The organism is Aeromonas hydrophila subsp. hydrophila ATCC 7966, from assembly GCF_000014805.1.
GTDB lineage: Bacteria > Pseudomonadota > Gammaproteobacteria > Enterobacterales > Aeromonadaceae > Aeromonas > Aeromonas hydrophila.
This window is the reverse complement of record NC_008570.1, coordinates 1,569,011-1,795,395: the sequence shown is the minus strand read 5'-3', so window position 1 is coordinate 1,795,395 and position 226,385 is coordinate 1,569,011. Positions and strand designations below refer to the sequence as shown.

The following is a 226,385-nucleotide window of genomic DNA, read 5'->3' as shown; positions in this document are numbered from 1 at the left end:
CCCGCGACACCGACTATTTCGCCTCCAAGGTGGGCGACACCAACGGCGTCTACCTGGTACCGGCCTTCGTCGGCCTGGGCGCTCCCTACTGGGATCCGTATGCTCGCGGCACCATGGTCGGCCTGACCCGCGGCGCCAACCGCAACCACATCATCCGTGCCGCGCTGGAATCCATCGCCTATCAGAGCCGCGATGTGCTGGATGCGATGCAGCAGGACTCCGGCATCAAGCTGGCGGCCCTCAAGGTGGACGGTGGCGCGGTAGCCAACGACTTCCTGATGCAGTTCCAGGCCGACATGATGCACACCCCGGTAGTGCGTCCGACCCGGATCGAGACCACCGCCATGGGCGCTGCCTTCCTGGCTGGCCTCGCCGTCGGCTTCTGGAAGAGCTCGGAAGAGCTGGAAGACAAGTTCAGCGTGGACCGTGAGTTCATCCCGCAGATGGACCGCGACGATCGCGCCAAGCGTTACAACGGCTGGAAGAAAGCGGTGGAACGTTCACGCCGCTGGGCAGAAGAGGAGTGATCGGGCAACCGACCCAGCCTTGAGCTGAAAAACGTGAGAGGCCGACAGCAATGTCGGCCTCTCTTTTTTAGCGCCGCCCCGATGATGACGCCCCCTATCCTGCCTCGGCAGGCACCCCAAGCACGGCGGACCCCTTCTGCCGGGCAGCCCGGTCAGAGCACGGGCGCTACAGCATCTCGCTGCCGAGCTGCTCTTTGAGGAAATCGAGCCAGACCCGCAGCCGGATGTCGCGCTGGGCATCGGAGTAGAACACCGCATTGATGGGGCGTGAGGCACCGCTGTTGCTGCGGGCCAGCACCTCCACCAGGGCCCCGCTCATCCGATCCTGCCCGGTCATGAAATCCGACAGACAGACGATCCCCTGCCCCCGCAGCGCCAGCTGGCGCAAGGTCTCACCGCTGCTGGCGCGCAGGGTCGGGGTGATGGGAAAGCGGTCCCCCTGCTCCTGGCTCAGCAGCGGCCAGTGGTTGAGGTGATCGGGGTGCAAAAAACCGAGCAGCTCGTGCCCGCTCAACAGATCTATCGGCTGGCGCGGGGTGCCGCGCTCGCGCAAATAGTCGGGGGACGCCAGCAGCCGCAGCCGCGAGCGGCCCAGCGGCAGCGCCCGCAGGGAGGAGTCGGTCAGCTCGCCGATGCGAATGGCCATGTCCACCCGCCGCTCCATCAGGTTGATAAAGCCCTCGGAGCTGTGCAGTTGCAGCTCGATGGCGGGGTAGCGGCGGCGAAACTCGCCGATGATGGGTACCAGCCGGTGCAGGATGAAGGGGGTGGCGGCATCGACCCGCAATACCCCCTCCGGCTGCTCGCGGCGCATCAGCAGCAGCCCCTCCGCCTCGCTCATCTCGGTCAGGATCTTCACCGCCCGCTGATAGAACCAGCTCCCCTCCTCGGTCAGGCTGACCCGCCTCGTGGTGCGGTTGAGCAGCACGGTCGAGAGCTTCTCTTCCAGCCGCTTGATGCCGCGGCTCACCACCGAGTTGTCCATGCCGAGGTTCTCCGCCGCCTGGCGAAAACTGCCCGCCTCCACCACCGCCACAAACAGGGTCAGTTCATCAGAATGAGTCTTCATTGCTGCAATCCAGACAAGAGTAATGGGCCTTTATAGGCGTAGCCGCTGTGTATTGGCAAGTGTACGGTGAGGCCAGTGCTTTTTTCTACAGGGAAAGAACGTGACCGCGGGCCCATATCAAACTGGCGATTTGTCAGTACAATGCAGCCAGAAAAGCACCGTATGGCACCACCCATTTCACAAGGATGAATACCATGACATTTGAAGAGCGGCTGACCGCCGCCCATCAGGAACTGGAGAGCAAAGGGGTATGGCATGCCAACTACAATCCCCCTTTGTGCAGGCTGCTGCGCAGGTTCGGTTATCCCGTCAAACCGCCTCACTATGAGGGCTGGCTAACCAACTCTCTGGCATTCGGTATCAGCTTTGGTCTTGTCTGGGGCATGATGATGTGGTTTTTCAGCTGGCGACCCATGGGAACCGAACCGTTATTTGTCCTGCGCCAAATCGCGCTATTTGCAGGATTGTTCGGCCTGTCCATGGCATCTTTGCTCTGGCTACGGCGCAAACAGCTTAAACTGACCCCGTGGGCGCAACTTGCTGAGTCCACCGATGCTGATGATGAGGGAGACGAACTGAATGAAAGCCCATGAAAAACTGAACTATGTGGAGTTTGCGGCCAGGGATCTTGCCGCCACCAAGGCCTTCTTTCAGGCCGCTTTCGGCTGGCAATTTGCCGATTATGGCACCGATTATTGCGCCTTCGAGGGAGAAGGACTGGATGGCGGTTTCTATCGCGCAGACCTCTGCAGCCAGAGCGCGCAAGGCGGCGCCCTGCTGGTGTTCTACAGCGCCGATATTGAGGCGACCCAGAGCAAGGTAGCTGGCGCCGGGGGCACAATCGTTCGCCCCCTGTTCGATTTTCCCGGTGGCCGCCGCTTTCACTTCGTCGAGCCCAGCGGCAATGAATTTGCGGTCTGGTCCGAGCCGGCCAATGCCTGATGGCAAGGGGGCGCCCCGGCGCTCCCTGCTTCTTTTACCTCACTCACTTCCTCATCGCCATCTCGCCCCGGCCCCATTCATTGCTGCTCTTATCTCAATAGTGTTTTGCGACAGCGGCCCTGTTTCGGGAAAGTCACCGTGGGCATACTGACCCTTCGTTTTTGCAAGGAGGTTCCGATGTCATCACCCGTGATTGTGATTGCCCAGCTTGAAGCCAAACCCGAATTCGCCCCCCAGTTTTGCGCCGCCCTGGATCCCTTGATCGCCGCCACCTTGCAGGAGGCTGGCTGCCTGCGCTACCAGCTGCATCAGGATCTGGACAATCCCCACAGCTGGATGCTCTACGAGGTGTGGGAGAGCGAGGCCGCCCTTCGCGCCCATCAGGGCCAGCCCCACTTTACCGAATTTGTCGCCAGGGCAGAGCCCTGGTTTGCCGGAAGCACCATTCGCCGCTATCAGCCGCTGGAGGCCTGATTTGCCGCGCCGCTGAGCGCCCTTTTGCAACCTATTTGAGGAACAACATGATGAAGATGCCCAACCTGGGTCTTGGTACCTTTCGCCTGACCGGCCAACCCCTGCGCGATTCCCTGCTGCAGGGGCTCGAGCTTGGCTATCGTCACATCGATACCGCCCAGATCTACGCCAACGAGGCCGAAGTTGGCCAGCTGATGCGCGAGAGCGGCGTACCCCGCCAGGATATCTACCTGACCACCAAGGTGTGGACCAGCGAGTTCGGGCCGGGCAAGGTGATCCCGAGCCTGGAGGTAAGCCTGGCAAAACTGGGCACCGACTATCTGGATCTGGCGCTTATTCACTGGCCCTCCCCCCAGGATGAGGTGCCGATGGCGGTCTATCTGGAGCAACTGGCCGAGGCCAAAGCCCTAGGCCTGACCCGCGAGATCGGGGTCTCCAACTTCACCGTGGCCCAGCTCAAACAGGCTATCGAGATTTTGGGGCCGGGCGTCATCGCCCATCAGCAGGTGGAGATCCACCCGCTGCTGCAAAACCGCAAGGTGGTGGCGTTCTGCCAGGCCCACGGCATCGCCATCACCGCCTATATGCCGCTCGCCTATGGCAAGGTGCTCACCGAGCCGCTGCTGATGGAAATTGGCCAGCGCCACGGCGTCTCGGCGGCCCAGGTGTCGCTGGCCTGGCTGCTGGCCCAGGGCATGGCGGTGATCCCGAGCTCCACCAAGCGGGAGAATCTGGCCGCCAACCTGGCGGCGCTGAAGGTGCAACTCAGTCGCGATGAGATGGCCGCCATAGCCACCCTGGAGCGGGGCGAGCGCTGCGCCAACCCGGATTTTGCGCCAGATTGGGATTAATAAGCAGGTTCAACCGGATTGTTCCCTCTCCCCATGAGAGAGGGCTAGGGTGAGGGTATAGCAGGCTACCCTAGGCTAGTTTTGCTGCATATACAGAATGCCCCTCATCCCCGACCCTTCTCCCGCCAGGGGAGAAAGGAGGCAATAACGATCCGGGATACTTCTCCAACCCCTAGCGGGAGGCACTGTGCCTCCCGCTTTTTTTGGTTTTGTGCGCCACTCACACAATTCCCCGCCCAATAAGACCCGAGCCATCGCGATGATTGCTGCTGATTTGGCAAAAGTAATTTGATGTCACCGTCATTTTTACCAACAAACACCCTCGGCATACTGGCGCCATTCTCCCGTCGGGAGTCCCTATCCAAGGAGTTGTTATGCCACTGGCGTTATTTGCCCTCACCCTGAGTGCCTTTGCGATCGGCACCACCGAATTCGTGATCGTGGGGCTTATCCCCACCATCGCCGAGCAGCTGAATGTCTCGCTGCCCTCGGCGGGCCTGTTGGTCAGCCTCTATGCCCTTGGCGTGGCCATCGGCGCCCCCGTGCTCACGGCGCTGACCGGCAAGGTGCCGCGCAAGTGGCTGCTGGTGGGGCTGATGGCGCTCTTCACCGCCGGCAATCTGCTCGCCTGGCAAGCCCCCGGTTACGAGAGCCTGATCGTGGCCCGCATCCTGACCGGGCTGGCGCACGGGGTCTTCTTCTCGGTGGGCAGCACCATCGCCACCGGCTTGGTGGCCAAGGAGAAAGCGGCCAGCGCCATCGCCATCATGTTCAGCGGCCTCACCATCGCGCTGGTGACCGGCGTCCCCCTCGGCACCTGGATTGGTCAGGTCTTTGGCTGGCGCGAAACCTTTCTGGTGGTGAGCCTGCTGGGCCTCGTCGCCATGGTGGGCAGCCTGCTGCTGATCCCGAGCAACCTGCCCAAGGGGGCGGCCTCGACCCTTCGCGAGCAGCTCTCGGTGCTCACCAAAAAGCCGCTGCTGCTGGTCTACGCCAAGACCGCGCTCGGTTACGGCGGCGCCTTCACCGCCTTTACCTTCCTCGCTCCCATTCTGCAGCAGGTGAGCGGCTTTAGCGCCGGCGCGGTGAGCCTCATTCTGCTGGTGTACGGGGTATCGGTCGCCGTCGGCAATATCTGGGGTGGCAAGCTGGCCGACAAGATGGGCCCGCTGCCTGCACTGAAGCTGCTGTTTGCCGGTCTCGCACTGGTGCTGCTGGTGCTCACCTTCACCGCGCCGCACCCGGTGCTGGCGGTGCTGACCGTGCTGGTGTGGGGTGCCTTTGCCTTTGGCAACGTGCCGGGTCTGCAGGTGCTGGTAGTGAAACAGGCCGAGCAGCACACCCCCAGGGCGGTGGACGTGGCATCGGGCCTCAATATCGCCGCCTTCAACGTCGGCATTGCGCTCGGCTCCGTCATCGGCGGCCTGGTGGTGGAGCACCTGGGGTTGATGCACACCCCCTGGATCGGGGCGCTGATCGTGCTGCTGGCCTACGGCCTCACCCATGTCAGCGAGCGGCAGGCCGCCCGGGTCGCCCTCCCCGCCTAAGTGACCCTTCCAGCAGGATGCAAAAAGGCCGACACCTGTGTCGGCCTTTTCATGGCTGCGTCTCAAGACTCCTTGAGATCCTCATCGGCGGCCCAGCGCGCCTCCAGCCAGAGCAGGTTGACTAGCCCGCACAACAGGGCGAAGCCCAGTCCCAGAATCCAGGTGAAATACCACATATCGCATGATCCTTTGGTTGAAGAGGGTTAGTAGAGGCTGTGGCCGTGCTGGCGGATCTGCTGGGCGCTCATCTTGCCGCGCACCACCCGATAAACCCAGAGGGTATAACCGATGTTGATGGGCATCAGCACCCCGACAATCCCCAGCATGATGAAGAGGGTGCGCTCGCTGGAGGTGCTGTCCCACAGGGTCAGGCTGCTGGACGGATCCAGCGACGAGGGCAGCACGAACGGGAACAGGGCGATGGCAATGGTCAGCATCATGCTGGCGCAGGCACCGCCGCTGGCGAGCAGGGCCGTGCGCGGCAGCTCGCGGGCGCTGGCCAGGCTGCTCACCATGGGCAGCACCAGGCCGAGGGCCGGCACGCACCAGAGCCAGGGATGGGCGACAAAATTGGCAAGCCAGCCCTGCTGGGCCACCCCCACCTCCTTCATCAGCGGGGTGAGCGCCCCGTTGATATCCCCTATCTCCAGCACCCGGTAGCCGGCCATCTGGCTGAGCCAGACGCCGCCCAGGGCAAACAGGCCGCTCGCCAGCGGGCCGAGCCAGAGGCTCTGGCGGGCGCAGCGCCGGGCGATCTCCCCCTGGGTCTTGCACTGCAGGAAGCTGGCACCGTGCAGCAACAACAGCGCCAGCGCCGTCCCCATGCAGGTCAACAGCAGCGGCCAGTGGAAGTCAAAGGCACCGTAGTGGATGCGAAGGGCCGCATCGAAGCGAAACGGCAGCCCCTGCAGCAAAAAGCCCAAGGTTGCGCCAAACACCAGGGTCGGCAGCAGGCCGCCCACTACCAGGGCGCGATCCCACCAGCGGCGCCAGACCGGGTCCGCCAGCTTGCTGCGATAGTCAAAACCGACCGGGCGCAGGAACAGGCCGAACAGCAGGAACATGAAGGGCACGTAGAGCGCCGAGAAGGCGGCGGCATAGACCAGCGGCCAGGCGGCAAACAGGGCGCCGGCCCCGGCGATGAGCCACACCTGATTGCCCTCCCACACCGGCCCCACGCTGTTAAGCAGCACCCGTCGCTCCTCGTCGTTCTTGGCCACCACCGGCAGCAGCATGGCCACGCCGAGATCGAAGCCGTCCATCACCACGAAGCCGACCAGCATGAACAGCACCAGCCCCCACCAGATCAATTTCAGGGTTTCGTAATCCATCAGGCAGGACTCCCGTTTTGCAACACTTCACCTTGATAGCGACCCGTCTGCAGGCTGGCGGGCCCTTTGCGGATCACATGACGCAACAAGAACAACTCCACTACCAGCAGGCTGGTGTAGATGAGGCAGATGGAGATCAGGCTGAACCAGAGCTGGCCCGGGGTCAGCAAGGAGACAGACGCCGACACCGGCAGCACGTCGCTGATGGTCCACGGCTGGCGACCGAACTCGGCCACGAACCAGCCCGCCTCGATGGCAATCCAGGGCAGCGGAATAGACCAGAACAGGGCCTTGAGCAGACGCGGGGATTGCACCAGCTTGCCCCGGCACAGCTGCAGGAAGGCGGCGGCAAACAGCGCCAGCAGCACCACGCCGATACCCACCATCAGCCTAAAGCTCCAGAACAGCGGCGCCACCTGGGGGATGGAGTCCGCCACCGCCTTGGCGATGGCCGCCTCGTCCGCCTTGCCAATCTCCTTGGCATAGGGGGTGAGCAAGAGGCCGTAGCCCAGATCCTGGCGATGACGATCAAAGGTGGCTCGCGCCGCCTGGTTGCTGCCATCGGCCCGCATCGTCTCCAGCGCCTCGTGGGCCAGCATGCCGCTGCGAATGCGCTCCTCGTGCCGCGCCTTGAGATCCTTGAGGCCCGTCACCTGCTCATCGAGGGAGCGGGTGGCGATGATGCCCATCAGATAGGGGATCTTCACCGCGGCATGGGTGGTCTCGGCGGCCTGATCCGGAAAGCCGAACAGGGTGAAGGAGGCCGGCGCCGGCTCGGTGTGCCACTCCGCCTCGATGGCGGCCAGCTTCACCTGCTGCACCTCACCGGTGCGATAGCCCGACTCGTCGCCGAGCACGATGACCGAGAGGATGGCCGCCAGACCAAAGCCCGAGGCGATGGCAAAGGAGCGCAGGGCGAAGCGCACCTCCATACGGCGCAGCAGATACCAGCTGCTCACCCCCATCACGAACAGGGAGGCCGCCACATAACCCGCCGCCACCGTGTGCACGAACTTGACCTGGGCCACCGGGTTGAAGATCACCGCGGCCACGTCCACCAGCTCCATGCGCATGGTCATGGGGTTGAACTCGGCGCCGACCGGGTTTTGCATCCAGCCGTTGGCGATGAGGATCCAGAGCGCGGAGAGGTTGGAGCCGAGAGCCACCAGCATGGTCACCAGCAGGTGCTGACCGCGGGAGAGCTTGTCCCAGCCGAAGAAGAACAGACCCACCAGGGTGGACTCGAGGAAGAAGGCCATCAGTCCCTCCACCGCCAGCGGCGTGCCGAAGATGTCGCCGACATAGTGGGAGTAGTAGGCCCAGTTGGTACCGAACTGGAACTCCAGGGTAATGCCGGTGGTCACCCCCATCACGAAGTTGATGCCAAACAGCTTGCCCCAGAAACGGGTGATGTCTTTGTAGATCACCTTGCCGGTCATCACGTAGGCCGACTCGGCGATCACCAGGATCCAGGACAGCCCCAGGGTGAGGGGCACAAACAGAAAGTGGAACATCGCCGTCGCCCCGAACTGCATTCGGGAGAGGCTGACCACATCATCCAGGCTTATCATGCATGACTCTCTATGTTGCATTTAACAGACAGGTTTTCGCCCGTTAAGTACATCACGGTCCATGACACCTATAACAGATGCAGTTATAGTGAAATACACCTATAACAGTTTAAGCCCACCATGTCCCTATACGGCCAGCTGGCAGATCAGCTGCAACAGCAGATAACGAGCGGCCTCTGGCAGCCGGGGGAGCGCATCCCCTCCATCCGCCAGAGCTGCAAGACCCATGGCCTCAGCCCCATGACGGTGCTGCAGGCCTATCAGCTGCTGGAAAGCCGCGGCCTCATCCTGGCGCGGCCCCAGTCCGGCTACTACGTCAAGGCAGCCCCCTCCCGCCCGGCCGCCAGCCTGCCCCAGCAGGCGCACTACAGCGGTTCGGTGGACATCAACGATCTGGTGTTCGAGGTGCTGCAGGCGAGCAAGTCGCGGGAGCTGGTGCCGCTCGGCATGGCGGTGGCCGATCCCACCCTGTTCCCCCACCCCCAGCTCGGCCGGGCGCTGGCCAGCAGCATGCGCCGGCTCGACCCCTTCAGCACGGTGGCAGATCTGCCCCCCGGCAACGAGGCGCTGCGCCGGGCCATCGCCCAGCGCTACGCCGGCGAGGGGCTGGCGGTAGATCCCCAGCAGATCATCATCACCACCGGCGCCATGGAGGCGCTCTCCCTCAGCCTGCAGGTACTGACCGAGCCCGGCGACTGGGTGGTGGTGGAATCCCCCACCTTCTACGGCGCCCTGCAGGCCATCGAGCGACTCAAGCTCAATGCGGTGGAGATCCCGGTGATCCCGGGAGTGGGCATCGATCTCGCCCTGCTGGAGGAGGCCCTCGCCCAGCGCCCCATCAAGGCGTGCTGGCTGATGGGCAATGTCCAGCACCCGCTCGGCCACACCATGCCGGATGACCACAAGCAGGCGCTGATGGCGCTGCTCAATCGGCGCGGGGTGGCACTGGTGGAGGACGACGTCTATGCCGAGGTCTACTTCGGCCGCGAGCGGCCAAGGCCCATCAAGTATTGGGATAGCTGTGGCGACAGCCTGCTGTGCAGCTCCTTTTCCAAGTGCCTGGCGCCCGGCTTTCGGGTCGGCTGGGTGGTGGCCGGTCGTCACGCCGAGCGGGTGCAGCGACTGCAGCTGATGTCGACCCTCTCCACCAATGTGCCAAGCCAGCTGGCGCTGGCCGAGATGCTGCGCCAGGGCGGCGTGGATGCCCACTTTCGCCGGCTGCGCCACACCCTGGCCCAGCGCCAGCAGCAGATGCGGGCCGCCCTGCTGCGCCTGCTGCCGGGGGAAGTGAGCATCTCCTCCCCCGATGGCGGCTACTTTCTCTGGCTCGAGTTTGACCCGCGCCTCGACAGCCGTGCCCTGCACGCCCAGGCGCTGGCCAGCGGTTTTTCACTGGCCCCCGGCGCCCTCTTCTCCAGCAAGGGGCTGCACAACCACTGTCTGCGCCTCAACAGCTCCCATCCCTGGAGCGAGCAGCTGGAGGCGGCCCTCACCCGGTTGGCCGAGCTCATTCACCAACAGCTGGACTCAGCTCCCGCCAAAGACCAAAAGGCCCCATGATGAGGCCTGTTCCTTGCAAAATTATCTGATTGAAACGGGCTTATCTGGCCATGGTCTGTGACAACATCTTGAACCCCAACGCCTCGTAGAGTGCCTTGGCCCGTTCGTTGAACGACATCACCTCCAGCCGGATCTGGTGGGCACCGTGCGCCTTGCCCCACTCGTCGCAATGGGCGATCAGCGCCTTGCCGATGCCTTGGGAGCGACGCCCCTCATCGACCACCACGGTGCCGATGCGGCAAATGGGCTCTTTGCTCAGAAACGGGATGGTCTCGTTGATGTCGATGCGCGCAGTCAAAAAGCCCACCACGGCCCCCTCCTGCTCGGCAACACAAAACAACCGCCCTTCGGCAGCGATGGCCGCCAGCAAGAAAGTCCGCTCCTCGGGGGATGGAGGGCAAAAGACCTTCGGGGCCTGCTCGAAGTGGATCTCTCCTATCTGCCGGTTCAGCTCGAGGATGGCGTCGATGTCCTGCTCTTGTGCCTTGCGTATTTCCAATGAATGCTCCTTGCCTCTGTGTCCTGGCGATGATGTGCCCTGACGATGAGACGGTCTCATCTACTCCCTTTTGGCCGAAGAGCCATCATAGTGGCTGCCCGCGCCAATAAGAAGTGCCGTGACCAGTGACTAGTGACCAGACACAACAAGGCCCCGTAACGGGGCCTCATCGACAATCCTTGTCCCTGACGGGGTTCAGGCCGGCTGTGCCAGCTGGGCCACCTGCCGCTCTATGCTGCCTTTGAGGTTGTCATCGAGCTTGAGGGCGCGGGCCAGCTCGTCCAGATAGCCGCGCTCCATAAAGTGATCCACCTCGATGGCAAGCAGGGAGGCGAGGTAGACCTCGGTCGCCAGCTCCATGTCGGTCACCTCTCGCGCCAGGGCGTGGGGGTCGAGCGGGCGTGCCAGCTCGGTATCGATCCAGCGGGCCGCATCGCTCTGCCCCTGTTCGGTCAGGTACTGCTGGATCTTCTGGCGCTCGTCGCCGTCGATATGACCGTCGGCCCGGGCTGCCGCCACCATGGCGCGCACCAGCAGGGCAGCTCTGGCATCCAGCGCGTTGCCTTGCAGGGTATCGAGCGGCTGGGTCGGCTGGGTCGGCTGGGCCGGGCTTGACTGCTGGGCCTGCCAATCCTGATAGAGCTTGTAGGCCAGCCCGCCGAGCGCCGCCGCGCCGCCCACCGCCGCCACCTTGCCACCATATTTGCGCATCTTCTTGTTGCCAAGCAGCAGGGCCATGGCACCGGCCGCGAGGCCCCCTTGCGCCATCCCCTTCATCTGCGCCTTGCGGCTGTCGCCGCCTTCGTTGAGCCAGCCTTTGCCAGCGCCCAACAACTGATCAAGCATCTGTTTCATCATGACTCCTCGCAATTGACTCCCCCATGCTTGCGCCGGGCCGATGAACCAAGAGTGAATGAGGCCCCATTATCGCAGCAGAGCCTGTGCATCCCGTCGCCATTCGCGGTATACCTGAAACAGGTCAACAAGGAGTAACCGGATGCGCACCCTCACCCCATGGATCCCCCTCGGCCTGGCCCTGCTGTGCGGCCCCGCCAATGCCGCCAGCGAGCTCGATCGCCCGGCCCAGCAAGCCAAGCTGGATGCCGCCTGCCAGCAGGCCCAGCAGCAGCTGGTCGAGCAGGGCAAGCAACAGCGGATCGACGCCTGCATCAAGGCGGGTGGCAAGGCCGCCAAATGCCAGCAGGAGTTCGCCAGTTTTGGTCAGCGCGAGGGCAACAAGCGGCCCGATCTCAACAACCTGGCCCCCTGCCAGCAGGCTGACGCCTATCGCAAGAGCTACCGGCAATGACCCTCAATCAAGGAGCCCCCATGACCCCACCCCGCGAGCTGACCCTGCAGTTTCTGGCCGAGCCCGCCGACGTCAACTTCGGCGGCAAGGTACACGGCGGCATGGTGATGAAGTGGATCGATCAGGCGGGCTACGCCTGCGCCGCCGGCTGGTGCGGCGGCTACGCGGTGACCGTCTATGTGGGGGGGATCCGCTTTTTGCGCCCCATCCAGATAGGCCAGCTGGTGGAGGTGCACGCCCAGGTGATCCACACCGGCACCACCAGCATGCATCTGGCGGTGGATGTTTACAGCCGCCATCCGGCCAGCCGGGAGCGCCACAAGACCACCCACTGCATCATCATCTTCGTCGCCATGGACGAGAGCGGCAAACCGACTCCGGTGCCCCAGTGGCAACCGCAAAACGAGAGCGATCGGCAGTTGCAGCAGTACGCCCTCAAATTGATGGCCCTGCGCGAGCAGATCGAGCAGGAGATGCGCCAGCACCTCTAGCCGGGTCGCCCGCAACACCAGACAGGTCCCCATCCGGGAGCGGCCCTGTATAATGGCGTTTTCCCCGTTACGGAGTCTGTCATGTCATTGGAAACTGCCCCGCCCGAGGTCCAGCTCGCGGTGGATCTCATCGAACTGCTGGAGACCAACCGGATTGAGCCAGCCCTCGCTCTGGCGGCGCTGGCCATCGTCTCCGCGGACTATCAACGCAAGCTCAACGAAGGCAAGGAGTGCTGAGCGCGGCAGCGCTGCCACCCCATCCTGCCCAGGAGGTGTCATGACAGACCCCATTCGTATTGAAACCGGCCTCCCCATGCTGCTTGGCGGTCTGCGTCGTCACCATGCCTTCGCCCACGCCGACTTCGGCGGCCAATGGCGCGATTTCTGCGCCCTCGGCCCGCTGCCGGGCCAGCTGGGCGAGCATGCCTATGGCGTCATCTGCGGCGTGACCGCGACCGAGTGCGAATACCTGTGTGCGGTGGAGGTCGCCGCGCTGGAGGTGCTGCCCAAGACGCTGGGGCGGATGCGCATCGAGCCCCAGACCTATGCCGTCTTCCTGCATCAGGGGCATGTCTCGGCCATGCCGCACACCTGGCAACAGGCGCTGGACTGGCTGGCGCAGTCCGCTTACCAGTCGGCCCACAAGCCCGACTTCGAGCGCTATGGCGCCGCCTTTGACCCGGAGACCGGCAGCGGCGAGGTCGAACTCTGGCTCGCCGTGCTGCCGCGCCAGGCCATCGTCTGAGCATCCAATGCTCTCTGCCCTGATAAATCGGCACGGTTTAACCCAGACGAGGGGCTGACTCGGCGCTCGGGCAGTGCAAGGATATGGCTCCCTTACTGCCCGAGAGTTGTTATGGATAACCAGGAATGTCTCGACCAGGCCGGTCTCTGGAGCCGCTCCGCCCGCATCATGACGCTGGCCTGCCTCATCGTCTTCATGGCCCAGATGGCCACCACCGTTTACCTCCCCTCCCTGCCCGTGGTGATGACGGATCTCGCCATGACCCGGCAAGGGGCCGAGCTCTCCATCTCGTTGTTCGTCATCGGCGCCGCCCTGCCGGTGCTGTTCTGGGGCGCCGCCGCCGATCGCTACGGTCGCCGCCTCCCCCTCGCCCTGTCACTCTTGCTGTTTGTCGGCCTCAGCCTGCTGCTGGCCACCACCAGCCAGGGGCCGCTGCTCTTGATCCTGCGCACCCTGCAAGGGGTGGCGGCCGGCGGGGCGGCCATCATCGCCCGCATCCTGGTGCGGGATCACTGGCACGGCGATGAGCTGGCGCGCCGTCTCTCGGTGCTCTCCATCGCCTTCATCACCGCCCTCGGCGGCGGTCAGTGGATAGGCGGCCTTATCAGCCGTTATGCCCATTGGCAGCTGGGATTCGTGCTGATGGCCGGGGTCGGTGTGCTGGCGCTGCTCTTGATGAGCAGCCTGCCGCTGCTGGGGCCCAACCCGGCGGCGGCGAGCGGCGGCATGTGGGCCCGTTACGCCAGCCTGCTGCGCCGCCCCGGCTTTTTCTGGCCGGCCTGCGCCGTCGGTATCGGTTTTGCCATCACTGTGACCCTGCAGGAGGTGAGCCCCTTCGTGCTGCAGCAGGGGTTTGCCCTCGAGGTCACCACCTTCGGCAGCCTGGGGTTGCTGATCGGGGTCGCCTACTTCGCCGGCGCCATGACGGTCAACCGGCGGGTCGCCCGGGTGGGAGGCCGCCAGCTGATGCGCCAGGGGGCCGCGCTCATACTGCTGGCGGCCGGCGGCATGCTGCTGCTCTGGGCACTGGGCGCCCTGCAGGGCAGTAGTGGATTGCTGGCCATGATGACCTGCTACTGCCTCATCATCTTCGGGCAGGCGGTGCTCTTTCCCAACAGCATGGCGCTGGCGGTGAGCGATGGCCGCGAGCACGGCGCCTACGCCATGGCCCTGTGCGGCTTCCTGCAGCAGGGAGTGGCCGGGCTGGCAGCCGCCGGCGCTACCCTGGTGAGCCATCACGGTGCCTGGGCCCCGCTCGTCTTCACCCTGGCGCTCATCACCCTGCTCATCGTGCGCACCAGGGTGCGCTAAGCAGGCCCCAGCCTGCGTCCCCTCACCGCTCAGCGGGCCCCATCACCCGATCACACAGGCTGATGAGGGCCTCGCAGAGGCGCGTGAGCTGCTCGCCGCGCTCCGCCCCCAGGTGCAGCGCCAGCTCCACCGGCGCCACCGCCGGCCAGTGGGTCAGCTCCTGCTGATCCGGCTGCAGCAAGCGCCGGGGCAACAGGCTGACCCCGATCCCGGCGCTCACAGCCCCCTGCAGGCTGGCCAGGCTGGCGCTGACGTAGGCGATGCGCCAGCGCCGCCCCATCCCGTCGAGTGCCTCGGTCACCTGCCGCCGATAGAGCCCTTCGCTCGGGAACACCACCAGCGGCAAGGGATCCCGCTCGCTGGCGGGCCAGGCACGGCTGTCGACCCAGGCCAGCGGCTCGCGCCAGCAGGCGCGCGGCGCCCCCTGTCCCCGCGCCTGTTTGACCAGCGCCAGATCCAGCTCGCCAGCCTCGAAGCGCTGCCAGATCTCGTGGCTGAGGCCGCTGTGCACCTCCAACCGCACCTGCGGGTAATCGCGGGCAAAGGCTGCCAGCACCGGGGCGATGGCGCCGGCGGCAAAATCCTCCGGTACCCCCAGGCTCAGTTGCAGGCTGGCCTCGGCCACCTGCTCCTCGGCCCGGGCCAGCAGGGCCAGGATGCTGCGGGCCAGCCCCAGCAGCTTCTCCCCCTCTGCCGTGGTCACCACCTGGCGACCGGTGCGGTCCAGCAGCGGGCAGCCGAGCTGCTGTTCGAGCCGCCGCATCTGCTGGCTGATGGTGGATTGGGTGAGGTGCACCCGTTCACCGGCACGGGTAAAACTGCCGCTGTCGACGATGGCGACAAAGCTGCGCAGCAAGAGGGGATCCAGCATGGCGACTCCATTTACAAAACCACTGAATGTCATTCTATCATTTAATTTCCCCATGACTGATTCCCCCGCTAGGCTGGTCTCCTCCCATCCCCTTGCCTCGAGGATCCGTCATGCCCCACTCCCTTGCCGAACCCGCCGGCTCACGCCTGATCGCGTCGCTGACCGCCAACCCCAGTCATCAGGAGTGGCTGGAGCAGGCGCTGCAACTGGCCCTTCATAACCGCCGGCAGGGAGGCCGCCCCTTTGCCGCCCTGCTGGTGCGAGACAACCAGCTGGTGACCAGCGCCGTCAACGCCATGCACCAGGATGGCGACCCCACCCGCCACGCCGAGCTGGAAGCCCTGCGCCAGGCCAGCCAGGTCGGGCCGCTGGCGGGCGCCATCGTCTACGCCAGCGGTCACCCTTGCCCCATGTGCCTGAGCGCCCTGGTGATGAACGGCATTGCCGCCGTCTATTACGCCTTCGATAACGAGGATGCGGCCCCGTTCGGCTTTGACAGCACGGCCGCCTACCAGAAACTGGGCCTGCCCCTCGCCCCTGCCCCCCTGCCGCTTATCAAGCTGCCGAGCCCGCTGGCCGCCGCCGAGCTCTATGGTGCACCAGACCATGGTTGAGGCCCGCATCGATACGCGCCAGCAGCAGGCCCTGCTGGTGCTGGTGATCCTGATCGGGCTCAACCTGCGGCCGTTTCTCACCGCCATCGGCCCCCTGAGCCGCGATATTGCCGAGGCGCTCGGGCTTGGCATGGACACCCTGGCCTGGCTGACCCTGCTGCCGCTCTGGCTCATCGGCGGCGGCGTGCTGCTCACCCCGGCTCTGCGCAGTCGCACCGGGCCGCGTCAGTTGCTGGGGGCGGCCCTGCTGCTGCTGGGAATGGGCAGCGCCATGCGCTTCGAGGCGGCCAGCGGTGCCCTACTCATCGCCAGTGCCGCCCTCTGCGGGCTGGGCTCGGCCCTGGTGCAGGGGGTGCTGCCCGGCCTCATCAAGCAGGCGTTTGCCCAGAAGGTGCCGCTTGTGATGGGCATCTTCTCGGCCTGCATGATGGGGGGCGGGGCGCTGGGTGCCAGCCTCACCCCGCAGCTCGCCGCCCGGCTCGACTGGTCCCAGGCGCTGGCGCTGTGGAGCCTGCCGGTGCTGCTAGCCATGGGCTGGCTCGGCTGGCGGGTACGGCTGCCCGCGACGCCGGTGGTAGTGCCAAGCGGCGGCGAGCAGCGCCTCATCAGCCTGCCCCGCAGCTGGCTGCTGATAAGCTGCTTTGGCATCATCAACAGCGGTTACGGCATCGTCGTGGCCTGGCTGGCGCCGGCCTACATGGCGCAGGGCTGGAGCCCCCAGCAGGGCGGTGAGCTGGTGGCCTGGCTGGCGCTGGCCCAGACCGTGAGCGGCCTCGGCCTGCCGCTGCTGGCCGCCCGTCGGCTCGACCGCCGCCCCTGGATGGGATTGGCCATCGCCATGCAACTTGCAGGCTTTGGCGGCCTCTGGCTGGCGCCGACTGCCGCCCCCATCCTCTGGTGCATGCTGTGCGGCGCCGGGCTTGGCGGCAGCTTCTCCCTCATCATGGTCATCGCGCTCGATCACCTGCCGGATCCGCGCCGCGCCGGCACCCTCAGCGCCCTGATGCAGGGATTCGGCTTCATGCTGGCGGCCACCGGCCCCTGGGTGGCGGCCCGCCTGCATCACCTGAGCGGTGACTTCGCCGCAGCCTGGCAGTGGCAGCTGGCCGGCCTGGTGCTGATGAGCCTGCTGGTCCTACGCCTCGACCCGCGTTACTACCCGAGGGCGATGCGACAATCCAGCAACGAAACTACTGCCCCGCTGACGCGGAACACCCCTTCCGCCTAGCTCAATCGCCAAAACAAAAACACCGGCCTGTGGCCGGTGTTTTTTAATGTCAACGCGGGGAGTGAGGGGGGCTTAGCGCCCCTTCTTCTGCCGCCCACCCTGACCGGCGCGCGGTTTGCCGGCGGCCGGTTTGGCCCCCTTGTTCGGGGCGCCTTTGCCTGCGCTCCCTTTGGCCGCGCCGCCTTTACCGGCAGCACCCTTGCCAGCCGGGCTCTTGCTTTCGAATGCCGACGGCCCCGGCACGTTGGGACGCCCGCCAATCTCGTGATCATCATCCCGGCGCGGTTTTTTGCCCGGTGCCGGCTTGCCGGCTTGTGCGGCGGATGCCTTGGGTTTACCGCCCTGCCCGGCGGCAGCTTGGCCCCCTTTGGCCGGTTTCACCTCGGAGGAGGAGTCTTCAATCAGCTTGAACAGCTCGATCAGCTCGTCGTCGGTGAGATCGCGCCACTCGCCCACCGGCAGCCCCTTGAGGCTGACGTTCATGATGCGGATGCGCTCGAGCTTGGTCACCTCGAAGCCGAAGTGCTCGCACATGCGGCGGATCTGACGGTTCAGCCCCTGCACTAGCGTGATGCGAAACACGAACGGCGCCTCTTTCTTCACCTTGCACTTCTTGGTGACGGCACCCAGGATCGGCACCCCGGCGCCCATGCCCCGAATAAACTCGTCGGTGACCGGCTTGTCCACGGTCACCAGATACTCTTTCTCGTGATCGTTGCCCGCCCGCAGGATCTTGTTGACCAGATCGCCGTGGTTGGTCAGGAAGATGAGTCCCTGAGAGTCTTTGTCCAGTCGGCCGATGGGGAAGATGCGGGTACTGTGGTTGACGAAGTCGACGATGTTGTCCTTCTCGCCCGCCTCGGTGGTGGAGACGATGCCCACCGGCTTGTTGAGGACGATGAAGACCAGGCTGTCCGCCTCGCGCGGCTCGATCACCTGACCGTTGACCTTGACCAGATCCCCGGCAAACACCTGATCCCCCACCCCGGCCCGCTTGCCGTTGATGAAGACGTTGCCCTGCTCGATAAAGCGGTCGGCCTCGCGGCGCGAGCAGATGCCGCTCTCGCTGATGTATTTGTTCAGGCGCATGGATTCATCAGCCAGCATGGGTCACCTGCCACTGGCCTGCGGCCTGGATCCGGGTCATCAGGGCGGCACGCTGCCGGTTCACTAACTCAAAATTGTGCATATCATTCCATCTTCAAAAAAGGCCGCTACCGACCTGTCCGGCAAAAAGCGCCGACACATTAACATATTGCCCCCTGACACACGCCGGATAGTTGCACTCGGCCCGTCCCCTTCTCGCAAAATGCGTCCCCTGTCACGCGGTCAGCCCCCAGAATTGCATGACCATTCGATTGCCGCCGGCACCGCCGAAGTCAGCCTGGCAATGGCCACTTCCGCCGTTGCACGGGATCCTCTCGCTACGCCATAAAGATGCATGAAATATGCAAGAAACGATAACCCAAGCCAAATGACAGCAACATTTTCTTGCTATTTATTAATCAAAAATGCATAAAAAGATTTTGATTCGCGCGAATTATCTACCCCTGTCGGCACTCTTTCCTGCTGTTTTCGGCGATTCACACAACAATTTTCGCCCAATTGCGAAAAACACCAAATATTCACCTGCATCCAGGCCTGACAAAAAACATAAATTTGGTTGCAGGGTGTGCACTTTTCTCTGGCAAGAGGCCACCTTTACCCTTCACTACAGGAGTTACAGATGAGTCATTCCCTCTCCCAGGCGGATTTTCTGGCCCAGGTCGCCAGCCGCAATCCCCACCAACCGGAGTTCATTCAGGCCGTGAGCGAGGTGATCGCCTCCATCTGGCCCTATGTGGTGCGCCACCCCCGCTACCTGCAACACGGCCTGCTGGAGCGGCTGGTGGAGCCGGAGCGGCTGATCCAGTTTCGGGTGAGCTGGGTGGATGATCGAGGCCAGGTGCAGGTGAACCGGGGCTACCGGGTACAGCACAGCTCCGCCATCGGCCCCTTCAAGGGGGGAATGCGCTTTCACCCCTCGGTGGATACCTCGGTGCTCAAGTTCCTCGCCTTCGAGCAGACCTTCAAGAATGCCCTCACCACCTTGCCCATGGGCGGTGGCAAGGGGGGCAGCGATTTTGATCCCAAGGGCAAGAGCGAGGGAGAGGTGATGCGCTTTTGCCAGGCGCTGATGCTGGAGCTGCATCGCCACCTCGGCGCCGACACCGACGTGCCGGCCGGTGACATCGGGGTAGGCGGGCGCGAGGTGAGCTACATGGCGGGCATGATGAAGAAGCTCACCAACAGCGCCGAGTGCGTCTTTACCGGCAAGGGGCTCTCCTTTGGCGGCAGCCTGATCCGCCCGGAAGCCACCGGTTACGGCCTGCTCTATTTCGTCGAGGCCATGCTGGCCAACCGGGGGCAATCCCTGGACGGCATGACGGTCTCGGTGTCGGGTTCGGGCAACGTGGCCCAGTACGCCATCGAGAAGGCGATGGCCCTCGGCGCCCGGGTCATCACCGCCTCCGACTCCGGCGGCACCGTCTACGATCCGGCGGGCTTTACCCCCGAGAAACTGGCGCGGCTGATGGCGCTCAAAAACGAGCAGCGCAAACGCATCGCCGATTACGCCCACGAAGAGGGGCTGGAGTTTTTCAGCGGCCGCACTCCCTGGCACCTGCCGACGGACGTCGCCCTGCCCTGCGCCACCCAGAACGAACTGGATGAGTCGGACGCCGCCACCTTGATTGCCAATGGCGTGCAACTGGTGGCCGAGGGGGCCAACATGCCGAGCAGCGCCGCCGCCATCCGTCGTCTGTACGAAGCCAAGGTGCTGTTTGCCCCGGGCAAGGCCGCCAACGCCGGCGGAGTCGCCACTTCGGGCCTCGAGATGAGCCAGAACGCCCAGCGTCTCTGCTGGAGCCGGGAAGAGGTGGATGCCCGCCTCAAGGGGATCATGACCAGCATCCACGCCACCTGCGTGCACTATGGCCAGGATGAGACGGGTCATGTGAACTACGAAAGCGGCGCCAACATCGCCGGCTTCGTCAAGGTGGCCGATGCCATGCTGGCCCAGGGAGTCTGCTGACGCTCCAGCGACCGCACAGACGGACAGCATTACCACAGAGGGCAGCCCCGGAGCTGCCCTCTGTTTGCTCGGATGAACCGCTCACTGTCTGTACTTATCACCTTGTTTCCCTTAGGCTTTAAGCCAGCTTTCGACCCTTAGTACGGCCGCCGTGGACGCGGGGCCGCCCCTCTTTTATCAGTGCCAAGGACTCTGCCATGCTGGCTCGCACCCGCCGCCTTGTTCGCCGCCTTCTTCTCAGCCTGCTGGGCTTGCTGTTGCTCGGCTGGTCCCTGGTAGCCTACTTCGCCTGGCAGGCGGCGCCACTGCAGCCCTGGCACACCCTGGTGCCGCCCGAACTCAGCGCCGAGCAGCTCGATAACAGCGACTGGCAGGCCTATCTGGCCCACGAGCAGCAGCTGTTCGAGCTGGTGACCAAGGAGGTGATCGCCAGAACGCCGCCGGAGCAGCAGCTCGACAGCAATCGCTACTATCAGGATGCCCCCATCAATCCGGCTCATTTTGCAACCGACTGGAACCGATCCTATCTGCTGCGGCCAAGCGGCGAGGTGAAAGGGGTGGCGGTGTTCCTGCACGGTTTGACCGACTCACCCTACAGCCTGCGCCACCTGGCCCAGCGCTACCGCGAACAGGGCTTCATCGCCCTGGGGCTGCGCATTCCGGGACATGGTACCGTGCCGGCGGGGCTGGTCGACATCGACTGGGAGACCTGGCTGGCCGCCACCCGGCTGGCGGTGCGCGAGGCCAGGGTACTAGCGCCAAGCCCGCTGCCGCTGCATCTGGTGGGGTTTTCAAACGGCGGCGCGCTGGCGGTGAAATATGCGCTCGATGCGGAAGGTGACAAGACAGGGGCACTGGCAAGACCGGATCGGCTGGTGCTCATCTCCCCCATGATAGGGGTGACCCGCTTTGCCCGCTTCGCCGGCCTCAAGGCGGTGCCCGCCCTGCTGCCCGCCTTTGCCAGCGCCGCCTGGCTCGACACCATGCCGGAGTTCAACCCCTTCAAGTACAACTCGTTTCCGGTCAACGGCGCGCGCCAGTCTTACCGGCTGACCCACGCCATCCAGCAGCAGGTGCGTGAGCAGGCAGCCAGCGGCGAGTTGGCGGCCTTCCCGTCCACCCTCACCTTCCAGTCGGTGATGGACTACACCGTCAGTACCCGCTCCATCATCGCCGATCTCTACCACTTCCTGCCTGCCAACGGCAGCGAGCTGGTGCTGTTCGACATCAACCGTGGCACCCTGTTCGGCCCGCTGCTGAGCAGCGCCTCCGAGCTGGCGCTGAGCCACCTGCTGCCGCGCCCGCCGCTCTCCTACCGGCTGACGGTGGTGGGCAACCAGGCGCCCGCCAGCACCCGTACCCAGGCCAGCAGTTTGCCGGCCGGCGGCGGGCCTGAGCAGATCCAGCCCCTCGACATCGACTACCCCAGGGAGATCTACTCCCTCTCCCACGTGGCCCTGCCCTTCCCGATGGATGACCCCCTCTATGGCATGGCGCCACGGCCCGAGCAGCGCGAGCAATACGGCATCAACCTGGGAGGCCTGGCCCTGCGCGGTGAGCGCGGGGTGCTGATCGTCAACCCCGGCGCCCTCACCCGTACCTCCTCCAATCCCTTCTTCCCCTATCTGCAGCAGAAGGTGATAGAGATGCTGACGGCGCCAGCCCAACCGCCGGCCGGCAAGCAGCCAGCCCCGGTCTGGGACAGCGAAGACGAGGCCGCCTATCAGGCGGAACGGGAACAGTTTCTACAAGATGCGCAAGAGAGCGAGGCTCCCTTCTAGAGCCCTTGCCAGGGCCCGTTGCGGCTGAGTGTCAGGATGGGGCTAGCGCGGGGCCTCTCGCCACTTGCCCCAATCGCACCGGCAGGGCGGCATCCACCGGCCGTCACCCGATGCCAAGCGCCATCAGGGATAACGGCTGATCTCAATCAGGTTCTGATCCGGATCCAGGCAGTAGACCGACTCGATGGGGCCGCAGGCTCCACTCTTGGTTACCGGCCCCTCCACTATCTCCACCCCGTGGCAATGGAGCTGGGCGATGACTTGTTCCAGCGGCCAGCGGGTGATGAGGCAGAGATCCCCCGAGCCCACCTGCGCCCGGTTGCGCGGCTCCTGCCCCAGCAGTTGCAGATTGATCTTCTGGTTGCCAAAGCGCAGGGCCCGGCGCCCCGCCCCGAAGGTGATGGCTTCCATGTTGAGCACTGAGCTGTAAAACGCGACGGCCCGCTCGATGTCGCTGACCGTCAATACCAGATGGTCGATATGGCTGATCATGTCCCCTCCTGGCTGATGTGTGTCGATAGCGCTGGCCCGACAGACTGACCTGTGGGCGCCCTCATCATACCCAATTCCCCAGCTGGCAACTGTGCCGAATGGCGCAAAGATGGCCGAGCAAAGCCACTAGCTGAGTGAAGGCGGCGGTGACCTTTACTGTTGGGTGCGACACGCCTGGTCACGCTGGGCCAGCAGGGTTTCATCATCACTGTCCATCGCGGCCAGAATGGCTTGATTGCAGGCGCGCTCGGCTTGCCGGGCCGCATCCGGTTTACTCTCGCGAATATCGGCGATCATGGGGCGGTAGTTAACTGAAGCGGCGCAATACATGGCGCGATACTGGGGCTGCTGCGAGTGGCTGTCGTCCTGGCGGGACAACTGATCGCACAGCTTGCCAAATAGCGCCGCCGCCTTGACGGTGCATTGACTGAAGCGCCGTGCATCCTGCTCGTAGCTGCGGCAGACGCTTTTCGGCTGCAGCTGCCAAAACTGGAAGGCAAAGGGGATTTGTTCCCCCTCATACTCCACCACCAGCGACTTGAGCTCAGTGCCATAAATATCCGATACCTGCTGCTGTACCAGATTGAGATAAGCCGAGAAAAGATAAGAAACCGGATCCATCACCACCTCCTTGTGGTTGACCTGGGTGAATTGACGTTTGTAACTCCCCTGCGCTAAGCCCCTAATTAAAGGACTCGCTTTAGCCTACTGCTTACTATCAGCTAATTGCTTGATGATGCACACATTATTGTACCGACACAGCTGAAACAAGGTGTCGATTGGATTAAGATGCGCGCCATATCAGGTAACTCGGATGGGGCCATCCCGATCATGTCGGGGCTCAAGGCGACCGAGAAACAGTGTTGAGGAGCCAGTTTTGCGCGATACATGGACAGAAGAGGAACTAAGGGCGACTGTCAGCGCCTACTTGGCGATGCGCACCATGGAGCAAAATGGCATCCCCTTCGTCAAGAAGCGCTATTACACCGAACTCGCTAACCAGTTTGGCCGCACCGAGAAGGCATTCGAATATCGAATGCAAAACATCTCCTATATCTGCGCCCTGCTAGGGCGGACCTGGGTATCTGGTCTCAAGCCGGCTAAAAACGTGGGCCCCCACAATGCCCCCATCATAGAGCGCCTGCTCTGTGAACTCGATGGCCAACCCTATACCGGCAAGGCCGCCTTTGAGCATCAAGTGAGCCGCTACAAGATCAAGCCAACACTCCCCATGCCCATCGGCATCCAAGAACCACAGCAGCGTTATGGAGCCAACACAAGCTATGGGCGGGATCCAAAGGTGAAGGCTTGGGTATTGATGACGGCGGTGGGCCGTTGCGAAAGCTGCGCACAACCGGCCCCTTTTCATGCCACCACGGGAGACGCCTTTTTAGAGGTGCATCATCTGCGCACACTCGCCGAAGGGGGTTCGGATACCATCAGCAACACGGTGGCGCTCTGCCCTAATTGCCACCGTGAGCTGCACTATGGCGTCAACCAGGCACAAAAACGTGAAGCTCTTTACCAGGCGCTGCCCAGGCTGGTACGAGAATAACGCGCCTTCTGCGCTCATAAAAAAACGGCTCGCCAATGGCGAGCCGTTTTCGTCGGGGTCAGCAGGGGATCCGCTCGATGCGGCCACCGCTCAGTTTGAAAAAGGCATCCTGCGGCAGCTCCTGCAGCCAGGTGGTGGTGTAGTCCAGATCCGCATAGGCACCGCGCAGCATGGCGCCAAACAGGCCGTGAGAGACCACGATGGCGCGCTCGGCGATCTGCTCATCCTGCAGCCAGCTCAGGGCCCGGCCTTGAATGCTCTGAAAACTCTCCCCCTCGGGGGCCTGCAGATACCAGTCTGGCTGCTCCAGATCCAGCTCGGGGTGGACCGCCAGCAGCTCGGGCACCCGGCGACTCTCCCACTCCCCCATCCCCAGCTCCACCAGCCGCTCGTCCCAGACGATACGCGCTTGGTCCAGGCCAAGCTGCTGGCACACCCGCTCCGCCGTCTGGCGCGCCCGACCGAGGGGGCTGGCGTAAATCGTCCAGTCGGCAGGCTCGGCCAGGAGCTTGGCCAGACGAGCCCCCATGGCGAGGGCCTGGGCTTCACCCTTGGTGGTCAGTTCGGAGTTGCAGCGCCCCTGCAGCCGCAGTTCGGCGTTGTAACGGGTCTGGCCGTGGCGCAGCAGATAGAGGGTACGGGACATGGTTTCTCCAGCAGGTTCAATGAGATAACAACAACAGAAGAGGCATGATAACAGATGCGCCGAGGCAGCCAAGGCGCAGGCGGGGGGCGTAAAAAAACAAAACGGGTCAATGCTGACCCGTTAATGCTGGCTGGCGCCATGCGCTCAGCCCTTCTTGATCTCCCGCAGATAGCGGTAGATGGAGTGAACCGAGATGCCGAGCTGGCGGGCCGCTATCTGGGCGCTGTCCTTGAGCTCGAAGATGCCGAGCTCGTGCAGCTGGTTGACCATGACCCGGGTCTTCTGGGACGGGGGCACCGCCTCGTTGCCGCGCACCTCGGCACTGACGGTGTCGATGGTGCTGTTGAGGGCCTCATCGATGTTGCGGGCAAACACCTCCGGGGTGGCATGCCCATCGTGGCCGTGCAGGCACTCCGGCATCATGGTGCGCAGCACGGATTGCAGCGGGGCATCCATGTCGGTGTTGATGCAGAGCAAGCCGATGGCCTGCCCCTCGCCATTGCGAATGACGGTGGTAAGCGAGCGCAGGGTCTTGCCGGTGGCGCACTTGGTCATGTAGGGGCTGGAGATATCCTGCCCGCTCTTGAGTTTCATCATCGCCAGGTTGGTGATGGGAGCACCGACGCTGCGCCCCGTGATATGGCCGTTGGCAATCTTGATGATCGACGGATTGCGCGCATCCAGGCTGTGCAACAGCACCTCGGTGTGCTGACCATACATGGCGGCGATGCCGTCCACGATGATCTCCATCGCCTTGAGGATCTCGAAATCGGTCTGACTCAGCTCTTGCAGCTTCACATTGAAACCTTATAAAAGGGCCGCCGACCCGGGCAAGGGTGGCAGCCGACAGGGACACTCAGGCGGACATGATATCAATAATGGTGCTGTCTGTGGCAGACATGCCGTCTTTGACCATCTGGCCCACGTTGCGAATGGTCTGCTCCACGTTGCCCGCCACGATCCCCTGCCCCGATACCCCGTGGCTGTTGAGCGCCATCAGGAAGCCGCGCACCGCCGCCCCGGAGGAGGTGCTCACCTTCATGGCGCAGGAGGCCTTGGCGCCGTCGCACACCATGCCGGCGCTGTCGCTCAGCACGTTCTGGATGGCGTGGCAGGATTGCTCGAAACTGCCGCCCGCCAGATAGACCATGGCCATGGCGGCGGCCGCGCTGGTGACCGTGTTGCCGCAAAAGGCCGACAGCGGCGGATAGTGGGACTTGATGTAGATGGCCCCCAGGTGGCTCATGATGAGGGCACGGGCCAGCTGCTCTTCGCTGGCACCGAAGCGCTCGGCGATGACCACCACCGGGATGGTGGCAGCGATGCCCTGGTTGCCGCTGCCAAAGTTGCTCATGGCCGGCAGGCTGGCGCCCCCCATGCGGGCATCGGAGGCCGCCGCAGTGCGCATCACGATGCGGTTCATCACGTCCTCGCCGATGAGGCCGGCCTGGATGTTCTGCTGCATGGTGCGGCCGATCTCGAGGCCATAAGGGTTGTTCATCCCCTCGTCGGAGAGTTTGCCGTTGAGCTCGGAAGCCTGCAGGATAAAGCGGATCTGCTCGAACTCCACCTGGGTGGCGAACTCATGAATGGCGGCGATGCTGATGTCGACCCCGTCGCAGATGGCGCCGGTGGCACCGCCCTGGCCCTGCTCGGCCGTGAAGGTCACTTCATCATTGCAGCGCTGCTCGACGATGCGGGTATGGCCGCCGCACAGGGTCACCTCGGCGCTGTGTTCGGTGCCCTCTGCATCAAGGCCCAGCAGCCGGACCCGGCAATAGATGAACTCGGGGGCCGAGGTGCGGCTCACCTGCACCTGACCTGCATCGATCAACTCCTGCGCCTCTGCGACCTGGGCCGGCGTGATGGCGGCCAGCACCTCCAGCCCGGCCTCAGCGTTACCACCGATGGCGCCGGCGGCGGCGGCAATGGCCAGCCCAATCTTGCCGGTGCCCGGCACATAGACCCCCATGGAGTTCTTGTAGAGGTTGTCCGACACCACCACCTCCAGCCGGACGGGCTTGCAGCCCAGTTGCCGGGCGGCGACGGCGGCGGCATAAGCGGCGGCGATGGGCTCGGTACAACCCAGCGCCGGTTTGACAACCTGTTGAATAATCTGCAGATACTGCTGCCACGCTTGCTTCATCAGAACACCCTTTCTATCAACATTAACCAGCGATGTGAGCGATCGCTTCCACTTCTACCCTGACACCCATCGGCAGATCCTTCACCGCAAAGCAGCTGCGGGCCGGGCAATCTTTCAGGAAATAGCGTTTATAAACCTCGTTGAACGCGGCAAAATCACTGATCTCGGCGAGATAGCAGGTGGTCTTGAGCACGGTATCCAGGTTGCCGCCGGCGGCCTCCAAGACATGCTTGAGGTTCTCCAGCGCCTGACGGCTCTGGGCTTCGATGCCCCCTTCCACCACGCCACCCTGCTGTTTGCACACCGGCAGCTGGCCAGAGGTAAAGATGAGGTCGCCATAGGCAGTGCCATGGCTGTAGGGACCGATGGCATCGGGTGCGGCTTCTGCCACGATGATCTTTTTCATATTGCCACTCCTTAAAATGCAATTATTTTTGCAATCAATAGTCTCGTCTTGTTCAACATTATTTGCTTATTAGGCATTCCATTCAACTAAAACCTGCAAAAACAGCGATAAATTCGGTAGCAGGCGCAAATTGAAAGCGTGATCTGTCTCCCTCTTTAGGTAGAAGAGCGATAAAAAGCATTGTTTTGCCGCTTTTTATTCAACTATATTTGCGCCTGATTTTTACCCCTACAAAAACAAGGTATTTTATGGACGCGCACAGTACGACACTCACCCGGCCCGTGATGGGCACGCTGGAATGGAAAGAAGCGGTTCGTTTTGACAGCACCGACTGGGGCTGGGTCATCATGAGCATCGGCATGGCCATCGGGGCGGGGATCGTCTTCCTGCCGGTGCAGGTGGGACTGATGGGGCTGTGGGTGTTTCTGCTGTCGGCGGTGATCGGCTACCCGGCCATGTACATGTTCCAGCGCCTCTTCATCAATACCCTGGCCACCTCGCCCGAGTGCAAGGACTACCCCAGCGTCATCAGCGGCTACCTCGGCAAGAACTGGGGCGTGCTGCTCGGCGCCCTCTACTTCGTGATGCTGGTGATCTGGGTGTTCGTCTACTCCACCGCCATCACCAATGACAGCGCCTCCTTCCTGCAAAGCTTCGGGGTCACCCAGCAACTGCTCTCCGAGAATCCCTTCTACGGGCTGGTGCTGATCTGCGCCCTGGTGGCGTTGGCGTCGCGCGGCGAGAACCTCTTGTTCAAGATCTCCACCTTCATGGTGTTGACCAAGATCAGCGTGGTGGCGGTACTCGGTCTGATGATGGTGAGCAAGTGGGATGCCGCCAACATCACCGCCATGCCGGCCAGCGGTGACTGGCTGAAGGATGCCATCGTCATGCTCCCCTTCACCCTCACCTCCATTCTCTTCATCCAGAGTCTGAGCCCCATGGTGATCTCCTACCGCTCGCGGGAAAAATCCCTGGAAGTGGCTCGCTTCAAGGCGATGCGCGCCATGAACATCGCCTTCGGCATCCTGTTCGTGGTGGTGTTCTTCTACGCCGTCTCCTTCACCCTGGCCATGGGCCACGAGCAGGCGGTCAAAGCCTCCGAGGAGAACATCTCGGCGCTGGCCATGGTGGCTCAGGGCATGCCGGGCCAGACCCTCAAGCTGCTCAGCCTCACCCTCAACATCTTCGCGGTGATGACCGCCTACTTCGGCGTCTATCTGGGCTTTCGTGAAGCCTGCCAGGGGCTGGCGATGAACCTGCTGCGCCGGGTGATGCCGGAAGAGCGCATCAACAAGGGGCTGGTGGGCAAGGGCATCATGCTGTTCACCGTGCTGCTCTCCTGGGGGGCCATCGTGCTCAACGCCCCGGTGCTGAGCTTCACCTCCATCTGCAGCCCCATCTTCGGTATGGTGGGGTGCCTCATCCCGGCCTACCTGGTCTATCAGGTGCCGGCGCTGCACAAGTACAAAGGGGTCTCCCTCTACATCATCATCGTCACCGGCCTGCTGCTCTGCGTCTCGCCCTTCCTGGCGTTCAACTGAGCCGCAACCTTCTCCCATCGGCAACGGGCCACCCTGAGGGTGGCCCGTTTTTCTGACCCATTCAGCCCCCCTCGCCACGGGAAAAAGCCAAGGGGATCACAACTTCCACCCCGCCCCCAGCCGAGCCACCCGGCGAGGAGTAATATCCAGCCATCCCGCTACACGCCCCGTCGGGGCCCGAGGCTTCATATGAAATGGATATTCACGCCCGCCATCCGGCTCGGCAATCAGCTCTCCTTCAAGTACAAGTTTTTGCTCTGGTCCTGCCTGATGCTGCTGCCGCTCGCCTACAGCATGACCAACCTGCTGGGTCGGCTGCAGGACGACAACGCCCAGGCCCGCAAGGAGCTGGCCGGCGTGGTCAAGCTAGCGCCGCTGCCCGCCATCGAGCAGGCCCTGCTGACCCATCGCAACCTGGTCACCCGCCACGGCTATGAACAGAACCCGGTCGGCGAGGAGGAGGTCAAGGCCGCAGCCCGGGCCGTCGATGCCAGCCTGGCCGCCTTTGCCGCCACCAAACAGCAAAACCCCGTGTTCGATACCCTCGCCCAGGAGTGGTCCAGCCTGCAAAGCGAGGCGCTCGGGCTCGAGGTGGATCAGAGCAACCTGCGCCACGACAAGCTGCTGACCGAGGTGCGCCACCTCTACAAGAGCATCACCGCCGCCAGCAGCCTGGTGCAGGATCCCGCGCTCGGCACCTACTACATGGTGGTGCTCGCCAGCGAGCGGCTGCCGCAGCTGCGCGATCTGCTGGCCCAGGTGCGGGATCGGGCCGCCACCATCGCCGACTTCGGCCTGTTTCAGGCCCAGGGCTATAGTGCGCTGCGCTTTCGCCTCGACCTCATCAACGCCACCCTGCAGGAGCTGGAGGCCGACCTGACCCTGCTCTATGAGATGGCGCCCGCCTATCGCAGCGAGCTGGGCCAGCAGACCGACGCCCTGCTGCTGCAGGCCCACCAGGGGGTCGATACCCTGGAGAATAAGATGATGAAGGACCAGCAGGTGCAGCTCTCCAGCAAGGAGGTGCTGGCGCTGGGGGATGGGCTGGATGCCGCCATCACGGCGCTGGCGGGTCAGGTGCGCGAGCGGCTGGAGGCGGATCTGCACCAGCGCATGACCGCCAACCAGCACCACTTCTGGTGGGTGACCGGGCCGCTGACCGCCATCCTGCTGGTCTATCTCTACCTGATGATCGGCGCCTATCTCTCCTTGCGTGGCACCGTGGGCCGGGTGCGGGAGATCGCCGCCCGGGTCAACGCCCAGGATCTCAGCCAGCAGATCGAGATCGTCGGCCAGGATGAGCTGGCCGCCATCAGCCGGGATTACAACGTGACTCTGCAGACCCTGCGCACCCTGATGCTGCGGGTGCGGGAGAACGGCGTCAGCGTAGTGGAGAGCGCCACTGAAATCGAAGCGCGGACCTGCCGCTCCCAGGAAGTGATCGCCGATCAGCAAGGGGAGACCCATCAGGTGGCCACCGCCATCAAGGAGCTGGCCGCCACCTCCCACGACATGGCGGGCAACGCCCAGCAGGCCGCCCGCATGACCCAGGAGGCGCAGGCCGTGGTGGGTCAGGGCGAGGCGGTGGTCGAGCGTACCATCAAGGCCATCGACCACATCAACCGCGAGGTGCTGCGCACCGCCGAGACCATCGGCCAGCTGGAGCAGCAGTGCAGCCAGATTGGTGGCGTCATCGGGGTGATCCGCGGCATCGCCGAGCAGACCAACCTGCTGGCGCTCAACGCCGCCATCGAGGCGGCCCGCGCCGGCGAGCAGGGGCGCGGCTTCGCGGTGGTGGCCGACGAGGTGCGCTCGCTGGCCAACCGCACCCAGGGGGCCACGGTCGAGATCCAGCAGATGATCGAGCAGCTGCAAACCGGCGCCCGCGCCTCGGTCAGCGCCATGTCCGCCGCCAGCCGCGAGGCGCAGGAGGGGGTCGGTCTGGCCCAGGAGGCTCAGCAGGCCTTTGGCGCCATCACCGAGCGGGTGGGCAGCATGGTCGACACCAACTCGGTGATCGCCAGCGCCATCGAGCAGCAGGGGGCCGTGGTCAACGAGATAGAGCGCAACGTGGTGCGCATCTCCGATGGCAGCGACGAGGCGCTGCAGGTGGCCAACGCGGCCCGCGACGCCGCCCGCCAGATCCACCAGCTCACCGAGCAGCTGCGTGCCATGGTGCAGAGCTTCGTGCTCTGAGCCAGTCCCCGTCACTCACCCCAGCCCCTTGCCGGGCTGGCTTTTTTTTGCCAATTCAGACAGTCAGGCAGCATTGTTTTTCTTGGCGAAAAAAGTATCAACTGCCCATTGTGCGCTGAGGATAAAGCGGGGTAATCTTCAGCCACAACAAGATTCGAACGTTACCTTTATTGCCTGCAACAGGCCCGGGGATCAATTCGACGCCCGAGAAACAGTTCGACGAAAGTTCGGCGAGAGGAAGCTCGCATCACGACACACTAGTTCAGGCGAGGTATCGCAAATGGCGAAGTACCAGTTTTTCTCTATCCCGGCTTCCAACCGGCAGCAGTACACCTTTATCGACATGGCCTCCCCCACCTTCCTGCCCGAGAAAGAGGCGCTGCTGGCGCAGGGGTTCGAGGTGGAAGAGGATTTCATCGATGCGGCCAACCCGCGCGAGGCGGTGGAGAAGTATCGCTCCAACTTCCTCTACGTGGCCGATGAGATAGGCAAGTCGGACGCCGGTTACGCTGCGGCCATCGCCGTGCAGGCGCTCGGCAAGACACTGCTGGGGCAAAACCGAGACAATTGAGTAGATAAATGAAGCGCGGCCAGCGGCAAGCTGCCGATGGCCGCAGGCAATGCTGGCAATGTAGTTCAGCAGCGGGCGAGCTGGCGGAGCATCTCGATAAGCTCCTCTTCGCTGCTGGGCTCATAAGCGAGCTGCAGGCTCGGCGCGGCGCCCCCCATCAACATGTAGACGTGGGTGCTGCAGTGATCGTAGTGATACCACTTACCGTCGATACAGACGTCGGTGTAGCATCTCGGGTCCCTTTCAAGTTCCATACGCACATCCTTTTGTTACATCCCTTCAACATCACTCTGACCGTAAGATAACCCGGCCGCTGCAAACTTGATGCAGATCAAGGGAAGCGACGGCCGACGCGGATATCTGCCGGATCTGCGGCCCATGGGGCCCCAAACCGACATCTATCAGCCGCACTCAACCCAAGATTCACCCCGCCGGCGCCTGCTGCGGATCATGCGCAACAAAAACGGCGCCCGCAGGCGCCGTTTTTTTATGCCCGCACCACATGGTCTCGCGGTGCGGGTGAACAAGCCTTGGGCTTATTCGTCTTCCAGGTAGGCGTAGCCTTGCAGACCCAGCTCCAGCTCGTCGAGCAGGGCCTTGCGGGTCGCGTCGTCCAGCGCCGGGTGGGAGACGATGCGCTGGTAGTTCTCGCGGATGACCGACGGGTCGATGTTGACGTAACGCAGCAGCTGATCGACGGTGTCGCCGCGCACCACGTTGCGAATGTCCATCTTGCCTTCGTCATCGAGCCACACTTCCGCGCAGTGGGTGTCACCGAACAGGTTGTGCAGATCCCCCAGGATCTCCTGATAGGCACCGACCAGGAAGAAGCCGACGTGGCACTCTTCGTGCTCGCCATACACTGGCATCGGCAGGGTGCTCTCGACCCCCAGACCGTCGACGTAGTGCTCGACCTGACCGTCGGAGTCACAGGTGATGTCCATCAGGATGCCGCGGCGGGTGAGCGGACGCTCGAGGCCGGCCAGCGGCATCACCGGGAACACCTGACCGATACCCCAGGCATCCGGCAGGGACTGGAACAGGGAGAAGTTGGCAAAGCACTTGTCAGCCAGTTTCTCGGAGAGCTCGTCAGCCAGCGCACGGTGATTGCGGTTGACCGGGTTGAGCAGCTCTTTGAGCGCCAGACAGGTGTTCTGGTGCAGCATCTCGGCCCAGGCGCGTTGCTCCAGGTTGAGCAAGCCCATGGTGTACTGGGTATTGACGTCACCGAGGTCTGCCACCGAGTCGTGGAAGATCTCCAGCAGGGAGGGATCTTCGCTGCGCAGGTCCAGCCAGCCTTTCCACATGTTCTGCAGAATGGTGGGCGCATCGTCGTCCGGTGCGCTGATGTCGTTCATCTCCACCCCTTCGGCACCAATGATGTTGGTAACCAGCACGGCGTGGTGAGCGGTCAGGGCACGGCCGGACTCGCTGATGATGGTCGGGTGCGGCAGGTCGAACTCGCGGCAGACATCGCCGATGCCCCACACCACGTTGTTGGCGTACTCGGAGAGGCTGTAGTTGGCGGAGCAGTGGCTCTGGGAACGGGTTCCCTCGTAGTCCACCCCCAGGCCGCCACCCACGTCAACCACTTCGATGTTGGCACCGAGGCGACGCAGTTCGGCGTAGAAACGGCCGCACTCGCGGATGCCACCCTGGATGTCGCGGATGTTGGCGATCTGGGAACCCAGGTGGAAGTGCAGCAGTTGCAGGCAGTCCAGCTTGCCCAGCCCGCGCAGACGCTCGATCAGCGCCAGGATCTGGGAGGCGGACAGACCGAATTTGGACATGGAGCCGCCGCTCGATTCCCACATGCCGGAGCCGGTGGAAGCCAGCTTGGCACGCACCCCGATGTTGGGCTTGATGTTGAGACGAGCTGACTCGTCCAGCACCATTTCCAGCTCGGAGGGCTTCTCCACCACGATGTAGACCTTGTGGCCCATCAGGTTGCCCAAGAGGGCATGGCGGATATATTCGCGGTCTTTGTAACCGTTGCAGACGATCACCGAGCCTTGCTCATGGTGATGGGACAGCACGGCCAGCAGTTCCGGTTTGGAACCAGCTTCCAGGCCAAGCCGGGGCTTGTCGCTGTAGGACTGGCTGATGGTCTCGATGACGCGACGCTGCTGGTTTACCTTGATCGGGTAAACGCACAGGTAGTCCCCTTCATAGCCTGACTTCTCGATGGCCTGACCGAAGGCGTTGAACAGCGCATCGACCCGACTCTTGAGGATGTCGGGGAAACGCAGCAGTACCGGAGTGGTCAGCCCGGATTGACGCAACTGTTCGATGGCGTCGGAGAGCACGATCTGTGCATCAGGGCGTGATTTGTCGGGAGCGACGGTCACATGACCGGCGTCATTGATGTTGAAAAAACCCGCACCCCAGTAGGGAACGTTGTAGACCTTCAAGGAGTCCTTGCTGGACCAGTTAGTCATGGGCTATGCCTCGCAAATGAGCGGCCGGTGGCCGCCTTCGTTACCCTCAATCACATCCAGACCATCGATGACAAGGTGCGGCGCGCCGAGGCGGCCTGCCGGCTCGGGAAGGGCGACTCCTGCAACCTGCGCGCACTACGCGGCGGGTTGACCCGGGCCCTTCCGTCACATCCCTTGCACATCGCGGCAAGCCTAGGCTGCCTGGTGGATCTTGGGGAAGTAACGAGTCTTGATGTGGGGCTGGTGGCTTTACATCAAGCTCAACGGTATGCGGTGCTGCGCTCACAGCGCCGCGGTACTTTGATGACGGACAGCATCAGCCACGCGGTCCGTTCATCATTCGGCAGCCATCACGACAGCAAGGGAAGGTTTCAAGGAAGAGAAGCGAAGGCGTCAGCACGCGTGCGTGTTGATAGACGACAACAACCACAGCCAGCTCAGCACCAGTGACCGCCCATGACAAGGGAAGATGATGAGCCGTTGGCTCACTCGGTCAGCTGGACATTGAGTGTCCGTTGTTCTCCCTGATACCGGAGCCTAACCGGTATTAAAGAAACCATACCCTAGCAGTGTCTGTCGTTGCTGCGTGCCTCGCCCTATAGGCGTCTGATCTTCCGGGAGTCTGGCGGCCTCTGCCTGCTCAGGGTTGCCCTTGGATCGGCGCGGAGTGTACACACTTACCGCCAGCGGTGACAATAAAAAATAGTGTTCAAAAACTGCTTTTAATAAGGCGATCAAATCTTGCTGCCAGCAGGCCTGGCACGCGGGGGAAGAAGTCCGTCCACCCCCTCTTTTCCACCCTGAAAATAACGCCGGTTTGCGCCATCCGTTGTCGCCCCCGCCCCCCTCAGTGCTGAACGCCTGCCGAGCCATATCACAAGCCGCTTAAAAATGTCGATTATTGAATATTTTATGCTGCGCTTGATATCAACAACCACAGTCTGAACCACCTTACACGTTTACAGCCAGATCTTCGCCAAAAAATGCGGCAAAAACTGCGCTGACGCAAAAAGCCGCGCCGCCAGATTGGCCACAATGGCCCCTCCCCACCGGTACGAGGCTTGCCAATGGATACCTTGCTTGAGCGTTTTTTGCGTTACGTGACTTTTCATACCCGCTCCGATGCGACCAATCCCGCCTGTCCCAGCAGCGAGGGACAGCTCGTCTTCGCCCGCGCCCTGTGCGACGAGATGCAGCAGATGGGACTTAGCCGGGTCACCCTGGACGAATACGGCTACCTCACCGCCTGCCTGCCGGGCAACCAGCCGGACGCGCCGGCCATCGGCCTCATCGCCCACATGGATACCGCCGACTACGAGGCGGCGCACGTGGTGCCCCAGATCATCGAAAACTATCAGGGCGGCGACATCTGTCTGGGCAAGGGGGACGAGGTGCTGGCCATTCGCGACTACCGCTTCCTGAAAAACTACCTGGGGCAGGATCTCATCACCACCGACGGCAGCACCCTGCTGGGGGCCGACGACAAGGCGGGCATCGCCGAGATCCTCACCGCCATCGACCACCTGCTGGCCCACCCCGAGATCCCCCGTGGCGATGTCTGGGTCGGTTTTACCCCGGACGAGGAGATAGGCCGCGGCGCCGACCGCTTCCCGCTGGACCGCTTCCCGGCCAAGTGGGCCTATACGGTAGACGGCGGCGAGCTGGGTGAGCTCGAGTACGAGAACTTCAACGCGGCCGGCGCCACCGTGCGCTTTATCGGCAACAACGTGCACCCCGGCACCGCCAAGGGCAGCATGATCAACAGTCAGACCCTGGCCGCCCGCTTCCACGCCGCCATGCCCACCGAGCAGACCCCGGAGGCGACCGACGGCTATCAGGGCTTCTTCCACCTGGCCCAGATGAACGGCACCGTGGAAGAGACCTGCCTGCACTACATCATCCGCGACTTCGACGACGAGGGCTTCGCCGCCCGCAAGGCCCAGCTCAAGGAGCGGGTCGCCTCGCTGCAGCTGGAGGCGCCCCGGGCGCGCATCGAGCTCACCCTGACCGACAGCTATCGCAACATGCGCAGCCAGATCGAGCCGCATATGCACATCGTCGAGCTGGCCAAGGCCGCCATGCAGGCCGCCGACGTCACCCCGAGGATCAAGCCCATTCGCGGCGGCACCGACGGCGCGCGGCTCTCCTTTATGGGGCTGCCCTGCCCCAACCTGTTTACCGGCGGTCACAACTTCCACGGCAAGCACGAGTTCATCCCGCTGCAATCCATGGAGAAAGCGGTCACCACCCTGGTGGAGCTGGTGCGCCTGACTTCGGCCTGGCGCGGCTAGACCGGCCATCGTCACCGCCATGACAACAAGAGGGGGGCCGGTTAACCGGCTCCCCTCTTTGCCATCAAACTGTCATCCCGCTGCCATGGGGCGGGAACAGAAGGGCGTCACGCTAGGGCAACGACTCATCGGAGCCCAGCCCATGTTCAGTGTCGATGCCCTGCTACAACAACACCTGCCCCGCCTCTCGGCCCACGGCCTGCTGCGCCCCCTGCTCCGGCAGGGGCTGCGCTGGCTGCTGCACGAGCAGGCGTTTCAACGCTTTGCCACGAGTCATCCCCACTTGCGCGGACTCGACTTCGTCGAGCAGGCGCTGACCGAGCTCGACTTCGACTACCGGGTGAGCGAGGCCCAGCTCGAGCACATTCCGGCCAGCGGCCGGGTCATCATCGTCGCCAATCACCCCATCGGCTCCCTCGACGGGCTGGCCCTGCTGCGCCTGCTCGGCCGCATCCGGCCGGACGTCAAGATAGTGGCCAATCAGCTGCTGGCCCAGCTGACGCCACTGCGCCCCCTGCTGCTGCCGGTGGACAACCTGGGCGGCAAGACCGACCGGCGCGCCATTCTGGCGATGGGGGAACACCTGGCGAGCGAAGGCGCGCTGGTGATCTTTCCCGCCGGCGAGGTGTCGCGCCTCGGCCCCAAGGGGGTCAAGGACGGCCCCTGGCAGGCGGGCTTCATCAAGCTGGCCCAGCGCACCCGCACCCCGCTGGTGCCCATCCACCTGGACGGGCGCAACGGTCTCTCCTTTTATCTCGCCGCCTGGCTCCACAACGACTGGGCGGGGCTGTTGCTGGTCAAGCAGCTGTTTCGCCAGCAAGGGAAACGCATCGGCGTCACCATCGGCGCCCGCATTCCGGTGAGCGGGGTGCAGGAGCTGCCCGCCAAGAGCGCGGCCCGGCTGGTACGCAGCCACCTCTACCGAGTCGGGCGCGGCAAGCGGGGGTTGCTGGCCACCGAGGCCCCCATCGCCCTGCCGGAGGAGCGCCGTCAGCTCAAACAGGCCATCGACGCCTGCGAGGCGCTCGGCCATACCCCGGATGGCCAGGGGATCTACCTCTACCGGCGCCACGAGCTGAGCCATTCGGTGATCCTGCGCGAACTGGGGCGCCTGCGGGAAATCGCCTTTCGGGCGGTAGGGGAAGGCTCCGGCAGGCGGCGAGATCTCGATGCCTTCGACGATGACTATCACCATCTCATTCTCTGGGATCCGGCCCGGCTCGAGATCATCGGCGCCTACCGTTTCGCGCCGGTGGCCGAACTGCTGACCAGCAAGGGGCTTGGCGGCCTCTACAGCCACACCCTGTTCGGCTTTGAAGAGAAATTGCTGCCCAGGCTGGAGCTTGCCATCGAGCTTGGCCGCAGCTTCATCCAGCCCGCCTATTGGGGCAAACGGGGGCTCGATTACCTCTGGTTCGGCATCGGCGCCTATCTGGCGCGCTATCCCCGCTATCGCTACCTGTTCGGCCCGGTGTCGCTCTCCGGCAGCCTGCCGGCGGCGGCCAAGGATCTGCTGGTGAGCTTCTATCGCCAGCATTTTGCCCCCGAGCTCGCGCTCGCCCCGTCACGCCGCCCCTACCCCGCCACGCCGCCGCTGTTTACCGGGCTGGATTACGGCGCCGATCTGCGGGAGCTCAAGGCCCGCCTCGACAACCTGGGCTGCGCCATTCCTACCCTCTACAAGCAGTACTCCGAGCTGTGCGAGCCGGGTGGCGTGCAGTTCATGGATTTTGGCATCGACCCCGACTTCAACCACTGCATCGACGGCCTGGTGTGGGTGGATGTGAGCCGCCTCAAGCCCCACAAGCGGGCCCGCTATATCGGCCTCCCCGCAGAGGAAGCGCCGGGCACAGCTGCCGACCGTTGACCAGACGCCACAACGAGAGAGGGAGGCCTGTGCCTCCCTCTCTTTGTCATTGATGCTGTGGCCTACTCGGCGGCCGACTTGCGATCGGCATGGCCGAGGTCGCGCTCGGGGGCGATGACATCGCGCACCCGCTGCTTGATCTCCTTGGCCTCGGGGAAGCCATCATCGGCCACCCGATCCCACACCAGCACCCCATCCACCAGGATGCGAAACTCCCCCTTGCTGGCCGGCACCAGCGCCACCTCGCCGAGATCGCTGTCGAAGGTGGAGAGCAGCTCCTGGGCCAGCCAGGCGGCGCGCAGCATCCAGCGACAGAGGGTGCAGTAGCGGATCTCGATGCGGGGTTTGGGGGTGGGCAGCGTCGTGTCGCTCATGTGGTCACTCCATCAATGGCGGCTAAGAAAAAGACACTCACTGGGCGACCCCGTGGAAGTCGGCCAGCCAGTGGCGGGCAATGGTGCGCATGGTCGATTGCGGCAGGTCGAACAGGCCGGGGGCCAGCGGCTGCAACGCCAGCTGACGCACCCCTTCGATGATCTCCGCCAGCACCAGATAGACGTATTCACCGATGACGGCGCCGTGGACGAAGTTGACCGCCTCGCCCCGGTTGAGCAGGAAGATGGTGCTACCGTCGGGGCGGGTCAGTGCCAGCACGTGGGGGCACACCTCCTCGCTCGGCCAGGGCAGCTGGGCGAGGCAAAACGCAAACTCGTCGTCCGCCGAGGTGACCGAGGCGACCATGGTGCCGGGGCGCAGCTGCTGTAGATCCGCCAAGTCCAGCGCGCCGTTGCCGGTGGAGCAGATCACCAGCTCGGCCCGACCGAGGGCTTCGGCCTTGCCCACCAGCTTGAAGCCGTGGGAGAGCGCCTCCACCTGGCGCAGCACGTCGGTCTCCACCAGCTCCAGGTGCAGGTTGCGGCACCTGAGCTCACGGGCGATGCTGCGACCCACCTTGCCGTAGCCGAACAGGGCGGCCTGGCAGACATTGAAGGTGCGGTTGAGGGTACGGGCCAGGGATTCGGCGGAGTAGACCACGCTCAGGCCAATCTGGATATCCTCGGCCTGCTTCAGGGGGCTGCGCGCCACCGAAATGACCGGGGTGGCCAGCACCTCCAGCTCGTAGCGCTGATGGCCGTTTTCGGTCATCTCCACCACCCCGAGGAAGCGGGGGCCGAAATACTCGCTGAGGGTGACCTGGGTTCTGGCGAAATAGCCCCCGATATCGAGGATGATCAGCCGCTCATGGGGCGCCACCAGCGGGGCTATGTGCTCGATCACTCCCTGTGGGGTGTTGGTCCACTGGCGATTGAGGGGCAGTACCGGATAGTGTTGCTGGGCCCAGGTCAGGGTCGGTCCATGCACTGACTTGGGTTTGGGCAGGATGGCGCCGATCCTCCCGATCTGATCGAGGGCCTGGATAAACTGGGGGCGATCGGGAAGCAGATGGGTAACCAGCAGGATGCAGAGCCCGTCGAGACGTCCCTGCTCGGTGAAATGGCGAAAAAACAGATGCTCAGATCCTTGACTGCGCAACTGTGGCCTCCTTAGCGCGCCGCAAACAAGCAGGCAAACAGAACCCGGTCAGACCGGGTTCTGTGTGTGTCCAGATAATTGAAAATCCTTTTTATCTGAAAGCACTATGGGGCTCAATCATTATCTGTGCAGACTATGACGAAGTCGGCAACTTTCGGGTTAATTGTCTGTTTTTTATGCTAAAAATCAGTACAACGAGGCTTCCGGCCACACCTTCCAGAGGCTGAGTCCGGCCCCCAAGCCCGCCAGCAGGATCAGCAGAGCCCAGCGCTGGATCCAGGGCTTGCTGCGCAAGGTCCACTCCAGCAGCGGCAGCAGCCAGACCGGCAGCAGCACCAGCAGCGGCACTTCCACGTATTGCCAGGCGAGCATCTGGACAAAGGCCAGCGCCAACCCGAGCGCCGCGGGCGCCACCTGGCTGCCGGCAAAGGCCCCGAGCAGGGCACGGAAACCGGCGAACGCCGCCAGCGCGCCGGCCAGCTGGGCAATCAGCAGGCTGCCGTCGATACCGATCACCAGCGTCAGCCAGATAAAGCCGAGGGCAAAGCCGAGCCCCTCGCGGCTGTCACCACGCAGCCCGGTCCATCCCAGCCAGGCGATGGCAGGCAGCAACGCCAGCCAGATGGCAGGCTCGCTCGCCAGCACCGAGGCCAGCCCCTGCCACCACACCAGCGCCCCCAGAGCGGCAAACAGCGCAAGCGCGGCCCGCTGGTCGGCCAGTTGCGCCGCCAGGGCGGGCACCAGCAGAGTCAGCGGCAGCCACTGCCACGCCTTGACCGGCAGCCCGTAGGCACCGCCCAGCAGACAGCCCACCAACCAGAGCGCCAGGGCGCCCCACAGATACCCCAGCCGCGGCCAGCGCCACGACAGCAAAGCGGCTCCCAAAGGAGCCGCCAGGGTTTGCAGCAGGAGTGCCGCGCCCATTACTTGCGCACGCCTTCGACGAACAGATTGATGCTCATCTCGTCGGGGATGTTCGGCACCATGTAGTTCACGCCAAAGTCGCTGCGCTTGATGGTGGTGGTGGCGTTGAAGCCGCTGCGGTAGCCACCCCAGGGATCCTTGCCTTCACCTATGTGGACCAGATCGAAGGCCACTTCCTTGGACACGCCATGCAGGGTCAGGGTGCCTTTCAGTACGCCCTTATCCTTGGTGCCCTCATAGCCGGAGCTGACGAAGGTCATCTTGGGGAACTGCTTCACGTCGAGGAAATCGGGGCTGCGCAGGTGTTTGTCGCGCGGCTCGTGGTTGGAGTCCACGCTGGCGGCATCGATCTCGAAGCTCGCCTTGGCCGCCGCCGGGTTGGCGTCGTCCATGCTGAAGGTGCCGCTGAAGGTATTGAAACGGCCCACCAGTTCGGAGAAGCCGAGGTGACCCACTTTGAACTGCACCGTGGTGTGCGCCGCATCGACGTCGTAATCGGCTGCCATCAGGGGAGCCGCCATAAACAGGCAGGAGGCCAGCAGGGCCTTGGTCATTTTCATCCGTTCGTTCCTTCATATTGGGGGTTCACAACAACAGCCAAGATGCTAACCTCCATATCGGAAGAGATAATCAGCGATTTATTAAAATAATTATCAACTGAGAGTGAAAGATGGACCAGATAGCCGCCATGCGCACCTTCATCAAGGTGGTGGAGTGTCAAAGTTTTACCAAGGCCGCCAACCAGCTCGGCATCTCGGTCGCCATGACCTCCAAGCTGATGCAGCAGCTGGAGGAGTCGCTCTCCACCCGGCTGCTGTCGCGCACCACCCGCCAGGTCAACCCCACCGAAGCCGGCCAGTTCTACTACCAGCGCTCCCAGGCGCTGCTGGCGGAGCTCGAAGAGACCCACAGCCAGCTCACCCGCAACAACCAGCAGCCTCAGGGCACCCTCAAGCTGTCGGTGCCGATGGATTTTGGCTACCTGCACCTCTCCCCCGCCCTGCCGCTGTTTCGCGAACGCTACCCGGATCTGAAGCTGGAGATAGAGTACAGCGACCGACGGGTGGCACTGGTGGAAGAGGGGTTCGATCTGGCGCTACGCATCGGCAACCTGCCGGACTCCTCCCTGGTGGCCAAACCGCTGGCCATGATGCGACTGGAAGTGTGTGCCAGCCCGGCCTATCTGGCCCGGCGAGGCACGCCGAACACCCCGGAGGATCTCAAGCAGCACGACTGCCTGCTCTACACCCTGACCCAGCCGGACTGGGTGTTCAAACGGGATGGCGAGCAGCTGAGCGTGCGCCCGCAGGGGCCGCTGCGGGCCAACAACGGGGTGGCCCTGACCCGGGCGGCCTGCGACCATCAGGGCATCATACTGCAGCCCACCTTCATCGTCGGCGATGCGCTGCGCTCCGGCGCCCTGGTGTCACTGCTGCCGGAGTGGGAGAAGGGGCAGGTGGGGCTCTATGCCCTCTATCCGCACCGCCGTTTCGTCTCGGCCAAGGTGCGCTGTTTCATCGAATTCGTGCAGGAGCGCTATCTCGCCCCCCACTACTGGGATCGCAAGGCTTAAGACCTTTGCAGTGACCGAGGTGACGGGATGGCTATGAGACGACGCTATCGGCAGGCAACGGCAGCTCGGCCACCAGCAGCAAGTCGCGCAGGCTCAGCTGCCAGCGCGGCAGGCGCTGGCGCAGGGTCGCCAGCTGCGCCTCGTCAAAGGCATAGGGCAGGGTGATATGCAGGCAGTGGCAGTCGAGCATGCCGGCCAGCTGCAGGGTCAGGATGAGATTGGCCTCGTCGGTCTTATGCTTGTTGATCCGCTTGCCCAGTTCGTGGCGAAAGTGGGTCTCGGGATCCTGGGTCATCGCCTGCCAGCCATAACCAAACAGCGGAATGAAGGCGCTGACGACCCCCAGCGCGGTCAACGGCTGTTTGGGCGGGTGATAGAGGGCGTTGAGATCCAGCTCGATGGGCGTTAGATGCAGCTCACGATTGCCGGACAAAATAGTATTACTCATTGGATAACCCTGTTGATTCCACTAGACTGCGCCGCATATTTGACCTGACATGCCAACGAGGTGCTGATGCTAAGCGATATCGAGATCTCCCGCCAGTCCCCCCGTCTCCCCATTCACGCGCTGGCCGAACGCCTCGCCATCCCTTCGCACCAGCTCCATCCTTACGGTCACTACAAGGGCAAACTCAGCCTCGAGCTACTCAAGTCTCTCCCCAAACCGGCGGGCAAGCTGGTGCTGGTGAGCGCCATCACCCCCACCCCGCTTGGCGAGGGCAAGACGGTGACCACCCTCGGCCTCTCCATGGGGCTCAACCATATCGGCCAGCCCAGCATCGCCACCATCCGCCAGCCGAGCCTGGGCCCGGTGTTCGGGGTCAAGGGGGGCGCCGCCGGTGGTGGTCACGCCCAGGTGGTGCCGATGGAGGAGATGAACCTGCACCTCACCGGCGATTTTCACGCTCTCACCGCCGCCCACAACCTGGCGGCGGCGGCCCTCGATGCCCGCCTGTTCCATGAACGCAAGCTCGGCGACCAGTTCAGCGCCAGAACCGGTTTGCAGCGGCTCGATATCGATGCAGACAACATCCTCTGGCCGCGCACCCTCGACATGAACGACCGCGCCCTGCGCCACCTCACGATTGGACAGGGGAACGCCGCCGACGGGGTGGAGCGCAGCGATCGCTTTGTCATCACCGCCGCCTCCGAGCTGATGGCCATTCTGGCGCTGGCGAGCGATCTGAAAGATCTGCGCCAGCGCATCGGCCGCATCCAGCTGGCCCGCGACCTGCGCGGCAAGCCCATCACCGCCGAGCAGCTGGAAGTGGCGGGCGCCATGACGGTGCTACTCAAAGAAGCCCTGCAGCCGACCCTGATGCAGACCACCGAGCAGACCTCGGTGCTGGTGCACGCCGGCCCCTTTGCCAACATCGCCCACGGCAACTCCTCGGTGATCGCCGATCGCATGGCCCTCGGCCTCACCGATTACGTGGTGACAGAGGCGGGCTTTGGCTCCGACATGGGGCTGGAGAAGTTCTTCAACATCAAGCACCGCCAGTCCGGTATCACGCCGGCCTGCGTGGTGCTGGTGGCGACGGTGCGCGGCCTCAAGGCCAACAGCGGACTGCTCGACATTAGACCGGGTCAGCCGCTGCCGGAAAGCCTGCTGCGCGAGGATCTGCCGACTCTCGAGCAGGGCTGCGCCAACCTCGGCTGGCACATCGCCAATGCCCGCCGCTACGGGGTGCCGGTGGTGGTGGCCATCAACCGCTTCCCCACCGACAGCGAGGCCGAGCTGGCCCTGCTGGCCCGCGCGGCGCTGCGAGCCGGCGCTTGTGGCAGCGCCATCTCCAGCGCCTTTACTCAGGGTGGAGCCGGTGCCAGCGAGCTGGCCCAGGCGGTGGTGGCCGCCTGTGAGCAGCCAGGCAAGGTCAAACTGCTCTACCCCGACCAGGCGAGCCTGGGCGCCAAGCTGGCGACCCTGGTGGAGTGCGGTTATGGCGGGCGCGGCGTGCAGCTTTCCGATAAAGCGCGCCAGCAGCTGGCACAACTCTCTGCCGAGGGGTGGGATCACTTGCCGGTCTGTGTGGCCAAGACGCCGCTCTCCATCAGCCATGACCCCGCCCTCAAGGGGGTGCCGACGGACTTCGAGGTGCCCATCGAGGAGGTGAAGCTGTGCGCCGGTGCCGGTTTCGTCTATGCCCTGGCAGGCCCCATCATGACCATGCCGGGCCTTGGCAGCCTGCCGGCCTACCGTCATATCGACATCGATGATAACGGCGAAATTGTCGGCCTGAGCTGATGGTTGATGGTTGATGGTGAGTGGCAGCTGCAGGCCAAGCCACCGCCTCGACAGCCTGCCACCGGTTACCGTCATATCGATATCGACGATAACGGCGATATCGTCGGCCTGAGCTAAATGAGCGGATAAAGGGTCTGGCGCCGGCCGATGGCGCTACGCTCATCGACCCTGCGATCAGCAAACCTGCCAGAAACAACAAGGCCCCGCTGATTGGCGGGGCCTTCTGTTATTTGCCTGGTGGCAGCAAGATTTAGAGGGTGAAACGCTGGGTCATATGGTGCAGCGTATTGGCCAGCTTGCTCAGCTCCACGCAGGCCTGAGCGGTCTGTTGGGCCCCCAGGGCGTTCTCGTCGGCCGCATTGTGGATGTTGACGATGCTGCGGTTGAGCTCCTCGGTCACCGCGTTCTGCTCCTCGGTGGCGGTGGCGATCAGGGTGTTCATGTCGGTGATCTGGGTGACGGCACCGTTGATGGTGTCGATGCTGCTGCCCGCTTCCCGGGCCAGCCCCACGCTCTCCTGCATCTGCTGGCGACTCAGCTGCATAGCGCTGCCCGCCTCGGCGGTACGCTCCTGCAACACCTCGATCATCTTGCTGATCTCGGCGGTGGAGTTCTGGGTGCGCTGGGCCAGGGAGCGCACCTCGTCGGCAACGACCGCAAAACCGCGACCCTGCTCACCGGCACGGGCCGCCTCGATGGCCGCGTTGAGCGCCAGCAGGTTGGTCTGCTCGGCGATGCCGCGAATGACGTCCAGCACCATGCTGATGTTGTTGCTGTCCTGCTCCAGCTGCTGTACCACGGCGCCCGCCTGCTCAATCTTGACCGACACCTCCTCGATGCTGCTGATGGCGCTGCGCACCACCTGATTGCCCTGGGTCGAGGTACGGGAGGCATCCTTGGCGGCACTCATGGCGTCCGTGGTATTGCGGGCCACCTCGTTGACGGTGGACTGCATCTCGTTCATGGCGGTGGCGACCTGGGAAACCTCGCTCTGCTGGCGAGCCATGCCGGTGGCGGATTGCTCGGAGATGGCGCTCACCTCCTCCACCGCGCTGCTGAGCTGGCTCACCGAGCCGGCGATCTCGCTCACCAGATCCGCAAGCGCACCCTGCATGCGATCGATGGCGGCGCCGAGCTGGCCCAGCTCGTCACGCTTGAAGCGACTGCCGCGGATCCACTCCTGCAGTTCGCCCTTGCCCAAATCACCGCTCGCGATGCGCTGCGCCTGACGGGCCAGCATCACCAAGGGATCGCGGATCTGGCGGGTCAGCACGGTGGAGAGCACGGCCGCCAGCCCCAGACCCAGCAGCAGGGCGATGATGATGCTCAGCTTGGCGCTGTCAAACGCCTCCACTACCTGGGCACGGGAGCCCACGGAGTAGCCGTGGTTGATGCGGATCAGATCCGCTACCGACTTGGCCAGATTGGTATAGAGGGTGATCCCCTCGCTCATGAACAGCCGCTGGGCCTCCGCCAACTGGCCGCCATCCTGCATCAGCCGCACCCGCTGGTGCAGGGCGACGTACTTGTCCCAGTCCTGCTTGACGATATCGAAGGTGCGACGCTCCTCCACATCCTCTGCCCAGATGGTGGCATCGTGGGCTTTGACCTGGCGGGCAACCTCTTGCAGGCTCTGCTCGCTGAGATCCCGATAGTGGGCCCGCTGCTGCGGGTCGGCTGCCACCAGAAACACATCCAGTTCATAGCGGCGCAGGGTGTTGATGGTCTCACCCAGGGTGCTGGTGCGCACCACGGCGGGCAATATGCTGTCGGTAAAGCCGATGGCCGCCCGGTTCATGTTGCCGAACTGCAGCAACGAGAAGCCGCCGATGAAGGCCATCATCAGGCCGAGCACGGCAAAGCCGGCGGTGAGTTTCTTGCCAATGGTCATGGTACTGGTATTCATGGCATGTCCTGGATATGAGTGAACAGATAACGCTCGTCTGGACCGTAGCGATACGATCCGCAGTCACCGCCTCCATGGCGGCTCATCCAGCCTTGATGAATCTATGTCCTTGCATGAACGAGGCGAACAGTGTTGCCAAAGTGCCGATCTGCCCAAGCGCCGAGCCCAAGCCGCAATGGCACATGGCAGGGAAACGGCAGCAAGACCCCGGTCGAGAGAGCCGCCGGAACAGGCACCTTGCCGACTTGCCTGCACTCCCAAAGAGCGCACCCAAGCCATGAAAAGGTATATCGACCGGGCCTGCCAATCCCTTGAGGAAAATCGTCGGGGCGACCGGCGGGCAGTCAGGAGCAGGAAAAAGGAGGGGAGAGCGAGGAGACATGCCGCAGCGGCGGCACGTCTCCGGGCAGATCAGCGCTTCAGGCCGGCCAGGAATTCGGCGCGGGTATCGGGCTGGGTCTTGAACACCCCACCGAGGGAGGTGGTGGTGGTGTAGGAGGTGGAGTCCATCACACCGCGGGCTTTCACGCAGAAGTGGGTCGCCTTGATGCTGATGGCCACATCCTTGGTACCGAGCAGGGTCTGCAGCGCCAGCAGGATCTGCTGGGTCAGTCGCTCCTGCACCTGGGGACGGCGGGCAAAGAACTGCACGATGCGGTTGATCTTGGAGAGCCCGATCACCTTGCCACGGGGGATGTAGGCCACGTGGGCCAGCCCGTCGATGGTGACGAAGTGGTGCTCGCAGGTGCTGGTGAGGCTGATGTCCCGCACCATGATCATCTCGTCCACCTTCATCTTGTTCTCGATCACCGTCACCTTGGGGAAGGTGGCGTAATCGAGGCCGGAGAAGATCTCGTTGACGTACATCTTGGCGATGCGGTGCGGCGTCTCCGCCAGACTGTCATCGGCCAGATCCAGCCCCAGCGTCTCCATGATGGCGCGCATGTGGCCTTCGATCTTCTCCCGCTTCTGCTGACCGTCCAGTGCATTGGCCACCAGAGGTGTTTCGAGGCCCTCGGCCTCGAGGGCGGCCCTGACCAACAGGGCTTCCCGACTTAAGCTCGTCATCTTGTTCCTCTCCCACGCTCAGGGACTGTGATGGCCGCCTTGTCTATGACGGCATTCTGTTTTGGCGCAATAGTAAACGGCGATTATTGTCATAATTCAAGCTAACTCAAGCCCGTTCCCTGACTTTATGCCAATCCGGCGAATTTTACCCCGCCGGTGCTCCCCATACGGGGGTACCCTTTCGCTCCGGTCGCTGCCTATCTGTGCAGCCAGTCGGTTTTATCCCGCGGCAACCTGCCCATCCAGCTGGATTTTTGGGATAATCCGCCCTCTACTCCCCCTCCATCACACAATGAGGTCATGACATGGGATTTGATACCAGCGGACTACTCCCCCTGAGCGACGCCCTGCAGGGCATGCTGGCACAGCTTGACGGCTGCTGCGACAGCGAACAGCTGCCCCTGCCAGAGGCCCTTGGCCGGGTACTTGCCATGGATATCGCCTCCCCCCTCTCCGTGCCTCCGTTCGACAACTCCGCCATGGATGGTTACGCGGTGCGGCTGGCGGATCTCGCCGGCGGCGCCCCCCTCATCATGGCGGGCAAGGCCTTTGCCGGTCAGCCCTATCAGGGCGAGTGGCCCGCCGGCCACTGCGTGCGCATCATGACCGGCGCTCCGGTGCCGGCCGGGACGGATGCGGTGGTGATGCAGGAAGAAACGCAGGCCGACGGCGACAGGATCACCTTTTTGACCACGCCGGTGCCCGGCCAGAACATTCGCCGCCGCGGCGAAGACATCCGCGAGGGCGCCAGCGTGCTCGCTGCCGGTACTCGCCTCACCGCCCGGGAGATGCCGCTGCTGGCCTCCCTCGGTATTGCCAGCGTGCCGGTACGTCGGCCGCTCAAAGTGGCCATCTTCAGTACCGGTGACGAGCTCAAGCCGGTCGGCACCCCCCTCGCCCACGGCGACATCTACGACTCCAACCGCTACGGTGTGCGGGCCATGCTGGATCGCATGGGCTGCGACTGCCTCGACCTTGGCATCATCCCAGACGATCCGGCCCAACTGCGCGCCGCCTTTCTGAAGGCCGATCGCGAGGCCGACGCCCTCATCACCACCGGCGGCGTCTCGGTGGGGGAAGCGGACTTCACCAAACAGCTGCTGGAGGAGCTCGGCGAAATCGGCTTCTGGAAGCTCGCCATCAAGCCGGGCAAGCCGTTTGCCTTCGGTCGCCTGCCCCACGCCTGGTTCTTCGGCCTGCCGGGCAACCCGGTCTCCGCCATGGTCACCTTCGATCAGCTGGTGCAACCGGCGCTGGCCAAGCTGGCGGGCCAACGCTTCGAGCGCCCGCTTCAACTGCCAGCCATTGCCGCAGAGCCGCTCAAGAAGGCACCGGGCCGGCTCGACTTCCAGCGCGGCATCCTGACTCAGGGGCCAAACGGCCTGGAGGTGCGCAGCACCGGCTCGCAGGACTCCGCCGTGTTCAGCTCCCTGTCGCGGGCCAACTGCTACATCGTCCTTGAGCGCGAGCGGGGTCGTGTCGCGGCAGGCGAGACGGTCACCGTCGAACCATTCGGGGGATTGCTGCTGTGAGCGAGATCCTGAGCGATGCCGAGCTGTTGCGCTACAACCGCCAGATCATCCTCAAGTCCTTCGACTTCGAGGGCCAGGAGGCGCTCAAACAGGCTCATGTGCTGGTGATCGGCGCCGGCGGCCTCGGCTGCGCCGCCAGCCAGTATCTGGCGGTGGCCGGGGTCGGCCAGCTCACTCTGGTCGATTTCGATCGGGTGGAGCTCTCCAACCTGCAGCGCCAGGTGCTGCACACCGATGAGCGCCTCGGCCACTACAAGGTAGACTCCGCCGCCCAGTCCCTGCACGCCCTCAACCCCTGGCTCAAGGTGGAGACCCACGCCGCCGTGGCCGACGAGGCGCTGCTCGATACCCTGTTGCCACAGCACCAGCTGGTATTGGATTGCACCGACAACCTGGCCATTCGCAACCTGCTCAACCAAAAGGCCCGCCAGCACGGCGTGCCGCTGGTCAGCGGCGCCGCCATCCGGCTGGAGGGACAAGTCTGCAGCTTCACCTGGCAGGAGGGGGAACCCTGCTACGCCTGCCTCAGCGCCCTGTTTGGCGAGCAGGCGCTCACCTGCGTCGAGGCAGGGGTGCTGGCACCTGTGGTGGGTCTGGTGGGCAGCCTGCAGGCACTCGAAGCCATCAAGCTCTTGGCGGGGATGGGCCGCAGTTACAGCGGCCGCCTGCTGATGATCGACGGCCTTGGCGGCACCTTTCGCGAGATGAAGCTGCCCAAGCGTCCCGACTGTCCGGTCTGCTCGCACGGGTGAATCATCCCAGCCAGCCTTTTCGCCAACAAAAAAGCCGACCCATGAGGTCGGCTTTTTTTATCTGTCACTGTTCTCCACCACTTCATCAATGGGTAGAGAGGATCCGCTGCAACAGATGATTGAAGCCGGAGGGGTCTTCCGCCGGCCAGGCGTGGTGGCCGTTGGGGGTGTGGATGGTGGCGTTGGGCAGGGAGGCGAACTGCTCCACCCGCTTGGCGAGCGGCAGATAGTCGTGACTGGTGGAGATGATGGCCACCGGTTGCCAGATGTTGCCTAGCCGGGCGCGCACCGACCAGCCGGGCAGTGCCTCCAGCAGCGCCTTGTAGGTTTTCTTCTTGTTGCGCACGAAACGCAGCCGGAAGGTGTGACGCACCTGGGCAAGGTCGGGGCCGGGAAAGAGCTCGCGGCCGAGCCACCAGGCCAGCGGCCGCAGGCCGAACCAGCGCAGCCACTTGAGGCGCTGGGCAAAGCGCTCCTGCTCTTTTGGCGTCTCCAGCAGAAATTCGCTGAAACCGTTGACCAGCACCAGCCCCTGTACCTTGTGCGGCAGTTGCAACGCCAGCTCCAGCGCCACCATGGCCCCGAGCGACAACCCCACCACCCAGGCGGGCTCAGGCTGTTCATCGAGCCAGTTCACCACGTCCGCCGCCAGGGTCGTCACGTCGAACGGCCCCTCCTGCATGCTCTGGCCGTGGCCGCGCAGATCCAGCGCCACCACCCGGTAGTGCTCGGAAAAGCGTTCGATCTGCGCCTGCCAGTCGAGGCTGGAGGAGCCCAGCCCATGCAGCAGCAGCAACAAGGGGCCCTCCCCCGCACTGCGCAGAGCAAGACCGTTGGATTTCATCACCTGATTGCGGCGCATCAGTTCATTGCCTCTCGACTCATCCGCTGAACCATCCTGATTTTCTGCCTCTTCTGCAACCCGCTCAACCCTCGCTGACCAGGCTCACCGCCTTGATGTAGGCGTAGATCTGCTGGTTCGGGGCGAGCGCCAGCCGTCTGGCGGAGCGGCTGGTGATCCGGGCCAGCAGTATCTGCTGACCCAGCGCCAACTGCAACAGGGTCTGACCGGGGCGCACTTCGCGTTCGGCCAGCAGTCGAGTGGTGAGACAGTTGGAGAGGCTGGAGTGTTCGATGGGGGCGGTGGCGATCACCACGTCCCGCCCGGCCACCTTGATCTGCAAGGGGCCACCATCGTCCGGCACCTGGGTCATGGTGACCCGCAACTGTTGCTCGCCCAGCTGCAGGGTCGCCATCTGCTCGTCGTCATCGTAGTGAGAGAGGGTCGCCGCCAGCATCACCCCGGCGTCGTCGCGACTGGCAAGCGACAGATCGGTGCGGGCGAAGATCTCGCTCGGCCGACCTTGCGCCTCCACCCGCCCATCCGCCAGCAGCACCAGCTGATCGCAGAGCAGGCTCACCTCTTCCATGGCGTGACTGACAAAGATCATGGGAATGCCGCTCTCCTGCTGCAAGCCCTTGAGCACATGGGCCTGATGGATGCGGCTGCGTCTGTCCAGCGCAGAAAAAGGCTCATCCAGCAGCAGCAGATCGGGCTCGGCCAACAGGGCACGGGCCAGTGCCACCCGCTGGCGCTGGCCGCCAGAGAGGCCGTGGGCCGGCTGGGGCAGCAGTTCGGCAAAGCCGAGCCGGGTCGCCAGCGCCTCGGGCTGCCAGCGCCCTCGCCCCTTGCGAGCCGCCAGTTGCAGGTTGCCGAGCACGCTCAGATGGGGGAAGAGACGCGAATCCTGAAACACCAGCCCGATGCGGCGCGCCTCGGGCAGCAGATCGCTCAGCGCCCTGTTCTGCCAGTTCAACTTGTCGCCCGGCGCCCTGTCCAGCCCGGCGATGATGCGCAGCAGGCTACTCTTGCCGCAGCCGGAGGGGCCGAACAGACCGAGGATGCCCCCCAGCTCCAGCGCCAGTTCACAGTCGAGGGTAAAGGCGCCGAACGCCCGCCTCACCTTGAGTTGCAGCGGTTGCGCCTTGCGGGTGTCGCTCATCCGAACAGCCTCCGTTGCCGGCGCTGCAGCACACCGTACACCAGCACCAGCATCACCAGCGAGAAGCCCATCAGGCCACCCGCCAGCAGGTGGGCATTTTGATAGTCCATCGTCTCCACGTGATCAAACAGGGCGATGGAGAGCACCTGGGTTTCGCCGGGGATGTTGCCGCCAATCATCAGCACCACCCCGAACTCCCCCAGGGTGTGGGCAAAACCGAGCGCCGCCGCCATCACGAAGCTGGGCAACGTCATCGGCAAGATGATGTGGAAGAAGCGCTCCAGCGGCCCGAGCCCCAGGGTGGCGGCGGCCTCCAGCTCCTTGTTGCCCATGTTGACGAAGGCGGAGGTGAGCGGCTGCACCACGAAAGGAAGCGAGTAGAGGATGGAGGCCAGCAGCAGGCCGGTAAAGCTGAACGCGAGCGGCGCCCCGAAGGTGTCGCGCCACCAGGCGCCCAGCCCGTAGGAGGGGGAGAAAGCCAGCAGCAGATAGAAACCGAGCACCGTTGGCGGCAGCACCAGCGGCAGCGCCACCAGGGCCTCCACCACGGGTCTGAGCCTGTGCTGGCTGCGCGACAGCCACCAGGCCAACGGGGGCGAGAGCAGCAGCAGGATGGCGGTGGTGCTGGCGGCCAGTCTCAGGGTGAGCCAGACTGCCAGCAGATCCCCTTCACTCATCGGACCCACTCCCAACGCCAGCTCCAGCACCAGACACGACGAATGAGCCGCACTCCCGACAGCGCTTATCCCGAGTTAGACGAGTCATTGCCAGCAGATCTCTTTCAATACTCATCGCCCACCTCCCGGGTGAATTCAGGCAACGGCATGGTGCGCATCCTTATCGCAAAAGTGGGCCGACCCGAGGGCCGGCCACTCATCAGGTAGGTGTGTGGTTGCGCCATCAGTGGGGCAGCGCATAACCCGCCGCCTTGATCTGTGCCTGACCCGGCCCCTTGAGCCAGGCCACCAGCGCCTCGACCGCCACCCCTTTCTTCAATACCAGCCCCTGCTGTTCGATGGGCGGATAGAAGTCGGCCGGCACGGCCCAGGCTTCGCCGGTCTTGCCCGCTTCCACCAGGTTGGCCCAGGCGACGAAGCCCAGCTCGGCGTTGCCGGTATCGACGAACTGCCAGGTCTGGCCGATGTTGGTGCCGGTCAGCAGGCGGTACTGCTTGGGATCGATCTTGAGATGGTCGAGGGTCGCCATGGCGGCGGTGCCGTAGGGGGCGGTTTTCGGGTTGGCGATGGCGAGGTTGCCCTTCCAGCTGCGCAGGGTTGCCTCGTCAGGAGCAGGCCCCCCCTTCTGCCACAGACCCAGCTGGCCGATGGCGTAGGTGAAACGCTCGCTGCCCTTGCCCTCCTGCTCCAGCTTCTGCGGGGTTTTCACGTCGGCGGAGAGGAAGAGATCGAACGGGGCGCCGTGGCTGATCTGGGTGTAGAGCACCCCGGTCGCGGCGGAGGAGATGGCCAGGGTGTGGCCGGTCTTGGCGGTGAACTCCTTGCCGATGCGCTCTATGGTGCCCTTGAAGTTGGCGGCCACGGCCACCTTGACCTCATCGGCCTGCACGGCACCTGCCTGCAGCGCACTGGCGCAGACCCCGGCGATGACAACGGATAACAGCGGTTTCATTCCTTTACCTCCTGACTGGGGCCGCTTTTATATATCCCCAACCAAGGGGTGGCCCCGAAAACAGGGGCCGCGGCTCCCGATGAGCCAGCCCCCTTGAACAGGTCAAGCTTGCCAGCGGGCGGCGGCAGTGTTGTCGCTCTCCTTGGCCTCGACCCAGCGTTGTACCCCTTCGGCGGTCAGCTCTTTTTTCCAGAACGGCGCCCGGGTTTTCAAGAAATCCATGATGAAGTGGCAGGCCTCGAAGGCCGCCTCGCGGTGGGCACTGCTCACCACCACCAGCACGATCTGATCGCCGAGCAGCAGCTCGCCGATGCGGTGGATCAGGGTGCACTCCTGCAGGGGCCAGCGGCTGCGGGCCTCGGCCACTATGTCCGTCAGCGCCTTCTCGGTCATGCCAGGGTAGTGCTCAAGGGCCAGCCCTTTCACCTGCTCCCCCTGATTGAAGTCGCGTACCTTGCCGACAAAGCTGACCACGGCGCCGGTATCCTGCCGGGCGGCGAGGCGGGCATATTCGTCGGCCAGCGAGAAGTCATCCCGCTGCACCAGAATGCGATCGGTCATGGTTGCCTCGCTCATCCTTAACCTCCGGTCACCGGCGGGAAAAAGGCGACCTCATCGCCATCATGAAGGGGCGTATCCAGCGGCACCAGGGTCTGGTTGACCGCCACCAGCAGCTTGCCCGCTTCCAGCGCCAGCGCCCACTTGTCGCCGCGCTCGCTCAAGGCGCTGCGCAGTTGCTCGGCAGTCGCGTAGTCGCACGGCAGGCTCAGCGCGTCGCAGGCCACCAGCTCTCTCACCTGGGCAAAAAAGAGTACCTTGATCATGCTTGCTCTCCGTCAGTCACACCCAGCTGAAAATGGCCGGACTTGCCGCCCTTTTTCTCCACCAGCCGCACCTGTTCGATCACCATGTCCTTTTGCACCGCCTTGCACATGTCGTAGATGGTCAGCGCCGCCACCGATGCGGCGGTCAGTGCCTCCATCTCTACCCCTGTCTTGCCGGCCAGCTTGCAGAGGGTGCGAATGTGGACCCTATTTTGCTCCGCCTGGGGTTCTATCTCTACCTCCACCCGGGTAAGGGCCAGTGGATGGCAGAGGGGAATGAGATCCGAGGTCTTCTTGGCCGCCATGATGCCGGCAATGCGGGCGGTGGCGAACACGTCCCCCTTGTGATGCTGACCGCTCAGGATCAGGGCCAGGGTCGCGGGGGCCATGGTGACAAACGCCTCGGCGCGAGCCTCACGCTCGGTCACCTGCTTGTCGGTCACATCCACCATGTGGGCTTCGCCGCTCTGGTTGAGATGGGTCAGGTTGGGCTGAGTCTGCTTGGGTTCGGTCGGGTTCATCAAAGGCCCTCAAAGATGGGAGACAAAGTTGCACGGCTTGGTGCGGGCATCGAGCTGGTCTTGAACAAGCTTCTCCCAACCCAGCTGGCAAGCGCCGGGGGAGCCCGGCAGACAGCAGATCAGGGTGCGATTGGCGAGCCCGGCCAGCGCGCGGCTCTGCATGGCGGAGCCCTTGATTTCGGCAAAGGAGAGCTGACGGAACAGTTCACCAAAGCCCTGCACGGTGCGCTCGAACAGCACGCCGACCGCCTCGGGCACCCGGTTCTGTTCGTTGAAGCCGGTGCCGCCGTTGATGAGCACTACCTGCACCCCTTCATCGGCGATCCAGTCGCTCACCTGAGCGCGAATGCGAAACAGATTGTCGGGGCAGAGCGCCCGGTCGGCCAGCACGTGACCGGCATCGGTCAGGGCAGAAACCAGATAGTCACCCGCACTGTCATCGGCGGCGGTACGGCTGTCGGAGACCGTCAGCACGGCGATCTTGAGGGGAATGAATGCGTTGTTTTTCTGTCCCATGGGCAGCTCCTGATGGCAAAGGACCGTGAGCAAAGAGAAGAAAAGTGGCCAGGATCCCGGCTGGCAGCGCTCGATTGCGAGGAGAGGCTCATGTCCATCAGGACCAAACCTTGACCAGTCGGTCACGCGCTGCGACTCACGGCGGGCCGATTCTACCAAAACTCGCACCAGAGGGGGGATTAAAAGGGCGCACGGCAGCGCTTTTACCCTGACCGGGCGGAATATGAACAGGCCGGGCGAACCCGGCCTGCATCAGATGGGCTTAGAAGCCCTTCACGCCCGTCATGTCGGGCAGCTGGTGAGCGATACCCTTGTGACAGTCGATACAGGTGCTCTCGCCGCTGGCCAGGCTGGTGGAGTGCATCTGGGCACCCCGTTTGCCTTGCAGGGAGAAGTCCATGTATTCGAAGTTATGGCAGTTGCGGCACTCCCTCGAATCCGTGTCTTTCATCCGCTTCCACTCTCGCTCGGCCATCTCGCGCCGGTGCGACTCGAACTTCTCGCGGGTATCCACCTTGCCGGTCAGCATGCCCCACAGCTCCTTGGACGCCTGCACCTTGCGAATGATCTTGTAGGTCCATTCATGCGGCACGTGGCAATCCGGGCAGCTGGCACGCACGCCGGAACGGTTGGCGTAGTGGATGGTGTCGCGGTACTCCACGAACACGTTGTCCTTCATCTCGTGGCAACCGGTACAGAACTTCTCGGTGTTGGAGGCTTCCATGGCGGTGTTGAAACCACCCCAGAAGATGACCCCGCCGAAGAATCCCATCAACAGCAGCACCCAGAGGGCGGCCTTCGAGGGAGACTTGAAGGTGGTCCACAGACGCTGCACAAAACCGGGTAATTTCATCTATGGGCTCCTCAGTTCAGCGCTTCAACTGGTTTAAACGTATTTTCCACCAGCGGCTTGGCATCCGCTTGCGGCACGTGGCACTGCAGGCAGAAGTAGCGACGCGGCGAGACCTCGCCCAGGGTCATGCCGTCACGGGTCTCGAAGTGAGTCGGGCTGATCTTGGGGGCCTTCATGGCGCTGGCGTTCTTGAAGCTATGACAGGCCAGGCACTTGTTGACCTTGTTGTCCACTTCATAGTTGCGGGTGTCGTGGGGGATCAGCGGGGGCTGATGCATGTACTGGCGATCGTAGAGGTCACCATCCTTGCGAAAGTTCTTCATGGGGGCCGCATCGGCATCCGTCACCAGATCCGTGTTCCCCCGCTCCGATTTGATGCCCCCCGTGCTGTTGGTGATCTCGGGGACTGCCGCCATCAAGGAACCTGCCATCAGACAGGCCAGCATTGCTCCAATCAGCTTCTTCATTATGTGTTCTCCGACGTTTTCTCTGCCTTGACGGCAAAACCTACAGTGATTTCAAAAACTTGCTCCGCGCAGACATCGATGCAACGGCCGCAGTTGGTACACTCCTGAGCCACAATCAAGGGCCCGTGACCACGCTTGGCACCGTGAACGGGGCCGCGCAGGATGGGACGTTCCGGGCACACCGCATAACAATCCATGCAGTTGCTGCACCGCTCGCGCCCCTTGGCAGAAATCTTGATGAACCCGACCCGGTTGACCAGGGCATAGAAGGCCCCCACCGGACAGAGGTGACCGCACCAGCCCCGCTCCACCACAAAGAGGTCGAACAGGAACAGCACCGCCAACAAGGCCCAGCCTGCCCCCATACCAAACAGCAGGCCGCGCAGGGTAAGCGACACAGGGTTAACCAGCTCCCACACCAGCACCCCAGCGATGGCCGGTGCCACCAGCACCATGGCCAGCAGCCAGTAGCGGGTGGTGCGGCTGAACTGACCGTTGCCCTTGAGGCCAAGTCGCCCCCTGAGCCAGGCCGCGGCATCGGTAACCAAGTTGACCGGACAGACCCAGGAGCAGAACACCCGCCCCCCGACCAACCAGTAACCCAACAGCACGATGACGGCCCCCAGCCAGAGGGTGGGGATGGGCCAATGGCCCGCCGCCAACGACTGCAGCAGGGTCAGCGGATCCGTGAGCGGCACCGTCTCCAGCAGCAGCGAGCTGGAGAGGTTGCCCTTGAGGATCCAGATGCCCGCCAGCGGCCCCAGCAGGAACAGCGTGAGCACACCAAACTGGCAGAGCCGGCGCAGCAGCAGGAAGCGGTGTGACCGCCACCAGCCCAGCCTGGCCGTGGCCTCGGCTCCCGGATAACGACTCATAGCCCCTCCGGTTTGCGGGTCGGCAGAGTGAGCCTGTCGCCGATGAGCGATTTGCCCGCCTTCGCCTTCTCTTCCCAGCCGAGCCGGTAGTGGTGGCCAATCTCCCCTTTGGCGAGCTGGCGAGGCACCACCTTGATGGCCGCCTCCTCCAGCACGCAGGCATGCTCGCACTTGCCACAACCGGTGCAGACATCGCTGTGCACCGTGGGCAGGAACATGGCGTGCTTGCCGGTGCGCTGGTTATGTTGCAGCTCCAGGGTGATCGCCTTGTCGATGAGCGGGCAGACCCGGTAGCAGACGTCGCAGCGCAGCCCCAGGTAGTTGAGGCAGGTCTCGTGATCGATGAGCACCGCCACTCCCATCCTCGCCTGATCGATATCGGTCATGGTCTGATCCAGCGCCCCGCTCGGGCAGGCCACCACGCAGGGGATGTCTTCACACATCTCGCACGGGACGGCGCGCGCCTTGAAGTAGGGGGTGCCGGTGGTCACGGGTTCAAACAGCCGGGCGAGCTTGAGAGTGTCGTAGGGGCAGGCCTCGACGCAGAGCCCGCAGCGCACGCAGGCGCCGAGGAACTGCGCCTCGTCGAGGGCAGCCGGCGGGCGCAGCGCCTGGGCAGGCACGGCCTGCACCTGCTGGCGCGCCATGCCGCCGAGCCCCACGCCAAGCAGGCCCACACCGCAGGCCCCCTTGGCCATGTCGGCCAGAAACTGGCGCCGACTACGACTCATCTCGCGCTCCCCCGCCTTATGCCTTGACGACCTTGACGGCGCACTTCTTGTAATCCGTCTCTTTGGAGAGCGGATCGGTGGCGTCCAGGGTCAGCTTGTTGACCAGCTGGCTCGCGTCGAAGAAGGGCATGAACACCAATCCCTTGGGCGGACGGTTGCGACCGCGGGTCTCGACCCGGGTCTTCACCTCGCCGCGGCGGGAGGAGACGATCACCTCTTCACCACGGCGCACGCCACGGGCCTTGGCATCTTCCGGGTGCATGAACAGCACCGCATCCGGGAAGGCGCGATAGAGCTCGGGGACCCGGCGGGTCATGGTGCCGGTGTGCCAGTGCTCCAGCACGCGACCGGTGGAGAGCCACATGTCGTACTCTTTGTCCGGTGCCTCGGCGGCCGGCTCATAGGGCAGCGCGAAGATCACCGCCTTGCCGTCCGGCTTGCCGTAGAAGCGTACCCCTTCGCCCGCTTTCACATAAGGGTCGAACCCTTCGCGATAGCGCCACAGGGTCTCCTTGCCGTCCACCACCGGCCAGCGCAGGCCGCGGGCTTCGTGATACTGATCGAACGGCGCCAGATCGTGGCCATGGCCGCGACCGAAGGTGGCGTACTCTTCGAACAGCCCCTTCTGGACATAGAAACCAAAGTGCTCGGCCTCGTCGTTCAGCGCCCCCTTGCTCTGCTCTTTCGGGAACTGGTTGACCTGGCCGTTGGCATAGAGTACGTCGAACAGGGTCTTGCCCTTCACTTCCGGCATCTTGGCGATGAGTTCCGCCGGCCACACCTCTTCCACCTTGAAGCGCTTGGAGAACTCCATCAGCTGCCACAGGTCGGACTTGGCCCCTTCCGGCGGCTTGACCTGCTGGTGCCAGAACTGGGTACGGCGCTCGGCGTTGCCGTAGGCCCCCTCTTTCTCCACCCACATGGCGGTGGGCAGGATGAGGTCGGCCGCCTGGGCGGTCACGGTCGGATAAGGGTCGGACACCACGATGAAGTTGGCCGGGTTGCGATAACCGGGCAGCCCCTCTTCGTTCATGTTCGGGCCGGCTTGCATGTTGTTGTTGCACATCACCCAGTAGGCGTTGAGCTTGCCGTCCTTGAGCATGCGGTTTTGCAGCACGGCGTGGTAGCCCACCTGCTCCGGGATGGTGCCTTCCGGCAACTTCCAGATCTTCTCGGCGATGGCGCGGTGCTTGGGTTCGGTCACCACCATGTCAGCCGGCAGACGATGGGCGAAGGTACCCACTTCACGGGCAGTACCGCAGGCGGAGGGCTGACCGGTCAGGGAGAACGGACCCGAGCCCGGGGTAGAGATCTTGCCGGTCAGCAGGTGGATGTTGTAGCAGAGGTTGTTGGCCCAGACACCGCGGGTATGCTGGTTGAAGCCCATGGTCCAGTAGGAGACCACCTTCTTGCTCGGATCGGCATAGAGCTGGGCCAGCTTCTCGAGCTTGTCCTTCGGCACGCCGGAGAGCTTGGAAACGGACTCCAGATCGTAATCCGCCACGAACTTGGCGAAGTCGTCGAAGCTCATCGGGGTGGAGTCGCCGCTGTCCGGGTTCTTGGCCTTCTGCTGCAGCGGGTTGGTGGGACGCAAGCCGTAACCGATGTCGGTCACCCCTTTGCGGAACTGGGTGTGCTTGTTGACGAACTCCCAGTTCACCTTGTCGTTCTGGATGATGTAGTTGGCGATGTAGTTGAGGATCGCCAAGTCGGTCTGCGGGGTGAACACCATGCCGTTGTCCGCCAGCTCGAAGCTGCGGTGCTCGAAGGTGGAGAGCACGTGCACCTGCACATCCTGATGGGACAGACGGCGATCGGAGATGCGTGACCAGAGAATAGGGTGCATCTCGGCCATGTTGGAGCCCCACAGCACGAAGGCGTCGGCCTGCTCGATGTCGTCGTAGCAGCCCATGGGTTCATCCATGCCGAAGGTACGCATGAAGCCCACTACCGCGGAAGCCATGCAGTGACGGGCATTGGGATCCAGGTTGTTGGTGCGCAGGCCTGCCTTCATCAGCTTGGCAGCGGCATAGCCTTCCCACACGGTCCACTGGCCGGAGCCGAACATGCCGACGGCGGTCGGGCCCTTTTCTTTGAGGGTGGTCTTGAACTTCTCGGCCATGATGTCGAAGGCCTGATCCCAGCTGATGGGGGCGAAGTTGCCGTTCTTGTCGAACTTGCCGTCCGTCATGCGCAGCATGGGCTGGGTCAAGCGATCCTGGCCATACATGATCTTGGACAGGAAGTAACCCTTGATGCAGTTAAGGCCGCGGTTGACCGGTGCATCGGGATCGCCTTGGGTCGCCACGACGCGCCCATCCTGGGAACCCACCAGCACGGAACAGCCGGTACCGCAGAAACGGCACGGTGCCTTGTCCCAGGTGATGGCGGTTTTGTCGGTACTGGTGATCAGATTGGCCGCCAGCGTGGGGGCACTGACACCAGCAACGGCAGCGGCTGCCGCCACCGCGTTGGCCTTCATAAAGTCGCGTCGACTCAGCTTCATGGCATATCCTCACATTGCTTATCGCGTAAGTTGTCGAGTGTATCGAACTGGTTTTGGCTCAGGGCGGCGAACTCGTACCCCGGCATCGCTTTATCTTTGCATCCATGGCGGCCATTACGATGAGTCACGCAGGCTCGGCCTCATGGCGCTACTCCTTGCTCTGGGCCTCGAGCTCATCAAACTGGTGGTAAATCAGGGCGGCGGACAATACGCCCGGCATCGCATTGATGGCGTCGATGGCCGCCATGATGGGACGCTGGCTCGGACCTTCCAGGGTCACCACCAGCTTGCCCTCATCACTGACGGCATGGATCTCGGCTCCCTCGAGGGTCGCGATCTCGTCTGCGAGCTGGTGACGCAAGGAGGGCTGGGTCAGCACCACCAGGCTCGATACATGGAACTCTTGTTTCATTGTGACTCCTGCTTCACACAGATCCTGCTTCATCTGGACTCCTCGCCAGCGGGTGCCCCCACCCGGATGCTGCCCACCGGACAATCCATCACGCAGGCACCGCAACCGGTGCAGGCTGCAGCATCGATGCTGGGGGTCGGCACCCGGCCCAGCACGGGGGAGAAACGGATCGCCCGGGGCTCGCAGCTGTCCTGGCAGCGCTGGCAGAATACCTGGCCATGGGCCAGACAGTTGGCTTCAATATGGGCGATGTATTGCCAGGGTGCCTCCGTGGTCGGGCGAAATATCGGCACTTTGCAAGCGGCGACACATTCCCCGCAAAAAGTGCACTCGCCACGCAGAAAATCCACGCTCGGAAAACCACCGTCGCCCTTGACCAGGATCTGTTCCGGGCAAGCCGTGAGGCAGTCACCGCAGCGGGTGCAATCGGCGGCAAAATCGGACCAAGCGACGGACCAGGGCAGTTGCACCCGAGGCTCATTCGATGTCAGACGACCCCGAAACAGACTGCGACGCGACAGGTTGACCCCATCCGGCATAACGGCTCCTTGCTGCTGGTAATGGCGCACGAGTGAGTCCCATGACAGGTATTTTCAATACCTATTATAAGAGTGGGTGTATATTGCGGCCCTGACAAGTTCAGGGATATACCACCAGGGAGATAATCAGGGGGGATTCTTGCGCTGGATCAAACCCTTGGCGCAATAAAGAACAATGGGGGCAAGGCAAAATACCCCCATTTGAGGATTGCTTATTAATCGATGGCTATTTTTATCGGCTGCCGTGGATCAGCCGCCGATGGAGGCCAGATGCGGGGTCATGCCGGCATTGCCTTCGTGCAGTCGATGGGTCGCCGCCTTGCCGACAAGAGCGCTGCGGATCCGCTGCTGCAATTCATCCTGCTGGCCGTCGGCCGTCAGCAGATCCCGCAGCTCCACCCCGTGATCGCCGAACAGACAAAGGTGCAGCTTGCCGAGGGAAGAGACCCGCAGCCGGTTGCAACCGGCACAGAAATCCTTGCTGTAGGGCATGATGAGCCCTACCCCGCCCATCGACTCCGGGTGCATGAACACCTGGGCGGGGCCATCGTCGGCACCGCGCAGCTGCTGCAGCCAACCGGCATCGAGCAGACGCTGCTTGATGAGCGCCCCGCTGGCGTGATGATCGCGAAACAGGGTATCCATCTCGCCGGTCTGCATCAGCTCGATGAAACGCAGCTCGATGGGCTTGTGCCGGATCCAGGCCAGAAACGCATCCAGCTGATGATCGTTGAGTCCCTTGAGCAGCACGGCATTGATCTTGACCGACTTGAAGCCGGCGGCCAGCGCAGCTTCGATGCCATCCATCACCTCCGCCAGCTTGTTCTCACCGGTGATTTGGTGAAACTGGCGCGGATCCAGGCTGTCGACGCTGACGTTGAGGGCGGTCAGGCCCGCATCGAACCACTCCCTGGCTCGCTCTTTCAAACGATAACCATTGGTGGTCATGGCCACCTTCTCGATGCCGGGGGTATTGGCCACCGTCTCTATGATGGCGGTGAAGTCCCGGCGCAGGGAGGGCTCCCCCCCGGTCAGGCGCACCTTGCGGGTGCCCATGGCGGCAAATCCGGAGACAACACGGCGTATCTCTTCCAGAGAGAGGAAGGGCTGACGCCCCACCTTGCCACCGGCCGGTGGACGGTAACCATCGGGCAGGCAATAGGTACAGCGAAAATTGCACACGTCGGTGATCGACAGGCGCAAATAGTAGAAACGACGGGAAAAACCATCTTGCAGTGGCGACATAAACACCTTTCCAAATACGGGAGGCCAGGGCATTTCTTTCCTGACCCTTACAGCTCGAACATCGGCTGACGGCGGTTTCCCCCTATCATGAGGACTTAGGCAAAACCGCTCGGAGTTCATCTAGTTTTTCGATGCTAGCACAAGTTGGAGTACACTCCCATGCTACTTTGTGGGGTTATTGTCTGAAGTGAAGGAAGAGAGCCGGCATGGGAAAGTGGTTCAAGGTACATTCGGTCAGCAGCGCCATCGGGCGCTCCATGGTGCTCATCCTGTTCATGGCAAGCCTGATCGCCGTGGTGGCCATGGTGACCCTGTTCTATTCGGTGCCTGACGCCAAGGCGATCAACCTCTCCGGCTCCCTGCGGATGCAGGCCTACCGGATGGCCTACGAGATTGAACAGGGCCAGCAGGTGCTGAGCCGGCTCGATCAGTTCGAGCAGACCCTGCACGCCGCCGAGCTGCAGGAGACCCAGCGCTGGATCACTCCTGCCTCCCTGCGCCGCACCTATGGCGAGGTGCTGCAGCAGTGGCAGGTGATGCGCGAGCACATCGAGAACGCCACCCCGCGGCGCTACACCGACAACACCGAGCAGTTCGTCGCGGCCATCGACGACTTCGTCAACCAGATGCAGTACCACGTGGAGTTCAAGGTGCGCATGCTGGCGCTGGCCGAAGGGCTCGGGCTGCTCTCCATCATCACCATCGCCTGGTTCACGGTGCGCTTTACCCGCCAGCAGGTGGTGGCTCCGCTCAACCAGCTGGTCTATTGCGCTCGCCAGATCCAGCGCCAGGAGTTCAACCTGACCCTGCCTCCCTACTGCGAAAACGAGCTGGGGGAGCTGTCGGGGGCTTTCGTCACCATGGCCGACGAACTCGGCAAGCTCTACCGGGAGCTGGAGAGCAAGGTCGAAGAGAAGACCGCCAAGCTGCAGCAGGCCAACGACACTCTCTCCTTCCTCTACAGCACCGCCCAGAAGCTGCACGCGGCACCGCTGAGCCGGCGTACCCTGCTCAAGCTGCTGGAGCGGGCGGCGGCCCACCAGCATATCGACTATATCCGGCTGACCCGCTTCGAGCACAATGCCATGCCGGACTACATCACCGGCCGCAAGGGCTGGCCCGGCGATCTGGATGCCGTGGTCAGCTTCTATCTGCAGATGGACGAGCAGGAGTATGGCCGGCTCGACGTCATCAGCAGCCACCCCATCGACGAGCGGCTGATGAAAAACTTCTCCATGCTGCTGGCCCAGGTGCTGCACAAGGATCAGACCCTGCTGCAACACCAGCGCCTGCTGCTGATGGAAGAGCGAGCCGTCATCGCCCGCGAGCTGCACGACTCGCTGGCCCAGGCCCTCTCCTATCTCAAAATCCAGTCCACCCTGCTCAAGCGCTTCTTCGCCAAGGGGGATACGGTCAAAGCCGAAGCCGCCATGCAGCAGATCGATGAGGGGCTTGGCAGCGCCTATACCCAGTTGCGCGAACTGCTCGGCACCTTCCGTCTCAGCATTGGCGACGCCAATCTCGGTGAAGCCATCAAGGTGATGCTGGAGCAGCTCAAGCCGCAGACCCAGGCCGACATCAGGCTCCATTACGGTCTGGCCGATACCGATCTCGAAGCCGGTCAGCATATCCACATCTTGCAGCTGATCCGTGAGGCAGTGCTCAATGCCATCAAACATGCCAGTGCGCAAGTGATTGATGTTAGCTGTGAGACCCTCGCCGATGGTAACATCCAGGTTCAGATTTCAGATGATGGTGTCGGAATAGGGATCGCAAGCTCGGCGGTCAACCACTATGGCCTGAGCATCATGAACGAGCGTGCCAGCAAGCTGCATGGTCTGCTGACCATCAGCGAAAGGCCGCCCAGAGGCACCTGCGTACATCTGACCTTTCCCACCAGCCTAACAAGAGATGCCTGATGGACGAGATGAAATATAGTGTTCTGGTCGTGGATGACCATCCCCTCATGCGCAAAGGGATTGTGCAGCTGCTGGCCCTGGAGGAGAACATCGAAGTCGTCGGTGAAGCTTCCAACGGTACCGATGCCGTCGCCATGGCCAAGGAGTCCGAACCGGATCTGATCCTGCTCGACCTCAACATGAAAGGCCTCTCCGGTCTGGACACCCTCAAGGCGCTGCGCACCGAGGAAGTGACCTCTCGGGTGGTGATCCTGACCGTGTCCGACGCCCGTCAGGACGTGGTGGCGCTGCTCAAGGCCGGTGCCGACGGCTACCTGCTCAAGGATACCGAGCCAGAGATGCTGCTGGCCCAGCTGGCGGACGTGATGACCGGCAAACAGATCCTGAGCGAGCCGCTGCGTCCCTACCTCGAGAACATCTACGAGCTGGATCACCTGCAGCAGAAGCTGGAGAGCTTAACGCGTCGCGAAATGCAAATCCTGCGCGAAATTGCAAAGGGCCTCTCCAACAAACAGGTCGCCTCCGTACTCCATATTTCCGAAGGCACGGTCAAGGTACACGTCAAGAGCCTGCTCAAGAAGCTCGAGGCGCAAAGCCGCGTGGAAGCTGCTGTCATGTACCTGGAGCAGCGCAACTAAACGCCCTCCCATCCAGCAAAAAGCCACCTTCCGGTGGCTTTTTTCATTCTCTGGCACAGTCGCTGCATTGTCCTATTCAGCAACTACTCAATGGAGGATGGAACATGAAACTTCAACCCTTGGCACTGTTCCCCTTGCCTTCCCACATACTGCCTGGTGGCAAGCTTCCTCTGCGTTTGTTTGAACCGCGCCACCTGCAGATGCTCAAAGAGTCATTCATCGATGACCAGGGCTTCGGCATCGTGATGGAAGAGGCGACAACGACTGGCAAGTCCGGGCGGATCCTGCCAGTCGGCACCCGGGTCAAAGTCACCGACTTTTACACCCTGAATGACGGCCTGCTCGGCGTCACCGTACTCGGCATGGAACGTTTCTGCATCCACGAGATGGAAACGGACGAGCTGGGTCTGCGCCGGGCCAGAGTCGAAGCGCTGCCCAACTGGCCGAGCACCCATTCAGACTTCAGCGACAAGCCGCTGGTGACCCGACTGCGGGAAGTATTTGAACAGTATCCGGAACTGGATGAACTTTATCCGGACAAGCAGTTTGACGATGCGGCCTGGCTCTGCCAACGCTGGCTCGAAATCCTGCCGATGCCGATCTATGAAAAGCAGATGTTGATTGCCAAACAAAATAGCGAAGCGGCCCGTCAATTCTTGCGTCGACTGATCGCACAGTGAGTCAGAAGTGTATTGCAAAATGCGAATATTCCGATAATGAAAACAAGGTTTTCGCATTTTGCAAATAAAGCGCCCAATAGAAATCAATAACCGCGCTGCAAGCCGCATAAACTGGTTCTGAAAAGTTGGCACGACTTTTTCATATAGAATCGTACAACCCGATTTATCCCGTGCTCTCTTCAGTATTTGCTGAAGAATTGGTCAACCACCCAGGTTGACCATTTTTTTTAGCTGCGATCCGGCGCTGCGGGTTGAAAATAGCGTTGCAGACACTCCCGCAGCCGCATCAGACTTATCGGTTTGGCCAGAAAGTCATCCATTCCCTGGGCCAGGCAACGAGCCCTATCTTCCGCCATGGCGTTGGCCGTCAGCGCCACGATGGGCACGCTACAACCCAGTTCTCGCAGACGCCGGGTCGCCTCCAGTCCATCCATCTGCGGCATCCGCATGTCCATCAGGATGAGATCCGGCAGTTGTTCTGCCACCTGGGCCAGCGCCTCCAGTCCGTTGGCCGCGACTCTGACCCGGCTCACCAGCTTTTGCAGCATGAGCGATACCACCAGCTGATTGACCGGGCTGTCTTCCACCACCAGCACATCCAGATCCTGAATGGGCTGCTGATCCGGCTCGGGCCGGCTGCTGCATTCGCATGGCAGCGCCATGCCCGGCAAATCGAACCAGAAGCAGCTCCCCTCACCGGGGGCACTGCGCAGCTGAATGCTGCCGCCCATCAACTCCACCAGCCGCTTGCTGATGGCCAGCCCTAGCCCGGTGCCCGAGAAACGGCGGGTGGCCGAACTGTCGACCTGAGAGAAGGGTTCGAACAGCAGCGCCTGATCCTCGGCCGAGATACCGATCCCGCTGTCGGTCACCGAGACCCTCAACTGCTGCTCATGCCAGCTCAGTTGCAGCAACACGCTGCCCTGACTGGTGAATTTCACCGCGTTGCCGAGCAGGTTGCTGATCACCTGGGAGAGGCGCACCGGATCCCCCTGCAACTGGGCTGGTACGGCGTCGTCTACCCGCCAACGCAGGTCGATACCCTTGCTGCCCGCCTGCGCCAGCAGCGGCTCGATCAGGGACTGGCAGAGCTGGGCCGGCTGCAGCGTCTCACAGTGAAACTCCAGGGTATGGGATTCAATCTTCGAGAAATCGAGCACATCGTCGATGATGGTCTGCAGCAGACGCGCGGCATGGGTGGCGTGGCCCAGCAGCGTCTGTTGCTGGGGTTCGAGCTGGGCGTGTTGCAGCAGATCCAGCATCCCCAGCACCGCGTTCATGGGAGAGCGGATCTCGTGGGTCATCATGGCCAGGAACTGCGACTTGGCGCGGTTGGCCGCTTCCGCTTCGTCCCGCGCCCTGGCCAGCTCCTGCTCACGGCGGATCTGGTTGCCCACATCCCGCGCCGTGCCGCGATAACCAATGAAGGCGCCGGCAGCATCGAAACAGGGTTCGGCGTTGATCTCCATCCAGCGCGGCCCCTTGGCCAAGCTGACCTGGGCTCGCACCGCCCGCACCGGCAGGTGCAGACCGATGAGCCGGCGATACTTGCCCCATTCGGGGTCGCGCCTGTCATAGGCGTAATCGTAGAGGCTCTGGCCGGGTTGATGCACCAGCATGTCCCCCTGCTGGCCGGGGGCCGATACATAGCTCAGCCGGTGCTCGGTATCCGTCTCCCAGAACCAGTCGGACGCCATGCCGGCAAAGCTGCGAAAACGCTGTTCACCCGCTTGCAGGGCCAGTGTTTTCAGCTCGACCTGTTCCTGCAGGCGGGCTCGATAGGCAATGTTGACCAGCGCCTGGGAGATGAGCGGACGACAGCGCTGCATGGCCGCCTTGCTCTTGAGATCGAAGGTCCCCATCACGGCGTGACGGCAGATGAGTACGCCGGAAAAACCGGGGGCGCGCAAGCCCGTCATCATGACGCTGGCCCAGCCCTCAACATCGGCCAGCGGCGCCAGTTCCGGCAACTGGGTCGGATCATAGATGACCAGGGTCTCTCCCTCGATAGCGCGAGAGAACAGCGGGGTCAGCTGCCAGCTGCGCCCCACTTCGCCATCCTGGGTGCTGAGGTGGGTGATGCCACCTTCTCCTTCCCAGGCCACCACATCCGCATGTTCGAAGCCGATGAAGGGCTTGAGCACCTGAATGAGGCTGTCCAGCACCTGTTCCAGCGTCTGGGCATCGGCCAGCGTCGCCACCCCGCACAACAGGGTTTGCGACTCCTGCCGGTATTTGGCCTCGCGTTCCCGGCAACGCACCAGCTCCACCAAGGTGGTCTGCAGCTTGTCGCCGAGGGCTTCCAGTTCCGTGTTACCTATCATCTTGTTTCCAGCGCAATGTCAGCTGTCGAGGAAGATCACGCTCGAGACCATCAGGTTGCCGTGCGCCAGCTCACCATGGGGCAGGCGGCCCTGCTCGCCGAAGGTGAACGGGGTGATGAAGGGGATATCCCCCAGCCGGGTATGAAATTGATCGACAAATTGGCATAAGCTATCACCAAGAGCCAAGCGACAACCAGCACAAAAAATCACAAGGGCGCCAAACGGCTGCATCTCGGTGGCCATGCCGTACTCGGGTTCGATGCGGGTTGCATTCAGACTGCGTTGCAGTAAGCCCTCCTGACTGCTGTACATCAGCAGCAACCGCTCCCCGACCTGAGTATCGGTAAAGAGGCGCAATCCGCCACCTTCTGTCACGGCCTCCGGGTGGGAGAGCTTGTAATAGGGCATGTCATCCAGGGTGCCCACCTGTCTCGCCAGCGGCGACAGGGTGGTCTCCCGCAGGATGGGGCCCACCGGCCAGGGGGTTGTCCGTCCGCTCCAGCGAGCATAGACCTCGGCTGCGGGCTCATGATCGATGGTGAGGATCTCCCGTCCCGACAGGGCCGTGATGGTGCCGCGATATTCGGTGGGGACATAGCCGGAGTGAAACTGGAACGCCAGCTGGCAATCGGGATAGAGCACGGCCAGCGCGACGCCTTCGCGGGTACTGCCCTCATCCCAGCACAGCTGCCAGTCACCGTTGACGCTGTTGTCGGCGGCGGAGCCCCCGACGACCGGGACCGTCGTGCCCAGCTCGGCTTCGATGCTCTCCAGCATCGCCTCCTCCTGGCCCGGGCTCGCATGCAGCAAGATGAGTTGTGGCAGCTCGCCGGGGCGCCCCCCATCGGCGATGGCACTGCGCAGCAGCTGGCGCACATCCACTGCATCCCCCGCCTTGCCCGCCACGCCGTAAGCCCCCTTGTCATCGTAGATCGCCGCCACTGCCAGACCGATCCCCTGGCGGGCATGATGGCCGGTCTGGGTCATGACACCGCCACAGGAGCTGCAACCGATCATTCGAGACGACGGGAACTGCTGTTTGAAGTGATGGCGCAGTTCCTCGGCATCGTGAGCCTGAGTAAAATAGACCAGTAACAGCGAAGGGGAATGAGGTGATTGAGCGAGCAGCCGCTCACTGACCTGCCGGGCAGCCAGCAGGGAGGTCTCTTCAAGAGAGTGAGCCGTCAGGAAGTTCAACACCATCTCCTAGTTGTTCATGATGCTGGGGGTAAGCAAAAATCATACCTTAATCAAACAATTATCCCGTCTTATCGATTAGAATCACATTCAATTGAGCCCAACCACAGGAAAACGCCATGTGGCAGAAGAACATCAATGATTTTGACCGGGTTGTCGCCATCGGTGGCGGCCACGGCATGGGCCGCGTGCTTTCTTCGCTCTCGTTTCTGGGATCGCGCCTGACCGGCATCGTCACCACCACCGATGATGGTGGCTCTACCGGACGACTGCGCAAGAGCCAGGAGTGTATCGCCTGGGGGGATCTGCGCAATTGCCTTAATCAACTGGTGACCGATCCCAGTATCGGCAGCCTGCTGTTCGAATATCGGTTCGCCGGTCGCGGTGAACTGGCGGGCCACAACCTCGGCAATCTGATGCTGCTGGCGCTCGACAACCTCTGCGTACGCCCTCTTGATGCTATCAAGCTCATCAGCGACATGCTGAAAATAGAGTCACAATTGCTACCCATGTCTGAATTTCCCACCGACCTGTGCGCCCACACGGCCTGTGGCAATCAGATACTGGGGGAAGTCTCCATCGATCAGCTCGACACCCCGCCGCTCTCCCTCAGCCTGAGTCCGAAGGTACCGGCCACCCGCGAGGCGGTGCAGGCATTGGCACAGGCCGACATGATCATCCTCGGCCCCGGCAGCTTTCTTACTTCCATCATGCCGCCCCTGCTGCTGGCTGAGGTGGCCCAGGCCATCAACGAGAGCGATGCCATGTTGGTGTTCATCTGCAATCTGGTCGCCGAAAATGGCCCGGCCAGCCAGCTCAGCCTGCACAATCAGTGGCGCTGGCTGGAATCACGGGTCGGCGCGGGCCGGGTCGATGCCATTCTGGCCCCGGCGGGGGAATATCCGGCAGAGCTGGCTGGCCGATTGATCCTGGCCGAGCTGGGTGAGGCCGCCCTTCCCCATCGGCACGATCGCCTGAAATTGAAGCTGGCACTGGACAGGGTTATCCAACAACTGGTCAATCAACGCTAGCGGGCGGGCAGAGGATGGCAAGTCCGGCGCCAATGCGCCGGCTGCAGGGGCTCAGTGATAGTTGGCGAGGTGGGAGAGCACCTGGGGCAGGGATTGCTCCAGCTCGGTCAGCAGACGGGCGACTTGCTCGCCGTCTTCATGTTTGCAGGCTTGTTCCAGCGCCACCACCTGCTGGTAACTGAGCTGGGCGCCATAGCTGCCGCAGGAGGACTTCATGCTGTGGGCAAGCCGGGCCAATGCGGGCCAGTCCTGCTGTTCATAGAGCGGGCGCAGTTGGGCAAGCTGTTCCCCCACCTCTTCGATGAAGACCGAGATCACCACCGGCATCATCTCCTGGCCGATGTCTTCCGCCAGCTGTCGCAACACCTTCTGATCCAGCCACTCCATTCCGTCATCCTCCTGATGGTATTCAAACAGACCATACTATAGATGCCCGGCACGACTCAGTCACGTTTCATCGCCGTCAGAAAATCGAACTCAAACGGGGCATGAATCAGAAAAGCGTGATCAGGATCGCCTAACCAGACAATAGATGGCCGAGTTGCAACATAAATGTTGCCATTAAATTAACAACTAAATAACAATGGCAGCCGTGAGAATGATGCGACTCAGCAACACCTCTCTCATCCCTTTTGCCTGTATGGCTGCTGCGAAGAACCAGGGTAGGATTCTACCCTGGTATTTTTTTATCTCTGGAGCAGCCGAGGATCACAGCTGATTGGCACCCACCCGTTCACCCAGTCGAAACAGACTGAACTCGCCCGGCGCCATTTTTACCCAGTCTTCATTACCGGTCAGCGGCCGGGTCGCAATCAGGGTCACCACATCGTCCGGTGTCGTCTCGCTCTGAAAGTCGATGGCGACATCTTCATCCAGCAGACGGGCCTCTCCGAACGGAGCTCGCCGGGTCAGCCAGTAGAGGTTGTTGCTGCAGTAGGTCATCACGAACTCCCCATCCGACAGCAACATGTTGAATACCCCCAGGCCGCGCAGCTCGTTGCACAGGGTCGCCAGGTAGCGAAACATGGCGGGGAAGTTGGCAGGGCGTCGGGGATATTTCTGTTCCAGCCGATCGAGCAGCCAGCAGAAGGCGTGTTCGCTGTCGGTGTCGCCCACCGGTCGATGGCGACCGGTGGCCAACCCTTTGTAACCCGTCAACTGGCCATTGTGGGCAAAGGTCCAGTAACGACCCCACAGCTCGCGGGTAAAAGGGTGGGTATTCTCCAGCGAGACGCAGCCGCGGTTGGCCTGCCGAATATGGCTGACCACGGCGCGGCTCTTGATGGGCAGCGCCTGCACCAGCCTGGCAATCGGCGACTGGGCACTGGGCTCGGGATCCTTGAAGGTACGAAAGCCTTTCCCTTCGTAAAAAGTGATGCCCCAGCCATCTTTGTGAGGTCCGGTCTTGCCGCCGCGCAGCATCAGGCCGGTGAAGCTGAAGCAGATATCGGTCGGCACATTGGCACTCATGCCGAGCAGTTCGCACATAGGCTGCAGGCTCCTTGCTGACTTGACCATCTCATTGCCAATCGGCCGGCTCAGCCTGCGCTGACACCGGCCGCTTGCGCAAGATCCCGCCGGGACACGGCCAGACAAGGCACGACTATCCCGGCTCGAGACCGCTGCCTTACTTGGCCATCTCTTTTTCGACCAGCTGGATCAGGATGTGGATCACCTTGATATGCACTTCCTGAATGCGGTCGGCGTAACCAAAGTGCGGCACCCGGATCTCGACATCGGCCAGGCCGGCCATCTTGCCGCCGTCCTTGCCGGTCAGCGCAATCACCTTCATGCCTTTGGCATGGGCGGCTTCGATGGCTTTCAGGATATTGCCGGAGTTGCCGCTGGTGGAGATGCCGAGCAGCACGTCACCGCGACGGCCGACTGCCTCTACATAGCGAGAGAAGACGTAGTCATAGCCAAAGTCGTTGGACACACAGGAGAGGTGGCTGGGATCGGAGATGGCGATACCGGCATAACCGGGGCGGTTCTCGCGATAACGGCCGGTCAACTCTTCGGCAAAATGCATGGCGTCGCAGTGGGAGCCACCGTTGCCACAGGAGAGTACCTTGCCTTCCTGCTTGAAGGAGTCAGCGAGCAGCTTGGCGGCCGCTTCGATGTCCTTGAGATTTTGCTCATCTGCCAGGAACGCCTGGAGCACGCTGGCAGCTTCGGTCAATTCATTGCGGATCAGTTCTTGGTACATGATGTCTCTTCCAAAATATGGGCCACGTCATTGTCGCACAAGCCAATCCCGGAGTCGCCCCCTGCCCGTCAAGAGCCCCTCTGCAGGGCGTTATGCCGATCACAGAGCCAAGGTAACAAGCTTGTAAACAGCTTGATAAGTTTGTGCGTATGAATTACAACAGGGACCATATCCAACAGGTCAGACCTCTGGATCAGTTCAACCATATTCACCCAACTTCGGCAACTCATGCAAGGAGCGAAAAATGACGACGACCCTCACTCTGCTCGGAGTGATCCTGGTGATCGGCGCCATGGCTTATCGCCGGGCGTCTCTGTTCACCTCCACGCTTGCCACCGCGGCAGCCCTGATTGTCGGCACCCTCTATGGCCATGTTCCCCTGTTGGTCTGGGCGCTGTTTGCCGTGCTCGCCATCCCCCTCAACCTGGTGGATTTTCGTCGCAACCAGCTGACCAAGCCGCTGTTCAAACTCTACAAATCCATCATGCCGGAGATGTCCCGCACCGAGAAAGAGGCCATTGAAGCGGGCACCACCTGGTGGGAAGCAGACCTGTTTGCCGGCAACCCGAACTGGAAGAAGCTGCACGCCATTCCGGTCAGCACGCTGTCTGCCGAAGAGCAGGCGTTTATGGACGGCCCGGTTGAAGAAGTGTGCCGCATGGTCAACGACTGGGAAGTGACCCACGAGCGAGCCGACCTCTCTCCCGAAGTGTGGCAATACCTGAAGGACCACAAGTTCTTCGCCATGATCATCAAGAAGAAATACGGCGGGCTGGAATTCTCCGCCTATGCCCAATCCTGCGTGCTGCAAAAGCTGTGCGGCGCCAGCGCAGTGCTGGCCTCCACCGTCGGCGTGCCCAACTCGCTGGGCCCGGGTGAGCTGCTGCAACACTATGGCACCGACGAGCAGAAGGATTACTACCTGCCCCGTCTGGCGGTCGGCAAGGAGATCCCCTGCTTCGCCCTGACCAGTCCGGAAGCGGGTTCAGACGCCGGCTCCATCCCCGACTTCGGCATCATCGCCAAGGGGGAATGGGAAGGAGAAGAGGTGCTCGGCATGCGCCTCACCTGGAACAAGCGCTACATCACTCTCGCCCCGATTGCCACCGTTCTGGGTCTGGCCTTCAAACTGCGCGACCCGGATCACCTGCTGGGTGACGAAGAAGAGCTTGGCATCACCTGCGCCCTCATTCCGACCCACATCAAGGGGGTCGACATCGGCCGCCGCCATTTCCCGCTCAACGTGCCGTTCCAGAACGGCCCGACCCGCGGCAAGGACGTGTTCGTCCCGCTCGACTTCATCATTGGCGGCCCGGCCATGGCCGGTCAGGGCTGGCGCATGCTGGTGGAATGCCTCTCGGTCGGACGCGGTATCACCCTGCCCTCCAACAGCACCGGCGGTGTCAAGATGCTGGCCTTGGCGACCGGCGCCTACAGCCGGATCCGTCGCCAGTTCAAGCTGCCCATCGGCAAGATGGAAGGGATTGAAGAGCCGCTGGCCCGTCTCGGTGGCAACGCCTACATCATGGGGGCCGCCGCCAACCTGACCGTGACCGGCATCGACCTCGGCGAGAAGCCCTCGGTCATCTCCGCCATCGTCAAATACCACCTCACCGACCGCGCCCAGAAGTGCATCATCGATGCCATGGACATCCACGGCGGCAAGGCCATCTGCATGGGCCCCAACAACTATCTGGCCCGCGGCTATCAAGGTGCCCCCATCGCCGTCACGGTCGAAGGGGCCAACATCCTGACCCGCAGCATGATCATCTACGGTCAGGGCGCCATCCGCTGCCACCCGTACGTGCTGCCGGAGATGCTGGCCGCCAGCCATCCGGATCAAGAACAGGCCCTCAAGGACTTCGACAAGGCGATGTTCAGCCACGTCGGCTTTACCATCAGCAATCTAGTGCGCAGCTTCTGGTTAGGGTTAACCGGTGCCCGCTTCGCCGCCGCGCCGTTCAAGGATCAGACCAAGGGCTACTACCAGCAGCTCTCCCGCCTCTCTGCCAACCTGGCCTTCCTGTCAGACATGGCGATGGGCACTCTGGGTGGCGAGCTCAAGCGCAAGGAGCGGGTCTCCGCCCGTCTCGGCGACGTACTGAGCCAGCTCTATCTGGCCTCCAGTGCCCTCAAACGCTATCAGGATGAGGGTCGTCAACACGCCGACCTGCCGCTGCTGCACTGGGCGCTGCAAGACGCCCTGTTCAAGGCCCAGGAAGCCATCGACGAGTTGCTGCGCAACTTCCCGAATCGCTGGATTGGTCTTGCCCTGCGCGTCATCGTGCTGCCGCTGGGTCGCGACCTGAAACGCCCGAGCGACAAGCTGGACAGCCAGGTTGCCCGCCTGTTGCAGACCCCGAGCGAAACCCGCAGCCGTCTGGCCCAAGGGCAGTATCTCACCCGCGAAGAGGGCAACCCCTTCGGCCTGCTGGAGCAGGCACTGGACGACGTGCTCTCTGCCGAGCCGCTGTTTGAGAAAGTATGCAAGGCTGACGGTATCAAGCGTCCGTTTATGCAACTGGACAAGGTGGCAGAGATCGGCCTGGCACAGGGAGTACTCAACCAGACCGAAGCGGACCTGCTGCGCCGCGCCGAAGAGAGCCGCCTGCGCACCATCAACGTCGATGATTTTGATCCCATCGACCTGGTGGCCAACAAGGCGCTGTTCGAGCCATCGGTCTATCACAGAGCCGCCTGACAGACACATAGATAGTCAAACGCCTCCCATGTGGAGGCGTTTTTTTATGGGGCTGGAGCAGGATGACAACAAAGAGATTTCACAGATCAAATTTTATTTCTCAATAAGTTTCCTATCCTTAGTGAAGCAGTTAATGTAAGCACAGGATCCCAAACAGGATTGCATGATGGATGACCAAATCCTGATTATTGACGATGACGATCTGCCCCTTCTTGATGACCAGCAGGCTGGATGGAAGGTGATGATTGTGGACGATGAACCCGAGGTTCATCGCATCACCAAGATCACCCTGAGCAAGTTTGAATTCGATAATAGACCCATTGAATTTTTGCATGCTTATTCAGCCGCCCAGGCCAGGGAGTTGCTCGCCAAGACCCCGGACGTAGCACTGCTGCTGCTGGACGTGGTCATGGAGGTCGATCACGCCGGCCTCGATGTGGTCAAATTCGTGCGCGAGGATCTGCAAAACAAGATGGTGCGCATCGTGCTGCGTACCGGCCAACCCGGTCAGGCCCCGGAAGATGACGTGGTCACCAACTACGACATCAACGACTACAAGGACAAGACCGAGCTCACCTCCCAGAAGCTGCGCACCCTGCTGCGTGCCAGTCTGCGTTCATACCGCGACATCCGTACGCTGGAGAGCAATCGCCAGGGGCTGGAAAAAGTCATCGAGGCCTCCAAGGGGATCTTCGAGAAACGGGCGCTGCGCCAGTTTGTCGAAGGGGCTCAGGAACAACTTGGGGCCCTGCTCAGTCTGGAAGAGTCGCAAATCTACGACGTGAAGCAGTTCGCCTACGAAGTGCGGGATCAAATTCTGGAGCCCCTGCTGCCGGGCCACCCGTCACTGCGACTGGCAGATGCCCCCTCCATCCTGCGCCAGGCCATGGCCAATCGTGCCAACGTCTATGACGGCAACCAGATGGTGCTCTACTGCCAGAACCCCCGTCATCACCTGCTGTTTCATATCGAGACCACTCGTCAGCTCAGCCAGATGGACATGGGGCTGCTCAGCCTGTTTACCGAAAACATCATAGTGGCGCTGGAGAACATCCGGCTCAACGAGGTCATCGCCGACAATCAGCGCGAGATCATCTATCGGATCGGCGAGCTGGTGGAGACCCGCTCCAAGGAGTCCGGCCTGCACGTGAAACGGGTCGCTCTCTACACCGAGCTGTTCTGCCAGCTGCTTGGCATGAGCGAGGAGCAGAGCGAGCTCATCAAACGCGCCTCCCCGCTGCACGACATCGGCAAGGTGGGCATTCCGGATGCCATCCTTCACAAACCGGGCAAATTGACCCCCGAGGAGTGGGAGATCATGAAGACCCACGCCCAACTGGGGCAAGACATGCTCTCCGGCAGCGATCTCGCGCTGTTCCAGATTGGCGCGACCATCGCCGGCAACCACCATGAAAAGTGGAATGGCAGCGGCTATCCCCGTGGCCTCAAGGGTGATGCCATTCCGTTGGAAGGACGGGTGGTGGCGCTGGCTGACGTGTTTGATGCGCTCGGCTCGGATCGCTGCTACAAGAAGGCCTGGCCGCTGGACAAGGTACTGGCGCTGATCCAGGAGGAGAAAGGTCAGCACTTCGATCCCCAGTTGGTAGAATTGATGCTGGCCAACCTCGACAAGTTCCTCGAGATCCGCGATCAACACAAGGATATCTACGTCGGGGAACATTAATACTGAAGGGTTGCAGCTAACCCGCTCCCCCATAAATAACAAAGCCGCCTCGATGGGCGGCTTTTTCGTGCGGTTGCCCGGTTATTGTTCGGGCAGGTTCAGATCCAGTTTGGCTTCCGGCTTGGCGCTTTCGCTCTCGGCCTTCTGCGCCGCCATCGCTTTTTTCAGTGCCCGCCGCTTTTGCAGCAAGATGAAACCAACGCCGCCCAGCAAAACCAGCAGGATGCCGACCCCACCCAGCAGCCAGATCAGCCAGCCGCTGCTCTGTTTTTCCTCGAATTTCACCTGGTTGGGCACCGCAGCCGAGGTCTCAGAAGCCGCAGAGGCCGCCGATGGCTCAGCCGCCAGCACAGGGAAGATATTGAACGATTTCACCGGCAGCGTGACCTGGATCTCGCGGCCCAGCCGGGTCGTGCCAAACAGGGTGGCAGTCACCTCATACTGGCCAACCTCCTTGATGGCGGAGAGATCTACTTCCACACGGGGTTCGGTCGCCACCGCATTGAACGCCATGCTGGCTCCCACCGTGTTGGTCGCCTTGCCCTCAATGACCACGGAGGCCGGATCCAGTTCATCAGCATCGATCAGGAAGGAGAGCTTGGCACCAAACTCCTGCGAGGGAGGCGCCAAGGTATAGCTGACCGGCAACGGGTAGATCAGCACGTCCTGATAGCGAGCGCGGGAGAACACCTGATTGCCCGTGCTGTACATGGCCCGGTATTTGCCAGCAGCCACATCAAGCACCGCCTCAGCAGTCATGATGCCGTCACCCGGCACCTCATCAAGCCCCTTGCCATCGTCACGATAGTGGCCGAGCACTTCGTCAACAATGGGCTCTCCCTCCTGCTTGGCATCGTTGAAACGCTGCAATCGCACCGTCATGCCAAGGTCGGTCAGGTAATAACCGGCCTTGGGCGGTGCATCGTCGATCAGCAGCCAGGACTTGAGCTTGACCCTTTCTCCCTGATAGAGCTGGGTCGGCAGTTGATCGGTTTCCAGCCTGATGTTCGACAGCAGGCGCACCCGATTGTCCGGGTCCACCTCGCCGATGGCCTGCCAGGGGCCCGGCATGGGATCACGGATGGTGATGAGATCCTGATCCTTGAGCGCCAGCCAGCCCACATCGGGGGGCGTCACCTTGCCCACATAGAGCTTGCTGCCGTCCGGACGCACCAGGATCACCGACGGGGTGCCCGGCTTGCGCGTCACGATGAAGGTGATCTCTTTCACCCCGTAATCAATACGAAAGCGATTGTCGAGCAGGGGAATGTCGGAGGGGGCAAACACCTCGTTGGCCGAGGCCGTCAGCGAGGCCAATAACAGCAGGCCGCTCCATAGCTTGCTCATTGCCGCCACAGGCAGGCTCCTCCTTTTTTCTGCACCAGATCCAGCCGTGCTTCGTGCACCGCCTCAATCTCGGCACTGGCACGGATCACCTTGAGCGGTGGGCGATTGCTCTCCAACCGGCGGATGCTGGTGTCCTGATTGCTCTCATTTTCACTGCTCTCGGTAGCCAGATTCAACTTGGTCTGGCCACCCGTCATCAGCAGGTAGACGTCCGCCAGGATCTCCGCATCGAGCAAAGCCCCGTGCAGGGTACGGTGCGAGTTGTCGATGCCGTAGCGATCACACAGCACGTCGAGGTTGTTGCGCTTGCCTGGGAACAGGTCCCGCGCCATCGCCAGAGTATCCGTGATGCCGCAGATGTCGGCAGTCTTGAAATTGAGGCCGAGCTTGCCGAACTCATAGTCCATGAAGCTCACGTCAAACGGCGCGTTGTGGGCAATCAGCTCGGCACCGCGGATGAACTCGATGAACTCGTCGGCGATCTGGCTGAACGACGGCTTGTCACGCAGGAACTCGTCGGTGATGCCGTGCACCTGGATGGCCTCGGGGTCCACCAGCCGATCCGGCTTGATGTAGACGTGGAAGTGGTTACCGGTCAGCTTGCGGTTGATCACCTCCACACAGCCGATCTCGATGATGCGGTGTCCCAGATAGACGGGGCCACCGGCGGTGTTCATACCTGTGGTTTCAGTATCCAGAATGATCTGGCGATTCAGTTGGGGTGTGTTCATGATCCAATCTATGTCAAACTTCGGCTTTACCCGCTAGTTTACCCCAAGACTCATGCTAAAAAAGATCGATTTGTATACGGATGGTTCCTGTCTCGGCAACCCGGGCCCTGGCGGCTATGGTGCCGTCATGGTCTATGGCAAGCACCGCAAGGAGCTCGCCGGCGGTTTTCGCCTCACCACCAACAACCGGATGGAGCTGATGGCCGCCATCATGGGGCTGCGCACCCTGAACGAGCCCTGCCAGGTCAGACTCACCACCGACAGCCAGTATGTGCGCCAGGGGATCACCCAGTGGATCATCGGCTGGAAGAAGAAAGGATGGGTGACAGCCAGCCGTCAGCCGGTCAAGAACGTCGATCTCTGGCAGGCATTGGATGCGGAAGTGGCGCGCCATCAGATCGAATGGCTCTGGGTCAAGGGGCACTCCGGTCACCCGGAAAACGAACGCTGTGACGAGCTGGCCCGCGAGGCCGCCAGCGGCAAGCAGCTGGCCGAGGACACAGGTTACCAGCCCTGACGCGCCATGCCCGGCGTCGCTATCGACTCGGGCAAGCGCCAGCGGCGGCGCACCGGCGTCAACGGAAAGCGCCGCTTGCGCGCCGCTATCACGTAGACGGACGCAAACGGCCTGCAATAATCCCGCCCCACACTCTCCCGCCACCAGCCGATCCGGCTCTGTTTGCCCATGAACGAGTAGCCAAAGCGCTCGTCAAACATCACTTCACACCCGAGCAGCTGCAGCCAGTCGGTAACCCGCGCCGGAGTGAACATGCGGGCCGACCAGGGCAGATGTTGACGCAGGAAAGGCAGGCAGTGGCCGATGCCGACCAGGCTGAGCGGATTGTAGCCGCTGACGATGAGCCAGCCATCGTCGGTCAGCACCCGCTCCGCCTCGCGCAGTACCTGGTGGGGGTCGGGCGAAAAGTCGAGGCAGTGGGCCAGCAGGCAAGCATCCACGCTGCCGGTACGCACCGGCAAGGCCAGTGGATCGCCCTTGAGATCCAGCAGTCTGCCGCTGGGGGCAACCCCTATCTGGTGGCGAATGGAAGAGCAGCCGCAGGAGAGTTCGGCGCTCAGTGCCCCGACTTTAAGCAGATGATAACCAAACAGATGTGGGCACCAGCTGTCGAGCCGCTCCTGGATCTCGGCCGCTACCCAGTCCCCCATGGGCAGTGCCGACCAGCTGGTCGGGATCTCGATTTGTTGTTCGGTACGTGCCACCTGCATAATAGGGCTCAACTTGGGGTTCGAACGCCATCCAGTTATATAAGATACCCTCCATAAAGAGAAGCAGACTCATGTATCCAGTGATCACAGTTCCTGCCTTTAACGACAACTACATCTGGTTGATCCGACACGAAAATCACTGCCTGGTCGTCGACCCGGGCGATGCCGAACCCGTGCTGGAGCGACTGGCCGCACTGGATCTGCAGCTCGACGCGATCCTGCTGACTCATCACCATCACGATCATGTGGGAGGCGTCACCGCCCTGCTCGGCCATTTCCCCCATGCCAGACTCTATGGCCCCAAACTTGACCCCATGCCCGCTCATCACGGCCAGTGGCTCGATGACGGGGATCAGATCAACTGGCACGGGCTGAGTCTCGAGGTGATCCATGTGCCCGGCCATACCCATGGCCACATCGCCTATTACGGCCATGGCATGCTGTTTTGTGGTGATACCCTCTTCAGTGCCGGTTGCGGCCGCCTGTTCGAAGGTACCCCGGCCCAGATGCACGCCTCACTGCAGCGGCTCGCCGCCCTGCCCGACGACACCCTCATTTATTGTGCCCATGAATACACCCTCTCCAACCTGCGTTTCGCCTACGCGGTCGAGCCAGACAACCATGCGATCCAGCAGCGGATCGGGCTGATCAGCAAGCTGCGCCAGCAGGGTCTGCCGAGTCTGCCATCACGGCTGGGGGATGAGCGGGAGTTCAACGTTTTTCTGCGATGCGAACAGGATTCCGTGAAATTTTCTGCTGAGAAACACGCCTTAAAATGCTTGGAAAATCCAGAGGATACCTTCACCGTGCTGCGATCCTGGAAGGACGTTTTTTGAACAAACCTTGATCAGGGGGCCATTGCCCCTTATGATGCGAGCTGTTTTTCCTAAAGATGACCTGAGCGAGATGAAGGTACGAACGGCCTTATTGGCGGCGCTGTTTCTCAGCGGCTGCCAAAACCTGAGCCATCAGGATGACCGGGCGCTAACGGCAATCGAGCCGATCAAGTCCCCCCAAGTCAACAAAAAAGCGTATAAAAAGCATTCGGCGCGCTTCCTGTTCGGTGATGAACAGATCGACGAACTGGATGACACCGATAACCTGTGGGTGCGTATCAGCGATGATATGCAGTTTGATCCGCAGGAGAACGACCGTGTCCGCCAGCAGCGTGATTGGTTGTTGCGCAATGATAAGCATCTGGCGACCATTGCCAGCCGGGCTGAGCCCTACCTGTATCTGATGGTAGAGGAAATCGAACGGCGTGAGCTGCCAATGGAGCTTATTACCATCCCCATGATCGAGAGCATGTTCGATCCCCACGCCCGTTCCCGCAGCAATGCGGTGGGTCTGTGGCAGTTCGTTCCTGCGACCGGCAAGAACTTCGGCCTGCGCCACGACAACTGGTACGACGGCCGCCGCGATGTACTGGCCTCCACCAATGCCGCGCTGGATTATCTGGAGTACCTGAACCGTTTCTTCGACGGCGACTGGCTGCAGACGCTGGCGGCTTACAATGCCGGTGAAGGACGGGTGCGCAACGCCATCACCCGCAATCAGAAGGCAGGCCGACCAACCGACTACTGGTCACTCGATCTGCCCCGCGAAACCCGGATGTATGTGCCCAAAATCCTGGCCATGGCCGACATGATCCGCAATGCGGACAAGTACAATGTCACCTTGCCGGTACTGGCCAACAAGCCTCAGCTGCGGGTGGTCAACACCGGCGGCCAGATCGATCTGAACGTGGCAGCCCAGCTGGCAGGCCTGCGTCCGGCTCAGCTGAAAGAGGTCAATCCGGCCCTGACGCGCTGGTCGACCTCACCCAAGGGGCCCTATCGCCTGCTGGTACCGGTCGAGTATGCCGATACCCTGGAGCTGGCCCTGGCCGATCTGCCCCAGAGCGAGCGCATCCGCACCCGCTCCTATCAGGTCACCAGCGGCGACACTCTCTCCCGCATCGCCCAGAATCACGGGGTGAGCGTGCAGCAGCTCAAGCTGGCCAACAACCTGAGTGGCAATCACCTGCGCCGTGGCCAGACCCTGATGATCCCGACCAGCGGCAGCAAGCCGGTGGTCAGTCAGAGCGCTCAGAGCAAGCCACAGCAGCTCGCCAGCCGCAGTGCCGGCAAGATCCAGTACAAGGTACGTGCCGGTGACAATCTGTGGAGCATCAGCCAGGCACACGGGGTAACCCATGACGAGCTGGCCAAGTGGAACGGTCTCAACGCCAAGTCGGCCTTGAAGCCTGGCATGAAGCTGGTGGTCTGGCCCAAGCAGGGCAAGAGCAGCAACAAGTCCATGGTCTATCAGGTACGCCGCGGCGATTCCCTCTCCTCCATCGCCGCCCGTTTTCAGGTTGCCGTGATGGACGTGATGCGCTGGAATCAGCTGGGCAAGAGCGATTACCTCAAGCCGGGTCAGGAACTGACCCTGTTCGTGAAGAACAACAGCTGATCGTTCATCACTTCATAAAAAAATACCCCGCCAAAAGCGGGGTATTTTTTTATCTGGAACAGGCCACCGTGGCGGCCAGTACGGATTCAGGGGGTGATGGCCTGAGCCGCGAAACGGGCCATGATGGGGTTGTGATCCGAGGCATCGGTCGCCGGGCTGCTCACTTCCACCAGGTCCAGGTTGCGGTAGTAGAGGTGATCGAGCGGCCGGCCGAAGGCGGTCCGGCGCAGATCCGGCACCGGGATCGCCTCCTGCAGCCCCAGTTCGCCCACCAGCTTGTTCAGCCAGAATTCGCGCTTGTCGTTCCAGGTGTTGAAATCCCCGGCCAGAATCACCGGGCCCTGATGGCGATGGATGAGGGCGGTCAGATCGTTGAGCTGCTCGCGAAAGGTCGCCATCCCCAGCTCGAAATTCACCGCATGCAGGTTCACCACCAGCACGCCGTCAGGATCCCCCTGCAAGGGGTAGAGGCTGACCAGACCGGATTTGGGGATGCGCAGCAGCGGCTCGGGTGAGCGCACGCCGCACACAAACGCCTGGGGCGTCTTGGCGACCGTCATCACGCCGAAGGAGACACCGCCCTGGGTAAAGGCTTGCAATTGCTGCCACTGGAAATCACCGGCCTTCAGCCATTCCAGCATATCGGGGCGGGTCGCCGACTCCTGCAGCAGTACCAGATCCTGGGATTTGGCATACTCGTCCAGCCCTTCGCGCCAGTTTTTACGCTGACCCTTGTAGAGATTCCAGACGGTAATGCCGAACTCGCGTGGCAAGGCGGTGGAGGCCAGTGCCACCAGCGGCGGCTTCTGGCAGTTGGCGCCGGGAATGATGCCCTGCGCCGTGACCAGGTGATCCTGATCCGGCACCTCGAAACAGCCGACCAGTCCCAACGTCAACAGCGACGTACCCAGAATGCGATAACTATTTTTCATTGGCTAACAACCACCTGCCTCTGCATTGTGTCCTGACCATCACAAATGTCATCGCTGCCGACTAGGCTGATAGCTCGTGTCCGGCCCGGCTCATCCAGAAGGAATTCAACGATGGCGAGACAGCACCAGTACCGCGTGACATTTTATGATCAACAAGGAAATTGTCATCAAGTGGAGCTTTCCACCGTCTATCAGATCAGACGGGATCCCCAGTGCGATCTCTGCCTGTTCGACACCCAGCAGTGCGTCGGCTCGGAAGAGATGCTGGAACGCATGATACGGCAAAAAACCGGGTTTGAGCAGGAAATATCCATCATCAACGCCCGGCTTATCTGAGCCGGATCAGACTGGTACCGGACGGGATTTTCCCTGTTCGTCGATGGCGACATAGGTGAAGATCCCTTCGGTCACGCAGTAGCGCTGGGCCTCGTTTTCACGCAGCACCGGCTTGACCCACACCTCCAGCTTCAGCCGCATGGAACTGCGACCGATCTTCAGGCAGCGCCCGTAGCAACACACCACGTCGCCCACCTTGACCGGGCTGTGAAAGGTCATGCCCTCGACGGATACGGTACAAATACGTCCTTTTGCCAGCTCCTTGGCCATGATGCCCCCACCTATATCCATCTGGGACATGATCCAGCCCCCGAAGATATCGCCATTCGGGTTGGTATCGGCTGGCATTGCCAGGGTTCTCAGCAACAGTTCCCCATCGGGGTGACGTCTTGTATCTACCATCTGTACCGCTCTCTCTATATGGATGGCGGCATGATAGGGGGCGAGCCCCCCCTTGGCAAACCTCAATTGCCCGCCGCGCCACACCATTGGTGCCACCTGTGCCCCACTATATAGCACCGGGCGGGATGCTCAGTGACCCCGGGCCGCCAGCTCGGCAAACCAGTGCGCCGGGTCGGGCCAGCGATAGACAAAGCCGAGCTGCTCGCAGATGCGCAGCCCCTCGACGGGGAGAAACCGGCCGGCCGGCTCGATGAAGACCGGGGCCGGCAGGCCCAGCTGACGTGCGGCAAAGGGGTAGAACTGCTCCCGGCGCGGGTGTACCGGCGCACTCAGGTTGTAGGCATCGCCATCCTTTCCCTGCGCCAGCAGCAGCTGACAAGCGGCCACCACGTCATCCAGATGCACCAGGTTCACCGCCTGACCGCCCCCCTCCAGGGTTTTGCCCGCCAGGAAGCGGCCGGGATGGCGCTGTGGCCCGTACAGCCCGGCCGGGCGCAGCACCATGGCACAGGGAATGCCGGCCCCCATCGCCGCCTGCTCGGCGGCCAGCATCCGCATCCCGCGCTCGTGGGCAGGCATGGGTTGTTCATCCTCCCCCTGCCCCGGCGCCCAGACCGAGGTGGCACTCACGAACAGCAGCCGCTGCACGCCGGCGGCCAGCGCCAGCTCGGCCACCCGCCCGATGGCGGCCGGGTAATCCTCGACCTTGCTCGGCGGCACGCAGATCACCAGCTCGCGGCAGCGAAACGGCAGTGCGGTCAGCCCGGTGCCCAGTTGCAGCGGCCAAGCCTGCAGCCCTTCTGCCGTCAGCTGTGCGGCTTTCTGGGCCGAGCTGACCGTCACCGCCACCTGGCGGCCCTCGGCCTGCAGCGCCCGGGCCAGCGGCAACCCCAGCCAGCCAGCGCCCACGATCCCCGTCTGGTATTCACTCTCTGTTGTCATGACAAAATCCTGGCAAAAAAAAACGGCCATCCATGATGACCGTCGAAAGTAACGAAGGAAATAGCTGGATTAACCAGTTACCTCCCACAGCGGGAAAATCGGGAGCGCAGGCTCCTAATTCGTGGGGCCTATGCTAGTGGCAGGCAGTCCAAAAAGCTTTGAAGCGGATCACAGTTGAAAAGGATTTCTGAAAACGCTTTCAATTTTTCCGCAAAACAGGGGAGCGACATTGGCCCATTCAGGGCCAATGTCGGCCACTCAGGCGACGGATTCCCGTCTGACCAGCTCGGCCTCGAACTTGAGCTCCAGCCCCTCGGCCGGCTTGTGATCCAGCAGGCTCAGCGCCAGCTCGGCAGCCCGGCCGCCCATCTCCTCGATGGGGTAGCGCACCGTGGTGAGCTTGGGATAGATGTAGCGGGCATAGGGAATGTCGTCGAAACCCACCACCGAGATCTGCTGCGGGATCTTGTATCCCCGCTCCAGCAGACAGGAGATGGCCCCCGCCACCATGGCGTCGTTGAAACCAAGCACGGCGGTAAACTCAACCCCCCGATCCAGCAGCTCGCCCATCGCCACGTAACCGCCGTTCTCGTCGGCAAAGGCGCGGCCGATGAGGGCAGGATCAAGAGCGATGCCGGCCCGCTGCAGGGCGTGATGATACCCCGCCATCCGCTGCTGGCCATCGACGAACTCTGCATCGTCCGAAGTGACGAAGGCAATCTTGCGATGGCCCGCATCCAGCAGGTGCTGGCAGGCGGTGGTGATGCCGGCCTGGTTGTCCAGCCAGACGCAGCGATCTTCGGCGCCCGGCACCTGGCGGTTGATGAAGACCACCGGGGTGCTGCCCGCCACCAGCTCGCTCAGCTCCTCGTCAGGCAGCGCCTTGCTGTGCAGGATCAGCGCATCGCACTGGCGCTGCAGCAGCGCCTGGATGGCGTGGCGCTCGCGCACCTCGTCGTGGTTGCCGGACATGACGATGGTGAACTTGTCCGCCTTGTCCACCACGCTCTCGATGCCGCGCATCATCTGGGCGAAGAAGGGGCCACCACACAGATCCCCCACCAGCACACCGATGCAGTTGGAGCGCTTGCTGACCAGCGCCTGGGCAAAGCTGTTGGGACGAAAATTGAGTTCCTTCATGGCCGCCATGACGGCCTCACGCTTTTCTGGTGCCACCTGCGCCGTGTTGTTGATGACTCGCGACACAGTTGAAATGGACACATTAGCCAACCGGGAAACGTCTTTAATCGTTGCCACTATCAATTCCTTTGTTGGGGGAGCCTGTCTGTGTTGAACGGGCGATTATAACGAACCTGCCAGACCAAGAGATGGCGCCCGATCACCTGGCAGGTTTCCTTTTGTAACAAAACCTTATGGGATAATAACCATTTTGGGGAGGGAATGGGAATCCGGCTGCCGCCAGGGCGGCAGCCGTCTCAATAAGCGTGACTCAGCTCGCGATCGGACATGAAGCGCAGCGGCTGCTGCAGCTTGTGCTGATAGATAAGATCGAACGACAGCACGTTCTGCACATAGTTGCGCGTCTCCTTGTAGGGGATGCTCTCGACCCAGACATCCATCGGCTTGTCCGCACTCTGATCGCGCCAGCGTTTGACCCGGCCGGGGCCGGCGTTGTAGGCCGCCGCCGCCAGGATCCGGTTGCCGTCGTACACATCCAGCAGCCGCTTGAGATAGGCGCTGCCAAGGCGGATGTTCATGGCGGGATCAAACAGCTGCTGCTCGTTGCGATAGGGCACCCCCAGCTTGCTGGCCGTCTCCTTGGCGGTGGTCGGCATCAGCTGCATCAGCCCCCTCGCCCCGACCGGCGATTGTGCCAGCGGGTAGAGCGCACTCTCCTGCCGGGAGATGGCGTAGAGCAGGCTGGTGTTCATGGTCCGCTCCTGCGCCATCTGGGAGAAGGTGTGCTTGAGCGGCAGCGGGAAGCGCAAATCGAGGGCATCCCAGGCCTCGGCCCGGATGCTGGCCAGAATGGCCAGTTCATGCCAGCCCTGGTTGAGGGCGATGTGGCCGAACTCGAGGCGCTGGGCCACCGGATTGCGATCCATGTTGTGGATCCACTCCGCCCGCGCCGCCGTGATCTCGTTCATGTCGAGCAACTCGCGTACCCGCAGCAGGAAGGGCCAGCGGCGGCTGGCGGTGCGCCAGTCCGGCACCTTCTTCGCCACGCTCTGATTCTTCATCCGATAGGGCACGCCGCTGCGCTGCGCTGCCATGAAACCATAGAAGCCGCGCAGATTGGCGGTTTCCAGATAGAGATCCCGCGCCGGTTTCTGCTGGCCCTGCACCTCCAGCGAGCGCGCCAGCCAGTAGCGCCAGCGATCCTCCTTCTGCAGGGCCATGGGCATCCGCTTGACCCAGCCGGAGAGCCCTTTCCAGTCCTGCTCCCAGATGGCGAGCCGGGCCCGCAGCTCCAACAGATCCGGGTCGGCCTGGCGCACTACGGTAGCATCCAGCCAGTTGCGCTGGGCGGTTGAGCGATCCAGCAGCAGCCGTCTGGCCACCGCCCGCTCCACCGGTTTGAGCTCGGCGGCGCTCAGCGCGAAACGCGAGCGCAGATAGCCGAGCTGCCCCAGCACTACTTCCGGCTGCTGGTTGGCATAGCGGGCCAGTCCCAGCAGCAGCAACTTTTTGGAGGGGGCGGCGGTAGTGAAATAGGCCGTGTTCATCGCCTTGGCGGGCTGCTCGAACAGGGTAATCATCTGATCCCCGTACGCCTTCATGCCGCTGCCAAGCTGAGCGCCGAGGTGGCGGATAAGGTTCGGGTTCTCCGCCTCGAAGGCCAAGGTCATGCGGGTCCAGATCTTCTCCTGGGTGCGCAAACCAGCCTGCTGCCAGAGCTGGAACAGGGGATCGCAGGCATCGGGGCGGGACTGGCCGCTCAGCCAGAGCTTGCCCGCCTCCTGCAGTGCCTGGCTCTGCTGGCCGGTGTAGTAGCGCGCCTGATAGTGCATGCAGAGCAGATCGGTGGAGTTCGGCTTGGCCGGATAGAAGCGCAGGAACTGGGACCACTGCTGGCTCTGGGCCAGATAGGTGAGGTAGCTGCGCTCCAGCCGGTTGGATTGGGGGGTGTCACCGTGCTCGCGGATGAAGCGGGTCACGTCGTCATACTCCGCCGCCCCGGGCCGAAAGGCCAGCTGGTAGTAATCGAGATAGGGCAGCAGCGGATAATGGGTCAAACGGGCGCGAATTTGCTGAAAACGGGCCTGATCGTCGGCCCGCACCGCGTCATAAGCCTGGCGATAGAGAGATTGTTCCAGAGTCTGCGCCGCAACCTGCGTCAGCAGCCCCGGCACGCACAGCGCCGATAAAATGATTCCCTGCACGGCTTTCACGAGAGACGTCTCCATTGAGAGGCAATGCCACCGCCCGTTGGCGGTGGTGTCATATTCCCTCATTCTACCCGTTAACCCGAGGGGCTACAGCTCGCCGGCGAGACTATTTTTACCCCCGGCCAGCGGGCTTTCGCTGCGGGCAAGGCGCTGCACGTAGCGCTCCAGATAGGGCACCGGCAGCGGCTTGGAAGCCAGGTAGCCCTGGTAGAAGTGGCAGCCCTGGGCCTGCAGAAACTCCAGCTGCTGGCGCGATTCCACCCCTTCCGCCGTCACGTTGAAGCCCATGTGGCGTGCCATGGCGATCACCGCCTCGACGATGGCCATGTTGTCGCCATCGCGCGGGATATCCTGGATGAAGGAGCGATCGATCTTGAGCTCGTCCGCCGGCAACCGCTTGAGGTAGCTCAGGGAGGAGTAACCGGCGCCGAAGTCATCGATGGCAAAACTGATGCCGAGCGCCTTGAGCTCGCTCATCTTGCTGATGGTGTCTTCCGCGTGCCCCAGCACCACGGATTCGGTGATCTCCAGATTCAGGCTGGCGGGATCCATGCCGGTGGAGGCCAGCACGTCGTGGATCCGGTCGACGAAATCGGTGGCGTGAAACTGCTTGGCACTGACGTTCACCGACAGCTGCGGGATGTGGATGCCGTTCTCCTCCCAGCGCACGTACTGGGCACAGGCCTCGTACAATACCCAGTTGCCGATGTCGACGATAAGGTCCGTCTCCTCGGCGATGGGAATGAACTCGGCGGGCGACACCAGAGCCCGGCCTGGCGGCTGCCAGCGGATAAGCGCCTCGACGCCGATGATGTCTCCCCCCTCCACCATGTGCTGAGGCTGGTAGTAGAGGGTCAGCTCCTGCTGGTTAAGGGCGCTACGCAGCTCGTTGTGAATGAGCAGCCGGCGATCCGCCTGCAACTGCATGGAGGCATCGAAGAAGCGCCGGGTCTTGCGACCAGCCGACTTGGCCTGATACATGGCGGTGTCCGCCTGCTTGAGCAGATCGTCCACCCCCTGCTCCCGGCCGGGGAAGAGGGTGATGCCGACGCTGGCGCCGATATGCAGCACCTGGCCCGCGTGGTTGTAGGGAGCCGCAATCTCGCTGATGAGCCGCTCGGCGATGAGGTCGGCCTGCATCTCCGCCTGGGGGGGACTCGCCGAGAGCGAGGGCAGCAGCAGCACGAACTCGTCGCCGCCGAGCCGCGCCAGACAATCCCCCTGCCGTACCAGCCGTTTGAGTCGACTGGCGACCTCCTTGAGCAGCCAGTCGCCGGTGGCGTGGCCGAGAGAGTCGTTGATGGTCTTGAAGTGATCCAGATCGATGAACAGCAGGGCGCCGATCAGATAGTCGCGACTCGCCTCGCCAAAGGCGTGGGCCAGGGTTTCGTGCAGCTGGCGGCGGTTGGGCAGGCCGGTCAGCTCGTCGTAATAGGCGAGATCCTGGATGCGGCGCTCGGCCTCCTTGCGCTCGGAGATATCCTCGAAACAGATGACGAAGTGGCTGATCTCCCCCCTGTCATCCTGCACCGGGGTGACGATCTCCCACTGCGGATAAGGGTAGCCATCCGCGTGCAGCCGTTGGGTCTCCCCCTGCCAGCGGCTCAGGGTGCCGAGCTCGTAGCCAAGCCCCCCCAAACCGCACCAGAGATCGTTGCCCAGATGCAGGCCGATCACCCGCTGGCTGTCAAAACCCGTGATCTGGCTGAAGGCGTGGTTGACCCGCAAAATCTTGAAATCGGGATCGGTGATGATGATCCCCTCATGGGTTTCAAACGCCACGGCCGACAGGCGCAGCTGGGCATCGCTCTGCAGCCGCTCCAGCTCCGCCACCATCCGCATGGAGAAGGTGGTCAGCACCGAACCCAGATTGGGGATCGCGCTCTGATCGGAGAAAAGCAGCGCCAGGTGGCCCAGGATCTGGCCGTTGCGATCACACAGCGGCAGGCCGTAGTAACCCTGCCCCGCCTTGAAACCGGTACAGGAGGGCAGAGCGTTCGCCAGCGGAATTACGCAGGCCTCCCCCGCCAGATAGACCTGCTGGCAGGGCATGCCGTCGAGTTCGTACTCCTTGAGGTCGATGCCGTGGCAGGCCAGCACCTTGAGCCGTCCGCTGCCGGTGCGCTCCGCCAGCCAGACCGCGTCCGCCACCAGGATGTGGGCGAGCTGGTTGACCAGGGTATTGAAGAAATCGAGCCCGGTCCGGGCAGAGAGCGCCTGCGCCAGCTGGGTCAACAAGGGGTCTTGCAGCAGCGGCAGCTGCTGGGAGAGATCGGCAGGCAGCTGGGTGCTGCGGGTGGTGTCGAGCGGCGCAATCCAGCCGCAGCACATCTGCTGGGCTGGCACGTACTGGCCGCTCCAGAGCACATGGCGCACCTCGCCCCCCTCCTCGCAGAGGTGACCGATGAACTGGGCCGGTTGCTGTGAGTGGTAAAGTCTGGCGAGAAAGTCGGCAAAGCCGGCCTCGTCATCTGCCGCCAATTGCCCGAACCAGGGGTGAGGCCCCTCTCCTTGCCAGAGCTGGTAGGAGGCATGATCGGACAGACTCCACTGGGCGTGTTGCCGATCATAAAACCACATCATCTGAGTGGCCTGCTGTTTCATGTACTACTCCAACACCACAACAACCACGTTCAAGTCCCTGACGACTTGGCAGCGCCCACATTCACAGCGCGCACGTCGGCAAGGGCGGTGCGGGGAGAAAGTGCAAAAGATGCGAGACTAAGCGGTGAAAACCGGACATGAGGTCGACATGCGGCGCTGCCACGAAGGGACAGAAACGATCCAAGTTTCTCCATACTGCCTGCCAGTTTCGTGGAGCTCAAGCGCTTTTTGGTGCAGAACGGGAAAAGATCACAATTTATTCCTCCCCTCGGAAGCAAGGCCACAGTTCGTGACACAGATCACATTTTAATGTTCAGCCATGAGTAATCTGAAGGTGAAGACACAAGCAAGACGACCCGAAGGGGGCCAATATGAAAATCGAAATTACCAGCAAAATCATCGACATCACCCCGGCTATCCGCGAGCGCATTGAATCCCGTTTTGACAAGCTCGAGCGTCTTCAGGTGCCTCTTATCACACCCCATGTGATTGTCTCCAAAGAGCGTCTGATGTTCATCGTTGAAGCCACTGCTGGCATCCCCAACGGCAAGCTGTTTGCCCAGGCAGAACATGAGGACTTGTACGCCGCCATCACCGAACTGGGGCAAAAGCTGGAACGCCAGCTCAACCGCCACACCGAAAAACCCATCGCCCGTCGCGCCGCAGCGGCTGGCAAGGAAGTGCCGCAAGAGGATGAAGCCGACGCATAAACTGCGCCACGGCACAGCCAACAACGACAAAGGCGGGATCTCCCCGCCTTTTTGCTGCCCGAATGCCGACGTTTGTCGCCTTCAGCAACCACTTAACCAGTGCAGCCTAGCATCCACCCCCGCCTTGAGCGTATCGAGGATCGGCAGCATCAGCAGGGGATCGTCGCGTCTGGGCTGATCCGCCAGCTTGCCCTGCCAGCGCTCCCGTCCCAGCGGCGAGAGGTTGTCATAGACGGCGGGCTCCAGCGCAGGCGGGGCGCCGAGCAGCGGCGGTGAGCGCAGCGCCAACCAGAGCCGCACATCCACCATGGAGCCTCCCTGTTGCAGCCGCTCGTTGAGCAAAGCGGCCTCTTCATCATTTGCACTGCCCTGCAAGGGCGTGGCTGGAGGCAGCTCAAAGCGGCTGCGCCAGACCCGGCTCTCAGCCTTTGCTGGCTGCCTGGGATCGAACCAGGGCTGCTCTTCCACCGCATCGGTCAGCAGGGCCAGATGCAGGCGAAAGTCAGCCCTGTCTCCGTGCTGGAGATCCTGGTTGAGACGTTGCCCCAGTTGGGCCTCGTCCACCAGCCACTGCTCACGAATGGCGCTGGGTAGCATGAGATAACTCTTGGAAACGGTGGTTTCATCCTTTATCGGCCGCAAATCCGATCCTTTAAGCAGGAAAAATCCCGCCAAGGGGTTCACAACCCCGGTAGATCTGTTAGTATGCGCCTCGCACTTGTGGAGGGGTTCCCGAGTGGCCAAAGGGATCAGACTGTAAATCTGACGGCTCTGCCTTCGAAGGTTCGAATCCTTCTCCCTCCACCATTTCAAGTGCAGTCACGGTGCCCGTCGTGAACAAAATTGGCAATACTCCGTGGAGGGGTTCCCGAGCGGCCAAAGGGATCAGACTGTAAATCTGACGGCTCTGCCTTCGAAGGTTCGAATCCTTCTCCCTCCACCATCATTCAAGAAAACCCGGCCTCGCGCCGGGTTTTCGCTTTTCAGCATCCCCTCTCTGTTCATCAACATCAGCGTCAGCCGCATCAATGCCACCAATAAAAACGGGAGGCTTGTGCCTCCCGTTTTTGTCTCTTCCTGCCCGCTACAGGGTGAAGCGATAGAAGATATCCACCGCCTGGGCCACCCCGCTCATGGCCTGCAGGTAGAGCCTGGGCATCAGCTCGTAGCGCAGCTTGAACTCGGCGATGGGGCTGAACACCCCGACCCCGTACTGGAACTGCAGCCCCGGTAGCAGGTAGGCCGACAGGGTCACCTGGGTGTTGTCGCCACTGCCGGCGGTGTCGAGGGCCACGTCGCTCATGCCGAGGGATTCCCCCAGACTGGAGACCACGCCGTTGGCCTGGCTGACGGCACCGGCCACCAGCAGGCCGTTGAAGCCCCCATCCTCGCCGCTGGTCTGCAGCCCCTTGCCGCGCAGCAAGTAGGAGAGCTGCTCGGACTGGGCCAGCTGCGGCTCCGAGTAGACGGTGATCTTGGGCTTGCTGGCCGGCCCGGTCACCCGCACCCCTACCGTCACCTTGTCCTCGATGGTATCGGGATCCCGATACGCCTCTATGTTGAGGAACGGCTGATCGAGGGGGCCGGAGAAGAGGATGCGGCCATCCTTGATGATGAGGTTCTGGCCATAGGCCTTGAAGCGCCCATCGTTGAGCACCAGCTGGCCGTTGCCCGCCAGCGGCCGCGAGGGATCCTGGCGGATGTTGATGCCGCCCCCCACCTTGGTCTTGAGCCCCATCGCCTCCAGCCGCACGTCGTCACCCAGCCGGATGGCCAGCTTGATCGCCATCGGCAGCGGCGCCGCCTTGGGCACCGGCGGCAGATCGTCGTAGACCACGGTCACGTCGTCCGACACCGCCACCGCACTCTCGGGCAGGCTCTTGACCAGGATCCGCGCCCAGGGGATGTCGACCTGACCGGTGATCCGGGTCTCCTCCCCCAGCGAGATGGCGATGTCCGGGGAGACCCGCACCCGGCCCATGCCCGGATACTGGGCTTCCAGCTCCTTGCCCTGGATGGTGAGGCTGCCGGTGACCGGCAGCTGTGCCCAGCTCAGCCAGCCCCCCAGTGCCAGCGGCCCCTTGCCCACCAGCATGGTGCCGTCCAGCTCGGCCCGGTTGCCTTCAATCTTGAGGCGGGTCACCAGCTTGGAGAGGGTCACCATGTCGGAGTGGGTCTGCACTTCCCCATCCAGCAGGTTGAGCTGACCAAACAGCAGCGGCGAGGCCAGGGTACCGTCGAAGCGGGCATCGGCCGAGATGACCCCTTGCAGGGAGCGCACCTCGGGGATGAGCGGGGCGAAGGTGGTCAGCTTGAGGTCGTCAAACTTGAGCTGGCCGGAGAGATTGCCGCGACCGGACGGATCCCGGATATAGAGCTTGGTGTCGATGTTGCCGATCTGCTCGGAGGCAAAGTCGAGCCGGATCGCCGCCTGCTGGCGCTCGAAGTCCACCCCGAGCTCGAGGCGCTGGTAGTCGGTCTTGAGCTCGTCGGCCACGAAGGTGCCCGGCGTGGTGCGCACGGTGGCGTGCAGGGTCGGCTGATTGCCGCGCCAGCTGGCCCGCCCGTCGGCGGAGAGCACCGCCTGCCAGCGGAAGTTGTCCGGCAGCCAGGGCCGCAGGCGCTTGAGGTCAAACTGGTTGAGGGCAAACTCCAGGCTGCCCTGCTGGGCCGATACCTGGCTGCCCTTGACGCAGAGGCTGGCCCCCTGGGAACCGAGGCAGAGATCCCCCATGGTCAGCCGCTGACGCGGCAGGTCGAGGCCGAAGGCCCATGGCGCGCTCAGCTCCCAGCGCCGCAGCGGCGTCTTCAACTTGAGCTCGCTGAGGGCACCGCGCCAGCGATCCCCGCGCAGACCGCCGCTCAGCTTGAGGTTGGCCGCCACCGGGTCGCCCTTCATGGTGAGCGACAGGGCGTGCTGGTTGAGATCGCCGCTCAGGTTGAGCGCCAGCTGGCTGAGGCTGGTCGCCCCCTGTACCAGGCTGGCCACCGTCAGGGCCACTTCCCCTGCCGGCTTGTCACCGACCAGGGCATTGCCCTTGATGGCGATCCCCTTCAGATCGGTGCCGGCATAATAGAGGCGGCTGGCAGCCAGCTCGGTAGTGACCCGCGGCGCTTGCTGATTGCCGGTCAGGCGCACCTGCCCCTTGATGTCCCCCTTGAGGCCGGGGTAGAGCCCCGCCAGGTTGGGGGCATTGAGATCCGCATCCAGTTTCCACGCCTGCTGGCTCAGGCTGCCCTTGGCCTGCAGCTGGTTGGGGCCGCTTTGCAGCGCCAGCGCCGGGATGGTCCACTCCATCTTGTCGTTGCCGCTCGCGCTGCCCTTGATGGCCAGCGGATACTGGTTGAGCTTGCCGTCCACCTTCAGCTCGGGCAGTTGCAGTTGCCAGTGGCCAGCCTCATCGAGCTCGAAACGGCTGGCAATCTTGCCCGCCAGCGCCCCCTTGAGCTCGGGCACCAGCTCGGCCGGGTTGATCCCCTTGAATTCCGTGGTGCCCTGCCAGCGTACCCCCTTGTCCCAGGCGAGCTTGCCATCCAGCTTGAGCTCCCCCTTGAGGGCATTGAGCAGCAGGTTGATCTGGTTCAGCTGCGTCAGATCCCCCTTGCCCGTCAGCGCCAGCTTGAAGGGGGGCACATCCGTGCCCTTGCCGGCGGTATTCAAGGCAAACTGGTAGCCGGAGAGCTTGCCCTTGGCACTCAAACTGCCCTTGTCCAGCCGGTAGCTGGGCTCATCTTTGGCAGGCTTGTGCAGCGGCCAGCCCAGACTCTTCCACTCCAGCCCCGCATCAAAGGGCAAGTCGGGGTCGAGGGCCGCCAGAGAGCCCTTGAGGTTGGCAGCCACCGGCCCCTTGGCCTGCAGCGCCAATGCCAGCTTGCCCACCGAACCGCCGAGGGTCAGGCTGGCCTGCTGCCCCTGCAGTTCGCCATCCAGCAGCCCCTTGCGGGCCTTGGCATCCAGGGTCAGGGCGAGCGGATAATCGTCTTTGAGCTGGATCTTGCCCTTGAGCGCCAGATCCGCCATGGCATGGCGCAGGGAGAGCTCGCGCAGCGCGATGTCGCTCCCCTCGGCACTGGCCGACAGCAGCAGCTTGTCGAGCCCTTCAATCAATTCACCTTGCTGATAGCGAAACGCCGTGACCTGCAATCCTTCCAGCTGGATGGGGAACGGCAGCCGGATGGCGGGCAGCTCGATGGGGGCCGCCTTGGTTGCCTGCTGCGCCTTGCGCTCATCCGCCGGCTTCGCCTTGGCGGTGACCGGCGACTTGGCGGCAGCTGGTTTGGCAGCCTCGGTGGCCTGCGTCTCGGCCAGGGTCACCTTGAGGCCGTCCAGCACCGGCCCCTGCACGATCAGCCCCTTGCGGCTGAGGGTGGCGCCGATGTCGAGAGACTTGAGGCTCACCCCCACCCCGGGCACCGTCACATCGAGATCCGCCACCTGGAGGCTGTCGACCTGAATTTTCAGGGGTAGCGGGTGCCAGACGAAGGGCTCTGACGGCTCTTCCGGGGTCGGCTCGGAGTCGGCGACCTTGACCACCGGGTGGGTGACGTTCAGGGATTTGATCCAGAGCTTGCCCTGCAGCAGCTTGCCCAGATCCCAGTCCAGCACGGCGCGATCCACCGTGACGTCCACCAGCTCGTCCTGCCAGCCGACCCCCTCCAGGGTCCAGCCATAGCCAAGCTGGCCCGCCACCAGTTCCCCCTTGAGGGAAGGCAGAGCGGCCCTGGCCTGCTGCCACAGCCACTTGTTGCCCTGATGGGTGAAGCCCAGCAGGCTGACGCCGATGAGCAATAGAAAGATGAGCCCCATCAACCAGAGAAAAATACGTTTTACCCAGATCACAGCACAGACCCCCGCGAAAGATGCAGCCGCAGCGGCCGGTCAGGAGAACAGAAGAGAAGAAGAGTGGGAAGCGGCCGGATCATAGTTCAGGCCCCAGCGCGAAGTGGAGTCGCAGCGGCTTCTCCTCCTCCGAAATGCCCACCGCCAGATCGAGCCTGACCTGACCGATGGGGGTGACCCAGCGCACGCCGACCCCGGTGCCTATCTTCCAGGCCTCGCTGTAGTCGACCGTGGCGGTACCGCTGTCCACGAACAGGGCTCCCAGCCACTTGTCGCTGAAGCGGTAGTTGTACTCGGCACTGGCGACGCTCACGTAGCGGCCCCCCAGCAGCTTGCCGTCGCTGCCGCGCGGCGAGATGGTCTCGTAGCCGTAGCCGCGCACCGTCTGGTCACCACCGGTAAAGAAGCGCAGGGAGGGCGGCACCAGCGAGAAGCTATCCCCTATGATGGCGCCCTGTTCAGCCCGCAGCAGGAAGCGGTGATCCTCCCCCAGGGTGCGCAGCCACTTGCTGCGCCCCCACACCCGCACGAAGCTGATGTCGGAGCCCCAATAGGGGTCGGAGAACTCCAGGGTGAGCTGTTGGCGATCGCCCCAGTCGGGCACCAGACCGCCGCGCACCCGCAGCCGCGACCAGGAGACGCCGGGGATCAGCAGCAAGCTGTTGCCCTCGTCGGCGCCCTGGGTATAGATCTCGTTCTCCAGCCGGATGAACACGTCCCGGTCCCAGCTCTCCGGCCGCCGCTTCCAGCGGTGCACGCTGAGGGTGGTCAGGTCGGAGCGGGTATCGTTGTTGTCCTTGTATTGATAACCGGCCTGCAGCGAGTAGTAGTCCCGCAGCGGGTTGCCCACCGGGATCTGGTAGTCGAAGCTGAGCTCGGCCTCGGGCTGGGAGACCTTGGCGGTGGCGTTGAGCCGGTGACCATAGCGGTTGACCCAGGGCTTCTCCCAGGTGGCGCTCATGCGTGGCCCCACGTCGGTGGCATAGCCGATACCCGTTTCAATCTCGTGATCGACCCGGTTGGAGAGGGTCACCTGCACCGGCACCCGGTTGCCCTCGGCCTGACTGATGAGCGGCTTGATGTCCACCTGCTTGAACAGCTTGGTGGAGGAGACATCCTGCGACATCTCCGCCAGCCGGATCGCCAGATAGGGGTCGCCGCTCTTGATGTTGATGAGCGGGCGGATGAGGCGCAGCGCCTCCGGCGTGGCGTCGTAGTGGATCTCGCCGAAGTGGTAGCGCGGGCCGGAGCGAAACAGGATGTAGATCTCGGCAGTGCCCTGATCCGGGAACACCTTGACCTGGCTCTTGCTGATCTTGGCGTCGAAGTAGCCGCGGGCCAGCCCCAGACTGCCCAGATCCGCCTTGATGGATTCGTATTTACCGTGGTTGAGGGGATCCCCCTCTTTCAGCGGCAGCTTGTCCAACAGCTCGCTGTAGAGCTCGTCGCTGCTGGCATCCCCTTCCAGCAGGATGTCGAGACGGGAGATGATGACCGGTTTGCCCGGCTCCACCTCGATGATCACTTTGGCGGGCGCCTTCTTGTCGCGGCTCAGGGTGATCTTGGGCTGATAGTAGCCATAGACCTGCAGCGCCTTTTGCACGCTCTCGGTGATCTTGGCGCGGGCCGGACGGTACTGGCGCTCCTGATAGACCGGCAGGGCATTGAGGTAGGCCTCGACGTTGTCCTTGTTCTCCCCCTTCAGTCCCTTGATCTGATAGGTGAGTTTGGCCGCCATGGCGGGCGTGATGAACAGCAGCAGACAGAGGCTCAGTCCCAGCGCGCGAAGCCCACGACGAAAGGCCCGTGCGGGCGGTGAGATCCCTGCAGGCAGGGGCGGATTGCATCCTGTCAAACGTCAATTTCCCCGAAGAACATGATTAAAATAATGCGATATTCAGAACGAATATGAGGCTCACTCGATCGCAAACGCGCCTCATCCTAGCATATCCCCGGCCCGACATCAGAGCGGGGTGACACCGAATTTCGCCATATTATTGAAGCCTTTGCCCACGCAGGCCGCGCATTTTTCACACTTTCCCCCGCTGACTTATGCCACTGCGGGCCAAAAAGGGCAATCCATGACCAGCACGGCCATGCCAGATGGCCCCTGGCGGCCCATCCGGCCCGGTATCGCGTCATCCCTTGTTGGCCGATGGGCGCGACATCAACTGTCGGCAACTGGTCAAGATAGCGGCAATTCCCTCTCTCGCCGGGCCCACCAGCTGCATCCTGGCTGCCACGGGGCCGCCCGCCTTGCCCCACTCCCGCAGAGGTAGTGCATTTTATCTTGCAGGATCAAACAGTTGCCATCACGCAATCAAAGCCTCGTTCAACCCAATCGATTTATCCCGCTGCCCCCCTGCTCACTTCTCGCCCACACTGGGCTTATTGCACCAAGGCACGCATCCCACCAGAGGAGACACCGTATGCACGCACGCAGCGAACAGATGGCGGACTACATCGCCGATAGACTCGAATTCATCACCTTTCTCGCCTGTTGCAGCGCCCTGCTGGCCCTGCTGACCGGCATGAACGGCCAGCAGGCGCTGGCCTTCACCGCGCTGAACCTGCCGTTCGGGCTCGCCATCCTGCTGGGCATGGCCATGCTGGCACCGCTGCCGACCCACTGGCGCCTGCCGGGCATCACCTTGCTGCTGGCGGGCAGCGCCCTGGCGACCCTGCAACTGGGGGGCAACTGGCTCAATCCGCTGGCCATCTGGAGCCTGCACGCCCTGCTCGGGCTGGAGATCCTCTGGCAGGCACGGCCCAGAACCAGGCTTGCTGCCCGTGTCCGCAGCTGAATTTGCCATGACGGCTGACGCGCGGCAGGAATTGGAGTACTCTTTGCGCCCCCGATTTGCCCACCGCCAAGGAGCGTCCCGATGAGAAAAGCCTGTGCCCAGCACATCCTGGTCAAGACCGAGAAAGAGTGTCTGGAGATCAAGGAGAAGATTGCCAAGGGAGCCGACTTCGGCCAGATGGCCAAGCGCTTCTCCACCTGCGCCTCCAGCAAGCGCTTCGGCGATCTGGGGGAGTTTTCGAAGGGCGACATGGTCAAGGCGTTTGACGATGCCGTGTTCAAGGGCGAGCTGCTGACCGTGCTCGGCCCGGTGCGCACCAAGTTCGGCTTCCACCTTATCAAGGTGCTCTACCGCAACTGAGTTCAGGGCCCGGTTCAGGGTTCTGGGGTCAGCTCCACCGGCCAGCCACCGCAGCGGCGGGCATAGAAGCCAAAACGCCAGGGATGGCGCGCCGCCCAGTCCTCCATCTCCGGCGCCGGCGTGAACCGGCTCTGCGGCCAGAGCGCAACCCGGCTCGGCCGCCCGTGCAAGGCCTGCCAGCGCGTCAGGCTCACCTGGGCCAAGCGCCACTGATAGTCATCCTTTGGCAACAGGGCCGGCGCAAATGCCAGGCCCCGATTGCAATACTGGCCCTCGCCATCGCGCCCATCCACCAGCTGCCAGAACACGTTGAGCAGATCGCCATACCCCACCTTGACCGGGTCATAGTCGATGCGCACCGCCTGGCGCCGCGGTGGCACTTCCCGCCAGCTCGACCCCGTTGCCGCCAGCTGGCTGACGTAGCCCGGCTCCACCCGGCTGACCCCGGGCAGGGTCTCGTAGACGGCTTCGGCGCGCCACATGTCCCCCGCCGCCAGCACGGCGCTGTCCGCCCATAGCTGAACGCTTGGGAAAAGCAGCAGGATTGAGATAAATTTACTAACGTTATCAGTCAATTAAGTTTATCCTTCTGGGCACTTGTCCATCATAACCAGTGGATCCCCGTTATGCCCAGATATTTGTGGTGGCCGCTTCTGGCCTGGTTGCTGCCGCTCGCCGGCGCCCTCGGCAGCCGTGTTCACCTCTGGCCCTGGTGGCTGGGGTTTGCCATCTGCCTGCTCGGGGCCCTCGTCTCCCTCGTCTTGCTGGCTCGCCTGCCCTGGTCTCGCAACCGCTGCGCCAATGGCTGGGGCGCCGTCCCACTGCTGTTGCCCCTCGCCTTCGTGGTGCAGGCGCTGCGCACGCCGCTGGTCAACGATGTGAGCACGGATCCCAACAACCCGCCCCAGTTGCACTGGGCCAGCGAGCTCAGAACGGCGCAGGATCTGCCGATTAATCCGGCCCCCTTGAAAGCATTTGAGGGTAAACCCGGTCCTCTCTTTACCAGCGCCTCCCCGGTCGAGGTGATCACCGAGGCCCACGCCCTGATGGAACAGCTCGGCTGGCAGGTGCGGCCAAGCCCGGAAGGACTCGAGGCAGTGGTCACCACCGGCTGGTTCGGTTTTCAGGATGACGTGGCGCTGCGGGTCTTTGCCGGGCCCAAGGAGACCCGCATCGACATGCGCTCCGCCTCCCGTCAGGGGCAGAGCGACTTGGGCACCAACCGGGCCCGCATAGAGGAGTTTCTGATCCGCCTCAACGAGCGGCTGGGTCAGGCCTACAAACCCAACTTGAAGCAATAAGAAGGTCATCCATGCGCGTCGAGGTCAAGCCCGATCGGGAATATGCCTGGTTCATCCGCCCCTTTTTCTGGCTGCAAAAACGCAACTACGGCCAGGTGCTCATTCCGGGCAAGTGCTGGGGCCGCTCGCCGCGCCTGTTTGCCGCCGTCGCCACCCTCTATGGCGTCATCAACCGCAAGCGCTCCCCCATCGACCCCGTGCTGCGCTCCCTGGTGACGGTGCGGGTCTCCCAGCTCAACTGGTGCCGCTTTTGCGTCGACATCAACGCCATGACCCTCATCAAACGGGCGGGCTCCAGCGAGAAGGTGGAGGCGCTCGCCAACTGGCGCGAAAGCCCGCTGTTCGACGAGCGGGAGCGGGCCGTGCTCGACTACACCGAGGCGATGACCGGGCTGGATGGAGTCAGCGATGAGCAGGCCGCCCGCCTCAAGCCCTGGTTCGACGACGACGCCATGGTGGAGCTCACCGGCCTCATCGCCTTCCAGAACATGTCGGCCAAGTTCAACGCCGCCCTCGATATCGCCCCGCAGGGCTTCTGCCAGCTGCCGGTGCAGCCCGAACGGCCAGCCCAGCCAGATAGCAAGGACGTCTGATGAAAGGCTCCCGCCTGCTGCTGGTGCTGGTGATGGGCTGCCTCATCGGCGCCTTTTTCGCCTTCGACCTTGGTCACTACCTGAGCCTGCCCCAGCTGCAGGCCCGTCAGGCCGAGCTGGCCGCCCTGGTCGACCGCCATTTCGTCAGCGCCGCCCTGCTGTTCGTCGTCGTCTATGTGGTGAGTACCGCCCTCTCCCTGCCTGGCGCCAGCCTGCTCACCCTGGCTGGCAGCGCCGTGTTCGGCGTTGTCTGGGGGCTGCTGCTGGTCTCCTTTGCCAGCAGCATTGGCGCCACCCTGGCCTTTCTCAGCGCCCGCTTTCTGCTGCGCGACTGGGTCGAGCGGCGCTTTGGCGACAAGCTGGCCAGCTTGCAAGCCGGCATGAAGAAGGAAGGGGCGCTTTATCTGCTGAGCCTGCGCCTCATCCCCATCTTCCCCTTCTTTCTGGTCAACCTGCTGATGGGGCTCACTCCCATCAGAGTCAGTACCTACTACTGGGTGAGCCAGCTCGGCATGCTGCCCGGCACCTTCGTCTACGTGCTGGCGGGCAGCGAGCTCGCCAACCTCACCAGCACCGGCAATATCCTCTCCCCCGGTCTGATGGTGGCGCTGACCCTGCTCGGGCTGATGCCGGTGCTGCTCAAGGGCCTGCAGCGGCGCCTCGCCCTGCATCGGTTGCACGCCCCCTACCGCAAGCCGACACACTATGACTACAACCTGCTGGTGATTGGCGCCGGGGCCGGCGGCCTGGTGACCAGCTATATCGCCGCGGCGGTGAAGGCCAAGGTAGCGCTCATCGAGAAGCACAAGATGGGGGGCGATTGCCTCAACAGCGGCTGCGTCCCCTCCAAGGCGCTGATCCGAAGTGCCCGCTTTGCCGCCGAGCAGCGCCGGGCCAGTGAACTGGGCTTTGGCCCAAGCCAAGCCAGCGCCGATTTCGCCGCCGTGATGGAGCGGGTCACCCGCGTCATCAAGGAGGTCGAACCCCACGACTCGGTAGCACGCTATGAAGGACTCGGAGTGGAGTGCATCCAAGGGGAGGCAAAGCTTGTCTCCCCCTGGGAGGTGGAGGTGAACGGCCAACGCCTTGCCAGCCGCCATATCGTGCTCGCCACCGGCGCCCGGCCGCTGGTGCCCACGCTGCCGGGCCTTGAGCAGGTGCCCTGGCTCACCTCCGACACCCTCTGGCAACTGCGCACCGCGCCGCGCCAGCTGCTGGTGCTGGGCGGCGGCCCCATCGGCTGCGAGCTGGCCCAGAGTTTTGCCCTGCTTGGGGTGCCCGTTACCTTGGTGGAACTCTCGGATCAGCTGCTGCCCCGTGAAGAACGGGAAGTGGCCGAGCTGCTGGCGGAACAGCTGGCCCGCGATGGCGTGCGGGTGCTCACCGGCTGGCGCGCCGAGCGAGCCGACTATCTGCCAGCGGCCGCGGGGGATCTCCCCATCCGGCTGCAACTGTGCCGGGGCGAAGAAATGCAGGTGGTGGAAGGGGATCAGCTGCTGCTGGCGCTGGGCCGGGTGGCCAACGTCAGCGGCTTCGGGCTCGAAGCGCTGGGGGTGGAGCTGACGCCACGCGGCACGGTGGCGGTCGATGGCTTCCTCACCACCAACTACCCCAGCATTCTGGCGGTGGGGGACGTAGCGGGCCCTTACCAGCTCACCCATGCCGCCGCCCATCAGGGCTGGTATGCCGCGGTCAATGCCCTGTTCAGTCCGTTCAAGCGCTTTCGGGCCGACTATCGGGTCATGCCGGCCGCCATCTACACCACCCCAGAAATCGCCCGGGTCGGCCTCAATCAGAAAGAGGCCAGGGCGCAGGGCATCCCCTTCGAGCTGACCCGCTTCGAGCTGGCCGAGCTGGACAGAGCCATCGCCGACGGCGAGCGTCAGGGCTTTATCGAGGTGCTCACCGTGCCCGGCAAGGATCAGATCCTGGGTGCCACCCTGGTGGGCACTCACGCCGGCGAGCGGATCGCCGAATTCGTGCTCGCCATGCGCCACCGCCTCGGCCTTGGCAAGATCCTCGCCACCATCCACGCCTACCCCACCCTGATGGAGGGGAACAAGTATCTGGCGGGCGAGTGGCGACGGGCCCGTCAGCCCGCCACCCTGCTGGCGCTGCTGACCCGTTATCACCGCTGGCGCCGCGGCGCCAGACCCAACTCCAGGTAACCCGGATGCGACTCTCATTGCCCTCGTTCAAACAGCTGTTGTGCGCCCTGCCCTTGCTGGCAGGCAGTCTTCTCTTTACTCAGGCCAACGCCGCCGACAACCCGCAGTGGCAGCAGACCCTCGAGGAGGCCAAGGGGCAGACCGTCTACTTCAACGCCTGGGGCGGCAGCCCGGAGATCAACGCCTATCTGGTGTGGGCCGGCCAGGAGCTGGCACGCGAATACCAGGTCAAGCTGGTGCAGGTGAAGGTGGATGACATCGCCCAGAGCGTCAGCCAACTGCTGGCCAACAAGCAGGCGGGCAAGCGCAGTGGCGGCCCCATCGACCTGCTCTGGGTCAACGGCGAGAACTTCAAGGCGCTCAAGGAGCAGGGGCTGCTCGGCACCCCCTTTACCCGGGAGCTGCCCAACATGGCGTTGGTCGACGGCAGCCTGCCGGTGAGTGAGGACTTCACCGTGCCGGTGGAGGGGCTGGAAGCCCCCTGGGGCATAGGCCAGCTCAACCTGATGGTCAACGGCGAAGAGGTCGAACAGCTGCCCACCTCGGCAGCGGCCCTGCTCGCCTGGACCAAGGCCCACCCCGGCCGCTTCACCTACCCCAAGCCGCCCCAGTTTCACGGCTCCAGCTTCCTCAAGCAGATCTTGCTGGAGCTGACGCCCGACCCCGCCCCCCTCTATCGGGAGGCGACCGAGAGCGATTTTGCCAGGGTCACCGCCCCGCTCTGGGCCTGGCTGGATGAACTGCACCCGACACTCTGGCGCAAGGGCAAGCTGTTCCCCACCAGCGCCGCCGAGACCCGCCAGCTGCTCGATGACGGCGAGCTGGCGATGGCCATCAGCTTCAACCCGCAGGAGGCGCAGAGCGCGGTACAAAACGGCACCCTGCCCCCCAGCGTGATGGCGGTGGCCATGGCGAAAGGGGCGCTCACCAACAGCCACTTCCTCGCCATCCCCTTCAACGCCAACGCCCGCGCCGGCGCCAAGGTGGTGGCCAACTTCCTGCTGAGCCCCGCAGCCCAGGCGCGCAAGGCCGAACCCGCCTTCTGGGGCGACCCCAGCGTGCTGCGGGCCGATGCCCTGCCCGCCACCCAGCAAACGGCGCCGGCGCTGCGCTTCAAGGCGGTGGCCGAACCCCACCCCAGCTGGCAGCTCAGGCTCGAAGCGGCCTGGGCCGAGCGCTACGGTCACTGATGAGCCGGTTCGGCCGCTCTTCGCTTGATTGGCGCCCCCTGTTCACGGCAGGGTGCGCCCTGGTTTTTGGCCTTCCGCTGCTGGCGGGGGGCTGGCAACTGCTGGCTGAGGGGCTGACCCAACTCCATCTGCAATTGCTGCTGGCCCAACCGGGCCTCTGGCACTCCGCGCTGCTGAGCCTGTGGATTGGCGCCGCCTCGACCCTGGCCAGCCTGCTGCTGACCGCCCTGCTGCTGGCCCACAGCGACAGCCGGGCCGTCGGCTGGCTGCGCCGGCTGCTCTCGCCCTTGCTGGCGCTGCCCCACGTCGCCTTTGCCATCGGCTTTGCCTTTCTGCTCGCCCCCTCCGGCTGGCTGCTGCGCCTGCTCTCGCCGGCCCTCACCGGGTTCGAGCTGCCCCCCGACTGGCAGACCCTGCGCGATCCCGCCGGGCTTGGGCTCATCCTCGCCTTGACCCTCAAGGAGACCCCCTTCCTGCTGCTGATGGCGCTCGGCGCGCAAGACCCAGCCAGGGTAGCGCGTCAGCAGTGGCTGGGGGCCTGCCTTGGCTTCAGCGCCCCCCAGATCTGGTGGCGCCTGCTGCTGCCGGCGCTGTGGCCCGCCCTGCGTCTGCCCCTCTACGCGGTGGCTGCCTACGGGGTGGCGGTGGTGGATCTGGCCCAGTTGCTCGGGCCCGATGCCCCCGCCCCGCTGGCTGTGCGCCTGTGGCTCTGGTATCAGGATCCGGATCTGGTCTGGCGCGGCGCCACCGCCAGCGGCGCCCTGCTGCTGCTCGCCATCACGGCGTTGCTGCTGGCCCTGTTGCGGCTGCTGGAGCTGGCCCATCGAACCCTTGGCAAACCCGGCTGGCTCGATGGCCGGCGAGCAAACCCAAGTGCTCTTGGCCGCGCCCTGGCTGCCGGTAGCGTGGCGACCCTGATCGTCCTCAATCTGGCGGTGCTGGGGGCCTTGCTGCTCTGGTCACTGGCCCGGCGCTGGCCCTTTCCCGCCCTCTGGCCGAGCCAGTGGAGCAGCCGTTATTGGCTCGAACTGCTGCCGACCCTGTCGCCGCTGCTCACCACCAGCATCCTGCTGGCGCTGGCGAGCGGAGCCATAGCGCTGGTGATGGCGGTGCTGAGCCTGGAGGCGCAGGCCGGCCGCCGCCCCTGGCCGCTCTGGCTCATCTGCCTGCCGCTGCTGCTGCCGCAGGCCAGCCTGCTGTTCGGCATTCGGCTCGGGGTGGACTGGTTCAGCCTCGGGTGGGGGGGCGATGGCATCGGTTGGGGCTGGGTACTCTGGAGCCAGCTGCTGTTTGTCTTTCCCTACGTCTATCTCTGCCTGCACGGCCCCTATGGCCAATTCGACCCGCGGCTCACCCAGAGTGCCCTGCTGCTGGGGGCAACCCCGTGGCGAGCCTGGTGGCAGGTGAAAGGGCCGCTGCTGGCCCGTCCGCTGCTGTTTGCCTTCGGCGTCGGAGCCGCAGTGAGTCTGGCCCAATACCTGCCGACCCTGCTGTTTGGCGCAGGCCGGGTAGTCACCATCACCACCGAGGCGGTGGCCATCGGTAGCGGCCTCAACCGGCGGCTGGCGGGGCTCTACGGCCTGTTGCAACTGCTGCTGCCACTCGTTATCTATCTGCTGGCGCTCTGGCTGCCGGCCAGGCTCAACCCGGCACTCAAAGGGAACGGCTCACGATGAACTCTCATGATGGAAATAGCCATATGCTGAGCACCACGCCCCTTCGCCTCTATCTGGAGGAAAACCTGCTGCTCTCGCTGCCCGCCCTGCAGATAGTGCCGGGCGAGGTGTTGACCCTGATGGGCCCCAGTGGCTGTGGCAAGAGCTCGCTGCTGGCGGCGCTGGCGGGGGTATTGCCCGCAAGCGGCCCGCTTAGGCTGGAGGGGGACGTGACCCTCGGCGCGCGCCGGCTCACCCAGCTGCCGCCCCAGGCGCGGCGCATCGGCATGCTGTTTCAGGATGATCTGCTGTTCGACCATCTGACGGTCGCGGAGAACCTGATGTTTGGCATGCCGGCCAGCGTGAAAGGGCACGGGACGCGGCGGGAAAAGGCAGTGGCCGCGCTGGCGCAGGTGGATCTGACAAATCAGGCTGACAAGCTGCCGGGGACGCTCTCCGGCGGCCAGAAGGCCCGCGTCAGCCTGCTGCGGGCCCTGCTGGCCGAGCCCGAGGCATTGTTGTTGGACGAGCCCTTCTCCCGCCTCGACAAGCCGCTGCGGGGCGCCTTTCGCGCGCTGGTGTTCGCGCAGATCAAGGCACTGGCCATCCCCGCTCTGCTGGTGACCCACGACGAAGATGACGCGCCGGGCACCATACTCCAGCTCACCGAATCCTGTTTTTGACCGAGGAGTTCACCTTGTTTGACCGCCACCTGATCCCCGTTATCCGCAGCCCCCTCACCCGGCTCGCCAGACCGCTCTGCCGCGCCGGGATCAGCGCCAACCAGGTAAGCCTCACCGGCTTTGCCATCGGCATGCTGGCGTTGCCGTTGCTGGCCTTTGGCTGCTATCAATGGGCGCTGGCGGCGATCCTGCTCAACCGGCTGCTGGACGGACTCGACGGCGCCGTGGCGCGGGAAACCGGCATCACCGACTGCGGCGGCTTTCTCGACATCACGCTGGATTTCATCTTCTACGCCGCCGTGGTGCTGGGCTTTGCCCTCGCCGCCCCCGCCAATGCGCTGCCCGCCGCCACCCTGCTGTTTGCCTTCATGGGCACCGGCTCGAGCTTTCTGGTGTTTGCCATCATGGCGGGCAAGCGGGGCATCGACAATCCGGTCTACCACCACAAATCCCTCTACTATCTGGGCGGCCTCACCGAGGGGAGCGAGACCATCGCCCTGTTCGTGCTGATGTGCCTGTGGCCCGCCGCCTTCGCCCCCCTCGCCTACGGCTTTGCCCTGCTCTGCGCCATCACCACCCTGACCCGGCTCTGGAGCGGTTACCACACCCTGCGTTGAGGCAGAACGACGGGAGGGGCCCGCTACGGAACACTTGCGCATGGACGACAATGTTTTACCATGGCGACACTCTTTTTCAGGCTCATGAGAACCTTATGCGTCGCCTTGTCTCCGTGCTCACCCTCTCCCTGTTTCCCATGCTCTATGGCTGCAGCAGCACGCCGGCTGCCAAGCCCGTGGTCAAGCCCCAGCCCAACAGCGCCTTCATCAACCAGACGCCGCCGAGCAAACCCTTCTATGGGCAGGTGAGCCAGCCGGGTGTCAGCAAGGGGGACTTCGCCAATCGCGCCAACGTGGACAACTTCGTGCAGCGGATGGTGCAAAAGCACGGCTTCGACGGCGCCGAGCTGCACCGGGTGCTGGCCCAGGCCGAGCGTTATGACTGGATCATCCGCCTGATGGACGCCCAGGCCCCCACCACCACGCCGCCCACCGGCCCGACCGGCGCCTGGAATCGCTACCGCGCCAAGTTCATCACCCCGGACAACGTACAGAACGGCGTCAGCTTCTGGCGTGAGTACGAGAACGAGCTCAACCGTGCCCAGCAGGTCTATGGGGTGCCGCCGGAGATCATCGTCGGCATCATAGGCGTGGAGACCCGCTGGGGCCGGGTGATGGGCAAGACCCGCATCCTGGATGCGCTGGCGACCCTGGCGTTCGACTATCCGCGCCGGGCCGAGTTCTTCACCAGCGAGCTGGAATCCTTTCTGGTGATGACCCGCGACGAGGGGATGGATCCCACCGAACCCAAGGGCTCCTACGCCGGCGCCATGGGTTACGGCCAGTTCATGCCCTCCAGCTTCCAGCGCTACGCGGTGGACTTCAACGGCAACGGCCACACCAACCTGTGGGATCCGGTGGATGCCATCGGCAGCGTGGCCAACTACTTCAAGGCCCACGGCTGGGAGAAGGGGCAACCGGTGGCGGTGCGCGGTCAGGGCCAGCTGCCCGGCTACGAGCACGGCTTCCAGACCCGCTACCCGGTCGCCTCCCTGCGCCGCGCCGGGCTGACCCCCACCAGCACCCTCGGCAACCACAGCGAGGCGAGCCTGCTGCGCCTGGATGTGGGCACCGGCTATCAGTACTGGTACGGCCTGCCCAACTTCTACACCATCACCCGCTACAACCACAGCACCCACTACGCCATGGCGGTGTGGCAGCTGGGGCTGGCGGTGAAGGATGCCCGCGGCGGTTACTGAGTCGGCCGGATAAAAAAGGCGGCCCTCAGGGCCGCCTTGCCAACCATCCACACTGCGCCTTCGGGTGCAGTGTGCGTTTACAGTGCCCCCGCCTTCGCCAGACGATCCAGCTCGGCAAGCAGGGCGGCCGGCTCGACCCGACGGGTGTAATCGGCGTTGATGAAGTGGTAGTGCACGGTGCGGTCCTGGCCGATGATGTAGCTGGCCGGTACCGGCAGAGTGAAGCTCTCGTCGCCGTTGCTCGCCGGGATGTCGATGCCAAAGCCGGCATAGATGGGCCTGAGCGCCTCCGGCAGCTCGAACACCAGTCCCAACTCTGCCGAGACCCGGTTGCCCTCGTCGCTCAGCACGGTGATCGCCAGCCCGTTGGCGGTGAGGGTATCCTGCGCCGAACTGGGGGTTTCCGGCGTCATGCCGATGAGGTTCACGCCGCGCTCGCGCAGCGCCGGCAACACGGCGTTGAGCGCCTGCATCTCCATGTTGCAGTAGGGGCACCAGCCACCGCGATAGATGTTGAGCAGCACAGGGCCCTCCGCCAGATAGTGGGAGAGCGGGCGCACCACTCCGTGCTGATCCGGCAGGGCGAAGTCGGGCATCCGCTCTCCGCGCCCGAGCGCAGCCTGCTCCAGCCCGCTTGCCTGCAAGCTGCGGGTCGCCTCCTCCATCAGGGCCAGTACCGGGGCCGGTACCTGGCGCTGCTTCTGCTCATCGTACGCTTTGATTTTTTGCTCGAGTGTGTGCATCATGACCATCCTTTTTGTAGTGGTCGCTACAATATCAAGCGGACCACGCCCCATGGTCAAGTTGTTTTTTAGCGATCACTCCAGAATGGAGTTTCACAAGGCAGGACTCGAGATGGCAAGACCCGCATCATTTGACAGAGAACAGGTACTGGAAATCGCTCTCAACGCCTTCTGGGATACCGGCTTCAGCAACACCGGCATTGCCGCGCTGGTCGAACGGATGGGACTCAAGCCCAGCAGCCTGTATGGCGCCTTCAGCTCAAAGGAGGGGTTGTTCATGGAGGTGCTGCAGCGTTATTCGGCGCAGAGCCTGGCGCAGATCGAGCAGATCCTGGGCTCGACAGCCTCCCCCCTGGCGGGCGTGCAGGCCCTGCTCGATGCAGTGGCCCGGGATGCCATCGCCAGCGAGGCGCACCGTGGCTGCCTGCTGGTCAACACCTTGCTGGAGATCGGCCGCCACCACCCGCTCATTCAGGAGACCGCCAGCAGCCACCTCGCCGAAGTCGAGCTGCGGGTCAGCGCAGCCCTGCGCCAGGCGCAGGTGGCTGGGGAGCTGGCCGCCGGGCGCGACGTCGACGCCACCGCCGCCTTGCTGATGACCATGGTGTGGGGATTGCGCGTGCTGGGCCGAACCCATCCGCCCGCAGCCAAGGTGAACGCAGTGCTGGCCCAGATGCAGGCCATCCTGTCTGCGGACGCATGACGACAGTTCACCCGGCTGCGGGGTTCACTCGTTTTCCAGCAGCCAGCGCTTGAGCAGGGCGGCCAGCTGCTCCTGCTCGGCCAGGGTCAATGGCGCCAGCAGGCGCCGCTCGTTGGCCACGTGCCGCTCCACCGCCCGGTCAACCAATTCCCGGCCCGCGTCGGTCAAACAGACCAGCAGGCTGCGCCGATCGCTCGGGGCGGCCTGACGTTCGATCAAGCCTCGCTCTGCCAGTTTGTCGAGCCGGGCGGTCATGGCCCCCGAGCTCAACATGGCGGATTGATAGAGCACGGTCGGGGTGAGCGGTTCGCCGGCCCGGCGCAGGGTCGCCAGAATGTCGAAGTCGCTGCCGAGCAGGCCGCACTCCTTGAGCTCCTCGCTCACCTCCCGTCCGGCGATCGCCGCCATTCGCGCCACCCGTCCCAGCACGCCCATGGGAGAGCAGTCGAGATCCGGACGCTGCCGGGCCCACTGGGCCAGCAGCAGGTCTACATGATCTGATTCCATCTTCGGCCACTTATCTTTTCATCGAGATACTTGATGGTAAACCAATTTGAGGCTAATTTATCTTTACTTGAAGATACTTCATAAAGAGACAAATTCATGCCCATGCTGATCGCCCTGCTGGCCCCTTTGCTCTGGGGCAGCACCTATGCCGTCGTCAGCCTCTCTCTGACCGACTACTCCCCCTACTGGGTGGCGGTGTGGCGGGCGTTGCCGGCCGGGTTGCTCCTGTTGCTGGTACGCCCGCGCCTGCCGCCCCTGCCCTGGGGAAAGCAGTGCCTGCTGGCGTTTTGCAACATCGCTGCGTTTTTCGCCCTGCTGTTCGTGGCCGCCTTCCGGCTGCCGGGGGCCGTGGCGGGCACCCTGGGTGCCACCCTGCCGCTGGTCTTGATGTTGCTGGCCTGGTTACAAGATGGCGTCAGGCCGTCTCTGAAATGGCTGCTGCTGGGCCTGATGGGGCTGGGCGGGGTCTTGTTGCTGCTCAATCCTTCCGCCAACCTGGATCCTGTCGGCGTCACCTGCGCCCTACTGGCCACCCTGCTCATCGGCCAGTCCAGCCGCTGGATGCAGCGCTGGCCGGTCAGCGATCTACTGGCGCTGACCGCCTGGCAGCTGCTGCTGGGCGGCCTGATGCTGATCCCGCTCGCCTGGTGGCTGGCCGGCCCCATGCCGATGCCGCAGCCGGCAAGCGCTCCCGGCCTGCTCTGGCTGATCCTGCTCAACACGGCGCTGGCCTACTGGGCCTGGTTGTGGGGGCTCAAGCGCCACGGCCCGGAGGTGATGGGCATGCTGGCCCTCACCAACCCCATGGTGGCGGTCTCCTGCGGCGTGCTGATGGTGGGGGAAACGCTGGACGCTCGCCAATGGCTCGGCATCGGGGTGATCCTGCTCTCCCTGTTCCTGATGAAGCTGCCGGCCCGCCCCTTCTTCAAACGCTGGCAGGCCCGCCGGGCTAGCACCGGCCAGTGCGGCAAGCCGTGAGCACGACGGCTCCAACTCAAGCGCAATAAAAAAGAGGAGCCATCAAGGCTCCTCTTTCATATTCCGCGGGTGCTTGAGTCGAACTCAGACCCCGGCCTTGGCCAGGGCGGCGGAGACGATCTGCTGGGCTTCCTGCTGGATGAGGTCCAGGTGCGCCTCTCCCTTGAAGCTCTCCATGTAGATCTTGTAGATGGACTCAGTGCCGGAGGGGCGCGCCGCGAACCAGCCGTTCTCGGTCACCACCTTGAGGCCGCCGATGGCGGCATCGTTACCCGGCGCCTTGGTCAGCTTGGCGATGATGGGCTCGCCGGCCAGGGTGGAGGCTTCCACCAGCGCCGGATCCAGCTTGGAGAGCACCGCCTTCTGGGCGCTGTTGGCCGGGGCGTCGATGCGACGATAGCTGGAACGACCAAACTTGGCTTCCAGTGCATCGTAGTGGGTCTGCGGATCCTTGCCGGTCACCGCCAGAATTTCCGCCGCCAGCAGCGCCAGGATGAAACCATCCTTGTCAGTGGTCCAGACGGTGCCGTCTTTGCGCAGGAAGGAGGCGCCCGCGCTCTCCTCGCCGCCAAAGCCGAACTCGCCGCTGTAGAGGCCATCCACGAACCACTTGAAGCCGACCGGCACCTCTTTGAGGGTGCGGCCAATCTCGCCGGCCACTCGGTCGATCATGGAAGAGGAGACCAGCGTCTTGCCGACCGCAGACTCTTTGGACCAGCCGGTACGATGGGTAAACAGATACTGGATCGCCACCGCCAGATAGTGGTTCGGGTTCATCAGGCCGGACTTGGTGACGATGCCGTGACGGTCGTAGTCAGGGTCGTTGCCAAGGGCGATGTCGAACTTGTCCTTGAGGGCAATCAGGCTGGCCATGGCGAACGGGCTGGAGCAGTCCATCCGGATCTTGCCGTCTTTATCCAGGGTCATGAAGGAGAAGGTCGGGTCGACCTTGTAGTTCACCACCTCGATGTTCAGACCATAGGTCTTGGCGATGACGTCCCAGTAGGCGACGCCGGAGCCGCCAAGCGGATCGACACCGATCTTGATGCCGGCCTGCTTGATGGCATCCATGTCCAGCACGTTCTTCAGGTCATCCACATAGGGAGTAACGTAATCGTGCAGGGCCACGAACGGGCTCTTGAGGGCCTCGGCGAACGCCATGCGCTTCACGCCGGCCAGACCCGCTTCCAGAATCGCGTTGGCGCGATCCTCCACCCACTTGGTGATCTCCCCTTCAGCGGGGCCGCCATGGGGCGGGTTGTATTTGAAGCCACCGTCTTCCGGCGGGTTGTGGGACGGGGTGATCACCACGCCGTCAGCACGGGCAGCCGGTTTGCCGGCATTGTGGCGCAGAATGGCGTGAGAGATGACCGGGGTCGGGGTAAAACCGAGGCCGGCCTGAATGCGGGTCTCGACGCCGTTGGCCGCCAGCACTTCCACCGCGCTGGCAAAGGCGGATTCAGAGAGGGCGTGGGTATCCATGCCGACAAACAGCGGGCCCGTGATGCCGGCCTGCTGGCGATACTCCACCAGCGCCTGGGTCACCGCCAGGATGTGGGATTCGGTGAAGGCATTGTGCAGGGCGCTACCGCGGTGACCGGAGGTGCCAAAGGCAACCCGCTGCTCGGGGCGGCTCATGTCGGGCTTGTTGAGGTAGTAGGCGCTGACCAGACGGGGGATGTTGGTCAGGTCGCTCAAACGGGCCGGCTGACCGGCGTGGGAATGCTGTGCCATGGCGTTGTCCTTGCTTGATGGCGGCCTTGCCCGGCAAGGCCTGAGTCTGATGAAGCGTTAAATTGCGCCGCACACCCGGGCGATCACCTCGTCGCCATACCCCATGCTGGTCATCAGCTGGGCCACCATGTTCTGCTTGCGACTGGTGTTGGTATTGGTGATCACCCAGAACGGGGTCTCCGGCACCGGCTTGGGCTTGGTGGTGCTGCCGCTGGCGCGCAGGGCATCGGGATCCCGCGAGAAATAGACGCGCTTGCGCCCCTTGATTTCGGTGGCCTGGGTAAACCCGACCGGGTCATCCCGGTAGAGGGTACTGAGCACCTGCATGAAGCGGTTGATAGACTTCTCTTCTTTTTGCAGCTCGCCAGAGTCGAGCAGCGCCTCCAGCCCCATGGCATCGGCCACAGTGTGCGGCTGGGCCGTCGTCACCGGTTCGGTCACCGGAGCTGCCTGGTTGGCGGGCTGTTCCAGCAGGCGGCGCAGGATATCGGAGGCACTCTCGCCGATGTGCCGGGTCTGGCTGGCGATATAGAAGTAGAGATCGTCATCAAGCTCGATGGTTTTCATAGGGATGCGCTGGACTCGTCGAAATTCGGATGCGGCGATTATACATAGGCAAACCCGGCAGCCCAAGCAAGGGGCGGACAGATGTGCATGAATCTCATCGAGAATACGGCATAATAGCGGGCCAAGTGTGTGATCCGTCGCACTGATAGCCGATCTGGCAGACTTTTTTAGAAAATAAACCACACTTTTTTGCTCCGCAATGAGTGAAATCCTTTTCTTTCCAGTGTGTTAAATCACAACGAGCAACGCACTCACGACCGACAAGGTGTCATTTTGCAACAAAACCCATTATTGAACTTCAAGGAGCAGGGCCAGGGCCAGGGCCAGCCTGTCGTGCTGATCCACGGGCTGTTCGGCAGCCTCGACAACCTCGGCCTGCTGGCACGCCCGCTGAGCGAACAATACCGGGTCATCAGCGTCGATCTGCGCAACCACGGCGCCTCCTTTCACTCCGACGAGATGAGCTACCCGGCCCAGGCCGCCGATCTGCTCGCCCTGCTGGATCGGCTCGGGCTTGAGCAGGTAGCCATCGTGGGTCACTCCATGGGGGGCAAGGTGGGCATGCAGCTGGCCAAGCTCGCGCCAACGCGCGTTGCCAAGCTGGTGGTGGCCGATATCGCGCCGGTCGCCTACCCCCACGCCCGCCACCAGAATGTGTTCGCCGGCCTCAACGCCACCCTCGAACAGGTTCCGCAAAGCCGCAGCGAGGCGGAAGCCATCCTGGCGCAGCACATCGAGATCGCCGGCGTACGCCAGTTCCTGCTCAAGTCGTTTGCCAAAACCGGGCACGGCTGGGGCTGGCGTTTCAACGTCCCGGCCCTTGAGCGCAACTACGCCAACATCATGGGCTGGCCCGATGCACAGAGCCGCTTCGAGGGCCCAGCGCTCTTCATCAAGGGGGGGGATTCCGACTACATGCAGCCTGAACATACCGACACTGTGATGGCGCAATTCCCCGCCGCCAAGGCCCGGGTCATCGCCGGCACCGGTCACTGGCTGCACGCGGAAAAGCCGGTTTTGTTCAACAAACTGGTTGTGGATTTCCTGTCGACAGGCGGTTAACAGTTTCAAATCCTTTGTGATATAGTGCGCCCGTCATAAGGAGTGTGCGCAATCCATGCTAAGTGAACATATCGACCTGATTGAGAGTCTGGGCCTGAAGTTATTCTTTGTGGCCATTTTCGTATTGATTGGCCTGGCCATTCAGGACGTGCTCAAACGCGGCAACGTGCCCCGTTTCGGCCGACTCATCGTCTGGTTGGTACTCTTCCTGGGTTGTGCAGGTTTTGTCGCCAAGGGGCTGATCGAACTGGGCTGGGAAGGCTCAGGCATCGGCTAACTTATTTTCATCTGTGATGTATGGCCAAACAGCAAACTGATCGAACAACACTGGATCTGTTCGCAAATGAGAAGCGCCCCGGCAGGCCAAAGACCAACCCACTCCCCCGCGAGACCCAGCTCAAGATCAACAAGCGCAACCAGCTCAAGCGCGATCGGGAGAACGGTTTGAAGCGGGTAGAGTTAAAGGTGGAGGCCGAGTTGCTGGAACGCCTGAACCAACTTGCGTTACAACAGAACGTCAGCCGAGCCGAGCTGATCCAATCTATCCTGAAGCAACAGATTGAGTCTGCACATGCTGCAGGCATCACAATCTGACCGTTAAGCATTAACACCAGATACGGGTAACTAAACACTATGGCTAGTGTAGGTCTGTTTTTCGGCAGCGATACCGGTAATACCGAAGCTGTCGCCAAGATGATCCAGAAAGAACTGGGCAAACAACTGATTGAAGTCCGTGACATTGCCAAGAGCAGCAAGGCCGACATCGACAGCTTCGATCTGCTGATGTTCGGTATCCCGACTTGGTACTATGGCGAAGCCCAGGCCGACTGGGACGACTTCTTCCCCGAGCTGGAAGAGATCGACTTCACCAACAAGCTGGTCGCCATCTTCGGATGCGGCGATCAGGAAGACTATGCCGAGTACTTCCTCGACGCCATGGGCACCCTGCGTGACATCGTCGAAGCCAAAGGCGCCATCGTCATCGGCAACTGGCCAACCGCCGGCTACGAATTCGAAGCCTCCAAGGCACTGGTGGACGACAAGCACTTCGTGGGTCTGGGCATCGACGAAGATCGCCAGCCAGAGCTGACCGCCGAGCGCGTCAAGGGCTGGTGCAAGCAGCTGCACGAAGAGATGTGCCTGGCCGAGCTGGAGTGATCCAGGCTCGCCAGCCTCTCTGACAACAAGGGCCCCGCGGGGCCCTTGTTGTTTTCTGGCTCATGCTCTCTCGCCACTCCTGTGCTCCGGTTTGGCCCGCACATAGAGGGTGCGCTTGACCTGGGCCACCAGCTCGCCGCTCTGATCCTGCACCGTCACCTCGAACTCGGGGAAGTGCTTGTCTCCCCCGTCGGTCGCCGCCACGATGGCGGCCAGCTTGCCGTCGGTCAGATTGAATTCGGCCACCAGCTTGCCCTTGCCCGGCTTGATGTAGTTGATGCTGCCCGCCTTGTCCCAGACGTAATAGCGGTTCTTGAAATAGCCCATCAGCATCAGCGGATAGATGGGATCGGTCATCGCAAACATGCTGCCGCCAAACTGGGTACGGTTGGCGTTCTTGTTCCACCAGCGGGACTTGAGGGTGACCCGGCAGAAGCGAAAATCATCGCTCAATGTCTCTATCTTGATGCCGGCGCCCCAGAAGGGAGGCCAGGCGTTGAGGGCGCGGCGCACCCAGGCCGCATTGTCAAAAAGCCAATCCATGGATCTCATCCGACCAGACAGTGAAGAAGGTTACATTTTATCAACATTCACCAAACGAGCAAGCCGTCACTAGAATCCGTCCAATTCCGCCGGATGGCGCCATCTGCGCTAAAGCCTTTGAATTACTGGGTTTATTTTTAGGTGAGCTACGACCTATAATGACAGGCCAAGCGAGTTCGTGGTTGCCATTCCAGCGGCAGTCAATCAGAATAACCACACCTTCGAGAATGCGAATAAATAGAATATGGCAGACAACAACCAAGCGTTAAAAAAGGCCGGGCTCAAGATCACCTTGCCCCGAGTCAAAATCCTGGAAATCCTGCAACAGCCGGACTGCCAGCACACCAGTGCGGAAGATCTGTACAAACGACTGATCGACCAGGGTGAAGAGATTGGTCTCGCTACCGTATATCGCGTTCTCAACCAGTTTGATGATGCCGGTATTGTTACCCGTCACCACTTCGAAGGGGGCAAGTCGGTGTTCGAACTGGCCACCCAGGAACACCACGACCACCTGGTCTGCCTCGACTGCGGCAAGGTGATCGAGTTCTCCGACGAGGTGATCGAACAGCGCCAGCGCGATATCGCCCAGCAGCACAACATCCGGCTGACCAATCACAGCCTCTATCTGTACGGCCACTGCGCCGCCGGCGAGTGCAAGCACGAAGATTGACCCGCCAGATAGAGACAATAAAAAAGCCAGCATCACGCTGGCTTTTTTGTGTCCGTCATTTAGAGCCCGTTTATGGTCTTGCTCCGAGGTCGTGATCAAGAAAAGGCAGGGTCTCCCCTGCCCTCTTCTGTTATCAGGCCTCGGCCTTGCCCCACACGTCGCGCAGGGCCACGGTGCGGTTGAACACCAGATGCTCCGGGCTGGAGAGCTTGTTGTCGGCGCAGAAGTAACCTTCACGCTCGAACTGGTAAGCCTGCTCCGGCTTGGCGTTCTTCAGGGAGGCCTCGACACGGGCACCCTCGATGATCACCAGGGAGTCCGGGTTCAGGGCCGCTTCGAAGTCCTCTTCGGCGCCCGGGTTCGGCACCTTGAACAGACGGTCGTAGAGGCGCACTTCGGCCGGCAGGGAGTGAGTGGCGCTGACCCAGTGGATCACCCCTTTCACCTTGCGACCATCGGCCGGATCCTTGCCCAGGGTCTCGGGATCGTAAGAGCAGTAGATGCAGGTGACCTTGCCATCGGCATCCTTCTCGACCCGCTCGGCCTTGATGACGTAGGCATTGCGCAGGCGCACTTCCTTGCCCAGCACCAGTCGCTTGAACTGCTTGTTGGCTTCTTCTTTGAAATCCGCTTCATCGATGAGGATCTCGCGGGTGAAGGGAAGCGTACGGGTGCCCATCTCGGTATTGCTCGGGTGGGCCGGGGCAGTCAGCACTTCGTCGGCGGCCAGATTCTCGATGACCACCTTGACCGGGTGCAGCACGGCCATGGCACGCGGGGCGTTCTCGTTGAGATCTTCGCGGATGCAGGCTTCCAGCATGCTCATCTCGACGATGTTGTCCTGCTTGGTCACGCCGATGCGCTTGCAGAACTCGCGGATGGAGGCCGGGGTATAGCCACGACGACGCAGACCGGAGACGGTCAGCATGCGCGGATCGTCCCAACCGTCCACGTGCTTCTCGGTCACCAGCAGGTTCAGCTTGCGCTTGGACATGACGGTGTATTCGAGGTTCAGCCGGGAGAACTCGTACTGACGGGGGTGGCAGTCGATGGTGATGTTGTCCAGCACCCAGTCGTACAGGCGACGGTTGTCCTGGAACTCCAGCGTACAGATGGAGTGGGTGATCCCTTCCAGGGCGTCCGAGATGCAGTGAGTGAAGTCATACATCGGGTAGATGCACCACTTGTCACCGGTCTGGTGGTGGTGGGCAAACTTGATGCGATAGATGACGGGATCGCGCATCACCATGAAGGGAGATGCCATGTCGATCTTGGCGCGCAGGCAGGCAGCGCCTTCGGCAAACTCGCCGTTCTTCATCTTCTCGAACAGGGCCAGGTTCTCGGCCACCGAACGATCGCGGAACGGGCTGTTCTTGCCCGGCGCGGTCAGGGTGCCACGGTATTCGCGCATCTGCTCGGCAGAGAGCTCGTCCACGTAGGCCAGGCCCTTCTCGATGAGCTCAACGGCATAGCCGTGCAGCTTGTCGAAATAGTCGGAGGAGTAGCAGATCTCGCCGTTCCACTGGAAGCCGAGCCACTGCACGTCCTGCTTGATGGACTCAACGTACTCGATATCTTCCTTCACCGGGTTGGTGTCGTCAAAGCGCAGGTTGCACTGGCCCTGGTAGTCGCGGGCGATGCCGAAGTTCAGGCAGATGGACTTGGCGTGACCGATATGGAGATAACCGTTCGGCTCGGGCGGAAAACGGGTATGCACGCTGCTGTGCTTACCGCTGGCCAGATCTTCATCAATGATCTGACGAATAAAGTTAGTTGGGCTGTTCGCCTGACTCATGGCTCACCTCAAAAATGCGTCACTGGCGGAAGTTGTGCCGGCTGGCACCCTCATACCCCCGCCGTCAAGCCGGATATGATCCCTCATTACGCGCCCTGTCTCAACCTGAATTTGCCCGTTTCGGGGTACTGGCGCCGCAAAACGCCCTGCACTGGTGGCCGGTTTGACTGACTGACGAAAAAAAGACCCCGCGCGAGGCGGGGTTCAAGGTGATGAAAAAACAAAAACAGACAATACACACACACAACAAAGGCTCACACTCACAGTCAACCTTTCCCAAGGCCGATGCGTTATCGGGCTTGGGAAAGGCGGGTCTTGCGACCCACCTTGCGTTATGGATTGAAGGCTATCAGTTCAGCTCGGTGACGCGGCTGGTGCGCTTGCCATCGAAGCTGGTGGTACGCAGGTAAACCTTGCCATCCACGGTCGGCTTGGCGGCAGCGTCGTAGGCGCTCCAGCTCTTGCCATCCAGGCTGTACTGGATGGGCAGACCCGGCAGATCCACGTTCGCTTCCAGCACGCCGTTCACTACCTTGGCACCCGGTACGGAGAGGCGGTATTCCACCCCGGCCTGGTCCAGTTTCGGCAGCACGCGCTGACCCAGCACGTTGGCGAACTGGTTCCACTCCTTGTTCAGGGTGGCCTTGTTGACGAACTTGGTGGTACCGGAGAACTCGCGGTTCTTCACGTAGTCCAGCTCGAAGCCGCCCTTGTGCCAGGCACGCTCGGCCATGGAGAAGATACGCGGGTAGACCATGTACTCGTATTGCGCGTCGGTACGCACGGTTTCGCTCCACTGCTGACCGGAGATCCCCTTGAACTTGACCGGATCCTGGTCACCCTTGGCCACGAAGGCGTTGCCGTCGCGGTCAACCGAGGTCTCGGCGTTCTGCGGCAGGTTTTCCGGGGCGAAGGCGAACACCTTGCGGGTGTCGTTGAAGCGGGTGGCCCAGTAGTAGCCGCGCTCGGCCGGGTGTACCTCGTTCGGGAAGTCGAAGTAGAGGTAATCCGGGTTGGAGAGCACCACGTCATAGCCCTTGTGCGCCCACTTCATCGCTTCGTTGAAGCCACCCCAGTAGAGGGTTTCCCAGAAGTTGACCCGGGTCTTGTCGGTGGCGAATACGCTGGCATCCTTGGCGTACTTCAGACCATCTTCCCACGCCTGCAGGGTGGAGAAGCCGTGGCCCTTGACCATTTCGCTCACTTCCTTGGCGAAGTAGACCGGCAGCTCGGCCACGTCCTTGATCTTGCCATCGTCGATCATCTTCTGGCACATCGGAGACTTGCCGAACGGTTTGTCCTGCTTGCTGGAGTCGACGTTGCCCTTCCAGGCGACCAGCTCTTCTTTCTTGGTGACGGCCGGATCCTGGTAACCACCGCCCTGCATGATGTTCTTCGCCTCATCACCACCGTAGTGCCAGGCGGTCAGCGGCTGGCCGGCGGCCTGGTGCATCTGGGCCACTTCGTCCATCACCTTGGCCACGAAGGTAGCGGCGCCCGGCTGGCAGGGGTTGATGAAGGACATCTTGTCGTAGAACTGCACCGAAGTGACGTTGGAGGTATCGGCCGGGTCGGTCAGACGGAACTGGTTGGCTTCGGTCTCTTTACCTTCAGCCATCAGGCGCTTGTAACGCGCTTCCATGGAGACCACGGCAGCACGGGCGTGCGCCGGCATGTTGATCTCGGGGATCACGGTCACGCCGCGGGCCTTGGCATACCGTACCAGGTCGATGTAGTCGGCCTTGCTGTAGAAACCTGAACCCTGGTTGTCGCTGGTCGGGCCGGAACCCAGCTGCGGCATCAGGCACTTGGTTTCGGACTCGTCGTGGCAACGCTGGCTGCCGACGTCGGTCAGCTCCGGCAGACCCGGGATCTCCAGACGCCAGCCTTCATCGTTGGTCAGCCCCAGGTGCAGCACGTTGAGCTTCATGGCGGACATCTGATCCACCAGCTTCTTCAGGGTCTCAGGGCTTCTGAAGTGACGGGCCACGTCGGTCTGCATACCACGGTATTCAAAGCGCGGCGCATCCTCGACGTGCATCTGGCTGACCAGCTTGTCGTTGACACCCAGGAGGGAGATCAGGGACTGGGCCCCCCAGAAAGCGCCTTCGATGTCGTGACCCTGCACCACAGTGCCTTTCTGGCCGATGGTCATGTCGTAGCCTTCGGCCTGCTTGAGCTTGCTGCCGAGCTTGATGGTCACTGGGTAGCCGGTGTCGGAGAGGGTAACACCCAGCTTGGTCAGTTGAGCCTTCAGGGCTTCGGCGCGATCGCTCGGCAGGTCCAGGGCATTGAGCTTGATGGTGGAGAAGTCGACCTGCGGGCCGGCCTTGACCACCTGCTTCATCGGGGTCGGCAGGATCTGGTTGTCGACCTTGCCAGCCGGCAGCAAGCTGCTGGTCTGGTTGGCGGCGAAACGGGTTTCGCTGTTCATCAGGATGTTGTTGTCATCCTTGGTGCGCTTCCAGCCGTCGGCCGGCATCGGCTTCTCGTAGGTGGTGGCATCGTCGATGTTGCTCATGCTGGCCAGCACTTTCGGCTCGGCCCCTTCGCTGGCGACATACCAGTTCGGCATGATGTCAGATTCGAACAGTACCCAGTACTCCACCACCAACGGCACTTCGACCGTGGCATCCTTGGCAAAGCCCTGGAACTTCTCGGTCGGCGTCAAACGATAAAGGTCGCCGGTCAGGTGGGTGATGGTGAACTGGTCGTTGTCCACCCGCTGGATGCGACGGATGGAGGAGACATAGATGCTCCAGTCTTTGGAGGTGACGTCAGCACCGGTATTGGTCAGGTGCAGCTTGGCAACGCCGCAGCTCGCCCACTCGGAGCCCAGCGCCTGGCAGTCGAGGCCGGCACCGGCACCGTCGTTGGTGACGACTTCGTACTTGACGACGAGGTTGCTGGCGAGGGCGTCGACCACGGCTTGCTTGGCGGCATCGGCTGCCTGTACCTGGCTGACGAAAACGGTAGACATGGCAATGGCTAACAGAGAATGTTTCAAGTTCATAACTGCTGCTCTCATTTGAAGTAAAGGTTGGATTTTCTTGGCTTTTTTTATATGGGGCCCCGAGGCGGGGCCCTTAGTTATGTCAACAATGGACTTAGACTTGAGGCGAGCTTGGCGCCCGATTAACGCAGGGCCTTCATCTCACCGGCGATGATTTCGGCCAATGGGCCCAGAATCACCTGCAGGTTCTGCTCACCGAGCTTGACCACACCGGCCGCGCCCAGGGCTTTGAGCTTGCGCTCGTCAACGATGCTGCGGTCTTTCAGGGTCAGACGCAGACGGGTGATGCAGGCATCGATGGTCACCAGGTTCTCCTGACCGCCCAGCACTTCCAGATACTGGCGTGCCAGTTCGGTACGGTCGGTGGTCTGAGCCTGTGCCGGTACTGCTTCATCATCTTCACGACCCGGGGTTTTCAGGTTGAACTTGACGATGACGGCGCGGAACACCACGTAGTAGAGACCGAAGAACACCAGGCCTTGTACCAGCAGCATGTACCAATGGGTCGCCAGCGGGTTGCGGCTGGAGAGCACCATATCCACCAGACCGGCACTGAAGCCGAAGCCAGCAATCCACTGCATAGAGGCAGCGATGAACACGGACAGACCGGTCAGCAGGGCGTGGATGACGTACAGCACCGGTGCCACGAACATGAAAGAGAACTCGAGCGGCTCGGTCACCCCGGTGAAGAAGGCGGCAAAGGCGGCTGCGATCATGATGGACGCAACTTTCTCTTTGTTCTCTTTCTTGGCGGAGTGGTAGATGGCCAGCGCGGCACCCGGCAGACCGAACATCATGATCGGGAAGAAGCCAGCCTGATACATGCCGGTCACACCCACGATGCCCTTGCCGGCGTCGATGGAGGACTGGCCGCCCAGGAAGTTCGGGATGTCGTTGATGCCGGCCACGTCGAACCAGAATACGGAGTTCAGGGCATGGTGCAGACCGACAGGGATCAGCAGGCGGTTGAAGAAGGCGTAGATACCGGCGCCGGTGGAACCCAGGCTGACGATGGATTCACCAAAGCTCACCAGACCACCGTAAATGACCGGCCAAACGGCCATCAGGATGAAGGAGACGACGATCATCACCACGGAGGTTACGATCGGCACCAGACGGCGGCCGGAGAAGAAGGCCAGCGCCTTGTGCAGTTCCACGCTGCTGAAGCGGTTGTAGAGCTCAGCGGCGATGACACCACACAGGATACCGACGAACTGGTTGCTGATCTTGGCAAAGGCAGCCGGGACCTGATCGGCCGGGATACCCTTGATCTGGGCAACGGCGCCCGGGCTCAGCAGCGTGGTCACCACCAGGAAACCGACCAGACCGGCCAGCGCGGCAGAACCGTCTTTGTCTTTGGACATACCATAGGCGACACCGACAGCGAACAGCACGGGCATGCTGTCGATGATGGCTGCGCCGGCCTTGATCAGGAACGCGGCGACAGGACTGCCACCACCCCAACCATTCGGGTCAATCCAGTAGCCAATCCCCATCAGGATCGCGGCGGCAGGCAATACCGCTACCGGCACCATCAGGGCACGGCCGATCTTTTGCAAATAACCGAGAATGTTCACGGTTCCTCTCCTTAGTTAATGTTTTTCTAGAAATTAAGTGCTTATCACGTTTGACGCATAAGCCATCAAGGCTTGATTGGCAGTCTAGGGCTTTTATTTCGCTGCGCAAATTAATAAACCTATAATCGTGATCATTATCACCCAAACGAGATAAAGGTGGCGGATAGATGTGGCTTAGTTCGCAATCTTTATTTACGCTATAAAACAACTTGAATCCGTCCTAGTCTATTTGCCGCCGACATCCCGGCAGCAACCCGTACAGAGGTATCTACAATGCGCCTGATCCCGTTGAAATCTGCCAGCCAAGTGGGCCTGTGGTCTGCCCGTTACATCGTTGACCGTATCAATGGGTTCAAACCCACTGCCGAGCGCCCCTTCGTACTGGGTCTGCCCACTGGCGGCACCCCGCTCAACACTTACAAGCGCCTGATTGAACTGCATAAAGCCGGTGAAGTGAGCTTCCAGAACGTGGTCACCTTCAACATGGACGAGTACGTCGGCCTGCCGGAAGATCACCCGGAGAGCTACCACAGCTTCATGCACAACAACTTCTTCAGCCACATCGACATTCGCCCCGAGAACATCAACATCCTCAACGGCAACGCGCCGGATCTGGTGGCCGAGTGCAAGCGCTATGAAGACAAAATCAAGTCCTACGGCAAGATCCACCTGTTCATGGGCGGTGTCGGCAACGACGGTCACATCGCGTTCAACGAGCCGGCCTCATCCCTCTCCTCCCGCACCCGGGTCAAGACCCTGACCGAAGACACCCGCATCGCCAACTCCCGCTTCTTTGGCGGCGACATGGAGCAGGTGCCCAAGCTGGCGTTGACCGTGGGTGTCGGCACCCTGATGGATGCCGAGGAGATCATGATCCTGGTGACCGGTCACGGCAAGGCCCAGGCCCTGCAGGCCGCGGTGGAAGGCAGCGTCAACCACATGTGGACCATCTCCACCCTGCAGCTCCATCCGAAGGGAATGATGGTGTGTGACGAGCCCTCCACCATGGAGCTCAAGGTCAAGACAGTGCGTTACTTCCAGCAGCTCGAAGCCGCCAACATCGGCCGTCTGTAAGGAGTCACCATGTACGCATTGACCAACTGCACCCTCTACACCGGCAGCTGCGTGCTGACCGGTTACGGGGTGGTCCTCGAGGGCGACAAGATTGTCGCCATCTCCCGCCTGGCCGAACTGCCGGCCGGCATCGAACGCATTGATCTCAAGGGTGCCAACCTCTGCGCCGGTTTCATCGACGTCCAGCTCAACGGCTGTGGCGGCGTCATGTTCAACGGCCACATCACCACCCAGACCCTGGCGACCATGCAGGCCGCCAACCTGAAATCCGGTACCACCAGCTTCCTGCCGACCCTGATCACCAGTCCGGATGCAGATATGAAGCAGGCCGTCGCCGTCACCCGCGACTACATGGCTGCACACCCCAACGAGGTACTGGGCGTCCATCTGGAAGGGCCCTATACCAACCTCAAGCGCAAGGGGATCCACCCGGCCGAGCAGATCCGCCAGCCCGCCGACGAGATGATCGACTTCTTCTGCGCCAACGCAGATGCCATCGCCAAGATCACCCTGGCGCCGGAACGCAACAAGCCGGAGCACATCCGCCGGCTGGTGGAGGCCGGCATTCTGGTCTCCGCGGGCCATACCGCCGCCAACTATGACCAGGCGATGGCCGGGTTCGACAACGGCATCCGCTTTGCCACCCACCTCTACAACGCCATGACTCCGACCGTGAACGGCCGCGAGCCGGGCGTGGTCGGAGCCATCTACGATCGCAAGGATGTCTACGCCGGCGTCATCGTCGACGGTCATCACGTGCACTGGGCCAATGTGCGCCTTGCACACAAGATGCTGGGAGAGCGACTGGTGCTGGTCACCGACGCGACCGCACCGGCAGGGGCACCGGAAGGCTTTGAGAAGTTTGATTTTTGTGGCGCAACAGTCTATTTCCGCGATGGTCAGTGCGTCGACGAGAATGGTACACTCGGCGGCTCTGCCCTCACCATGATTGAGGGGGTGGAGAATCTGGTCAAACAGGTCGGATTACCGCTCGATGAAGCACTGAGAATGGCCACCCTTTACCCTGCTCGCGCCATTGGATGGGACTCACGTCTCGGTAGTATCCAGGTCGGAAAAATAGCCAACCTGACTGTCTTTGATCAGGCCTTCACGGTCTGCGGGACCGTGGTTAACGGACACTACACAACACAGTGACACTATGACTGGCGGACAAATAGCAAACGTAGATCTTATCAAGCAGGTCAACAGTGCAGCCGTGTATCGGCTCATCGACCTGCAGGGGCCCATCTCGCGGGTCAAAATTGCCGAGTTGAGTCAGCTGGCCCCGGCCAGCGTGACCAAGATAACCCGGCAACTGATCGAGCATGGCCTGATCAAGGAGACCTCGCCGCAAGCCTCCACCGGCGGACGGCGCGCCATCTCCCTGACCACCATCAAGCATCGCTTCCAGTTTGTGTCCGCCAAGCTCGGCCGCGGCTACCTGCAGCTCGCCCTGTATGACCTCGACGGCAAGGAGCTCGATCAGCACATCACCCAGGTGACCGAGATCGAGCAACAACCGGTGGTCGACATGCTGCTGCGGGAGATCGGTGCCTTCATCGACTCCCAGCAGGATCGCAGCCGCAACCTCATCAGCATCGCGCTGACCATGCCGGGTCTGGTCAATCCGGAATCGGGCATGGTCATCTACACCCCCAAGTACCAGATCCGCAATCTGGCGCTGGCCAAGCTGTTGGAAAACCACTTCAACCTGCCTTGCTACGTGGGCAACGATACCCGCTCGCTGGCACTGGCCGAACACTTCTTCGGCGAGTCCCGCGACTGCATGGACTCCATCCTGGTGAGCGTCCACCAGGGGGCAGGCTCGGGCATCATCACCAAGGGCAAGGTGTTCCTCGGCCAGAACCGCAACGTCGGCGAGATCGGCCACATCCAGGTCGAGCCGCTCGGCAAGCGCTGCCACTGCGGCAACTTCGGCTGCCTGGAGACCATCGCCTCCAACGAGGCCATCGTAGACAAGGTGAAGGAGCTCATCAGCCGCGGCCACCTGAGCTCGCTGCAGGAGAAGCACATCACCATCCAGGAGGTGTGCAAGGCGGCCATGGCCGGTGACGAGCTGGCCCGCAGCGTGATCGAGAACGTGGGTGAGCATCTGGGACGGGCGGTGGCCATCACGGTCAACCTGTTCAACCCGCAGAAGGTACTGATCGCGGGCGAAATCACCGCCGCTGAAGAGATCCTGTTCCCGGCCATTCGCCGCTGCGTGGAGCACCAGTCGCTGCCGAGTTTCCATCGCGGCCTGCCCATCGTGAAGGCACGCTTCCAGAATCAACCCACCGTCGGCGGTTTCGCGCTGGTGAAGCGGGCCCTGCTGGAAGGGGATCTGCTGCAGATCATCATGGAGCAGAAGTAAGGCCGAGGCCTTGCGAAATAAAAAACGGCAGCCAGTGGCTGCCGTTTTTATTGATAGATTCTTCAAGCGTAGGTTCGATTAGCCTCATAGTGGCGTAATCGGACGCGGTGATTCACCCCGCCCGGCACGGTTTGAACAGATCCAGCGCACCGTCATATACCTGGGTCTGCACATCCATGATGCCGAGCATGGAGTGGGGCAACAGATTGTCTGTGCCGCGCCACCGTTTTTACCCATTCATCCAGCCCGGCACGGTTTGAACAGATCCAGCGCCCCGTCATACACCTGGGTCTGCACATCCATGATGCCGAGCATGGAGTGGAACAGGTTGTCGTGGGAGAAGCGCTTGCTGGCCGCCTCCTGCTGCAGACAGGTCATATCCAGCTGGCGATCGGCCTGCAACTGGGGGGAAAACCAGGTCATCAGCGGCACCCGGGTCTGATCGTCCGGGGCGAACTTGTAGGGGGTGCCGTGCAGGTAGAGCCCCATGGCGCCGAGAGATTCGCCGTGATCCGACAGATAGACCAGCCCCACGTTGTAATCCTGCTCCAGCGTCTTGAGCTTGTCGATGAGACGGGCCACCACCTTGTCGGTGTAACGGATGGTGTTGTCATAGGTGTTGACCAGCTCTTCATTGGTGCAGTTTTCGATGTCGCTGCGCGGGCAGTCCGGCACGAAGGTCCGTTCACTGGCGGGATAGCGGCGATAGTAGGTCGGACCGTGGCTGCCCATCAGATGGAAGGCCACCAGCTTGTTGCCCTTCATCTGCGCGATCTGCCGATCCAGCCCCTCCAGCATCACCTCGTCGTAGCAGGAACCTCCCTGGCAATACTGGGGAAAATCCTTGGCCTCGATTTCGATGGTGGGCACGTTCTTGCACACTCCCTTGCAACCGCCGTCGTTCTCCTTCCAGAGCACGGAGACCCCGGCGTGCTGCAGCACATCCAGCATGCCGTCGCGGGACTGGGCCAGGGTGTCATCATAGCCGCGCCGCGTCAGGTTGGAGAACATGCAGGGCACCGAAACCGCGGTGGCGGTGCCGCAGGAGCGCACGTTGCGAAATGAGACCATGCCCGATTCCCGCGCGGTGAAGCTGTTGGTGGCCTTGCCGTAACCGTTGAGAGAGTAGTTCTGGCTGCGCGCCGTCTCCCCCACCACCAGGAACATCAGGGTCGGCTTGCCGCCCTGCCCCACCACCCTGGCATCGGTGCCCAACGGCTGATACGGGATCGGAGTCGCAAACAGGATGTCGGTGGCGTAGCGATAGAGGCCGTGCACATAGTTGGCGGGCACTATCTCCTTGCCGAGAGACTTGTTGTTGCGCCCGACCGAGGCGTAATCCTGGTAATAGAGCGCCGCCACCCCCACCAGAAACAGCAGGGACAGGGCGATGGAGCCAAGCCGCAGGCCCAGCCCCTTATACCAGGGACGGGGATACTCTATCTTCACCCACAGTAGGGCCAGCGCCGGCAGCAGGCCGGTCAGCACGAACCAGAGCAGGATGGAGGCATTGAAGTAGGAGGCCGCCTCCCCCGTGTTGGTCTCGACGATGTTCTGCACCATGCTCACGTCGAAGATGACGCCGTATTTGAGCATGGCGTAGCTGACCACGGATCCCATCAGGATCAGCAGCACGAAGAAGGGCTTGAGCAGATAGCGGAAGGTAAAGGGCAGGAACACCGCGTTGAGCGCGGCCAGCAGCACGAAGGGGATCGAGAGGGCGAAGCCCGTCTTGACGTGTTCCAGCCTGGTGAGAATGGTGTAAAAGTGCAGGAAAATGGGCCAGTTGAATACCAGTGCAAACAACAGCACCAGCAACAGATTCACCTTCATCACACCCAGGGTGATGCGCATAACGATACTCCGACAAACCAGGCAGGACAGGGGCCACAGAGGGCACCTCTTGTTGCAGTCTCGCTTGCCGATCCCTCCTCCCGAGGTGATGGCGGCAAGGGGCAGCGAGGCCCGGACACGGCAGGCAGCTTAAAAAGCCAAACTTAAGGGAAAATTAAGGCGGGCAATGCCATGGCCGGCACGGCCTTCAGGCGTCAGGCCATCACAAGAAAAACGGCAGCCGAGGCTGCCGTTTTAACGGGGGCGAACAGAGCGTCGCCACCTGAGTGTTCACGAACCGGGTTACAGGGTCGCGGCGACTTCGTCGGAGATGGAGCCGTTGTGGTACACCTCCTGCACGTCGTCCAGATCTTCCAGCATGTCGATGAGGCGCATCAGCTTGGGCGCGGTCTCGGCATCCAGCTCGGCTTCGGTGGACGGGATCATGGTCACTTCGGCGCTCTGGGGCTTGAAGCCGGCGGCTTCCAGACCATCGAGCACGGTGCCGAAATCGTTCGGGGTGGTATACACCTCGATGGAGCCATCCTCTTCGGTCACCACGTCGTCGGCACCGGCTTCCAGGGCGGCATCCATCAGGGCATCTTCATCGACGCCCACGAAGGTCAGCAGCCCTTTCTTGCTGAACAGATAGGCAACAGAGCCATCGGTGCCCAGGTTGCCACCGCACTTGCTGAAGGCGTGACGCACTTCGGCAACGGTACGGTTGCGGTTGTCGGTCAGGCACTCCACCATGACGGCAGAGCCGGCCGGGCCGTAACCTTCGTACACGATGGTCTCGAGCTGTTCGCCATCGCCACCGCCGGCGCCACGCTGGATGGCACGGTTGATGGTGTCGCGGGTCATGTTGCCGGTCAGGGCAGCCGCCACCGCCGCCCGCAGGCGCGGGTTGTTGGCAGGATCGGCATCACCCAGACGCGCGGAGGTGGTGATTTCGCGGATCAGCTTGGTGAAGATCTTGCCGCGCTTGGCGTCTTGCGCCGCCTTGCGGTGTTTGATGTTGGCCCATTTACTGTGACCTGCCATAGGGACTCTCCGTTATTTTTGAATTTCAGTAACACTGGTCATGACTAATGCAAGGGAAAGGCCGCATTGCTGCGGCCTTTGCTGCCGGTAACGGCTTATTCATCACCCTTGACGGTGGTCGCAATCGCCAGCTCGCCCAGTTGGGCGGCGTTGGCAAAGCTGGGGGCGTCTGTCATCAGACAGGCGGCCGCCGTGGTTTTCGGGAAGGCAATCACGTCCCGGATGTTTTCAGTACCGGTCAGCAGCATGCTCAGACGGTCCAGGCCGAAGGCCAGGCCGGCGTGCGGCGGGGTACCGTACTTCAGGGCGTCCAGCAGGAAGCCGAACTTCAGGCGCTGCTCGGCCGGGGTAATCCCCAGGATGTCGAACACGGTGGCCTGCATCTCGCTGTTGTGGATACGGACAGAACCGCCACCCACTTCGTAGCCGTTGATCACCATGTCGTAAGCGTTGGCGTAAGCGCCTACCGGGTTGGCTTTCAGCTGCTCCGGGCTCAGGCCGCTCGGCGCGGTGAACGGGTGGTGCATGGCAGCCAGACCGCCTTCGCCATCTTCTTCAAACATCGGGAAGTCGATGACCCACAGCGGCTTCCAGCTGTTCTCCAGCAGGCCCAGATCACGGCCCACTTTCAGGCGCAGGGCGCCCATGGCATCGCACACCACTTTCTTGGAGTCGGCACCAAAGAAGATGATGTCGCCGTCGGCCGCACCGGTACGGGCCAGGATCTCGCGCACGATGGCGTCGGAGAGGAACTTGGCCACCGGGGACTGTACCCCTTCGATGCCATTGGCCGCTTCGTTGACCTTCATCCAGGCCAGGCCCTTGGCACCGTAAATGCCGACGAACTTGGTGTACTCGTCGATCTGCTTGCGAGAGAGCTCGGCGCCGCCCGGTACTTTCAGGGCAGCCACGCGGCCTTTCGGATCGTTGGCGGGGCCGGCAAACACGGCGAACTCGACCGCGGTCAGCAGATCTGCCACATCGACCAGCTCCATCGGCAGACGCAGGTCCGGCTTGTCGGAGCCGTAGCGACGCATGGCTTCGTCGAAGGTCATGATCGGGAAGTCGCCCAGATCCACGTTCAGGATGTGCAGCCACAGTTTGCGGATCATCTCTTCCATGATTTCACGCACTTGCGGCGCGGTCATGAAGGAGGTTTCCACGTCGATCTGGGTGAATTCCGGCTGGCGGTCGGCACGCAGGTCTTCGTCGCGGAAGCACTTGACGATCTGGTAGTAGCGGTCGAAGCCGGACATCATCAGCAACTGCTTGAACAGCTGCGGGGATTGCGGCAGGGCGTAGAACTTGCCCTTGTGCACGCGGCTCGGCACCAGGTAGTCACGGGCCCCTTCCGGGGTGGCCTTGGTCAGCATCGGGGTCTCGATGTCGAGGAAGCCGTGCTCGTCCATGAAGCGGCGCACGAAGGCACTGGCCTTGGCGCGGGTCTTCAGGTACTTGGCCATCTCGGGGCGACGCAGGTCCAGGTAGCGATACTTGAGGCTCACCTCTTCGCTGTTGACCTGGTTGAAGTCCAGCGGCAGCGGCTCGGCACGGTTGATGATGGTCAGCTCGTGGGCAAACACCTCGATGGCACCGGTGGCCATGTCGCTGTTGCGCTGGGAGTCGGGACGGGTGCGCACCACGCCGGAGACCTGAATGCAGAATTCGCCGCGCAGTTCGGAGGCCAGGGCAAAGGCGTCCGGTTTGTCCGGATCGAAGAACACCTGCACGATCCCTTCCCGGTCGCGCATGTCGATAAAGATGAGGCCGCCCAGATCGCGACGACGATGGACCCAACCGCACAATGTAATGGTCTGCCCTGCATGGGCCTCATTGACCTGTCCGCAATAGATAGAGCGCATGGACTTCTTCCTTCGAATTTGTAGAGAGACGGTTAACCTGGGTCGCCGGGCACGACTGGCAAGCACCGTCTGTCTCACAGCTGGCCAGATCCTGTTCTTGCCCGGTTTGAAATCTGTCTCGTACCGTCCGACCGCCGGGATCGGACACCTGCCGCCGATATCGGCTCGACCAGAGGCGGCTGGCAAGCGGCCGGGTTGTCGGGCGGAGGGCATCGGCAAGCGATTGTTGTTTGGCCGCATCATGGCCGCTGCCGTCGTCACAATATGCGTACAGCGGCGTGAGTCACAACAAATTGGCAAACAAAAGGGCTGGCATTATAGAGGAAAACCCCCATTTGGGTAAAATGGCCAGCAGCCTCCTTTGCCCTGTTTTTTACATCCCGGGGCAAAAAAGGGGGGTAAAACGAGATAAACCCGCAGACAGGATCCCTCATGAGCCTCTTTTTGGGCCTGCCACAATGGTCTCACCCGGCCTGGCCAGGTCACTTGCTGGGCGTGGGCGCCAAGCCCGCCGAGCACCTAGCCCACTATGCCCGGGTATTCAACACGGTGGAAGGCAATACCACCTTCTACGCCTCGCCGACCCCCGACACGGTCCGGCGCTGGGCCGATGCGGTGCCTGCCCACTTTCGTTTCAGCTTCAAGTTTCCGCAAACCATCAGCCACCAGAGCGATCTGGTGAGCGCCGACAAGCAAGTGAGCGACTTCATCCGCCTGCTGGAGCCCTTGCATGACAAGCTGGGGCTGCTCAAGCTGCAGCTGCCCGCCCGCTTCGGCCCACAGGGACTGCCCCGTCTGGCGGCCTTTTTCGAACGGCTGCCGCCGGCGTTTCGCTATGCCCTCGAGGTGCGCCACCCCGATTTCTTCGCCAAGGGCGAGGCGGAGCGGCAGTTGAACCGGCTGCTGATGGAGAGAGGCATCAACCGCATCATGCTCGACAGCCGGCCGTTGTTCTCGGTGCCGGCCACCACGGCAGCCATGATCGATGCCCAGGGCAAGAAGCCGAGACTGCCGGTGCACCTGCTGGCCACCGCCAATGCCCCCGTGGTGCGGCTCATCGGCCTGCCGGATCCGGCCGCCAACCACCCCTTCCTGCCAGGCTGGCTTCCCCACTGGCGCCAGTGGCTGGCGGAGGGAAAAGATCTCTACCTCTTTATACATACGGCCGACAACGCCCAATCCCCCGAGCTGGCCCGTCAGGTTGCCCGCCTGCTGGGGGAGGAGATGGCCCCCTGGCCGGGGGAAAACGATCGCGCGCACCAAGGCGTGCTGCCCTTTTAGTCAGCCGCCTCACCCCGCCTTCCCCACCGCGAAAAAAAGCCGTTTTTTTGTGGCTGGACGGGGCTTGGCGTCAAGACAAACGCCGACCTTTCCTCTACACTAGCGCCCCAAGTAAGGACCCGGACCGCCAGCCCAGCACAATCCGATGCAGGCAGGCATCCGGCGCCATAAACAGGGCCCTGACGCCAGTGCGCTGCAACTCGTTGCCGCAGATGGTGCCGCCCTCAGAAAGGACCAGGATGATGGTCCATTGCGAACGGAACCGGCCCGATGGATCTCAAGGCCCGCCACCCCGTTCGTGAACCGGTGACGACCCGGCCCGGACCGGTGTCACCCAACGATTCAATTGAACAAAACAGTCGGTTCGCGCACCGGCTGTCAGGTTGCGCCAGCATGCATACCAAAGATCAGATTTTTGCCGCCCCTATCGCTCGATTGGGGGATTTTTGCTTTGACGAACAGGTCGTCGATGTCTTCCCCGACATGATCCAGCGCTCGGTGCCGGGTTACAGCAACATCATCTCCGCCATCGGCATGATGGCCGCCCGTTACGCCCAGCCCCAGAGCCGGCTCTACGACCTCGGCTGTTCGCTCGGCGCCGCCACCCAGGCGATGCGTCGCCACGTCACCCAGCCCGGCTGCCACATCACGGCGGTGGATCTCTCCCACCCCATGATCGAGCGTGCCCGCGCCCACCTCTCCGGCTTCAAGTCCGAGGTGCCGGTGGAGCTGGTGGAGGCGGACATCTGCGACATCGCCATCGAGAACGCCTCCGTGGTGGTGCTCAACTTCACCCTGCAGTTCGTCGAGCCCGAAAAGCGGGCCGCCCTGATCCAGCGCATCTTTGATGGGCTGCGCCCGGGCGGGATCCTGATCCTGAGCGAAAAATTCCGCTTCGAAGATGCACCGGTCAACGAGCTGCTCATCGACCTGCACCTCGACTTCAAGCGCGCCAACGGTTACAGCGAGCTGGAGATCAGCCAGAAGCGCACCGCCCTTGAGAACGTGATGCGCACCGACAGCCTGCCGGTGCATCAGGCCCGCCTGCGGGATGCCGGCTTCGCCCATCAGGATCTCTGGTTCCAGTGCTTCAACTTCGGCTCCATGATTGCCATCAAATCGAGCGAGCCTGCCCAGCCATGATCGACTTTGCCAACTTCTATCAGCTGATCGCCAAGAATCGGCTGAGCCACTGGCTGCATACCCTGCCCGCCCAGCTGCACGCCTGGCAGCACGACAACCAGCACGGTGATCTGCCGCGCTGGAACCGCGCCCTCAACAAGCTGCCGCAGGTAGCCCCCGGCCACATCGAGCTGCACAGCCGGGTCGAAATCGGCTCGGCCGAGAGCCTCGGCGAAGGGGAGCGCAAGAAGGTGGAGAGCCTGCTGCGCCACTTCATGCCCTGGCGCAAGGGGCCCTTCACGGTGCACGGCATCCACATCGACACCGAGTGGCGCTCCGACTGGAAGTGGGATCGGGTGCTGCCCCACATCAGCCCGCTTGCCGGTCGCTACGTGCTGGACGTGGGCTGCGGCAGCGGTTACCACCTCTGGCGCATGGTGGGTGAAGGGGCCAAGCTGGCGGTCGGCATCGACCCAAGCCCGCTGTTCCTCTGCCAGTTCGAGGCCATCCGCCACTTCGCCGGCAACGACCAGCGCGCCCACCTGCTGCCGCTCGGCATTCAGGAGCTGCCGGAGCTGCGGGCGTTCGACACCGTCTTCTCCATGGGGGTGCTCTATCACCGCAAGTCCCCCATCGAGCACATCGAGCAACTGCGCAACCAGTTGAAAGACGACGGCGAGCTGGTGCTGGAGACGCTGGTGATCGACGGCGGCGTCAACGACGTGCTGGTACCCACCGATCGCTACGGCAAGATGCGCAACGTCTGGTTCATCCCCTCCAGCGCGGCCCTCAAGCTGTGGGTCGAGCGCTGCGGATTTACCGATGTGCGGATTGTCGACGAGAATATGACCAGCACCGACGAACAGCGTCGTACCGACTGGATGATTAATGAATCCCTGAGTGATTATCTGGATCCAACCAATCCCGCACTCACGGTAGAAGGACACCCGGCACCCAAACGTGCCGTACTGATTGCCAGAAAGGCCAAAGACTAGCCGATGGCGGCTGTGGAAGTTACACTGACCCAATTCCAGGAAGCACAGTTAAATGAATGACATGAAAAGCAAATTAAAAGGAATGACCCTGCTCTCCCTGCTCAGTCTCGGCGGGTGTGTCAGTATGGAGAAAGCGCCCCCGGTACCTACCTTGACGCTGGCCGAGCTTCGCAACGAGATCAATCTGAGCGAGCAGCGCCTGCAAACATCCATGGAACAGCAACAGAAGCAGTATGTGCAGCAACAGCACCTGCTGGTTCAGCTCAACACTGATGTCAACAACATGAAAGAGTCCGTGAACAAAGTCGGCAGCAAGCTCGAATCCCTGCCACCCGAGCCGCCCAAGCCCATGGCGATCCCGACCGAGAAGTGCCAGGCCCCGAGCCAGGGTCACACCGTCGATGGCAAGCTGCTGGTCGGCGAGGCGGAGTGGATCTGGGTTGACGCGGCCAACGACGCCTTCCAGGCGCGGGTCGATACCGGTGCCACCACCTCCTCCATCAGCGCCCAGGACATCACCATCTTCGAGCGCAACGGCAAGAACTGGGTGCGCTTCTTCCTGAGCCATCAGGAGATGGACGACAAGATCCAGATTGAAGCGCCGCTGGTGCGCCACGTGCGGGTGCGTCAGGCCTCCGCCGACGATCTCGACCGCCGTCCGGTGGTACGCCTTGCGGTACGCATCGGCGACATGACCGAGAAGGCCGAATTTACCCTGAAGGACCGCAGCGACATGGCCTTCCCCGTGCTGCTGGGCCGTGAGTTTTTGAAAGACATCGCCGTGGTTGATGTGGCCCGCGAATATATCCAACCCAAACCCAAGCTCAAGGATGTGAAATAATCCATGGTTTCCCGTAAGCCGTTCTATTTGCTGGTAGCCCTGCTGTACATTGTCGGCCTGGGGATGACGTTCTATCACCACATCGCGCTGGACGTACCGCTCACGCCGGGTGAAAAACGCCAGATCTGGTCCATCGAAGCCAAGCTGGAGTTCGAGGCCACCGGCGAGCCGGTGATCGCCTCCCTGGCTATTCCGGGCACCCAGCCCGGTTTCACCCTGATGAACGAGAACGCCGCGAGCCCGGGCTACGGTCTCTCCTTCGTCGAGAAGGATGGCGATGCCCGCGCCGAGTGGTCCATCCGCAGCGCTTCCGGCCGTCAGGAGCTCTACTACCGCGTCGACATGATGGCCGATGCCCATGCCAAACCGGCCGCCAACCCGCTGCCGCCGGCCATCGAGAAGCAGATCGAGAGCGAGCCCTACGCCACCGCCATGAAGCAGATCCTGGAACGTGCCCAGGAGCGCTCCGCCGACGGCTACACCCTGACTCGCGAGATCATCAAGGAGATCGAGAAGCAGGAGCAGAACGCCGAGCTGCTGAAGAAGCACAAGAGCCGCGCCAACCTGATCGCCGAGCTGCTCAACAACGCCGACGTGCCGACCCGTGTCGTGCACGCGCTGAGCCTGGAAGATGGCCGCCGTCGTCAGGAGCTGGTGGACTACCTGCAGGTGTTCAACAGCCCGACCGACTACAAGCTGTTCAACCCGCAGACCGGTGAACAGGGCCGCCCTGCCAACCTGCTGCTGTGGGAATACAACTCCGGCGCCCTGCTGGACGTGACCGGTGGTCACAACTCCCGCGTCAGCTTCTCGATGATCGAGCAGGAACAGCCGGTCAGCGTGGCGCTGGCCCAGAAGTTTGAAAAATCGGAGATGATGAACTTCTCCATCCACAGCCTGCCGCTGGAAGAGCAGACCCTGTTCAAGGGCTTGCTGCTGATCCCGATCGGCGTGCTGATGGTGGTGTTCCTGCGGGTACTGGTGGGGATCAAGACCTCGGGTACCTTCATGCCGGTGCTGATCGCGGTCGCCTTCATCCAGACCTCGCTGGTCACCGGTCTCATCGGTTTCCTGCTGATCGTCGGCACCGGTCTGGTGATCCGCTCCTACCTGTCGCGGCTCAACCTGCTGCTGGTCGCCCGAATATCGGCCATCATCATCATGGTGATCTCGATGATCGGCATCTTCTCCGCGTTCGCCTTCAAGCTGGGACTGACCGACGGCATGAAGATCACCTTCTTCCCGATGATCATCCTCTCCTGGACCATCGAGCGGATGTCCATCCTGTGGGAAGAAGAGGGTCCGAAAGAGGTGTTCCGCCAGGGTGGCGGCTCTCTGCTGGTGGCCGTCATCGCCTATCTGGCCATGGATAACGAACTGATCCGTCACCTTACCTTCAACTTCCTCGGCCTGCAGCTGGTGCTGATGGCGACCGTGCTGTTGATGGGTAACTACACCGGCTACAAGCTGAGCGAACTCAAGCGCTTCAAGCCGCTGGTGGACGAGATCAAATCGGGTGCCACTCCGGGTAAGGACAAGTAACAGATGTGGTTCTGGGAAAAGTACACCACCCCGTGGAGCCTGTCCCAATCAGGCATCCTCGGCATGAACAAGCGCAACCACTCCTATATCAGCCGCTACAATCCGCGCAGCCTCTATCCGCTGGTGGATGACAAGCTGCAGACCAAGCGCATCGCGCTGGATGCCGGCGTCACGGTACCGGAACTGATCGGTACCATTCGTGCCCAGCACGACGTGAGCCGCATCACCGAGCTGGTGAAGGATTGGCCGGGCTTCTGCATCAAGCCGGCGCGTGGCTCCGGCGGCAAGGGGATCCTGGTGATCCTGCGCCAGGAAGAGGGTCTGTTCTACAAGCCCAATGGCAGCGCCTCCAACGGGCAGGATCTGGAGCGCCATGTCTCCAACATCCTGGCCGGGCTCTATTCGCTGGGCGGCAAGCCCGACGTGGCGCTGGTGGAAGGCCTCATCAACTTCGATGACGTGTTCGACGGCTACTCCTTCGAAGGGGTCCCCGATGCCCGAGTGATCATCTTCAAGGGCTTCCCGGTGATGGCCATGATGCGCCTCTCCACCGCTGCATCCGACGGCAAGGCAAACCTGCACCAGGGCGCCGTGGGGGTGGGTCTGTGCCTGCGTACCGGCCGTGCGCTGCGGGCGGTGCAATTCGGCAATCCGCTGCGCCACCACCCGGACACCGGCCTCGATCTCTATGAGCTCAAGGTGCCCCACTGGGACACCCTGCTGACCCTGGCGGCCTCCTGCTACGAGATGTCGGGCCTGGGCTATATCGGGACCGACATGGTGCTGGACAAGTTCCGCGGCCCCATGCTGCTGGAGCTCAACGCCCGTCCGGGCCTTGCCATCCAGATCGCCAACGGCCGCGGTCTGGTGCCCAACCTCAAGACCATCGAGAAGCTGGGCCAGGTAAAGATGAACGTGGAGCAGCGGGTCAACTTCGCCAAGGATCACTTCGGTATCTTTGACGAGTAGTCCGGACACCCATGACCAAAGCGCGCCAAAGGGCGCGCTTTTTTATGCCTGCCGAATAACAGCCATAAAAAAACCGATGCCTGGGCATCGGTTTTTCACTATCCGGTTTGCCGACCCGATTACAGGGAAGCAGCGTTCTCGGACAGGTACTTGGCAACGCCGTCCGGAGAGGCGGTCATGCCTTTTTTGCCTTTTTCCCACTGAGCCGGGCACACTTCGCCGTGCTCTTCGTGGAACTGCAGGGCATCGACCATGCGCAGCATCTCGTCGATGTTGCGGCCCAGCGGCAGATCGTTGACAACCTGATGACGAACGACACCGTTCTTGTCGATCAGGAAGGAGCCACGGAATGCAACGCCGGCTTCCGGGTGCTCGACGTCATAGGCTTTGCAGATCTCGTGCTTGATGTCGGCAACCAGCGGGTACTTGACCGGGCCGATGCCGCCGTCTTCGATCTTGGTGTTGCGCCAGGCGTTGTGGGAGAACTCGGAGTCGATGGAGACACCGATCACTTCCACGCTACGCTTGTTGAACTCTTCCAGACGGTGATCGAAGGCAATCAGCTCGGACGGGCAGACGAAGGTGAAATCGAGCGGATAGAAGAACAGGACGGCTGCCTTGCCCTTGATGTGGGATGCCAGGTTGAAGGAGTCAACGATCTGGCCATTGCCCAGAACGGCAGCAGCGGTGAAATCGGGTGCGGGACGGCCTACCAATACCATATTCAATTCCTCTTTATGTGAAGTGAACAATCCTGTCAGGATCAGGCTACCTAGAGCCAAGTCCGTCTAATTAAAGCGACAAACTATAGCCCCGATGGTAGATTAGTTAAATCAAATTAAATAGATAGCATTAATCGGGTTTTCCTATGCAACGTTGGCCCAGCCTGAAACAGCTGCAATATCTGGTTGCTCTCGACGAGCACAAGAACTTCAACCGCGCCGCCAAGGCCTGTCATGTCAGCCAGTCGACCCTGAGTACCGGGATCCAGACGCTGGAGGACATGATGAACCTGCAACTGGTGGAACGGGACCACAAGAGCTTCATTATGACCCCGGTCGGCATGGAAATCGTCGAGCGAGCTCGCAATTTGCTCTCCGATGCACGGGATCTGATGGAGCTCGGCCAGCATCAGGGGGGCGTCATGCACGGCACGGTACGCCTGGGCTGTATTCCCACCATCGCCCCCTTCCTGCTCAGCAAGCTGCTGCAGGTGTGCGGCAAGACCTATCCTGAGCTGGAATTGTTGCTGCGTGAAGACACCACCACCAACCTGCTCAAGCAGCTGGAGCAGGGTCAGCTCGACCTGCTGATCCTGGCGCTGCCGGTGGAGATCGGCGGCTTTCACTGCAAGACGGTCGGCCAGGATCCCTTCCACATGGTGATGCCCGCCAGCATGGCGGCCAGCCTGCACACCCCGTTCGACTACAAGGAGCTGCCCAACCAGAGCATCTTCCTGCTGGAGCGGGAGCACTGCCTCACCGAACACGCGGTGAGCGCCTGCCGGCTGCGGGACAAGAGCAAGATCAACCCGTTTGCCGCCACCAGCCTGCACACCCTGGTGCAGATGGTCGGCGCCGGGCTCGGCACCACCTTCCTGCCGCAGATGGCCATCGATGCCGGCATCCTCGACAACACGGATCTGGTGGCCATCCCGCTGCCGGGAGAACATCCCTATCGCGAGATAGGGCTGGTATGGCGCCCCAGCACCACCCGGGTGCAGACCTTCTACAAGCTGGCGGAGCTGCTCGCCCCGCTCATCGAAAACAAGGCCTGATCCACCATCCATAAAAAACGCCGGCACTTGCCGGCGTTGTTGTCTTGGCCGCAAGGCCCAGCTCTGTCAGTGACTGGCCGGTGGCCCGAAGATGCGGGTGTAGGAGGTCAGGGTCCGTACACTCACATTCTGCGGATTGCCATTCTCGTCGTAGAGCCCCAGCGCCCCGCTCTGCTTGTCATGACCCAGCAGCTGATGGGCACTCAGGTTGCTGAGCGCATCGCTGTCCGCTTTCCACTCCCAGCGCTGACCCAGGCTCAGGCTGCAGCTCTGCAGCTGGCCGAGGTTGTTGCCGTCCAGGCAGCGGCGGGTATCCTGCGCGCTGACATAGCGGCCGTACTGGTCATAGATGAAAGACTGGGCGGCCGAGGTCTCGTCACAGGTTACCGCGCTCAGACCATGGTTGGCATCCGCGCTCAGGCAGCGGTTGTCAAAGCCCCCCAGCTGCAGGTTGACCGGGCGACCGCCGGTAAACACCGGGTGGTTCCAGTCCACCTTGAAGCTGGTGGACGCCGTCACCCGTCTGCGCTTGTCGGTATCTTCAAAGCCCTGGAAGGAGACATGGGCCCCCACCACGTAGTAGTGCTTGTAGATGCCGGTGTAGATGGGGCGGATGTTGACCGAAGAGTCGATCTTGAACTCGGTGCTGCCCGTCTCGTCCGGTGCCGCCTTATAGATGACGTCCAGATTCGGCACGAACCCCTTGTAGCTGAGCGGCTGGATGCGGTTATGATCCACGTCGTAGCCCATGCCCCAGACGGTGGCCGTCTTGGAGGAGAGCAGGGACTCCGCGGTCGCGTATTGATCGCGCACCCAGCTGAAACTCACCTTCTGGGCGCTCGGCGCCGAGCGTTCGACCCGGTAATCCTGGGTGTTGTAGGCGAGCTGGCGCTGCTGGCTGAACTTGGCCGACGCCTCCAGCTTGGCCTTGGGCCCATCCTTGTTCACCTCGACCCCGCCGGTGACCCCCACCTCGAAACCCGAGATCTCGCGATGCTCGTACTTGCTGTTGAGGTTGGTCGGCAGGCTCTTGAGCACCGCCGCCTTGGTGTTGGACGCCTCGATACTGAAGCGGTAATCCTGGGCGATGGCATCGGTGGCATAGTCGCGGGCCCAGCCATCCAGCAGCAGGTAGTCCGCGATGTTCTCGCTCCAAGTGAGATCTTCGTTGAGCTGGATGCCGGCACCGGCCGACTCTTCGTCCAGCGAGATCCGCACTATCTTGGCATCCGGCGTGGCGGAGCCGGTGTTGCCAAATTGCAGGGAGCGCTCCAGGTTGACCCGGTAAACCAGCGAGATGTTCGGCGAATCGCAGAACAGCCGATCACCCCGGCTCCAGGTGCGCGAGCGCGGGAAGGTACACTCGGCATCGCTGATCTTGCGGTTGACGTTGAGGTAGAAGGCCACGTGGGGCAGGCCAGCCTCGGCGGCAGGCGGCTGGGTCAGCGAGCGCTTGTGGCGCTTGCCCTGCCCTTCCAGGCTCTCGACCCGCTCCATCACCTGATAGAAGGCCGGGTCATCGACGCCTCCCAGCGGGGTGAACAGCAGCTCCCCCTTGTAGCCGGACACCAGCACCCAGTCCGCATCAAAAGAGATGCCGGCCAGCTGCTCCATGGCCTTTCTGGTCTGCTGCCGCTCGCTCTGGTCGGTGACGGCGCTGAAATCGATGAACAGACGCTCGCCCCGTGCCAGCACCCGCTCGCGCAGCTGATCCCGAGTCATGAGCGGCGTCGCCCCCTGCCTCTTGAGCCAGACATCGGCATTGAGGTAAATCAGACCCTGTTCGGATTGCAGGCTGGCCAGCATGGCGGTGCCCTGGTCAGTACGTTCGCCAATATCTTCGGCTTGCACGCTGCCTGCCAACAAGGCCAGCGCGAGCAGACTGAGAGTGGGGGCTTGCGTGATGAATTTGCGTGGTTTTTTGTTTTTCATTGTTATCTCCTTGTCGAATCACGCCAAGCTATTTAAACAATGAACGAATACGGCATAACCATATTATTCACGGTTATATTTCCGGGCGTTATTCTGCTTGCCTGTCATGACATTCATTATTCTCGCCGTGAATTAACAGCGTGGCGGCGAATGCATTTATTGTTGACAGAACAAGGATCGCGATACGATCTAAGGTGGATGATTCGGCATGCGCCGATGCTATTACACGGGAGTCGCGCTCTGACGGCAATCTTCCCTCAAGGTCGCCTGACTGCGCCTTGCATCTCGCACTGTGCCCGTTGGCTTGGCGGTAGCGCCCATCGGCCTGAACGATGGTGCGACAGCCTGATAGCGCAGGCCTCCTGGTGCGAGGGAACACTCACTGCTATGGACCGGATATCATGGGATGGCCCTCCTCTGTCTGGTGATATTGTCAGCCGACGCCAGTCATTGGCCGAATATTATTATGTGAACCAGTTGCGGGAATATACCCAGAGATATCTTGTGGTGCTGCCATCATATTGGCGGTGAAAATGGCGGGGTCCCTTGCCATTTATTTGATGGCACCATCATAACGAATTAACCCTGAGACAGAACGTGACACAGATCACGGGGCGGCGTCAACAAGGTTAATTATCATTTCATGACCGGGCTGATTGGAATAACTACTTTAATATTGAAATACTCATTCAAGATAATCGCCAAATATTATTCAAATGAATACAAATAATATTATGACCCTCTGCGTTTTCGCCTCTTTTGGGGTAGCCAGAGGCTGTTTCTTGCAAGCAAGGCTATGTTCGAGCCCCGAACCCCGTTTATGATGGAGACGTTGTCGTCTCGAAGGAGCCCCCATGGATTGCAAATGGCTGCTACCCCTGCTGGCCCTGTTGCTGGCCGCCTGTTCCAGCACACCCGAGCCTGCCCCGCCACGCCAGCAGAGCAGCGCCTTTGAAGGATTCTATCAGCAGTGGCGCGGCGTGCCCTATCGCATGGGCGGCTCGGATCGGGCCGGCCTCGACTGCTCCGCCTTCACCCAGCTCGCCTACCAGCAGGTGATGGGTTTCAACCTGCCCAGAACCACTGAATCCCAGGCCAACCTGGGCCGGCCGGTCGATCGCTACCGGCTGCAGCACGGCGATCTAGTTTTCTTCAAGACCGGCTGGCAGCAATACCACGTCGGTGTCTACACCGGCGGCGGGGAGTTTATCCACGCCTCCACCAGCAAGGGGGTGATCCGCTCGCGCCTCGACAACGTCTACTGGAACAGCCGTTACTGGCAGGCGCGCCGCCTCACCCAGTGACCGCCATAAAACAACAGGGCCCGCGACGGGCCCTGTTGTTGTTGATTCAACGGATGGCTCAGTGCTTGCGGTGCCAGCGCGGCGAGGTGGCCCGCTCGCCCCAGGGAGTCACGCAGGGCAACAGCGCCCCTTCTATCACCTTGTCGCTGCCAGCCAGGGCCTCGGCAATCTTCTCGTGCAGCACCCGCAGCAGGCGCCCCTCCTGTTCGGCCAGGGAGTGACCCGCGGCAAAAAACTCGCGCTGATGCTGCAGCGCCAGCTTCTGGGCAAATTCATAGGTGTTGAAGCAATCCGGCATCCGCTCGACCACATCTTCCAGGCGGGCCAACAAGCTGTTCAGTTCCCTGGTCATAACACTCTCTCCTTGTCGGTTGATAGCCAAAAACTACCCCTTATTGGATAATTCACCAACCCCAAATCCACGAAAGTGTGGAGGCCAGCACAGTCGCCGGGTGAGTCATCCGCGCCCCATCCTAAGCCAACGGGCAAAACTTTACAGCCAGTTAACAAGACGCTAGATTTAGACCGACCAATCAGTCGGTCCCTAACCAGCGGGGTATGCCATGGAAGCAATGCAGTTGCAGGAGGCCACCGACAAGCTGTCGCTCCCGGCCAGACTGGCCAGACTCAAAGACGCCTGTCACCAACATCCCATGCCGAGTCTGAGCGAGCGCAGAGCCCATCTCAGCCAGCTCAAGCGTGCCCTGATCGCCCACAAGCAACCGCTGTGCGATGCCCTGGCCAAAGACTATGGCCAGCGCAGCGACTACGACAGCATGATTGCCGACATCCTCCCCTGCGTCATGCAGATCAACTACACCCAGAAACGGATCAAGCGCTGGATGCGCCCGCACCGCCGCCACACCGGCCTGCTGCTGGCACCGGCCCGGGTGGAGGTGTTCTATCAGCCGCTCGGGGTGGTCGGCATCATAGTGCCATGGAACTTCCCGGTGATGCTGAGCCTCGGCCCCCTCATCAGCGCCATCGCCGCCGGCAACCGCGCCATGCTGAAGCTCTCCGAATTCACCCCCCACACCAACCGGGTGCTGCGCGAGCTGCTGGACGGCGTCTTCGACGAGCGCCAGGTAATGGTGATTGAAGGTGACGCCCAGGTGGCGGCCGCCTTCAGCGCCCTGCCCTTCGACCACCTGCTGTTTACCGGCTCCACCGCCGTGGGCCGGCTGGTGATGGCCGCGGCGGCCCCCCAGCTCACCCCGCTCACCCTGGAGCTCGGCGGCAAGAGCCCCTGCCTCATCGCCCCCGACATGCCATTGGCGCTGGCGGTGGAGCGGATGATCTTCGGCAAGAGCCTCAATGCCGGCCAGATCTGCGTCGCCCCCGACTATGTGCTGCTGCCGCGCGGTCAGGAGCAGGCCTTTGTCGAGGCCTATCGCGATCACTTCGCCCGCCTCTATCCCCAGGGGCTGGCCAGCGCGGATTACGGCTCCATCATCAATGGCCGCCAGTATGAACGGCTCACCAGCTGGCTGGCTGAAGCCGAGCGGGCTGGCGCCCAGATACATCCCTGTGGCAGCCCGGCCCGGGACGATGGCGCCCATCGCCTGCTGCCCCATCTGCTGACCGAAGTGCCGAACCACTGCCAGCTGATGCAGCAGGAGATTTTCGGCCCGCTGCTGCCGATCGTGCCCTATGACTCGCTGGACGAGGCGCTCGCCTACATAGCCGCGCGGCCCCGCCCGCTCGCCTTCTACCTGATGAGCCTGGACCCCGCCCTGCAGCACAAGGTGATCCGGGAGACCCACTCCGGCGGCATGGCCATCAACGACAGCCTGTTCCAGGTGGCGGCCGACGACGTGCCCTTTGGCGGCATCGGTGCCTCCGGCATGGGTCACTACCACGGCCACGAGGGGTTTCTCACCTTCTCCAAGGCCAAGACCGTGCTGAGCCGGGGACGCTTCAGCACCGGCACCATGGTGCACCCTCCCTATCGGCGCTGGCACCAGCGGCTGATGATGGCCCTGTTTTTGCGCTGACGAGACCAGCATGAACACACCCGTGACCGACAAGCGCCGCCAGATCCTGGATGCCGCCCTTGCCCTCTGCGCCGAAGATGGCTTGCAGGGCGCCGCCACCGCCCGCATCGCCAAGGCAGCCGGGGTGGCCAACGGCACCCTGTTTCACCACTTTCCCAGCAAGGAGGTGCTGATCCAGAGCCTCTACCAGGACATCAAGCTGCGCCTTGGCGCCGCCATCACCGAGGCCGACGCCGCCCTGCCCCTCAAGGAGCAGGCACGCCACTACTGGAGCCAGGCGATGGCCTGGATGCAGGCCCACCCCCACGAGCTCAAGTTCGTGCTGGGCTTCTTTCACTCCCCCCTGCTGGCTCGCCCGCTGCGCAGCCAGATCCTGAGCGACACCCTGCGTTTTCTACCCCGCCTGCTGGCCCAGGGCCAGGCCAGCGGCGAATTGATGCAAGCTCCACCGGCCCTGATGCTGGAGGTGTGCCAGGGCCAGTTCCTGGCCTGCGCCTCGCTGTTTGTCGACCAACCTGAACTGGGACGGGACGGCCACTGGCAAGCCAGCGCCTTCGCCCTGTTCTGGTCCGCCATCTCGGGAGTTCACGCTTATGCACAACCGACACCTTGATACTCTGGCGGCGCTGGGTCGTCGCCTGTGGATCAGCAGCCTGCTCTGGATCATCGGCCGCACCCTGTGCCGCGCCGCCCGCATCGACGAGGCGGTGCGCCAGGAGCTCGCCCCCCTGCCGGACGGGCTCACCATCCGGCTGGAGGTGAGCGGCATGACCCACGGCCTGACCATTCACAAGGCGGCTGGGCGCTGGCAGAGCGGCCCCGCGCCCGACACCGGCGGGCTGCATCCGCTGCGGGTGCGCTTCAAGCATTCCGCCATCGCCTTTCGCGCCCTTAGCTTTCGGCTCGGGGTCAATCAGGCGTTCAGCGAGAACCGCCTGCTGGTGGAGGGGGATCTCACCGTCGCCATGCACCTGGTGCGGGCCCTGGAGCAGCTGCAGGCGCTGATCCTGCCGGCCTTCATCGCGCGGCCACTGCTGCGCCACTATCCGAGCCCACGCCACAAGCTGAGCCGGGCCTGCCACATATACCTGGGTCTGTTGACCGGCTGAACGAGAGGATGAGCACCATGAGTCGCTATTACGATTTTTTCTGCCCGGTCAAACTGATGGCGGGCGAGCAGGCGCTGGAGCAACTGGCCGGCGAACTGGCTGGATTGGGGGCGCGCAAGCCGCTGCTGCTCACCGACAAGGGGGTCAGCGGCACCGGCCTCGCCACCCTGCTGGCCGGGGTGCTGGCCGAAGGGGAGCTGCCGGTGGCCGCCATCTGGGACGAGATCCCGGCCGACTCCTCCACCGCCGTGGTGGAGCGGATTGCGGCCCGTTACCGGGAGCTCGGCTGTGACAGCCTGGTGGCACTGGGCGGCGGTTCCGTCATCGACACCGCCAAGGCGGTCAACATTCTCGCCTCCATGGGGGGGACGCGGCTGCTGGATTACGCCGGCGCCGGCTGCCTGACCCGGCCGCTGCAACCGCTGGCGGTGGTGCCCACCACGGCGGGCACCGGCTCGGAAGTGACCCTGGTGGCGGTGATCAAGGACGAGGCGAGCGGGCGCAAGGTGCCCTTTACCTCCCCCTTCCTGCTGCCCCAGCTGGCGGTGCTGGATCCGCGCCTCACCCAGGGGCTGCCGCTCAACATCACTGCCGCCACCGCCATGGATGCCATGACCCACGCCATCGAGGCCTTCATCGGCAATGCCAAGAACCCGGTCAGCGACGCCCTGGCGCTGATGGCGGTGGAGAAGATCGCCAACGCTCTGCCCCAGGTACTGAGCAACCCGCAGGACAAGCGGCTGCGGCTGCAGCTGGCGGAAGGTTCCACCCTGGCGGGCATGGCTTTCTCCAACTCTATGGTAGGGCTGGTACACGCCCTCGGCCACAGCCTGGGGGCCCGCTGCCACCTGCCCCACGGCCTGTGCATGAACCTCTTCCTGCCCACCGTGCTCGACTACAACCGGCCGGGCATCGATCCCGAGCTGGCCCGCCTGCTGCTGCCGCTGGTGGGGGCCGAGCGCTTTGCCGCAACCCCGGCCGCCGCGCGGCCCCAGGCCGCCATCGAGGCGCTGCAGGCGCTGCGCGATACCCTGTGGCAGGCGGTGAAGCTGCCGCGCACCCTGCGCGAGGCCGGCGTCACCGACAAGGCGCTGCTGCCCGAGATCCGCGATCTCGCCATCAACGACGGCGCCCTGCTCTACAACCGCAAGGATGCCGACCGCACCCAGCTGCTCGGCCTGCTCGAGCTGGCCTGGGAGTAATCAGACAGAGGCCCCGCATCGCGGGGCCTCCTGTTACCAGCTGATGGTGGCGCCAGCGCCGTAGTTGCCGCGATCTTCGGGCGCTTTTTCGCGCCAGATGGACTCCTTGTTGCGGCGCACGGCCTCTTCCCGCTCCTGCTTGCGCTCCCAGACGGGTTTTACCTCGTCCAGCGGCCGCTCGTGTTTCTGCCCCTGGTGATCAATCACCGAGCACTGCTTGTCGCCGCACTGATAGGCATAGGGTTCGACGGTACAACCCGCCGTGGCCAGACACAGGCCAAACAGAGAAAGACGAAGAGAGGAAGGCAAGATCATGGGACGCTCCTGTTTGCATCGGTCAACCAAGGGCGCCGAGTGTCAAACAGGAGGCAAATGGAATCAACCCTGCCAACGGTGTTGATTGTTACAAGGGGTACACAGTGCAATGTATCAGCAAGCTGTTGATACATATCACGTTAATCATCACGCTGACGCAAGCACTCAGCCTTGCTCGTCGCTAAACACCCCGGTGGAGAGGTAGCGATCTCCCCGATCGCAGATGATGGCCACCACCACTCCCTGTTTGATCTCTGCCGCCACCCGCAGCGCGCCGGCCACGGCGCCCCCCGAGCTGACCCCGCAGCAGATCCCCTCCTCCCGCGCCAGCCGGCGCATCATGGCGAGCGCCTCCTGCTGGGTCACGTCCAGCACCCGATCGACCCGGGCAGGCTCGAAAATGGCCGGCAAATAGGCCGCAGGCCAGCACCGGATCCCCGGGATCTGGCTCCCCTCGGCCGGTTGCAGGCCGATCACCTGCACCGCCGGGTTCTGCTCTTTGAGGTAGCGGGAGACCCCCATGATGGTGCCCGTGGTGCCCATGGCCGAGACGAAGTGAGTGACCGCCCCCTCGCTCTGGCGCCAGATCTCGGGGCCGGTGGAGAGGTAATGGGCATCCGGGTTGGCCGGATTGTTGAACTGATCGAGTACCAGCCCCTCGCCCCGCGCCTGCATCGCCAGGGCGAGGTCGCGCGCAGCCTCCATGCCGCCCTCCACCAGCACCAGCTCGGCGCCATAGGCCTGCATGGCATCGCGCCGCTCCTGGCTCATGGTATTTGGCATGACGAGCCGCATCCGGTAGCCCCGCGCCGCCGCCACCATGGCCAGCGCGATGCCGGTGTTGCCGGAGGTGGCTTCGATGAGGCGGGCCCCAGGCGCTAAGTGACCACTCGCCTCCGCGCACTTGATGAGGTTCAGCGCCGGCCTGTCCTTGACCGAGCCGGCCGGGTTGTTGCCCTCCAGCTTGACCAGCAGGGTGACACCGGGGTGGGGATTGATGCGACGCAGCGCCAGCAGGGGGGTATTGCCGATCAACTCTTCCAGCGTGGCAAAAGCCATAATGGGATCCATCCTTCGTGAACTGTTCTATACCTTGGCTAGCGGGTATGTACCCGGCCGGGCTCGCAGTGTAAGCGACCCCGAACAGTTGGCAAAGGGGCGCCAACATGGTCAGATAACCCCATCCCCCGTACCGAGGAGCAAGCATGAGCGAGATCATTCATCAGGCCAACCAGCAGCAATTCATCTGTGTGGTGGATGGCAAGGAGTCCAGGCTGCGTTACCGGCGGCTCGACGCCAAAACCATCGACGCCTACAGCACCTTCGTCCCGCCCGAGCTCAGGGTGCAGGGGATCGCCGATCAGCTAGCGCGCACCTTCTACAGCTGGACCCAGGCCGAAGGGCTCACCATAGTGCCGAGCTGCAGCTACATCGACGTCTGGTTGCGCCGCAATGCCGGCTGACACCCAGACGCGTCACAGCACGCCAGCCTCGCACGCTCGCCAGAGCGCGCTGGAAGCCGACCTGCAGGCACGAACCGAAGCCCTATTGCGGGCCGATGAGCAGCGCATGGATTGCCTGCGGGCCGCCCGTGAACTGGCACTGCCCGACTGGGCGCTGGGGGCCGGTTTTATCCGCAACCTCATCTGGGATCACCTGCACCGCAAATCGGTGCCGACCGCCCTCAACGACATCGATCTCATCTATCTGGACAGTGCTGATCCCACTGGATTGCAGGAGGCCGAACACGAAGCCTGGCTCGCCGCCAGGGTGCCGGGCCAGCAGTGGGAGGTGCGCAATCAGGCCCGCATGCATGTGCGCCAGCTGGTGCCCCCCTTCACCAGCTCGCTCTCGGCCCTCAGCCACTGGGTGGAGGTGCCCACCTGCATCGGGGTCCGGCTGCTGGCAGACGATTCATTCGAGTGGCTGGCCCCTTACGGCTTTGCCCCCAACTGGTTCCTGCAGGTGGATCCCAACCCGCGCTGTCGCCAGGAGCGCCGGGTCTTTACCGAGCGGGTCAAGGCCAAGGAGTGGCAACGGCTGTGGCCTGACCTGGTGGTGAACTGGCCATAACCTGATTGCAATGTTTCGATAACCTTGGGCACACTAAGGAAAAGCTGTTTGTAACTCAATGGGTTAAATAATGCGCGACTTCTTCTCACTCGAACGCTGGCTACCGGGCCTCGCCGCCCTGCTGCAATACCAGCGGGCCTGGCTGATGCCGGATATGCGCGCTGGATTGTCGGTGGCCGCGGTGGCCCTGCCCGTGGCCATCGCCTATGCGGAGCTGGCCGGGGTGGGGCCGCTGGTCGGCCTCTACTCCTGCATCCTGCCCATGCTGGTGTACGCCCTGTTCGGTACCTCCCGTCAGCTCATCGTCGGCCCGGACGCCGCCACCTGCGCGGTGATCGCCGCCGTGGTGACCCCCCTCGCCGCCGGGGATGCCACCCGCCACTGGCAGCTGGTAATGACCATGACCGCCATGACCGGCTTCTGGTGCCTCATCGCCAGCCGCTTCAAGCTGGGGGTGCTGGCGGACTTTCTCTCCCGCCCGATCCTGATGGGGCTGCTCAACGGGGTGGCCATCACCATCATGGTGGGCCAGCTTTCCAAGATCTTCGGCTTCACCTTCAGCGAGCGCTACCTCATCGAGCGGATCGCCGGCGGTGCCAGCTACATCACCCAGACCCATCTGCCCACCCTGGCCATGAGCCTGACCGCCCTGCTCACCCTGCTGCTGGCCAAGCGCTTCAAGCCGGCCTGGCCCTCCTCCATGGTGGCCATGGTGGTGACGGCGGGACTGGTGTGGGCGCTCGATCTCGGCCAGTTCGGCATCGCCACCCTGGGCGCCATCGGCTCCGGCCTGCCCGCCTTCCAGCTGCCGGAGTTTCCCCCCGGCCTGATGCGGGAGCTGGTGCTGCCGGCGCTCAACCTGGCCATGGTGAGCTTCGTCTCCATGATGCTGACCGCCCGCAGCTTCGCCGCCAAGAACGGCTACGAAATAGATGCGGACAAGGAGTTTCGGGCCCTCGGCATGGCCAACCTGGCGGCGGCAGCCTCTCAGGGCTTTGCCATCAGCGGCGCGGATTCACGCACCGCGGTCAACGACGCCAACGGCGGCAAGAGCCAGCTGGTTTCCATCATCGCCGCCGCCGTCATCGCCCTGGTCACCTTCTACCTGACGGCGCCGCTGCAATACATCCCCACCGCCGCCCTCGGCGTGGTGCTGGTGATGGCGTCTTTGTCGCTCACCGACTTTCGCGGTCTGTGGGCGCTGCGCCACTCCGATCGCTCCGCCTTCTGGCTGGCGCTCATCACCTTCATCAGCGTGCTGGCCATGGGGGTCATTCCGGGCATCACCCTCGCGGTGCTGCTGGGGCTGTTCCAGTTCCTGCGCAACGTGATGCGCCCCACCGACCAGCTGCTCGGCATGGACGACGAAGGGGTCGTACGCACTCTGGGGGACAACGAACAGGCCAAGGCCATTCCCGGCATCCTGGTCTATCGCTTCAACTCGCCGCTCACCTACTTCAACGCCCCCTACTTCAAACGGCGGGTACTGGCGCTGCTGGTGCAGGATCCCCACAGCCCCAAATGCCTGGTGGTGGATGCGGTGGCCTGCTTCACCCATCAGGACATCAGCGTGATGAGCATGCTGGGGGAGCTGCACAAGGATCTGAAACGACGCGGCATCCACATGGTAATGGCCGGCCGCCACGGCCAGATGAGCCTGTGGCTCAAGCAGGCCGGGATCCGGGTCGGCGACGAGGGGATCATCCTCTGCCCCGACATGTATCAGGCGCTGCGCATGACCCGCTGCTACCGCGAGCCGGTGTTCAAGGATGACGAGGTGGTGGAGAGCACCACCGAGGCCATTCTCTCGCGCTGGCCCCAGGATGACGCTCTGCCCGATTCGGCGCGCCTCACGCTCCCCTCTGAGCAGGAGGCGGGCGCTACCCCGGCCTGATCCAGTGCGGGCCCTGCCCATGGTGGCAGGGCCCGCGCTCTCTGCCTCCTCTTGGTCACCGCCACGATTGCGCCTCGCCCCCGCTTGGTGTTAAATGCCCGTCCAGATGGCGCTGACGAGGGCCATCCCCAGTATTTGGACACCCCATGCAAACTCAATCCCACGCAGGTCCGGGCACCCTCTTCTCCCTGACCTGGCCACTGTTTATCGATCTCGCCCTGCACTTTCTGACCGGGGCCCTCAACACCTTCATGGTGGGTCACGTCTCCTATCAGGGGGTGGCGGCGCTCGCGGTCGGCAACCAGGTGTTCGATCTCGCCATCACCTTGTTCAGTTTCGTCAGCATCGGCACCAGCGTGGTGATCACCCAGTATCTGGGGGCCGGTGACAAGGAGAAGGCGCGCGTCGTCATCCACACCGCCATCGGTTTCAACCTGCTGGTGGGGCTGGTGGCCGCCGTCGGCGTCATCGCCGGGGCCAGCACCATGCTGGCGCTGATGAATCTGCCCGCCAACCTGATGAGCGATGCCACCCTCTACCTGCAGATCATCGGACTGTGCCTGCTGCCGGAAGCGGCGGCGCTCTGCCTGGCCGCCACCCTGCGCGCCCACGGCCACACCCGTCAGGCGATGTACGTAACCCTCATCGTCAACCTCATCACCTTCGTCGGCAACCTGCTGCTGCTCTACGGCTGGTTCGGCCTGCCCCAGCTCGGGGTGGCCGGGGTCGCCATCAGCACGGTGGCGGGTCGCATCGTCGGCGTTGTGCTGCTGGTGTGGCTGGTGGCGCGCAAGACCGGCATCCGGCTGCGCCTGCCCGAGATCGTCAAACCCAGCCGGCTGATGCTGGGCAAGGTGCTGCACATCGGCCTGCCGGCCGCCGGCGAGAACCTCTCCTGGATGTTGCAGTTCATGGTGGTGACCGCCTTCGTCGGCCTGCTCGGCGACAAGGCGCTGGCGACCCAGTCCTATTTCTTCCAGATCTGCCTGTTCATCCTGCTGTTCGGCCTCTCCATCGGCCTTGGCAACGAGATCATCATCGGCCACCTGGCAGGGGCTCGCCGCTTCGAGCAGGCCTACCGCCAGCTGCTCAAAAGCCTGAAACTGGGGCTCATCGTCACCGCCTTCATCGCCTTGCTGGCGGCCCTCAACGGCCGCACCATCATCAGCCTGTTCACCGATGATGCCGACATCATCACCCAGGTGGCGCAGCTGTTCTTGATAAGCCTCATTCTGGAACCCGGCCGTACCTTCAATCTGGTGGTGATCAACGCCCTGCGCGCCACCGGGGACGCCCGTTTCCCGCTCTACATGGCGCTCGTCTCCATGTGGGGGATTGCCGTTCCACTGGCCTATTTCCTTGGTATCATGCAGGGTTATGGACTGGTCGGTATCTGGTTGGCGCTCGCCTGCGACGAGTGGGTGCGCGGTCTGGCCATGTTCTGGCGCTGGCGCAGTCGTCGCTGGCAAAACAAAATTCTTGTTGAAACATAAGCGGAATCACAATGAAGAAGATAGGACTCTTGTTGGCGGCCATCCTGCTCAGCCCGCTCGCCATGGCGCAAACCGCCCCCGCCGCCCCCAAGGCACAGGCGGCCCAGACCTGGTACGTGGCCCCCATCGCCATCGATGAAACCAGCGAAGCGCAAAAAGCGCTGACCAAGGACTTCATGGCCCAGATGATCAAGACCATCAAGATCAACGAGTACCAGACCGGCAAGGCGGTGGGCAAGACCAAATCGCCCAAGTGGCTGATCCGCACCAAGCTGATGCCCGCAAGCACCGAGCCGCTGGTCGGCAAGAAGCACCCGCAAGGCCTCACCTACGGCAAGGGCATCCCCACCCAGGAGATCGTCGGCGAGCTCATCATGAACGGCACCCTGGTGGCCCATGTAGGTCAAGGCTGGCGCGAGCCGATCGTCCCGGGTACCCCGGTGGCCGAGAAGATCACCATCGCCAACTACCAGTACGCCATCGGCAACGAAGCCAAGGCCGCGGATCTGGAAGAGCTGGCGGCGCAGATCGGCTTCGAGGTGGGCAAGGTGATCGCCCGCGATGGCAAGCCGCTGCCCGAGAAGAAAAAGAAAAAAGAGTAAACGCTGCACCTGTTACCAAGAAGGGGCCCTGCGCCCCTTTTTGCTGCCCGCCTGGCGGCCACAAGCTGTCATCCGGCCGTCACAATTGTGATCCATCCTGCACTTTTCAGACTCTCTGCTTACCGATAAAAGCCTTATCAGCTTGTGATTCAAACAGTTAAAAATCGCCCATCCCATGCAGCAAATCATTGGTCCCGAATTGGAGCCGGATCACATTTATCTCGCGGGGGACGCGGTAGTTTGGTCTTGCAGGCACAATCAAACGAAACCAAGGAGGCCGCATTACATGTTCCCAGAGTACAGAGAGCTCATCTCGCAACTGAAGAGCAGTGATGTCCATTTCCAAAAGAAGTTTGACTTGCACAACGACCTGGATGTGGAGATTAGAAAGTTGGAAAAGCATCATGCCAGCGACTACAGCTCCGAGGTGAAGGATCTGAAAAAACAGAAACTTAAACTGAAAGAGGAGATCTACGACATCCTCAAACAACATCCACAATAGACGCCTCGACGAATACCTGGATAAGCAACTTATCCTGCCAGCCCGGCCCAACGCCGGGCTTTTTGTTGGCCGCTCACGACAACGCTGAGCAGGCCATATCAGGCGGTACTCTCGCCGCTACTGGCCGTGATAACTACCTGCTTGCCAACCGCCAGCTGGGCCCGCGCCAGCGGCAGCCCGAGCCACCCCGCTCCCAGAATGCCGATCGTCCCGGCGAAATGTTGTTCTGTCATCGTCCCTTCTCCTGCTTGACGCTATTTGCCCCGCAGCTTACCTGCCTTGGTAGGAAAAGGAAGCCTTAAACCTACTGATAATCAAATACCGCCAAGATGGCGGTATTTGATACCTATACGAAAATCATTAAACCAATCAATTTACTAATTGCAATTGTTTTTTATTAACTCAAATTCCAGTGCGTATTTTGTTTTTGATTTTACAGCTTGGAATAATTTAACATGCCTCCACTCGGAACCAGAAATAAACTTCTGCAATGTTTGTTTGTCACGTTCAGCCATCCTCAGACCAAGAGAGATTGAATTAATTGCTTGTGGGTCAAACTTTATAGCTTGAGACCTCCACGAAATAAGCCTTCGCTCTCTCTCATAGCGCCAACTAGTATATTTAGTCCCTAATACCGAATAAAATATATCACCAGCAATGCTATCGGCATTATTTACACCTGCATACTTTTCATAATAATGAAATCGTTCTATTATCTCTTTGAATGGATACTCATCTTGGTAAGTCACATCAATAGAATTAATCATTGAATCTTGTGGGCGAATTAAACCCTCTTTGAAACCGATACATATACCTTTATGTTCATCAGCATAATGTGCCCACATCAATTGATTTTTTCTAGCTTTACTGAATGAACAGATCCCAACACTTTCAAGCTGCTTCTCGATTTTACTATGATAAATATCTCTATCACTTTTGGGAAATGGATAACGATCCCAGACAGCATCTAACACTTCTGAAAACGAAGATTCACCTTCAAAAGGATCGTTCAACGATGCTGGTGTAGCAAACCAGAGCTCGCGATTAACTAAAAGCTCGAGACAACCTTTATCAAACTTACGGTACTTAAACAGAATGCGTGGACGCAACAATGCATACTCCTTTGATATTCTCTCCTCTAAAGAGGATTATTTAGGTTACGTACAAACTACCTATACCCTGCGTTTATTATACTTTCTTCTCAATAGAATTAAATTCAAGTTTCACCAACTCTACAAATTGAGCACGAATTAGAAGTAAAGCCTCAATATTCTTTGCATCTTTTGAATGAGCATTAACTATATACTCTAAAATCCTCCTAGCTTGTTTATGGATGTCCTTACTTCCAACCAGCTCAATCTCAGCAAGCAAGCGGGATATATCAAGAAGAAATGTAGGTGATGAACTTTTGTTCTCTATTGAAATTAATGCGAATTTATTGGCCTCAGCCAGAAAATCACTATATAGTTTCCTACGATTTTCAAGCTCATATCTAATCATTGATTGTCTAAACTCGACCTGTTTCACCTTGGTATTAGTGAAATAGCTTACGCCTCCGCCAAGAATTACCCCAAGCACTGTAAATATGGGAGCAACATATTCATTAATCATCTAGAGATGCTCCTTACATTTTTTATGATAAAAACTTTTACCATACAACAAGCTATTGCTGTATATCCTGCCGAGACAAACTTATTTAATCAACAAATCATTTCTTACTGTAAATAATTTATGACTGAGTAAATCTCATTACATTTCCCATCTATTGATAAAAAGCGGGCCAGTGGCCCGCTTCGTTTTATGCAGAGTTAACCCAATCCTCACACCGGCGGATGGAAATGACTGGCCTCGCGGGTGGCCATTTCCTCGTAGGTGGCCCACTTCTGCCACGCCACTTGTTGTGCCACCTGCATCAGCCGCTCGGCCTCCTCCGGATGGCTCTGGGCCAGCACCCGATAACGGGTCTCCTCCTGGCGATATTCCGCGAGCGGAATGGAGGGGCGCAGGCTGTCGAGGCTGAAGGGGTTCTGCCCCGCACTGCGCAGTACCGGGTTGTAGCGCATCAGCGGCCAGTGACCGGAGGCCACGGCGCGTTTTTGCTGGGTCAGGCCAAACTCCATGTCGATACCGTGGGCGATGCAGTGGCTGTAGGCGATGATAAGCGACGGGCCCGGATAGGCCTCGGCCTCACGCAAGGCCTGCAGCGCCTGCTGCGGGTTGGCACCAAAGGCGATGCGGGCCACATAGACGTTGCCGTAGGAGATGGCCTGCAACGCCACATCCTTCTTGGCCAGCGTCTTGCCCCCCGCCGCAAACTTGGCGACGGCACCGAGCGGGGTCGATTTCGACATCTGGCCGCCGGTGTTGGAGTAGACCTCGGTATCCATCACCAGCACGTTCACGTCGCGGCCAGAGGCGAGCACGTGATCGAGCCCCGCCGAGCCGATGTCATAAGCCCAGCCATCGCCGCCGATGATCCAGACCGAGCGGCGCACCAGCTGATCGATGAGCGAGAGCAGCTCGCGGGCCTTGCCGGATTTCACCTCCTCCAGCCGCTCGCGCACTTGCGCGACCCGGGTGCGCTGGGCGCGGATCTCCGACTCCAGCCGCTGCGGGGCGCTGACAAGTGTCTCCACCAGCTCGACCCCGATCTCCCCCTTCATCGCCTGCAAGGCTGCCACCGCCTGACCGTGATGCTGATCGGCGGTGAGACGAAAACCGAAGCCAAACTCGGCGTTGTCCTCGAACAGGGAGTTCGACCAGGCCGGCCCCTTTCCTTCGCCGTTCTTGGCCCAGGGGGTGGTCGGCAGGTTGCCGCCATAGATGGAGGAGCAACCGGTGGCGTTGGCCACCAGCATGCGATCGCCAAACAGCTGGGTCAGCAGCTTGAGATAGGGGGTCTCGCCACAGCCGGCGCAGGCGCCGGAGAACTCGAACAGGGGTTCGAGGAACTGGGTGCCGCGCACGGTGGAGAAATCCACCCGCTCGCGGGCCGGCCAGGGCAGGCTCTCGAACCAGCGCAGCGCCTGTTTCTGGCCAGCCAGATGCGGCGCCTTGTCCATCATGGCGATGGCACGCTCGCCCTCACCGTTTTCATCCGCTCCGGCCCGCACCGGACAGGCCTTCACGCACTGACCACAACCGGTGCAATCCTCCGGATAGAGCTGCAGGGTGTAGCGGCTGTCGGGGAAGCCCTTGGCGGTGACAGGCACCGACTGGGCGGCCTCGGGGGCGGTTGCCAGCCAGTCCTGATGGTAAAACTTGGCCCGCAGCGCCGCGTGGGGGCAGACAAAGACGCAGTTGCCGCACTGGATGCAGATATCCGAATGCCAAATCGGGATCTCGCGGGCGATATCGCGCTTCTCGAAGCGACTGGTGGCGGTGGGGTAAGTGCCGTCCACCGGCAGCATGGAGACCGGGATGCGATCGCCACGCCCCGCCAGCATCTCGCCGGTGACGCGCTGGACAAACTCGCTGCCACCCGGCGCCAGCGGCAGCGGATAATCGCTGGTCTGCTCCTCACCGGCCGGGATGGCCACCTGATGGAGATGGGCCAGGGTGTCATCTACCGCCGCGAAGTTGCGCGCCACCACCTCGGGCCCCTTGCGGGCATAGCTCTTCTCGATGCTCTCCTTGATCAGCGCAATCGCCTCATCCCGCGGCAAGATGCCGGCCAGGGCGAAGAAGCAGGTCTGCATGATGGTGTTGATGCGATTGCCCATGCCGTTGCGCTCGGCCACCCGATCGCCGTCGATGCAATAGAGCTGGATATTGAGGGCGCGGATGCGGGCGCGCAGCCGCTCGGGCAGCTCGGCCCAGACTCGGTCGGGCTCATGGGGAGCATTGAGCAGCAGGGTCGCCCCCTCGGCGGCAAACTCCAGCAGATCCACAGATTCGACAAAACCCCACTGGTGGCAACCGATAAAGCTCGCCTGCTCGATAAGCCAGGGCGCGTCGATGGGCTCGGGGCCAAAGCGCAGGTGGGAGACGGTGCGCGAGCCCGACTTCTTGGAGTCGTAGACGAAGTAACCCTGGGCGTGGAACCCCTCCAGCTCGCCGATGATCTTGATGCTGTTCTTGTTGGCGCCCACGGTGCCGTCGGCACCGAGACCAAAGAAGAGCGCCCGCACCCGGCTGGCAGGCTCCAGATCGCCGATTGGGTGCCAGGCCAGACTGAGGCCGGAAACGTCGTCCACTATCCCCACGGTAAAGCGCGGGCGCGGCGCGTCACAGGCCAGCTCCTCGAATACCGCCGCACACATGGCGGGGGTAAACTCCTTGGAAGAGAGGCCATAGCGGCCACCGCTGAGCCAGGGCAGCCGCTTGATAAGGCCGCGCTGCAAGCCGTCGATGAGGGCGCTCTGCACATCCAGCAGCAGCGGCTCGCCACCGGCGCCCGGCTCCTTGGTGCGATCCAGCACCGCCATGCGCCGCACGCTCTCGGGCAGCGCATCGAGCAGCGCCTGTACCGGGAAAGGGCGATAGAGGCGAATGACCAGCACCCCGGTCTTGCGATCCTGCTGGTTGAGCCAATCCACCGTCGTGCGGGCGGTGGCCGCCCCCGACCCCATCAACACGATGACGTCGGTGGCATCGGGGGCGCCGTGATACTCCACCAGCCGGTAGTGACGGCCGGTCAGCTCGCCGAGGCTATCCATGCACTGTTGCACCCGTGCCGGCACCGCCTCGTAGAAGGGGTTGACGCTCTCGCGGGACTGGAAATAGGTGTCGGGGTTCTGGGCGGTGCCGCGCATCACCGGATGATCCGGGTTGAGGGCCCGCGAACGGTGGGCGCGCACCCAGTCGTTGTCGATCAGCGCCCGAATTTCATCTTTGTGCAGCGCGACTATCTTGTTCACCTCGTGGGAGGTGCGAAAGCCGTCGAAGAAGTGGATGAAAGGCACCCGGCACTGCAGGGTGACGCTGTGGGCGACCAAGGCCAGGTCCTGCGCCTCCTGCACCGAGCCGGAGGCGAGCATGGCAAAACCGGTGCTGCGCGCCGCCATCACGTCCTGATGGTCGCCAAAAATCGACAGCCCCTGCGCCGCCAAGGATCGGGCCGCCACATGGAACACCGCCGAGGTCAATTCACCGGCGATCTTGTACATGTTGGGCAGCATCAGCATCAGCCCCTGGCTGGCGGTGAAGGTGGTGGCCAGCGCCCCCGCCTGCAGGGCGCCGTGCACCGTGCCGGCCGCTCCCCCTTCACTCTGCATCTCCACGACTGTGGGGATGTTGCCCCACAGGTTGGTCTGCCCCTCCGCGGCCCAGGCGTCGGCCAGTTCGGCCATGGTCGAGCTCGGGGTGATGGGGTAGATGGCACACACTTCGCTCAGCTGATACGCCACCCGGGCCGCGGCTTCGTTGCCGTCGACCATGATCAATTCATGTTTCATTGGGACTCCTCCGGTTGGCGCAGCTCGATGGCGTGGCAGGGACACTGGTCATGGCAGGCACCGCAACCGGTGCAGAGTTCGGCATCCACCTGATACCCCAGACCCGGCCCCAGCTTGGCGATGGCCTGCTCGGGGCAGCTGCCATAGCAGCCGTCGCACTCGAAGCAGTTGCCGCAGGAGTAGCAGCGCGCCGCCTCGTAGCGGGCCGCAGTCTCGTCCAGTCCGCCGATGATCTCGCCAAAGTCGTCCCGCGCCGAGGGCGGTTTGACCGGCTGGCTGCTGGCGGGGGCATGGGTCTGGAACCAGAGCTGCAACTGCTCCGGCCCCACCAGCGGGTAGGAGAGCGGTTTGTGGTAGAGGCGACCGCGCAGCCAGGCATCCATATGGCGCGCCGCCTTCTTGCCGTGGCCGGTGGCGATGGTGACGGTACGCTCGGAGGGCACCATGTCACCGCCGGCAAAGAGGCCCGGCACGTCCGTCATCAGGTTCTCGCCAACCTGCACCACTCCCTCCTTGTTGACCCGCACGCCGGGGATGCTCTCCAGCACGCTCAAGTCCACCTCCTGACCCAGCGCCAGAATGAGGGAGTCCGCTTCGAGGGTTTCGAACTGGCCGGTGGGCACCGGCTTGCCCTCGGCATCCAGCGCCATCACCTCCACTTCGATATTGGTGCTGTCGAGCTGACGGATGGTGCGCAGCCAGTTGATCTTGATCCCCTCCTCCTCGGCCTCGTCGGCTTCGAAGGCGTGGGCCGGCATATGGTCCCGGTCGCGGCGATAGATGATCATTGCCTCTTCGACCCCGAGGCGGCGGGCGGTACGGGCCGCGTCCATGGCGGTGTTGCCGCCACCGTAGATGGCCACCCGTCGTCCCAGTTTGGGTGGCGGCAAGCCTTGCTCCTCCGCCAGGCTGGCCTGCTCGAGGAAGCTCACCGCATCGAGGATCTTGCCCGCCTCGCGGGCCGGAATGTCGACCCGCTTGGCCAGATGGGCGCCGATGGCCATGAAGACGGCGTCAAAGCCCCCCTCGTCGCGTGCCTTGAGCACGTCTTCCACCTTGTGGTTGAGAGTCAGCGTCACCCCGGCAGCGACGATGCGGGCCACCTCCCGATCCAGTATGTCACGGGGCAGGCGGTAGGCGGGAATGCCAAAGCGCAGCATGCCGCCGGCAAGCGGGCCCGCCTCGCGGATCTCTACCTGATGGCCGAGCCGGTTGAGGTGCCAGGCACAAGAAAGGCCGGAGGGGCCGGCACCGATCACCAGCACCTTCTTGCCGCTGGCGGGCGCGGGCGGTGCAGGCTGCCAGCCACGGGCCAGCGCCTCGTCGCCGAGAAAACGCTCGATGGCATGAATGGAGACGGCATCATCCACCTGAGCGCGGTTGCAGGCCGTTTCGCAGGGGTGATAACAGACCCGCCCGTGGACTGCAGGCAGGGGATTTTCTTCGATCAGTCGTTGCCAGGCCGCCTCAAAGCGGCCCGCTTCGGCCAGGGCAAGCCAGGCCTGGATGTTCTCGCCAGCCGGGCAGGCATGGTTGCAAGGTGGCAGGGCCGGCCGCCAAACGGGTAGCCGAGTACGGACCGGGCCTGTTCCCGTTTTCTGGGAGAGATCCGGCTGTGGGGTCATATCCAGTTGTTTGCTCATACATTGCTTTCTTCTTTTTGTGTGACAGGCCCCATCCGATGGCGCTTGATACCGTTTTGCCTGGGCAGACGGTGGCCGGAGGGGGAAGAAGCGAAAGCGTTAGAAACTGGAAGCTGACTCGATAATGGACTGATTTGTGTACCGAATGACGGATCAGGATCAAAAAATGTTGCACTTTATGAGGTATGGAGTGCACAACGTGACCCGTGTAACATCTTGCCCGTCTGCTGGAGTCACCGCTCGGACTCGCGCCCCGCAAGCAACGCCACGCCGTTGTCGGGCCCCGTGGGCTGGGCGCATCAGGCCGCCCCGCTGCAACGATTGCTGCACGGAACAGCTCCCGTTATCTTGTCTCCTGCACTGGAACCACCACAGCACAAGGACCCGGCCATGCCCAAGCTCGCCAGCATTCATCTCTATCCCATCAAGTCGACGGCAGGCATGCCACTGACCCGCGCCCTGGTCACCGAAGAGGGGCTGCAGGGGGATCGCCGCTACATGGTGGTCAAACCGGACGGCAGCTTCATCACCGCTCGCACCCATCCCCAGTTGCAGCAGGTAGTGGCCACTCCCATCGAGGGCGGTCTGCAGCTGCGCTATCCGGGCCTTGACCCCCTCATCCTGCAAGAGCGGGAGTTTTCCCGCACGCCTCGGGCCACCGGGGTCTGGAGCGACAGCTTCAGCGCCCTGCAGACCCAGCCCCAAGCCGATCAGTGGCTGAGCCAGGTGGCGGGGGAGCCGGTTCAACTGCTCTGGCTCGGTGAAGAGTCCGCCCGCTTTCGGGAAAAGACCGGCACCCGGGTCAGCTTTGCCGATGGCTATCCGCTGCTGCTGATAAGCCAGGCCTCGCTTGAGGATCTCAACCTGAGATCCGACGCGTTGCACCAGATGAGCCAGTTTCGTACCAACCTGGTAGCGAGCGGCACCCTCCCCTTCGAGGAGGACGGCTGGAAGCGGATCCGCATCGGCGAGGTGGAGTTTCGGGTCGCCAAGCCCTGCAGCCGCTGCATCATGACCACGGTGGAGCCGGGTACGGATCGCTTCAATGCCCTCAAGGAGCCGCTGGCCACCCTCACCCGCTACCGGCGCGGCGAGGATGGCGAGGTCTACTTCGGCCAGAACCTGGTGGCCCTTAACGAGGGTTGGATTGAGGCGGGCAGCGAGATAGAGGTGCTGGAGCGCGCCCGCGCCCCCGTCTACCCCAACGCGGCCCCGAAAAAACGGGAGCTGGTGTGCGTGGCCCGCGAGCCGCTGGCGCGGGATCTGGAGACCTTCTGGTTTGAGGCGGCCGATGGCGAGCCCCTGCCCGACTATCTGCCGGGCCAGCATCTGCCCATCAGCCTGGACATTGGCCTGGGTCTGCGGCGCGAGCGTCTGCAGCGCCGCTATACCCTGAGCTCCACGCCGGAGCGGCCCGAGCGTTACAGCATCAGCGTCAAGAAGGTGGGGGGCGGTCGCATCTCCCACTGGCTGCACCAGCAGTTGCAACCCGGTGACCGGTTGCTGGCCGCAGCGCCGGCGGGCGAGTTTCATTTAGGCACCGGGCGCTCCCTGCTGCTGCTCTCGGCAGGCTCGGGGGTCACTCCCATGCTCTCCATTGCCCGCACTCTGGCCTTGCGCGGGGAACTTGGCGATGTGCACTTTATGCACCTGTGCCGCAGCGAGGCGGACATTCCCGCCGCCGGCGAACTGCACGCCCTGGCGCAGCAGGGGATGACTCTCACCCTGATCCTGAGCCAACCCGATACGCACTGGCAGGGGCTCAAGGGGCGACTCGGCGATGATCACCTCAAACAGGTCAAGCAGCTTGCCGAACGGGAGGTGTTTATCTGCGGCCCCCACGGCTTTATGGCCGATGCGGCCGCCAGACTGGTCGCCCTTGGCGTGCCCGCCGAGCGGATCCGTCAGGAGAGCTTTGGCGGCGCCATCCTCTCGGTGGCGCGCCCCCACCAGGCGGTGCAACTGCGCATCGGCAAGCAGAGTTTTGCCGGCAACAATCAGGGTACCGTGCTGGATCAGGCCCACAAGCAAGGGGTGGATCTGCCCTGGAGCTGCCGCGCCGGCATCTGCGGCAGTTGCAAGCAGACCCTGCTCGAGGGCGAGGTGGATCACCCCGATGCCCCGGCCATCACCGCCGCCGAACGGGCCGAGGGCAAGATCCTCACCTGCTGCGCCGTGCCGCTCACCGACCTTGTCATCAAATAAGGTGATCGAGCAGCGATAACCCCACCGGCCGGGGGCCCGCTCCCGGCCGTTTTCTCCCTGTTTCGGTACGCTCTCCCTCGCCTCCACCTTTTCGCCAAACCCCCGCAACCTTGCCGGGCCCCGCTCCTATACTCACAGCAACAACAACAAAACCCCTCCGACGTAGCGGCCTTTGCCGTCTGACCAAGGGGGTTATCCGGTGAGAATAAGGACGCTCAAACCATGGAACAGAACAGACCCGCCTTTCAGCTCAACCTGCTGCTCTCCGTCGTCACCCTGATCCTGCTGTCGCTGGTATTTTTTGCCTACAGCTGGTCAGGGACGCAACTCGAGCAGAGCTATCAGCAACGCTATCAATCCTATCTGCTGGCCGATGAACTGCGGCAATCCTCCGACGACCTGACCCGCCTCGGCCGCACCTACGTGATCACCAAGGATCCGGCCTACGAACAGCAGTACATGCGGATCCTGGCCATTCGCAACGGGGAGCAGAACCGGCCGCAGGGCTACAACCGCATCTACTGGGACTTCGTCGCCGCCAACGGCCAGAACCCGCGGCCCGACAGCCAGGTGCGTCGTGGCCTCATCGACCTGATGAAGGACACCGGCTTTACCGAGGAGGAGCTGGCCAAGCTCAACGAGGCCAAGAACAACTCGGATGCCCTGGTCAACACCGAGGTGGCCGCCTTCAAGCTGGTGCAGCAGACAGACGGCGATCTGGCCGCCAACCAGCAAAAGGCCATCGCCATGATGCATGACAAGGCCTATCACCAGAACAAGGGACGCATCATGTCACCCATCGACGACTTCTACGTCCTGATGGAACACCGCACCCAGCAGGCGGTGGACGACGCCGCCAGCCAGTCCGCCATGTTGCGCTACCTGTTCATTGCGCTCGGCCTGGTGTTGATGTTCTTCCTCTGGCGCACCTACAAGGCGCTGCTCGACCTGGTCGGCACCTCGGTCAGCCAGCTCAGAAGCGATCTCAACCACCTGGCCGAGGGGGACTTCTCCCAGCCCATCAAGGTGCCGGCCGGTGCCAAGGAGAGCCTGATCGGCCTGCTCGCCACCATGCAGGGCACCCTCAAGGGGATCATCGCCCAGGTCTCCCACTCCAGCGAAGAGCTCTCCGGCTCGGCCGACAGCATCGCCCAGATAGCGGAGCAGACCGCCCAGTTCGCCACCTCCCAGCAGACCAGCACCCAGACCATGGCGGCCGCCATCGAGGAGCTGGTGGTGAGCATCAGCCATCTCTCTGACAACGCCACCCACGCCGACGAGCTGAGCAAGGTCTCCGCCAACACCCTGGCGGAAGGCTCAGGGGTCATCAAGCAGACCCTCGACAGCATCCAAAGCATCTCGGATACCGTCTCCAACGCCGCCAGCAGCATCGCGGATCTCAACAGCCATACCCAGCAGATCTCGGAGATCATCGAGGTGATCCGCGGCATCGCCGATCAGACCAACCTGCTGGCCCTCAACGCCGCCATCGAGGCGGCCCGGGCCGGCGAGCAGGGGCGCGGCTTCGCGGTGGTGGCCGACGAGGTACGCAACCTCGCCAGCCGCTCGGCCGCCTCCACCCAGCAGATCACCGGCATGATCGGCAAGATCCAGAGCGGGGCGGATGCCTCCATCCGCAGCATGGAGAACACGGTCAACAACGTCTCCCGCGGGGTGAGCCTGGCCAGCCAGACCGGCGAGGCCATCGCCAGCATCCAGAACCACGCAGCCAACCTGACCGGCCTGATGGGGGAGATCAGCCACACCCTGCGCGAGCAGTCCACCGCCGCCAACGAGGTGGTCTCCACCGTCGGCAACATCACCTCCCTCTCCGAGCAGTCGGGGGATGCCGCCCGCCACGTCTCGCAGGAGGCGGCCAAGCTCAAGCAGCTGTCACGGCTGCTGCGCCAGGAGATGGCCCACTTCAAGCTGTAGCGCAAAGCGCACAAAGCAAAACGGCTGCCCGAGGGCAGCCGTTTTCATTGGTACGGTACGCTTAACCGCGCAGGGCGGCGATGCGCTGCTCGATGGGCGGGTGGCTCATGAACAGCTCGCTCATGGAACGCTTGCCGTTGATGCCGAACGCCATCATGGAGCCTTCCAGCTGCGGCTCGGCGCCGCGGGAGAGGCGCTGGAGCGCGGCGATCATCTTGTCACGACCGGCCAGCTTGGCGGCACCGGCGTCGGCGCGGAATTCACGCTGACGGCTGAACCACATGACGATGATGGAGGCCAGCACGCCGAACAGCATCTCCAGCACGAACACGGTGATCATGTAGGCAAAACCACCGGTGCTGCTGCTCTCTTCATCATTATTGGAGCTGAAGAAGTTGCTGATGACGCCGGCCACGATGCGGGCGAAGAACATCACGAAGGTGTTCACTACCCCCTGGATCAGGGTCAGGGTCACCATGTCGCCGTTGGCCACGTGGCTCACCTCGTGGGCCAGCACGGCTTCCGCCTCGTCACGGCTCATGCTGTAGAGCAGACCGGACGACACGGCGACCAGCGAGTCGTCACGGCGGGCGCCGGTGGCGAAGGCGTTCATCTCGGGGGAGTCGTAGATCCCCACTTCCGGCATCTTGATGCCCGCTTCACGGGCCTGACGGGCCACGGTACTGACCAGCCAGTGCTCGGTCTCGTTACGGGGTTGCTCGATGACCTGGACGCCATAGCTGCGCTTGGCCATCCACTTGGACATCAGCAAGGAGATAAAGGAACCCCCAAAACCGAACACGGCGCAGAACACCAACAGACCGGAAATGCTGGACTTGTTGATCCCCAGAACCGAGAACAGGATATTGAGTACCACCCCCAGCACCAGCATGACGGCCAGGTTGGTCACCAGGAATAGCATAATTCGCTTCATATTGACTCCTTGTGAGATATGGACGCGTGGCCCGTCACCAGTTCGCTGCCGGTCGGGCCACACCTGTCACGCATAATAGACAGTTTCTATGAATGTTCGCTGAATGTCGGATTCAGAGCAGGGGCGAAATGTCGAGTCGCCCGCGCAGATCAGCCTCGAGCGGATTGTTTACAAAGGGTATTTCACCCAAAAACGGGGCCGGCAGCAAGCCCCGCAGGGTGTCCAGATTTTCCTGATAGTGGCTCATGGAGCCGTGCAGCCGGTTGATGACCCAGCCCGCCACCGGCAGGTTGTTGTTGCGAATGGCGGCGAAGGTGAGCAGGGCATGGTTGAGGCAGCCCAGTTTGGCCCCCACCACCATGATGACCGGCATGTTCTCCTGCTTGACCCAGTCCGACAACAGATGTTTGCGATCGAGCGGCAGGAACCAGCCCCCCGCCCCCTCCACCACCACCAGCTCGGCCCCCGCCTGTTCAATCTGGCGCAGCCCGTCCGACAACCCCTTCAGGGTAATGGCATCGCGCGCTTCGCTGGCGGCGATATGGGGCGCGATGGGCGGCTCGTAGGCGTAGGGATTGACCAGATCGTAGGGCAGCGGCAGGCTCGCCGCCTCCTGCAGCAGCACGGCATCAAGATTGCGCAGCCCGTCCGGGGTGCGGGCACAGCCGGCGGAGATGGGTTTGTAACCGGCGCAGCGCAGACCGTGCGCGGCGAATTCCAGCAGCAGGGTGCGGGCGACCAGCGTCTTGCCCACATCGGTATCGGTGCCGGTGACAAAGAAGGATTTAACCATGATGACTCCTCAATACGGGGCCGCTGCCCGGGCTCGCAATGGCCGGCAGCGGCTTCTCAATTCTCTCGGCCCATGAGACCGGTTAGCGGCGGATCAGCTGGCCGAGGCACACCTGATAGCTGGCGGCCAGCAGGCCGTCCGGTTGGCGATGGGCTTCATAGGCCTGGCTCAGGCGCAGCAGACGCTGGCGACTGCTCAGTCCGGTATGACGCTCGTCATTGACCTGGCTGGCGCCGATCCCCTTGAGATCACGCAGCAAGCCGTTGAGCTCGGGGTAGCCGAGCGACCAGGTCAGGCTCTCCAGCGCCGGGGCGGCAAAGCCACCGGCGGCGATGGCATGCTGCAATTGTGGCAGGCTGAGGAAGCGATTGACATGATCACACTCGTCAACCGTGCGCCAGGCCTCACGCAATTGCCAAAGCGACTCGGCCAGCAGGGTGGAGAACAGCAGCCGGCCGTCGGGTTTGAGCACCCGGTGCAGCTCGGCGAAGGCCTGGGCCGGTCGCTCGCACCACTGCAGTGCCAGGCTGGAGAAGACCCAGTCAAACGTCTCGTCGGCAAAGGGGAGCTGCTCGGCATCGCCACATAGCAGACGGGCGCCGCTGCCGCGAAGGGCGGCCTGTGCCAGCATGCCGGGGGCCAGATCCAGCCCGGTCAGATCGTTGCAGCGCCCGGCCAAAGCCAGCAGGAAGAAGCCGGTGCCGCAGCCCAGATCCAGCCCGCTCACGGTCAGATCTGTGCCAACCTGCCTGTCCGGCATCCGCTCCAGCAGCGCCAGCCCCACCTCCTGCTGGAAGCGGGCGTGGGCGTCGTAGTGACGGGCGGCAGCGCCAAAACGGCGGGCAAGCTGGGCCTTGTCGACCGCCTGAAAACGCTCATGCACCATGGGCGCCCCCTCTCTCGTCAGTGGATGGGCGGGGTCCCAGGGCCTCGAGCAGGCGATCCACATCCTGTTCGCGGTGAGCCGCGCTCAGAGTGATGCGCAGCCGCGCCGTGCCGACCGGCACCGTGGGCGGGCGAATGGCACCGGCCCAGACACCGCATTCGCGCAACCGCTCGGCCAGTTGCAGGGCAGCACCGCTCTCCCCCACCAGCAGCGGCTGGATGGGGGTATCGCTTGCCCCGAGTTGCCAACCCAGCGCCTGTGCCCCTTGCCGAAAACGGGTAATCAGCTGGCCAAGATGGGCGCGGGCCTCGTCGGCGGCGCGCACCAGTTCGATGCTCTGGCTCACCGCGCAGGCCTGGGCCGCCGGCATATGGGTGCTGTAGACATAGTGGCGAGCGAAGTTGACCAGATAATCAACCAGCTCGCGGCTGCCGCCGACAAAAGCGCCAGCGACGCCAAGCGCCTTGCCAAAGGTGCCCATCTGGATGTGTACGCTGGCAGGAGCAACCCCCTGCGCCGCAAGGGTGCCGCGCCCCTCTGACCCCAGCACGCCGAGGCCGTGGGCATCGTCGATCATCAGCCAGTTGCCGCTTTGGGCAGCCAGGGCGGCGAGCTCGCGCCAAGAGCCCTGATCCCCATCCATGCTGAACACCCCCTCCGAGACGATAAGTCCGCGATTTGGCTCAAGCTGCCGCTCAAGAGCCGTCATGTCGTTGTGGCCGAAGCGCTTCATCTTGCAGGGCAACTGGCTGCCCATCTCCTGCAGGGAGGCGTGGTTGAGTTTGTCCTGCCACAGCAGGTGATCCTTGCCAAGCAGCGCCTTGAGCACCGCCTGATTGGCCGAGAAACCGCAGTTGAACAGCAGCACGGCCTCCACCCCCAACCAGTCAGCAAGCGTCTCTTCCAGCTGTTGGTGGGCACGACTGTAGCCAGTCACCAGCGGCGAGGCGCCGGCACCGGCGCCATAACGGTCAATCCCCCCCTGAAAAGCGGTCTTGATGGCGGAGTGGCCGGCAAGCCCCAGATAGTCGTTGGCAGAAAAGTTGAGGTAATCGCGCCCCGCCACCCTGAGCCGTCCGCCACTCGCGCCGTCAGTCGCGATGCGGCTGCGCAGCAGGCCTGCCTGCTCGCGTTCGGAGAGCGCCGCGCTCAAGCCAAAGGGGCCCGTTACTGCAGAGCCCTTCATGACCGCGCGGCCCCTGCACGGGGGCGGGTGGCGTCATAAAACATCTCGGCGGGCTCGCTCTGGCGACTCACCTCGGCCAGCAACTCCTCCTCTTGAACCTGATCCGGTTTCTGAGCCCGCTGGGCGGGGCGAATACCAAGCCGCTTGAACAGCTGCATGTCGCTGTTCTCGTCCGGATTGGGGGTGGTCAGCAGCTTGCAGCCGTAGAAGATGGAGTTGGCCCCCGCCATAAAGCACATGGCCTGCATCTGCTCGTTCATCTTCTCCCGCCCGGCGGAGAGGCGCACGTGGGAAGCCGGCATCATGATCCGCGCCACGGCGATGGTGCGGATGAATTCGAACGGATCGAGGTTCTCCTGGTTCTCCAGCGGCGTGCCCTTCACCTTGACCAGCATGTTGATGGGCACGCTCTCCGGGTGGCGCGGCAGATTGGCCAGCGCCATCAAAAGGCCCGCCCGATCTTTTGCCTGCTCGCCCATGCCGACGATGCCGCCGGAGCAGACCTTCATGCCGGCGCCGCGCACATACGCCAGCGTATCGAGCCGGTCCTGATAGGTACGGGTGGTGATGATGTCGCCGTAAAACTCCGGCGAGGTGTCGAGGTTGTGGTTGTAGTAATCAAGCCCCGCGGCCCCCAGACGCGCCGCCTGATCGGCGGTGAGCATGCCGAGCGTCATACAGGTCTCCATGCCGAGCCCGCGCACCTCCTCGATCATCCGCAGGATATAGGGCATGTCCTTCTCTTTGGGGTTGCGCCAGGCGGCCCCCATGCAGAAACGGGACGAGCCGTTGGCCTTGGCTTCGCGGGCCCGCTCCAGCACTTTCTCCACCTCCATCAGCCGCTCGGCCTCAAGACCGGTGTGATAACGGGCGCTCTGGGGGCAGTACTTGCAATCCTCCGGGCAGGCACCGGTCTTGATGGAGAGCAGGGTGCTCACCTGTACTTCGTTCGGATCGAAATGGGCGCGGTGGACGGTCTGGGCTTGGAACAGCAGATCGTTGAATGGCAGGGCAAACAGGGCCTGAACCTCGGCGAGGGTCCAGTCGTGACGAAGGGCGTGAGCGCCCGCGGTGACAGCATTCATACATGGCTTCCAATTGTTATAAGTGGGATCCTGCGCCGCCAGCTTGCATGGGCAAACACAGAAGCCGCCACCCGGCCTGCACCCGAGCCGGGTTGCACGCAGCCAAGTGGCTGAAATTGTTGGCTAGTGTAGAGAGCACGCGTAGACTGTCAACACCGACCAGATCAAACCAATTGACAACAGAACACAAAATGACCAACCAAGAATTCGACCTGCACCACGTCTGGCACCCCTATACCTCCCTCACCCATCCCCTGCCCTGCTATGAAGTGGCCAGTGCCAAGGGAGTGACCCTCACCCTCAGCGACGGCCGCGAGCTGGTGGATGGCATGAGCTCTTGGTGGGCTTGCGTGCACGGCTATCAGGTTCCGGAGCTCGATGCGGCCGCCACTGCCCAGCTCGGCAAGATGTCCCACGTGATGTTTGGCGGCCTCACCCACGCCCCCGCCGTCGATCTCTGCCGCAAGCTGGTGGAGATCACCCCAGCCAAGCTGGATCGGGTATTTCTGGCGGATTCCGGCTCGGTGGCGGTAGAGGTGGCGCTCAAGATGGCGCAGCAGTACTGGCACGCCAAGGGGACGCCCAGGGCCAAATTTGTCGCCCTGCGCGGCGGCTATCACGGTGACACCTTCGGCGCCATGAGCGTCTGCGATCCGGATGGCGGCATGCACGAGCTCTACAAGGGCTTCCTGCCCGAGCACCATTTTGTCGAAGCGCCGAGCTGCCGCTTCCACGCCGAGTGGGACGAGCAGTGCGTGGTGGAGCTCGCCACCCTGGTAGCCGATCATCACGAGGAAATCGCCGCCATCGTGCTCGAGCCTATCGTGCAGGGCGCCGGCGGCATGCGCTTCTACCATCCCCGCTACCTGCAGTGGGTACGCGCCCTGTGCGACGAGTTCGGCCTGCTGCTGATTGCCGACGAGATCGCCACCGGCTTTGGCCGCACCGGCCAGCTGTTTGCCTGCGACTGGGCCGGCATCAGCCCCGACATCATGTGTCTGGGCAAGGCGCTCACCGGCGGCTACCTGACGCTGTCGGCTACGCTCACGACCGAGCATGTGGCTCGCACCGTGTGTGACGGGAAGGCCGGCGTCTTCATGCATGGGCCGACCTTCATGGGCAACCCCTTGGCCTGCGCCGTGGCCAACGCCTCCATCGATCTGCTGCTGGCCTCACCGTGGCAGGAGCGGGTGCGCGCCATCGAACACCAACTCAAAACCGAACTGGTGGCGCTGACCCTGCACCCGGCGGTGGCGGATGTGCGGGTGCTTGGCGCCATCGGGGTGGTGGAGATGAAGGAGCGGGTGGACGTGGCGCGCATCCAGCGCAAGTTCGTCGAACTGGGTGCCTGGATCCGGCCGTTTGGCAAGCTGGTCTATCTGATGCCCCCCTTCGTCATCAGCCCGGCACAATTAACCGTGCTGACCAACGCCATCACCGCCGCCATCCACAGCGGCGAGTTCTGAGTCAGACGTGGCAGGCCCTGCCCGACCAGGCAGGGTCTTTTGACTCTTTTTCATCAGAATGTGAGCGAGACACCAGACCCGGGCGGCCAAGACGCGTAGACTGCGCGGGTTTTACCCAACAGATGTACCGTTCCCATGCGCCTCTCCATTGCTGCCAAAATCAACTTCTTCCTGCTGTTCATCTTCTCCATGGTGCTGGTGTTCTCCGCCGCCTATCAGGCGGTGCGCGAGCGCGACCTGATCCTGACCCTCATCAAGGAGCAGAGCCGCGAGCAGACCGAGGCCTACTTCGACGGCCTCAACATGCTGATGCTGACCGGCAAGATGGATGCTCGCGACACCCTGCGTGGCAAGTTTCTCGAACACGCCCACGTGGAGGATGCCCGCATCGTGCGCAGCGAGGCGGTGAGCAAGCAGTACGGGGCTGGCCACCAGAGCGAGCAGCCCAAAGACAGGTTCGATGAGCTGGCACTGGCCGGCAAGGGCAGCCTGGAGGTGGTGCACGACGGCATGCACAGCAAGCTGGTGGTGACCCGCCCGCTGCTGGCCAAGAAGGATTTTCGCGGCACCGACTGCACCAGCTGCCACCTGGTGCCGGAGAATACCGTGCTGGGGGCGGTGCGCTTTGACTACTCCCTCGACACCCTGTTTACCCGGGTCGAGCAGAACATCCTCACCTCGGCGCTGAGCCTCACCGTCATCTTCGGCCTGGGGCTGTTGCTGACCCTCTGGGTCATCCGCACCTGGATCGTCCGCCCCCTCAACCAGCTGACCCGCTCCATGGAGGAGGCCACCGACCTGCATGACTTCGGCCACCGGCTGGAAGGAGATGAAGGGGACGAGATTGGCCGGGTGGCGCTCGCCTACAACCAGATGCTCGACAGCGTGGAGCGTCAGCTCGGCAAACGGTCCGCCGCGCCGATGGTGGGGAGCGAGCAGAAGGCGACAGAGAGAAGAAAAGAGGGCTAGCCCAGATAGTAGAACAGCAGACTGGCGATCAGGATCAGCAGCAAGATGGTCAGGTGCACCCGCCCCGTGTCCTCTTGCCGCCGGCAGCGTCGACGTTCCGCCAGCAGCACCGCCAGGGTCAGCAGGCAGCAACCCCAGAGCCCGTGCAGCAGCCAGGGGGTGAGCTGGGGATCCCAGCTCTGGCGTACCCTGACCCCGCCATAGACCAGAAAACCGTAGGCCGTCTGCGGTCTGGCGAAGTGGTAGAGGGAGAGCAGGACGATGAAGCCGCCCCAGCAGAGCATCACCAACCCCTGCAACACCCGTGTCAGCCGGTCCGGCCCCCGTCGCCGCTCTTTCACGTCCATCCCCCGTCCAACTGGCCTGCCAATCCACCGATAGGCGCCGAAATCCCCCCCAGAGTCCGACATTTTTGCTTGTTTATCAAACCTGCGCGGGTAAGATTGACGGCTTAGTCTGCCATGATGGGCCAAGATTGCCCGGGCCAGACCCCAAGTGTTGCAAATAGCGCTGCAAGAACAAGCTGGAGACAATATTTCGATGACGCACGCATCCGTAGTAGATGTGCTGACCGGTAAGTATGCGGTCGGCACCACCCAGACAGTGAAAGGGTGGATCCGGACCCGCCGCGATTCCAAGGCGGGGATCTCATTTTTGGCCATCTCCGATGGCTCCTGTTTCCATCCGGTACAGGCAGTCGTCCCCAATACCCTGGCCAATTACGAGAATGAAGTGCTGCGTCTGACCACTGCCTGCTCCGTGGAAGTGACCGGCGTGGTTGCCGCCTCTCAGGGCAGCGGCCAGGCTTTCGAACTGCAGGCGACCGAGGTGAAGGTAGTCGGCTGGGTCGAAGATCCGGACACCTACCCGATGGCCGCCAAGCGCCACAGCATCGAATACCTGCGCGAGCAGGGCCACCTGCGCGCTCGTACCAACATGGTCGGTGCCGTGACCCGGGTACGCAACTGCCTCTCCCAGGCCATTCACCGCTTCTTCCACGAGCAGGGTTATCTGTGGATTGCCGCGCCGCTCATCACCGCCTCCGACACCGAAGGCGCCGGCGAGATGTTCCGCGTCTCCACCCTGGACATGGAAAACCTGCCGCGCACCCCTGCCGGCAAGGTGGACTATGACAAGGACTTCTTCGGCAAAGAGACCTTCCTGACCGTGTCCGGCCAGCTCAACGTCGAAACCTACGCCTGCGCGCTGTCCAAGGTCTACACCTTCGGGCCGACCTTCCGCGCCGAAAACTCCAACACCAGCCGCCACCTGGCGGAGTTCTGGATGGTTGAGCCGGAAGTGGCCTTCGCCGATCTGGAAGACAACGCCGCCCTGGCCGAAGCCATGCTGAAGTATGTCTTCAACGCCGTGCTGGCCGAGCGACGCGACGATCTGGAGTTCTTCGCCCAGCACGTGGACAAGGACGCCATCGGTCGTCTGGAGCGCTTCGTCGCCTCCGACTTCGCCCAGATTGACTACACCGACGCCATCGAAGTGCTGAAGAACTGCGGCAAGAAGTTCGAGTTCCCGGTCTCCTGGGGTATCGACCTCTCCTCCGAGCACGAGCGCTACCTGGCCGAAGAGCACTTCAAGTCCCCTGTGGTCGTGAAGAACTACCCGAAAGACATCAAGGCCTTCTACATGCGTCTCAACGACGACGGCAAGACCGTCGCCGCCATGGACGTACTGGCCCCGGGCATCGGCGAGATCATCGGCGGTTCTCAGCGTGAAGAGCGTCTGGACGTGCTGGATGCCCGTCTGGCCGAGATGGGTCTGAACAAGGAAGACTACTGGTGGTATCGCGACCTGCGCCGCTACGGTACCGTGCCGCACTCCGGCTTCGGTCTGGGCTTCGAGCGCCTGGTGGTTTACGTGACCGGCATGGGCAACGTCCGCGACGTGATCCCCTTCCCGCGCACCCCGCGCACCGCCGAGTTCTGATTACAGGACTTTGCCTTAAAAGCCGACCTCAGGGTCGGCTTTTTGTTGCCCGTCCGGCGGCCGGACGGCCTTGCCAGCACCACAATTAATCACGCTTGCCACCCTCGTCACGCCACCTTGCTGACACACCCGCCCCGCGCCAGCCGTTGAGCCCCATACGCTGCCACTTATTGCCCGCAAAATAACAAAAACGTTAATACGTGGTTTTTATGACGTTAAATCAAAAAGCGATGAGTTATTGAAGTACCTCAAATTTTTGCCCTTTTTTGGCAGGCACAATAACTACTAACCCTTTAGGGCTAAATAAAAAACAGACAATCCCGGTCCATGAGCCCAACACAGCACAGACATGGATTAAATAACGCGAGGTAATGGAATGATCTTGATGGAATTTTTGGTGGTACTCGGCTGCTTGCTGCTGGGTACCCGGTTTGGGGGCATGGGGCTGGGTCTCATCAGCGGCATCGGTCTGTTCCTGCTGACCTTCGTGTTCGGTCTCACCCCGGGCGAACCGCCGGTGCAGGTGATGCTGACCATACTCGCGGTGATCGGCTGCGCCGCCACCCTGCAGACCGCCGGCGGTCTCAACCTGATGATGCAGGTGGCCGAGCGCCTGCTGCGCCGCCACCCCCAGTACATCACCCTGCTGGCACCGCTCACCACCTGGACCCTCACCTTCCTGTGCGGTACCGGCCACGTGGTCTACACCATGTTCCCCATCATCGCCGACATCGCGCTGCAGAAGAACATCCGCCCGGAACGCCCGATGGCGGTGGCTTCCGTCGCCTCCCAGATGGCGATCTGCGCCTCGCCGGTGTCGGTGGCCGTGGTCTCCATGGTCTCCATCCTGGCGGCCGGTCACGGCATCGGTCAGGCCTACAGCCTGCTCGACATCCTGATGATTGCCATCCCCTCCTCGCTCACCGGGGTCATAGTCGCGGCCCTGTGGAGCCTGCGTCGCGGCAAGGATCTGGACAAGGACGAAGAGTTCCAGGCCAAGATCAAGGATCCGGAGCAGCGTGCCTTCGTCTACGGCGGCGGTGAGACCCTGCTCAACACCAAGTTCCCGAAAGAGGCCTACTGGTCGACCTGGATCTTCTTCGCCGCCATCGCCGCCGTGGTGGTGCTGGGAGCCGACGCCTCCCTGCGCCCGGTATTCGAAATGGGTGGCAAGACAGGCCCGCTCTCCATGAACCTGGTGATCCAGATGATGATGCTGATCGCCGGCGCCATCATCCTGATGCGCTGCAAGGTCAAGCCGGGTGACATCTCCAACGGCGCCGTGTTCAAGGCCGGCATGGTGGCGATCTTCTCGGTATTCGGGGTCGCCTGGATGAGCGAAACCTTCTTCCAGGCCCACATGCCGCTGCTGAAAGAAACCCTGGCCCACGTGGTGCAGGCCCAGCCCTGGACCTATGCCCTGGTGCTGTTCCTCATCTCCAAGCTGGTGAACAGCCAGGCCGCAGCCCTGACCGCCATCGCTCCCATGGGGCTGGCGCTGGGTGTGGAGCCCAAGCTGCTGATCGCCTTCCTGCCGGCGAGCTACGGCTACTTCGTGCTGCCGACCTACCCGAGCGATCTGGCCTGTATCGGTTTCGACCGCTCCGGCACCACCCGCATCGGCAAGTTCATCATCAACCACAGCTTCATCATTCCGGGTCTGATCGGGGTCGCCACCTCCTGTACCCTGGGTTATCTGCTGACCAGCATACTGCTCTAAGCAACGCGCACCATTCAGCCAATCCAGCAGGCCCCCACCCGGGGGCCTGCTGTTTTGCGCCCTGCCCCATCCCGTTTTGCCAACCGCCCGCACTCTGGGTAGCATGGCCCCTCTTTTCTTTGCGGAATCTCCCCCATGTCTCGCGTCATCGTGCTCTGGAGCGGCGGCAAGGATGCCATGCAGGCCCTCTGCCATGCCCGCGAAGCGGGTCATCAGGTGGTGGCACTGGCCACCTTTGCCCCGCCCGCCCCCCGCTTTCTGGCCCATCCCCTGTCACAGGTGCATCGGCAGGCGGCGGCCCTCGGGCTGCCCCATCTGCTGATCACCATCGAAGCGCCGTTCGACCTCGGTTATGAGCGGGCGCTGGCGGCATTGAAAGAGGAGTGGCGCCTGGATGGGGTGGTCACCGGCGATATCGACAGCGTGGGGGGCGCGCCGAACTGGATCCGCGAGCGCTGCCGCCCGCTTGATCTGGCCGTTCACACCCCGCTCTGGCAGCAAAGCCGCGAGGCGCTGCTGGCAGACCTGCTGACCCGCGGCATCGTCGCCCACCTCTCCTGCGTCGACACTCAGGTGCTGGCCCCCGAGTGGGTGGGACGCACGCTCGATGCGGCCACCCTGGCCGAGTTGCAGCAGCTGGCGGCAAGCCGGGGCTTCGATGCCTGCGGCGAGCAGGGGGAGTACCACACCATGGTGACCGACGGCCCGGGCTTTGCGGCGCCGTTGGCGCTCGGCCGCTGGCAGGTTGCCCGTCAGGAGCAGCTCGCCTACCTGCTGGAGGATGAGGGGTAGCGACGCAGCGCCGTTCGATGTCTCTGCACCGACAGGACAGATAAAAAACGGGAGGCGATGGCCTCCCGTTTTGCTTTTCTTTGACGCTGGCCTAGTTGGCCAGCTTGCCCAGCACCCGCTGCAGCAGGCGGATGCGCGGCGCTATGCTGCCCAGCAGCAGGAATTCCGCCTCCGAGTGGAAACCGCCGCCCATGGGGCCGAAGCCATCGAGCGACGGCACCCCGGCCGCGGCGGTGAAGTTGGCATCCGAGCCGCCACCGGCCTCCAGCCAGTTGAAGGAGATCCCCTCCTCTTTCGCTGCCGCCTCCACCAGCGCCATCAGCGCCTCGGTGTCGCCACTCGGGCGCATCGCCGGCTTGAAGCTCTGGCGATCTACCTCGACCCTGCAACCGGCGAGGAAGGGGTTGTTGGCCATGAAGGTGAGTCGCTCGTGCACGGCAGCGGCTTCTTCATTGATCCAGAAGCGCAAGTCGACGATCGCCTTGGCAAAATCCGGCACCACGTTGACGCCAGTCCCCCCCTGCACCACCCCCACGTTCATGGTGGTGCCGGTATCGAGGTTGACCTGCTCGTTGATGGCCAGCACCCAATGAGCCAGCTCGGTGATGGCGGAGATCCCCTCGCTCAGCGCCGAGCCGGCGTGGGAGGCCTTGCCGTGGAAGGTGATGCGGTACTTGGCATTGCCCTTGCGGGCGCTGATGAGATCCCCGTTCGGGCGGGCCGCCTCGGCCACCAGCACGCAGCCGCTCTGTTTGGCTTTTTCCACCAGCCACTCTTTGGACCAGGGGGAGCCAATCTCCTCGTCGCAGTTGCAGCAGACCAGCACCTTGAGCTTGGCCAGCACGGCCGGGTCCATCTCCTTGAGGGCATACCAGGTGGAGAGCAAGCCGCTCTTCATGTCCGACACGCCGGGGCCAAAGGCCTGATTGCCCTCAATTTTCAGCGGTCGCTTGGCCGCAGTCCCCTCCGGGAATACGGTATCCATGTGGCCCACCAGCATCACATCGTAGTGGCTGGCGCCAGGGGCATTGGTTGCCTCGAGGCAGGGGCCGCACTCGGCGGCAAACTGGTGGCGAGTCACCTGCCAGCCGATGGCTTCATATTTCTCGGTCATGATCTCGGCCACCCGAGCCACCCCGGCCGGGGTGCGGGTGCCGCAATCGAGATTGATGAGGGGGGCCAGATCCGCCAGATAGGCGTCCAGAGAAAAAGCGTTGCGAGAGTCTGTCATTGTCATCTCCTGGGACGGCAGGACACACCTCCCGCCCGACGGCCGAATGAAAGGGGCGGACGGACCGTGCCGTCCGCCGCCCGGTTACATAAACAGCAGATAGTTGAGGGTGAGTGCGGTCACCAGGGCGCCGGCCATGGGTACGCAGGTGCGCTTGACCACCACAAAGGGGGAGACCTTGGCGATGCCCGCACAGGCGATCAGCACAGCCGCGATGGGGGAAACGGTGCGGCCGATGCTGGAGGCGAGCTGCATCGGCAGCAGCATGGTCACCGCCGGCACGCCGAACTTGGCAGCCACCGCCGGTGCCAGGGTGGAGAAGCTCAGGAACGCCGCGTTGCCAGAGCCCATGATGACCGCCGCCGCCATGATGAGCCCCACCATCACCAGCGTCATCAGGCCGCTGCCGATGCCGGCATTGCTGGCAGAGTGCAGCAGGGTGTCGATGGCGCCGATGGCCTTGAGGGATTCGGCGAACAGCTCGGCGCAGACGATGAGCGCCACCACGGGGCCGAACACCTTGCCCATGCCGTCGAGGAAGCTGGAGAGCCCGGCGAAGGCGGTGCGCACCGAGCGGGTGCGCAGCAGCTCGCACAGCATGCCGATAAAGACCGACAGCAGCATGGCCACCTCCACGCTGACGCTGATGGTGGTCACCAGCAGCTTGGAGAAGGTCATCATCAGCACGAAGGGGATGATGGGCAGCAGGGCATACCAGGTGGGCGCAGCTACTGCCTCGGTGCCCTGCTCGTCGAGCTCGGCATGATCGCCGCGATGCTGAGCCGGATCCCAGCCATCCTGACGGTCACAGTGCCGCTGCCAGAAGAAATGCAGCACCATGGTCACCAGCAGCATGGGAGCCACCAGCCAGATCTGGTAGTCGACAAAATAGCTGGTGGGATCCATGCCGGATTGGCCGGCGGAGAAGATGGCGTTGGTCTGGGTCGGGCCGATTTCGAACGCCTGTGAGGTGGCGATGACGCCGCAGGCGGAGGCCGGGCTGATGCCGAGGTTGCGCATCACCGGGTACATGGTGACCATCAACAGCAGGCCAAGGCCGGTGGCGGAGGTGACGAACAGGGAGACAAACACCGCCACCAGGTAGCAGATAGCCAGCATCAGGTAGCTGGACTGGATGCCCGCCACCGGTTTGACCGCCACCCGCACCAGCGCCTGGGAGGCACCGATGTGGGACATGTAGGTGGCAAAGCCGGCCACCGCCATGATGGTGAGACCGAGCCCCGCCGCCCGGTAGGAGAAGATCCCCTTGAACACCTCGAACAGGTCGAACAGGGCGAAGCCGGTGCTCTTGTCGGCGGGCAGAATGGGGTGCAGTCCCAGCCAGTAGGCGACGGTGAAGATGGCCATGCCGGCCAGTGCCAGCACAGCCTGCGGGTTGTAATCCTTGACGATGCCGTAGACCACGGCCAGCAGTACGAGCAAGACGAAGACGAGTTCCAAATATTCACTCCTGATAAAGTTATCGAGGAGCGGAATCTAGTGGTCTGACCGCGCTTTCCCATTGATCCCCGTCAAGAAAGATGGCTTGACCGCAATTCAATGAAACAAAATGCCACACAATTAACAAAAAACAGCAATTTAAACTAAAGGCAAACCTTTAGAATCCCTTTGCCACGCGTTCTGGCGAATAACCTCAGGCTTTTTTGCTTTGGATCAACGTCAGGGGCCAGTGAACTGGCCAAGATGCGCATCGACACACAGCGACCGTTTCGCGCCGGAGAGAGTTATGACAGACCGAGCCAACGCAGGCATGACGACCTGCGACTACAAGCTATGGGACATCCTCGTCGAGTCTGCAAAGGAACGCACCACCATTCGTTACTCCAAGCTGGCCAGGCAGGCCGGGCTGGAGAATTGCCAGGATGAGCTGCGCACGCTGCTGCAACGCATCCGCATGTACTGCACCGAGCACCAGTTGCCGATCCTCTCCGCCATCGTGGTGGACGATGTGGGCAAATATACCGGCCTCTCCTCCAGTCTGCCGGACGCCCCCTGGGAGCGTGCCAAGGTGTTTGACTACCAGTGGCCGGTTGCGCCCTGAGTCATCCACCCCTCACAATAACGCGCCCGCCGGCGCGTTTTGTACTTCTTTGGGCCCCCTTTTCCTGAACCGCAGGCAAAAAAAACCCGCCGAGACGGCGGGTACTAAGCAAGCAACGCTCTGGATGACCAGAGTAAAGAGTTCAGGCTGTCGAATCTTGCCACCTCCGGCACCACGCGAAAGAGGTAACAGGACAACATGGGTTTGCATAAATCGCTGATTTATCCAAGCTTCATGCTGACCATCGACGGGAAATGAGACTAAAGTGAAGGCCCTGCTTAAGGAAATGATTTATTAGTATTCCATTATGCACAGAATGAATTTACGAGGCGTCGACCTCAACCTGCTGGTGGTGCTCAAGGCACTGCTGGAGGAGCGTAACACCACCAAGGCCGCCGAACGGCTCGCCATGAGCCAGCCGGCCGTCAGCCGGGCACTGGCCCGCTTGCGTCTGCTCTATGACGATCCCCTGCTGATCCGCACTCCCCAGGGCATGGAACCCACCGCCCGGGCGGAGGCCTTGCTGCTGCCGCTGCGGGAGATCCTGCACGACATCGAGCAGACCTTCAGCCCCCCCGAGCAGCTCGACCCCGCCCAGTTCGAGGGGGTGCTGCGCATCGGGGCCCACACCTATGTGGAGTACGTGATGATGCCGAGCCTGCTGGCCCGGCTCCAGCAGCAGGCGCCCAATCTGCGCATCCACATGGTGCCGCTCAATGCGGACTACGAGAGCCAGCTCGATGAAGGGGTCATCAGCATGGTGATCAGCAAGCAGGACGAGGTGCCCGGCCGCTTTCGCCGCATCCCGCTGTTCGAGGACAAGCTGATCTGCGCCGCCCACCGCAGCCACCCGCTGCAGGGCCAGGTGCTGTGCATCGAATCCTTCGCCCAGGCCCAGCATCTGCTGGTCGCTCCCCGCGGCAGCGAAGGGGGCATCGTCGATGATCTGCTGGCCGCGCACGGCATGACCCGGCACACCCCCTTGATAGTGCAAAGCTTTCTGGCCGCCCCCTTCATCCTGCCGTGCGCGCCTCTGCTGCTCACCTCCCCCGCCCGGGTGCTGCGCCCGCTGATGCCGCTGCTGGATCTGGTGGAGTACGAGACCCGCTTCGCCCTGCCCACCTTCGAGGTGAGCCTCATTCGTCATCGTCGCGACGACAACAACGCCATGCTCAACTGGTTCGAATCCGAACTGCACCTCTGGTGTCGCACCCAGAGCGAACTCTGATGCCCGCCGGCGCGTCCCGCGCCGGGCACTTTTCCCCTCCCCCAGGCCCGACCAGCGCCTCGCCCCACCTCCCCCATGCGCATCGGCGTTGCCTTGAGATCGCCACAATGCCAGAATCGGACCTCTTCTTGATTTCCCGTTTCAGGACTCAAGTTTCGGCTTTCCGGGCCCATGCCCGCAGACAAGGACTCCCCATGGCCACCACCCTCTATGGCATCAAGAACTGCGACACCATCAAGAAAGCCCGCAAGTGGCTGGAGCAGGCCGGCATCGACTACCGCTTTCACGACCACCGTGCCGACGGCCTGAACCCGGCCGATCTCGACCGCTGGCTGAGCCAGCTCGGCTGGGAGGCGCTGCTCAACAGCCGCGGCACCACCTTTCGCGCCCTGCCGGACGAGGCCAAGCAGGGGCTCGACACCGCCAAGGCGCGCGCCCTGTTGCTGGAGCACCCGGCCATGATCAAGCGCCCGCTGCTGGACCGGGACGGCGAGCTGACCCTGGGCTTCAAGGCCGATCACTACCAATCCCTCTTCTCTCGTTAAACTTTTTTGCTAAGGAACGCTGATGTCGGATGTCATCGCACTGGCCAAGGATCTGATCCGCCGCCCCTCCGTTACCCCGCTGGATGAAGGGTGCCAGACCCTGATGGCGGAGCGCCTCGCCAAGCTCGGCTTCGTCATCGAGCCCATGGTGTTCGAAGACACCACCAACCTCTGGGCCCGCCGCGGCAGCGAGGGGCCATTGTTCTGCTTCGCCGGCCACACCGACGTGGTGCCCGCCGGCCCGCTGGACAAATGGCATACCCCGCCGTTCGAGCCGACCATCCAGGATGGCGTGCTCTACGGCCGTGGCGCCGCCGACATGAAGGGCTCGCTGGCCGCCATGGTGGTGGCGGTCGAACGCTTCGTCGCCGAGCATCCGGATCACTCCGGTTCCATCGCCTTCCTTATCACCTCCGATGAAGAGGGGCCCTTCATCAACGGCACCACCCGGGTGATCGATACCCTGGAAGCGCGCCACGAGAAGATCACCTGGTGCATCGTCGGTGAACCCTCCTCCACCACCGTGGTGGGAGATGTGGTGAAGAACGGCCGGCGCGGCTCCATCACCGGCGATCTGCTGGTGCGCGGGGTGCAGGGCCACGTCGCCTACCCCCATCTGGCGGACAACCCCATTCACAAAGCCGCGCCAGCGCTGGCCGAGCTCGCCGCCACCGTGTGGGATGAGGGCAACGCCTACTTCCCCCCCACCAGCTTCCAGATCGCCAACATCTCGGCCGGCACCGGCGCCTCCAACGTCATTCCCGGCGAATTGCACGTCCAGTTCAACTTCCGCTTCAGCACCGAACTGACCGACCTGGATATCCGCGAGCGGGTCGAAGCCCTGCTGGACAGGCATGGTCTGGATTACCAGCTCGACTGGACCCTCTCCGGCCAGCCCTTTCTCACCGACACCGGCAAGCTGCTGGCGGCGGCGGTCTCTGCCATCGAGGCGGTGAACGGCCAGCAGCCGGCCCTGCTCACCACCGGCGGCACCTCGGACGGGCGCTTTATCGCCCCCACCGGCGCCGAAGTGATCGAGCTCGGCCCGGTCAACGCCACCATCCACAAGGTGAACGAGTGCGTGAAGGCGGACGATCTGGATCTGCTGGCAGACATGTACCAAGGGGTGCTCGCGAGGTTGCTGGCATGACCCAGGAGCAACTGCTGGGGTTGGATGAAGGTCACCTCATCCTGGTGGGGCAAGGCCCGCACCGGCTGACGGCCGCCACCGCGGCCGCCTTCAACGACATGCAGGTGGCCGCCGCCCACGCCGGTTTCAACCTGCAGCCCGCCTCCAGCTGGCGCGGCTTTGATCGCCAGCTGGCCATCTGGAATGGCAAGTGGCGCGGCGAGCGGCCGCTGCTCGATGCCCACAGCCAGCCCATCGACGCCCTGCAACTGAGCGACGAGGAGCGCCTCCACGCCATCCTGCACTGGAGCGCCCTGCCCGGCACCAGTCGCCACCACTGGGGCACCGATCTCGACATCTATGACCCGGACTGCCTGCCCGCCGGCACCAGGCTGGCGCTGGAGCCCTGGGAGTATGAAGCCGGTGGCTGGTTCGCCGACCTGAGCGAGTGGCTTGAAGATCGCATGAACGACTTCGGCTTCTTCCTGCCCTATGCCAAACCGGCCGGTGCCGGCAGCGGCGTCGCCTACGAGCCCTGGCACATCAGCTTTGCACCTGAGTCCCGCGAGCAGCGACTCGACCCGGCCGCGCTGGCACTTTGCCTGCAACAGGCGGATATTGAAGGCAAGGCGACCATACTGGCCAACCTCGACGAGATCCTGGCCCGCTATGTCACCCTGGCCACCGACGAAAGGAGTAGCACATGAACCTCTGGCTCTGGATAGGCTTGCCACTGCTCTTCCTGCTCGGCCTGTTTCTCAACGCCATCAAGGACATGAAGCGACTGGAGAAAGAGCTGCCCCGCTACAAGGACAAGATCAGGGAAGTGAAGGACGACGAGGACGACTGACTCGAGCCCGCCGACAGGGGCACCCACGGGTGCCCCTGTCGCTATCTGCCCACTTTGTGAACACAGTCACGTTGCTCATCGCGCTGGCGACGCCGGCGACCCCCTTTTGATGGCCAGAACCCTTCGCAGCAATGACACCGAAAATGTAAAAAACTGCAAATAAATGCACAATTAAGCCACACCGAGCCCAACAAACTGCATATAATGTGCCTGATTTGCATTTTGACAGAAGGAGTTCGCCATTGGATGCCGTCACCATCAACAGTTTTTTCCTCGTCGCGGCCTTGTTGGTGGGCGCCAGTGTCCTGTTGAGCGCGCTCTCCTCCCGTCTCGGTATCCCCATCCTGGTGATCTTCCTCGCCGTCGGCATGCTGGCCGGTGAAGATGGCCCCGGCGGCATCCACTTCGCCGACTACTCCATCGCCTATCTGGTGGGCAACCTGGCGCTCGCCATCATCCTGCTCGACGGCGGTATGCGCACCCGGGTCTCCTCGTTTCGGGTCGCGCTCTGGCCCGCGCTCTCGCTGGCCACGGTCGGGGTGGCCATCACCACCGGCCTGACGGGCCTGGCCGCCGCCTGGCTGTTTGACCTCAACCTGATGCAGGGGATGCTGATCGGCGCCATCGTCGGCTCCACCGATGCGGCGGCGGTCTTCTCCCTGCTCGGCGGACGCAGCCTCAACGAGCGGGTCAGCGCCACCCTGGAGATAGAATCGGGCAGCAACGATCCCATGGCGGTGTTTCTCACCGTCACCCTGATCGAGGTGCTGGCCAGCGCCCAGCAAGACCTCAACGCCGGCTTTCTGCTGCTGCAACTGCTCAAGCAGTTCGGGCTGGGCGCCGGCATCGGCCTTGGCGGCGGCTGGCTGCTGTGGAAACTCATCAACAGCGCCAAGCTGGCCCCCGGCCTCTACCCGCTGCTCACCGTCAGCGGCGGCCTGCTCATCTTCGCCCTCACCACGGCGGTGGGCGGCAGCGGCATCCTCGCCATCTATCTCACCGGCCTCTTGCTCGGCAACCTCTCCCTGCGCAGTCGCAGCACCACCTTGTCGGTGCTGGACGGCCTGACCTGGCTCAGCCAGATCGGCATGTTTCTGGTGCTGGGGCTGCTCGCCTCCCCCCACAAGCTGCTGCCCATCGCCCTCCCGGCGCTGGCGCTGGCCATGTGGATGATCCTGTTTGCCCGCCCCATCTCGGTCTGGATCGGGCTGCTGCCGTTCAAGAACTTCGCCCCGCGCGAGCGCTGGTTCATCTCCTGGGTCGGCCTGCGCGGCGCGGTGCCGATCATTCTGGCGGTGTTTCCCATGATGGCGGGGCTGCCCAACGCCCAGCTCTACTTCAATGTCGCCTTCTTCGTGGTGCTGGTCTCGCTCATCTTGCAGGGCAGCTCGCTGCCGCTGGCCTCCAGGCTGGCGCGGGTGGAGGTGCCGGCGCCCCCCTCGCCCATCAACCGCTCCGGGCTCGAGATCGATCTCGACAGCCAGTGGGAGACCTTCGTCTATCGCCTGAGCGACGAGAAGTGGTGCATCGGCTCGCCGCTGCGGGATCTGCGCATGCCCAAGGGCACCCGCATCTGCGCCCTGTTCCGGGATCAGGAGCTGCTGCACCCCTCGGGCAGTACCTGTCTGCAATCCGATGACATCCTCTGCGTCATCGGCCACGAGCGCGACCTGCCCGCCCTCGGCCAGCTGTTCAGCCAGGCGCCGGAGCAGGATCTGGGCCCGCGCTTCTTCGGTGACTTCCTGCTGGAGGCGGCCGCCAACCTGGTGGATCTCGCCCCGCTCTATGGGCTGGATGTGAGCGAGGTGGCGGATCAGACCCTTGGCCATTTCATTGCCCACCAGTTGGGCGATAATCTGGTGGTCGGCGACCACGTCGAATGGCAGGGACTGATCTGGACCGTGGCCGAAATGGACGAGGGTGAGCCCCGCAAGATCGGGGTGCGCTTTCTGGAAGAAGATCCTGTCTGATCGTCGTTGTCTGCCTCGTCCTCTGCGAGAAGGGAGTTACCTATGCCTTACCAAACCCTGTTGTCCGGCTTGCAACCCCCTTCGCCCCAGCTGGGGGTGATCGAGGGCTTCTTTGGCAAGGGCTGGAGCTGGGAAGCCCGCGCCCGCTACGCCCAGTGGCTGCCCCGCCACGGTTACGGCTTCTATCTCTATGCCCCCAAGGAAGATGGCTACCTGCGCAAGCACTGGGCCAAGCCCTGGCCTGCCGCCCAGCTCGAGGCGCTGCGCCAGCTCGCCCGCCAGTGCCGCGACAACGGCCTCGCCTTCGGGGTGGGCCTGAGCCCCATGGGCGCACACCACGACTATGCCCGCCAGCGGCCGGCCCTGCTGGAAAAGGTGCGGCTCATCGAGGAGGAGCTCAAACCCGACATCCTGGCCGTGCTGTTTGACGACATGAAGGGGGATACCCCGGATCTCGCCCACTGGCAGCTCACCATCGCCCACGACATCGCGGCCCACACCCGCGCCGGCCGGCTGCTGTTCTGCCCCAGCTACTACAGCACGGACCCCGTGCTGGAGAAGGTGTTCAGCGCCATGCCGCCCCACTATTTGCAGGATCTGGGGCAGGGGCTGGACAAGCGCTTCGAGATCTTCTGGACCGGCCCCAAAGTCTGCTCCAGCGACTATCCGGCGGCCCACCTCAAGCAGGTGGCCGAGTGGCTGCATCGCAAGCCGTTCCTGTGGGACAACTACCCGGTCAACGATGGCAGCAAGGCCAGCAGCTTCCTGCACCTGCGCGCTTTCGAGAACCGCCCGACGGAACTCGCCGAGCTGACCTCGGGCCACGCGGTCAACCCCATGAAGCAGGCGGCGCTGTCGGTGCTGCCACTGGCCACCCTGCCGATGAGCTACAAGCTCGGCAAGCAGTACGATCCGGACAAGGCGCTGCACGCCTCCCTCAATGCCACCTGCGGCCCGCAGATCTCCGCCATGATCCAGGCCGATCTGCCGCTGTTTCAGGACATAGGGCTGGCCCAGCTGACCCCTGAGCAGGTGGCCCATCTCAAGGCCCGCTACCTGCCGTTTCGCGACCAATCCTGCGTCGGCGAGATCCTGCGCTGGCTGGATGGCGAATACGTGTTCGACCCGGACTGCCTGACCGACTGACCCCCACCACAGAGACCCTGCCACAGGAGGCTGCATGGATGCGTCCCTGATTTACCAGAACCTGGCGGTGATCGCCGCCTTTCTGCTGGTCTACAGCCTGATCGCCGGGCGCTTTGAATCCCGCCTCGTCAACGGCCCCCTGCTGTTTCTGCTGATGGGCTGGCTGCTTGGGCCGGGCGGCATCGAGCTGCTCTCCCTCTCCATCGACAGCGACGGCATCAAGCTGTTGGCAGAGCTGACCCTGGTCATCGTGCTGTTCAGCGACGCGGCCAACACCAACTGGCAGGTGCTGCTGGCCAACCGCGCCCTGCCCATCCGGCTGCTGCTGATCGGGCTGCCGCTCACCCTGGCGGCCGGCGCCCTGTTCGGTCACTGGCTCTTCCCCGACTTGCCGCTGCTGGAGATGGCGATCCTCTCCACCATACTCGCCCCCACCGATGCGGCACTCGGCAAGGCGGTGGTGAGCAACCCGGCGGTGCCCGCCCCCATCCGGGAGGGGCTCAATCAGGAGAGCGGCCTCAACGACGGCATCTGCGTACCCGTGCTGCTCCTGCTGCTCGCCCTCATCGCCCCCACCGAGCAACACAGCGGCACCGGCCTGCTGGCTCTCACCTTGCTGCTGGAGGAGATCGGCATCGGCCTACTGGTAGCCTGGGGGCTGACCAGCCTCACCCTGCGCCTGCTCAAGACCTCCTACCTCAACGGCTGGCAGCTGCCGCTCTGGCGCCAGCTCACCATGCCCGGGCTGGCCCTGCTCTGCTTCGCGCTGGCCCAGACCCTGGGCGGCAGCGGCTTCATCGCCGCCTTCGTGGGCGGACTGCTAATCGGCCGCAAACTGGGGGAGCACAAGCACGCCTATATGGACAGCTGCGAGGGGTACGGTGATCTGCTCTCGGTGGTGATCTGGATGGTGTTCGGCGCCACCCTGATGCCCATGCTGACGGCGCTGCTGCACTGGCAATACTGGCTTTATGCCGCCGCCAGCCTCACCCTGCTGCGCATGCTGCCGGTCTGGCTGAGTCTGCTCGGCACCGGCCTCAAGCCAGAGCTCAAGCTCTTCATCGGCTGGTTCGGCCCGCGGGGGCTGGCCAGCATCGTCTTTGCGGTGATGGTGCTGCAGCACGAGCCGGCCCTCCTCGGCCAGCGCCCCATCATCGCCACCGTGCTCTGCACCATCATCCTGAGCGTCATCCTGCATGGCCTGACCGCCAACCCCTGGGTAGCCCGCTTCAAGCCCCAGTGACCCATTGACCCATTGAAGGGATGCGCCGCCAACGAAAAAGCCCCGGGCATTACCCCGGGGCTTTTCTTTATGAGGCTATCAGGCACCAGGCGCACCCGTGCCGACCATAGCCACACCTGCCCTAGGAGCTCCCCCTCTCGGCCTCGGCCCGGTAGACCAGGATCCCCGGCTTGTTCTGCACGTACTCCAGGAAGGGGGAGTCCACCACCTGCATGTTGCTCGAGAGGGAGGAGGCATTGCGCAGCACGGGGCCGTTCTCGCCACGGATGAAGATGCCGGTGTGGGTCACGTCGAGCCCGGCAAGATCGGTATAGATGCCGATGTAATCGCCCTCTTCCAGCAGGCTCAGGGTGTTCTCGTCGATGCTGGCGGAGGGAATGTAGGTGATGTCCCGCGCCGTCACCCCCAGCCCAGGAATGTAGTGGCCGCCGTCCGCCTTCTGGTTGAGCTGCTTGGCCGTGGTCACCACGGCCCCGCCCACCAGATGGGTCACGTCACGCACCCGGTTGTCACCATGCACCCAGTCAGAAAAGAAGTGCTTTCTGGTCAGGTAGTTGACCTCGCCGTTCACGTAACGAGTGTGCATCAGGTTCTCGATGAAGTGATGCACACTCGTTGCGCGACGCAGTGACTCGACGTAATCCAGATAGGTGAAGCAATCGAGCCCGCCAAAATCCACCACCAGCTGCTCCTGGGTATCGCTCGAGCCGACCAACCGGTTGGCGACGTAGGGATTGCCCAGAAAGAGCCCGGAGAAATCCCTGATCGACTGACCCGGCGAGCCCTGCTGCCGGGCAAACAACTCGATAAGCTGCGGCTCCTCGATGTTGTAAAAATCGAGGTTCCTCTCTTTGCCGGCGACCGCCGCGCCGGCAAACAGCAGCAATGCAACGCTGGTTAGCCTCATCATCCTTAATTCTCCTTGCTCAGAATGTTAAAAACGGACCGCTCGTACCCTCTTGGGGCTGCAAGCGAATGCCATTCGAGACTGACGATGTTGCAACCGTTTGCAAACCGGATAAATGTAAGCAAATGTGGCCAGCCTCCCCCATCCCGTCCCGGCGACCGCATCCATGGTCGCTCCTTGTAGCCGCAGGCATCACGAAAAAGCCCCGCAGGGCGGGGCTTTTCGGCAGGTTCAAGTCGACTGACAAACGAATCAACCCAGCGCCAGCCAAACCCCGACGCCAAACATCAGGGAGCCGGCGATCCGGTTCATCAGGGTGACATTGCCACTCTTGGCGAGGAAGTGGCGCAAGGTGCGGCCACCGCTGGCATAGAGCAGCAGGCAGGAGAACTCGATGACCAGGATCAGGGCCACCAGGGCGCTGATCTGCGGAGCCATCGGCTTGGCCGCGTTGATGAAAGGGGGCAGCAGGGAGACCATGAAAGCCCACCCCTTGGGGTTGGCGATGGCGGTGACGAAACCCTGCATGGCCAGCGCCAGGGGACGGGTCTCCTGGGCCGCCGACAGATCCGCCGGGATCGCCAGCTTGCCTTTGGCCTGCCACATCTGGATGCCGAGCCAGATGAGATAGGCGCCGCCCACGTATTTGAAGGCGGCAAACAGCGCCGGGTAGTTGAGCATGACGGCCGCCACCCCGATCACTGACAGCACCGACACCAGGCCGACCCCGATGAGCTCGCCCCACATCATGTGCAGGGTACGGCGCACCCCCAGGCTCATGCCGAGGGTCATCGCCAGGGTCATGCACATGCCGGGGGTCACGGAGACAAAAAAGAACGTGGGAATAAACAGCGCCAGAATGGCGGGATCGATCCAGTCGGACACACTACACCTCCATGGTAACAGACCGACGATCTTGCCTATCACATTCATTTAACACAAGAAAAAACCTTTTCGTTCAGCATGATTTCAGCCATAAAAACCTGTGACAAGGTTTGTCGCGCCTGTGTAAGATGCCGCCTTGTTCCTCTTCTGGGTCAGGATCTTTCATGTCATTGAATAATCTCTCTATCCGTCTGCAAGTACTCATTCCTCTCCTGCTCGCCAGCCTGCTGATGATCCTGATGATCGGGATCGGCAAGCAGGACATCGACAGCGCCATCGGCGACATGAACGACACCACCGTCAGCGTGACCCGTCACAAGGACGACATCGCCACCCTGATCCACGCCACCTACCGGCTGCGCACCACCGCCATCTATGGCCTCTACGACCCCGAACGCTTTGCCACGCTGCCCGGCGACCTGACCGCCGCCGAGCAGGAGATCGTCTCCATCCTGGCCAGGCTGGTCATCACCGGCGCCGAGCAGGACAACAGCCGGGTGGCGGCCGCCCTGCAGGCCTACCTTGGCCACACCCGCAACAACATGCTGCCGCTGCTGGCCGCCAAGCACCAGGGCAGCGGCGATCCCGCCGCCTACGAGCAGGCCCGCCTGCGCTTTCGCGAGCTGGGGGAAGATCTCATCAAGCAGATCGATGCCATGTCCGCCCACATCAACCAGCTGATCCAGGATGAGATCGCCCAGGAGCAGGCCCACTACCACGCCACCCTGCTGCGCACCCTGCTGCTGATGGGGGCTGCCCTGCTGGCCGCCCTGTTCGGCGGCTGGTGGCTCTCCGGCCGGATAGTGCGCCCCATCGGCCAACTGCAGCAGGTGATGCGCGCCGTGGCCGAGGGCCGCTTCAACGTGCGCGCCGCCGCCGACGGCGACAACGAGCTGAGCCAGCTGGCGACCGACATCAACCAGACCCTGACCCAGGTTGGCAACACCATCCAGACCCTGACCGGCATCAGCGGCAACGTGGCCTCCGCCGCCACCGAGCTCGCCGCCGTGATGACCCAGTCCGAAGCCAACGCCCAGCAGCAGCGCAGCGAAACCGAGCAGGTCGCCTCCGCTGTCACCGAGCTGGCCAGCACCGCCGACAACGTCAACCACAACGCCGCTCTGGCCGATGAGCTGGCGCGCGATGCCAACGACAGGGTCGAGCAGGGGCTGACGCTGTTTGCCGAGAGCATCCAGGCCAACAGCCGCATGGCGGGCAGCCTCGAGAGCGCCGCCGCGCAGGTGGCCCAGCTCAAGTCCCAGTCCGAGCAGATCGGCAAGGTGATCGAGGTTATTCAGGGGATTTCGGAGCAGACCAACCTGCTGGCCCTCAACGCCGCCATCGAGGCCGCCCGCGCCGGCGAAACCGGCCGCGGCTTTGCGGTGGTGGCCGACGAGGTGCGCATGCTGGCGGCCCGCACCCAGGACTCCACCAAGGAGATCCAGGCCATCATCGAGCAGTTGCAGAGCCAGTCCCAGTCGGCCAACAGCGGCGTGCAGGAGACCCTCGCCATCCTGGCCCACAACCAGCAACTCTCCGGCGAAGTACAGGCGCTGCTGGGTGGCATCACCGAAGCAGTCAACCAGATCAACGGCGCCAACGCCCAGGTGGCCACCGCCGCCGAGGAGCAATCCTGCGTCACCGCCGATATCAACCGCAACATCACCAACATCCACGAGATCGTCAATCAGAACGCGGCCGGCATCAGCCAGAGTGCCGCCGCCAGTCACGAACTGTCACAGCTCGCCGAGCAGCAGCGCAAGCAACTGGCCCAGTTCCAGCTGTAACCACGCCCTCGTGAGCGCAGACCAAGGCCCCGGATCCGGGGCCTTGCTGTTATTGAAGCTGACGGCTTGTTGTTGTTTTAAACGCTCTTTTTTATAAAATGGCTTCATTAGGGGCTGGGCTACCTCACCAAATGTGGGTATGGTAGAGGCACGTCACTCCCCCTCATGCGAGATCATCATGAAGCTGTCCTTCAAGAAACCGGCCTTCATCGGCCTCGGGCTCATCGCCCTCGTCTCCGCCATCTGGCTCGATTTCTATCTGCCGGAGCACACCATCGCCACCATCACCGGGGTCGAGGTGAAACGCACCGACAAGGATGGCCCCATCAGCCAGAAGAACCCGGCCGACGGTCCCACCACCGACGTCTACTACATCTACACCGAGCGGCCCGGCGAGAAGATCCGCGTGTTCCGCAACGAAGACACCGAGTGGGGCTGGCCCTTCTACTTCAAGTTCAACGCCGCCGACGTGCAGGCCAAGGCCAAGTCGATGGAGTTCGAAAAACGGCTGGCCATCATTACCTCCTACGGCTGGCGCATCAACATGTTCTCCATGTTCCCCAACGTCACCAAGATTGAGAGCACCGAGCCCGACGCCTCCACCTGGAGCTTCTTCCGCTGGTTCTGGTTCGGCATCTGGGCTCTGGTGATGGGCAAGGCTGCCATCGCCACCTGGCGCTACTTCGATCGCCTCGAGGACGAGATATGAGCGACGCCGCTGGCCGGAGGAACGGACAATGAGTGAGCCAAGCAAGACGCGCACCAGCTTCTATCGCCGGCTCTACGTGGCCTGGCTCATCAGCCAGGGCACGGATACGGTGCCGGCCATCATGGAGGCGACCGGCATGCCGCGCCGCACCGCGCAGGATACGCTCAGCGCCCTGGCCGAGCTGGACATCAGCTGCGGCTTCGAGCAGACCGAGGGGGCTCGTCATCTGCAGGGGCACTATCGCATCAGTGACTGGGGGCCCATCAATCCCGCCTGGATCGAGGCGCAATTGCCGGCCATCAAGGAGACGCTGGGTTACCCCTGAGGTCGTCTGTGACTGGGGCAGGCTGAGCAAGCCAGCCTGAAACAGGAGCCAATCCGCCAAATAAAGAAGGGCCAGCCGACAAGGCTGGCCCTTCTTGTATCTTGTCAGCCTGGCAGTGGCCCGGCCGACAGAACCCTCATTCGGGGAACGGCTCCTCCGGCAACGGATCCTGGGTCTCCCCCTTGGTGCAGTCGATAATGGAGCGCTTGGGGTTGTTGGGGTCGCGCAGCAGCAGGGGTGCCAGCCCGGCGTCGTGCTTCTGCTCGTCAGAAAACTCGCTGCCATAGGCGTTGTGGGTCAGACGCCGCGCATTGGCGATGGGGGTATCCACAAACAGGGCATGCACCTCGAAGGTGGACGAGGGGATGAGAAAGCCGCTGATGGGCAGACCGTGCAGATCCTGGCGGGTCTTGTACCAGGCAAAGCCGTCCGTCACCTTGTAGGGGGTGAAGTGTTTGAGCTGCGGGTGCACCGGCTGGCCGGTCTCGCTGTCGAGATAGAGATCGTCCAGCTCGCAGGTCGCCAGCCCCTGCCACATCGATTCGAACGGCGTGGCACACCCCGTCAGTTGCAACCCGGCCAGCAGTGCCAGCCCTGTCTTCCACATCGCTTCGCCCCTTCTTGCAAGAGTGGAACTGCGTTCAGTCAAAGGCCCGCAGCCGCGTGACCAGCAGATCGATAAAACCGGCCCGATCCAACCCCAGCAACACCAGAGCATTGGCCGCTTTGCCGGTCAGACCGTAACGATCCACCACCGTCATGCCGCTAGTATGGGTGCCGCCGGTCTCGATATCGACCCGGCACTCGACCCCGTGAAACAGTGCGGGGGCCAGCAACCAGGCAATGGTACAGGGGTCGTGCAACGGCGCGCCAGCAAATCCCCACTTGGGATCCCGGTGGTAGATCATGAAAAAGTCGAGCAGCCCGGCCACGCACTGGGCCACCGGATTGGTGATGGCGCGTACCCGTTCGATATCCTCGTCCATCACCTGCGCCTCATGGGTCACGTCCAGCCCGCACATGGTGATGGGGAGCCCCGACTTGAACACCATATCGGCCGCTTCCGGGTCCACATAAATATTGAATTCCGCCGCAGGGGTCCAGTTGCCTGCTCCCGCTGCGCCGCCCATCAGCACGATGCGGGCGATCTTGGATTTGAGCTCGGGGTGGGCCGCCAGCAGCAGGGCGATGTTGGTGAGCGGGCCGGTCGGCACCAGGGTCACGGGCTGAGGGCTCTCGCGCAGGCACTTGGCCATCAGCTCAAGGGCGGTCATGGCCACGGGGGCAAAGCCCGGATCCGGCAGTTTGGGGCCATCAAGACCCGATTCGCCGTGGACGTTGTCGGCAATGATCAGCTCCCGGGCCAGCGGCTTGGGAGCCCCCGCCGCCACCGGAATGTCGTCACGCCCCAGCAGGGTGAGGATGCGCAGGGCATTGTTGAGGGTCTTGTCCGGCGTCTGGTTGCCGGCGCTGGTGGTGACCGCCAGCACCTTGAGTTCGGGGCTGGCCAGCGCCAGGATGAGGGCGATGGCATCATCGTGGCCGGGATCGCAATCGAGAATAACGGGCAGCGCCATGGACGGACTCCTTACAACATGACAGGGAGCCATACTTTAGCAAGCAGCGGCAGGATTAACTCTGGAGGGAGTCACAAAACGCCTTGGCCAAACAGATCAATCACTTGCCGCCGGCACTCAAGTCAGTTCGCCGCGCTTCGCCGGTTCGGGTATGATCCCCCTCCCTTTTCTAACCGTGCGCCCCATGTCCGTCATCATCGACACCTTCATCGCCCCGCCCTGTGCGGCCACCATCGAGATCCTGTTCGAGGATGAACATCTGCTGCTCATCAACAAGCCGAGCGGCCTGCTGAGCCTGTCGGGCAAGAACCCGCAGAACCTCGACTCGGTGCACCATCGGCTGGTGCAGGCTTACCCCGGCTGCGCCCTGGTCCATCGCCTCGACTTTGGTACCTCAGGCATCATGCTGGTGGCCAGGAACAAGGCCATCAACGCCCTGCTCTGCCGCCAGTTCAGCCAGCGGGCGGTAAGCAAGGCCTACAGCGCCCTGCTGTGCGGTCACCTGGCCAAAGACGAAGGGGTGATCGATGCCCCCATCGCCAAGGATCCGGCGCTGTTTCCGCTGATGAGCATCTGCGCCGTCAACGGCAAACCCGCCCGCTCCCGCTATCAAGTGATTGAGCGGCTGGCGCAGCAAATTCAGGGACAGACAGTGCCGCTGACCTCGGTGCGACTGGTGCCGGAGACCGGCCGTACTCACCAGCTGCGCATCCACAGCCAGCAATTGGGCCACCCCATTCTCGGCTGCGATCTCTATGGCGGCCTGCTGCCGCCCGGCTGCGAGCGGGCGCCGCGGCTGATGCTGCACGCCAGTGAACTCGATTTTGTCCATCCGGTCAGCGGCGAGCCGATGCAGATCCGCAGTGAGGCCCCCTTTGCGCTGGCGCTGGCGACCATGACGGGGCAACCGGGGTAACCCGGAGCAGGGAAACAAGGGGCAGGCAAGCAGAAGAGGGGCAAAGCGGTAAACGGCGGATAAAGATAGGGGCCGCGCTTTCGCAACGGCCCCCACCCCCCACTCGGTGTGGTGCTATCAGATCAGCTTGCGGGCAGCGCCCAGTACGATCTTGATGGCATCAGATTCGGTTTTCGCCATGGTCTCGGCGTTCGGGATTTCCTGCTGGGTACGGTTGACGATGACGCCAGCCACCATACCGGCGCGCAGGCCCTGGCTGGTGCACATGGTCAGCAGGGTGGCAGATTCCATCTCGTAGTTCAGCACGCCCATGGCTTGCCACTCTTTCATGGAACCCTGGAAACGGCTCACGACGCGGCCGGATACGGTGTCGTAACGCTCCTGACCCGGGTAGAAGGTATCGGAGGAGGCAGTCACACCGATGTGCAGCTTGGAACCCAGCTCTTTGGCGGTGTTCACCAGCGCGGTAGTGCAGTCGAAGTCGGCCACGGCCGGGAACTCCATCGGCGCGAAGTGCAGGCTGGCACCGTCGAGGCGCACGGAACCGGTGGTGACGATCACGTCGCCTACGTTCAGGTGCGGCTGGATAGCGCCGGTGGTGCCGATGCGCAGGAAGGTACGGATGCCCAGCTGAGCCAGCTCTTCCACCGCGATGGAAGTGGACGGGCCGCCGATACCGGTGGAGCAGATGATCACGGCCTTGCCGTCCATCTCGCCGCGCCAGGTAGTGAATTCACGATGGCTGGCCAGGTGCACCGGGTTATCCAACAGCTCTGCGATGCGCTTCACGCGCTCGGGATCACCAGGGACGATCGCCAGGGTGGCGCCTTGCAGATCCGCTTTCTTCAAACCCAAGTGAAATACATCAGACATAGTGGACTCCTGGTTGCTCCCCACCAGCATGGTCAGGGCGCAAGTTAAGATGATTCTTTATGGTACTTTCAAGCCTTCACTCCCCTCGTCGGGGAGGCGCCAACTATGGTCGAAAGCGCTTTCCAATTCCTTGAAGCATCTCACACTTCCTTGCATTGACAGTGACAAATTCGGCGCAAAACGTTTGCTAACCTGATGAATTAATTGAAAAACGTTTTTCTATTCGCGAACGGGCAAGGGCCCTTGTCAATCCCTGTCGCGCCCCATGTTTCCGGTACGTGATCGAGTCCATAAAGTTGCAAAGCAGATACCATTGACCCCTTTTCATCCCCTCTGACGATGTTATGTTGGCGCCCGCATACCACTTAATGGCTAATAAAACGGAGTCCATCATGGCGACATTCAAGTTCTACATTCCCGCAATCAACCTGATGGGAGCAGGCTGTCTGCAAGAAGCGGCAGCCGATATCAAGGGTTATGGCCATCGCAAGGCGCTGATCGTCACCGACAAGATCCTCAACCAGATCGGCGTGGTCGCCAAGGTCGCCGGCCTGCTGGCAGAACATGGCATTGAAAGCGCAGTTTTCGACGAGACCAAGCCCAACCCGACCATGACCAACGTGGAAGCGGGCCTGGCCATGCTCAAGGCCAATGGCTGCGACTGCGTCATCTCGCTGGGCGGCGGCTCCCCCCACGACTGCGCTAAGGGCATCGCCCTGGTGGCCGCCAACGGTGGCAGCATCAAGGATTACGAAGGGGTGGATCGCTCCGCCAAACCGCAGCTGCCGCTCATCGCCATCAACACCACCGCCGGCACCGCCTCCGAGATGACCCGCTTTTGCATCATCACCGACGAGGCTCGCCACGTGAAGATGGCCATCGTCGACAAGCACGTCACCCCGCTAATGTCGGTCAACGACCCCGAGCTGATGCTGGCCAAGCCGGCCGGCCTCACCGCCGCCACCGGCATGGATGCGCTGACCCACGCCATCGAGGCGTATGTCTCCACCATCGCCACCCCGGTGACCGATGCCAGCGCCATCATGGCCATCCAGCTCATCGCCAAGCACCTGCGCACCGCCGTCAATCAGGGCGACGATCTGCACGCCCGCGAACAGATGGCCTACGCCCAGTTCCTGGCCGGCATGGCTTTCAACAACGCAAGCCTGGGCTACGTGCACGCCATGGCCCACCAGCTGGGCGGCTTCTACGACCTGCCGCACGGGGTGTGCAACGCCGTACTGCTGCCCCACGTGCAGGCCTACAACGCTCAGGTGTGCGCCGCTCGCCTGAAGGACGTGGCCCGTCATATGGGGGTGGACGTGAGCGCCATGAATGACGAACAAGGGGCCGCCGCCGCCATTGCCGCCATCCAGCAGCTGGCTCACGACGTCAAGATCCCGGCCGGGCTGGAGCAGCTCGGCGTCAAGGCCGACGACTTCAACCTGCTGGCCGAGAACGCCCTGAAAGATGCCTGCGGCTTCACCAACCCGAAACAGGCAAGCCACGCCGAGATCGTCGCCATCTTCCGCGCCGCTATGTAAACCGGATGCTCGACAGATGAGATGAGGGGCCAAACTTGGCCCCTCTTTTTTGCACCATATGGCACTATTTTGTCAGCACCACATCGTTGATGGCGCTGGCCAGCCGGGTCAGCACTGTCCTGATATTGCCGCTGGTGGCCTTGTAGGCCAGCGAGCGTTCGCTGGCACACTGCGCCACGAAACGAGCATCCCCCTCGAATGCCACCGTATAGACCTGGATCCCCTTGCGCTTCATCTCCCGACACAGTAGCAGTTGTTTGCGATCCCTCAGCGCCGCTTCGGGCCCCATGTGCTCCCCATCCGAGAACAGCACCAGGATCTTGCGGTTATCCGCTTGCCCGTAAGGGCGCGGCAGTTCGGCGGCCCCCTGCTGCCAACGACCCTGCCACTGTGGCGAGAGCAGCCGCCAGCCCCACATCACCCCCTCGGCCGTATTGGTGTTGAAGGCGGCATGGAGGGTATCGAGTGCCTGACGATACGCGGCCCGGGTCGACAGGTGCGCCTGAATGGGGCTCACCCCGCAATCCGGATCATCGAAGATGCCGAGCTTGTCACGCCGGTTCTCCAGATAACGCTCCAGGGGGTTCTCCCGCGGGGCAAACGCCCGCAGGGGAGTACCATCCTCATACTGCTGGATGGCTGGCGGCTTGGTGCTGTAGTGCAGGCGGGGTTGCGCCTCACCACGCGGGGCCAGTTCCAGCTTGCGGATCCAGCCCGGGGTAAGTTCGGCCAGCCGATCGATGCCGTCCACATGCTCCGGCAGGCGAGCGCAGAATGCCTTGCGCTGGCGTCCCGGCACTTCTCGAGTCAGCAAATTGCTCCAGCCTCGCTCATGGGCCAGCGTCTGCAATCCGAAGGGGAATGTCAGGCTCTCTGGATGAAACAGTTCGGGGTGATCCCCGATATTGACCAGGCCGGTGGCGGGAATGATGCTGACCACTCTGTCCTGATTGCGCCGCTCGCGGCCAAACAGCACCTCGCCAAACTCCGCCAGCCCCTGCTTGATCGCCTTCATAGGTGCCCCGGACATGGAGTTGGACACATCCAGCACCAGGGCAATTTCTATGCGAGTACGGGCACTGCTGGCACGGGCTGCCGCCGCTACCGGCAGATCACCGCTTGTGCCGATGGCGGAGAGCGCCATCAGCGCCGGCACCTCTCCCTGCAGGATGACCTGAGCCTCCTGCTCGTTCTGGCTCAGAGCGGGGGGGCCCACCTGCAAATGGCGCCCCGCCAGATTGGCCCGAACCAGCGCGGCGGCATCTTCCGCCGCACTGTCGCTGTCGGCGGCCGAGTAAAGCACCGCATCGGCGGCCGCGCTGAGCAGGCTCTGGCCGCTGTAGCCTCGCACCAGCTCGATGACCACGCCGGTCAGCGCCAGCACGCCAGTCAACATCAGGGCGAAGGTGGGGGAGAGCCCGCCCCCCTGGCGCAAGGGCAGTCCCATTCAATGGATCTCCTGAATAAAGTGGGTGGTCAGGGTACGACCCGCCCAGAACCGGCTGAACATGCCACCCTCCCCTTGCCCGAGGCGATAACAGAGAGTGACCCGCATCAGGGTGCCGACCCGCAGTGGCGGCCAGTTGCCCTGCCCGGCGCAGCCAGTGCCCTGCAACAGGGGCACAAGCTCGCCATTGGCGCTGTTGTATTGCTCTATGGTCAGTGCCGCCTGCCCTACTTGCAGCGCAGACAACTGGCCCTGCACGAAGCGCCGATAGAAGGTCAGCTGTGCCACGGCGGCGGCATTTTGCCCCGTGCCCTGCTGGGTGACTATCTGGGTCACGTTGTAGGCCACATTGTGCAGACGTTGCTCCAGGCGCAGCAGTTGCAGTGCTTCATTGCCAAAGCTCAGCAGGGCCAGCAGCACGGGAATGAAGCACATCGCCTCCATGCTGATGCTGCCGCCCATGGTGCCCGGGCCGGAAGATGACCGCCGCCGGAAACAACGGCTCATCCTGCACCTCCGGCCGGTAGCCGGTCGGTGAGCAGCAGCAGGGTGCTCCGATAGCTGAGTTCGCGCTCGTCAATCAGCCAGCACGGGGTGAGCTGTAGACGGGGACGGATCCTGGCCGTCACCTCCAGCACGGGATCCGCAGGCAAGCGGGTTTCGCTGGCGGGATCCGGGCTGCCCTCCTCCTGGCCCAGCATGGCCTCCAGCGACACATGGTGGTTGACGCTCACCGTCACGGCGTCCAGCTCCCCTCGCCCCCGTTGCTGCAAGCGAAGGCGGATCCCGTCGGCCGAGGGGATCCGCCCCGCTGCCGATTCGGCCTGCAGCTCACGCAGCACGGATCGCAAGCCATGCTCCAGGGTGCTGTATTGCAGATGCACCCGCAGCACATCCACCACCAGCAACAGCAGTGCCAGCAGCAGCGGCAATATGATCACCAGCTCTATGCTGGCCACCCCGCGCTGGCCTCTCACGCCCCTCGCCCCCGCCCCAGCTGTGCCTTGAGCAGCCTGATGTCGTGCTCCAGCTGACTGGCGCTGAGAAAACGCGACAATATGAGGCGAGCCTGGGGCTCATTGCCCTCGGCCAGCAGCAGCAAGACATAGTTCATCTCCACCCGCGGTGGCAGGCTCTGGTAGTGCAACAAGGGCTCGAATGCCTGCCGGGCCGCCACCTTGTTGCCCTCCATCAGCCAGCCCAATGCCAGGTTGGCACGATAGTCGGGCTCGTCGGGAGCCGCCGCCACCGCCGCCTCAAACTGCTGGCGCCCCTTGCCAAACGCCCCCTGCTGCAAGCTGGCCACCCCCAGACCGTTGCTGAGCCGCGCCCGTTCGTCCAGAGCAAGCCCGGCCAGCGCCAGCCCCTGCTGATAGACTCGCGCAGCCTCAGCGGTTAGGCCATCATCCAGCAGAAACTTGCCAAGATAGTGGGCGGCCTGAGCCCCCTGCTTGCCGCCCTTGTCCAGCAACTGCTGCAAGCCATCGCGCGCCGCCTGTTTCTTGTCTTGCTGATAGCGGGTGCGGGCCAGCATCAGTTGCGCCTCGTCCAGGCTGGCATCGTCCACCAGCAAGGCCTGATAGAGCCGCTCCGCCTTGTCATACTGGGCTGAATCGAACGCCGCCTTGGCTACCGCCATGCCATTGCTCTGGCTTTGCTGCCGGGTATCGCCGTGATTGCTGCAACCTGCCAGCCCGAGCAGGGCCAGCAGCAGCAGGTGATGAAGTCGTGATCGCATTTCAAGTCCTGTGGCCCGCTCAGCGCAGGCTGTTGATCAACAAGTTGAGGGTGGGAGCGATGATCAGCACCAGCATGGGCAGCATGATGAGTGCCATCTGGATGAGGGTGATCTTGCCCGGCAAGGAGCCTGCCTGCTCCTCCAGCGCCAGCCGGCGCATCTGGCGCGCCTCCTGGCTGATGGTGCGCATGGTCTCGGCCAGCGGCGAACCGTATTGCTGGGCCATCTGCAGGGTATTGGCGAGACGATCCAGTTCGGGCAGGCCGGTGCGCCAGGCGAGTCGAGCCAGACAACCGGCCTGATCGCCGCGCATCTGGATCTCCGCATGGGTGCGCAAAAACTGGCGGGCCAGGCCAGGCTCCAGCGCCCCCAGATAGTGACCGACCCGCAGCAGGGCCCGATCGAGGGCCAGTCCCGCCTCGACGCTGATCACCAGCAGATCGATGGCATCGGGCACCACCTTCTGCTGCGCCGCTTTCACCTTGCGGGCGCGCCATTGCAGCCAGCGCTCGGGCACCCCGGCCCCCACCACATAGGCCACCAGCACCCACATCAGGGTGAAGCCGTCGGCGGGCGCCGCCAGCAGACGCCACAGCAAGACCGCCATAGCCCCTCCCAGCCCGCCCAACAGCTTGGCCGCCCTGAGCCGGTCAAAGCCATGGCGGGAGAAGATCCCCGCCTGCGCCAGCAGCTGCTGCAAGCGGGCCTGCTCCCGGGCACCGACCGGGTAACCACGACCGCACCAGGACAGCCAGTCCCGCGCCACCTCCCTGCCTTGACGAGGCGGGCCATAGCGACGGCTCTGGGCCAACCACTGCTGCTGCTGCCGGTAACCATGCCAGCCGGCAAACGCGGCCAGCGCGAAACAGCTCAGCGCCAATCCAAAAAGTTGCATGACCGTCATGGGCTACCCCTGCAGACGCGTGAGGCGACGGATGAGCCAGAGCCCGACCGCCACGCTGATGGAGACATAGCCCAGCACCCACTGGCCGCTGGTCGTGGTCATCAGATAGGTGAAGTGCTCCCGCCCTGTGGTGAACAGCACCAGCAGTATGATGACGGGGAGCGCTGCCAGTACCTTGGCGGCATTGCGGCTCTCGGCCGTGATGGTCTGGATGCTGGCCGCCAGGGTCTGGCGGGCACGCAGAGTCTCCACCAGTTGCGCCAGCACCTCGGAGAGGCGGCCTCCTGTCTCCTGCTGCAGGCTGAGCACTATGGTCAGAAACTGGAACTCGGCCACCGCGACCCGGCCAGCCGCCTGCTGCATCACCTGCGCCACCGGCTGGCCGACCTGCAACTCGTCGTGCATCTGGGCAAACAGCCGAGACATCAAACCGCGCTGCTGGCGGGCCACCAGCAGGAAGATATCCGCCAGCGGCGCCCCCACCCGCAGCGCCCGTATCATGCCGTCGATCACCTCGGGCAACCGGGTTCGAAACTGCTCCAGCGCCCGCTGTTGCAGTTGCTGATAGAGCACCAGCCCAAGAGCCAGAGCCCCCCCTGCCGCCAACAACACCGCCAGCCAGAGCGGCATGCCATTGGCCGCCAGCAAGACGCAGGTCAGGGCCGCCCCTGCCGGGCCCTGCCAGGTCCAGCGGGTCAGCTGCTCCTGGCCCACCATGGTCACCATCTGCTGATGCCAGTGGGGCCGTGGCCTTGCCCTCTTCTGTTGCGCGGGTTGATGGCCATAACGTTGACACTGCTGCTGCCAGGCATCGCATCGGCTCTGCCATTGCCAGAGCAGCAGACAGGCCAGCCCCCAGCAGAGGCACACCAGAATGAGCGTGTTCATGAGACTGGCTCCCCGTCGCCCGCCATGCAGGATTGCAGCTCGCTCAGCAAGCCGGCCTGACGGGCTTTCTCTGCTACTGCGGCCGAGAGAGGGTAGACGCTGAAGCGCCCCTGCAGCTTGCCGTGCAGCTCGGACTCCAGCACGAAGCGAAACAGCGGCCGCATCCGGATTTGTCCTTCTGCCAGTTCGGTGATCTCGCTGATGGCGGTGATGCGGCGCTGACCGTCACGCATCCGTTCCAGTTGCACCACCAGATCCACTGCGCTGGCGATCTGGGCCTGGATGATCTGCTCAGAGAGCCGCTCAGCCCCCATCTGCAACATGTTGGTCAGACGCAGCAGCGCATCTTCAGGGGTGTTGGCGTGCAGGGTGCAGAGTGAGCCGTCATGGCCCGTGTTCATCGCCTGCAACATGTCAAACGCCTCGGCACCGCGCACCTCCCCCAGAATGATCCGGTCCGGCCTCATCCGCAGGGCGTTGCGCACCAGGGCGCGAACACTCACCTCCCCCTTGCCCTCGGCACTCTCGTTGCGGGTCTCCAGCGGCACCCAGTGAGGCTGTTCGAGGGAGAGCTCGGCGGCATCCTCTATGGTGATGATCCGCTCGTCGTCATTGATGTGCTTGCTCAGGGCGTTGAGCAAGGTGGTTTTGCCCGAGCCCGTCCCCCCCGAGATGAGCACATTGAAGCGGCTGCGCGCCGCCAGCCCCAGAAAACGGGCCATGGCATCGGACAGGGCCCCCTTCTCCACCAGATGGGCCAGGGTCAGACGGGCGCTGGGAAATTTGCGAATGGAGATGGTGGTGCCGCACAGAGCGATGGGGGGGGCAATGACGTTGACCCGGCTGCCATCGGCCAGCCGGGCATCCACCATGGGGGTGGACTCATCCACCCGCCGCCCCACCGCATTGACGATCCGCTGCGCCACGTTGAACACATGCTGGCGGTCACGAAAACGCACGCCCGACAGGGTCAGCTTGCCGTGCCGCTCCACATAGACCTGGTCCGGGCCATTGACCAGAATGTCCGATACCTCGGGATCATCGAGCAGGGGTTGCAGCGGCCCCACCCCCACCATCTCGTCCACCAGCTGGCGGGCGAGCTGAGTCAGCTCCTGGCGGTTGTAGGGCAGCATGCGACGGGCCGAGAGCTGTGCGAGGGCACTGGCCACCCGCTCCAGCAGCGCGGCGCGCGGCAAGGTCGCCGCCACCGAGGGTTCGACCAGCTCGTAGAAAGCCTCCCGCGCGGCATCAGACAGGGTGAGCAGTGCCCCTGACACCGACGGCTGTCGGCTATTGGCTTGTCCAAACATCAGCGCCTCCCGCCCCGGGCTCGTCCCGCGACCTGAGCTCCCACCAGCTCGGCGGCCAGTGACGTGAGGGCGCGAGCCAGCTTGCTCTTTTGCTGGATCAACGGCTGCCCGGCTCGCTCGGCGCGCACGAAGGCGCCATGATCGTAGGGCAGCACGGCGGCGTGGGGCTGACCACAGACACGCTCAAGCGCCTGCGCCGGTACCCGACCCTCCTTGCCACGACAGTTGTTGCCCACCAGCAGACGGCGCTGGGCCGGCCCGCCTTGCGGGAATTGCCCCAGCAGCCGCAGCGCCCCCAGACTGAAATCGTGCAGCCAGATCGCCACGTCAGCCTGCTGCAACAAGGCCTGCAGCGCATGACTGCGCAGATCCGGCACATCTATGATGAGGGTGCTGTAGTGCTCCGCCATCACATTGACCGCCGCCACCAGCTGTTCGGCACCGAGCACCAGCTGCTGCCCCTCGTCATAGAAGAGAAAGAGTCTGGGTCCAAGCTGATGGGCGGTATGCGCCAGCAGGGTACCATCGAGCCGCTCGGTCGCCTGCCACCACTGCTCGCCGGGAGGGGCATAGTCGCTGCCCAGCAGTATGGGGTGGCGACTGTGGTGAAGATTGAGATCCAGCAGCGCAACCTGGCGGTGATGCAGGTCGGCCAACGCCATGGCCAGGTTGGCGGCCACAGTGCTGGTGCCCACCCCGCCGGCGGCACCCACCACGCAGATCACCCGCCCCTTGCGCAACGAGGTGGCAAGGGGGACCCCCAGCAGACGCAACAGGCCGGTGCGCAGGGCATCGGGATCCAGCGGTGCCGGATAGTAATCATCCACCCCCACCGAAATCAGCCAGCGAAACAGGGTCACATCCCCCCGCTCCCCCAGCAGTACCAGCCGCATCTGGGGTGGACAACACTCGGCGAGGGCGGCCAGATCGGCCGCTAGCGTCTGCGGGTTCTCCACCTCCACCAGCAGAATATCGGGGGCCCCTTGCGTCAGGCAGTGGGCCCTGGCCTCCGCCAGGGAGCCCCGGACCTGCCGGGTTTCGACCTCGGTCAGCCGGGCCAGTACCTGGTCGACCCCGGCACTCAGAGCAGGCTGGCGGGTGACGGCCACCAGCTGTTTGACTTGTTCACTCATTCACTACTCCCCCGTCGTCTGCTGTTTCTTGGCCGATTTGGCCTTGCCCTGATAGAGGCGCTGCACGGCGCCGGCATCGAGGGCACTGCCACTGCCGTCATAGCGGGCGCCGCGGGCCCAGTGTTCGACATGGCTCTGGGCGCGGTACTGGTTGCGCAGCACCAGGCAGGCGCTGGGGGATGGCGGGGAGACCCCCAGGGCATAGCGGCAGGTCTCGGGTTGCAGGGTGGCGTCAAGTTCGACCTCATACTCTTGCCGGGCCGCCGGAATGAAGGTGAGGCGGGTCTCCAGCGCCAGCCACAGGGCCAGCTGCTGGCGCAGCGCCTCCGCTGTCGGCTCATGGCTCCCGGGTTGCGGGCCCGTGATCCGCAGGTGCAGGGAGCCGGATTCCAGCCTGTTGGCCAGCGGGGCTAGCTGCCATTGCAGCCGTTGTTGCAGTTGCGACGGGGCAACCCGGAACTGCAGCCGATCCGTGAGCGGGGCTGCGGGGGGATGAGTGGTACAGGCCAGCAGCGGTAACGCCAGGGCCAGCAGCAGTGTCTCTTTTAACATGGTCACTTCCCTCAGTAGCTGTAGCCATAGTTGCCGAACAGGCGGGTAGCTTGTGCGCCCGGTCGCTCGGTTGAGCCCATGTCGGTGAAGAACAGCCGCTCGAACCGGCTCGGCGCCCGATAGTGATCCAGCGGTGTCGACAGGGAGAGGGGATCGCTGGTGGGCTGCACCAGTCGGGCGGTGGCGATGATCACCAGCTCGCTCTCCTGGTTCTTGAAGCCGTTGCTGCCAAAGAAGGGGGCCAGCCCGGGGATCTCGCCAAGGAAAGGCAGGGCCTCGCTGCTCTGGTTGCGATGGGTTCGCACCAGACCGGCCAGGGCGAAACTCTGCCCATCCGCCAGCTCTATGGTGGTGGTGGTACGACGGGTTTCTATGCCTGGCACCACCACCCCGGCGATGGAGACGCTGTTCTCCCGGCTCAGGGTCGACACCTCGGGTGACACCGTCAGGCTGATGCGGTTGTTGTCGAGCAAAGTGGGAGTCAGCTCCAGCGAGATGCCGAACTTCTTGAACTCGATCTCCGGGCCGTTGTCCCCATTGCCTACCGGAAAGGGGAACTCGCCGCCGGACATGAAGGTGGCGGCTTCACCGGATTTTGCGGTCAGGTTCGGCTCTGCCAGCACATTGACCAGACTGTTCTCCACCAGCGCATCTATGATGGCGTTGATGTAGACCACATCCTTCTTGCCTCCCCAACTGCCCCGTTCGGCAGGTTTGGGGAAGCGGTTACCCGGCGAGACCCCCAGTTGCAGATACTCCCCCATGGCACTCCAGCGCAATCCCAGCTGTTCGCTGGTCGTACGCTGCATCTCGACGATGCGTACCGATATGTTGATCTGATCCGATCCCGCCAGACGCAACTGGTTGATGACGTGAGCATATTGCCCGCTGCCGCCACCGGCGACCGCGGCCCCCTCATCCTGGCTACCAGTCTGGGGCGGGACGGGGGCTGTCGTGCCCAGGGCACTCCCCTGCGGCTGGATACCCTTGGCGAACCCCTCCACCATGGTCAGGATCTCGTGGGCCTGCAGCGGACTGGTCACCTCCCCCGCCACCACTATGGCGCCGCCAGACTCGCTGAAGCTGAGTCGGCTTTGGGGAAAATGCTGCCTGGCCAGCTGCTTGAGGGGGGCGAGATCCGCCACCACCTGTACCCGGTAGTGACCCAGAGTGCGGCCATCCAGGGCCGTCACCACCAGATCGGTGCGGCCAACCTTGCGGCCATAGATCAGCAATTGCTGATCGGAGGGGCTGTGTACCCGTACCAACTCGGAGTTGGCGACGAAGGCATCCAGCACGGGTTCATCGAAATTGAGCAGGGTGGACTGCTCTGGGGTGAGAGTCAGGCTCTCGGCCGCCACTGCCCATAACGGCAGCAGGGCGAGCACCATGGCGAGTGTTCGCAACATCGTGTCCTTTCTGAGTTGATTAAGGTTGGCGGTTACGGTCGTTGCCGTCGCCATAGCTGATCCGGACGCCGTGACCAGGCAGGGCCCTCGGGTTCTGGCCACGGGCCACCTGTTCGGCCCATATCAGGCTCCCTGCTGGCAGGGTCACGGCCTCACTGCCCGTCGGGGCGGCCTGGGCCGAGCGCAGCACCAGGGCCAGCTCCCCGAGCCGATGAGCCAGCAACAATCGGGCCGCCGCGCTCGGGGCCAGCTCGAAGGTCACGGCGACCTGATCGAAGTTGTCCTGCGCCGCCACTGTGCCGTTGAGTGCTGCGATATCGGTGACCTGGGCATCGATGGCCAGCAGCTTGATGTCGGTCAGGATGATCTCTGCCGACTGCTTGCTGGTCACCTCGGCCCCCTGCGCATTGCGCTGGTGGGTATGCTTGCTGGTGAGGATCACATCCACCCGGTTGCCGGGCCGGATCAGGCCATGACTGGCCGCCTCCCGTCCCAGCGCCAGGGTCACGGCCCGCATGCCGGGGGCCATCATGGCGGAGAGATAATGGCTCTGCTCGGGGCGCACCAGATCATCGGCCGAGACGATCTGGCCCGCCTCCAGCGTGCGGGTGACCAGACTGCCCTTGAGCGCCTTGGTATCGGTAAACCCGAACAGGAAGAGCCCGGGCAGGTTCATCTCCTCGGCGGCAGGCAGGGTTTGCCAGACCAGATCCTCGGGATGAATAAAGGCGCCGGCTTGTACCCGGTGAGCCGCCACCAGCACTTGGGCGAGGCGGGCCGAAGCGGCTGGCTCCGGCGCCTGTTCGCCCGGTGGCACAGCCGTCTGCGGCGCCGGTTCAACCGGCCAGAAGGCAGCCAGCATCGCCGCCAGCACCAGCAGTGCAGCGATAAGAGAGAAGAATTTCTTCATTGGGTGTGACTACATAAATAGAGGAGTGGTCAGACTCGCCGCCCACAGGATGGCGAATCCATAAGGCACAGTGACGGGGCCGGGAAATGGCCGCAAACGGGCATAAGCCAGACAAACCAGGCTGAGTACGCCGCCCGAGAGCGCCATCCAGAGCAGCAGCTCGGGCCAGCGTTCAGACGCGCCATACAGGCAGACCGCCAGCAACTTGCTGTCGCCGGCCCCGCACCAGCCCCTGTGATAGGCAAACAGTCCCAGCAGCAAGGTCAGCAGAGCCAGGCTCAGCGAGAGCAGATTGAACGGCAGCAACCAAAGTGCCCAGAGTGCCAGTAGCAGCACCGCCAGGTTCGGGGTCCGCCGTTCAAACAGGTCGCTGACCAGGCACCAGCACGCCATCAGGATGGCCAGCCATTGCCCGGGCGCCATCACTTGCCAGCGGCATCCATATTCAACCCGGCCACTATGGTGGTGAACTTCTCCTTCAAGGCCGTGATAAAGATCCCGTCCGATCCGAAAATGGCCAGGATCCCGGCCGCCAGCCCGGCTGCCAGAATGCCGTACTCGATCGCCGTGGCGCCGGTGTCATCCTTCAGATAATCCCCAAGGTAATCCCAAACTCGCATGTCCATTTTTAGTGTCCCTGTTTTTTATGCCTGAAATTAAACAGCGGAAACATCATATTGAGATCTTAAACGAGAATCAATATCATTATCATTTTTAGAAATAATTCGCAGAGTGAATTTGTCTTTTTGATAAATAAAACAGCAAATAAGTCTGCTTTATTGATGAAAATAGCAATAAATAGCTGACTTGCCTGATTAATAACCTAAATCACTATAATGGAGTCGATCTTGTTCAGGACAACGCGATCACTGTCCCTGGCCCTCTGCTGCCTGGCCTTGCTGGCATGCAAGGCCGAGCTGGGCACCCCGGGTCAGGAAGGAAATAACGGCAACAACAATGCCAACGGCAATAACGGCGGCAGTCAGACCACGCAGCCCACCACCACGGACCCCGCCACCTCGACACCCGATAAGGACACCGGGACCAACCATAACAACACAAATTCGGGGAGCGGTAGCGGCAACGCAGGCAACACAGGCAACACAGGCAACACAGGCAACACAGGCAACACAGGCAACACAGGCAACACAGGCAACACAGGCAACACAGGTACTGTGACCCCGCCCACATCTCCGGATCAACCGGACAAGGAGCCAGACCAGCCCCATCAACCCACCAGCCTGGATCTGGCGGGCACGCTGTCCGTCAGCCACCAGCAGGGGGCCCAATTCGCGATTCAGCTCTGCGCCGACAAGGTCTGTACGCCTGCCAATATCCGGGCCGACGGCAGCTTTGATTTAAAGCTCAAGCTGAGTCAGTGGCCGCAGGATAAACCACTGAGCCTGACCGCCAGCCACCGCCAGCAGAGTGCCTCCATCCTCAGCAGCCAACTGCCCTCGTTGAAGCAACTGCTCAGACAGGATCAGAATGGGGATGGCATCATTACCGAGCAGGAGGTACCCCACCTGCACCTTTCCCCCATGCTGCTGGCATACCAGAGCCTCACCACGGCACTGCAAAAACGGGAGGGCAAGCAGGATGTCACGGCTCTGCTGGTCAGCGATCCACACCTCAATCACGGCTTCGCTCGCGAACTGACCGCACTGCTGCAGCTCGTGCTGGATGGTGATATCCCACTGCCTGCCAGCGAGCTCACCAGGCTGGCCGGGCATGTGATCGCCCGCCAGCAGTCACTGCCGGGCAGCACACTGCAAGAAGGGCTGTTGCACTATGCCGCCCAGCAGGGGACGGCACTGCCTGTCGATACCGAGACCAAACTGGTCGCAGCCAGCAAGGCCATGGCGACCCTGGATACCCGATCCCCGGCCTATCAGTTGCTCACCACCTTCCATCCCCACCGCCAGCTGACCCTGCAGGGGATATTCCCTTCACGCCTTGCCGAGCCGACGATCACGGTGGAGATCGGCGCCAAGCCGAATCACGATGGCCTTAACCAGTACTACTTCAAACCGGAACGCCCCATCCGGCCACTGCGACTCCCCATCCGGGCCCAGGATGGCCAGATGCTTGACGGGCTCGCCGTCAAGCAAGGCAACCGGTACAGCCTCACCCTCACCTTGCCGGATCTCAACAACAGCTTCGCCACTTGCCAGCCAGGCAAGAGCGACACCAGCGACGACCTGATGCAGGACACCCTTACCCTGGTGGTACTGGATGGGCAGAGCGAGGTGGAGTTGCGATCCGTCCTGGGCTCCCTGTGCGAGCTGGTCAAGCAGGACAGCAACCGGGACGGCATCCTCACCGCCGGCGAATTCCCGCGCCTGCAGGTGGGTTATACCAGCACGGCTCAACAAGCCTTGCTGCTCAAAACCACCCTCAGTGCCGGTATGGGCTCATTCCTGGGCTGGCAAGCCTGGACCCTGGCGGAGCTGGATCAAAAACTCAAGGCGCTGCCGAGGCATCAGGTCGAGCTGCTGGCGGCCATGGTCGCCCTGCAAGCCGAGGGGGAGCTCTGGCAACAGCCCGTCAACCTGATCGAAGGCACGGATTTTCGCCAGCAACTGCTGAGCTGGCTGGAGATCAACATGGCCAATGAGTATTCCACCGTCTCCCGTGACAACCAGATACCAGATCTGTTCAAGCTGGAGACAGCTCTCGCCGACAACAGCGGGCTTGGCCCCCTGCTCAACAACCAGAGCGACAAAAACATCTCCCACATCATCAAGGCGGCGGCTGGCCTTATCCGCAACTCGGAGAGCGATGCCCCTCTCTATCCCGGCACCAGCACACCGGGCAGCTGGATCACCCCCTACCCCAACAGCCCCATCTCTGCGGTCTGTCAGCGCGAGGTACTGTCGGATCAGGTGATCGGGCTGGCCATTCTGGGCCAAGGCAAGGAACAGGATGACAGCCACTGGGTCACCCTCGGCTGGCAACCCCAGGAGGGGGCGAGTCAGTACCGGATTGGCTGGGGACGCACCCCGTTCGAGCATATTGAACACGCCGAGCAGCAAGCTAGCAGCCAGCAGACTCGCATTACCCTGAGCGGGCTCGCTCGCTATCAGGACTACCAGATAAGGGTGATGGGCGAAGGCGGTACTATCAGCGCCCCGCTGCACTATCGGGCGGGCCAGCTGCATGTGGCCGATACCCGCATCACCCACAGCATGGGAGACGATGACGGCAAGCGGGGGCGGGATCTCGACAACCGCTGCGATCCCCTGAGCGGCCAGGCCGTCAACAGCAATCAGGATGGGGTACTTGGCGCTCGCTACATCAAGCTGGACAGCCAGGGCCAACCTCTGCCTCGTCAGGATCTCTCCTACAAGCAGTTGCCCTTCGCCTGCGTGGCCGACGCCTTGAGCGGCCTGGTGTGGGAAACCAAGGTGCAGCACAAGGATGGGGAGTCCTCCCTGCACGATGACAAGAGCCTGTTTGCCTATGACGACATCCAGAGCGACAACGCCTTCAACGGCAGTTGCTATGACCCGCAAAGTGGCACCCTGGTCAGCGACAGAAGCCGTTGCAACCTGAAACGCCAGACCACGCTGGTCAATCGAAGCAAGCTATGTGGTCTTGGCAACTGGCGCGCCCCCAGCCAGCAGGAGTTCTACGGCATCATGACCCTGACCAAGGAGAACCCCATAGCACTCGACACCCGCTATTTCCCGCTCTATTCCGGCCTGGCATACACCTACGGCAAGTGGAATGAGCTGGAAGGCATCTTCTACGGCTTCTGGACGGCCGATGTCATGCCGGTGAGCCGCCCGGTCGGTACCTGGAACAAGGATGATGGCGGGCCGGATGCCTACAAGGTACGACCCAGCTCTGACCTCAGAGGCAGTATCGCCCGCCAGTATCAACCCCATTACGTCATGCTGGTCAGCGATGGCTTCAAGGTCACAGGAGAATAAGATGCACCGCTATTTCCCCCCCCTATTGTTGATCACCACCCTGTTGCCGCTCACCAGCCAGGCACGCGAATGTCTGCCTGGCTATCAGGACGACAACCGCCGCTTCGTCAGCGAACAGATCGACACGGCCGAGGGCAAGCTGAACGTGGTCAACGACAGATCCACCGGTCTGCAGTGGCTCTATTGTCCCTATGGTCAGCACGCCAGTGCCGATGGCACCGGCTGCGAAGGCACACCCACGTTTATTTCAACCCGCGCCAACGTTGAAGACAATCCCTTGATGGGCATTATCAAACAGGCCAACGACCGGCTTGGCATACCAGCACACCCCTGGCGGGCCCCCGACATCAAGGAGCTGTTTACCCTCTACAACAACCAGTGCCAGCCGGCCATTTATGCGGCACAAGGTTACCCTTCGACATCCCTCCAATCACAGATAGCGGCAGACAAGGAAACCCTGTGTGCTGACGCGGCGCCCAAGTGGGATGAGGTAACCAAACAGTGGATCGAGGCTCCCGATGATGTCAGAACTGCATGTCGCGCAGCTGAACAACAACTTTGGGCACTGACCAACATCGCCTTTGGTTCAGACAGCTCGGGGGGGGAAGGATACGACTTTCTGAACTTTGCCGGCAGCGGGGAAACCTTCAACGTTGGCGGAATAGGAATATCCAGCGTCATGCTGCGGCTGGTCCGCCCCATCCCAACCATAGAGGAGTGATCCCATCGGCCAGAGGGCCAGGCACCCTCTGGCTATTTTTTCCATGGCTTTTACTTCCGCCAAGGGAGTAGGTATGATTCGGCCAGCGTAAAAGACTTGAATGGATGATCTGAACTCGATATGCGGATGAAACACCTGATTGCCGCGGCCCTGACCGCCCTCACCCTGTCCGGTTGCAGCCTGGTCTATCGCATCGATATTCCTCAGGGCAACTATGTGGAACAAAAACAGGTCGACAAACTGCGCCAGGGCATGACCCGCGAGCAGGTCGAGTTCGTGCTGGGCTCCGCCATGCTGCGCGATGGCTTTGACCCGAACACCTGGTATTACCTCTATGAATTCCAGCCGGGGCGCGGCGAGAAAGAGCGCAAGGAGCTCACCCTGACCTTTGCCAACGACAGATTGGCTACGGTCACCGGCGACTTCCCGCTGCCAGCGGCGTTCCATACCCCGCTCTGATCCCATCCACAAAACCGGCCTCGCGCCGGTTTTGTTTTAGCGCCGCCAGCCACGGACAACCCGCTAGCAGAGGGCTGCCCTTCACCAGATGCGGACGTCAATTTCATCACACAGGGAGAGCAGCATGAGCCGGATCCTGATCGCCGGAGCCACCGGCCTCATCGGCCGCGAGCTGGTGCGACAACTGCCAGCAGAGCCCGAGCTAACCCTGCTCTGCCGCAAGCCCGGGCCGCCGCAACCCGCCCACCACTGGCTGCCAGTCAATTTCGATATGCTGGCCGAGGTGAATCTGCCCGAGCCGGTGGATCTCGCCTTCTGCTGTCTTGGCACCACCCGCAAGCAGGCCGGCTCGGCCGAGGCCTTTCGCCGGGTCGATCTTCACTATGTGCTGGCCTTTGCCGAGCTGGCCCGCCGCCACGGCTGCCAGCGGTTGGTGGTGGTCTCGAGCCTGGGGGCCAACCCGCACTCCCCTGCCCTTTATCCGCGTACCAAGGGGGAGATGGAGCAGGCTCTGCTCGCCCAGCCCTGGCCGCGACTCGCCATCGTGCGCCCCGCCATGTTGCTGGGAGACCGCCAGCCACCGCGCCGCTCGGAGCAGTTTTTCCAGGCCATCTACCCGTTGCTGAAGCCGCTGCTGGTTGGCAGGTTGCGCCGCTGGCGCGCCATCGAGGCCGGCCAGGTGGCCCGCGCCATGATCGCCCTCTCCCGCCAGCCCGCCGGCTGCGAAGTGGTTGAGAACGAGCGACTGCTCCAGCTGTAGCGAAGCGCCTCGACGTGGCGGGTAGATGACGGGATCAAAAAAGGCGCCAAGGCGCCTTTTTTATATGCGGTGTCGTGCCTGTGCTGGCACTTTTTATACGAAGTATCATGCCTGCCAATGCAGGCATTTAGTCAGACTGTTTGCGATTGGCATTGGGACGGCCACCCGTGACCACGTCGGCACGTCCCTCTTCCTTGGCCTTTTCCGCGCGCTTCTTGCGCATCTCCTTGGGATCGGCGATGAGCGGACGGTAGATCTCGATGCGATCGCCATCTTGCAGCAACTCGGAGCCCTTGACTGGTCGGCTGTAGATGCCGAACTTGTTGACCGTCAGATCGATCTCGGGGTGTTTTTGCACTATGCCGGATTGCTCGAGGGCGGCCAGCACCGAGGTCTGTGCAGGCACCCGCAGCCGCAGCACCGTCTGCCGCTCGGGCAGGGCGTAGACCACTTCGATGTTGAGTTGATCAGGCACCGTACACCACCTTGGCGCGGTTGGAGAAGGCGAGCACCATGGAGCTCACCAGATCGCGGAAGATCTGGCCGAAGGCCAGCTCGATGAGTTTGGAGGTGAACTCGAAGTCGAGATCGAACTCCACCTTGCAGGCATCCACGTCCAGCGGCGTGAAGGTCCACCAGCCCGCCAGCTTGCTGAAGGGTCCCTCCACCAGCTCCATCTTGATCTGCCGGTTGGCATCGAGCAGATTGCGGGTGGTAAAGGTCTTGGCAATCCCGGCCTTGGCCACATCGACCGAGGCCGTCATATAGTCATCGCCGGTTTCGTGGACACGGCTGCCGACACAACCGGGCAGGAACTCCGGATAAGCGTGAACATCATTGACCAGCCTGAACATCTGTTCGGCGCTGAACATCACCAGGGCACTGCGAGTAATACGGGGCATGGCTTTTCCTCATCCAATCGCCGCGATTTTATCATCATGTTTCATCTTGTGGAGGTAAAACCTCGGTCAAACTGCTCATAAAGCCATCAGTTGACCCGCTGCGCGTTTTACAGCCGCCCTTGCCCACGTATAATGCCCTCCTCCCAGTCATTGCCGGAAATCGCCCGTCATGAGCAAAAAAAACAGTAAAAACAAAGCCGGGTCCAACACCATTGCACTCAACAGAAGCGCGCGCCACGAATACTTCATCGAAGAGAAGATCGAGGCGGGTCTGTCCCTGCAAGGGTGGGAAGTCAAATCTCTGCGGGCGGGCAAGGCCAACATCAGCGAAGCCTATGTCATCTTCCGCGATGGTGAGGCCTACCTGTTCGGATCCAGCTTCCTGCCACTGCAAGCGGCTTCCAGCCATGTGGTGTGCGACCCGACCCGAACCCGCAAACTGCTGCTGAGCCGTCGTGAACTCGACAAGCTCGAGAGCCTGATTGCCCGCCAGGGTTACACCGTCGTTCCCCTCGCCCTCTACTGGAAACAGTGCTGGGTCAAGGTCGAGATCGGCCTGGTGAAGGGCAAGAAAGAGCACGACAAGCGCGAAGACACCAAGGCCCGCGAATGGGATCGGGAAAAAGCGCGCATCATGAAGAACAAGCACCGCGGTTGATAGTGCGCCGCCTGCCGGGCGCCGCCCAATAAACCAGCAATCGACCGGCCAAGGCCGGTCGATTGCCATCAACGCCTTGCCATGACAGGATTTTTGCGTACAATCGCTCTTAACAACTTGGGGCTGATTCTGGATTCGACAAGATTCACGAAACCCAAGGTGCATGCCGAGGTGCGGTAGGCCTCGTTAATAAACCGCAAAAAAATAGTCGCAAACGACGAAAACTACGCACTCGCAGCTTAATAACCTGCGCTGAGCCCTTCTACCCTAGCTTGCCTGTGTCCTAGGGAATCGGAAGGTCATCCTTCACAGGATCGTGTGGAAGTCCTGCTCGGGGCGGAAGCATTAAAACCAATCGAGCTAGTCAATTCGTGGCGTGTCTCTCCGCAGCGGGTTGGCGAATGTAAAGAGTGACTAAGCATGTAGTGCCAAGGATGTAGTAATTTTGGACGGGGGTTCAAATCCCCCCAGCTCCACCAAACGTTTGGAAAGGGCCACCTCGCAAGAGGTGGCCCTTTTTATATCCGGCATCCTGACACTTAGAAAAGATTCACGCCTACCAAGAAGGCAGGGAAATATCCAACCCAGGCACTATAACGTCAACAAACTCGTCAATGCCCCGCCACAACCGAGCCTGCTCGCGAACGGCCTGCTGATAGGCCCAGGTCACTATAGCGGTAGAACGTTCAGCATCCACCCCCACCAAAAGCCCGAGCTCGTCGGTGAGGAGTGTTCCGTGCGTCACAATATTCTGCTCATACCAGGCATCCCTGTGTTCTGGCGCTGCCAGGAAGTCTCGCTTGCTGCGATTGCAGTTGGCATGTGCCAGCACGAAGTTGTGACCCAGATCGAGAGGATAACGGCGCCAGGGGATGAAGTGATCCACCTCGCCAGCCCCCAGTATCGCCTTGCGGCAGTAAAAGCAGGTTCCCCCCTGCAACTCTCTCAGTACTTTCCCCACCCGTCCCAACCCCTGCCGACGTGAACCAAAGAGAAAATCTTCCAGCCCAACACTGGGGCCAATCAGCCCCTGATTGCCCTTTATGTCGCAGATAAGCTGCAGCCAATGCTGTCGGGAAAGGGAGACAACCAGATCGTAAAAGCGGTGAAGACAGTAGAGAATGCCGGGGTTAAGGCAAATGTGATCCACCCCCTTGTGATGAGGATAGAGGTGGCACACCTCCTGCCCTCCCAGGATCTGCAAACGCCATAACGGGCCTTCAATCAGGATACGCCGCACTCGGGCAATGAGAGGTCGCCAGGCAGAATGGCCCCGCAAAGCGGTCACCGAACTCACACCCTCTTCACGCAGCCGAGACAACTCTGTCAGCATGATTGCCTGACGTCCGCTGCTCTGCTTGAGCAAAGCAGCACTCTCTTCCGTTGCCGAGTAAGGTAGAGAGTGCTGCCAGTAGAGCTCAACAAATTTGGCTGCAAGCTCATCCAGCGTGATGGTACGGGCAGCTGCCAGTTCATGGCTATCGGCATTGCGCCCGATAGCGATATCTGCAATCCCGTGAAGCAAGGCGCACTTGTAAGTAGCCACAAAGTCGCCTTCGGTGAAAATACGCTGCAGATAAGTGATGAAAGCAAGTTGTTGCTCAGGGGAGGCGTGCATGTGTTCCCCCCAGGATCAGGCTCTGCCAACTTAACTCACCACGAGCCATGACATCCTGTTGTAGGGCCGAGGCATGGAGGATCGTCAGCCCCTCCTTCCGTGCCAGACACTCAACTTCCTCGAGGCTCACCGGGAACATAGCCCGCTCCCGCGCCTCCTGCTCCGATATGGAGAAGCGAAGGCTCAACACCAGATAACCCTGTGGCGACAGCAGCTCACCAAGACGAGCCAAGGCCAGCGGGCGATCCGCCAAAGACAAATGCATCCAGACCGCACTGAGCAGGATCAGATCAAAAGGGCCGATTACATGAGAGAGTGCTGGCATGGAATCATTGACCCACGTCACCGCTAGCGTGCGAGTATGGTGTTGACCCAACGCACTGAAGGCGTGGCAAGGTTCGACCGCCACCACATGGTGGCCGGGGTTAAGGCCAGCCAAAAAGGCTGTATCCCGTCCACTGCCCGCCCCTACGTCAAGCAATCTGCGTGGGGCCACCACCAGCCAGGGTTCCAGCAATGTGAGCCAATCACCATGAACGGCACGGGCAGGGATCTGTTGATAGCGGGCCGCCAGTTCGTGGGCATGATACTGGTAGTAAGCAAGAGACACGATGCGTTCCAATCGGGAAAGGAATAAAAATAATCTCACAGGATCAGTGAGTTGGCTATTCCTTCATATACAGAAGGGAGCTCAATCCCTCTCCCCCGCCTGCTGGCAGGCCCAGTCGATGAAGGCTTGCGCCTTGGGATTTTGGCAATTGGGCAGGGTGGCGATGTAGTAGCGCTGGGCGCAGCGCACCGCCATGTCCGGGAAGGGGGCCACCAGCTCGCGCCGTGCCAGCCGCTTGCTCACCAGGTTCTGGCGCCCCATGGCGATCCCGGCGTGGTTCATGGCGGCGATAATGGCGAGATCGGAGCGATCAAACCCCATGCTGGCCCTGCATGCCGCCAGCGAAACGCCGGACTGCTCGGCCCAGCTGGACCACTCGTCGCCGTCGGAGTCATGGCCCCAGGCTTGCCGATCATGGAGCAGGCGGCAGTGCGCCAGGTTGGCCGGGTTGCCGAGCAAGCCGTGCCGTTCGGCATACTCCGGGCTGCACACCGGCACCATGTACTCGTCCATCAGCGGATGGATGGCGAGCCGCGCAGGCGTCTTGTCATCGAAATAGAGGGTGAGATCGATGCCGTAACCATGCAGATTGATGTTCTCGTTGCCGGTCATGATGTTGAGCTCGATCTGGGGATGCAGGCGGGAGAAATCCGCCAGCCGAGGCACCAGCCAGCACTGGGCGATGGAGGGGCGCGAGTAGACGGTCAGGGTGCCCGACAGCTCCTGATGCCGGATCTCCAGGATCTCCTGGTTGATGAACTCCAGCGATGAGGTGAGCACCCAGAACACCCGCTGCCCCTCTGTCGTCAGCGCCACCTTGCGGTGAAAACGCTGGAACAGCTTGAAGCCGAGATCCTCCTCCAGGGCGCTTATCCGGTGGCTCACCGCACTCGGGCTGAGCGCCAGCTCGTCGGCGGCCAGCGCAAAGGAGCCGAGTCTGGCCGCCGCCTCAAAGGTGTGCAGCCTGGCCAGCTGATAGCCGTTGAGCAGCTTGTTTCCCGCGATGCGGCTTATGGCCACCTGATGATCCTGCTTATACATGACACCCCCATTGCCCCCTTCAACACGTGCGCCGATGATACCGAAAAAGTGCTCTCTTGCATCATCTCACGCCACCCAATGTCGCTCTCAGGCCAACATTGTGATGAATGTGGTGCTCTTGCATCAATCCAGCTCATCCAAGACGCTCATTTCATCATTTGTCACGGCCACCTCGTTGGCATTGAATAACGCCAAGCTTATTCCCATGCCGGGGTGCGTCGCGGCTATAGCAGCCTTGAGACGGCATCGGCCGTGACTGGCCGGCGCGCCCGAATTCCATTACGAGACCAAGCACACCATGAAACACATCGACGTATCGCAGCTCACCCAGCAGTTCCCGCTGCTGCAATCCCTGATCGCGCTGGAACCGGTCAGCTGGTTCAACCCCAAGGCCACCACCCTGGTGGAAGGTGTTCCCTATGTGGGGCTCGATGGCAGCGATGTGGCGGATGCCTCCGCCCGCCTGGCCCGCTTCGCCCCCTACCTGTGTGAAGCCTTCCCTGAGACCCGCGCCAGCAAGGGCATTCTCGAATCCGACATCGCTGCCATCCCGGCGATGCAGGCCACTCTCAACCAGCGTTACGGCGTTGAGGTCACCGGTCGATTGCTGCTGAAAAAAGACAGCCATCTGCCCATCTCGGGTTCCATCAAGGCGCGCGGCGGCATCTACGAGGTGCTGGCCCATGCCGAGCAGCTGGCCATCAAGGCCGGTCTGCTCTGCGAAGAGGACGACTATCGCAAACTGTTCACGGACGAGTTCCGCCACTTCTTCGGCCAGTACAGCATTGCGGTGGGCTCCACCGGCAACCTTGGCATGTCCATCGGCATCATGAGCGCCCGCCTCGGCTTTCGCGTCACCGTCCACATGTCGGCCGATGCGCGGGAGTGGAAGAAGCGCAAGTTGCGCAAACATGGCGCCATCGTGGTGGAATACGCCGAGGATTACGGGGTGGCGGTGGAGCAGGGACGCAAGGAGGCCGAGCGCGACCCCAACTGTTTCTTCATCGATGACGAGAACTCCCGCACCCTGTTCCTCGGCTACGCGGTGGCCGGTGAGCGGGTGAAAAAGCAGTTTGATGACATGGGGATTGTGGTGGACGCCGACCATCCGCTGTTTGTCTACCTGCCCTGCGGCGTCGGCGGCGGCCCAGGCGGGGTGGCCTTTGGCCTCAAGCTCGCGTTTGGGGACAACGTCCACTGCCTGTTCGCCGAGCCGACCCACTCCCCCTGCATGCTGCTCGGGGTGCACACCGGCTTGCACGATGCCATTGCGGTGCAGGATCTGGGCATCGACAACCTCACCGCGGCCGACGGCCTGGCGGTGGGGCGCGCCTCCGGCTTTGTCGGCCGCGCCATGGAGCGGCTGCTGGCAGGTTTCTACACCCTGAGCGATCAGGAGATGTATGACCTGCTCGGACTCTTGGCCCGTGCTGAGCAGATCAAGCTGGAGCCCTCTGCGCTGGCCGGCATGGCAGGTCCGTGGCGCGTCGCGGCCAACCTTGAGTGGCAGGCCAGCCAAGGGCTGAATGCAGCCAAGATGGTCCGGGCCACCCACCTGGTGTGGGCCACCGGCGGTGGCATGGTGCCCGCCGAGGAGATGGAAAACTACCTGGCCAGCGCCCACCGCTGATCTTTTTTTCAGCCATAAAACCCGCCAGACTGGCGGGTTTTTCTCGTGTGGGATCAGCAAGATGGCGCCCCTGCTCACCATCCCACACATCAGACTTCCAGACAGCTGGACACCTTGAATTGCCGACAATCCCCCCAAGCTGGTTATTTTGTGATACGATAGTGGCCGTTTTTTGACATCTGCACCCACGTTGACGCCCTGATCCGGCGAGATCGCGCCCCAATCCGTCGATCACAACCATCACGGGCATGCAGAAAAACCGTGGCCTGATGGCCCCGTCCGGCACAAAGCCTGGCGGCGGTCAGCAAGACACACGAGATAAGGAGATCGGGCAATGAAACAATATCAAAGCTGGCTGGGACAATATCTGATGAGTCGCCGCGATGGGGATCACGCCATGGCATCCGAACTCGCCAGCTCCATCTGCGAGTTCTGGCAGGCCCAGGGAGACGAGGCCGAGTTCAGCAAATGGCAGCAGATCTACCAGCAGCACGTGGAAAAGACCACCTGACCCATTGGGTGCCCCCCTCGGCACCCGCCCATCACCCATAAAAAAACCGGCGCTCATGGCGCCGGTTTTGCATTTCAGTGACCCGGATTACATCTGGTCGACCATGTCCTGGGCGAACTGGGAGCAGGAGCGCAGGGTGGCGCCTTCCATCAGACGCTCGAAGTCATAAGTGACGGTCTTGTTGCGGATCGCCGCTTCCATCCCCTTGATGATGAGATCGGCCGCTTCGGTCCAGCCCATGTGACGCAGCATCATCTCGGCGGAGAGGATGAGAGAGCCCGGGTTGACCTTGTCCTGACCGGCATATTTCGGCGCGGTGCCGTGGGTTGCTTCGAACAGGGCCACGCCGTCACCGATGTTGGCACCCGGTGCGATGCCGATGCCGCCCACCTGGGCCGCCAGCGCGTCGGAGATGTAGTCGCCGTTCAAGTTCATGCAGGCGATGACGTCATACTCGGCCGGGCGCAGCAGGATCTGTTGCAGGAAGGCGTCGGCAATGACGTCCTTGACCACGATGGTCTTGCCGGTTTTCGGGTTCTTGAAGGAGCACCAGGGGCCGCCGTCGATGAGCTGGGCATCGTACTCTTTCTGGGCCAGGGCGTAGCCCCAATCCTTGAAGGCACCTTCGGTGAACTTCATGATGTTGCCCTTGTGTACCAGGGTCACGGAGTCACGATCGTTGTCGATGGCATACTCGATGGCGGCACGGACCAGACGCTCGGTACCGGCCTTGGACATGGGCTTGATGCCGATGCCGCAGGTCTCGGGGAAGCGAATTTTCTTCACGCCCATCTCGTTTTGCAGGAAGGCGATCACCTTCTTGGCTTCGTCGCTGTCGGCTTTCCACTCGATGCCGGCGTAGATGTCTTCGGCGTTCTCGCGGAAGATCACCATGTCGGTCAGATCAGGACGCTTGACCGGGCTCGGGGTGCCCTCGTAGTAACGGACCGGACGCAGGCAGATGTAGAGATCCAGCTCCTGGCGCAGGGCAACGTTGAGGGAGCGAATACCGCCGCCGACCGGGGTGGTCAGCGGGCCCTTGATGGCCACGCAGTATTCACGAATGAAATCCAGGGTTTCGGCCGGCAGCCAGGCACCTTCGCCATAGACATGAGTCGACTTCTCGCCGGTGTAGATCTCCATCCAGGCGATCTTGCGCTCGCCTTTGTAGGCTTTCTCGACCGCGGCATTCACCACATTCAACATGGCCGGGGTCACGTCCACACCGATGCCATCCCCTTCGATAAACGGAATGATCGGATGGTTGGGAACCTGCAGCTTGCCGTTGGCATCGACTGTGATTTTTTGACCCTGGGTCGGGATAACTACTTTGCTTTCCATCGGCATCTCCTAACTTCCGTTTGTTATCAATCTGTAAGTTGCGCGCGGCCATCTTAAGCCCATCCATTTGCAGAATCAAATGGCGAGCACGCATGTCAGACCATAGTCGCGCACTGGATCACAATGCGTCCCTTCTGCCTGCTCCGGATCCGAAGCAGGCCCGCCGGCACCTGACTCGGACAGGCTCCAGCAGCATCCCTGCTTATCCCGCCAGCCCCTCGGCCTGCCCCTGCGGCTGGCTGAGTGCCCGGTACTGGGAGGGGGTCAGCCCGGTCTTCTGCTTGAACACCCGGCAAAAATAGTTCACATCGCTGTAACCACAGCGGCTGGCCACCTCTTCAAGGCGAAAGCGGTATTTCTTGAGCATGAACTTGGCCCGATCGATGCGCACCCAGCTGATGTAATCGGCCAGGCGCATGTGCCCCTGCTCGCGAAACAGGTGCGACAGGTGGCTGGCCGAGACGTTGAAGCGATGGGCGATCGAATCCCGGCTGATGGGGCGGTGAAAGTTCTCCTGGATATAGATGCAGATCCCGTGAAACAGCTCGGCCCCCCGCGGCCGCTCGAAGGTGGACTCGGCCAGCAGCTGACGCACGCTGGTGAGCAGCGCCTGCAGCAGGTGATTGTCGGTGGGGGAGCGAGCGGGATCCTCTGTCAGCACGTTGAGCGCCGCCAGTATGTGTTCGTTCACATGGCCGGCCCGGGCCATGATGCTGTGCTTTTGTACGTCAAAGAAGTCAGGGTCTTCCCGCCGCTTGCTCACCAGACTGAAGCCGAGCTGGCGCTTGCCGAACAGCAGGCTCAACACCGAGCAGTCGGTGGTCCAGAGCGGCTTGTTCCAGCCGTTGGGGGGGATGTAGAGCGCCTGCCCCGGGGCGATGCAGATCTCCTGGCAGCCCTGCTCCCTGTCCCAGATCTGGTTGCGATACTCGCCGCTGAACACCAGCTCGAGGCGGGGAAAGTTGACCTGATAGCTGAAACCGGGCGGTACCCCCTGATCCTGGGCAAACCAGATCTGGTCGAAGGGGGCCTGCTCGTGGAGGGCGCCATCGAGCAACTGGCTGAAGACAAGAGACATGCTGATCCTGATCAAGAGAGAGGCAAGCGGTTGCGGTGCCCGCGACCGCCCATGTTATAGTCCGGTCCACGGCAGCAATGCCACCCTTTTCTGCACCCGATTTTCTGCACACCAAATGAGGCATCCCTTATGAGCAGTCGCGATCTGCCCTCTTTTTTGTCAATGCAAAATCCGATTCAAGGCTACGACTGGGGCAGCCATGACGCCCTCACCACCCTGTTTGGCATCCCCAATCCGGCGGGCAAGCCCCAGGCCGAGCTCTGGATGGGTGCCCACCCCAATGGCTGCTCCGAGGTAGTACTGGCCGGGCAGGCGCAAAAGCTCTCGACCCTGATAGAGAACACCCCCGCCGCCGTGCTGGGCGAGGCCACCCAGGCCCGCTTCGGCAGCCTGCCGTTCCTGTTCAAGGTGCTGTGCGCCGAGAAGGCCCTCTCCATTCAGGTGCACCCGAGCAAGGCGCAGGCCGAAGCGGGCTTTGCCAAGGAAGAGGCCGCCGGCATTTCGTCCAAGGCAGCCAATCGCAACTACAAGGACCCGAACCACAAGCCCGAGCTGGTGTTTGCCCTCACCCCCTATCAGGCGATGAACGGCTTTCGCGCCATCCCGGCCATCCTGGCGCTGTTCGAGCGGATCAAGCTGTCCGCCCTTGCCGAGCTGGTTGCCGCCCTCGCCGCCAGCCAGAATGAAGCGGGTCTGCAGCACTTCTTCCACCAGTTGCTGGTGCTGGAAGGGGCGCGCAAGGAGGAGGCACTGGCGGGCCTGCTGGCCTATGCAGGTGAGCATCAGGATGAAGAGACCTTCGCTCTCATCACCAGCCTGGCCGCCCAGTACCCGGGGGATGTGGGGCTGTTCTCGCCGCTCTTGCTCAACGTGGTGACCCTGCAACCCGGTCAGGCAATGTATCTGGACGCCTGCACCCCGCACGCCTATGTGCGCGGCACTGGCCTTGAGATCATGGCCAACTCCGACAACGTGCTGCGCGCCGGGCTCACCCCCAAGTACATAGACGTGGCCGAGCTGTTGGCCTGCACCCGCTGCTTACCCAAGCCGGACGACCAGATCCTGCTTGCCCCCCGCATAGAAGGGGCGGTGCAGCACTTCGAGGTGCCGGTGCCGGACTTCACCTTCAGCGTCTATCCGGCGGGCGAGCACCAGCTCACCACCACCAGCGCCGAGATCCTGTTTGCCATCGACGAGGCCGTGATCCTCAAGCGCGATGACGACACCCTGCGTCTCGAGAAGGGTCAGTCCGCCTTTATCCCGGCCGCCACCGGCCGCTACCAGCTGCTGGCCGAGGGCCGGGTCGCCCGCGCCGGCAACCGCTGCTAAACCGGTCTGCA

215 protein-coding genes, 2 tRNA genes, 1 other RNA gene, 1 pseudogene and 1 riboswitch (1 of these 220 cut by a window edge) are annotated in these 226,385 nt (G+C 62.7%); of the genes and pseudogenes, 108 read left to right on the top strand and 111 right to left on the bottom strand.

Annotated features, from left to right (window positions below; all coding sequences use genetic code 11):
- Positions 1–527, top strand: partial view of a glycerol kinase GlpK gene (gene glpK, locus AHA_RS08295; RefSeq protein WP_011705539.1) — the end only. 976 nt of this gene lie to the left of the window's left edge; 527 of the gene's 1,503 nt are visible here — the last part of the coding sequence; its start codon lies off the left edge, out of view; the stop codon is at positions 525–527.
- A 166-nt stretch (positions 528–693) separates the two neighbouring features.
- On the opposite strand, the gene AHA_RS08290 is transcribed toward glpK, so the two are convergent.
- Positions 694–1,596, bottom strand: coding sequence for a LysR substrate-binding domain-containing protein (locus AHA_RS08290; protein WP_011705538.1), 903 nt, complete (start codon positions 1,594–1,596; stop codon positions 694–696).
- 194 nt (positions 1,597–1,790) lie between these two features.
- Between AHA_RS08290 and AHA_RS08285 the strand changes: the two genes are divergently transcribed.
- The 5 genes from AHA_RS08285 (at position 1,791) to AHA_RS08265 (ending at position 5,410) form a co-directional block, all read left to right on the top strand.
- Positions 1,791–2,189 (top strand): DUF6404 family protein, encoded by a 399-nt coding sequence (locus AHA_RS08285; protein WP_077392343.1) that lies wholly within the window; start codon positions 1,791–1,793, stop codon positions 2,187–2,189.
- Positions 2,176–2,538, top strand: coding sequence for a VOC family protein (locus AHA_RS08280; RefSeq protein ID WP_011705537.1), 363 nt, complete (start codon positions 2,176–2,178; stop codon positions 2,536–2,538). The genes AHA_RS08285 and AHA_RS08280 overlap by 14 nt, the downstream gene beginning before the upstream one ends.
- Positions 2,539–2,715: 177 nt before the next feature.
- A complete protein-coding gene (locus AHA_RS08275; RefSeq protein WP_011705536.1) occupies positions 2,716–3,012 on the top strand; it encodes a putative quinol monooxygenase in 297 nt (98 codons plus the stop codon).
- A gap of 47 nt (positions 3,013–3,059) precedes the next feature.
- On the top strand, positions 3,060–3,863 hold the full coding sequence (gene dkgB, locus AHA_RS08270; RefSeq protein WP_011705535.1) for a 2,5-didehydrogluconate reductase DkgB: 804 nt from the start codon (positions 3,060–3,062) through the stop codon (positions 3,861–3,863).
- Between the two features lie 374 nt (positions 3,864–4,237).
- On the top strand, positions 4,238–5,410 hold the full coding sequence (locus tag AHA_RS08265) for an MFS transporter (protein ID WP_011705534.1): 1,173 nt from the start codon (positions 4,238–4,240) through the stop codon (positions 5,408–5,410).
- Positions 5,411–5,472: 62 nt separating this feature from the next.
- Here AHA_RS08265 and cydX read toward each other — a convergent pair whose 3' ends face one another.
- The 3 genes from cydX to AHA_RS08250 are packed head-to-tail and all read right to left on the bottom strand — an operon-like array spanning position 5,473 to position 8,312.
- Positions 5,473–5,586 carry a cytochrome bd-I oxidase subunit CydX gene (gene cydX / locus AHA_RS08260; protein ID WP_005310033.1) on the bottom strand — a complete coding sequence of 38 codons (114 nt, stop codon included), beginning with the start codon at positions 5,584–5,586 and terminating at the stop codon, positions 5,473–5,475.
- A gap of 27 nt (positions 5,587–5,613) precedes the next feature.
- Entirely contained in the window at positions 5,614–6,741 is a 1,128-nt protein-coding gene (gene cydB / locus AHA_RS08255) for a cytochrome d ubiquinol oxidase subunit II (RefSeq protein WP_011705533.1), read from the bottom strand.
- Entirely contained in the window at positions 6,741–8,312 is a 1,572-nt protein-coding gene (locus AHA_RS08250) for a cytochrome ubiquinol oxidase subunit I (RefSeq protein WP_011705532.1), read from the bottom strand. The genes cydB and AHA_RS08250 overlap by 1 nt, the downstream gene beginning before the upstream one ends.
- Positions 8,313–8,432: 120 nt before the next feature.
- On the opposite strand from AHA_RS08250, the gene AHA_RS08245 reads away from it, so the two are divergent.
- On the top strand, positions 8,433–9,872 hold the full coding sequence (locus AHA_RS08245) for an aminotransferase-like domain-containing protein (RefSeq protein WP_011705531.1): 1,440 nt from the start codon (positions 8,433–8,435) through the stop codon (positions 9,870–9,872).
- Between the two features lie 40 nt (positions 9,873–9,912).
- On the opposite strand, the gene AHA_RS08240 is transcribed toward AHA_RS08245, so the two are convergent.
- Both AHA_RS08240 and AHA_RS08235 read right to left on the bottom strand, forming a co-directional pair.
- Positions 9,913–10,431, bottom strand: coding sequence for a GNAT family N-acetyltransferase (locus AHA_RS08240; RefSeq protein WP_011705530.1), 519 nt, complete (start codon positions 10,429–10,431; stop codon positions 9,913–9,915).
- Between the two features lie 135 nt (positions 10,432–10,566).
- Positions 10,567–11,226: a tellurite resistance TerB family protein gene (locus AHA_RS08235; RefSeq protein ID WP_011705529.1), complete on the bottom strand. Its 660-nt coding sequence runs from the start codon at positions 11,224–11,226 to the stop codon at positions 10,567–10,569.
- Between the two features lie 142 nt (positions 11,227–11,368).
- Here AHA_RS08235 and AHA_RS08230 point away from each other — a divergent pair, with 142 nt between their 5' ends.
- The 5 genes from AHA_RS08230 (at position 11,369) to AHA_RS08210 (ending at position 14,227) form a co-directional block, all read left to right on the top strand.
- Positions 11,369–11,680, top strand: coding sequence for a hypothetical protein (locus AHA_RS08230; protein ID WP_011705528.1), 312 nt, complete (start codon positions 11,369–11,371; stop codon positions 11,678–11,680).
- 20 nt (positions 11,681–11,700) lie between these two features.
- On the top strand, positions 11,701–12,171 hold the full coding sequence (locus AHA_RS08225; RefSeq protein WP_011705527.1) for an acyl-CoA thioesterase: 471 nt from the start codon (positions 11,701–11,703) through the stop codon (positions 12,169–12,171).
- Positions 12,172–12,252: 81 nt separating this feature from the next.
- Entirely contained in the window at positions 12,253–12,408 is a 156-nt protein-coding gene (rsmS, locus tag AHA_RS08220) for a pleiotropic regulatory protein RsmS (RefSeq protein WP_005299504.1), read from the top strand.
- A 40-nt stretch (positions 12,409–12,448) separates the two neighbouring features.
- Positions 12,449–12,916, top strand: coding sequence for a GyrI-like domain-containing protein (locus AHA_RS08215; RefSeq protein WP_011705526.1), 468 nt, complete (start codon positions 12,449–12,451; stop codon positions 12,914–12,916).
- 111 nt (positions 12,917–13,027) lie between these two features.
- On the top strand, positions 13,028–14,227 hold the full coding sequence (locus AHA_RS08210) for an MFS transporter (RefSeq protein ID WP_011705525.1): 1,200 nt from the start codon (positions 13,028–13,030) through the stop codon (positions 14,225–14,227).
- A 22-nt stretch (positions 14,228–14,249) separates the two neighbouring features.
- Here AHA_RS08210 and AHA_RS08205 read toward each other — a convergent pair whose 3' ends face one another.
- Complete coding sequence (locus tag AHA_RS08205) at positions 14,250–15,098, bottom strand: LysR family transcriptional regulator (RefSeq protein ID WP_011705524.1); 849 nt, start codon at positions 15,096–15,098, stop codon at positions 14,250–14,252.
- Between the two features lie 110 nt (positions 15,099–15,208).
- Between AHA_RS08205 and AHA_RS08200 the strand changes: the two genes are divergently transcribed.
- Together AHA_RS08200 and AHA_RS08195 are read left to right on the top strand one after the other, a co-directional pair.
- Positions 15,209–15,712: a nucleoside deaminase gene (locus tag AHA_RS08200; protein WP_011705523.1), complete on the top strand. Its 504-nt coding sequence runs from the start codon at positions 15,209–15,211 to the stop codon at positions 15,710–15,712.
- Positions 15,705–16,940 carry a cyanate transporter gene (locus tag AHA_RS08195; RefSeq protein ID WP_011705522.1) on the top strand — a complete coding sequence of 412 codons (1,236 nt, stop codon included), beginning with the start codon at positions 15,705–15,707 and terminating at the stop codon, positions 16,938–16,940. Before AHA_RS08200 ends, AHA_RS08195 begins: the two co-directional genes overlap by 8 nt.
- Positions 16,941–17,012: 72 nt before the next feature.
- Here the strand turns inward: AHA_RS08195 and rluF are convergent, their stop codons facing one another.
- Positions 17,013–18,047 carry a 23S rRNA pseudouridine(2604) synthase RluF gene (gene rluF / locus AHA_RS08190; protein ID WP_011705521.1) on the bottom strand — a complete coding sequence of 345 codons (1,035 nt, stop codon included), beginning with the start codon at positions 18,045–18,047 and terminating at the stop codon, positions 17,013–17,015.
- Positions 18,048–18,666: 619 nt separating this feature from the next.
- On the opposite strand from rluF, the gene gdhA reads away from it, so the two are divergent.
- Together gdhA and AHA_RS08180 are read left to right on the top strand one after the other, a co-directional pair.
- Positions 18,667–20,013: an NADP-specific glutamate dehydrogenase gene (gene gdhA, locus AHA_RS08185; protein WP_011705519.1), complete on the top strand. Its 1,347-nt coding sequence runs from the start codon at positions 18,667–18,669 to the stop codon at positions 20,011–20,013.
- Positions 20,014–20,210: 197 nt separating this feature from the next.
- Positions 20,211–21,794 (top strand): alpha/beta hydrolase, encoded by a 1,584-nt coding sequence (locus AHA_RS08180; protein WP_011705518.1) that lies wholly within the window; start codon positions 20,211–20,213, stop codon positions 21,792–21,794.
- Positions 21,795–21,917: 123 nt separating this feature from the next.
- Here the strand turns inward: AHA_RS08180 and AHA_RS08175 are convergent, their stop codons facing one another.
- Both AHA_RS08175 and AHA_RS08170 read right to left on the bottom strand, forming a co-directional pair.
- Positions 21,918–22,286: a VOC family protein gene (locus AHA_RS08175; protein ID WP_010634411.1), complete on the bottom strand. Its 369-nt coding sequence runs from the start codon at positions 22,284–22,286 to the stop codon at positions 21,918–21,920.
- A 153-nt stretch (positions 22,287–22,439) separates the two neighbouring features.
- Entirely contained in the window at positions 22,440–22,907 is a 468-nt protein-coding gene (locus AHA_RS08170; RefSeq protein WP_011705517.1) for a hypothetical protein, read from the bottom strand.
- Between the two features lie 256 nt (positions 22,908–23,163).
- Here AHA_RS08170 and AHA_RS08165 point away from each other — a divergent pair, with 256 nt between their 5' ends.
- Positions 23,164–23,841: an HNH endonuclease gene (locus tag AHA_RS08165; protein ID WP_237701977.1), complete on the top strand. Its 678-nt coding sequence runs from the start codon at positions 23,164–23,166 to the stop codon at positions 23,839–23,841.
- 58 nt (positions 23,842–23,899) lie between these two features.
- On the opposite strand, the gene AHA_RS08160 is transcribed toward AHA_RS08165, so the two are convergent.
- The 4 genes from AHA_RS08160 to AHA_RS08145 form a co-directional block, all read right to left on the bottom strand.
- Positions 23,900–24,487 carry a histidine phosphatase family protein gene (locus AHA_RS08160; protein ID WP_011705515.1) on the bottom strand — a complete coding sequence of 196 codons (588 nt, stop codon included), beginning with the start codon at positions 24,485–24,487 and terminating at the stop codon, positions 23,900–23,902.
- Between the two features lie 144 nt (positions 24,488–24,631).
- Positions 24,632–25,285 carry a helix-turn-helix transcriptional regulator gene (locus AHA_RS08155; protein WP_005299461.1) on the bottom strand — a complete coding sequence of 218 codons (654 nt, stop codon included), beginning with the start codon at positions 25,283–25,285 and terminating at the stop codon, positions 24,632–24,634.
- 58 nt (positions 25,286–25,343) lie between these two features.
- Complete coding sequence (locus AHA_RS08150) at positions 25,344–26,633, bottom strand: L-cysteine desulfidase family protein (protein WP_011705514.1); 1,290 nt, start codon at positions 26,631–26,633, stop codon at positions 25,344–25,346.
- Between the two features lie 22 nt (positions 26,634–26,655).
- Positions 26,656–27,039, bottom strand: a complete 384-nt coding sequence (locus AHA_RS08145; protein ID WP_011705513.1) for a Rid family detoxifying hydrolase — start codon at positions 27,037–27,039, stop codon at positions 26,656–26,658.
- A 248-nt stretch (positions 27,040–27,287) separates the two neighbouring features.
- Here AHA_RS08145 and AHA_RS08140 point away from each other — a divergent pair, with 248 nt between their 5' ends.
- From AHA_RS08140 to AHA_RS08130, 3 genes are all read left to right on the top strand, one after another.
- A complete protein-coding gene (locus AHA_RS08140; RefSeq protein ID WP_202795499.1) occupies positions 27,288–28,583 on the top strand; it encodes an aromatic amino acid transport family protein in 1,296 nt (431 codons plus the stop codon).
- Positions 28,584–28,772: 189 nt separating this feature from the next.
- A complete protein-coding gene (locus AHA_RS08135) occupies positions 28,773–30,779 on the top strand; it encodes a methyl-accepting chemotaxis protein (RefSeq protein WP_164927596.1) in 2,007 nt (668 codons plus the stop codon).
- A gap of 280 nt (positions 30,780–31,059) precedes the next feature.
- Complete coding sequence (locus AHA_RS08130) at positions 31,060–31,350, top strand: hypothetical protein (RefSeq protein WP_162518438.1); 291 nt, start codon at positions 31,060–31,062, stop codon at positions 31,348–31,350.
- Positions 31,351–31,415: 65 nt separating this feature from the next.
- Here the strand turns inward: AHA_RS08130 and AHA_RS08125 are convergent, their stop codons facing one another.
- The gene (locus tag AHA_RS08125; RefSeq protein WP_011705509.1) at positions 31,416–31,604 is read right to left on the bottom strand and encodes a hypothetical protein; all 189 of its coding nucleotides are present in this window, start codon (positions 31,602–31,604) and stop codon (positions 31,416–31,418) included.
- A gap of 282 nt (positions 31,605–31,886) precedes the next feature.
- Positions 31,887–33,788 carry a biosynthetic arginine decarboxylase gene (gene speA, locus AHA_RS08120; protein WP_011705508.1) on the bottom strand — a complete coding sequence of 634 codons (1,902 nt, stop codon included), beginning with the start codon at positions 33,786–33,788 and terminating at the stop codon, positions 31,887–31,889.
- A gap of 27 nt (positions 33,789–33,815) precedes the next feature.
- Between speA and AHA_RS08115 the strand changes: the two genes are divergently transcribed.
- The 3 genes from AHA_RS08115 (at position 33,816) to AHA_RS08105 (ending at position 37,946) form a co-directional block, all read left to right on the top strand.
- Positions 33,816–34,238, top strand: a complete 423-nt coding sequence (locus AHA_RS08115) for a hypothetical protein (protein ID WP_164927495.1) — start codon at positions 33,816–33,818, stop codon at positions 34,236–34,238.
- A 617-nt stretch (positions 34,239–34,855) separates the two neighbouring features.
- Complete coding sequence (pepT, locus tag AHA_RS08110; RefSeq protein WP_011705507.1) at positions 34,856–36,079, top strand: peptidase T; 1,224 nt, start codon at positions 34,856–34,858, stop codon at positions 36,077–36,079.
- Positions 36,080–36,221: 142 nt separating this feature from the next.
- Positions 36,222–37,946: a lysophospholipid acyltransferase family protein gene (locus tag AHA_RS08105; RefSeq protein ID WP_011705506.1), complete on the top strand. Its 1,725-nt coding sequence runs from the start codon at positions 36,222–36,224 to the stop codon at positions 37,944–37,946.
- Positions 37,947–38,008: 62 nt separating this feature from the next.
- Here the strand turns inward: AHA_RS08105 and AHA_RS08100 are convergent, their stop codons facing one another.
- The 4 genes from AHA_RS08100 to AHA_RS08085 all read right to left on the bottom strand — a co-directional run bounded on the left by AHA_RS08100 (position 38,009) and on the right by AHA_RS08085 (position 40,963).
- A complete protein-coding gene (locus AHA_RS08100) occupies positions 38,009–38,320 on the bottom strand; it encodes a SelT/SelW/SelH family protein (protein WP_011705505.1) in 312 nt (103 codons plus the stop codon).
- Positions 38,321–38,357: 37 nt separating this feature from the next.
- On the bottom strand, positions 38,358–39,479 hold the full coding sequence (locus AHA_RS08095) for an adenosylhomocysteinase (RefSeq protein WP_011705504.1): 1,122 nt from the start codon (positions 39,477–39,479) through the stop codon (positions 38,358–38,360).
- A gap of 186 nt (positions 39,480–39,665) precedes the next feature.
- Positions 39,666–40,403, bottom strand: a complete 738-nt coding sequence (locus AHA_RS08090) for a hypothetical protein (protein ID WP_011705503.1) — start codon at positions 40,401–40,403, stop codon at positions 39,666–39,668.
- Complete coding sequence (locus AHA_RS08085) at positions 40,403–40,963, bottom strand: YceI family protein (protein WP_011705502.1); 561 nt, start codon at positions 40,961–40,963, stop codon at positions 40,403–40,405. The genes AHA_RS08090 and AHA_RS08085 overlap by 1 nt, the downstream gene beginning before the upstream one ends.
- Positions 40,964–41,073: 110 nt before the next feature.
- On the opposite strand from AHA_RS08085, the gene AHA_RS08080 reads away from it, so the two are divergent.
- Positions 41,074–41,976 carry a LysR family transcriptional regulator gene (locus tag AHA_RS08080; RefSeq protein WP_011705501.1) on the top strand — a complete coding sequence of 301 codons (903 nt, stop codon included), beginning with the start codon at positions 41,074–41,076 and terminating at the stop codon, positions 41,974–41,976.
- A 31-nt stretch (positions 41,977–42,007) separates the two neighbouring features.
- Here the strand turns inward: AHA_RS08080 and AHA_RS08075 are convergent, their stop codons facing one another.
- Positions 42,008–42,424 carry a hypothetical protein gene (locus AHA_RS08075; protein WP_011705500.1) on the bottom strand — a complete coding sequence of 139 codons (417 nt, stop codon included), beginning with the start codon at positions 42,422–42,424 and terminating at the stop codon, positions 42,008–42,010.
- Between the two features lie 66 nt (positions 42,425–42,490).
- On the opposite strand from AHA_RS08075, the gene AHA_RS08070 reads away from it, so the two are divergent.
- Entirely contained in the window at positions 42,491–44,221 is a 1,731-nt protein-coding gene (locus AHA_RS08070) for a formate--tetrahydrofolate ligase (protein ID WP_011705499.1), read from the top strand.
- A gap of 250 nt (positions 44,222–44,471) precedes the next feature.
- On the opposite strand, the gene AHA_RS08065 is transcribed toward AHA_RS08070, so the two are convergent.
- Both AHA_RS08065 and folE read right to left on the bottom strand, forming a co-directional pair.
- Complete coding sequence (locus AHA_RS08065) at positions 44,472–46,127, bottom strand: methyl-accepting chemotaxis protein (protein WP_011705497.1); 1,656 nt, start codon at positions 46,125–46,127, stop codon at positions 44,472–44,474.
- A gap of 411 nt (positions 46,128–46,538) precedes the next feature.
- Positions 46,539–47,195 (bottom strand): GTP cyclohydrolase I FolE, encoded by a 657-nt coding sequence (gene folE, locus AHA_RS08060; RefSeq protein WP_011705496.1) that lies wholly within the window; start codon positions 47,193–47,195, stop codon positions 46,539–46,541.
- Positions 47,196–47,500: 305 nt separating this feature from the next.
- Here folE and moeA point away from each other — a divergent pair, with 305 nt between their 5' ends.
- Complete coding sequence (gene moeA / locus AHA_RS08055) at positions 47,501–48,727, top strand: molybdopterin molybdotransferase MoeA (RefSeq protein ID WP_011705495.1); 1,227 nt, start codon at positions 47,501–47,503, stop codon at positions 48,725–48,727.
- A complete protein-coding gene (moeB, locus tag AHA_RS08050) occupies positions 48,724–49,479 on the top strand; it encodes a molybdopterin-synthase adenylyltransferase MoeB (RefSeq protein ID WP_011705494.1) in 756 nt (251 codons plus the stop codon). Before moeA ends, moeB begins: the two co-directional genes overlap by 4 nt.
- 85 nt (positions 49,480–49,564) lie before the next feature.
- On the opposite strand, the gene AHA_RS08045 is transcribed toward moeB, so the two are convergent.
- From AHA_RS08045 to moaA, 16 genes are all read right to left on the bottom strand, one after another.
- Positions 49,565–50,341 carry an alpha/beta fold hydrolase gene (locus tag AHA_RS08045; RefSeq protein WP_162901982.1) on the bottom strand — a complete coding sequence of 259 codons (777 nt, stop codon included), beginning with the start codon at positions 50,339–50,341 and terminating at the stop codon, positions 49,565–49,567.
- 64 nt (positions 50,342–50,405) lie between these two features.
- A complete protein-coding gene (gene modC, locus AHA_RS08040) occupies positions 50,406–51,482 on the bottom strand; it encodes a molybdenum ABC transporter ATP-binding protein (RefSeq protein ID WP_011705492.1) in 1,077 nt (358 codons plus the stop codon).
- A complete protein-coding gene (gene modB / locus AHA_RS08035) occupies positions 51,479–52,159 on the bottom strand; it encodes a molybdate ABC transporter permease subunit (RefSeq protein ID WP_011705491.1) in 681 nt (226 codons plus the stop codon). The genes modC and modB overlap by 4 nt, the downstream gene beginning before the upstream one ends.
- Positions 52,160–52,382: 223 nt before the next feature.
- Positions 52,383–53,111 carry a molybdate ABC transporter substrate-binding protein gene (gene modA / locus AHA_RS08030; RefSeq protein WP_011705490.1) on the bottom strand — a complete coding sequence of 243 codons (729 nt, stop codon included), beginning with the start codon at positions 53,109–53,111 and terminating at the stop codon, positions 52,383–52,385.
- Between the two features lie 102 nt (positions 53,112–53,213).
- Positions 53,214–53,687 carry a molybdopterin synthase catalytic subunit MoaE gene (gene moaE / locus AHA_RS08025; RefSeq protein ID WP_011705489.1) on the bottom strand — a complete coding sequence of 158 codons (474 nt, stop codon included), beginning with the start codon at positions 53,685–53,687 and terminating at the stop codon, positions 53,214–53,216.
- Between the two features lie 2 nt (positions 53,688–53,689).
- Positions 53,690–53,935, bottom strand: coding sequence for a molybdopterin synthase sulfur carrier subunit (moaD, locus tag AHA_RS08020; RefSeq protein ID WP_011705488.1), 246 nt, complete (start codon positions 53,933–53,935; stop codon positions 53,690–53,692).
- A complete protein-coding gene (gene moaC, locus AHA_RS08015; RefSeq protein ID WP_011705487.1) occupies positions 53,932–54,456 on the bottom strand; it encodes a cyclic pyranopterin monophosphate synthase MoaC in 525 nt (174 codons plus the stop codon). Before moaC ends, moaD begins: the two co-directional genes overlap by 4 nt.
- A 9-nt stretch (positions 54,457–54,465) precedes the next feature.
- A complete protein-coding gene (gene moaB, locus AHA_RS08010) occupies positions 54,466–54,972 on the bottom strand; it encodes a molybdenum cofactor biosynthesis protein B (RefSeq protein WP_011705486.1) in 507 nt (168 codons plus the stop codon).
- A 262-nt stretch (positions 54,973–55,234) separates the two neighbouring features.
- A complete protein-coding gene (locus tag AHA_RS08005; RefSeq protein WP_011705485.1) occupies positions 55,235–55,825 on the bottom strand; it encodes a cytochrome c3 family protein in 591 nt (196 codons plus the stop codon).
- Between the two features lie 11 nt (positions 55,826–55,836).
- Complete coding sequence (locus AHA_RS08000; protein ID WP_011705484.1) at positions 55,837–56,292, bottom strand: nitrate reductase cytochrome c-type subunit; 456 nt, start codon at positions 56,290–56,292, stop codon at positions 55,837–55,839.
- Positions 56,292–57,167 carry a quinol dehydrogenase ferredoxin subunit NapH gene (napH, locus tag AHA_RS07995; protein ID WP_011705483.1) on the bottom strand — a complete coding sequence of 292 codons (876 nt, stop codon included), beginning with the start codon at positions 57,165–57,167 and terminating at the stop codon, positions 56,292–56,294. Before napH ends, AHA_RS08000 begins: the two co-directional genes overlap by 1 nt.
- Complete coding sequence (gene napG / locus AHA_RS07990; protein ID WP_011705482.1) at positions 57,164–57,898, bottom strand: ferredoxin-type protein NapG; 735 nt, start codon at positions 57,896–57,898, stop codon at positions 57,164–57,166. Before napG ends, napH begins: the two co-directional genes overlap by 4 nt.
- A gap of 16 nt (positions 57,899–57,914) precedes the next feature.
- Entirely contained in the window at positions 57,915–60,404 is a 2,490-nt protein-coding gene (gene napA / locus AHA_RS07985) for a nitrate reductase catalytic subunit NapA (RefSeq protein ID WP_011705481.1), read from the bottom strand.
- A gap of 148 nt (positions 60,405–60,552) precedes the next feature.
- On the bottom strand, positions 60,553–60,816 hold the full coding sequence (locus AHA_RS07980) for a chaperone NapD (protein ID WP_011705480.1): 264 nt from the start codon (positions 60,814–60,816) through the stop codon (positions 60,553–60,555).
- 29 nt (positions 60,817–60,845) lie between these two features.
- Complete coding sequence (gene napF / locus AHA_RS07975) at positions 60,846–61,355, bottom strand: ferredoxin-type protein NapF (RefSeq protein WP_011705479.1); 510 nt, start codon at positions 61,353–61,355, stop codon at positions 60,846–60,848.
- A 249-nt stretch (positions 61,356–61,604) separates the two neighbouring features.
- Positions 61,605–62,600 carry a GTP 3',8-cyclase MoaA gene (moaA, locus tag AHA_RS07970; protein ID WP_077392342.1) on the bottom strand — a complete coding sequence of 332 codons (996 nt, stop codon included), beginning with the start codon at positions 62,598–62,600 and terminating at the stop codon, positions 61,605–61,607.
- A riboswitch (molybdenum cofactor riboswitch) is annotated at positions 62,588–62,727 on the bottom strand. Its footprint overlaps the gene before it by 13 nt.
- A gap of 79 nt (positions 62,728–62,806) precedes the next feature.
- Between moaA and narQ the strand changes: the two genes are divergently transcribed.
- The 3 genes from narQ (at position 62,807) to AHA_RS07955 (ending at position 65,837) form a co-directional block, all read left to right on the top strand.
- Positions 62,807–64,519 (top strand): nitrate/nitrite two-component system sensor histidine kinase NarQ, encoded by a 1,713-nt coding sequence (gene narQ / locus AHA_RS07965; protein ID WP_011705477.1) that lies wholly within the window; start codon positions 62,807–62,809, stop codon positions 64,517–64,519.
- Positions 64,519–65,157: a two-component system response regulator NarL gene (gene narL / locus AHA_RS07960; protein ID WP_011705476.1), complete on the top strand. Its 639-nt coding sequence runs from the start codon at positions 64,519–64,521 to the stop codon at positions 65,155–65,157. The genes narQ and narL overlap by 1 nt, the downstream gene beginning before the upstream one ends.
- A 104-nt stretch (positions 65,158–65,261) precedes the next feature.
- Complete coding sequence (locus AHA_RS07955; protein WP_011705475.1) at positions 65,262–65,837, top strand: LON peptidase substrate-binding domain-containing protein; 576 nt, start codon at positions 65,262–65,264, stop codon at positions 65,835–65,837.
- A gap of 227 nt (positions 65,838–66,064) precedes the next feature.
- On the opposite strand, the gene AHA_RS07950 is transcribed toward AHA_RS07955, so the two are convergent.
- Together AHA_RS07950 and AHA_RS07945 are read right to left on the bottom strand one after the other, a co-directional pair.
- Positions 66,065–68,161 (bottom strand): ATP-binding protein, encoded by a 2,097-nt coding sequence (locus tag AHA_RS07950; protein WP_164927595.1) that lies wholly within the window; start codon positions 68,159–68,161, stop codon positions 66,065–66,067.
- Positions 68,162–68,179: 18 nt separating this feature from the next.
- Positions 68,180–69,364 carry an FIST signal transduction protein gene (locus AHA_RS07945; protein ID WP_011705473.1) on the bottom strand — a complete coding sequence of 395 codons (1,185 nt, stop codon included), beginning with the start codon at positions 69,362–69,364 and terminating at the stop codon, positions 68,180–68,182.
- 113 nt (positions 69,365–69,477) lie between these two features.
- Here AHA_RS07945 and AHA_RS07940 point away from each other — a divergent pair, with 113 nt between their 5' ends.
- The gene (locus AHA_RS07940) at positions 69,478–70,389 is read left to right on the top strand and encodes a gluconeogenesis factor YvcK family protein (RefSeq protein WP_011705472.1); all 912 of its coding nucleotides are present in this window, start codon (positions 69,478–69,480) and stop codon (positions 70,387–70,389) included.
- Between the two features lie 51 nt (positions 70,390–70,440).
- On the opposite strand, the gene AHA_RS07935 is transcribed toward AHA_RS07940, so the two are convergent.
- The 3 genes from AHA_RS07935 to lpcA form a co-directional block, all read right to left on the bottom strand.
- Complete coding sequence (locus AHA_RS07935) at positions 70,441–70,776, bottom strand: Hpt domain-containing protein (RefSeq protein ID WP_011705471.1); 336 nt, start codon at positions 70,774–70,776, stop codon at positions 70,441–70,443.
- 321 nt (positions 70,777–71,097) lie between these two features.
- A complete protein-coding gene (locus tag AHA_RS07930; protein ID WP_011705470.1) occupies positions 71,098–71,877 on the bottom strand; it encodes a class II glutamine amidotransferase in 780 nt (259 codons plus the stop codon).
- Between the two features lie 139 nt (positions 71,878–72,016).
- Positions 72,017–72,595, bottom strand: coding sequence for a D-sedoheptulose 7-phosphate isomerase (gene lpcA / locus AHA_RS07925; protein ID WP_011705469.1), 579 nt, complete (start codon positions 72,593–72,595; stop codon positions 72,017–72,019).
- 244 nt (positions 72,596–72,839) lie between these two features.
- Here lpcA and fadE point away from each other — a divergent pair, with 244 nt between their 5' ends.
- A complete protein-coding gene (gene fadE / locus AHA_RS07920; protein ID WP_011705468.1) occupies positions 72,840–75,296 on the top strand; it encodes an acyl-CoA dehydrogenase FadE in 2,457 nt (818 codons plus the stop codon).
- Positions 75,297–75,462: 166 nt separating this feature from the next.
- Positions 75,463–76,980: an HD domain-containing phosphohydrolase gene (locus AHA_RS07915; RefSeq protein WP_011705467.1), complete on the top strand. Its 1,518-nt coding sequence runs from the start codon at positions 75,463–75,465 to the stop codon at positions 76,978–76,980.
- An 81-nt stretch (positions 76,981–77,061) separates the two neighbouring features.
- On the opposite strand, the gene AHA_RS07910 is transcribed toward AHA_RS07915, so the two are convergent.
- Both AHA_RS07910 and dnaQ read right to left on the bottom strand, forming a co-directional pair.
- A complete protein-coding gene (locus tag AHA_RS07910; RefSeq protein ID WP_011705466.1) occupies positions 77,062–78,327 on the bottom strand; it encodes a TIGR03503 family protein in 1,266 nt (421 codons plus the stop codon).
- Positions 78,324–79,058, bottom strand: a complete 735-nt coding sequence (gene dnaQ / locus AHA_RS07905) for a DNA polymerase III subunit epsilon (protein WP_011705465.1) — start codon at positions 79,056–79,058, stop codon at positions 78,324–78,326. Before dnaQ ends, AHA_RS07910 begins: the two co-directional genes overlap by 4 nt.
- A gap of 52 nt (positions 79,059–79,110) precedes the next feature.
- On the opposite strand from dnaQ, the gene rnhA reads away from it, so the two are divergent.
- Positions 79,111–79,575: a ribonuclease HI gene (gene rnhA, locus AHA_RS07900; RefSeq protein ID WP_011705464.1), complete on the top strand. Its 465-nt coding sequence runs from the start codon at positions 79,111–79,113 to the stop codon at positions 79,573–79,575.
- Here rnhA and AHA_RS07895 read toward each other — a convergent pair.
- Positions 79,563–80,285, bottom strand: coding sequence for a class I SAM-dependent methyltransferase (locus tag AHA_RS07895; protein ID WP_016350242.1), 723 nt, complete (start codon positions 80,283–80,285; stop codon positions 79,563–79,565). The two genes, rnhA and AHA_RS07895, sit on opposite strands and share 13 nt — an antisense overlap.
- Positions 80,286–80,356: 71 nt before the next feature.
- Between AHA_RS07895 and gloB the strand changes: the two genes are divergently transcribed.
- Together gloB and AHA_RS07885 are read left to right on the top strand one after the other, a co-directional pair.
- Positions 80,357–81,121, top strand: coding sequence for a hydroxyacylglutathione hydrolase (gloB, locus tag AHA_RS07890; RefSeq protein ID WP_011705462.1), 765 nt, complete (start codon positions 80,357–80,359; stop codon positions 81,119–81,121).
- 70 nt (positions 81,122–81,191) lie between these two features.
- Positions 81,192–82,739: a LysM peptidoglycan-binding domain-containing protein gene (locus AHA_RS07885; protein ID WP_011705461.1), complete on the top strand. Its 1,548-nt coding sequence runs from the start codon at positions 81,192–81,194 to the stop codon at positions 82,737–82,739.
- A gap of 86 nt (positions 82,740–82,825) precedes the next feature.
- Here AHA_RS07885 and AHA_RS07880 read toward each other — a convergent pair whose 3' ends face one another.
- Positions 82,826–83,671: an endonuclease/exonuclease/phosphatase family protein gene (locus tag AHA_RS07880; protein WP_011705460.1), complete on the bottom strand. Its 846-nt coding sequence runs from the start codon at positions 83,669–83,671 to the stop codon at positions 82,826–82,828.
- Positions 83,672–83,782: 111 nt separating this feature from the next.
- On the opposite strand from AHA_RS07880, the gene AHA_RS07875 reads away from it, so the two are divergent.
- Positions 83,783–84,007 carry a hypothetical protein gene (locus tag AHA_RS07875; RefSeq protein ID WP_005299261.1) on the top strand — a complete coding sequence of 75 codons (225 nt, stop codon included), beginning with the start codon at positions 83,783–83,785 and terminating at the stop codon, positions 84,005–84,007.
- A gap of 6 nt (positions 84,008–84,013) precedes the next feature.
- Here AHA_RS07875 and yciA read toward each other — a convergent pair whose 3' ends face one another.
- The 5 genes from yciA to AHA_RS07850 form a co-directional block, all read right to left on the bottom strand.
- On the bottom strand, positions 84,014–84,409 hold the full coding sequence (gene yciA / locus AHA_RS07870) for an acyl-CoA thioester hydrolase YciA (RefSeq protein ID WP_005299258.1): 396 nt from the start codon (positions 84,407–84,409) through the stop codon (positions 84,014–84,016).
- 129 nt (positions 84,410–84,538) lie between these two features.
- Complete coding sequence (locus AHA_RS07865; protein WP_011705457.1) at positions 84,539–85,351, bottom strand: NAD-dependent epimerase/dehydratase family protein; 813 nt, start codon at positions 85,349–85,351, stop codon at positions 84,539–84,541.
- Positions 85,352–85,609: 258 nt separating this feature from the next.
- Entirely contained in the window at positions 85,610–86,608 is a 999-nt protein-coding gene (locus AHA_RS07860; protein ID WP_011705456.1) for a LacI family DNA-binding transcriptional regulator, read from the bottom strand.
- 179 nt (positions 86,609–86,787) lie between these two features.
- Complete coding sequence (locus AHA_RS07855; RefSeq protein ID WP_011705455.1) at positions 86,788–88,704, bottom strand: transglycosylase SLT domain-containing protein; 1,917 nt, start codon at positions 88,702–88,704, stop codon at positions 86,788–86,790.
- An 84-nt stretch (positions 88,705–88,788) separates the two neighbouring features.
- Complete coding sequence (locus tag AHA_RS07850) at positions 88,789–91,305, bottom strand: putative bifunctional diguanylate cyclase/phosphodiesterase (protein ID WP_011705454.1); 2,517 nt, start codon at positions 91,303–91,305, stop codon at positions 88,789–88,791.
- 371 nt (positions 91,306–91,676) lie between these two features.
- On the opposite strand from AHA_RS07850, the gene hpf reads away from it, so the two are divergent.
- The gene (hpf, locus tag AHA_RS07845; RefSeq protein WP_011705453.1) at positions 91,677–92,015 is read left to right on the top strand and encodes a ribosome hibernation-promoting factor, HPF/YfiA family; all 339 of its coding nucleotides are present in this window, start codon (positions 91,677–91,679) and stop codon (positions 92,013–92,015) included.
- An 81-nt stretch (positions 92,016–92,096) separates the two neighbouring features.
- On the opposite strand, the gene AHA_RS07840 is transcribed toward hpf, so the two are convergent.
- Positions 92,097–92,612: a VC2046/SO_2500 family protein gene (locus AHA_RS07840; RefSeq protein ID WP_011705452.1), complete on the bottom strand. Its 516-nt coding sequence runs from the start codon at positions 92,610–92,612 to the stop codon at positions 92,097–92,099.
- A 125-nt stretch (positions 92,613–92,737) separates the two neighbouring features.
- Between AHA_RS07840 and AHA_RS07835 the strand changes: the two genes are divergently transcribed.
- Positions 92,738–92,822: transfer RNA gene (locus tag AHA_RS07835), tRNA-Tyr, on the top strand.
- A 51-nt stretch (positions 92,823–92,873) separates the two neighbouring features.
- Positions 92,874–92,958: transfer RNA gene (locus AHA_RS07830), tRNA-Tyr, on the top strand.
- A 141-nt stretch (positions 92,959–93,099) separates the two neighbouring features.
- On the opposite strand, the gene tamB is transcribed toward AHA_RS07830, so the two are convergent.
- Both tamB and tamA read right to left on the bottom strand, forming a co-directional pair.
- Positions 93,100–96,855 (bottom strand): autotransporter assembly complex protein TamB, encoded by a 3,756-nt coding sequence (gene tamB, locus AHA_RS07825; RefSeq protein ID WP_011705451.1) that lies wholly within the window; start codon positions 96,853–96,855, stop codon positions 93,100–93,102.
- Between the two features lie 79 nt (positions 96,856–96,934).
- Entirely contained in the window at positions 96,935–98,710 is a 1,776-nt protein-coding gene (gene tamA / locus AHA_RS07820; protein ID WP_011705450.1) for an autotransporter assembly complex protein TamA, read from the bottom strand.
- 574 nt (positions 98,711–99,284) lie between these two features.
- On the opposite strand from tamA, the gene AHA_RS07815 reads away from it, so the two are divergent.
- Together AHA_RS07815 and AHA_RS07810 are read left to right on the top strand one after the other, a co-directional pair.
- The gene (locus AHA_RS07815) at positions 99,285–99,659 is read left to right on the top strand and encodes a hypothetical protein (protein WP_011705449.1); all 375 of its coding nucleotides are present in this window, start codon (positions 99,285–99,287) and stop codon (positions 99,657–99,659) included.
- Between the two features lie 81 nt (positions 99,660–99,740).
- Positions 99,741–100,019, top strand: coding sequence for a peptidylprolyl isomerase (locus AHA_RS07810; protein ID WP_011705448.1), 279 nt, complete (start codon positions 99,741–99,743; stop codon positions 100,017–100,019).
- A gap of 14 nt (positions 100,020–100,033) precedes the next feature.
- Here the strand turns inward: AHA_RS07810 and AHA_RS07805 are convergent, their stop codons facing one another.
- Entirely contained in the window at positions 100,034–100,594 is a 561-nt protein-coding gene (locus AHA_RS07805) for a peptide-methionine (S)-S-oxide reductase (protein ID WP_011705447.1), read from the bottom strand.
- Between the two features lie 51 nt (positions 100,595–100,645).
- Between AHA_RS07805 and AHA_RS07800 the strand changes: the two genes are divergently transcribed.
- From AHA_RS07800 to mltB, 8 genes are all read left to right on the top strand, one after another.
- Positions 100,646–101,320 (top strand): DUF1499 domain-containing protein, encoded by a 675-nt coding sequence (locus AHA_RS07800; RefSeq protein WP_011705446.1) that lies wholly within the window; start codon positions 100,646–100,648, stop codon positions 101,318–101,320.
- 11 nt (positions 101,321–101,331) lie between these two features.
- Entirely contained in the window at positions 101,332–101,913 is a 582-nt protein-coding gene (locus tag AHA_RS07795; protein ID WP_011705445.1) for a carboxymuconolactone decarboxylase family protein, read from the top strand.
- On the top strand, positions 101,913–104,081 hold the full coding sequence (locus AHA_RS07790) for an FAD-dependent oxidoreductase (protein ID WP_011705444.1): 2,169 nt from the start codon (positions 101,913–101,915) through the stop codon (positions 104,079–104,081). The genes AHA_RS07795 and AHA_RS07790 overlap by 1 nt, the downstream gene beginning before the upstream one ends.
- A gap of 5 nt (positions 104,082–104,086) precedes the next feature.
- Positions 104,087–105,271, top strand: coding sequence for an ABC transporter substrate-binding protein (locus AHA_RS07785; protein WP_164927594.1), 1,185 nt, complete (start codon positions 104,087–104,089; stop codon positions 105,269–105,271).
- A complete protein-coding gene (locus tag AHA_RS07780; RefSeq protein WP_011705442.1) occupies positions 105,271–106,947 on the top strand; it encodes an ABC transporter permease family protein in 1,677 nt (558 codons plus the stop codon). The genes AHA_RS07785 and AHA_RS07780 overlap by 1 nt, the downstream gene beginning before the upstream one ends.
- A gap of 23 nt (positions 106,948–106,970) precedes the next feature.
- A complete protein-coding gene (locus tag AHA_RS07775) occupies positions 106,971–107,609 on the top strand; it encodes an ATP-binding cassette domain-containing protein (protein ID WP_011705441.1) in 639 nt (212 codons plus the stop codon).
- A 14-nt stretch (positions 107,610–107,623) separates the two neighbouring features.
- Positions 107,624–108,226 carry a CDP-alcohol phosphatidyltransferase family protein gene (locus tag AHA_RS07770; protein WP_011705440.1) on the top strand — a complete coding sequence of 201 codons (603 nt, stop codon included), beginning with the start codon at positions 107,624–107,626 and terminating at the stop codon, positions 108,224–108,226.
- 95 nt (positions 108,227–108,321) lie between these two features.
- Positions 108,322–109,425, top strand: a complete 1,104-nt coding sequence (mltB, locus tag AHA_RS07765; RefSeq protein ID WP_011705439.1) for a lytic murein transglycosylase B — start codon at positions 108,322–108,324, stop codon at positions 109,423–109,425.
- 77 nt (positions 109,426–109,502) lie between these two features.
- Here the strand turns inward: mltB and AHA_RS07760 are convergent, their stop codons facing one another.
- The gene (locus tag AHA_RS07760; protein WP_011705438.1) at positions 109,503–110,168 is read right to left on the bottom strand and encodes a peroxiredoxin-like family protein; all 666 of its coding nucleotides are present in this window, start codon (positions 110,166–110,168) and stop codon (positions 109,503–109,505) included.
- A 112-nt stretch (positions 110,169–110,280) separates the two neighbouring features.
- Here AHA_RS07760 and AHA_RS07755 point away from each other — a divergent pair, with 112 nt between their 5' ends.
- Positions 110,281–110,871 (top strand): TetR/AcrR family transcriptional regulator, encoded by a 591-nt coding sequence (locus AHA_RS07755; RefSeq protein WP_164927593.1) that lies wholly within the window; start codon positions 110,281–110,283, stop codon positions 110,869–110,871.
- Positions 110,872–110,895: 24 nt separating this feature from the next.
- Here the strand turns inward: AHA_RS07755 and AHA_RS07750 are convergent, their stop codons facing one another.
- On the bottom strand, positions 110,896–111,378 hold the full coding sequence (locus tag AHA_RS07750) for a MarR family winged helix-turn-helix transcriptional regulator (protein ID WP_011705436.1): 483 nt from the start codon (positions 111,376–111,378) through the stop codon (positions 110,896–110,898).
- A gap of 96 nt (positions 111,379–111,474) precedes the next feature.
- On the opposite strand from AHA_RS07750, the gene AHA_RS07745 reads away from it, so the two are divergent.
- Positions 111,475–112,356 carry a DMT family transporter gene (locus AHA_RS07745; protein ID WP_011705435.1) on the top strand — a complete coding sequence of 294 codons (882 nt, stop codon included), beginning with the start codon at positions 111,475–111,477 and terminating at the stop codon, positions 112,354–112,356.
- A gap of 84 nt (positions 112,357–112,440) precedes the next feature.
- On the opposite strand, the gene pgm is transcribed toward AHA_RS07745, so the two are convergent.
- Together pgm and seqA are read right to left on the bottom strand one after the other, a co-directional pair.
- A complete protein-coding gene (gene pgm / locus AHA_RS07740) occupies positions 112,441–114,090 on the bottom strand; it encodes a phosphoglucomutase (alpha-D-glucose-1,6-bisphosphate-dependent) (RefSeq protein WP_011705434.1) in 1,650 nt (549 codons plus the stop codon).
- Between the two features lie 57 nt (positions 114,091–114,147).
- Complete coding sequence (gene seqA, locus AHA_RS07735) at positions 114,148–114,657, bottom strand: replication initiation negative regulator SeqA (RefSeq protein ID WP_164927592.1); 510 nt, start codon at positions 114,655–114,657, stop codon at positions 114,148–114,150.
- A 291-nt stretch (positions 114,658–114,948) separates the two neighbouring features.
- Between seqA and AHA_RS07730 the strand changes: the two genes are divergently transcribed.
- From AHA_RS07730 to fldA, 4 genes are read left to right on the top strand one after another with little or no spacing between them, the layout of a single operon-like run.
- Complete coding sequence (locus tag AHA_RS07730; protein WP_011705432.1) at positions 114,949–115,719, top strand: alpha/beta fold hydrolase; 771 nt, start codon at positions 114,949–114,951, stop codon at positions 115,717–115,719.
- A 55-nt stretch (positions 115,720–115,774) separates the two neighbouring features.
- Entirely contained in the window at positions 115,775–115,996 is a 222-nt protein-coding gene (locus AHA_RS07725; protein WP_011705431.1) for a DUF2788 domain-containing protein, read from the top strand.
- A gap of 20 nt (positions 115,997–116,016) precedes the next feature.
- Complete coding sequence (gene ybfE, locus AHA_RS07720; protein ID WP_011705430.1) at positions 116,017–116,313, top strand: LexA regulated protein; 297 nt, start codon at positions 116,017–116,019, stop codon at positions 116,311–116,313.
- Between the two features lie 39 nt (positions 116,314–116,352).
- A complete protein-coding gene (fldA, locus tag AHA_RS07715; RefSeq protein WP_011705429.1) occupies positions 116,353–116,877 on the top strand; it encodes a flavodoxin FldA in 525 nt (174 codons plus the stop codon).
- A 60-nt stretch (positions 116,878–116,937) separates the two neighbouring features.
- Here fldA and AHA_RS07710 read toward each other — a convergent pair whose 3' ends face one another.
- Positions 116,938–117,420 carry a DUF4442 domain-containing protein gene (locus tag AHA_RS07710; RefSeq protein ID WP_016350215.1) on the bottom strand — a complete coding sequence of 161 codons (483 nt, stop codon included), beginning with the start codon at positions 117,418–117,420 and terminating at the stop codon, positions 116,938–116,940.
- Positions 117,421–117,664: 244 nt separating this feature from the next.
- Here AHA_RS07710 and fur point away from each other — a divergent pair, with 244 nt between their 5' ends.
- Positions 117,665–118,093, top strand: a complete 429-nt coding sequence (gene fur / locus AHA_RS07705) for a ferric iron uptake transcriptional regulator (RefSeq protein ID WP_011705427.1) — start codon at positions 117,665–117,667, stop codon at positions 118,091–118,093.
- 133 nt (positions 118,094–118,226) lie between these two features.
- Here the strand turns inward: fur and glnS are convergent, their stop codons facing one another.
- From glnS to nagE, 3 genes are all read right to left on the bottom strand, one after another.
- Entirely contained in the window at positions 118,227–119,888 is a 1,662-nt protein-coding gene (gene glnS / locus AHA_RS07700) for a glutamine--tRNA ligase (RefSeq protein WP_011705426.1), read from the bottom strand.
- Between the two features lie 349 nt (positions 119,889–120,237).
- Entirely contained in the window at positions 120,238–122,901 is a 2,664-nt protein-coding gene (locus AHA_RS07690) for a beta-N-acetylhexosaminidase (RefSeq protein WP_011705425.1), read from the bottom strand.
- A gap of 122 nt (positions 122,902–123,023) precedes the next feature.
- Positions 123,024–124,478, bottom strand: a complete 1,455-nt coding sequence (gene nagE, locus AHA_RS07685) for an N-acetylglucosamine-specific PTS transporter subunit IIBC (protein WP_011705424.1) — start codon at positions 124,476–124,478, stop codon at positions 123,024–123,026.
- A gap of 273 nt (positions 124,479–124,751) precedes the next feature.
- Between nagE and nagB the strand changes: the two genes are divergently transcribed.
- The 3 genes from nagB to nagC are packed head-to-tail and all read left to right on the top strand — an operon-like array spanning position 124,752 to position 127,926.
- Positions 124,752–125,552 (top strand): glucosamine-6-phosphate deaminase, encoded by an 801-nt coding sequence (gene nagB / locus AHA_RS07680; RefSeq protein ID WP_011705423.1) that lies wholly within the window; start codon positions 124,752–124,754, stop codon positions 125,550–125,552.
- 9 nt (positions 125,553–125,561) lie between these two features.
- Complete coding sequence (gene nagA / locus AHA_RS07675; protein WP_011705422.1) at positions 125,562–126,707, top strand: N-acetylglucosamine-6-phosphate deacetylase; 1,146 nt, start codon at positions 125,562–125,564, stop codon at positions 126,705–126,707.
- Positions 126,708–126,711: 4 nt separating this feature from the next.
- Positions 126,712–127,926, top strand: a complete 1,215-nt coding sequence (nagC, locus tag AHA_RS07670) for a DNA-binding transcriptional regulator NagC (RefSeq protein WP_016350209.1) — start codon at positions 126,712–126,714, stop codon at positions 127,924–127,926.
- Between the two features lie 237 nt (positions 127,927–128,163).
- Here nagC and AHA_RS07665 read toward each other — a convergent pair whose 3' ends face one another.
- From AHA_RS07665 to aspS, 3 genes are all read right to left on the bottom strand, one after another.
- A complete protein-coding gene (locus tag AHA_RS07665) occupies positions 128,164–129,780 on the bottom strand; it encodes a phosphoethanolamine transferase (protein ID WP_011705420.1) in 1,617 nt (538 codons plus the stop codon).
- 282 nt (positions 129,781–130,062) lie between these two features.
- Complete coding sequence (locus tag AHA_RS07660) at positions 130,063–130,803, bottom strand: YebC/PmpR family DNA-binding transcriptional regulator (protein ID WP_011705419.1); 741 nt, start codon at positions 130,801–130,803, stop codon at positions 130,063–130,065.
- A 95-nt stretch (positions 130,804–130,898) separates the two neighbouring features.
- Positions 130,899–132,665 carry an aspartate--tRNA ligase gene (gene aspS, locus AHA_RS07655; protein ID WP_016350206.1) on the bottom strand — a complete coding sequence of 589 codons (1,767 nt, stop codon included), beginning with the start codon at positions 132,663–132,665 and terminating at the stop codon, positions 130,899–130,901.
- A gap of 432 nt (positions 132,666–133,097) precedes the next feature.
- Between aspS and AHA_RS07650 the strand changes: the two genes are divergently transcribed.
- The 6 genes from AHA_RS07650 to AHA_RS07625 all read left to right on the top strand — a co-directional run bounded on the left by AHA_RS07650 (position 133,098) and on the right by AHA_RS07625 (position 139,415).
- A complete protein-coding gene (locus AHA_RS07650; RefSeq protein ID WP_011705417.1) occupies positions 133,098–133,946 on the top strand; it encodes a DUF72 domain-containing protein in 849 nt (282 codons plus the stop codon).
- A gap of 393 nt (positions 133,947–134,339) precedes the next feature.
- The gene (cmoA, locus tag AHA_RS07645) at positions 134,340–135,089 is read left to right on the top strand and encodes a carboxy-S-adenosyl-L-methionine synthase CmoA (RefSeq protein ID WP_011705416.1); all 750 of its coding nucleotides are present in this window, start codon (positions 134,340–134,342) and stop codon (positions 135,087–135,089) included.
- Positions 135,086–136,063, top strand: coding sequence for a tRNA 5-methoxyuridine(34)/uridine 5-oxyacetic acid(34) synthase CmoB (gene cmoB / locus AHA_RS07640; protein ID WP_041216623.1), 978 nt, complete (start codon positions 135,086–135,088; stop codon positions 136,061–136,063). Before cmoA ends, cmoB begins: the two co-directional genes overlap by 4 nt.
- A gap of 52 nt (positions 136,064–136,115) precedes the next feature.
- Positions 136,116–136,904, top strand: a complete 789-nt coding sequence (locus tag AHA_RS07635; RefSeq protein WP_039213166.1) for an ATP-dependent zinc protease family protein — start codon at positions 136,116–136,118, stop codon at positions 136,902–136,904.
- Between the two features lie 3 nt (positions 136,905–136,907).
- Positions 136,908–138,446 (top strand): inactive transglutaminase family protein, encoded by a 1,539-nt coding sequence (locus AHA_RS07630; protein ID WP_011705413.1) that lies wholly within the window; start codon positions 136,908–136,910, stop codon positions 138,444–138,446.
- 3 nt (positions 138,447–138,449) lie between these two features.
- Complete coding sequence (locus AHA_RS07625; protein WP_011705412.1) at positions 138,450–139,415, top strand: alpha-L-glutamate ligase-like protein; 966 nt, start codon at positions 138,450–138,452, stop codon at positions 139,413–139,415.
- 119 nt (positions 139,416–139,534) lie between these two features.
- Here AHA_RS07625 and AHA_RS07620 read toward each other — a convergent pair whose 3' ends face one another.
- Positions 139,535–140,137, bottom strand: coding sequence for a peroxiredoxin C (locus tag AHA_RS07620; RefSeq protein ID WP_011705411.1), 603 nt, complete (start codon positions 140,135–140,137; stop codon positions 139,535–139,537).
- 146 nt (positions 140,138–140,283) lie between these two features.
- Here AHA_RS07620 and AHA_RS07615 point away from each other — a divergent pair, with 146 nt between their 5' ends.
- Positions 140,284–141,192 (top strand): hydrogen peroxide-inducible genes activator, encoded by a 909-nt coding sequence (locus AHA_RS07615; RefSeq protein WP_011705410.1) that lies wholly within the window; start codon positions 140,284–140,286, stop codon positions 141,190–141,192.
- Between the two features lie 66 nt (positions 141,193–141,258).
- Here the strand turns inward: AHA_RS07615 and ahh1 are convergent, their stop codons facing one another.
- On the bottom strand, positions 141,259–143,124 hold the full coding sequence (gene ahh1 / locus AHA_RS07610) for a hemolysin Ahh1 (RefSeq protein ID WP_011705409.1): 1,866 nt from the start codon (positions 143,122–143,124) through the stop codon (positions 141,259–141,261).
- Between the two features lie 854 nt (positions 143,125–143,978).
- Between ahh1 and AHA_RS07605 the strand changes: the two genes are divergently transcribed.
- The gene (locus tag AHA_RS07605) at positions 143,979–144,428 is read left to right on the top strand and encodes a C40 family peptidase (protein WP_011705408.1); all 450 of its coding nucleotides are present in this window, start codon (positions 143,979–143,981) and stop codon (positions 144,426–144,428) included.
- Between the two features lie 58 nt (positions 144,429–144,486).
- On the opposite strand, the gene AHA_RS07600 is transcribed toward AHA_RS07605, so the two are convergent.
- Positions 144,487–144,780 carry a hypothetical protein gene (locus tag AHA_RS07600; RefSeq protein WP_005299095.1) on the bottom strand — a complete coding sequence of 98 codons (294 nt, stop codon included), beginning with the start codon at positions 144,778–144,780 and terminating at the stop codon, positions 144,487–144,489.
- A gap of 211 nt (positions 144,781–144,991) precedes the next feature.
- On the opposite strand from AHA_RS07600, the gene AHA_RS07595 reads away from it, so the two are divergent.
- From AHA_RS07595 to AHA_RS07580, 4 genes are read left to right on the top strand one after another with little or no spacing between them, the layout of a single operon-like run.
- Complete coding sequence (locus tag AHA_RS07595; RefSeq protein WP_011705407.1) at positions 144,992–146,422, top strand: coniferyl aldehyde dehydrogenase; 1,431 nt, start codon at positions 144,992–144,994, stop codon at positions 146,420–146,422.
- A 10-nt stretch (positions 146,423–146,432) separates the two neighbouring features.
- Positions 146,433–147,035: a TetR/AcrR family transcriptional regulator gene (locus tag AHA_RS07590; RefSeq protein WP_011705406.1), complete on the top strand. Its 603-nt coding sequence runs from the start codon at positions 146,433–146,435 to the stop codon at positions 147,033–147,035.
- Positions 147,016–147,531, top strand: coding sequence for an SCP2 sterol-binding domain-containing protein (locus AHA_RS07585; RefSeq protein WP_011705405.1), 516 nt, complete (start codon positions 147,016–147,018; stop codon positions 147,529–147,531). Before AHA_RS07590 ends, AHA_RS07585 begins: the two co-directional genes overlap by 20 nt.
- A 17-nt stretch (positions 147,532–147,548) precedes the next feature.
- Positions 147,549–148,733 carry an iron-containing alcohol dehydrogenase gene (locus tag AHA_RS07580; RefSeq protein ID WP_011705404.1) on the top strand — a complete coding sequence of 395 codons (1,185 nt, stop codon included), beginning with the start codon at positions 147,549–147,551 and terminating at the stop codon, positions 148,731–148,733.
- A 33-nt stretch (positions 148,734–148,766) separates the two neighbouring features.
- Here AHA_RS07580 and AHA_RS07575 read toward each other — a convergent pair whose 3' ends face one another.
- Both AHA_RS07575 and cysM read right to left on the bottom strand, forming a co-directional pair.
- On the bottom strand, positions 148,767–149,048 hold the full coding sequence (locus AHA_RS07575; protein ID WP_011705403.1) for a hypothetical protein: 282 nt from the start codon (positions 149,046–149,048) through the stop codon (positions 148,767–148,769).
- 165 nt (positions 149,049–149,213) lie between these two features.
- Positions 149,214–150,119: a cysteine synthase CysM gene (cysM, locus tag AHA_RS07570; protein ID WP_011705402.1), complete on the bottom strand. Its 906-nt coding sequence runs from the start codon at positions 150,117–150,119 to the stop codon at positions 149,214–149,216.
- Between the two features lie 134 nt (positions 150,120–150,253).
- On the opposite strand from cysM, the gene AHA_RS07565 reads away from it, so the two are divergent.
- From AHA_RS07565 to AHA_RS07540, 6 genes are all read left to right on the top strand, one after another.
- A complete protein-coding gene (locus AHA_RS07565) occupies positions 150,254–150,511 on the top strand; it encodes a GNAT family N-acetyltransferase (RefSeq protein ID WP_011705401.1) in 258 nt (85 codons plus the stop codon).
- Complete coding sequence (locus tag AHA_RS07560) at positions 150,501–151,121, top strand: nucleotidyltransferase family protein (RefSeq protein WP_011705400.1); 621 nt, start codon at positions 150,501–150,503, stop codon at positions 151,119–151,121. Before AHA_RS07565 ends, AHA_RS07560 begins: the two co-directional genes overlap by 11 nt.
- 70 nt (positions 151,122–151,191) lie before the next feature.
- Positions 151,192–153,015 carry a SulP family inorganic anion transporter gene (locus AHA_RS07555; RefSeq protein WP_011705399.1) on the top strand — a complete coding sequence of 608 codons (1,824 nt, stop codon included), beginning with the start codon at positions 151,192–151,194 and terminating at the stop codon, positions 153,013–153,015.
- 146 nt (positions 153,016–153,161) lie between these two features.
- Positions 153,162–154,508 (top strand): MATE family efflux transporter, encoded by a 1,347-nt coding sequence (locus tag AHA_RS07550; RefSeq protein WP_011705398.1) that lies wholly within the window; start codon positions 153,162–153,164, stop codon positions 154,506–154,508.
- Between the two features lie 11 nt (positions 154,509–154,519).
- Positions 154,520–155,110: a hypothetical protein gene (locus AHA_RS07545; RefSeq protein WP_011705397.1), complete on the top strand. Its 591-nt coding sequence runs from the start codon at positions 154,520–154,522 to the stop codon at positions 155,108–155,110.
- 286 nt (positions 155,111–155,396) lie between these two features.
- Positions 155,397–155,612 carry a YdcH family protein gene (locus AHA_RS07540; RefSeq protein WP_011705396.1) on the top strand — a complete coding sequence of 72 codons (216 nt, stop codon included), beginning with the start codon at positions 155,397–155,399 and terminating at the stop codon, positions 155,610–155,612.
- Between the two features lie 101 nt (positions 155,613–155,713).
- On the opposite strand, the pseudogene AHA_RS21755 reads toward AHA_RS07540, so the two are convergent.
- The 5 genes and pseudogenes from AHA_RS21755 to AHA_RS07520 form a co-directional block, all read right to left on the bottom strand.
- A pseudogene (locus tag AHA_RS21755) lies at positions 155,714–155,845 on the bottom strand (SDR family NAD(P)-dependent oxidoreductase); the annotation flags it as partial.
- A gap of 144 nt (positions 155,846–155,989) precedes the next feature.
- Positions 155,990–156,724, bottom strand: coding sequence for a DUF2971 domain-containing protein (locus AHA_RS07535; RefSeq protein ID WP_081086124.1), 735 nt, complete (start codon positions 156,722–156,724; stop codon positions 155,990–155,992).
- A 76-nt stretch (positions 156,725–156,800) separates the two neighbouring features.
- A complete protein-coding gene (locus AHA_RS07530) occupies positions 156,801–157,223 on the bottom strand; it encodes a hypothetical protein (RefSeq protein ID WP_077392340.1) in 423 nt (140 codons plus the stop codon).
- 209 nt (positions 157,224–157,432) lie between these two features.
- On the bottom strand, positions 157,433–161,008 hold the full coding sequence (gene nifJ, locus AHA_RS07525; protein WP_011705395.1) for a pyruvate:ferredoxin (flavodoxin) oxidoreductase: 3,576 nt from the start codon (positions 161,006–161,008) through the stop codon (positions 157,433–157,435).
- The gene (locus AHA_RS07520) at positions 161,005–162,651 is read right to left on the bottom strand and encodes an NAD(P)-binding protein (protein ID WP_011705394.1); all 1,647 of its coding nucleotides are present in this window, start codon (positions 162,649–162,651) and stop codon (positions 161,005–161,007) included. The genes nifJ and AHA_RS07520 overlap by 4 nt, the downstream gene beginning before the upstream one ends.
- Positions 162,652–163,041: 390 nt before the next feature.
- Here AHA_RS07520 and AHA_RS07515 point away from each other — a divergent pair, with 390 nt between their 5' ends.
- Both AHA_RS07515 and AHA_RS07510 read left to right on the top strand, forming a co-directional pair.
- Positions 163,042–164,856 carry an MOSC N-terminal beta barrel domain-containing protein gene (locus AHA_RS07515; protein WP_164927590.1) on the top strand — a complete coding sequence of 605 codons (1,815 nt, stop codon included), beginning with the start codon at positions 163,042–163,044 and terminating at the stop codon, positions 164,854–164,856.
- 222 nt (positions 164,857–165,078) lie between these two features.
- Positions 165,079–166,791: a methyl-accepting chemotaxis protein gene (locus tag AHA_RS07510; RefSeq protein WP_011705392.1), complete on the top strand. Its 1,713-nt coding sequence runs from the start codon at positions 165,079–165,081 to the stop codon at positions 166,789–166,791.
- Between the two features lie 61 nt (positions 166,792–166,852).
- Here AHA_RS07510 and htpX read toward each other — a convergent pair whose 3' ends face one another.
- From htpX to bioB, 5 genes are all read right to left on the bottom strand, one after another.
- Positions 166,853–167,725 (bottom strand): protease HtpX, encoded by an 873-nt coding sequence (gene htpX, locus AHA_RS07505; RefSeq protein ID WP_011705391.1) that lies wholly within the window; start codon positions 167,723–167,725, stop codon positions 166,853–166,855.
- A 112-nt stretch (positions 167,726–167,837) separates the two neighbouring features.
- Positions 167,838–168,518, bottom strand: a complete 681-nt coding sequence (gene bioD / locus AHA_RS07500) for a dethiobiotin synthase (protein ID WP_011705390.1) — start codon at positions 168,516–168,518, stop codon at positions 167,838–167,840.
- Positions 168,519–168,600: 82 nt separating this feature from the next.
- Complete coding sequence (gene bioC, locus AHA_RS07495) at positions 168,601–169,404, bottom strand: malonyl-ACP O-methyltransferase BioC (protein ID WP_011705389.1); 804 nt, start codon at positions 169,402–169,404, stop codon at positions 168,601–168,603.
- Entirely contained in the window at positions 169,394–170,590 is a 1,197-nt protein-coding gene (gene bioF / locus AHA_RS07490) for an 8-amino-7-oxononanoate synthase (protein WP_011705388.1), read from the bottom strand. Before bioF ends, bioC begins: the two co-directional genes overlap by 11 nt.
- Complete coding sequence (gene bioB, locus AHA_RS07485; RefSeq protein WP_011705387.1) at positions 170,587–171,675, bottom strand: biotin synthase BioB; 1,089 nt, start codon at positions 171,673–171,675, stop codon at positions 170,587–170,589. Before bioB ends, bioF begins: the two co-directional genes overlap by 4 nt.
- A 191-nt stretch (positions 171,676–171,866) precedes the next feature.
- Between bioB and bioA the strand changes: the two genes are divergently transcribed.
- Together bioA and AHA_RS07475 are read left to right on the top strand one after the other, a co-directional pair.
- Entirely contained in the window at positions 171,867–173,141 is a 1,275-nt protein-coding gene (gene bioA / locus AHA_RS07480) for an adenosylmethionine--8-amino-7-oxononanoate transaminase (RefSeq protein WP_029303489.1), read from the top strand.
- Positions 173,142–173,276: 135 nt separating this feature from the next.
- The gene (locus AHA_RS07475; protein ID WP_011705385.1) at positions 173,277–174,110 is read left to right on the top strand and encodes a HAMP domain-containing protein; all 834 of its coding nucleotides are present in this window, start codon (positions 173,277–173,279) and stop codon (positions 174,108–174,110) included.
- Here AHA_RS07475 and AHA_RS07470 read toward each other — a convergent pair.
- Positions 174,107–174,457, bottom strand: coding sequence for a hypothetical protein (locus tag AHA_RS07470; protein ID WP_077392386.1), 351 nt, complete (start codon positions 174,455–174,457; stop codon positions 174,107–174,109). The two genes, AHA_RS07475 and AHA_RS07470, sit on opposite strands and share 4 nt — an antisense overlap.
- Before the next feature lie 193 nt (positions 174,458–174,650).
- Here AHA_RS07470 and asnS point away from each other — a divergent pair, with 193 nt between their 5' ends.
- The 3 genes from asnS (at position 174,651) to AHA_RS07455 (ending at position 178,563) form a co-directional block, all read left to right on the top strand.
- On the top strand, positions 174,651–176,051 hold the full coding sequence (asnS, locus tag AHA_RS07465) for an asparagine--tRNA ligase (protein WP_011705384.1): 1,401 nt from the start codon (positions 174,651–174,653) through the stop codon (positions 176,049–176,051).
- A gap of 376 nt (positions 176,052–176,427) precedes the next feature.
- Positions 176,428–177,771 (top strand): anaerobic C4-dicarboxylate transporter, encoded by a 1,344-nt coding sequence (locus tag AHA_RS07460; protein ID WP_011705383.1) that lies wholly within the window; start codon positions 176,428–176,430, stop codon positions 177,769–177,771.
- Between the two features lie 135 nt (positions 177,772–177,906).
- The gene (locus AHA_RS07455; protein ID WP_011705382.1) at positions 177,907–178,563 is read left to right on the top strand and encodes a Dph6-related ATP pyrophosphatase; all 657 of its coding nucleotides are present in this window, start codon (positions 177,907–177,909) and stop codon (positions 178,561–178,563) included.
- Between the two features lie 91 nt (positions 178,564–178,654).
- Here the strand turns inward: AHA_RS07455 and AHA_RS07450 are convergent, their stop codons facing one another.
- Both AHA_RS07450 and dcuC read right to left on the bottom strand, forming a co-directional pair.
- The gene (locus AHA_RS07450) at positions 178,655–179,794 is read right to left on the bottom strand and encodes a M20 family metallopeptidase (RefSeq protein ID WP_011705381.1); all 1,140 of its coding nucleotides are present in this window, start codon (positions 179,792–179,794) and stop codon (positions 178,655–178,657) included.
- A gap of 84 nt (positions 179,795–179,878) precedes the next feature.
- Complete coding sequence (dcuC, locus tag AHA_RS07445) at positions 179,879–181,255, bottom strand: C4-dicarboxylate transporter DcuC (protein WP_011705380.1); 1,377 nt, start codon at positions 181,253–181,255, stop codon at positions 179,879–179,881.
- Between the two features lie 286 nt (positions 181,256–181,541).
- Between dcuC and AHA_RS07440 the strand changes: the two genes are divergently transcribed.
- From AHA_RS07440 to AHA_RS07405, 9 genes are all read left to right on the top strand, one after another.
- A complete protein-coding gene (locus AHA_RS07440) occupies positions 181,542–181,856 on the top strand; it encodes a hypothetical protein (protein ID WP_024943845.1) in 315 nt (104 codons plus the stop codon).
- Positions 181,857–182,172: 316 nt separating this feature from the next.
- On the top strand, positions 182,173–183,084 hold the full coding sequence (locus tag AHA_RS07435; protein ID WP_005298997.1) for a LysR family transcriptional regulator: 912 nt from the start codon (positions 182,173–182,175) through the stop codon (positions 183,082–183,084).
- Positions 183,085–183,278: 194 nt separating this feature from the next.
- On the top strand, positions 183,279–183,629 hold the full coding sequence (locus tag AHA_RS07430) for an ArsC family reductase (protein ID WP_016350171.1): 351 nt from the start codon (positions 183,279–183,281) through the stop codon (positions 183,627–183,629).
- A 22-nt stretch (positions 183,630–183,651) separates the two neighbouring features.
- Entirely contained in the window at positions 183,652–184,779 is a 1,128-nt protein-coding gene (dapE, locus tag AHA_RS07425; protein WP_011705377.1) for a succinyl-diaminopimelate desuccinylase, read from the top strand.
- Positions 184,776–185,465, top strand: coding sequence for a M15 family metallopeptidase (locus AHA_RS07420; RefSeq protein ID WP_011705376.1), 690 nt, complete (start codon positions 184,776–184,778; stop codon positions 185,463–185,465). Before dapE ends, AHA_RS07420 begins: the two co-directional genes overlap by 4 nt.
- Complete coding sequence (locus AHA_RS21700; RefSeq protein ID WP_005298986.1) at positions 185,462–185,608, top strand: hypothetical protein; 147 nt, start codon at positions 185,462–185,464, stop codon at positions 185,606–185,608. Before AHA_RS07420 ends, AHA_RS21700 begins: the two co-directional genes overlap by 4 nt.
- 242 nt (positions 185,609–185,850) lie before the next feature.
- Positions 185,851–187,578: a potassium/proton antiporter gene (locus tag AHA_RS07415; protein WP_011705375.1), complete on the top strand. Its 1,728-nt coding sequence runs from the start codon at positions 185,851–185,853 to the stop codon at positions 187,576–187,578.
- Between the two features lie 42 nt (positions 187,579–187,620).
- Positions 187,621–188,724, top strand: a complete 1,104-nt coding sequence (locus AHA_RS07410; RefSeq protein WP_011705374.1) for a beta-N-acetylglucosaminidase domain-containing protein — start codon at positions 187,621–187,623, stop codon at positions 188,722–188,724.
- 34 nt (positions 188,725–188,758) lie between these two features.
- Complete coding sequence (locus AHA_RS07405) at positions 188,759–189,967, top strand: cation:proton antiporter (RefSeq protein ID WP_011705373.1); 1,209 nt, start codon at positions 188,759–188,761, stop codon at positions 189,965–189,967.
- Positions 189,968–190,088: 121 nt separating this feature from the next.
- Here the strand turns inward: AHA_RS07405 and AHA_RS07400 are convergent, their stop codons facing one another.
- Positions 190,089–190,877 (bottom strand): DUF1460 domain-containing protein, encoded by a 789-nt coding sequence (locus AHA_RS07400; RefSeq protein WP_011705372.1) that lies wholly within the window; start codon positions 190,875–190,877, stop codon positions 190,089–190,091.
- Positions 190,878–191,126: 249 nt separating this feature from the next.
- Positions 191,127–191,759 carry a LysE family translocator gene (locus AHA_RS07395; protein ID WP_011705371.1) on the bottom strand — a complete coding sequence of 211 codons (633 nt, stop codon included), beginning with the start codon at positions 191,757–191,759 and terminating at the stop codon, positions 191,127–191,129.
- A gap of 164 nt (positions 191,760–191,923) precedes the next feature.
- Between AHA_RS07395 and AHA_RS07390 the strand changes: the two genes are divergently transcribed.
- The 3 genes from AHA_RS07390 (at position 191,924) to AHA_RS07380 (ending at position 194,580) form a co-directional block, all read left to right on the top strand.
- On the top strand, positions 191,924–193,546 hold the full coding sequence (locus AHA_RS07390; RefSeq protein WP_011705370.1) for a methyl-accepting chemotaxis protein: 1,623 nt from the start codon (positions 191,924–191,926) through the stop codon (positions 193,544–193,546).
- A gap of 178 nt (positions 193,547–193,724) precedes the next feature.
- The gene (locus tag AHA_RS07385; protein WP_016350163.1) at positions 193,725–194,255 is read left to right on the top strand and encodes a DUF1523 family protein; all 531 of its coding nucleotides are present in this window, start codon (positions 193,725–193,727) and stop codon (positions 194,253–194,255) included.
- Positions 194,256–194,283: 28 nt separating this feature from the next.
- Positions 194,284–194,580 (top strand): winged helix-turn-helix domain-containing protein, encoded by a 297-nt coding sequence (locus tag AHA_RS07380; RefSeq protein WP_011705368.1) that lies wholly within the window; start codon positions 194,284–194,286, stop codon positions 194,578–194,580.
- Between the two features lie 136 nt (positions 194,581–194,716).
- Here AHA_RS07380 and AHA_RS07375 read toward each other — a convergent pair whose 3' ends face one another.
- Entirely contained in the window at positions 194,717–195,187 is a 471-nt protein-coding gene (locus AHA_RS07375) for a hypothetical protein (RefSeq protein WP_011705367.1), read from the bottom strand.
- 34 nt (positions 195,188–195,221) lie between these two features.
- Positions 195,222–196,157, bottom strand: coding sequence for a pyrimidine-specific ribonucleoside hydrolase RihA (gene rihA, locus AHA_RS07370; RefSeq protein WP_011705366.1), 936 nt, complete (start codon positions 196,155–196,157; stop codon positions 195,222–195,224).
- Between the two features lie 151 nt (positions 196,158–196,308).
- Between rihA and AHA_RS07365 the strand changes: the two genes are divergently transcribed.
- Complete coding sequence (locus tag AHA_RS07365) at positions 196,309–197,073, top strand: RluA family pseudouridine synthase (protein WP_164927589.1); 765 nt, start codon at positions 196,309–196,311, stop codon at positions 197,071–197,073.
- A gap of 117 nt (positions 197,074–197,190) precedes the next feature.
- Here the strand turns inward: AHA_RS07365 and udp are convergent, their stop codons facing one another.
- Positions 197,191–197,946: a uridine phosphorylase gene (gene udp / locus AHA_RS07360; protein ID WP_011705364.1), complete on the bottom strand. Its 756-nt coding sequence runs from the start codon at positions 197,944–197,946 to the stop codon at positions 197,191–197,193.
- A gap of 392 nt (positions 197,947–198,338) precedes the next feature.
- On the opposite strand from udp, the gene yiaY reads away from it, so the two are divergent.
- A complete protein-coding gene (gene yiaY, locus AHA_RS07355) occupies positions 198,339–199,490 on the top strand; it encodes an L-threonine dehydrogenase (RefSeq protein WP_011705363.1) in 1,152 nt (383 codons plus the stop codon).
- Positions 199,491–199,554: 64 nt separating this feature from the next.
- Here yiaY and flpL read toward each other — a convergent pair whose 3' ends face one another.
- The 13 genes from flpL to AHA_RS07290 are packed head-to-tail and all read right to left on the bottom strand — an operon-like array spanning position 199,555 to position 210,407.
- The gene (gene flpL, locus AHA_RS07350; protein ID WP_011705362.1) at positions 199,555–200,937 is read right to left on the bottom strand and encodes a Flp fimbrial protein FlpL; all 1,383 of its coding nucleotides are present in this window, start codon (positions 200,935–200,937) and stop codon (positions 199,555–199,557) included.
- On the bottom strand, positions 200,938–201,444 hold the full coding sequence (gene flpK, locus AHA_RS07345; RefSeq protein WP_011705361.1) for a type 4 pilus assembly pseudopilin FlpK: 507 nt from the start codon (positions 201,442–201,444) through the stop codon (positions 200,938–200,940).
- Positions 201,441–201,914, bottom strand: a complete 474-nt coding sequence (flpJ, locus tag AHA_RS07340) for a Flp fimbrial biogenesis protein FlpJ (protein WP_011705360.1) — start codon at positions 201,912–201,914, stop codon at positions 201,441–201,443. Before flpJ ends, flpK begins: the two co-directional genes overlap by 4 nt.
- On the bottom strand, positions 201,911–202,675 hold the full coding sequence (gene flpI, locus AHA_RS07335; protein WP_011705359.1) for a Flp fimbrial biogenesis protein FlpI: 765 nt from the start codon (positions 202,673–202,675) through the stop codon (positions 201,911–201,913). The genes flpJ and flpI overlap by 4 nt, the downstream gene beginning before the upstream one ends.
- A 19-nt stretch (positions 202,676–202,694) precedes the next feature.
- Positions 202,695–203,579, bottom strand: a complete 885-nt coding sequence (gene flpH, locus AHA_RS07330; RefSeq protein ID WP_011705358.1) for a Flp fimbrial biogenesis protein FlpH — start codon at positions 203,577–203,579, stop codon at positions 202,695–202,697.
- A gap of 3 nt (positions 203,580–203,582) precedes the next feature.
- Positions 203,583–204,467 carry a Flp fimbrial biogenesis protein FlpG gene (gene flpG / locus AHA_RS07325; RefSeq protein WP_011705357.1) on the bottom strand — a complete coding sequence of 295 codons (885 nt, stop codon included), beginning with the start codon at positions 204,465–204,467 and terminating at the stop codon, positions 203,583–203,585.
- Complete coding sequence (locus AHA_RS07320; protein ID WP_011705356.1) at positions 204,464–205,777, bottom strand: CpaF family protein; 1,314 nt, start codon at positions 205,775–205,777, stop codon at positions 204,464–204,466. Before AHA_RS07320 ends, flpG begins: the two co-directional genes overlap by 4 nt.
- Positions 205,777–206,910: an AAA family ATPase gene (locus tag AHA_RS07315; RefSeq protein WP_011705355.1), complete on the bottom strand. Its 1,134-nt coding sequence runs from the start codon at positions 206,908–206,910 to the stop codon at positions 205,777–205,779. The genes AHA_RS07320 and AHA_RS07315 overlap by 1 nt, the downstream gene beginning before the upstream one ends.
- A 3-nt stretch (positions 206,911–206,913) precedes the next feature.
- Positions 206,914–207,462: a Flp fimbrial biogenesis protein FlpD gene (gene flpD, locus AHA_RS07310; protein WP_011705354.1), complete on the bottom strand. Its 549-nt coding sequence runs from the start codon at positions 207,460–207,462 to the stop codon at positions 206,914–206,916.
- Positions 207,463–207,473: 11 nt separating this feature from the next.
- Complete coding sequence (flpC, locus tag AHA_RS07305) at positions 207,474–208,871, bottom strand: type 4 pilus assembly secretin FlpC (protein WP_011705353.1); 1,398 nt, start codon at positions 208,869–208,871, stop codon at positions 207,474–207,476.
- A gap of 19 nt (positions 208,872–208,890) precedes the next feature.
- Positions 208,891–209,781: a Flp pilus assembly protein CpaB gene (gene cpaB, locus AHA_RS07300; protein WP_011705352.1), complete on the bottom strand. Its 891-nt coding sequence runs from the start codon at positions 209,779–209,781 to the stop codon at positions 208,891–208,893.
- A gap of 9 nt (positions 209,782–209,790) precedes the next feature.
- Positions 209,791–210,204: an A24 family peptidase gene (locus AHA_RS07295; protein ID WP_172583077.1), complete on the bottom strand. Its 414-nt coding sequence runs from the start codon at positions 210,202–210,204 to the stop codon at positions 209,791–209,793.
- Positions 210,204–210,407 carry a Flp family type IVb pilin gene (locus AHA_RS07290; RefSeq protein WP_011705350.1) on the bottom strand — a complete coding sequence of 68 codons (204 nt, stop codon included), beginning with the start codon at positions 210,405–210,407 and terminating at the stop codon, positions 210,204–210,206. Before AHA_RS07290 ends, AHA_RS07295 begins: the two co-directional genes overlap by 1 nt.
- Positions 210,408–210,629: 222 nt before the next feature.
- On the opposite strand from AHA_RS07290, the gene AHA_RS07285 reads away from it, so the two are divergent.
- From AHA_RS07285 to AHA_RS07270, 4 genes are all read left to right on the top strand, one after another.
- Complete coding sequence (locus AHA_RS07285) at positions 210,630–213,716, top strand: DUF1566 domain-containing protein (protein ID WP_011705349.1); 3,087 nt, start codon at positions 210,630–210,632, stop codon at positions 213,714–213,716.
- 1 nt (position 213,717) lies between these two features.
- Entirely contained in the window at positions 213,718–214,437 is a 720-nt protein-coding gene (locus AHA_RS07280) for a DUF1566 domain-containing protein (protein ID WP_011705348.1), read from the top strand.
- A 120-nt stretch (positions 214,438–214,557) separates the two neighbouring features.
- A complete protein-coding gene (locus AHA_RS07275; protein ID WP_011705347.1) occupies positions 214,558–214,896 on the top strand; it encodes an outer membrane protein assembly factor BamE in 339 nt (112 codons plus the stop codon).
- Between the two features lie 124 nt (positions 214,897–215,020).
- Positions 215,021–215,656, top strand: coding sequence for an NAD(P)H-binding protein (locus tag AHA_RS07270; RefSeq protein ID WP_011705346.1), 636 nt, complete (start codon positions 215,021–215,023; stop codon positions 215,654–215,656).
- Between the two features lie 127 nt (positions 215,657–215,783).
- Here AHA_RS07270 and AHA_RS07265 read toward each other — a convergent pair whose 3' ends face one another.
- Positions 215,784–216,131 (bottom strand): RnfH family protein, encoded by a 348-nt coding sequence (locus tag AHA_RS07265; RefSeq protein ID WP_011705345.1) that lies wholly within the window; start codon positions 216,129–216,131, stop codon positions 215,784–215,786.
- Positions 216,124–216,558, bottom strand: coding sequence for an SRPBCC family protein (locus AHA_RS07260; RefSeq protein WP_011705344.1), 435 nt, complete (start codon positions 216,556–216,558; stop codon positions 216,124–216,126). Before AHA_RS07260 ends, AHA_RS07265 begins: the two co-directional genes overlap by 8 nt.
- A 169-nt stretch (positions 216,559–216,727) precedes the next feature.
- On the opposite strand from AHA_RS07260, the gene smpB reads away from it, so the two are divergent.
- Positions 216,728–217,216: an SsrA-binding protein SmpB gene (gene smpB, locus AHA_RS07255; RefSeq protein WP_011705343.1), complete on the top strand. Its 489-nt coding sequence runs from the start codon at positions 216,728–216,730 to the stop codon at positions 217,214–217,216.
- A 119-nt stretch (positions 217,217–217,335) separates the two neighbouring features.
- Positions 217,336–217,695, top strand: a transfer-messenger RNA (tmRNA) gene (gene ssrA / locus AHA_RS07250).
- Positions 217,696–217,772: 77 nt separating this feature from the next.
- Here ssrA and AHA_RS07245 read toward each other — a convergent pair.
- The 3 genes from AHA_RS07245 to dsdC are packed head-to-tail and all read right to left on the bottom strand — an operon-like array spanning position 217,773 to position 220,485.
- Complete coding sequence (locus AHA_RS07245; protein ID WP_011705342.1) at positions 217,773–218,834, bottom strand: HNH endonuclease; 1,062 nt, start codon at positions 218,832–218,834, stop codon at positions 217,773–217,775.
- Positions 218,818–219,483 (bottom strand): class I SAM-dependent methyltransferase, encoded by a 666-nt coding sequence (locus AHA_RS07240; protein WP_011705341.1) that lies wholly within the window; start codon positions 219,481–219,483, stop codon positions 218,818–218,820. Before AHA_RS07240 ends, AHA_RS07245 begins: the two co-directional genes overlap by 17 nt.
- Positions 219,484–219,525: 42 nt before the next feature.
- The gene (dsdC, locus tag AHA_RS07235) at positions 219,526–220,485 is read right to left on the bottom strand and encodes a DNA-binding transcriptional regulator DsdC (RefSeq protein ID WP_011705340.1); all 960 of its coding nucleotides are present in this window, start codon (positions 220,483–220,485) and stop codon (positions 219,526–219,528) included.
- Between the two features lie 298 nt (positions 220,486–220,783).
- Between dsdC and AHA_RS07230 the strand changes: the two genes are divergently transcribed.
- A complete protein-coding gene (locus tag AHA_RS07230; RefSeq protein WP_011705339.1) occupies positions 220,784–222,115 on the top strand; it encodes a D-serine ammonia-lyase in 1,332 nt (443 codons plus the stop codon).
- 334 nt (positions 222,116–222,449) lie between these two features.
- Positions 222,450–222,626, top strand: coding sequence for a hypothetical protein (locus AHA_RS21695; RefSeq protein WP_011705338.1), 177 nt, complete (start codon positions 222,450–222,452; stop codon positions 222,624–222,626).
- An 87-nt stretch (positions 222,627–222,713) separates the two neighbouring features.
- Here AHA_RS21695 and icd read toward each other — a convergent pair whose 3' ends face one another.
- Together icd and AHA_RS07220 are read right to left on the bottom strand one after the other, a co-directional pair.
- Positions 222,714–223,967 carry an NADP-dependent isocitrate dehydrogenase gene (icd, locus tag AHA_RS07225; protein ID WP_011705337.1) on the bottom strand — a complete coding sequence of 418 codons (1,254 nt, stop codon included), beginning with the start codon at positions 223,965–223,967 and terminating at the stop codon, positions 222,714–222,716.
- Positions 223,968–224,169: 202 nt separating this feature from the next.
- On the bottom strand, positions 224,170–225,045 hold the full coding sequence (locus tag AHA_RS07220) for a helix-turn-helix transcriptional regulator (RefSeq protein ID WP_005298937.1): 876 nt from the start codon (positions 225,043–225,045) through the stop codon (positions 224,170–224,172).
- Positions 225,046–225,174: 129 nt separating this feature from the next.
- On the opposite strand from AHA_RS07220, the gene manA reads away from it, so the two are divergent.
- A complete protein-coding gene (manA, locus tag AHA_RS07215; protein ID WP_011705335.1) occupies positions 225,175–226,374 on the top strand; it encodes a mannose-6-phosphate isomerase, class I in 1,200 nt (399 codons plus the stop codon).
- Positions 226,375–226,385 lie beyond the last annotated feature (11 nt).

Coding starts and splice junctions, on each gene's coding strand:
- AHA_RS08265 (WP_011705534.1), top strand. CDS start 4,238: ATGCCACTGGCGTTATTTGCCCTCACCCTGAGTGCCTTTGCGATCGGC.
- cydX (WP_005310033.1), bottom strand. CDS start 5,586: ATGTGGTATTTCACCTGGATTCTGGGACTGGGCTTCGCCCTGTTGTGC.
- AHA_RS08140 (WP_202795499.1), top strand. CDS start 27,288: ATGGACGCGCACAGTACGACACTCACCCGGCCCGTGATGGGCACGCTG.
- AHA_RS07665 (WP_011705420.1), bottom strand. CDS start 129,780: ATGCGCATCACCCTGGGTGTGATGAAGGTGAATCTGTTGCTGGTGCTG.
- AHA_RS08205 (WP_011705524.1), bottom strand. CDS start 15,098: ATGCTGGATCCCCTCTTGCTGCGCAGCTTTGTCGCCATCGTCGACAGC.
- AHA_RS07885 (WP_011705461.1), top strand. CDS start 81,192: ATGAAGGTACGAACGGCCTTATTGGCGGCGCTGTTTCTCAGCGGCTGC.
- AHA_RS08160 (WP_011705515.1), bottom strand. CDS start 24,487: ATGTCCCGTACCCTCTATCTGCTGCGCCACGGCCAGACCCGTTACAAC.
- AHA_RS07430 (WP_016350171.1), top strand. CDS start 183,279: ATGGCCACCACCCTCTATGGCATCAAGAACTGCGACACCATCAAGAAA.
- glnS (WP_011705426.1), bottom strand. CDS start 119,888: ATGAGTCAGGCGAACAGCCCAACTAACTTTATTCGTCAGATCATTGAT.
- AHA_RS07470 (WP_077392386.1), bottom strand. CDS start 174,457: ATGGACGTGAAAGAGCGGCGACGGGGGCCGGACCGGCTGACACGGGTG.
- AHA_RS07605 (WP_011705408.1), top strand. CDS start 143,979: ATGGATTGCAAATGGCTGCTACCCCTGCTGGCCCTGTTGCTGGCCGCC.
- bioF (WP_011705388.1), bottom strand. CDS start 170,590: ATGAAGGGCTCTGCAGTAACGGGCCCCTTTGGCTTGAGCGCGGCGCTC.
- cydB (WP_011705533.1), bottom strand. CDS start 6,741: ATGGATTACGAAACCCTGAAATTGATCTGGTGGGGGCTGGTGCTGTTC.
- AHA_RS07520 (WP_011705394.1), bottom strand. CDS start 162,651: ATGAGCAAACAACTGGATATGACCCCACAGCCGGATCTCTCCCAGAAA.
- ybfE (WP_011705430.1), top strand. CDS start 116,017: ATGGCCAAACAGCAAACTGATCGAACAACACTGGATCTGTTCGCAAAT.
- AHA_RS07560 (WP_011705400.1), top strand. CDS start 150,501: ATGCCGGCTGACACCCAGACGCGTCACAGCACGCCAGCCTCGCACGCT.
- AHA_RS08145 (WP_011705513.1), bottom strand. CDS start 27,039: ATGAAAAAGATCATCGTGGCAGAAGCCGCACCCGATGCCATCGGTCCC.
- AHA_RS07955 (WP_011705475.1), top strand. CDS start 65,262: ATGAAACTTCAACCCTTGGCACTGTTCCCCTTGCCTTCCCACATACTG.
- cysM (WP_011705402.1), bottom strand. CDS start 150,119: ATGGATCCCATTATGGCTTTTGCCACGCTGGAAGAGTTGATCGGCAAT.
- narQ (WP_011705477.1), top strand. CDS start 62,807: ATGGGAAAGTGGTTCAAGGTACATTCGGTCAGCAGCGCCATCGGGCGC.
- AHA_RS07760 (WP_011705438.1), bottom strand. CDS start 110,168: ATGCACACACTCGAGCAAAAAATCAAAGCGTACGATGAGCAGAAGCAG.
- rihA (WP_011705366.1), bottom strand. CDS start 196,157: ATGGCGCTGCCCGTTATTCTCGATTGCGATCCCGGCCACGATGATGCC.
- AHA_RS07270 (WP_011705346.1), top strand. CDS start 215,021: ATGAGCCGGATCCTGATCGCCGGAGCCACCGGCCTCATCGGCCGCGAG.
- AHA_RS07435 (WP_005298997.1), top strand. CDS start 182,173: ATGAATTTACGAGGCGTCGACCTCAACCTGCTGGTGGTGCTCAAGGCA.
- AHA_RS07580 (WP_011705404.1), top strand. CDS start 147,549: ATGAGTCGCTATTACGATTTTTTCTGCCCGGTCAAACTGATGGCGGGC.
- udp (WP_011705364.1), bottom strand. CDS start 197,946: ATGTCTGATGTATTTCACTTGGGTTTGAAGAAAGCGGATCTGCAAGGC.
- AHA_RS07660 (WP_011705419.1), bottom strand. CDS start 130,803: ATGGCAGGTCACAGTAAATGGGCCAACATCAAACACCGCAAGGCGGCG.
- AHA_RS08280 (WP_011705537.1), top strand. CDS start 2,176: ATGAAAGCCCATGAAAAACTGAACTATGTGGAGTTTGCGGCCAGGGAT.
- asnS (WP_011705384.1), top strand. CDS start 174,651: ATGACGCACGCATCCGTAGTAGATGTGCTGACCGGTAAGTATGCGGTC.
- AHA_RS07510 (WP_011705392.1), top strand. CDS start 165,079: ATGGAACAGAACAGACCCGCCTTTCAGCTCAACCTGCTGCTCTCCGTC.
- modC (WP_011705492.1), bottom strand. CDS start 51,482: ATGAGCGACACCCGCAAGGCGCAACCGCTGCAACTCAAGGTGAGGCGG.
- AHA_RS07710 (WP_016350215.1), bottom strand. CDS start 117,420: ATGGATTGGCTTTTTGACAATGCGGCCTGGGTGCGCCGCGCCCTCAAC.
- napH (WP_011705483.1), bottom strand. CDS start 57,167: ATGAGTCGTTATCCGGGAGCCGAGGCCACGGCCAGGCTGGGCTGGTGG.
- AHA_RS07565 (WP_011705401.1), top strand. CDS start 150,254: ATGAGCGAGATCATTCATCAGGCCAACCAGCAGCAATTCATCTGTGTG.
- htpX (WP_011705391.1), bottom strand. CDS start 167,725: ATGAAGCGAATTATGCTATTCCTGGTGACCAACCTGGCCGTCATGCTG.
- AHA_RS08235 (WP_011705529.1), bottom strand. CDS start 11,226: ATGAAACAGATGCTTGATCAGTTGTTGGGCGCTGGCAAAGGCTGGCTC.
- dapE (WP_011705377.1), top strand. CDS start 183,652: ATGTCGGATGTCATCGCACTGGCCAAGGATCTGATCCGCCGCCCCTCC.
- AHA_RS08080 (WP_011705501.1), top strand. CDS start 41,074: ATGGACCAGATAGCCGCCATGCGCACCTTCATCAAGGTGGTGGAGTGT.
- flpD (WP_011705354.1), bottom strand. CDS start 207,462: ATGTTAAAAGAGACACTGCTGCTGGCCCTGGCGTTACCGCTGCTGGCC.
- modA (WP_011705490.1), bottom strand. CDS start 53,111: ATGAAACCGCTGTTATCCGTTGTCATCGCCGGGGTCTGCGCCAGTGCG.
- AHA_RS07375 (WP_011705367.1), bottom strand. CDS start 195,187: ATGTGGAAGACAGGGCTGGCACTGCTGGCCGGGTTGCAACTGACGGGG.
- AHA_RS07850 (WP_011705454.1), bottom strand. CDS start 91,305: ATGAAACAGCAGGCCACTCAGATGATGTGGTTTTATGATCGGCAACAC.
- AHA_RS07380 (WP_011705368.1), top strand. CDS start 194,284: ATGAGTGAGCCAAGCAAGACGCGCACCAGCTTCTATCGCCGGCTCTAC.
- AHA_RS07220 (WP_005298937.1), bottom strand. CDS start 225,045: ATGTCTCTTGTCTTCAGCCAGTTGCTCGATGGCGCCCTCCACGAGCAG.
- AHA_RS07280 (WP_011705348.1), top strand. CDS start 213,718: ATGCACCGCTATTTCCCCCCCCTATTGTTGATCACCACCCTGTTGCCG.
- bioD (WP_011705390.1), bottom strand. CDS start 168,518: ATGGTTAAATCCTTCTTTGTCACCGGCACCGATACCGATGTGGGCAAG.
- AHA_RS07915 (WP_011705467.1), top strand. CDS start 75,463: ATGGATGACCAAATCCTGATTATTGACGATGACGATCTGCCCCTTCTT.
- AHA_RS07575 (WP_011705403.1), bottom strand. CDS start 149,048: ATGATCTTGCCTTCCTCTCTTCGTCTTTCTCTGTTTGGCCTGTGTCTG.
- AHA_RS07910 (WP_011705466.1), bottom strand. CDS start 78,327: ATGAGCAAGCTATGGAGCGGCCTGCTGTTATTGGCCTCGCTGACGGCC.
- AHA_RS07635 (WP_039213166.1), top strand. CDS start 136,116: ATGAATGACATGAAAAGCAAATTAAAAGGAATGACCCTGCTCTCCCTG.
- AHA_RS07545 (WP_011705397.1), top strand. CDS start 154,520: ATGAAGAAGATAGGACTCTTGTTGGCGGCCATCCTGCTCAGCCCGCTC.
- moaC (WP_011705487.1), bottom strand. CDS start 54,456: ATGAACCCGACCGAACCCAAGCAGACTCAGCCCAACCTGACCCATCTC.
- AHA_RS07515 (WP_164927590.1), top strand. CDS start 163,042: ATGCCCAAGCTCGCCAGCATTCATCTCTATCCCATCAAGTCGACGGCA.
- bioB (WP_011705387.1), bottom strand. CDS start 171,675: ATGAATGCTGTCACCGCGGGCGCTCACGCCCTTCGTCACGACTGGACC.
- AHA_RS07935 (WP_011705471.1), bottom strand. CDS start 70,776: ATGGAGTGGCTGGATCAGAAGGTGTTGCGACAGCTGGCGGAAGACATC.
- AHA_RS08005 (WP_011705485.1), bottom strand. CDS start 55,825: ATGAAATTACCCGGTTTTGTGCAGCGTCTGTGGACCACCTTCAAGTCT.
- AHA_RS08100 (WP_011705505.1), bottom strand. CDS start 38,320: ATGAGCGACACGACGCTGCCCACCCCCAAACCCCGCATCGAGATCCGC.
- flpH (WP_011705358.1), bottom strand. CDS start 203,579: ATGACGGTCATGCAACTTTTTGGATTGGCGCTGAGCTGTTTCGCGCTG.
- AHA_RS07405 (WP_011705373.1), top strand. CDS start 188,759: ATGGATGCGTCCCTGATTTACCAGAACCTGGCGGTGATCGCCGCCTTT.
- manA (WP_011705335.1), top strand. CDS start 225,175: ATGAGCAGTCGCGATCTGCCCTCTTTTTTGTCAATGCAAAATCCGATT.
- nagA (WP_011705422.1), top strand. CDS start 125,562: ATGTACGCATTGACCAACTGCACCCTCTACACCGGCAGCTGCGTGCTG.
- dsdC (WP_011705340.1), bottom strand. CDS start 220,485: ATGTATAAGCAGGATCATCAGGTGGCCATAAGCCGCATCGCGGGAAAC.
- AHA_RS07840 (WP_011705452.1), bottom strand. CDS start 92,612: ATGCTACCCAGCGCCATTCGTGAGCAGTGGCTGGTGGACGAGGCCCAA.
- AHA_RS07930 (WP_011705470.1), bottom strand. CDS start 71,877: ATGTGCGAACTGCTCGGCATGAGTGCCAATGTGCCGACCGATATCTGC.
- AHA_RS07590 (WP_011705406.1), top strand. CDS start 146,433: ATGAACACACCCGTGACCGACAAGCGCCGCCAGATCCTGGATGCCGCC.
- AHA_RS21695 (WP_011705338.1), top strand. CDS start 222,450: ATGAAACAATATCAAAGCTGGCTGGGACAATATCTGATGAGTCGCCGC.
- AHA_RS08175 (WP_010634411.1), bottom strand. CDS start 22,286: ATGATCAGCCATATCGACCATCTGGTATTGACGGTCAGCGACATCGAG.
- AHA_RS07530 (WP_077392340.1), bottom strand. CDS start 157,223: ATGATTAATGAATATGTTGCTCCCATATTTACAGTGCTTGGGGTAATT.
- AHA_RS07290 (WP_011705350.1), bottom strand. CDS start 210,407: ATGGACATGCGAGTTTGGGATTACCTTGGGGATTATCTGAAGGATGAC.
- AHA_RS07275 (WP_011705347.1), top strand. CDS start 214,558: ATGCGGATGAAACACCTGATTGCCGCGGCCCTGACCGCCCTCACCCTG.
- moaA (WP_077392342.1), bottom strand. CDS start 62,600: ATGTCGCCACTGCAAGATGGTTTTTCCCGTCGTTTCTACTATTTGCGC.
- folE (WP_011705496.1), bottom strand. CDS start 47,195: ATGACGAGCTTAAGTCGGGAAGCCCTGTTGGTCAGGGCCGCCCTCGAG.
- ahh1 (WP_011705409.1), bottom strand. CDS start 143,124: ATGAAAAACAAAAAACCACGCAAATTCATCACGCAAGCCCCCACTCTC.
- AHA_RS07650 (WP_011705417.1), top strand. CDS start 133,098: ATGAGCCTCTTTTTGGGCCTGCCACAATGGTCTCACCCGGCCTGGCCA.
- napA (WP_011705481.1), bottom strand. CDS start 60,404: ATGAAGCTGAGTCGACGCGACTTTATGAAGGCCAACGCGGTGGCGGCA.
- AHA_RS07230 (WP_011705339.1), top strand. CDS start 220,784: ATGAAACACATCGACGTATCGCAGCTCACCCAGCAGTTCCCGCTGCTG.
- cmoA (WP_011705416.1), top strand. CDS start 134,340: ATGCATACCAAAGATCAGATTTTTGCCGCCCCTATCGCTCGATTGGGG.
- AHA_RS07980 (WP_011705480.1), bottom strand. CDS start 60,816: ATGAAACAAGAGTTCCATGTATCGAGCCTGGTGGTGCTGACCCAGCCC.
- icd (WP_011705337.1), bottom strand. CDS start 223,967: ATGGAAAGCAAAGTAGTTATCCCGACCCAGGGTCAAAAAATCACAGTC.
- AHA_RS07755 (WP_164927593.1), top strand. CDS start 110,281: ATGGCAAGACCCGCATCATTTGACAGAGAACAGGTACTGGAAATCGCT.
- AHA_RS07585 (WP_011705405.1), top strand. CDS start 147,016: ATGCACAACCGACACCTTGATACTCTGGCGGCGCTGGGTCGTCGCCTG.
- smpB (WP_011705343.1), top strand. CDS start 216,728: ATGAGCAAAAAAAACAGTAAAAACAAAGCCGGGTCCAACACCATTGCA.
- flpK (WP_011705361.1), bottom strand. CDS start 201,444: ATGAGCCGTTGTTTCCGGCGGCGGTCATCTTCCGGCCCGGGCACCATG.
- rsmS (WP_005299504.1), top strand. CDS start 12,253: ATGTCATTGGAAACTGCCCCGCCCGAGGTCCAGCTCGCGGTGGATCTC.
- AHA_RS07895 (WP_016350242.1), bottom strand. CDS start 80,285: ATGCAGGTGGCACGTACCGAACAACAAATCGAGATCCCGACCAGCTGG.
- modB (WP_011705491.1), bottom strand. CDS start 52,159: ATGAGTGAAGGGGATCTGCTGGCAGTCTGGCTCACCCTGAGACTGGCC.
- AHA_RS07625 (WP_011705412.1), top strand. CDS start 138,450: ATGTGGTTCTGGGAAAAGTACACCACCCCGTGGAGCCTGTCCCAATCA.
- cmoB (WP_041216623.1), top strand. CDS start 135,086: ATGATCGACTTTGCCAACTTCTATCAGCTGATCGCCAAGAATCGGCTG.
- AHA_RS07945 (WP_011705473.1), bottom strand. CDS start 69,364: ATGGTGTTGAACTTCCTGACGGCTCACTCTCTTGAAGAGACCTCCCTG.
- AHA_RS07365 (WP_164927589.1), top strand. CDS start 196,309: ATGATCCCCCTCCCTTTTCTAACCGTGCGCCCCATGTCCGTCATCATC.
- nagC (WP_016350209.1), top strand. CDS start 126,712: ATGACTGGCGGACAAATAGCAAACGTAGATCTTATCAAGCAGGTCAAC.
- AHA_RS07540 (WP_011705396.1), top strand. CDS start 155,397: ATGTTCCCAGAGTACAGAGAGCTCATCTCGCAACTGAAGAGCAGTGAT.
- AHA_RS08200 (WP_011705523.1), top strand. CDS start 15,209: ATGCCCCACTCCCTTGCCGAACCCGCCGGCTCACGCCTGATCGCGTCG.
- AHA_RS07750 (WP_011705436.1), bottom strand. CDS start 111,378: ATGGAATCAGATCATGTAGACCTGCTGCTGGCCCAGTGGGCCCGGCAG.
- pepT (WP_011705507.1), top strand. CDS start 34,856: ATGGATACCTTGCTTGAGCGTTTTTTGCGTTACGTGACTTTTCATACC.
- AHA_RS08240 (WP_011705530.1), bottom strand. CDS start 10,431: ATGAGACCGTCTCATCGTCAGGGCACATCATCGCCAGGACACAGAGGC.
- AHA_RS07390 (WP_011705370.1), top strand. CDS start 191,924: ATGTCATTGAATAATCTCTCTATCCGTCTGCAAGTACTCATTCCTCTC.
- AHA_RS07460 (WP_011705383.1), top strand. CDS start 176,428: ATGATCTTGATGGAATTTTTGGTGGTACTCGGCTGCTTGCTGCTGGGT.
- AHA_RS07780 (WP_011705442.1), top strand. CDS start 105,271: ATGAGCCGGTTCGGCCGCTCTTCGCTTGATTGGCGCCCCCTGTTCACG.
- AHA_RS08000 (WP_011705484.1), bottom strand. CDS start 56,292: ATGAAGAAGCTGATTGGAGCAATGCTGGCCTGTCTGATGGCAGGTTCC.
- fldA (WP_011705429.1), top strand. CDS start 116,353: ATGGCTAGTGTAGGTCTGTTTTTCGGCAGCGATACCGGTAATACCGAA.
- bioC (WP_011705389.1), bottom strand. CDS start 169,404: ATGGTGCATGAGCGTTTTCAGGCGGTCGACAAGGCCCAGCTTGCCCGC.
- napF (WP_011705479.1), bottom strand. CDS start 61,355: ATGCCGGATGGGGTCAACCTGTCGCGTCGCAGTCTGTTTCGGGGTCGT.
- AHA_RS07420 (WP_011705376.1), top strand. CDS start 184,776: ATGACCCAGGAGCAACTGCTGGGGTTGGATGAAGGTCACCTCATCCTG.
- rnhA (WP_011705464.1), top strand. CDS start 79,111: ATGCTAAAAAAGATCGATTTGTATACGGATGGTTCCTGTCTCGGCAAC.
- AHA_RS07940 (WP_011705472.1), top strand. CDS start 69,478: ATGTGGCAGAAGAACATCAATGATTTTGACCGGGTTGTCGCCATCGGT.
- AHA_RS08135 (WP_164927596.1), top strand. CDS start 28,773: ATGAAATGGATATTCACGCCCGCCATCCGGCTCGGCAATCAGCTCTCC.
- gdhA (WP_011705519.1), top strand. CDS start 18,667: ATGAGTCATTCCCTCTCCCAGGCGGATTTTCTGGCCCAGGTCGCCAGC.
- speA (WP_011705508.1), bottom strand. CDS start 33,788: ATGACTAACTGGTCCAGCAAGGACTCCTTGAAGGTCTACAACGTTCCC.
- nagB (WP_011705423.1), top strand. CDS start 124,752: ATGCGCCTGATCCCGTTGAAATCTGCCAGCCAAGTGGGCCTGTGGTCT.
- dnaQ (WP_011705465.1), bottom strand. CDS start 79,058: ATGAACACACCCCAACTGAATCGCCAGATCATTCTGGATACTGAAACC.
- AHA_RS08210 (WP_011705525.1), top strand. CDS start 13,028: ATGGATAACCAGGAATGTCTCGACCAGGCCGGTCTCTGGAGCCGCTCC.
- flpI (WP_011705359.1), bottom strand. CDS start 202,675: ATGCGATCACGACTTCATCACCTGCTGCTGCTGGCCCTGCTCGGGCTG.
- AHA_RS07865 (WP_011705457.1), bottom strand. CDS start 85,351: ATGACAACAGAGAGTGAATACCAGACGGGGATCGTGGGCGCTGGCTGG.
- AHA_RS08150 (WP_011705514.1), bottom strand. CDS start 26,633: ATGAAGCAAGCGTGGCAGCAGTATCTGCAGATTATTCAACAGGTTGTC.
- AHA_RS08250 (WP_011705532.1), bottom strand. CDS start 8,312: ATGATAAGCCTGGATGATGTGGTCAGCCTCTCCCGAATGCAGTTCGGG.
- AHA_RS08245 (WP_011705531.1), top strand. CDS start 8,433: ATGTCCCTATACGGCCAGCTGGCAGATCAGCTGCAACAGCAGATAACG.
- bioA (WP_029303489.1), top strand. CDS start 171,867: ATGACCAACCAAGAATTCGACCTGCACCACGTCTGGCACCCCTATACC.
- AHA_RS08215 (WP_011705526.1), top strand. CDS start 12,449: ATGACAGACCCCATTCGTATTGAAACCGGCCTCCCCATGCTGCTTGGC.
- nifJ (WP_011705395.1), bottom strand. CDS start 161,008: ATGAAACATGAATTGATCATGGTCGACGGCAACGAAGCCGCGGCCCGG.
- fadE (WP_011705468.1), top strand. CDS start 72,840: ATGACGACGACCCTCACTCTGCTCGGAGTGATCCTGGTGATCGGCGCC.
- fur (WP_011705427.1), top strand. CDS start 117,665: ATGGCAGACAACAACCAAGCGTTAAAAAAGGCCGGGCTCAAGATCACC.
- AHA_RS08170 (WP_011705517.1), bottom strand. CDS start 22,907: ATGGATCCGGTTTCTTATCTTTTCTCGGCTTATCTCAATCTGGTACAG.
- AHA_RS08065 (WP_011705497.1), bottom strand. CDS start 46,127: ATGAATACCAGTACCATGACCATTGGCAAGAAACTCACCGCCGGCTTT.
- AHA_RS07315 (WP_011705355.1), bottom strand. CDS start 206,910: ATGAGTGAACAAGTCAAACAGCTGGTGGCCGTCACCCGCCAGCCTGCT.
- AHA_RS07880 (WP_011705460.1), bottom strand. CDS start 83,671: ATGAAAAATAGTTATCGCATTCTGGGTACGTCGCTGTTGACGTTGGGA.
- AHA_RS07785 (WP_164927594.1), top strand. CDS start 104,087: ATGCGACTCTCATTGCCCTCGTTCAAACAGCTGTTGTGCGCCCTGCCC.
- moaD (WP_011705488.1), bottom strand. CDS start 53,935: ATGATCAAGGTACTCTTTTTTGCCCAGGTGAGAGAGCTGGTGGCCTGC.
- dkgB (WP_011705535.1), top strand. CDS start 3,060: ATGATGAAGATGCCCAACCTGGGTCTTGGTACCTTTCGCCTGACCGGC.
- AHA_RS07450 (WP_011705381.1), bottom strand. CDS start 179,794: ATGACAGACTCTCGCAACGCTTTTTCTCTGGACGCCTATCTGGCGGAT.
- AHA_RS08285 (WP_077392343.1), top strand. CDS start 1,791: ATGACATTTGAAGAGCGGCTGACCGCCGCCCATCAGGAACTGGAGAGC.
- seqA (WP_164927592.1), bottom strand. CDS start 114,657: ATGAAAACCATCGAGCTTGATGACGATCTCTACTTCTATATCGCCAGC.
- AHA_RS07555 (WP_011705399.1), top strand. CDS start 151,192: ATGCGCGACTTCTTCTCACTCGAACGCTGGCTACCGGGCCTCGCCGCC.
- AHA_RS08130 (WP_162518438.1), top strand. CDS start 31,060: ATGGCGAAGTACCAGTTTTTCTCTATCCCGGCTTCCAACCGGCAGCAG.
- AHA_RS07745 (WP_011705435.1), top strand. CDS start 111,475: ATGCCCATGCTGATCGCCCTGCTGGCCCCTTTGCTCTGGGGCAGCACC.
- AHA_RS07950 (WP_164927595.1), bottom strand. CDS start 68,161: ATGATAGGTAACACGGAACTGGAAGCCCTCGGCGACAAGCTGCAGACC.
- flpL (WP_011705362.1), bottom strand. CDS start 200,937: ATGGGACTGCCCTTGCGCCAGGGGGGCGGGCTCTCCCCCACCTTCGCC.
- AHA_RS08180 (WP_011705518.1), top strand. CDS start 20,211: ATGCTGGCTCGCACCCGCCGCCTTGTTCGCCGCCTTCTTCTCAGCCTG.
- AHA_RS08275 (WP_011705536.1), top strand. CDS start 2,716: ATGTCATCACCCGTGATTGTGATTGCCCAGCTTGAAGCCAAACCCGAA.
- AHA_RS07775 (WP_011705441.1), top strand. CDS start 106,971: ATGCTGAGCACCACGCCCCTTCGCCTCTATCTGGAGGAAAACCTGCTG.
- yiaY (WP_011705363.1), top strand. CDS start 198,339: ATGGCGACATTCAAGTTCTACATTCCCGCAATCAACCTGATGGGAGCA.
- mltB (WP_011705439.1), top strand. CDS start 108,322: ATGCGTCGCCTTGTCTCCGTGCTCACCCTCTCCCTGTTTCCCATGCTC.
- gloB (WP_011705462.1), top strand. CDS start 80,357: ATGTATCCAGTGATCACAGTTCCTGCCTTTAACGACAACTACATCTGG.
- AHA_RS08105 (WP_011705506.1), top strand. CDS start 36,222: ATGTTCAGTGTCGATGCCCTGCTACAACAACACCTGCCCCGCCTCTCG.
- flpG (WP_011705357.1), bottom strand. CDS start 204,467: ATGAACACGCTCATTCTGGTGTGCCTCTGCTGGGGGCTGGCCTGTCTG.
- lpcA (WP_011705469.1), bottom strand. CDS start 72,595: ATGTACCAAGAACTGATCCGCAATGAATTGACCGAAGCTGCCAGCGTG.
- AHA_RS07810 (WP_011705448.1), top strand. CDS start 99,741: ATGAGAAAAGCCTGTGCCCAGCACATCCTGGTCAAGACCGAGAAAGAG.
- narL (WP_011705476.1), top strand. CDS start 64,519: ATGGACGAGATGAAATATAGTGTTCTGGTCGTGGATGACCATCCCCTC.
- AHA_RS07455 (WP_011705382.1), top strand. CDS start 177,907: ATGTCTCGCGTCATCGTGCTCTGGAGCGGCGGCAAGGATGCCATGCAG.
- AHA_RS07245 (WP_011705342.1), bottom strand. CDS start 218,834: ATGCACGCCTCCCCTGAGCAACAACTTGCTTTCATCACTTATCTGCAG.
- moaB (WP_011705486.1), bottom strand. CDS start 54,972: ATGGGACAGAAAAACAACGCATTCATTCCCCTCAAGATCGCCGTGCTG.
- rluF (WP_011705521.1), bottom strand. CDS start 18,047: ATGCTGGCTGATGAATCCATGCGCCTGAACAAATACATCAGCGAGAGC.
- AHA_RS07400 (WP_011705372.1), bottom strand. CDS start 190,877: ATGATGAGGCTAACCAGCGTTGCATTGCTGCTGTTTGCCGGCGCGGCG.
- AHA_RS08230 (WP_011705528.1), top strand. CDS start 11,369: ATGCGCACCCTCACCCCATGGATCCCCCTCGGCCTGGCCCTGCTGTGC.
- AHA_RS08045 (WP_162901982.1), bottom strand. CDS start 50,341: ATGCGCCGCAATCAGGTGATGAAATCCAACGGTCTTGCTCTGCGCAGT.
- AHA_RS07875 (WP_005299261.1), top strand. CDS start 83,783: ATGGCGAGACAGCACCAGTACCGCGTGACATTTTATGATCAACAAGGA.
- AHA_RS07410 (WP_011705374.1), top strand. CDS start 187,621: ATGCCTTACCAAACCCTGTTGTCCGGCTTGCAACCCCCTTCGCCCCAG.
- AHA_RS07620 (WP_011705411.1), bottom strand. CDS start 140,137: ATGGTATTGGTAGGCCGTCCCGCACCCGATTTCACCGCTGCTGCCGTT.
- AHA_RS07440 (WP_024943845.1), top strand. CDS start 181,542: ATGACAGACCGAGCCAACGCAGGCATGACGACCTGCGACTACAAGCTA.
- AHA_RS07550 (WP_011705398.1), top strand. CDS start 153,162: ATGCAAACTCAATCCCACGCAGGTCCGGGCACCCTCTTCTCCCTGACC.
- AHA_RS07475 (WP_011705385.1), top strand. CDS start 173,277: ATGCGCCTCTCCATTGCTGCCAAAATCAACTTCTTCCTGCTGTTCATC.
- moaE (WP_011705489.1), bottom strand. CDS start 53,687: ATGAGCGAGGCAACCATGACCGATCGCATTCTGGTGCAGCGGGATGAC.
- AHA_RS08070 (WP_011705499.1), top strand. CDS start 42,491: ATGCTAAGCGATATCGAGATCTCCCGCCAGTCCCCCCGTCTCCCCATT.
- AHA_RS08225 (WP_011705527.1), top strand. CDS start 11,701: ATGACCCCACCCCGCGAGCTGACCCTGCAGTTTCTGGCCGAGCCCGCC.
- AHA_RS08075 (WP_011705500.1), bottom strand. CDS start 42,424: ATGAGTAATACTATTTTGTCCGGCAATCGTGAGCTGCATCTAACGCCC.
- AHA_RS07600 (WP_005299095.1), bottom strand. CDS start 144,780: ATGACCAGGGAACTGAACAGCTTGTTGGCCCGCCTGGAAGATGTGGTC.
- AHA_RS07630 (WP_011705413.1), top strand. CDS start 136,908: ATGGTTTCCCGTAAGCCGTTCTATTTGCTGGTAGCCCTGCTGTACATT.
- hpf (WP_011705453.1), top strand. CDS start 91,677: ATGAAAATCGAAATTACCAGCAAAATCATCGACATCACCCCGGCTATC.
- cpaB (WP_011705352.1), bottom strand. CDS start 209,781: ATGAAGAAATTCTTCTCTCTTATCGCTGCACTGCTGGTGCTGGCGGCG.
- pgm (WP_011705434.1), bottom strand. CDS start 114,090: ATGGCACAGCATTCCCACGCCGGTCAGCCGGCCCGTTTGAGCGACCTG.
- AHA_RS07725 (WP_011705431.1), top strand. CDS start 115,775: ATGCTAAGTGAACATATCGACCTGATTGAGAGTCTGGGCCTGAAGTTA.
- AHA_RS07615 (WP_011705410.1), top strand. CDS start 140,284: ATGCAACGTTGGCCCAGCCTGAAACAGCTGCAATATCTGGTTGCTCTC.
- napG (WP_011705482.1), bottom strand. CDS start 57,898: ATGAGTCGTAGTCGGCGCCAGTTTCTGGCCGACATGGCCAAGGGGGCC.
- AHA_RS07260 (WP_011705344.1), bottom strand. CDS start 216,558: ATGCCCCGTATTACTCGCAGTGCCCTGGTGATGTTCAGCGCCGAACAG.
- AHA_RS08290 (WP_011705538.1), bottom strand. CDS start 1,596: ATGAAGACTCATTCTGATGAACTGACCCTGTTTGTGGCGGTGGTGGAG.
- AHA_RS07815 (WP_011705449.1), top strand. CDS start 99,285: ATGCACGCACGCAGCGAACAGATGGCGGACTACATCGCCGATAGACTC.
- AHA_RS21700 (WP_005298986.1), top strand. CDS start 185,462: ATGAACCTCTGGCTCTGGATAGGCTTGCCACTGCTCTTCCTGCTCGGC.
- aspS (WP_016350206.1), bottom strand. CDS start 132,665: ATGCGCTCTATCTATTGCGGACAGGTCAATGAGGCCCATGCAGGGCAG.
- AHA_RS07295 (WP_172583077.1), bottom strand. CDS start 210,204: ATGGCGCCCGGGCAATGGCTGGCCATCCTGATGGCGTGCTGGTGCCTG.
- AHA_RS07690 (WP_011705425.1), bottom strand. CDS start 122,901: ATGAACTTGAAACATTCTCTGTTAGCCATTGCCATGTCTACCGTTTTC.
- AHA_RS07320 (WP_011705356.1), bottom strand. CDS start 205,777: ATGTTTGGACAAGCCAATAGCCGACAGCCGTCGGTGTCAGGGGCACTG.
- AHA_RS07800 (WP_011705446.1), top strand. CDS start 100,646: ATGCCCAGATATTTGTGGTGGCCGCTTCTGGCCTGGTTGCTGCCGCTC.
- AHA_RS08085 (WP_011705502.1), bottom strand. CDS start 40,963: ATGAAAATGACCAAGGCCCTGCTGGCCTCCTGCCTGTTTATGGCGGCT.
- yciA (WP_005299258.1), bottom strand. CDS start 84,409: ATGGTAGATACAAGACGTCACCCCGATGGGGAACTGTTGCTGAGAACC.
- moeA (WP_011705495.1), top strand. CDS start 47,501: ATGGGATTTGATACCAGCGGACTACTCCCCCTGAGCGACGCCCTGCAG.
- AHA_RS07385 (WP_016350163.1), top strand. CDS start 193,725: ATGAAGCTGTCCTTCAAGAAACCGGCCTTCATCGGCCTCGGGCTCATC.
- AHA_RS07595 (WP_011705407.1), top strand. CDS start 144,992: ATGGAAGCAATGCAGTTGCAGGAGGCCACCGACAAGCTGTCGCTCCCG.
- AHA_RS08195 (WP_011705522.1), top strand. CDS start 15,705: ATGGTTGAGGCCCGCATCGATACGCGCCAGCAGCAGGCCCTGCTGGTG.
- flpC (WP_011705353.1), bottom strand. CDS start 208,871: ATGTTGCGAACACTCGCCATGGTGCTCGCCCTGCTGCCGTTATGGGCA.
- AHA_RS08090 (WP_011705503.1), bottom strand. CDS start 40,403: ATGGGCGCGGCACTCCTGCTGCAAACCCTGGCGGCTCCTTTGGGAGCC.
- AHA_RS07795 (WP_011705445.1), top strand. CDS start 101,332: ATGCGCGTCGAGGTCAAGCCCGATCGGGAATATGCCTGGTTCATCCGC.
- AHA_RS07790 (WP_011705444.1), top strand. CDS start 101,913: ATGAAAGGCTCCCGCCTGCTGCTGGTGCTGGTGATGGGCTGCCTCATC.
- AHA_RS08125 (WP_011705509.1), bottom strand. CDS start 31,604: ATGGAACTTGAAAGGGACCCGAGATGCTACACCGACGTCTGTATCGAC.